This window comes from Parerythrobacter jejuensis (genome assembly GCF_039536765.1).
Lineage (GTDB): Bacteria > Pseudomonadota > Alphaproteobacteria > Sphingomonadales > Sphingomonadaceae > Parerythrobacter > Parerythrobacter jejuensis.
Map to the genome: position 1 here is coordinate 113,197 of NZ_BAAAZF010000001.1, position 230,686 is coordinate 343,882.

The window sequence follows — 230,686 nt, forward strand, 5'->3', positions numbered from 1 at the left end:
CGGACCCTGGTTTACAACAAGGCCGGGGACATCATCAGCGAGACCGAAAGCTCGGTAGGGCCGCATGGAGCCAACCAGGCCAGCACTCCGACCGGATGGTGGAAGGGTAATTTGAGCGTTGCGACAGCTGGTACTCTGGCCGGCTCGCCTGCCTACAAGTTCACGGTCAACACGAGCAATCCGAGCGCCACGCATGCAGCGCAGGGTATCGCGCTAACCGCCGGGGAAACCTTGCGTTATCGCATCACCTTCGTGGCTAGCGGGACCAGCGCGATGCGGGTTGGTCTTTGGGGGAATGTGAATTCCTATGGCAATGGATCGGGCGAAGCCGCCAACGCTGTGATCATCAGTGGCCCTGGCCGACTGGTGAGGACCCATGGTTCCAATTGGAATGTCGAAGGGGTTTCAGCGACCCAGCCGACCACCGTTGAACTGACTCGCACGGTTGGCATCAATCAGAGCCTGTCGACAGTCATTGGCACGGCCAGCACGAGTGTCGCGCAAGGGACCAACTTTACGATTTCGGGCGTGCAATCCACCCGAACGGTTACCGACACGTCGCTCGACTTCAGTGCTACGACCAACAATAAATACGACAAGCTTGGCCGACTTCGCGTGACGCAGGATGCCTTCGACGGACGCGGTGCAAACTACATCATCTATGACAAGGCGGGCCGCAAGGTTGGCAGCGTCGATCCGGCCCGCAGGCTGACCGAATATTTCTACGACAAGAACAATCGCATGATCGGTACAACGGTCTATTACAATGCGATCAGCACGTCCATTCGTGACCAACTGAACAACCCCGACAACACGCTGGAAATGAGCGCGATCAGGCCTGCTTTCCAGGGCACGTATGATGTTCGAGACCTGACCACCTATGATGCCAATGGCCGGGTCGCACAGACAATCAATGGCGAAGGCGAAGTCACGTCGTTCAAGTACGACAATGCGGGCCGCCTTATCGAGAGCCGCAACCACTACAACAAGGTCAGCATCGCCAGTTCCTGGCGCACTGCGCCGCCAGCAAACCCGGTATCCATTGCCAACCATTCCAATGATGCCGTCACACGGACTTTCTATGATCGGGATGGCAACGTTCGCGGCATGCTCAATGGCGAAGGCTATCTGACCGAAAACGTTTATGATCAGTCTGGCCAAAAGATCCGCGAGATCGGTTACGTCACTCGGACGAGCTCAAGCTATTGGGCAAGCGGCACGTTCAACCAGTTACGCGGCACTGCCGGGACCACGAATGCCAACAACCGCTCGACCCGCTATGTCTATAACGGGCGAGGGCAGCTCCGGTTCACGATCGATAGCGCGAACTACGTCTCGCAATTCTCCTACAATTATGCAGGCAAACTGACGAAGACTACGCAGCACATCAATCCGTTGTCATCCGGCCATTCAAACTGGACAATCGCTGGCGTCAAAGCTTCCCTATCGACCAATAGCAACGATCGCGCCTCGACAAACTATTACGACTTCGCTGGGCGGCTATGGCGCACGGTTGAGCCGCTTGGGCTCGATAGCCGGATGTATTTCGATCATGCCGGCAACGTCATCAAGGAAACCTCGGGCAACCGCACGATCCGCAACTGGTACGATGCGCGCGGCAACCTGCGCTTCAGCGTCGATCCAGAAGGCTATCTCAGCAGCTACCTCTATAACGAGGGTGGTCAGGTTACCCATGAGCGTCGCCATCGTGACAAGGTAAACGTCAACGACAACACCACGATTCAGCAGGTCGCGGCGATGGCATCCGTGAAGCTGTCGCAGGTCAGGTATACCTACGATTCCCAAGGGCGCGTCATCTACACCTATGACCAGATTAGCAACCGGACCCGGTATGCCTATCGTACCAATGGTCAGCTCGCCTACACCAACACCGGCGACAATATCAGCGCGGACCGATCGCAGACCTATTTTTACTATGACAATGCTGGCCGTCTGACCCGGCGAGACAGTGCCAACGGCCAATCCGAAGAGGCGATTACCTATTACACTTATGACGGGCTCGGCAATCAGACCCGGGTTACCGACGGCAATGGTCGCGTATCGTATTTCACTTATGACAAGCGCGGATTGGTTCTGACCGAGAAGAACGGAGCGGGCAATCTGGTCCGTTACGAACGCAATGCATTTGGCGATATCGTAAAGACCTGGGACGCCAAGAATGTCCTCGCCAGCGAGCATATCTACGACAAGCGCGGCCTTATCACGCGCAGCTATGATGCCGCGCGGAAGATCACCGATTTCACTTATACGCAGTTCGGCGAGACCAAGACTGTCAAAGATCCCGTCGGCGCGATCACGACGTTCACCTACGACAAGTTGGGCCAGGTCAAGACTGTCAAAGACGCGAACAATCGGACCGAGAGTTACAGCTACGACGCTTACGGCAATCAGACGAGCAAAACCAACCGGCTAGGCGGCTCGATTACCTACGCGTATGACAAGCTGAACCGGATGACATCGATGAACGATGCCAATGGCATCGTAACGAACTACGCCTACGACAATCGCGGCAACCTGACCCAGATGATCGAAGCGTCGGGGCGGGCTGAAGCGCGCAAGACCACCTATGGCTATGACGCTTCGAACCGGATGGTTTCGACCAGCATTGAAGGTCACAGCGGGTCTTACACGACACAGTTTGCCTATGATGCGCGGGGTAATGTGACCCGCAAGACGGCGCCGGATGGTGGTCGCACGATTTACTATTACGACGATCTCGATCGCGTGTCGGTCGAGATCAATGCGGTCGGCGCCTATTCGGCTTACACCTATGACGACAACGGCAATGTGAAGACGGTGAAAGTCTATGCCGCTGCAGTGGCTGTACCCTCTAACGGCGGAGCCGAGGAAAACGAACCCTCTGCGCCCGGTGGCACATATCGCGAAACGCGGTTCGACTATGATGGTGCCAATCGCATGACCAAGAGCCATGTGATCGGAGTAACAAGCCGCTATTACACTGGGTCCAGCCTCGCGACCTATTCCGGCTCGACCCTGACCACCGAGTATGTCCATGATGCGAACGGCAATGTCGTCAAAACGATCGATCCCAATGGCAATACGACCTGGGCCTACTACGATGCGATGAACCGCATGGTGCACCAGGTCGATCAACAGAATTTCCGCACGACCTGGACATATGATGCGGCTGGCAATGTCACCCGGGAAATCCGCTATGCAACGGCCACATCAACGCCCACCAGTACGACCAATGTGCCCGGCGTTAGCACCAGCAGCACGCTCGATCGGCGGACTGACTTTACATACGACAAGATGGGCAACCGGCTCACCGAACGCCGCATAAATGTGAAGATCCACAATGGCAGCGGTGGCCATACTACGGCGCATGCAACGATCAGTTATCAGTATAACGGGCTTGGGCAGGTAACCAAGAAGACCGAAGCGGTGAGCGGCAATGTGACCGACTACACCTACAATTCCGGCGGGCGCCTGACCAAGGAAACCCGGGCTGCTTTCACGGACTTCAATGGCCAGTCGGTCCGGCCTGTGGTGGACTATTATTATGACGGTCTCGGCAACCTCACGCGGACCCGCCAAGGCGGCGCGACCGGCACTTCAGAGCGCAATACCTACTACTATTACAAGAAGGGCATGCTTGATCGCATGACCGATGCCGAAGGGCTGACCCGCTACTTCAAATATGACAGCGGCGGCCGTGAGAGCGAAGTCTACTACACGCGCCAAAATTACTATGGCTCGGCGCGCACCGAAGGGGTGAAGCGCACCTACGACAAGCTTGGCCGCGTGGTCAGTGAGTACCAGGGAACGCGCTCGTCCAGCGGGTATTGGTCTGCGGTAAGCCCCAATATCACGACAACCTACAACACGTTCGGTCAAGTCGCGACGCTCAAGGCCAATAACGGCGCAACCCAGCAGAATGTCTATGACAAGGCCGGGCGGCTCGAGCGGACCAATGCCGGCGATGGTGTTTGGAAGGTCTTCGCCTACGACCGCAATGGCAACCAGACTGCCGCGATCACGAGTGCGGGCTACAATATCGGCAATCGAAGCTTCAGCTCGGCGCTCGGGCTGATTTCCCGCTCGGATGTCAACATCACCTATACCAAGTATGACAAGCGCGGTCAGGCCTTGACGGTCTACGAAACTGACCGCGACATAGCGACTACCGCCATTAATCAGACTTTGGTGACCGAGCGCCGGTACAATGCCTTTGGAGAGGTTCGGTACGAAAAAGACGCACTTGGCGGCGATATTTTCTATGAATACAATACGATGGGCAAGGTCTGGCGGGTCCAGAATCCCTCCGTTTCGATCCAGAACGAGAATGGTTCGACTTCCACCGTGCGCCCGACGGAACATTACTACCATGATTTGGGTGGACGCCTCGTGGCGAGCCGTGATGCCAATGGAAACCTTACCAGGCTTGGTCTGCTCAACGGAACGGGCTTTGGCGGAACCCAGGGTCTGGTGACCACAGAAACCTTCGCCGATGGCGGGGTCCGTACCACGAAATACGACATCCATGGTGACGCGCGGCGGATTATCGCGGTCGCAGATGGCCGTTCCACGACCTATCGGACTATCCAGCAGAATTTTGACCGGATGGGCCGAATTACACAGACGTGGAACCGTGGCACCAATCTGCAGGACAACTACACCTACGACAAAGTCGGTCAGCAGATCAGTCATTGGAACAATGTGTTCGGCTCGGGCAATCGGGAAATCATGGACTATGATGCCATGGGCCGGATGGTCTCCAGCCGCGCCTTTGGCGGCGATACAACCACCACGACTTACACTTTCGAAGTCAGCTCCAACACCAATGCGGTCGGCAACTTTGGCGGCTGGAAGGAAGTGACCCGTACGGTTGCCAACAACCGGACGCTGACCGAATGGTCCGACTTGTTTGAGCGGGTCAAACGCAAGAACGACTTCGGCGGCCGCGACTACACCTATTCCTACGATGCAGGTGGGCGGATGAAATCCCTGACCGGCAATGGTGGGAACCAGCAATATGTCTATTACAACACCGGCAAGCTGAAGAGCATTGCCAACGTCACCGGCGTGCTCAACAGCCAGAATTTCCAGGAGCTGAAGACCACCTACGGCTATGACAAGGTCGGCAATCTGACGTCGCAGAAGACGACCGATCGCGGCTCCACATTCTATGAGTTCTATTGGAATCCATGGGAGCCGGATTTCTACATCGACACCTGGAATCGCACGACCCAGAACATGTCGGCCACCTATGACAAGCTTGGCCGGATGAAAACCTGGAGCGAAGCGGGCGGGGGCGACTTGCCGCCGGCGTCGATGACCTGGACCTACGATGCCAACGGCAACATTCGCCGTTCACGGGCGACCTATCGCAACATCAATTCCGACCAGAGTGTTTCTTCCTATAATAGCACTCAGGACTTCTGGTATCGCTATGACAGTATGAACCGTGTTGTGACATCGCGCGGTATCTTGTCCGGAGGTACCGTCAAACGCGGCACCAATGGCATGGACATCGCGTACAATAAAGCTGGCCAACGCACTTCGGTGACGACGTCCGTCCGGCAGAGCTATTCCTATTGGGTCAACACGGGCGGCGGCGGTGGGGGCGGCCCGTTCCTCGATCCGTATGATGACATCGGCGAGCCGTATCTCGACCCGTATGACGATCCTTATGGGGGTGGCTCCAGCGGCTACACCAATACCGTCTACTACAATGTAGATACACGCGAGGACTACACATACGACAATGGCGGTCGCCTCAAACAGGTGAATGTCGCCAGGGGTGGCTTCAACAGCTACGGATTCCAGCAGGCGGTGAACAACACCGGTTCAGGCATCACCCAGTATGTAGACCCCCAGGATTACGTGACCGCACCTTCATCCACGGGTTCCAAGAAGGCGGATTACAGCTACGATGCAATGAGCCGGATCACATTGCAGCGTGACTATTCGGGCTCAACCGTCGTCTTCAGCCGCAACGCTTACTACAATTCCGAAGGGCTTCTCTATCGAGATGATAGCACCACCCGGAAGGGCTCGAACAGCTATCGCTCAAATCAATACAATTACTATAATGGCGATAACACGCTGAACTACTCCTACACCTACAACTACAAGAATAATTCGAGTTCGGGTGCGCCCAACACACGGACCACCAACACTTATGTCTGGTATGACGGGGCGGTTCAGAGCCGTGTCGACTATGATGGTGACACCGGAACTTCATCAAACACGGTCTACAAGTCGACTTACAACTACGACAGTTTTGGCGTGCTTCAATCGGCGCAGATCAATGATGGGCGTCCGCGCTCGGTTACCTATATCAACAATGCCGAGGGCCAGGTGATCAGCCGCAAGGAACGGGACAACAAATACGACAAGGGCGATCCGAGCGAGATCTATTACCGTTTCGGCGGCAAGGAATTGGGCCGCGTCGGCAACAACGGCACTGCCAATGTAACCTATGAGCAATCCATTGCCCGGCGTACCGCCAATACAAGCGGCAATTATGGTGCCTTCACCAATGGCGCGAATTACGGATCCAGCTACGCCGACTTTGGCGGGGATTATGACGCCATCAATTCGTTCAAGCAGGGTGAAACAGGTGGTACTTATACCGTTCGTCAGGGCGAGACGCTGCAAGCAATCGCCATGCAATTGTGGGGCGACAGCGCTCTTTGGTACAAGCTAGCCGAAGCCAATGGCCTGTCAGGTCGTGAACCGCTGATCGAAGGACGCAGTCTCGTCATTCCATCTGGCGTGCAGAGGGTTCATCACAATTCCGGCACCATGAAGCCGTACAATCCGGCCGAGGCCATTGGTGACACGTCGCCAACTGCTGCGGCCAAGCCGAAGAAGAAGAAATGTGGTGTCTTCGGGGCAATTCTGCTGGCGGTTGTGGCTGTTGCAGTCACCATTATTACCGCCGGCGCTGCCTTGGCGGCAATCGCCCCGAGCGTCACCAGCATAGGGGCAGGGATTGCCACCGTCCTTGGCACTAGCGCTGCAGTTTCAGGGGTCGGAGCGGGAGCTCTGATTGCTGCGGGCGCTGTAGGTGGTGCAGTCGGCTCGATCGCCAGCCAAGGGCTTGGTGTTGCAACTGGTATCCAAGACAAGTTCAGTTGGAAGGGTGTTGCACTATCGGCGCTTAGCGGTGCCGTTGGTGCTGCCGTCGGTGCCAATGGCGTCTTCGGAGAGAACGGCTTGTTCGGCAAAGGGTGGGTGGCTGCTGCCGCCAGAGGCTCTACCAGCAGCGCAACCGTGCAAGCTCTCGCCGTCAAAACCGGTCTGCAAGAGAAGTTCAGTTGGGTCGGAGTGGCTGCTGCCGGAATTGGTGCGGGGGTCGCTCACGTCGTTGGTGGCGCGACTCAGGAGCTGGGCAAATTCGGCTCCGCTCTGATCGCCAATACTGCAAGCGGGATAGCAAACGCTGCAACCAGGAGTGCGCTCAGCCGGACCAACTTTGGCGACGCTCTGCTGGAATCCATTCCCGATGTCATTGGTGGAACCCTGGGATCGTCCCTGGCTGGCATGTTGACTGCGAAAGCGGAACATATCCAGCTGGCGAAAGACAAGACCAATGATCTGCGCGACTCGATATTCGGTGACGATATCGAAATGACGCCGGAACAGGTCGAGGCTTTCAACAATATGCAGGCAATGGCAGTCGACGCTGCCAAGGATCCTGACAATGCAAAGGCCCGGCGCGAATTCGGTTACGCCATGAACGATTTCCTGGAAGTCAGCCGCGGCATTCCAAAGGTTGACCAGTTCTTCGCGACGATCAACTCGGACCCGAAAGACTTTTCCTCAGGCCCGGCGCAAGTTGCCAACGACTCTGACGCGGAGCCGGTTCAAGCGACAACAGATTCTGGTGAACCACTGGATGAAGTCGTCGTCGTTGGTGTCCGTGATTACTGGATCCACGGCAATATCGATCGGGCCGGCATCTTTGTTGGAGAAATCAAGCAAGACTTCGAGAAGAACGTTGCTGAATTCGTGCAGGAACGGCCGGGCCTTGGCCTGGCCTTGCAGGTCGCAGATACCGGCATGGCGGTCGCCGCGCCGGGCAAATATCTCGGCGGCTGGGTCCTCGAGAAGTTCGAAACCCGGGTTGAAGGTTTTGTCTCCAAGAAGATGAACCGCAACGACTGGTCGAATGGGAAGTCAAACTCCGGCGGAGAGGGCTTTGTATTCTCGGCAAAGCTTATCCTGTCCGGGATTGGCGCAGTAATCCGCAAAGGCCGTGGCGGCAACATCACCCGTCAAACCCGAAACGGTTATGATTTCGAAGTTGACGATTTGGGGCGCGCCACCCGCGTCCAAGGGGAACTCAGCCTCAAGAAGGCCAAGCGCAATCCCAAGGCCCAGCGCGAGGCGGGGGGGGCAGACCGGCTTCCAGATGATCATGGCGGTCACTTCGTTGGTGCGCGGTTCAACGGCCCTGGCGACGGAGCGAACCTGTTCCCGCAAAATGGCAACTTCAATGTCTCTGCTTACAAGAGAATGGAGAATTCATGGGCTAAGGCCCTGGAAGGGGGCAAGCGTGTCACCGTTGACATCAAGCCGACTTACAGTGGTTCCAGCTTGAGGCCGAACAAGATCACCGTTAATTACACAATCGGAAACGAGACATTTTCTCGCGTGTTCAGAAACCGACATGGTGGTAATTGATGGATCTAGATAGGGCCGCAGAACTTTATAACGAGGTTGGCGCCGCTGCAGTTGAGCAGATCGGTACGGTTGACACCAAGATATTGGTCTACGCGGAGAGCGACGAGGGCGATCTGGAAATCCTGGTTCGGTACTCCGACAAGGACGCTGAGGTGGTCGATAGTCTCAGCGATACCGAACCGGTGATCGAAGCCGTTGTCGATCTCTACGCCTACCTCGAACAAGCAGGTGAAAAACACGCCTGGAAATGCATGGAGTATGTTGTCGACTACGGGCAAGTGAACGTCGACATTTCTTACGACGAGGCGTTCTGCAATGGTGAGGAACTATGGGAAAAGTCACCCAAGCTGCTGGAGAAGCACTTCCCCGGGAAACCTCACCGATAAGGCTTGCGGCGTAGTCATACGCCTTTTCCATCGTTGTCCTGTCCGTAATTACTGGGGCTTTATCCACCATATCTGGCCGCCGAACGCCCCGGTATCGGCCATCGTGACTGGCGTAGTCCCAAGCGAGCGGTTCCGTTGCCCACGATTCAGATCAATGGACTTGCCTTCGCCGCTAAATGAGCTGGAAAAGCGGTAGGTTCCTGACCATTCCGTGCCGTAACAGCGCCAGAACTGGCCCGAATACAGGTTGGTCCCATTGTCGCGAAGCTTGGTCAGGTTCACCACTGTGTCCGGCCCGGTGTAGAGGCCATGGTTTGTCCCGACCGAGGCTTCGGTCTGGATTTTCCAGAATCCGTTGCCGTTCTTGGTGAACTTCCAACGCGTATGTGGCCGCAGGACAGGTTCCTGGATAAGCCACATCATGCCCTTCGGATCCAGGGTCTGGACGGCATTGCCCAGGCCGGACAATTTGTCGCCGCGCTGGAACGTGTTCTCGATCGCGTAAGACCGGCCTTCCTGGATCGGGCAGAAATCATAGATGAAATCGCCTGTGGCGTACCGGTTGAATTCGACTTGCGGTAACAGGTTGCGCGAGATGGCGCGTGTCTGTCCGATCAAGTTGGACAGCGTTTGCGCCTGTGTCGCCATGTTGGTGATGTCGCTATCCTTTGCCGGATCGACACTGACAGTCACGCCTAAGTAGACCGTGCGGAAATCAGCGAGAATTGCGCGCCAACGGGCGTGCAGGGTATTGATCCCGGAATTGACCGATGCTGGGTTGGGCCCGATCCGCATGTAGCGATTGGCAGGGAAAGCGCGTCCTTGGTAGTACTGTGAGGCGGCGTTCATCACGCCGGCGTATCTCCCGAGTGACGATTCATAATTGACCAGAGGTGTGATGATCGCGTTGATCCGCGAACGGATCGCGCGCAGTTCCCGTTCGGCGCGCTGATAATCGAAGGGAGTCTCGTCAAACGCCGCATCGTCTAGCCGTTTGCAGATCGAGGCGAGTGTATCGACATCGGCGGCCATGTTCTCAAGCTGACTGGCGAGCCGACGACCCGTATCATACTCTCCACGCCAGCGACCGGCGAGGAATTTCAGCTCGTTGAAGCTGACGAAACGATCAAACCGCGATTGCAAGGCCATCCGGTTATTGATGCCATTCCCTACATAGAACCCGAACTGGGCCTGGTCGATCCAGGTCTGCTTCCCGATCGTCGAAGGCGGCGCCTGTTGCCTGACATCGCACGTTGCGGCCCACGCTGACGTTGCCGGCGAGGCTGCAAGCAGGAACGCCGCGAGCACGGTCAAGACAATACGGGCCAAGGTCATTTCCCGCTTTGCCCGATCATTTCGATATGGACTGCATCCAGTTTGGGGATGGTGTCCGGTCGGTAGATCTGCAGCGTCCATGTGCTGAACGGTGGTGGCATGACAGGTTCGAAGTCATTGCTGAGCTGGACCTTGGTCGGATCATACTCAAACTTCACGTTGAATTGCTCGCCATCGATGGTGATCGGCTCGTCGTGTCGGCGGTCCAGGAACTGGGATCCGCTGTCCATGCTGATGCCGATGACGCCAGAGACGGCTGCGCTGGTCTTGGCACGGATCTCCATGCGCGACAGCCGCAGGTGGGAATAGCCTGCAAAATCCTGGTAATCGATCGGCACCTCGATCCTGACCGGCTCTCCCAGTTGCAGCCGTTCCAAAGTGGCAGGATCATCAACCACAAATGTACGGTTGAAATCGCGATGGCCACGCGGTGCATTCTTGTGGTCGGTCACGATTTCGGTGTGGATGCGGGCCATGGCCGCAGCGTTTTCGCAATAGGTCGGCGTGGCATTCGGGAAGCTGTAGGTCTCGTAATATTGTGCCCGCCGGAAGCCGTAGCTGGCTTCGAAAAACGCCTGTCTTGCCTCGTCGAGCGAGTGCGCGCTTTCCGCTTCGATCCTTTCCATCAATTCCGCCTTGTCGGGTTTGCGATTGATGAGGGTGTCGAAGGTTTCCGCCTTCTTGATTTCGGCAATCCGTTGCAAGACGAGTGCGCCCAGGTGACGGTCGATCTCGTCGCGCTTGCCCTGTTGTTCGATAATGAAACGGCCATAAAGCGCCACTTTCTGGACGCTTGTTTTGTAGGCCGCCATGGCAGTTTTGACGGGCCCGGCCGTATTGGAATCGTTGATCCCGACATCGAGCATGTTGACCGTTTCGATCTCGATTGCGTCCCAGGCTGCGCGGGCTTCAGCGGTCTGGGGTTTAGCTGCCAGCGCCTGCACGGCTTCACCGACAGTCTTGGCGATGGCTTCGATGTTCTTCTGGGCTCCGCGGCTGCCATAGATGGTGAGGGCGGCATTCTTGATCGCCAAACTTGCAGTGCCGATCTTCTTGATATTGTCGCCGTGATCGCCGCCGTGTTCGATCAGGAAGGTAATCGGCAACAGATAGACGGACAGGACATTGTACCATTTCGACCAGCTGCCTGCGCTGGAACCGGCTTTCTTGACCGCTTCGATAAGGCCGGTGACCCCTTCCTGGCCTTTCTTGGTCGAGGCACCCGGATCGCCGGGCGCACCCATGGCGAGCGCGGCAATGCTTGTGCCCAGCGTTATGAGGCTGATGGCAATTTCGATTGAAGCCTTGGCAATCTTCTCGATCCGGTCGAGTTCGTTGGCCAGATCGAGATGGATCTTCGCAAGCTCGCTTTCGAACTTCTGCTTTTCCAGGATCTCGCCGGCTTTTTCGAAAGCGTTCTGGGCCGATTTTGCCCGGGCTCGCGTTTCCGTGATCTGGTCGGCCAAGGCTTTCGCCGTGATCCTGTCGCGCTTGGCGAGCGCTTTTGCAAACTGCTTGGCGATGGCGTCGGCGCTGCCAGATTGCGCTGCGAGTTTTCCATCAAGCTCGACCTGGCTGGCCAGGTCCAACCGGCTCTTTGCCAGCTGGACATAAGCGTCTGAAGTCAGCGGGGGCATGGACACCGCAATCGCATCTGGGTCGGCTGGATCAGCAAGCGGCGTCGGCATGATCCGCAGCACAGCGCTGGCCGTACTGGTCAGGTTGGCGATATCGGACTGGACCCCAGACCACGCCATGATCCAGCGCAGCAGATCTGTGGCGAGGGCAATGTTGCCATGGTTGGAATCATTGCCCCCCAATGCACCTGCTGCCAGCGCATAAGAGGCATTCAAGACCTGGTAGAGCGGCTGGTCCCAGGTGAGGTAACCGATCGGCACTGTCTTTTCGCCGACACGAACCTTGCCGTTGCGCCAACCAAAGCGGTGCATTTGCGGGGAGTTGTTGTGGGGCGCTTTTACCTCGGACAGGTCATACGCCTGCTCCTTGCTGCTCTTGGAGACGAGTTCGAGCCCCGACGAAATGTCGCCGGCGATAATATTGACCGACAGGATCGAATTCGCCTTGGCGTGATCCAAGACAATCCGCGCTTTGCCGCCACCTTTCACCACGATGCGCCGGGCGATCAGCGTGACCAGCTCGATCGGATCTTTCAGGTCCGCATGGCTGTCAGCATCGAAGATGATCGTGTCGGCGATAATCCCGAAACCGGTTGCACCCTTTTCGATCGCCAGTTGGTGCACCTTGGCGAATTCGACATGGAAGTCGGAATATTCGAATTGGCGGGATTTGAGGTCATCGCCAGCTGCAGGTGCCTGGAAGGGCGTTTTGGGAAACTGGCCGGCAGTCTGCAGTGACTGCATAAGCGATTGTACCTGTTGGGGATCCATCGGAATCTCCTCCCAAGAATGTGTGATCGGTTGGGGCGCAGCTTAGGCGGCCAGCGGTTCCGGAATTTCGGAAGGGTCGTCGATCGACTTGGGCACCGAGAACCGGCGGAAGACATCGGCCCGCTGACCAACCTTGGTCCACATATCGCTGGCTGTGCGGAGAGTGACGATAAACTGATCCCATTTTTCCTGGGCGATTTGCTGACTGCCATCCTCGCTCAGCATATGCGCAATCTTGCCGATATCGGCAGCGATGGCGCGCCAGCCCTGGCCGAGTTTTTCCAGCTGCGGCGCAACGACGTCGATATCGGCGACAATCTTCTCGATCATCGTTTCCCCCGTCTTGTAGTGCGCGACGAAGGAAATCGACGTGTCCAGTTTCGCCTGGATCTTTTTCGCTTCTTCTTGCTTGGATTCAATCTTGGCGCGGGTGAGAGCAAGATCGACCCCGACACCAATGTCGACCCCCGCCAGGATGAGCGGGCCGAACAGCGGAATGGCGAGATAGGCGGGAGAAGTGGACAACACGATCACTTCGTCGCTCTCTTTTTTACGCAGACTCTTCAATTCCGCCTGTAATGCTTCGACGTCCTTGCGAAACTTGATGACATCTGCGCTTTCTTCGCCAAATTTTGCCTTGTACTTCTTGCCGTTCTCACGGAACTCCTTCTGTACGCTCTTGACCCTGGTCTTCAGCCCCGTGTCGGGATCGAGAATGGTTTTGTAGAGCGCCTCCGCCTTTTCTGCGCGGCTCGAGGCTTCGAACACCAGCTTGTCGAGGATTTCCTTGATGCGGGTCCTGATCTTGGCTGACCGGCCCGAGACCTTGTCCGCACCCCACAGTTTGACGAGCGCGTCGAGCTTGTCCTGAACCCCGTCGGGACCGTCCCAGTCGAACTTGTCGATCAGCTCTTCGAATCGCCCGTAAGTCTTCTCGGCAAGAATGGAGTAGCTGTAGATGTCATCGGCCAGACCAAGTACCTGGCCTTTGACCTTGGTTTCGAAATCGTGGCCGATGGTTGCGAGGGTCCCGAATAGCGCGACGGATTCCTCGAACTCCGGCTTGAACTTCTCATCTGCCTGCATGCCGAGCGCAAGCCGCATGGATGCTTCGGTGGTTGGGTTCTTGTATCGCGCAGCGTCAAAGAAGGCGCACATGCTCAGCCATTCGTCCTTGCTCAGGTTCGTGAGGGCTTCGTCTGTGTCATTTGCCGGAGTTACGTTAGGTTCATCAGCCATGGGTTGTCCTTTCGCAGCACGGGGACTCACCGGTGCGGGAGCCCTCTTTGCTTCAAAATATCCGCGCAACCCGCGCTGTTCATATTGGAAGGTGACAAGGGGATATGTGTCAGCCGTTGCGACTCCACCCCCTGCAACACGACTCGGAGACAGTGCTCGAACAAAAGCTAAGAGTAAATGGAAAAAGTAGAATCCGACTCTGGCGACTTGCTCATTCTCATGCCGCATCGCCACTGCTGACAAGTCGAGTGGATCTGGTCATTTAAAACCAGGCTGGCAATTTCATGCGGTCCGATCCCCGCGGAGATTAGGTCTCGTTCAGGCGGCTTTGGCAGGGCAATACTTGCGCAAGAATTCTTCATGGCTCGGCATCTGCTTTACGAGATATTGAATCGACTTCTCGATCTCGGCCATTTCCTTCTGGGTGCCAGGTTCCGCCACTGTATCGGCCATCGGATTGTGCCCCTCCGGCACGATCCCCTGCCCAAGCATCACGGCGACCCAGCTGGTGGCAGTGAACAGTTCATCCTCTTCGCGAAAGATCTGCCCGTTGAGCCGGAACAGATCGATCTTTTCCTTGAGGCTGTCGGGCACATCCATGGTGCGGCAATAGTTCCAGAATTCGGAATCGGTCCGCTCGGTCGCTTTGTAGTGCAGGATCAGGAAATCACGGATGCGGACATATTCCTTCATCGTCAGCCGGTTGAAGGCATCTTCCTGGGCCTGGGTGATGCCATCAAGCGAAAGCAGGGAGACCAACTTGTTGATGGCGGTATTGATCAAGTGGATCGAAGTGGATTCGAGCGGTTCCATAAATCCGGCCGAGAGGCCAATCGCCACCACGTTCTTGTTCCAGAACTTTTTCCGCTTGCCGGTCACGAAACGCAGATGGTTCGGATCTGCCATCGGTTCGCCGTCGATATTGGCCAGCAGGATCTCGGTCGCCTCGTCCTGCTCCATATAGGCATCGCAATAGACATGCCCGTTGCCGTTGCGGTGTTGGAGCGGGACCTGCCACTGCCAGCCTGCCGCATGCGCTGTTGCGCGGGTATAGGGTAGGGGGGCGCCCTTGCGCGCAGACGGGATGGCCACGGCCCGGTTGCACGGCAGCCAATGGGTCCATTCCTCGTAGCCGGTCTCCAGCGCCTGCTCGATAAGCAAACCGCGAAAGCCAGAGCAATCGACGAAGAAATCGCCGGATAACTCAGTGCCGTCATCGATCGCGATCGACGTGACGTAGCCGGATTCGGGATCCTGCCGGACATCGGTGACCTTGCCTTCCTTGCGCACAACGCCGCGCTTCTCGGCATATGTGCGCAGGAATTTGGCATAGCGGCCCGCATCGAGATGATAGGCGTAGTTGATCGGGGGCAAGTCATCGCGTTGCATGCCGTCGGTGCGCATGAACTTGCGGTGGCTCGCGGCCATGGTTTCCGGGCTGTAGGCGTGCAGCGGGCGGGGGTCACCGGACTGGCGATATTTGTGCCAGACCTGGTGGAAGTGCATTCCTTCAATCTCGTAGCCGTAATTGCCGAAGGGGTGAAAATAGCTGTCACCCTGATTGCCCCAGTTCACGAACTGGATGCCGAGCTTGAATGTGCCCTGGATTTCCGAGAGCATCTGGCGCTCGTCGATGTCGAGAATCTGATTGAATTCCACGAAGGGGGGGATGGTCGCTTCCCCGACTCCCACGGTCCCGATGGCTTCCGATTCGACCAGAGTGACTTCGACGAGGCCGCTTTGCTTGAGTCGCGACAATGCGGCTGCGGCCATCCAGCCAGCCGTACCACCACCGACGATCACGATATTCCTGATAGCCATTGTTCTTTCCCGAACTCCGAAGTTTCTGCCGAGATATCGCCCCACCGGAATCAGTGCAAACGACCGTCTCTCTGCGCATTGGTATGCATGTTGCTACCATGCAACAGAGTTGTTGTGAACGTTCATTTGAGCTCTTGTGAACGATCACAATTGCGTTTAGGCCTCAAATCACGAAACGCATTCGAATGCGTTCATTGGGGGCTGTGCGCCCAGTCTAGCGCATAGTTGACGTTTAGGGAGGGATGACCTTGTCACGCCGTACACTCGAAGTGAAATCAACGTCGCGCCGCGTCTTTGCACTCGGCACTGCATCCAGTCTTGCCATGTGTGCGATGATCGCTCAGCCGGCAATGGCGCAAGATGCGGATGAAGATCCTGCCGCCGAATCAGCTGAAGAAGAGCCCGATAACCTGATCACGGTTACCGGCTTTCGCGCATCGCTCCAGAATGCCCAGAGCATCAAGGAGAACGCGGACACCTTCGTCGATGTGATTACATCGGAAGATATCGGCGCATTGCCTGATCGTTCGGTGGCCGAAGCGCTGCAGCGTGTGCCCGGTGTGAATATCAGCCGTTTCGAACAGCGCGACGATCCCGACCGTTTCTCGGTTGAAGGTTCCGGTGTCATCATTCGCGGCCTGCCCTTCGTTCGCTCCGAACTGAACGGCCGCGACATCTTTTCCGCCAATGGCGGCCGCGTGCTGAGCTTCAATGACGTTTCCCCCGAGCTGCTAGGCCGGGTCGAGGTGTTCAAGAACGTCACGGCCGACATGATCGAGGGCAGCATTGCCGGTACCGTCAACCTCGTCACCCGCAAGCCGCTCGATAATCCGGGCTGGAAAATTGCCGGTACGATCGAGGCCAATGTCGGCGATCTGGCCGAAGAATGGTCGCCTGGCTTCTCTCTCCTGGGGTCGAAGACGTTCGACAGCGCCGTTGGCACTTTCGGCATCCAGCTGGCCTATGCCCAGTCCGAGTTGCAGACCCGCACCGACGCGTCACAGATTACTGACCCTTGCTATCGTGCCGATACGCTCGATGGTCCTTGCTTCCGCGTGCGGCCTGTTGGTTCGGGTGGCTTCTCAGGCACTGCTCTTGATGCCACAACGTTCCCGCCTGCCGGAGCCGTCTTTGTGCCGAAGGGTGCAGGTGTCCGCACATCGAACCTCACGCGTGATCGCAATGCATTCTCGGCCATCGGCCAGTGGGAAAGCAATGATGGTTCCGCCATTGTGACCGTGGAATATCTGCGAGCAAAGACGGAAGCTTCGATCCAAGAGTTCTCGGCTCTCGCGCTTGTTAATGACGACGCACTGTTCCCGATCATCGCACCGGGGACGACGCCCACGTTTGACGGAAACCAGTTCGTCTCAGGCACGCTGACCCAGTTCCAGCCCTTCAATGGCGGTTCGGGCATCCCGACCGAGCTTCTCCGTTTCGAGCGTGAGGACGAGGCGAAAACGGAAGATTTCTCGATCGATATCGATCTTGCTCCAACCGATCGCCTGCGCTTCAACTTCGAAGTGCAGCACATCAAGTCCGACAGGACTGAAAACGGATTCATCGGTTCGATGCAGACCTATACCGATGTGTTCATCGACAATGCCGGTGAAACGCCGATCGTCCAGTTCCTCGAACCGACGACCGGGGCATCGAATGCAAGCTATTTCAACGATCCGGCCCGCACCTTCTACTGGTTCCTGATCGATAATCAGGTCGCCAATGAAGGCGATCTCACCAGCATGCGTCTCGATGGCGAGTATGATGTCAGCGATGACGGCTTCTTCAAGAAGGCACGCTTCGGTGCCCGCTGGTCGGACCGCAATCGCGTAACCCGCAACGCAAACTTCTCCAACTGGGGCAACCTTGGTGCACCTTGGACCGGGCGTGGCGGCAACTGGAATTGTGGTGACTTCCAGGCCTTTGGTTGTGGCGGTGCCTATGTGTTCGATTTCCCGAACTCTGCAACGCTTCAGAACCCGTTCGGCGATGGTTTCCAGCGTGGCAACGCTCCGACGCCATTTGGTGACGGTTCGGCCTTCTTCTTCGGTCGTGAAAACACCGTTGCAGACTACCTGAGCGGTGCAATCGCGCAGGAAGCATCGGCCATCACGGCGTTCACGCTGACGCCGAATGCATGGAACCCGCTGACCGCGCGTACCAACAACGTACCAGGCGGTGTCTGGACGCCGGGTGAAATCTCGGATGTCGATGAAAGCACGTTCTCGGCCTATGCCCGTGCTGATTTCGGCGCCGATTTCGGCGGCGTGACGCTCGATGGTAACGTCGGGGTTCGTTATGTCCGAACCACCGTGCAAAGCGGTGGCGAGATCGCCTTCCCGACGGGCCAGTTCTTCGACACGCCTCCGGGTGGCAATGGCGACGGTATTGTCTCTGTCGCAGAATTGCAGGCCGCTTGTGGCCGGGTCCAGCCGGGACAAGTCGCGCCGGGCTATTGCGGGCTTTCAGCCGCGCGCCTGGGTGAATTCGCCTCGGTATTTACCGGCGAATTAATCGATGACAGTGCGAAGATCGAATACGATCACTGGCTGCCAAGCTTCAATGCGAAGCTCGACCTGAACAATGGCATGCTGTTCCGTTTTGCTGTCTCGAAGGGAATTTCGAGGCCGGACCTGGCTTCCTATCGGACAGGCGGCTCGATCTTCGACAATACCGGAAACCTGCGTGCTGCCGGCACGCTGGAAACGGGCGAGCTGTTTGCGATCAACACTGGCAACCGACTGCTGGTACCGGTCGAGTCGTGGAACTACGACCTCTCCTTCGAGTGGTATTTCGATGATGTCGGCTCGATCACGGTTGCCGGTTTCCTTAAGGATATCAAAGGTATAGTGAACGGTGGTGCGACCACACGGACATTCACCAGTCCGGCGGGTGTTTCGACCGACGTGCTTGTGAATGGTCCGACCAACAGCGATGGCGGAACCCTGAAGGGTATCGAAATCGCGCATCAGCAAACCTATGATTTCCTGCCAGGGCTCCTGAGCGGTCTGGGTACGCAGATGACATACACCTATGTCGATGGCGGCGCGTTCAACAATTCAAATCTGGGGGCCGAACAAAGCCCGTTTGCCGGAAACCTGCCCCTTGCAGGCATTTCCAAGCATACGGTCAATGCGACGGTGTTTTACGAGAAGGGGCCGATCTCTGCGCGTGCGGCCTACAACTGGCGTTCCGACTTCCTGCAAACACCGCGTGATGTGATCTTCCCGTTCTCGCCGATCTATGGCGAGAGCACCGGGCAACTGGATGCTTCGATCTTCCTCGAGGTGATGGATGGCATCAAGGTCGGTGTTCAGGGCGTGAACCTGCTCGACGAAGTCACCCAGACTTCGCAGGTCATCGACTTTGCCGGGACGCGCGTGCGCCGCTCGGCATTCCGGAACGATCGCCGCTTCACATTCCTGGCGCGCTTCGACTTCTAAGGTCGCGCGTTATCGGGAGGGGCAAAAGGCGGGTTCTTGCAACGGCAGGGACCCGCCTTTTTTGCCTTTGTTGACAAGATGGTGCCACGATTGGCTGGTGATGCAGCCGCAATGAAGGAAACGACTATGCGCATTCCGCTATCATTGGTCCTAGCTGGAGGATTGGCGACACTGTCGGCCTGTGATCGGCCCGCTGTTCTTGGCGAAACGCCAGCGCAAGATGGCTGGGAATTGGCCTGGTCCGACGAATTCGACGGCACCGCGATCGATCGCGCGAAATGGGATTTCGATATCGATTGCTGGGGCGGCGGCAATAACGAACAGCAATGCTACACCGACCGGGCGGAGAATGCCTCTATTGTCGACGGCAAGCTGGTCATCACCGCGCGCAAAGAGGACTTCACCGGACCGGCCCTGCCACCATACCTTGCTGCCGATGCAGAGGATCCGGATGCGACGGCTAGCCAGCCGTTCACCAGCGCCCGGATGGTCACGCGCGGCAAGGCGGCGTGGAAATACGGCAAGATCGAAGTGCGGGCGAAGCTGCCACAAGGGCAGGGCACATGGCCCGCAATCTGGATGATGCCCGAAGACCAGGTTTACGGTCGATGGGCGCAGTCGGGCGAAATCGACATCATGGAAGCGGTCAATCTGGGTGTTGAATGCGATAATGGGTGCGAGGAAGGTGGCGAGAACACGATCCTCGGCACGCTCCATTTCGGCGGCGGCTGGCCTGATAATGATCTCGCGAGCACCGAATTCAATTATCCTCCGGTGCTCGACGACGGGTTCCACACATTTGGCGTTATCTGGAGCGAAGGGCGGTTCATCTGGACGGTCGATGGCAGGAAATTCGCCGAGAAGAAGGCGGGCGACTGGTACACGACGGAAAGTGAGGATCCGAATGCGCCGTTTGACCAGCGTTTCCACCTGATCCTGAACCTGGCGATCGGCGGCGGTTTGCCGGAAGAACGCGCCCTTGGTGGCGTATCGCCAGACGGCTTCCCCAAGCAGATGGAGATTGACTGGGTTCGTGTCTGGCAATGCGGCCCAGACCCCGCTACCGGTTCGGGCTGTGTCCTGGAGGGGGATCAGTAACTTATGGCTCGCAGGCGCCAGTCTGTAACAATCAAACATGTTGCCGCCGATGCAGGGGTATCCCTGCAAACGGTCAGCCGCGTCATCAATGACGGGCCCAATGTCCGGCCCGAGATGAAGGAACGGGTACAGGCTTCGATCGATAAGCTCGGCTACGTCCCGTCCATCGCGGCCCAGCGAATGAGCGGGTCTCGCTCCTACCTTATCCTTGCACTGAACGACCGCGAGCGGACGCTTGAGGAGTGGGAGGCGCGCCAGGGCAGTGACTGGGTCAACCAGATGCTCTTGGGTGGTATGCTCACGGCGAACCAGCACGGCTATCGCATGATGGTCGAATTGGTGGACACCCACAACGATCATGTCGAGCGCGAACTCGGCGCGGCGATCGCGGCGCTGCAGCCGGATGGTGTTATCCTGACGCCACCACACTCCGAGAATGTGTTGATAGCCGACTTGCTGTCGGGAATGGGCATTCCCTTTGCCCGCATCGGTTCGCTCGACGAAGGACCGGGCATCGCGATGACGATGGATGACGAGGGGAACGCTCGCAAGGCGACCGAACATTTGATCGGTCTCGGCCATACTGCGATCGGATTCATTGCCGGTCCGTCAGACTATTCTCTCAGTGCATGGCGTGTGGAGGGGTGGCGCAAGGCAATGGAAACTGCCGGACTTTCAACCGAACGACTGCTGGCGAGTGGAGATTTCGGATACGATAGCGGCCTCAATGCAGCGCAAGACCTGCTCAACGAAACCCCGCGTCCAACCGCTATCATCGCGAGCAGTGATCAGATGACGCTGGCAACTCTGGAAGTGGCGCGCAATCGGGGCATCGCGGTACCTGCTGATTTGTCATTGATCAGTTTCGACAACACGCCGATTGTCAATTTCACCGATCCCCCGCTGACAGCAGTCGACCAGCCGATCGCCAAGACGACATCTCGCGCGGTCGAGCTGCTGATTGAGGCAAGCCGTAAAGGGGTGCGACCAGATGCGCCAGTGAACGTCTCGGGCAAGCTGGTGCAACGGGCGAGCACGGCACCGCCCCGCCACCATGACAATACCTGAAACATACCCGTGCCAGTCGGTGCGGTTTCTTCTCCTCTATGCGCTGGCTGTGGCAGGTGGTGCGGTCGCATACATTCCCTTCCTGACGGTTCTGCTTCCGGTACAGGTGACCCGACTTGCGGGAAGCGAGGACGTTTCGTGGCTGGCCTATGCAACACTCGGTGGGGCGTTGATGGCCAGCCTATCGAACATCCTGTTCGGGTGGTTGAGCGACCGGACCCGCAACCGAACGGCATGGATTGCCATTGGCATGGTGCTGTCCGGGGTGCTGCTGGTGGCGATGGCCAAGGCTACAACCCTCACTACTCTGATTGCCCTAATTGCAACTTGGCAAGTCGGGCTCAACATGATGCTTGCGCCTTTGGCTGCGTGGGCCGGAGACACAATACCCGACGGGCAAAAAGGAACGTTGGGCGGGCTCTTGGCGTTTGCACCCGCGCTTGGGGCACTAGCCGGTGCCATAGTTACAATTCCCGGTTTGGCCGTTGCGGAATCACGCCTGTGGATCGTGGCCGCCTTGGTTGCCGTTATGGTTCTGCCCGTGCTCGCATTCGGCAAACCCAATGCGTTGCCGCATTTGATGGACGATGCGGTTGCGGACGCAGGATCGAACGATCCGCACGCTCTCAAAAGCCGATCCTCTGTCATTCGGATGTGGCTGGCGCGGCTCTTGATCCAGATCGCAGAGGCCGCGCTGTTCGCCTATTTGCTGTTCTGGTTCCGCTCTATCGACGAAGGCATCGGGGACAATGATACCGCCAGAATTTTTACCTTCGTCCTCGCGGTAGCTGTCCCCGTGGCGCTCATTGTCGGGCGATGGTCGGACCGGACGGGAAGGCCAATCCTGCCGCTTATGATGGCGTCAGGCATGTCGGCAACAGGACTGATTGTGATGGCCATGGCGGGCAGTCTCGCCTTCGCCATTAGCGGTTATGTCCTGTTCTCGCTCTCTGCCTCGGTATTCCTTTCGTTGCATACCAGCCAGACCCTACGGGTCCTGCCACGCGCGCGGCATCGCGGACGGGACTTGGGCGTCTTTAACCTTACCAACACGGTGCCATCTCTCATCATGCCGTGGCTAACCTTGGCACTTGTCCCCGTCTTCGGATTTGCCGGCCTGTTCTGGCTGCTGGGCGGCTTGGCCTTTGTGGCCAGTGTCTTGTTGGCCGGGATGCTGCAATCGCCAGCGAAAACCGCCAATTAGTTGCTTGCAATTCCGTTCCTGCCATGTCACGTTTTGAGAACGTTCCCAAAGAAGATGGGATGGAGGGGATTTCAATGTTTCGCCGTCAATGGCTCCTGGCCACATGTGCATCCTTGGCTTTGGCAGGGTGTGCGACTTACACGGATGTGGGCTCGAGCAATGTTGCCGCCACAACGGGAACAGAAACCGCAGTATTGTCGGGCGAAGCGCAGATTGCCGATCTGATCCAGCGCATGAGCCTGGAGCGCAAAGTAGCGCAGCTGGTCCAGCCCGATATCGCATCCATCACACCGGCCGATGTCGAGAAATACCGGTTCGGATCTGTGCTGAACGGCGGCAATTCGGGGCCCAACGGTAATGATCTGGCACCTGCGCAAGAGTGGCTGGCATTGGCCGATGCGTTCTGGGAAGCTTCGACAAAGCCCTTGCCGAATGGCGAGCCGGCTATTCCCACGATCTGGGGCACTGATGCGGTGCATGGCCATGCCAACATCCCGGGCGCAACGATTTTCCCGCACAATATCGGGCTGGGCGCCACAGGTGATCCTGACCTGATCCGCCGGATCGGGGCGGCGACGGCGACCGAGATCGAAGTGACCGGCATCGACTGGACGTTCGCACCCACCGTCGCCGTTGCCAGGGACGATCGCTGGGGCCGCACCTATGAAAGCTATTCCGAAGATCCCGAAATCGTGGCTGCCATGGGCGTCGCAATGGTCGAAGGGCTTCAGGGCAAACCAGGATCGGCAGATTTCCTGGGCGAGGGCCGTGTTATCGCGACTGCCAAGCACTTCTTCGGTGATGGCGGTACCGAGCAGGGCGTAGACCAGGGCGACGTCAATGGTGACATCGAAGATCTGAAGGCGGTCCATGTGTCGCCTTATCCGCCGGCCATCGAGGCCGGGCTCGGATCGGTGATGGCCAGCTTCAATTCCATCAATGGCCAGAAGATGCACGGCAACAAAGCGCTTCTGACCGATCTCTTGCGCGGGGAAATGGGCTTTGACGGATTGGTCGTGGGCGACTGGAATGGCCACGGGCAAATCAAGGGATGTACGAATACCGATTGCCCGCAGGCGCTGCTGGCAGGCCTCGATGTCTATATGGTGCCAGAGGATTGGAAGGGCCTGTACGAAACACTCGTCAAGCAAGTGCGTGACGGGACGATTCCGATGGCGCGGGTCGACGAAGCTGTCGCACGGGTCTTGCGGATCAAGCAACGCGCCGGAATTCTGGACGGCGAGGTCAAACCATCATTGCGCGCAAATGCCGGGCGCTGGGACAAGTTGGGTTTTGCGCCGCACCGGGCTGTTGCCCGTGAAGCAGTCGCGAAATCGATGGTGTTGCTGAAGAACAATGGTGTGCTGCCGCTCAAAGAGAATGCGCGGATCACAGTGGCGGGAAGCGCTGCCGACAGCATTGCCCAGCAATCTGGCGGGTGGACGCTGACGTGGCAGGGCGGGGGCGAGCTGACCAACGATGATTTCCCTGGAGCAACGTCGATTCTACGCGGCTTGTTCGAGGTTGGCCTCTCGGTAAACGCGAAAGTGACCCTGTCGCCAGACGGAACAGCATCGGCGGACGAAGCAGATGTCGCAATCGTAGTGTTCGGCGAGGAGCCCTATGCTGAATTCGTAGGCGACCGGAAGGATCTGGCGTTTCGCGATGAAGAGGGCCTTGCACTGCTCCGCAAGTTCAAGGCGGAAGGTATTCCGACCGTAGCGGTGTTCCTTTCGGGCCGTCCGATGTGGGTGAACCGCGAGCTTAATATTGCTGACGCCTTCGTCGCGGCGTGGTTGCCGGGAAGCGAAGGGGCCGGCGTCGCAGATGTCCTGTTTGGTAAGGCACCTGCATCGGGTCGTCTGTCGTTCAGTTGGCCTGCCGACTGCAATGGAAAGCCACTCAATGGCCCCGATGGGGCGCTTTTCCCGGTCGGCTCCGGGCGCGACCTGACCGATACGAGCGCGCTCGCAACTTTGAGCGAAGAATGCTCGGCGTTGACTGCGGGGGGGCAATCCGACTGGTTCGCCGCCGGACGTCTCATCGAAGGCGTGCGGGCTTTGTCCAAAGGCACCGAACTACCTGATCTGCGTGGTTCGGCAGGGGGCGTTGTTGCCCGCGGGATCGATCGCAACGCCCAAGAGGATGCGCGGCTGATCCAATTCGGACCTGGCACTGCGTTGGACCTGAGTGGCCCGCAAGGTGCAGGCGGCTATCGCATTACATACTCGGTCAACCAGCGACCTGCGGGCCCGGTCGTTTTGGCCAGTGGCGGCAGCACCTTGGACGTAACGCAAGAGCTTTCAGTTGCCGAAGGAAAGGGCTGGCGCGAAATGGTTCTGACGCCGAATTGCCTCGCCAAGCTCAGCAACAGCCTGACGATCCGTTCCGATGCGCCGTTCGCAATCCAGATTTCATCCATTGCGCGTGAGCAAATGGATGATGATGCAGGGTGCTCGTTCTAGCTCTGCATTCGAATTCCGTTGGACCTGCCACGAGGGGTGGTTAGGGCTGACATACTGAGGAAGACGAGGGTGAGCCGTAACAATCGGCGGCCTTTTGGGGAGAGAAATCCGTGACGCTTGAAACGATCGATATCGTGATCATCGCGCTGTATGCTGTGGCTCTGTTTGGCATCGCGCTATACGTCAGCCGCGAGCCCGCAGGGCACGAGAAGAACACGGAAGACTATTTCCTCGCAGGGCGCGCCCTGCCGTGGTGGGCCATAGGTGCCTCGCTCATTGCCTCCAATATTTCTGCAGAACAGATCATTGGTCAATCCGGCCAGGGCTATGTCGTTGGTATGGCGATTGCAGCCTATGAATGGCAGGCCGCGATCGTCCTGATCATTGTCGCCAAATTCTTCCTGCCGATCTTCCTGAAACGCAAGATCTACACCATGCCGCAGTTCCTCGAACAGCGGTACGGCGACGGTGTGAAGACGCTGATGAGTGTTTTCTGGGTCGCGCTTTATACTGCGGTCAACCTGACGACCGTGTTGTGGCTGGGCGGCCTTGCCGTCACATCGCTGACCGGTTGGAGCGTCATGGGTTCGATGGCGGCGCTGGCGGCATTCGCGGTGCTGTACTCGCTTTACGGTGGCTTGAAGGCGGTTGCCCTCACCGACATCATCCAGGTCGTGATCCTGATTATCGGCGGGATCGCCATTACGTATATTGCGCTCGACGCTTTGCCCGCCAATGGCGCACTGGGCGGCTTCGGGTTGCTGATGCAGGAAATCCCCGGCCATTTCGAAATGATCCTGGACGAGAGCAATCCGTCTTACGGCGACTTGCCGGGCATATGGACGCTGCTTGGCGGATTATGGGTGCTGCATTTCAGCTATTGGGGTTTCAACCAGTACATCATCCAGCGCGCGCTGGGTGCCGAAAACCTGGGCGAAGCGCAGAAGGGCCTCGCCTTCGCTGCTTTGCTCAAGATCCTGGTGCCCTTCATTGTCGTTATTCCCGGCATTGCAGCGATCATGCTCGCCCAACAGGGCTTGCTGGATGGCAATGCCCTGGCCGAACGGTCTGACCGCACTTACGGTGAGCTTATGAGCTTTGCCCCGGCGGGCCTACGCGGACTGGTGTTTGCCGCGTTGATCGCCGCCGTCGTATCCTCGCTTGCTTCGATGATGAACTCGATCTCGACCATCTTCACTATGGACCTTTATCGCGCCTCCAAGCCTGACAAGTCGGAACATCACTACGTGCTCGTTGGCCGGATCGCGGCGCTTTCCGCGATGGTTATCGCGCTGGTCCTGGCGCGCCCATTTATCGGTGGGTTCGAAAGCGGCTTCCAGACTGTGCAGGAATATACTGGCTTCATCGCCCCCGGCATTGTCGTAGTGTTCCTGCTCGGCTTCTTCGACAAGCGGATGAACACAGCGGGGGCATTCACCGCACTGCTCGGATCGCTCGCGGTGAACATTGCACTCAAGTTCGGCCTGCCTGACGTGCCGTTCATCATCCGGATCTGGGGCGTCTTCATGCTGACGATCGTGGCCGCTGCCGTCGTTTCCCGGATAACGGGTGCACCGGACGAGGAGCGGACTGTGAAGCTGGGCGATATCGCCTTTGCCACGAGCATGCTGTTCAACACGCTGGCCATGCTGGTGACGGCCATTCTTGTCGGGCTCTACATCTGGCTTTGGTAATGGCCGAGTCGCAGCATCGATGACCTTCCTGGTATGGGAACAATGCTGCGGCTGACAGAATCGAGCGCCAAGCCGGCAAATTCTGGCTTTCTGCCAGTAGGTTCCGGGGCGAAGGCACGCGCTTTGCAACCTTCGCAATAATTTGGCGAACGACGCATTTGTCCTATTAAGCCGGGGCGATAGACTGCATAAACCTTCCATTGTCCGCTTCCCGCGAGGCAAGACAAAAACAATTTGGGAGGATTTATGAGCTATTCCAATCCGACAATCGGCGACGTTACCATTTTTGCCGGCAATTTTGCGCCCCGCAGCTGGGCTTTCTGCCATGGGCAATTGCTGCCGATCTCGTCCAACAGCGCGCTCTTTTCGATTCTGGGTACGGTCTATGGCGGCGATGGTCGCACGACCTTCGCTCTCCCTGATCTGCGTGGGCGCGTGGCGCGCGGCGTTGGCAATGGTCCGGGCCTGAGCAACGTTGCGCAAGGGCAAAGGGGTGGCACCGAACGCGCTTCTATCCAGGTCGGGAACCTGCCTGCTCACTCCCACCCGCACACCCATACCGCGACGGTGCATGCTGAAGCACGGCTTGCGAACGAGAAGGCTCCGCTCGACAACCGCTTCGCATTGGCGAACAGTGACATCTATCACGACGATGATGGTGCGACCCAGGACATCCAGATGCATGCCAACACGGTGACTCTGTCGACTGACAGCAGCAATACCGGTTCCAACATCCCGTTGGATATCGAGAACCCCTATCTCGGGCTCAACTATATCATTGCGCTTGTTGGTGACTATCCCAGCCGCAGCTAGGCCAAGTGCCTAGAAGCGTGAGCACATGCTATGTGACACAAAGGGGCCCGCAATCGACAGATTGCGGGCCCCTCATTGTTTGGCGGCGAGTGCGATTTACGAAGGCGTAAAAAGCGTCAGAATTTCCTGGGTGAAGGTCTTGGGACCGGTGCGGGTTTCGCTCGCATCGAGGGAATGAAGCACAGGCGCCGTGTAAGGCCTCTTGGCCGGAGCCGATACAGCCTCGCTTGATGCGGGCATTTCCTTGCCGAATTCGTCGCTCACATTACCCCCTTGCGGTCTCAGTCCATTGAATCGAGCCAGTTCGAAGCTGCCTGGATCCGGTTATGTAATTGCTCCCTGAAATGGAGAGCATCCCTGCGAACCGTGCTTGCCGGGTTGTTACCCTGACTTTCTCCGCCATAGAGGCGATTGTATTTAGCGCTGTCAATAATGCCTGCTAACTTTCTGTTTAGCAAGCTTGGAACCAATTGCTCCACTCTTGCTTGCAATTCATCGTCGGCAGCAGTTGCCGGCCCCATGCCCTTGCCATGCCATTGAATAAGGGCGGGAAGATATGGCGCGGCGGCAACACGGTGCAGGTAACGGCCCATTCCGTGCCGCCTCTTTTCAATTGCCGGTGTCGCGAGAAATACCTGGATTAGGCGACGATCGAGCAGAGGCCACCTATATTCGATCCCGAATGCGGCAGCCATCAGCGAACAGGATTCCAGTCGACCGGGAACATACGCCCGGAAGGCCTTTTGCAGGATGGCCTGATTGACCGAACTGGCGTCACGGCCCGCCAGCCGCTTGTCCTGAAAACCGGCCAAGTCCTGCGCCTCGATGAATTCTCCGGTAAGAGGCGTCTTGTCCAGTTCGCCCCGAAGGTAATCCCGCAACGGATCAGATGCGGATGCGGGGCGGAGAAATTGGCGCAAGCTGCGGAGCCGTGACAGAATGCTGGGCCCGAGCTCGGCAAAGAACGCTGCAGGCTTTCCTGCCTGCTGCAACTCGTTGACCAGCTCACCAGCTTCGCAAGTGACGATCTCGTCTCCGCCGAAGCCTGAAAGCAAGGTCCGGATGCCCGCGTGCCGGCACTGCTCGTAAATGGGTGCGTGATACTGCGCGTTGGGATGCTCTGGCGGCCACGCGAGAAAGGAGGCGGACCGGGTTCGCAGAACTTCCAGATCCTCCATCCTGGGCATGGGCAAGCAGGTATGGTCGGGAATCGCATTGAATGCGGCCACCGCCTGTTGATGCTCTTTGTCCTTGGCAAATCCGTCAAAGCCGAAGGTGGAGAGACTGCACTTTTCTTCGCCCAAAGACGCCGCTGCACGTCCGACAATGCTGGCTGAGTCCAACCCGCCAGAACTCTCTGCCCCCAGGGGGAATGCGCTACGAAGCCGGACGTCGACAGCCTGATCGAAAGCCGCTCGATAATCGTCAACCCGCTGTTGCTCGCGCCGGTAAACCGGTGGCGCTGTGTCCTGGAACTCAAAGTAGCATTGTGTCCGCAAACCTTGGTCCGGCGTATGGACGGCGTAATGGGCCGGGGGAAGGCGGAACACCTCCTCGTAGGCGGTGCGCTCCAGGTCGTGGGAGTAGCCAAGCAGGTACCGCCCGATCCAGCGTTCGCTGGGCGAAAGCGGCAACGAGGCAAGATGGCGGAATACGATCGGCGCGCTGGTGAAGGCAAACACGCTCTCGTCATTGCGGTAGTAGAATGGCCGCGTGCCAAGCGTGTCGCGGGCGCAATAGGTGCGTCCGCTGGCAGGATCGTGGATGGCGAAAGCGAAATCGCCTTCCAGCCGGGCCGCGCAATCTTTCCCCCAGGCGCGATAGGCGGCCAAGACAAGGCGAGCGTCTGGCACAGTGTCGTTCACCTCCAGTCCCAGCTGGTTTCCAAGCGCACGGCGGTTGTCGAGCCTGATCCACCCGAGCAGGATATGCCCGGTGTCAGCGCAGATCTGAGGCGCGCCAGCATGAAGGGAGTCCGGCGTATTGTGGGTGACGCATTGGGACAGCAGCGCGAGCCGGTTGTGCCAGCTGCCGGTGCGATTGGCGGATGCGTAGGGGTCAAGGACAGCCATGAGCGCATCGGGCGCAATGATCTCGCGGACATCGGGTCCGCTTTCACCCGATACAATGCCGGCAAACATCATCCCGCTATGCCGGAACCGAAAGTTGCGACCACGCGGTAGCCGGGATCAACGGGTCCGCCGGTCACAACCAGATCGCCGGTGGTGATCCAGGCATGGGCGAGCATTGGTTCTTGCGCCACGTCCTTGTCACCGGGCTTTAGCCCGAAGGTCGAAATGAAGGGCACGCCACCTGCCCTAAGAAGCACAGAAGCTGCCAATGCCTGGGGCAGGCAAACCGATTGCCATGGCGTCACAGATGCGCTGGCGCGAACGCTGCGGCCAATCGACCGGGCTCGCACCCTCTGAGCGGGCGAAATACCCGGTGCAGTTTGATTATCAATACTTGCGCCGAGTGTCCACGCATACCAGCGGAAGGGGAAGATCAGGATGGCGAACCGCGCTGCGCCCAGCAACAGCAAGGCGACCGGCACCAGCGCAAGTTCACCCATACTATAGCCTCTGGCCCCGCGAAGCTTCTGCCGCAAGAAGGCGAGTTTGCTGCTCACTGCTCCGCCGTGACCAGTCCGTTGGCGTGGAGTTGGCCCAAAAAGGCCAGCATGTCTGCCTCGACATCGTCGCTGTCCGATGCGCTAAATGCCTGCCGCACCAGGCTGGCAATGATGCGCGCAGTGGATGGTTGCGCGAGCCCTTCCCAGACCACTTTGCCGACGGCATCCATTCCGAAGTATTTGCCGCTCTCAATGTCCATCATCACCAGTTCGCCATCCATGTCGGTTGCGACCAGGTCGGGATTGCGCTGCAGGCGGCTGTCGAGCTGGAGGGGAGGTGCATCGGCCATCGTCACATCACTCGCGCGTTGCCGCGATCATCGCAATAGCCAAATCTCCGCATGACCGGGCGATGGACGGTCACGATTTTTTCGATTTGCTCGTCGGTCAAATCCGTTTGCCACGCACCGGCCTGCCCTTTGCGGAAGAATTTTTGCGACTTGCTCGATTTTTCGCGAAACGAGGTCTGGCTTTCCTGCTCTTGCAACCGTTCGAACCGCGTCTGTTCGATCGCGTCGGCGATTTCAGCGGGCGAGGGAGACAAGCCCAGATGTTCGGCGATCCTCGCGAATGTGTCAGCAGGTTCGGCCAGCATTTCTTCGTAGCGGACAGCAAGAATAGTGAAGGCGTCGTTGTCGACCCAGCTTTCTACATGCTTCGACCAGTTCAGGAGCTGCTGGCCAACTTGCGGAGTGATCCCTCCCTTGGGCCCGCCAACCATGGCGTGCCCGGACGAATTAAGCGCCTCGATCGTGCGATCGGCGCTCCACCCCAGATGGCCGGCATAGGACAGGGTGACGTCAAGCGGATTGCGGAGGAGGTAGATGCTCGGTCCGCTCGCCTCGGGGCAGGGCAGCCACTCGCCTGACGGCGTGCGGGTGCAGGCATCGTGGATTTTGTGAAAGTCTCCGGAGTCTGCGGCTTGCGCACTCCAGCGATAGACTTCGGGCCGGATGCTGGCGATTTCGTCTGGCAGCAAATCTGCCGTTGCAAAGCCTAGCGCCTGATCGAGCCAGGTGCGGTCGCTGGCGATGCTGCCGCCGGAAATGTCATTGATAGTTGTCTGGTGATCCGCGCCTGCGGTCAGATGAGAGAGCACCAGTCGCAGCCATGTGTTGCCCGACTTGGGATAGGAGGCAAGCCAGTGGATGTGCGCGCTCATCGCTGGGTCTCGCGATGATCGAGCAGCGCGGTGGCGAATTCGTCAATGCTGCAATTCGCGTTCGGCCTTCTGACACGGGTGACAGGCGCGTTTTCCACCAGGCGAGCACAATGCTTTAGATGCGATTTCGCATGGCCAAACAAGGTCATGTGGATTGATCGATGGGTCGCGGCGCGCAGGACTTCAAACGTCTCGAATCCGGAAACCGGTTCGAACGCGATAGACGGCTGGTTGTGGGCAGAGATCTGGTACACCGCAGCCACTTGCACGGGCGCTTCGGCAGCATCGCAAGGGAAGCGATAGCGCTCCAAGCCGACTCGCGTGGGGGACAGATCGGCCGTGGTAATTCCGAGCTGGACTGCACTGTCTTGCCACAGTTTGATGTGTGGCAGGCCGGGCTGCGCCAGGGCCTCTCTGTCGAACGTGCAGATGTCATCGGAGACAAGGGCATAGCCGCGCTTCATGAATGCAGCGGCAATGGCTGATTTCCCGGCTGCGGTCGGGCCGATCAGCAGGATCGCCTCAGTCCCGATGCGCACGGCACTGCCATGCAGCACCAGCGTGCCGCGTTGCGCCAATGCAGCAGGCAGCGCGGAGCCGAGCAGGAAAGTTTGAAGGGCTGTCGCATTGTCATCCGCCATCGACCGGTAGACAATGGAGAGCCCGGCTTCGATCTGGAATTCAGCGACGCCGGGGACCGTGAAAGACAGCCAGTCACGTCCTGCCCAAGATCCGGGCCCGATCTGGACCGCTTCATCAGGCGGGGTCGGGAGGAGGGTTTGCTGCGCAATCCGGATATCTGCTGAAGGTACTGATACTGGCGCCTGGGTCAGGGGCAGATGCAGATCGCTGGCAATAGTGAGGCCGCAAGCCTGGTAGGTTTGCACGATCTTGCTATCCCGCCCTGTTTCCAACCGCTCGTGTGGCATTAAGCGCCACCTCTAAAGTCATTTGCCCAGTCGGGCAAAGGCCTGTCGAAGTTGCGTCAACATATGGGTGAAGGCTGGAATTCCACTGGTCGGGAAGACAGGATTCGAACCTGCGACCCCCACACCCCCAGTGTGATGCGCTACCAGGCTGCGCTACTTCCCGAGCAGTGGAGGCGCGCCTATAGGATCGTGCGCGGATCGTGGCAAGCGCTCTCGTCGGGGAAGGCAGGGTGATGTTGCGTTGCCGAAATGCATCATTGTTGCTAGTCGGCCCTGCAACAGGCGCTGGGGATCTTGGCGAGGCGCAATTCGCGCCCCATCTGGGCTCCATCCCAATCACGTAAATCCGCCTTTCGACTGACTTATCTGCAGGTATTTTCACGATGATCGATCTTCTTGCCGCAGCGGCCACCGCCGAAGCGCCGCCGTTCTGGATACAGATCCTGCCTTTCGCAGGTATGGCGCTCATTTTCTGGTTCCTGATCATTCGTCCGCAGATGAAGCGGCAGAAAGAACACCAGGAAAAGGTGTCTGGCCTGAAGAAGGGCGATCAGGTCGTCACGGCTGGCGGGCTTGTGGGCAAAATCGTCAAGGTGGATGACCATTACGTCGATGTCGAGCTGGGGCAGGGTGTCCGGGTAAAGGCTGTGAAGTCCACCATCGGCGACGTTATCCCGCCGGGCGGCAACGCCGCGAACGACTGACGGGACATAATACACCATGCTTGAATTTCCGCGCTGGAAGAAGCTTTGGCTTTGGGGGATCACCCTGGCAGTAGCGCTGGCGGCGCTGCCGTCGCTGGTTTCCTCGACATCGATCCGGTGGCCCGAGGCATTGCCAAGCCCGACGGTCAATCTCGGACTTGATCTGGCCGGGGGCAGCCACATCCTGCTGGAGGCGGAAGCGTCGCAGGTTGAGGCCCAGCGTCTGGAAAACATGGAAGAGGCAATGCGCAACGTGATGCGCCAGGCCGAGCCACGGATCCGGATCGGCGATGTGTCGACAGCCAATGGCCGCCTTAGCTTCATGCTGGAAAATTCAAGCGACATTGATCGCGCACGCGAATTGCTGACGCCGCTGATGAATGGCGAAGGCCTGACCCGCGAATGGGACCTGACGGTGGTAGATACCAGCCGCATGGTCCTGACGCCGACGAGTGACGGGCTCGACAACGCCGTGACCCAGGCGATGGACAGCGCAACCGAAGTGGTACGCAAGCGTATCGATGAACTGGGCACGCGCGAGCCGACCATTATCCGTCAGGGTGATACCCGCATCGTGGTGCAAGTCCCCGGATTGCAAGACCCTGACCAGTTGAAAGAGCTGCTGGGCCAGACCGCGAAGCTCGAATTCAAGCTGGTCGACCAAAGCGCGCTTCCTGCCGATGTAGAGCAAGGCATCGCCCCGCCGGGCAGCCAGATCTTCCCTTACGCTGCGGGTACGCCGTTCGAAGGAACCTCGCTGGCAGTGCGCCGCCTTGGCGGGATCAAAGGCGACAATCTGATCAATGCACAGCAAACCGTCGATCCGCAGAACAACGAACCGGTGGTTTCGATCACGTTTGACCAGCAGGGCGGACAACGTTTCGCGCAGTTGACGACGCAGAATGTCAACAAGCCGTTCGCCATCATCCTCGACGGGGAAGTGCTCTCCGCCCCCAATATCAACGAACCGATCCTGGGTGGTTCCGCCCAGATCTCGGGCAGCTTCACTGCTGACTCGGCCAACCAGCTGGCAATCTCTCTGCGTTCTGGTGCGCTGCCGGTTGATCTCGCCATTGTCGAAGAACGTACAGTCGGGCCTGACCTCGGCGCAGACTCGATCCGTAAGGGTATGCTCGCCATGGGGCTGGGCGCCATCGCCGTGATCGCGCTGATGATTGTGACCTATGGCCGCTTCGGCATCTATTCGACCGTGGCCCTGACGATCAATGTGCTGATGCTACTGGGCATCATGGCGGTGATGAATACCACGCTGACTTTGCCCGGTATTGCCGGCTTCGTCCTGACGATTGGTGCAGCGGTGGACGCCAACGTGCTGATTAATGAACGTATCCGGGAGGAGCGAAAACGCGGGCGACGCGTGATTGCTGCGGTGGAAAATGGCTACAAGGAAGCCAGCCGCGCGATTTACGATGCGAATATCACCAACTTCATTGCCGGTGTGCTGCTGTTTGCCTTTGGTTCCGGCCCGGTGCGCGGCTTTGCCGTGGTGCTGATTATCGGCCTGTTCACCAGCGTGTTCACCGCCGTGATCATGACTCGTATGTGGGTTGCCGGATGGCTCCGTAGCTCGCGGCCCACAGAGCTGAATGTTTAGGAAGGGAGACGGATTATGAAACTTCTCAAACTCGTCCCCGACGATACCAACATCAAATTCCTGAAATTCCGGGCGCCGTTCTACATCATCAGCTTGCTGCTTATGGCGGCGAGCTGGGGCTTGGTGATGACCAAGGGCCTGAATTACGGCGTCGATTTTGCCGGTGGACAGGAAATCCGCGCCACGTTCGTAGGCGAAGAAACGGCCCCGATTCCAGACCTGCGCCAGACATTGACGGCGATCCAGGGGGTTGGCGATCCGGTCGTCCAGCGTTTTGGTGCGCCCAATGAAGTGTCGATCCGCGTCAAGCTCCCGCCCGAGGCGGAGGGCGACAAGGAATTTGCCGACCGGCTTACGCGTGACATCACCGATGCGCTGAAAGAAGGGCACCCCGACGTGCGCATCGATGGCGTCGATTCGGTGTCCGGTAAGGTTTCCGGCGAGTTCCGCGAGAAGGCGATTTACGCGCTGCTGGCTGCGATGCTGGCGATCGCGATCTACATCTGGATCCGGTTCGAGTGGCAATTCGGGGTCGGGGCGCTGTTCGCGCTGGTTCACGACGTATCGCTGACGCTGGGCATGTTCGCGCTGTTCCAGATGGAATTCAGCCTCCAGATTATCGCGGCCATCCTGGCGATCATCGGCTACTCGCTCAACGACACGATCGTTGTGTATGACCGTATCCGCGAGAATTTGAAAAAGTTCCGCAAGATGCCGCTGCCCGAATTGCTGGACCTGTCTGTCAATGAAACCCTGGCACGTACGGTGATGACCAGCCTGACCTTGTTTGTCGCCTTGCTGCCCTTGCTGCTGTTCGGGCCTGCCAGCCTGTTTGGGCTGGTTGCTGCGATTACCCTCGGGCTGTTCGTGGGTACATACAGCTCGGTCTATATGGCGGCCCCGATCCTGATCTGGCTTGGCGTCAACAGCGACAGCTTCGTCCCGCAGGAAACGGCGGCGGAAAAGCAGGAAAAGGTCGCGCGCGGCGAGACCTGAGGTCTGCTGCCCGGTCTATTTGGTGATCAGGCGCTCGTAATATTCTGCGAGCGCCGCTCCATTGACCTTCCAGTCGAACCGCGCAGCCATCGCTGTGGTAGCCGCTCGGTCAGGTGGATCGGCGAGCAAGTCCTTGATCCCCGTGGCAATGGCGTCGGAATCACGCTCTACGATGAGTCCTGCGTCCCGACTGGTGACGACCTCGCGCGCGCCACCAGCATTTGTGATGACCAACGGCGTCCCGCAGGCCAGCGCCTCCACCCACGCATTGGCGAGCCCTTCGCTGGCCGATGGCAAGACCATTGCGTCCGATGCCGACAGAACGACCGGCAGCAGGTCATGATCCAGCAGGCCGAGGAAGTGGACGCGATCTGACAGCCCGTCACCAGCACTGTTCGCGAGAGAACGCAGTGTGTCTTCGTCCTCGCCCTTGCCGACCAGCAGCAAGCGGGTGCGGGGCATGTCGGCAATGGCCTTGATCACCAGCCCCTGCCCCTTGCGCGGGATCAGGGCACCAACGGTCACCAACAGTTTCTCGTCATCGGCGATGGCGATGCGCAGCTCTTCACCCAGTCGCGCGCGCAGCCCGGTGTGATCAAGTGGCCGGAACCTGTCGCGGTCAAGGCCGGTGTAATGGATGGATACCTTTTCGCGGGGCAGGCCGATCACGGCCATGTCCTGCGCCAGCGCTTCGCACACGGATAGCAGACCCGCGGCCTCTTGCGATGCCTTGCGCATGGCGGTGTTTCCAAAGCCGGTCGCACCCCAATAATGGATATCTGCGCCACGCGCCTTGATCGAGAAAGGTAGGTCCAATTCCTCCGCGATTCGGGCAATGGCTGGGCCATCGGGGTAAAAGAACTGCGCATCAAGCACATCGAAAGGTTGTTGCGCGTGAAGCGAGCGGGCGAGTGGCAAGACTGCCCTGGCGATCAGAGCGGGATTGAACCGTCCGCCAAATTTGGGGATCAGCGGAAAGGTGGGTCGATGCACGGAGACACCGTTTTCCAGGCCATTGATGGCGGCCTGCGCCAGCTCGCGATAGGCGCCGAAGGGGATGGGCGGAATGCCGATCGGATTGATCACGGTCACATCCCAATCAGCGCGCGCAGCCAGCGCCTCCAGCGAACGGGCCACAAAAGTGCCGAAGCGCGGTTTCGCGCTGTTCGGATAGAGTGTGGAGAGCGAAAGAACCCGTCTCACAATTTGCGCACCAGCATTTCCGCAACTGCAATCCAGGGTGGATCGTTGACGACTTCCTGTTTCTGGCCTGCACCGGGGGGCAGCAGGCCGATCAGATCACCCTGCCGGTCAATCAACCGACCAAAGGCAAAGCGACCGGCCTTTTTCGGCACCAGCACGTCGCGATTGATGGCGCGGGCGGATTGGTCGGGATCAAGTTGGCGCATCCACAGCTGGTCGCCGGGGAGGTAGGGGCCAGTCGCTGCATCCACTGTGAGCACTATCAGCGGGCCATCTCCGCCCAGATCGGTGGGCAAGAGGGCATCGCGCGGGCTGGCAAGGGCATCTGGCCCGGCGGCACCCAGCGTGGCGACAATCTGTGCAGGCGCAGCTTTCTCCGACCGGACAAGCATTTCCGGCTCCACCTGAAGCGCGTCGGCAATGCGATCCATCCATTTGGTAGAGAGATTGCGCATGCCGGTTTCAAGCCTGCCAATGGTCTGCGCCGTCGTGGGCGGGCTGCAGGCCTGGGCTAGGTCCGCCAAGGTCCAGCCTTTGTCCTTGCGGATATCCCGGATGCGATTGATCATGATAGGTGCCCCGTCCTCGAGCAAATGTAACCTAATTGGTAAAAATTACTTTCCTACAATAACCGCTTCTTGGCAACCCTTTCCTCGCAATCACGCACAGGATGGAGATGCCGATGAAACCGCAACTGGTTGAAAAGGAACTGACCGAGGAAGGGCCGCGCCGGGGAAGCAACGCTAAAGGAAAGCGACGCACGGTAACGGTCAATTTGGCGGAGAGTCCGCTGGCCTGGTTGCACTCTCGCGGGCATCTGGACGACCGGCTGTTCGATGCCGGCGAGCGATTGCGGCAGGATTACGAACGCGCCCAACTTTCACCCAGCGTGACGATGCGGTGGGATCCGGTTCGTGTGAAGGGCGGGCCGGATGCCGGGCTGTCACCAACCGAGCGGCAGATGGCAGCGAAAGACCGGTTTGATGGGGCGATTGCCGAGGCTGGTAGCGGTTTGTCGGATATTCTCTGGCGCGTCGTCTGCGCGGGAGAGAGCCTGCCTGATGCGGAAAAATCGCTGCAATGGCCTGCGCGTTCGGGCAAGCTGGTGTTGAAACTGGCGCTCGACCGGGTGGCTGGTTTTTACCGGATCACTTGAGCGCGATTTGGTGTTCAGAACTGTGTTCCATGTGTTCCATCCTGTTGGATTTGCGTGGCAATCGCGCGTTGCAATGCTGGTACGACATCGGCTTCAAACCAGGGGTTCTTGCGCATGAAAAGAGTGCTGCGCCAGGAAGGGTGGGGCAAGGGAAGAAAGCGCGGCAGGAAGTCTTCGAATTGCTCGACTCGCTTGGTCAGGCTCAGCTTGCGGGTCTGAGGTAAATAGTGCGCTTGGGCATAGCTTCCGACCAGCAAGGTCAGCCGGGTTTCGGGCAGGACGCCAAGAACCTCGGCATGCCATTGAGGCGCGCATTCGGGGCGCGGGGGCAGGTCGCCGCCATCGCCTTTCCCCGGATAGCAAAACCCCATGGGGACGAGGGCAACCTTGGCGGGATCATAGAATGTCGCATTGTCCAGCCCGGTCCATTCCCGCAGCCGGTCTCCGCTCGGATCGTCCCAGGGAATGCCGCTGGCATGGACCTTCGAGCCTGGAGCCTGACCGATGATGAGTACCCGTGAAGTGGGCGAGAACTGGACGACAGGGCGTGGGCCATGTGGCAAGTTGGCAGCGCAAATAGTGCAGTCAGCGATGCGCTGGTGCAGGCTCACCCTTCGACCAGTTCTGCCAGCTCCAGCCAACGTTCTTCGGCAGCGTCCTTCTCTGCACGGGCGTTCTCGACGCCTTTGGAAATGTTGGAGAACTTCTGTGGATCGGAGCTGTAGAGATCAGGGTCTGACAGGATTTGCTCTCCACGCTCTATCGCTGCCTCCAACTCTTCGATTCGCTGGGGCAGCAACTCGTAGTCCCGCTGGTCTTTGTAAGACAGCTTGCCGCTATTTGCGAAAGCGGGTGTCGGCGATGGTGCGGCAGGCTTCTTGGCCTGTTTGGCTTTCGCCGGGACGACCCGCTTGGTCCGCTTCGCTTCCCAATCCTCGTACCCGCCGGCCACGATGTCGACCTTTCCACTGCCATCAAGCCCAAGCGTCAGCGTGACAGTACGATCCAGGAAGTCGCGATCATGGCTGACGATCAGAACGGTGCCTTCGTAGTCGGCGATGACTTCTTGCAGCAGGTCGAGGGTTTCCAAGTCGAGATCGTTGGTCGGCTCGTCCAGCACCAGCAAGTTCGATTTGCGGGCGAATTCGCGTGCCAGCAGCAGGCGCGATCGCTCGCCGCCGCTTAGGATTCCGACCTTGGTGTCGACGATCTTGGGATCGAACAGGAACTCCTTCAGGTATCCTTGAACATGCTTGCGGTTGCCGCGTACATCAATCCAGTCGCCGCCCTCGGCCAGCACTTGCCGGACAGTGCGATCAGGCTCCATCAGGCTGCGTTGCTGGTCGATCATCACGCCAGTCAGTGTCTTGGCGATTTCCACCGATCCGGTATCCGGCGCCAATTCGCCTGTCAGCATTCTCAGCAAGGTGGTCTTGCCCGCGCCATTGGCGCCGACAATGCCGATCCGGTCACCACGCTGGATCCGGAGCGAGAAGGGCTTGATGATAGTGCGGTCACCATAGGATTTCGTGACCTTGTCCGCGACAATTACCGATTTCGACTTGAAGTCTTCCTCCACAGCCAGTTTCAGCTTGGCCGTACCGGATGTGTCGATCATCGCCGCCCGCTGTTCGCGCATCTTATAGAGTGCCTCAAGCCGGCCCTGGTTGCGCTTGCGCCGGGCGGTGACGCCCCGTTGCAGCCAATGTGCTTCCAGTTTCAATCTCGCATCGAGCTTCTCTGCCGCGCGTGCTTCCTCGGCGTAGATCTGCTCTTCCCACGCTTCGTAGCCGCCAAAGCCGACTTCCTTGCGACGCAGGATGCCCCGATCGAGCCACAGCGTCGCGCGGGTCAGGCGTTTGAGGAAGGTCCGGTCGTGGCTGATAACGATGAACGCGCCTTTGTATCGATCCAACCAGCTTTCCAGCCAGTCAATCGCAGCAAGGTCGAGGTGATTGGTCGGCTCGTCCATCAGCAGGAGGTCCGGATCCTGCGCGAGCGCACGCGAGATCGCCGCCCGTCTGCGCTCACCACCGCTGGAGCCTTCGCATGGCTTGGACATATCGATGCCAAGCTGTCCGGCAATGGCTTCGACCTCGTGTCGGGCCGGCGCATCGTCCCCGCTCAGGGCGAAGTCCATCAGAGTTTCGAAGCCACCCAGATCGGGGTCCTGTTCCAGCACGACAATCCGCGTGTTGGCCTTGACCTTGCGGATGCCGAGATCTGCTTCGACCTTGTCGTCGATCAGGCGGAAAAGGGTGGTCTTTCCGGCACCGTTACGGCCAATCAGGGCGAGCCGGTCACGCGGGCCGACATGCAGGTCAAGCCCATCGGTGCCCGGTCCGCCAAACAGCCAGCGACCACCTTGTTGCAGGCCAAGGCCTTCCCAGCTGAGGATCGGTGGTTGCGCCATAGGCCGCGCGGGTTAGGCGAGGGTTGCGCTGCCCGCAAGGCAAACCCGTTACTGACGCGCCGCCTTTTGCGCTGCTACCATTTGCGCCACGCTCTGGAGCAAGGACGGCGCGTCGTAAACAATGCCGTCCTTGATTGTCCAACGCACCCCGCCAACACGCTCCAGCTGGTTGGTTTCGCGGTTCAGGCGCAGGTGACCTGTCCCGTAAAGCACTTTCAGATTGGCGAGCGGGTTTTCCGGGACAATCACGAGGTCGGCCAGCTTGCCTTCTTTAATTAAGCCGAACGGAGGCTCGGTTCCCTTTGGAGCATAGATTTCCTCGGCACCATTCAGGGTGGCGGCACGAATGACCTCGAGTGGCGATAACCCCGCCTCCTGTAGCATCTCAAGCTCGCCGATATAGGCGAAGCCCCAGGTCTGGTAGATAAAGCCCGGATCAGACCCGGCAGTGACCCGGCCTCCGCGATCGTGGAAATCCTTGGTCAGGCGCATCCATGGCTTGTAAAAATTCCGCCAGGCGACTTCGTCGGCAGTCGACCAATCGTGGTAGTAACTCCCGTGATTGGTCAGGCTCGGCGCATAGAAGTCCATCAGCGACGGGATGGTATAGCGATCATGCCACTCTGCGGTGCGGGCGCGCATAACATCGCGCGAAGCGGAATAGATATTGAAGGTCGGGCTGAGGGTGACACCTTCCGCGACCAGAAAGTCGACATAATCGTTCCACGCCTCGCTACCGGGGTCGACAATCTGGTCTGCCAAACGCGCGACCCAGGCAAACCGCGATTGTTCATCGAGATAATTGTAGTCAGCTGGATAATCCGGCCCGCCCTGACCGTCGAGCAAGCTTTCAAAATGGCCGTAGAAATGGGTTACTCCGCCAAGGCCAAGCTCGACTGCCTTGCGTGCATTGACCCGCGCGACCCCGCGCTGGCCGAGATGGGCCACAGTCCCGAGCCCCTGTTTTTGCGCTTCATCAAGGGCTGCTTCAAGAACGGGAGGGCTCGCATTGTTGAAGAACTTGATCCCGTCATACCCTTGCGCGAAGATCCAGCGCACCCATTCGCGGGCCTTGGCGGGGCTATCGATCGGGCCGCCAGGAAAGGGTGTGCCGAAAACCGCATAGGGGAACAATCTCGGGGCGAGGATGGTGTTATTGGCGCTCTGGCGGCTGTCGGCAACCGATGGATCATTTTGCTGGAACTGGAAGGACACGCCGCGCACGCTGGTAACACCGTGCGCCAGCCACAAGCGATAGCCATAAGATGGGTCCGGAGCCTTCTTGGGATCGCCATTATGGCCGTGCACATCCACGAAACCGGGCATCACATACATGCCGATGGCATCGATGACTCGGGCACCATCGGTTGGCGCGCCACCGCCTCGAACGATGCCGGTGATGGTGTCGCCGCTCACCACGATATCGACCGGGCCTTCCGGCGGTGCGCCAGTGCCGTCGATCATGGTCGCGCCTTTTATCACGAGGGTCGTGAAAGGCCCTTCGCCTTCACCGGATTGCCTGTCTTGCACCGGCAGCAGGCTGGACTGGGCCAAGGCCGGTGTGGCCACCAATGCCAGAATCGCCACCATGATTGCCTGGATCGATCGCATCATAACTCCCCTGTTCATGACACGCCTAAATGGCTTAGAGTGCTAAGGAAAGCTCTTGCACGGTTCAGCGTTGCTTCACGCGCGCAGGGCAACTTGGGCAATAGAGGAGGAACCCAATGATCCGTTATGCTCTCGCCCCGATTGCTGCTGCGCTTGCGCTGCCTGTGATGTCTATCCCTGCGACGGCCGCAGAGGTACAGATCGTCGCCACCAATCCCGTGATTGAATTGAGCGTTTACGAGCAGATCAAGGTTGAACCCGATATCGTGACCATCGGCGCGGGCGTGACGACGGATGCACCAACTGCGGTGGAGGCTCTGCGCCGCAATTCTGCCGAAATGCAGCGCGTGATTGATCTGCTCAAGGCACGCGGGATCGCATCGCGCGATATCCAGACAACCAGCATCAATCTCAACGCGCAGTATGATTACAACCGGAATACCCAGAGGCAGGTCTTCCGTGCCTATCGCGCGTCCAATCGGGTGAGTGTGCAGCTGCGCGATATTCCGCGGGCAGGCGAGGTGCTCGACGCGCTTGTTTCGGGCGGAGCGACAGATATCTCAGGCCCGAGTTTCTCGATCGAGGACGATACTGCTGCCAAGGCCGATGCCCGCAAGGGTGCGCTCGAACGCGGCAAGAAACAGGCCGAGGAATATGCCCAGTTGGCAGGGTATTCCGGAGTTCGCCTGCTTCAGATCGGGGAATCGATCCGAGGTAATAGCGGAGTGAGTGATGGCGGCTTGATGATGGCGCGGGCCGAGAGCGTTTCCGCTGCCCCACCACCGCCGATCGAGGCAGGATTGGTTTCTACCGGGGTCAGCCTCTCTTTGACATTTGAGATGGTCCCCTGAAGAGCGGAAAAATCAGCAATCTAACTGAACAAGCCGGATGCGGGGCATTCACTGCTTGTTCAATGGCCATGGTCTATCGATTGGGCACTATGAAACAGATCCTCTCTGCAATGCTGGGTGCGACACTCCTATTTGGAGGCGTCCAGGCGCCTGCGGCCGCGCAAGAGCGGACGGCCCAGGGCGAAGCGCGCAAAGAAATGCGGGCTGGCAATGTCTTGTCGTTGCGAGAGATTGAACGGCGGGTGCTCCCCACCATGCGAGGGTCTGAATATCTCGGGCCCGCCTATGATTCTGCTGCCATGGCCTACCGTCTCAAGTTCATCCGCGACGGCCGCGTGCTGTTCGTGGATGTTGACGCCCGTTCGGGGAAAATCCTGCGGCGTTCACGCTGATATCTGCTGGGTGTTGCCAAACCCGACTGGTTGACCTCACCATGCACTTACCGCCATTACACCGGCAATATTCACGGGGGCCCGGAGCTTTATGCGTATCCTGATTGTCGAGGATGAACCCACACTTGGCCAGCAGCTGAAGAGCACGCTGGAACAGAACGGCTATGCTGTTGACCTGTCAACCGATGGTGAGGACGGGCATTTCCTCGGGTCAACCGAGAGTTATGACGCGGTGATCCTCGATCTTGGCCTGCCCGAGATTGACGGCCTGACTGTGCTGGGCATGTGGCGCAAGGAAGGCCGTGATTTTCCCGTCCTTGTTCTCACGGCTCGCGACAGCTGGTCCGACAAAGTGGCTGGCCTGGATGCGGGCGCCGATGACTATCTTGCCAAGCCGTTCCAGACCGAGGAACTGATTGCGCGCTTGCGGGCCTTGATCCGCCGCGCATCCGGCAACACGTCGAGCGAATTGACGGCTGGCCAGGTGCGTCTCGATACGCGTTCGGGCCGTGTCACCTTGCAGGGCGAGCCCGTCAAACTGACAGCGCAAGAATACAAGCTGCTGAGCTACCTGATGCACCACAAGGGCAAGGTCGTCAGCCGCACCGAACTGATCGAACATATTTACGATCAGGATTTTGACCGCGATTCCAATACGATCGAGGTCTTCGTTACCCGGATTCGCAAGAAGCTGGGTGCAGAAGTGATCACGACAATCCGTGGCCTCGGTTACAGCCTCGACGACCCCGCCGACGCACCCCGCGCCTGACGCAAAGCCGCGCTCTGACGCGGCTTCGTCAAGCGATAGCGGGAGTGCTGCGTCTTCGGATGACGTATCCCCGAGCGATCCGGAGCAACTGAAATCCGCACCGCATACGGGAAGCCTTGCCCGCCGTATGATGCTCATTTCCGCGGCGTGGATCCTCGTCTTGCTGTTGGGTGGAGGCGTCGCGCTCGACCGGACGCTTACCAATCTGGTCGAACGCAATTTCGACGAGCAACTGGAATATGTGCAGACAGCCCTGATTGCCTCCGCTGAAATCGGCCCGGATGGGGAAGTCCTGCTCTACAGATCATTGGGCGATCAACGGTTTCTGGAACCCAATAGCGGGGTGTATTGGCAAATCAGCGGCGATGGGCATGAGCCATTCCCGAGCCGGAGCCTGTGGGATCGCAGCCTGGAAGTGCGCGGCGACCATATCGACAACGAGCCGCATTTTTACAGCAGTGGCCAGTTTGGTGAAGAGCCGCTCCGGATTGTAGAGCGGTCGGTCATCTTGCCGCAAAGCGATACGCGCTGGACCTTCACTGTTGCCTCAGCACGCGGGGAGCTCGATGCGCAGATCGCGCGGATACGGTCGATCCTCATCTGGAGCTTCGTGGTACTTGCTCTTGGCTTGCTCGTTCTGGCAGCTCTCCAGAGTTACTATGGTTTGCGCCCGTTGCGCAGAGTTCGCGCGGCGATCCAACGCATCCGCTCAACTGGTAGCAACCGGGTCACCGATCCCCTGCCGCTGGAAGTTCAGCCGCTCGTTCAGGAGCTCAATGCGTTGCTCGAACATTCGGAGAAGCAGGCGGAGGAGGCGCGGACCCATGCCGGAAATCTCGCGCATGCTCTCAAAACGCCGCTTACAGTCGTGAACAATGCAGCCACCGCGCATGCGCCGGACCTGGCCGACACCGTGATCCGCGAGGCGCGCACGATGCGCCGCCATGTCGATCACCACCTTGCGCGGGCGCGTGCTGTGGGGCGCCGGGCAGTTGGTCACGCAAGAACCCCCGTTTGGCAGAGCGCCGAGGCTGTGCGCCGTGCAGTAGAGCGTCTCTACCCGAGCGGGCGTTTTGATATTGATGGCAACGCCTCGGCCGAAGTGTCCATCGAACGTCAGGACCTGGATGAAATCCTCGGCAACCTTATCGAGAATGCTGCCAAATATGGTGGAGGCTCCGTTTTTGTCACCGTCGATGCAGAACCCGATGAAGAACGGTGCGTGATCTGGGTCGAGGACGACGGGGCAGGCATCCCCGATGAAGAGCGCGACCGAATATTTGACCGTGGCGCTCGCCTTGACACTGGCAAGCCAGGCACTGGTCTTGGCCTTGCGATTGTTCGCGATGTTGCTGAAATCTACAACGGATCAGTCGAGCTGTCAGAGAGCGAGGACTTGGGCGGTTTGCTTGTCAGGCTCTCACTGCCCCGATCCTGAGAAGGTAGGGCACAAAAAAGGGGGCCGGAAATCCGACCCCCTCGTTCTTTTTTCGTTGGTAACGCTTAGGCGCTAGCCGGAGGACGCTCACTGCCACCGGAAATGCCGATTGCGAGAGCAGCCAGAGCGAAAACCGCGAGGATCGCGCCGGCACCGCCGCCGCCAGCTTCGCTTTCACCAGCAACTGGTGCAGCAATCCGGCCCATGTCTGCTTGTGCCGCGATCGGCGCAGCAGCGAGGGTAACAGCAGCAGCTGCGGCAGCAATCTTGCCAAACTTCATTTCTATTCTCCGTCCCTGTAGTTCGGTAAATTCAAAGGGCGCTTTAGAGCAGGCATCAGATCAGCGCAACATCCTAATAGGAGCACGAAAGGTCCGGATGCCTGACTGCGACCAAAACAACACACTATCGAGCATGGATAGAGCCCTGAAATCAGCGATTTCGTGCTTGCTCGTGATGCCTGATGACTTCGTCGATGATGAAGCGCAGGAATTTCTCGGAGAATTCCGGATCAAGATGGGCCTCTTCAGCCAGTTTTCTTAAACGCGCGACCTGGCGATCTTCGCGTCCCGGATCTGCAGGGGGGAGGGCTGCTTTTGCTTTATAGTCCCCTACCGCCTGGGTAATGCGGAATCGCTCCGCCAGCATGTGGATCAGGGCTGCGTCGATATTGTCTATCGAGCGCCGGAAGCTAGCCAATACTTCGTCCTCACCAGTCGAAGTCGGGTTGCGATCTTGCGGGCTCGGGGTTTCGTTTGACATATTCGAAGCACGCTAGCAGCAAATCCGCGCTTGCCAAGCGCGGGAGGGCAGAGCATTGGGACGGACGCAATGAGCGCTGATATTATTCCCCTTATGCGCCGGCAGGACGATGCTCCGCCCACGCTTGATCCCATGCTGCAAATTACCGCAGCGGGTATGAATTCGGTCAATACAGTTATTCTCGACAGGATGCAGAGCGAGATCCCCCTGATCCCGCGGTTGGCCGGCCATCTGATTTCCGGGGGCGGGAAACGACTGCGGCCGATGCTGACATTGGCAGGCGCAGAGCTGGTGGGGTATCAGGGCAATCGTCACCACAAATTGGCCGCAGCGGTGGAGTTCATCCATACCGCGACGCTGTTGCATGATGATGTTGTCGACGGGTCTGAATTGCGGCGCGGCAAGGCGGCCGCCAATATCATCTTCGGCAATCCGGCGACCGTGCTGGTCGGCGATTTCCTGTTCAGCCGCGCTTTCGAACTGATGACCGAAGATGGTAGCCTGCGGGTGCTCAAGATTCTCTCTTCCGCCAGCGCGATCATAGCGGAGGGCGAAGTCGCCCAGCTTAGTGCGCAACGCAAGATCGAGACGAGCGAAGAGCGGTATCTCGACATTATCGGCGCCAAGACAGCGGCCCTTTTTGCCGCTGCCAGCCGCATCAGCGCGGTCGTGGCCGAATGTGATGATTCGCAAGAACGCGCGTTGGATGATTATGGACGCAATCTGGGCGTTGCGTTTCAACTGGTCGATGATGCCATCGATTACGATTCCGATACCGCCGAGATGGGCAAGGATCGCGGCGATGATTTCCGCGAAGGAAAGATGACGCTGCCTGTGATCCTCGCATTTGCACGGGGCACAGCAGAGGAACGTGAGTTCTGGAAAGCCGCAATTTCCGGCCACCGGTCAAGCGATGAAGACCTTGACCACGCCATCCGATTGATCGCGAAGCACGACTGTGTCGAAGCGACCCGCGAGCGCGCACGGCACTTCGCCCAGCGAGCAGCCGATGCGCTGTCAATCTTCCCTGATAGCAAGGCGCGATCAGCCATGGTCGAGGCGGCCCAATTCGCCGTCGCGCGGGGATATTGACCGGCATACCCGCTTCGGCGGACCTTCCGATCCATTCTGTCCTGCCCGAATTGCTGGGTGCATTGCGCGCTCATCCATCGGCGGTTCTGATTGCTCCGCCCGGAGCGGGCAAGACAACCGCGGTGGCTCCGGCCCTGCTGTCAGAGCCATGGTGCTCCGGCGAAATCCTGCTTCTTAGCCCGCGGCGCGTGTCCGCGCGCGCTGCTGCGGAGCGGATGGCTGAGATGCTGGGCGAGAAAACCGGGGAAACGGTCGGCTACCAAACACGTCTTGATAGCAAGACCAGTCAGAAAACTCGCATCAAGGTCATGACCGAAGCCATCTTCGTCAATCGCATCATCGACGACCCTGAACTGGCCGGTGTAAGCGCAGTGCTTTTCGACGAGGCGCATGAGCGCCATCTTGACAGCGATCTGGGCTTGGCACTGGCGATCGAAAGCCAGCAAATCGTGCGTGACGATCTGCGCTTGATCGTGATGTCAGCGACCATCGACGGTTCTCGGTTCGCCAATCTGTTGGGCGAGGGCGCAGCTACAATCGAGAGCGAAGGTAAAAGCTTTCCCCTTCGAATCGAGTGGTTTGGCAGCAATCCTTCAATTCCGCTGGAAGACCATGCCTGTGCGGCGATCCTGCAGGCCTGGCGCGCGGAAACGGGCGATATCTTGGCCTTCCTGCCGGGGATAGGTGAAATTGAACGGGTTAGAAGGGTGCTGGAAGCACATTTGCCGGATGCGCTTATCCTGCCCCTGCACGGACAAGTAGAGCCCGCCGCCCAAAGGATTGCGATAAGGCGTGATCGCGACGGCAAGCGACGGATTGTCCTCGCCACAGCGATCGCCGAAACATCCCTGACTCTCGATGGCGTGACCGTGGTCGTTGATTGTGGATTGTCGCGCCGGGCCGAATTTGATCGTGCTGCTGGCACCACGCATCTGGTCACAGGTCGATCAAGCCAGGCGTCTGCCGCGCAACGTGCAGGGCGGGCGGCCCGGCAAGCGCCCGGTGTCGCCTATCGCTTGTGGGAAGAGGGTGGCCATGCCGGACGGCCGCAATTCGATCCGCCGGAAATTGAAACCGCGGATATTGCCCCTTTGCTATTGTCGCTCGCACGATGGGGCACGGCGGATGTGTGCAGCTTGGCCTGGCTTGATCCACCTCCCGCCGCCTCAATCGCCTCGGCGAGAAGGCGTCTCAAGCAGCTGGGGGCGCTTGATAATGACGGCTGCATTACGGCGCTGGGTGAGAAGATTGTGCGCTTGCCTCTCGATCCTCCCATGGCGTCCGCAATTCTATTCGGAGCGCACTCAGGACAGGCGACTGATGTGGCGAAGATCGCGCTGCTGAGCCAGGAACGCGGACTTGGTGGACGAGGAGAAGACTTGCTCGGGCGCCGCATGCGCTGGGACAATGACCAATCAGCTCACGCGAGATCTGCTCGCAAACTTGCGAAGCGATGGGCGGATCTGGCCGAAAAACTCATCGACGACGGAAAGTCGGAGCCTGTCGATCCGGTAGTCCACATTGCACGCGCGCATCCAGATAACGTCGCGATGAGACGCAATCCAAGCGGTGAAGATTGGGCTTCCGCCGGCGGGCGAGGATTCCGGCTTGATCCGGCCTCGCCGCTGGCGCGCTCCGAATGGCTGGTCATCACAGACGCGCAGGGGCAGGCGAAGGGTGCCAGGATCACTGCGGCGCTGCCGCTCGACCGAAGCATTGTGGAATATGACCTAGCCAGTTTAATCGAAGAGCGCTCGACAATTGATTGGAATTCCAAAGAAAAACGCGTCGAACCAAGGCGGGAAAAGCGGCTTGGCGCGATCCGGATTTCTCGCGGTCCCGAGCCGACCCCCGACGAGGAAGCGATTGTTGACAAGCTTGTGGAAAAGGCTGTCGAGAGGCTGGGGGAAATCGTTCCTGGTGAGCTCGTCGCAAGGGCTGGCTTCGCAGGCATTGCGCAATTGTCGCTAGACGCTTTGGCGGCATCTGCAGATATGTGGTTGGCTCCCCTGTTGAATGGGAAGCGCTCGCTCGATGTTCCTGCGAACAAAGTCGCAGATGCTGCGCTCGGGCAGCTTGACTGGGCTACACGCAATCGGCTCGATCAGGTCGCGCCTCGCAGGTTTTCATCCCCAGCCGGAACCGATCACGAGATCGATTATGCCGGAGACGATGCACCCAGTGTAGAGGTGCGGGCGCAGGCTTTGTTCGGATTGGACCGCCACCCGATGATTGGCGATACCCCGCTCTTGCTAAAGCTGACGAGCCCGGCTGGACGTCCGATCCAGGCGACGAGAGACCTGCCGGGCTTCTGGCGCGGTAGCTGGGCTGATGTCGCCAAGGATATGAAGGGGCGATACCCGAAACACCGATGGCCGACCCGACCATGGACAGAAAAGCCGAGTTTGAAGACCAAGAACGCCTTTTCACATGGCGATTCCTGAATTAGAGGCGATGGCATGGCAGCTCGTATTTATCAGCAACCGAAAAGCGCGATGCAGTCTGGCAAGGCGCGGATCGAACAATGGGTCCTCGAATTCGAGCAATCGGAGGCGCGGAAGCCCGATCCTCTTATGGGCTGGACCGGGAGTGGTGACACGCAGACCCAGGTTTCGCTATCTTTCCCGACGAAGGATGCGGCAAAGGCCTATGCTGCAAAGCACGGCATTCCGGCGCGCGTGCACGCGACACCGCCGAAGGGCCTCAAGATCCAGGCCTATGCGGACAATTTTCGCTGAGCTGCTTTGCGCCGCAAATGCGGTGTTGAAATCCTGCCAATCTCTCGCCATATGCCCGCTCGGGAGTCGGGTGGACGTTTGCGTTCGCTCACCGGGTCAGGTCCGGAAGGAAGCAGCCCAGGTGGATTGCGGCGGGTCGCTCGGCTCCTTTTTCTTACAGCAGCATGACAAGTGGCGCGCCAGCGCTTACCTAGTCCTGCATGGGTGATTCACCGGAAAATACTGATGCGCCGCCATGGGACGGTGGAGAGGAGCCGGAGCAGGCTCCGAGCGCGACCGAGCTTGAAGCGGCGGGCCAGTCAGCCATGTTTGGGGATACTGACACTACCGCGCCAGTTGAAGCATCGAAAGCAGAGGAACAAGCTCCGGCAGAGAAGGCGGTTGGGCAACCTGCCGCACCAGTTGCAGACGAAGCGCAACCCTACCGTGTCCTCGCCCGCAAGTATCGACCGCAGACCTTTTCACAGCTGATCGGCCAGGAGCCGATGGTGCGCACGCTTGGCAATGCGATCGAGCGTGATCGGCTGGCCCACGCATTTCTGATGACCGGGGTGCGAGGTGTCGGCAAGACGTCTACCGCGCGCCTGATTGCCAAGGCTCTCAACTGCATTGGCACCGATGGCCAGGGTGGCCCGACAATTGATCCGTGTGGACGATGCGAACCCTGTGTGGCCATCGCCGAGGGACGTCATATCGACGTGATCGAGATGGACGCGGCGAGCCACACCGGTGTCGACGATGTCCGCGAGATTATCGAGGCGGTCCGCTACGCTGCTGTCTCAGCGCGCTTCAAAATCTATATTATTGACGAAGTTCATATGCTGTCGCGCAATGCTTTCAATGCATTGCTCAAGACACTTGAGGAACCGCCAGCGCATGTGAAATTCCTGTTCGCGACAACCGAGGTCGACAAGCTTCCGGTTACAGTTCTCAGCCGGACCCAGCGGTTTGATTTGCGGCGTATCCCGGCAGAATTGCTGCAATCCCATTTTGGCTGGGTGTGTGGGGAAGAGGGCGTCGCGGCGGAGGACGAGGCACTGGCGATGATCGCTGCTGCAGCAGAAGGGTCTGTTCGCGACGGCTTGTCGATCCTCGATCAGGCAATAGCGCATGCTGATCTCGATTCCGAAAGCAAAGTGACCGCAGCCCGGGTGCGCGATATGCTGGGGTTGGCCGACAAAGGTGCTCAGAGGCGGTTGTTGGGAACTATCCTGGAAGGCGACGCGAAAGCGTTGCTTGTAGCCATCGCCGATCAATACTCTCTGGGCGTCGAACCTTTGGCGCTGATCCGTTCGCAGATGGAAATCGTACACCGGATCACATTGGCGCAAGTCGGATCCGATGTGCCAGGGACCATCAGTGAGGAAGAACGCTCCGCGCTGTCGGACTGGGCAGGCCGCTTGTCTGCCGGACAATTGCACCGTCTGTGGCAATTGCTGCTGAAGGCCTACGATGAAGTCAAAACTGCACCTGATCCGCTGGTCTCCGCGCAAATGGGATTGTTGCGCATGCTGCACGCGGCTGATTTGCCAGACCCGGGCAAGCTCGCAAAAAAGCTAGAGGATATGCAATCGGCTGGACCGGTTGTGGCAGCTGCGGCTCCCGCTGCAGATTCCCCTGCGAATGCATCACAAGCCACCTCTTTCGCCGACCTGATATCCCAAGTGCAGGATGCCGGGCACGACTTGGCAGCAAGCATCATGCAATTGCAGCTGCGGGTGATAAGCTGCGAGCCTGGCAGGCTAGTCTATGCGCGCGGCACCGAATACTCTGACGATATCGGTCCCTACCTGCGCGAAGGACTTCTCGCGGCGACAGGCAATCGCTGGCAGATCGAACAGCGGGACGATCCGGATGCACCACCGAGTATGGTCGAACTTGCCAACCAGCAGGCTGTCGCAGCCAGAGCGGAGATCGAACTACATCCGATGGTAGCTGCGGCGAAGGCAGCTTTCCCGGGTGCAGAATTGTTGACTGAGGAAGATGCGGGCGACCCCCGACCGCAATGGAGTAAACGCGCATGAAATCGATGGAAGAGATGATCCAGGCAGCCCAGCAGGCAGCCGAAACAATCCAGACGCAGATGAACGATGCTCAGGCCAAACTCGACTCGATCGAGGTAGAGGGCGTAGCCGGCGGTGGTATGGTGAAGGTGCGTTGCACCGCCAAAGGCAGGATCCTTGGTGTGTCGATCGACGATAGCCTGATGAAGCCGGAAGAGAAGCAAATGGTCGAAGATCTCGTCGCTGCGGCGTTTAACGATGCCCGCGGCAAAGCGGATCGCGTTTCGAATGAGGAAATGCAGAAGATCCAGAGCGGCATCGGTCTTCCTCCCGGGTTCAATCTTCCCGGTATGGGCTGAAACGCGCCGCGTTTGCGGTCCTGTGAACGCGTTTCGCTATTTTCAATCTTTAGGCCCCACGCAGGGGGGACGCGGCTTTGCACAGCTTCTGGGGAAGAGGGCATTGCGAGGGAGCGGGGGCGACACCATATCAACTGCAAAGGCGGCCCCCAAGGTCGCCACGGATATGAATTATGAGCCAGCTTTACCCACTCCTCCCACTGCGGGACATCGTTGTTTTTCCCGGCATGGTCGTGCCGCTTTTTGTCGGGCGTGACAAATCAGTTGCTGCTCTCGAAGCAGCGATGGAAAACAGCAAGGACATCTTCCTCCTCGCCCAGCTTGACCCTGGCTGCGACGATCCCGACCGGGATGACCTGTTTGATGTTGGCGTGGTGGCGCAAGTTTTGCAGCTTTTGAAGCTTCCCGACGGGACAGTCCGGGTTCTGGTAGAAGGGCGTGAACGGGCCAAGCTCCTCGCCATGCGGGCGGAATCTGGTCTCGTCATTGCCGAAGTCGAACCCCAAGCTTCCGAGACGGTGTCGGGCAGTGAAATCACAGCGTTGATGCGATCGGTCGTCGAGCAATTCGGCGACTACGCCAAACTTAACAAGAAGCTGGGCGAGGGTGCCGGCGATGATCTGGGCGAAATCGATGATGCCGGTCAACTGGCCGATGCCATCGCTTCCTCGATCAATGTGAAAGTCTCCGACAAGCAGGCGTTGCTGACAGAACCCGATCCGCGCAAGCGGCTCGAAATGGTGCTGTCCTTCATGGAGGGTGAGCTTTCGGTGCTTCAGGTCGAGCGCAAGATCCGCGGGCGGGTCAAGCGTCAGATGGAGAAGACGCAGCGCGAATACTACTTAAACGAGCAACTCAAGGCGATCCAGAACGAGCTGGGCGGCGGCGACGGCGAAGATGGCGACGAGCTGTCGGAGCTTGCCGAGAAGATCGAGAAGACCAAGCTTTCCAAGGAAGCGAAATCAAAGGCGCAAAGCGAGCTCAAGAAGCTCAAGAGCATGCAGCCGATGAGTGCCGAAGCGACGGTCATCCGCAATTATCTTGATGTTCTGCTCGGCTTGCCATGGGGCAAGAAGAGCCGGCTCAAAAAGGATATCGCCAAGGCGCAAGAGGTCCTCGATGCGGATCACTATGCCTTGGAGAAGGTCAAAGACCGCATTGTCGAATATCTGGCAGTGCAGGCGCGCACCAACAAATTGAAGGGGCCGATCCTGTGCCTCGTCGGCCCGCCCGGAGTGGGCAAGACATCGCTCGGCAAGTCGATTGCACGGGCCACGGGGCGTGAGTTTGTGCGCCAGTCGCTTGGCGGGGTGCGTGACGAAGCGGAAATCCGGGGCCACCGGCGCACCTATATCGGATCGCTGCCGGGCAAGATTGTGACCAACCTGAAAAAGGCTGGATCATCCAATCCGCTGTTCCTTCTCGACGAGATCGACAAGCTGGGTCAGGATTTTCGCGGCGACCCCGCATCTGCCTTGCTCGAAGTGCTCGATCCGGAACAGAATTCGAAGTTCCAGGATCATTATCTCGAGCTCGACATGGATCTGTCGGACATCATGTTCGTGTGTACGGCCAACTCGCTAAATCTGCCGCAGCCATTGCTCGACCGGATGGAGATCATCCGGTTGGAAGGCTATACCGAGGATGAGAAGGTGGAGATTGCCCAGCGCCACTTGCTGGCCAAACAGATCGAGTCTCACGGCCTGAAGAATGAAGAATTCGAACTAACCGAAGACGGTCTGCGCGACTTGATCCGCTACTACACCCGTGAAGCCGGTGTGCGGACGCTGGAGCGCGAAATCGCGCGTCTCGCCCGAAAGAGCTTGCGCAAAATCCTCGAGAAAGAAGTCGAGAGTGTTCGGATTACGCCCGAGAATCTTGCCGATTTTGCCGGCGTGCGAAAGTTCAAGCATGGGATGAGCGAGGACGAGGCGCAGATCGGTGCGGTGACCGGTCTGGCCTGGACCGAGGTCGGCGGAGAGCTGTTGACCATCGAGAGTGTCACGACGCCGGGTAAGGGTGAGATCAAGACAACTGGCAAGCTCGGCGAAGTTATGAACGAATCCGTCGCGGCGGCCTTCAGCTTCGTCAAAGCGCGGGCTCCTGCCTACGGAATCAAACCGTCTCTGATCCAGCGCAAGAACATTCATATCCACTTGCCCGAAGGGGCCGTACCCAAAGACGGGCCGAGCGCAGGCATCGGGATGGTCACATCGATCGTATCGACCTTGGGTGGCATTGCAGTTCGTCCCGATGTCGCCATGACCGGAGAGGTTACCTTGCGTGGCCGCGTCTTGCCGATTGGCGGGCTTAAGGAAAAACTGCTCGCAGCCCTTCGAGGCGGGATCAAGACGGTCCTTATTCCCGAAGAAAACGTCAAGGATCTGGCGGAGATTCCGGACAACGTGAAAGAAGGGCTGGAGATCATCCCTGTTAATCACGTCGACCAGGTGCTGGAGCATGTGTTGGTGTCTTCGCTGGAACCGATCGAATGGACCGATGCTGATGATTTGGCCAGCCAGCCAGCAGCAACGGAAGGTGCCGGCACATCTTCACCGACTGCGCATTGAAACGGCACTGGCTGGGAAGACCTCAATTGACCGGTTTTGAGTAGCAAGGTGCAACTGGCTTGCCGCCCAATCCAAGTAAATGCGACAAATGGAGCCAAAACGCTCGAAAACCGCCAATTTCTGCCAAGATTTTCCTAGACACCGCTCCAAAAAAAGAGTGAGTTTGCTTTCATCAAAGGGGGCGATTCACACTCCAAAGAATTCTTGAGGGGGTTTTCCAGAATGAACAAAAATGAACTGATTGGCGCGGTCGCCGATGCGAGCGGGCTGTCCAAAAGCGATGCTGCAAGCGCTGTTGAAGGCGTATTCGATACCATTACCACATCTCTGTCGAAGGGTGACGAAGTTCGCCTCGTCGGCTTCGGGACTTTTTCTGTTGCCAAGCGCAAGGCCTCTACAGGTCGGAACCCGCGTACGGGTGAGCCGATGACGATCAAGGCATCCAACCAGCCCAAGTTCAAGGCTGGCAAGGGCTTGAAGGACGCAGTCAACTAAGACAGCATCTCAGAGCGGGCCGGTTCGCCTCGTTTGGCCCGCATTGAAAGCCCCGCGCACCGGTTTGGTTCGCGGGGCTTTTCATTGCCAAGCCAGAATTTGGGATCAGCGCTTGAGCTGCAGCAGCGCGGTTGGCGCAGCGCTGGTCTGCTTGTCGATGCGCCAGCTCAAGACATACCCGGTCGGCGTTGGGTTGGGTCCTTCGTCTGTGTTGTTGGCGAGGATCGTTGCATTGGTCTGGATCGTGAAAGTGCCATCGATCGGAGGGATATTGGGAATTTCGGCCTTGCTGTCGTTCGAAGCTTCAGACCGTGCCGCCATGCCCATCAACTGCCCGAAACTGCCAAGCCCCGCCGCAGGTCCGCTGCCAGCAGCCGAAAACGCAGGCGCTTCGACGCGCACGATATCATCGTCGCGAAGATAGACCTGCACGAATGATCCCGGCAGCGGAGATCCTTCCATAGTCGGGAACATAAAATCGTGATCCAACGTGCCATCGATGGCAAAACGGACATCAAAGATGCCATCGTCACGATAGCTTACTTCTTCCCAGCCGCGCTGGCGTTGCAGCTTGCGCGTGAACTCGTCGATGTTTTGCGGATCGCTCAGATCCATTTCGCCCAGCATCATTTTCGCCATCTGCGCCTCTTGCAGGCGCTTGTCTGCTCGGGCTGGAGCCTCTTCATCCCAGGCTTCGCGCTGGGCGGTGAGCTCGCTTGCGGTACACTCGCGAGTCTCGCCGCTGTTGGTGGTGCACGCTTGTGCAGAGAATTCGTCATCATCGGCATTGGCGCCCATTTCGGCCAGCTCGCCGATGCCAAGGATGCTGATCTCGCCGGTATAGAAAAATGCAAAGCGGCCATCCTCGTTTATGCGAAGATCGGATGTGAATTTGCCGGGCGACATGAAGCAGCCTGATAAAAGCATCGCCAGTCCTGCCGCGGCTGCAGTGCGCGCCGCATGCTTCATTATCCCGTTTCGAAACATCGAAATTCCCCCCTATTCGCCTCGCGTTGCCACAGCATAAAGTGCTATTGCGGCAGCATTGGACACGTTCAAACTTTCAATCGCGTTACTGATAGGCAGCTTCGCCAATGCATCACAATGGGCCTCGATATTCTGCCGCATGCCTTCGCCCTCTGCCCCCAGGACAAGAGCGACCGGGCCGGTGGGCAACGCTGCTGCAAGGGTCGTATCGCAGTTGCCCGTCAGGCCAATCCGCCAGAATTCGCGTTCCGCGAGCGTGTCGAGAGTGCGGGCAAGGTTCACGACTCTGATCCATGGCACGGTTTCAAGCGCACCGGAGGCCGATTTGGCAACCACTCCGGATTCCGGCGGGGCATGGCGATCCTGTGTAACAACCGCTGCCGCCCCGAACGCTGCAGCCGATCGCAATATCGCGCCGACATTGTGAGGGTCCGTAACCTGATCGAGGATCAGAACAGGGCCGCCATCTTCGTCCAGCACTTCCTCAAGATGAAGGTCTGGCAGGGGCTCGCATTCTAGTACCAGCCCCTGATGTGGCGCATCACGAGCCACCATCCTGGCGAGGTCGGTCACGTCGGCGTAGGCGACGGGGAAATCCTCCGGCAATTCACCGTCGAGCGCGGCCTCGCCTTCACGTGTCGCCCACAACTTGCGATGAGTGCGATTGGGATTCTTGAGCGCGGCTTCTACCGCATGGCGACCCCAAAGCCGGACCGTGCCGGTATTTGACCGTCCGCTGCCGCGCCCGCCCTGCATTCTGCCGGCTCGTCCGCGCATCGCCCGTTTCTTCTCGCCTTTGGCCATCATTGTGTCTCGCTTCGCGTTTCTTTGTCTTGCCCCTGCCAGTGGCCCCATTGACAGGCAAGCATCGCTTCGCCAAAGGGGCGCCTCTCGGCAAGCGGAGCCGCCATGTGTGGCCCCGATATTCCCGCGGATTAGCGACGTGGACAGGTGGCCGAGTGGTTAAAGGCAGCAGACTGTAAATCTGCCCGCGCAAGCGTACGCTGGTTCGAATCCAGCCCTGTCCACCACGCTACTTCGTTCCTCATGAAAACTGTTCGAACGTCCACCCTGCTGGGGGGAGAATTTCTTCGCCAGCATTGGCTGTGCCCGGCCCATAGTTGAACCAATAGCGCCCGCTCGCGTGGGTGACACAGCGCAGGCCAGTTGGCAGTTCTTGTACTGGCAAACTTGTCTGCGCCAAGGTGCGAGCGAGGACTTCCCGGATCAATGACCCTTCCGGCCAGCCGGCACAATATCGGACGTTTTCGTGTTTCCACGAGGCGATCGTTCCGTCTCTGCAAACCAGATCCGGCTTCGCGTTTCCTTCGATGTGATCCAGCCAGCGTGTCAGTCGCCAGCCGTCTCCGTCGTGCACCAGCCCGGGGCGCAAGCTTTCCGAGCGGGTGACGGTGAGGGGGATCAATTCTTGCAGAAGGCCTGGGGCGAGATTCTTCGGGATCGTCAAGTCGGCAGTTTTGCTGCCGGTCCGAGGGCCGAGTACGATTTGGCCTTTGAAAGCAGCGAGCGATTTCACCAGCTCTGGTGAAACGACTGGAAGGCAGGGGACTACTGCAATGCCGTATCCGTCAAGCGCCGCGCCCGGCCGAACGAAATCGACATTCAAGCCGTTCTCCCGCAGCGCGGAGTAGCAGGAGAACGCTGCCCATATCGCCGACAAATCCTGGCCCTGGGGTTGGATCTGGGTGATCCATTCTGACTCGTAGGAGAAGATGATCGCTGCATGCTTGTCAGGGGCACTGTCGGGATTGATCGACTTCAAGTCCGTGGCAGATTGCTTTGCTTCATGCAGAGCAGGGGCAGGCTCTCCATTCGGGCGCAACAAACCTGCGTGCATCTGCTCCTGCGCAAATGCCGCTTGTCTCCAACGGAAATAGCAGAGCATTTCTGCCCCGTGGGCCGCAGCTTCCATGGTCCAAAGATTGACCATACCGTCATGTGGGGCAGGATTATTGCGCGCCCAGTTTACCGGGCCGGGTTGCTGTTCCAACACGCTCCAGCGCCCGTTTCTCGCACAGCCACGATAGAGATCGTGATGGAAGGCGGCGATATCGGGGTGACCAGTGCGGGCATAGGTGATCTTGTCAGCTTCGCTGAACCGGAAGGTTTCCAGAAAGCCCAGCGGGTAGCTATCCCAGCCGAGCACATCGAGTTCTTCGCCCAGCGCGAAATGGTCATAGCCGGCATAGAAGCCCATCGCGTTATGGGTGATGTCGCGCCCGGGCGAGTGCTTGCGCAGAATTTCGACCTGAAGCCGGTTGAAGGCAATTACCTGATCGGACGAGAAACGACGAAAAGCCAGCCAGTGAGAAGGATTGGCCTCGGTCACGGTCAAGTTGGGAAGCTCTATTTCGTTGAATGACCGATACTCCATACTCCAGAACACGTTGCCCCACGCCGCATTGAGCGCATCGATCGTCCGGTACCGATCCGCCAGCCAGTCCCGAAACCCGTCGCGCGCGGCAACCGAGAAGCTCTGCACTGTGTCGTGACAGCCATATTCGTTGTCGGTCTGCCAACTAACCACGGCGGGATGGTCGCCATATCGCGTGGCGAGTGCTTCGGTGATGCGGGCACATTGCTCGCGGTAACCCTGGTGGCTGAAACAATAGTGACGGCGGGAGCCGAAACTCCGCGGTTTGCCGTCGCGGTCCAGCGCAACCATTTCCGGCATTGAATCCACCAGCCATTTGGGCGGCGTTGCCGTTGGCGTACCAAGAATAATTTCCAGACCTTCGGAATGCAGCAGATCTATTGCCCGGTCGAGCCCCGCCCATTCAAATTGTCCCGGCTCGGGTTCAATACGGCTCCAGGCGAATTCTCCGATCCGCACACGGGAAAGTCCGGCCTCGCGCATCATCCTCGCATCAATCGGCCAGCGCTCTTCAGGCCAGTGTTCGGGGTAGTAGCAAACGCCGAGCTTCATGGATCAATCTCTCCGGGTATGGCATCGCGGATGGCATTGTGCGGTTAACCCCGCAAGGGCGCTTGTCTTTTTCCCCATGACAGCACAGACGCGAAGCTGTGAGCAACAACCGGACCTATGCGATTGTCGGCTGCGGCATGATGGGGCGCGAGCATATGCGCAATCTTGCGCTGGTCGAGGGGGCGGAACTGGTCGGCATCGCCGATCCTGACAGAGGTTCGCGTGATCAGGCCGCTGCTCTGGCCTTTGAAATCGGGCAAAGTGTCGAGGTGTTCGAAGATGGCCAAGCCTTGCTGTCGAAGCTCAACCCGAATGCGGTGATTGTGGCGAGTCCGAACTTCACTCATTTCGATGTGGCACAGATGATCATGGCACACGGTCCGGCTATCCTGATGGAAAAGCCGATGTGCACCTCGCTGGAAGATGCCGCAACGTTGAAAGAGCAGGTGGAACGTCACCCGTCGCTTTTCTGGGTTGGGCTAGAATACCGCTATATGCCACCCGTCGCGCGCTTTGTGGAAAGGGTTCAGTCCGGTGAGGCGGGCAGGATACGGATGCTTTCAATCCGTGAGCACCGTTTCCCGTTCCTTGAGAAAGTCGGCGACTGGAACCGCTTCAGCCGCAATACTGGCGGAACACTGGTCGAGAAGTGCTGCCATTTCTTCGACCTGATGCGGCACATTCTGTGCGACGAGCCAGTGCGGATTTTCGCCAGCGGAGGTCAGGACGTAAATCACCTTGATGAGCGCTATGGCGGCGAAGTTCCGGACATTCTCGACAATGCATATGTCGTCGTCGATTTTGCTGGCGGCTGCCGGGCTGTGCTCGATCTTTGCATGTTTGCAGAAGGATCAGAGCAGCAGGAAGAAATCTACGTCGTAGGCGAAGCGGGCAAGCTGGGGGTTTCCATCCCGGCGGCTAATGTCGTCTGGTCACCGCGGGATCGATCAGGGCCGTTTATTGAACCTGTGACAACACCGCCTGAAGCTCTGGCGGCGGGCGACCATCATGGCGCGACCTACTTCCAGTTGCGAGATTTTCACGCTGCCCTTTTGGAAGGCGGCAGGCCCAAGGTGGATGCACAAGACGGTTTGCGCTCGGTGCAAATGGGCGCTGCCGCGCATCAATCCATAGTCACGGGCCAACCTGTGACGCTGGACTTTGGAGATAAGAATGCCCCTTGCTGACATGCCCAAGATCGGATTTGGGCTCTGGAAAGTTGCTCCGGAAGACTGTGAAGATACTGTCCTTGAGGCGATTAAGGCAGGCTATCGTCATTTCGACTGCGCGGCGGATTACGGCAATGAAGCTGAAGTCGGAGCAGGTTTTGCTGCTGCGTTTGCCCAAGGCATCGTTACGCGCGACGAATTGTGGATCACATCCAAGCTCTGGAATACGTTTCACGCACCCGAACATGTCGAGAAGGCATGCCGTAAATCGCTTGCCGATCTTGGGCTCGACTATCTTGATCTGTACCTGGTCCATTTTCCCATTGCGCTGAAATTCGTGCCGATTGAGGAGAGATACCCGCCTGAATGGCTGGCCCATCCCGATGCCGCGACTGCGACGATGGAACGTGCCAACGTGCCGCTTCACGCGACATGGGCCGGGATGGAAGGTTTGGTGGCTTCCGGCCTGACGCGGCAGATTGGAGTCTGCAACTACAATAGCGGCCTGCTCCATGACCTGATGAGCTACGCCGAGATCAAGCCGGCCGTGTTGCAGATCGAGGCGCATCCTTACCTGACCCAGGAAAAGCTGATCCGACTGGCCGGAGAATATGGCATTCATGTCACGGCGTTCTCTCCGCTCGGTGCGTTGTCCTATGTCGAACTCGATATGGCGGGGAGGGCGGACAGTGTTCTTACCGAGCCGGTAGTGGAAGCCGCAGCATCGGCCCACGGCAAGGCGCCAGCGCAAATTGTACTGCGCTGGGGAATCCAGCGGGGGACATCTATCATTCCGAAAACCAGCAAGCCCGAGAGGATGCGGGAAAACCTTGCGTTGAACGATTTCACCCTCACGGATGCTGAAATGGCTAGCATTTCAGCGCTCAATGCGAACCGCCGTTTCAATGATCCGGGCGTCTTTTGCGAAGCCGCCTTCAACACCTTCAATCCGATCTATGATTGAGGTCTGGTCTATGTTGGAGGCAGATAATGGATGATCGTTTTCCCGTCATGGTTGCAGGCAGCGGAGACCTTGGCGCGTATCTATCGGCGAACAAGCAAGCGATTGATGCCGAGCGCGCCGCGCATGGCGCGGTGCTATTCCGCGGTTTTGATGTCTCAGATGCTCAGGAATTCGACAAAGCAGTGAAGGCTTATGGGGAAGAGAATTTCCCTTACAAAGATTCGCTGTCGAATGCGGTACGTGTGAATGTGACCGAACGGGTTTTCACCGCCAACGAGGCGCCGCCGGAAACAAGTATCTATCTCCACCATGAAATGGCCCAAACGCCGGTCTATCCCGCGATGCTGTTCTTCTATTGCGAGGTTGCGCCTGATGAAGGAGGGGCGACTCCGATCTGTCGTTCCGACTGGGTGCTCGATGCCATGGAGGCGAAGAATCCCGGGCAGGTCGAGGAGTTTGCAAGTAAGGGTGTGCGATACACTAATGTGATGCCTGGAGCTGATGATGCGGGGTCGGGACAAGGGCGGAGCTGGCGCAGCACGTTGAGTTCTGAAACGCGTGACGGCGCGGAAGCACGGCTGGCGACGCTGGGTTATGATTGGGAGTGGTGCGCCGAAGACAGCCTGCGGGTCACAACGCCTGTCTTGCCGGCCATCCGCGATGTCGGGGGCGGCCGGCGTAGTTTCTTCAATCAGCTTATCGCGGCATTCCGGGGCTGGTCGGATAGCCGCAACGATCCAGCAAAGAGCATCACATTCGGAGACGGAACGCCAATCTCCGTAGAGCAAATGGCTGATGTGATCGCGATTGCGGACGAGCTGAGCTTCGACATCGCGTGGCATGCTGGCGACGTTGCGCTGGTCGACAATTACCTGGTGATGCATGGTCGCCGCCCATTCCGGGGCAAACGTCGGGTTCTCGCGAGCCTTGTTAGCTAGCCGGTCTGGGCCGGGCGGCAATCATCCAAATCACCACATTGGCGATGGCCAAGATCGTAAGCAGCGCAGCCAAGAGCGAGCCAGAAGCCTCCAGGCTCGCGACACCCAGGGGCGAAAAGACCAGGTAGAGCGCCACGACGCAGGAAAACAGCGTCACAGCCAACGGCTTTGCAAAAGGCCAAGGCGTCATGTCGACTTCCGCTTTGGGCATAAAGCTCCAGGCTGTCTGGCGCGGCTTCCATGCACCAATTGCCAGCATGATGCCGACCTCTGCCACAAACAGAATCGCGTATTGGTGGAGGAAGTGCAGAGTGACGGCTTCATCGAACACAAAGCGCAATAGACCATAGGCAATCACATGAAAGATGATCGCGACCTTGGCCCCGAGCGCTGGCACTCGGCGCGTGAAAAGGCCTACGATTACAATGGCAACGGTCGGGATATTGTAGAAGCCTGTGAACACACGGATGACTTGCCATAGTCCATCGGCGGCAAAGTACAGCAAAGGCGCGACCGCGAAGGAAAATAGCGCCATCACAACGCTGGCGATCTTCGCCACACGCACAAGCTCGGAATCACTCGCGCTACCCTTGCGAGCCGGGGCATAGACATCGAGGCTGAACAAGGTTGCAGCACTGTTGAGCAGCGAGTTGAACGAACTGAACACGGCGCCCAACAGCACCGCGAGGAAGAAGCCGCCCATCCACACCGGCAGCACATCATTGATCAAGCGCGGATAGGCTTGGTCAATAGTTCCGAGCCCGGGCCCGTAAAGGTGGAAGGCAATGACCCCCGGGATCATCATCAAGAATGGCACCAGGACCTTGAAGAAGCCCGAGAACAAGACACCTTTTTGCCCTTCGGCTAGGGATCGGGCGCCCAGTGTCCGCTGGATCACATATTGGTTTGTGCACCAGTAAAACAGGTTGGCGAAAATCATTCCAGTGAACAGCGTGCCGAATGGTGTCGGGGCATCGGCGTCGCCGATTGCATCCAGCTTCTCCGGGTGATCCTGCAGCAGACGCGAATAGCCATCGCCAAAACTGCCGTCACCCAGTGCGACCAGGCCCAGGACGGGAACTGTAACGCCGATGATGAGCAAGCCGATCCCGTTGAGAGTGTCCGAAACGGCGACGGCTTTCAGTCCACCGAAGATGGCGTAAATCGAGCCTGTGATGCCAATGACGATGACGGTCGCGACAAGGGCGGGGAAGTAATCGAGGCCGGTCAGCTCGGGTACGCCGAACAACTGCATGACAGCTACCGATCCCGAGTACAGGACAGAGGGGATCGTCACAAGGCCATAGCCGAGCATGAACAGGACTACCGACATTCGCCTGACTGTCGGGTCGAACCGGTCATTAAGAAATTGGGGCAGGGTGGTGAAGGCCCCGGCGAGGTATCGGGGAAGGAAGATGAAAGCCATGGCAATGGTCGCGACCGCTGCGGTCACTTCCCACGCCATGCTCGACATGTTATAGCCATAGGCAGAGCCATTGAGCCCGATAAGCTGTTCTGCGCTCAGGTTGGTTAGTAGGAGCGAGCCCGCGATGAAGGTTGCTCCCAAGCCTCGGCCGGCGAGAAAATATCCTTCTTTCGTATCGACGCTGCCTCGGGTTTTGAGCCAGCTGACCCAAGCCACCAGTGCCATGAAGGCCACACAACTTGTGAGGGTGAAAAGGAGCGATCCGCCAACCATTACGCAATCTTACTGCGCGAACTGTCGCATCTGTGCAAGGATACCCCTGTATTGTGGTGCAATAATGCAACGCGTGGTTGCTTCGCTGCGTAATGCGGCGATTGCCCGCTTGAATCTGCGGATTCTCCAGTGCCATAGGCAGGCCAAGAACAAACCCGATCCAACGGGAAGATAGACCTGCTGCGCATTCGAATGCGCAAAGATCCGGAGAGAGGACCCCTAATGAAGCATACCCTTTTTGCATCCACTGCCCTTGCTGCCTGCGCCATGCTGGCAACCCCTGCGATGGCTCAGGATGCTGCCGATGGCGTAGAGCCCGAAGCGGATGACGATATCATCATTGTGACGGCAACCCGTCGTGCAGAAGACGTGCAGGATATTCCGCTGGCTGTGACCGCAGTCAGTCCCGAGCAGCTTGATCGCCAAGGCGTGGTCAACGTGCAGGACATCACCTCCGTATCGCCCAGTTTCTCGACCTCTAACGCCCAGCTTGCCTCGGGTTCGGTGGTCCTGCGGATCCGCGGCGTGGGTACCACGTCGAACAACATCGGCTTCGAAAGCGCGGTTGGTATCTTCATTGACGGCGCGTACCAGTCGCGTCCGGGCGTCGCGCTGAGCGAATTCGTTGACGTTGAGCGCGTCGAAGTTCTTCGCGGGCCGCAGGGAACGCTGTTTGGTCGGAACACCTCGGCTGGTGCCTTGAACATCACCAACCGTCGTCCGGACCTGAGCGAGTTTGGCGGCTTCGCCAACGCAACCTACGGCAACCGCAACCTGATCAGCGTGCAGGGTGCGGTGAACCTGCCAGTGGTACAGGATACCGTGGCTGTCCGCCTAACGGGCGCCTATCGTGAGCGTGACGGCTATTACACTCTTCTCAATGGTGCCGGCACAAACGTCGGTGAATCCAATGCAGCCGACCAGTTCCTTCTTCGTGGTCAAGTCGGTTGGGAAACGGACAGCGGTTTCTCTGGCCGTATCATTGCCGATTATGCCGAAAGTAATGCGCCGTTCGGTGCTGCGCTTGAAGTCTTGCAGTCTGGCATCGAAGGCGCCGGACTATTCGGTGCCGTCGGCCTTGGTGCGCGAGGCGGCATGTCCGGCCCCGCGGTCGCGACTACACCGTTTGACCGGACATCTGCACAAGCTGCAGTCGATAGCCGAACCGCCTCCGTGAATTTCGAGCCGATTACTCAGGTCGAGAACTGGGGTATCACGGGCGAATTCGAATTCCCGATCAGCGATAGTGCCGATATTATTTATATCGGTTCCTACCGTGAGTTCTCATCGTTTGAGGCCTATGACTCGGATTTCTCGGGTCTCGATGTTTTCAATGTGACGGGCAACGACACTTCAATCGAAACGATGACCCACGAACTGCGCATTCAGGGCGATGCGTGGGGCGGGCGCCTTAGCTGGCTGATCGGTGGCTACTATTCCGATGAAAGCATCACGCAATCTGCGTCCTTCCAACTTGGCGCCGATTATGGCGAACTGATTGGTGCGCTTTTTGCTGGTGCTACCGGCGGTGCGAGCCTGTTCCCGCCTCCCGCAGGGCTCGGGCTGGGTGCAAACCCACTCACTCTGTTCTCCGGAGGCATCGATCCAGCTGGGACGACCAACACCAACCTGTATTCGCAGGATTCCAAGAGCTGGTCTGTCTTCACTCACAATACGCTCGATATTACCGACAGTTTGGACCTGACGGTTGGCCTGCGCTATTCTGATGAGAGCAAGGATGGTGCGTTCGCTCAGGGTAACAATAACAACACCTTGTGTCCGGCAGTTCTGGGTGCCATCGGCGCAGGCGGTGTCCCGGTTCCGTTCATCAATACGGTCTTCGGTACGGGTTGTTTTGCATTTACGGCGCCAGCTGATTTGCCTGCGGCGGCGGTATTCCCGCTTCCGCGGACCTTCGCAGGCGAATTCAGCGACAGTGAGCTGATCTACACTGTGAAGCTCGGCTATGAATTTGCCGCGCCGATCAATGTCTATGCAAGCTACACGCACGGCTACAAGTCGGGCGGCTTCAACCTCGACTCGACCGCCGCTGCCGGTGGCGCTGATCCGCGCTTCCTGTCGGAAGAGGTCGATGCCTACGAAATCGGTCTGAAGGCGAAGCTGCTGGACAATGCGGTTGTGCTGAACGTTGCTGCTTTCCGAGAGGAATTCAGCAACTTCCAGGTGCTGGAATTCACCGGAGCGCAGTTCACCACCTTCAATGTTCCGAAAGCGAACACGCAGGGTCTCGAGATTGAATCGACCATTCGTCCGAATGACAATTTCACCTTCAATCTCGGCATCACTTACACCGACGCAGCCTATCCAAACGATTGTGCCGGCACACAAACCGCACCGAACGTCCTCGCTCTGTGCGGCAACTCGCTGACCAATGCGCCTGAGATCGTGGGTATCGCGGGTGGCCTCTACGAGAAAGAAATCAGCAATTCGCTGAAATTCACGCTCAACGGCCAGGTGCGCTTTGAAAGTGACCGTCGTACTTCGACCCAGGCAGTCGATCCTTCGAATCTTGCGGCCCGTATTCCGGTTCCGTTTGACGAGCAGGATGGCAACATCAAGGTCAACATGCGTGCCGGTATCGGCGAAATTGATGGTGCCTGGACGGTTGAGGCCTTCGTGAACAATCTCACCAACGAGATCACACGCGGCGTGACGTTCAACACGGTGCTCCGCTCGGGCTCGCGCTCGGCGTTCATTCAGGAGCCTCGCAGCTATGGTGTGACTGTTCGCACCAAGTTCTGATCCTTCCGGAACACTCGGAATGCGGCCGTTTGCACCCTTGGTGCAGGCGGCCGTTTCCTTTTGTCGACAGCAAATGGCTTGTCCCTTGGGGCGCTGCGAATTAGGCAGGCGCGCATGAAAACAACAGGTCGACCCGTCATATCCGCCACCGGGCTGTTCACGCCCGCGGAATCGATCAGCAACGAAGAGCTGGTCGAGAGTTTCAACGCCTTTGTGGAGCGCCATAACGCCAGGTTTGCGGACGAAATTGCTGCGGGCGAGGTGGAAGCACTCCAACCCAGCTCGGTCGAGTTCATCGAGAAGGCTAGCGGCATTAAGGCCCGCCATGTTCTCAACAAAGCCCCGATCATAGATCCAGATATTATGGAGCCCCGTCATCCCGAGCGGGGAAATGACGAGATCTCGCTGATGGCGGAAATCGGTGTTGCTGCGTGTCAGGAGGCGCTGGAGCGCGCTGGTCGCGATGTCGCCGATGTAGATGCGGTCTTGTGCGCGGCATCGAATATGCAGCGGGCCTATCCGGCAATGGCGATCGAAATTCAGGAGGCGCTGGGTATTGACGGGTTCGGCTTCGATATGAATGTCGCCTGTTCCTCTGCGACCTTCGGGATTCAGACAGCCGCTGACTATATCCGCGCCGGCAACGCGAAGAGCGTGCTGGTGGTGAGCCCGGAAATCACCTCGGGCCATCTCAACTGGAGAGACCGCGATAGCCACTTCATCTTCGGCGATGTGGCTACGGCAGTTCTGGTAGAGGATGCGGCCATAGCGCCGACCGAGCATTGGGATATCCTTGGCACCAAGCTCAAGACGGTTTTTTCCAACAATATCCGCAACAACTTCGGCTTCCTCAACCGATCACACCCTGAGAGCCGCGAGGACGCTGACAAGCTATTCGTGCAGGAAGGGCGCAAGGTCTTCAAGGAAGTGGTGCCGATGGTCGCCAAGATGATTATCGAGGAAGCGGAACGCCTAGGCGTTGATCCGCAAGGACTACGGCGCATGTGGCTCCACCAGGCGAACACCGGCATGAACAGGCTGATCGCGCATAAGGTGTTGGGCCACGAAGCGAATGAAGATGAAAGCCCGACCGTACTCGACACATATGGCAACACGTCGAGCGCGGGTTCGATCATCGCCTTTCACAAACACTCGCAGGATTTGCAGGCCGGCGATACCGGGCTGATCTGTAGCTTTGGCGCGGGCTATTCTGCGGGCACAGTCTTTGTCCGGAAGGCTGCATGAGGCGGCGGCATTCGGCGCGGTTTTGCTTGTTCCCCGCAGCGCCAATGCCTAGGTGACGGGCATGTCGGGTGATATTCTAGATAACAAGGGAAGCGGCGATGCCGGTTGGCAATGGCCCGCTATCCACCCAGAGGGTCGGAAATACGGATTGGTCGTGGCAGCGTTTTCGTTGGTCGCGGCGCTTTTGGCGTGGGAGACCATCGCGTGGCCACTCGGCTTCCTTACACTTGGTGTTCTGGCGTTTTTTCGCGACCCGGAGCGGATCGTCCCGCAGGATGAGAATGCGATAGTTTCCCCCGCTGACGGACATGTCTCGTTGATCAGCCAAGTTGCTCCGCCCCTTGAACTGAGCATGTCGGATGCTGCAGGCAACCCAGGTCTCGGCGAGGGCCCAGTCACGCGCATCTCGATTTTCATGAGCGTGTTTGACGTGCACATCAACCGGACCCCGATTGGCGGCATTGTGACGCGGTTGATTTATGTGCCCGGCAAGTTCCTCAATGCGGATCTCGACAAGGCCAGCGAAGAGAACGAGCGCCAGCATATTCTGGTATCGCGTCCTGATGGCCTGCAGGTTGGGTTTACCCAGATAGCCGGATTGGTGGCGCGGCGGATCGTGCCATTCGTCAAGCAAGGCGATCTGGTCGCTGTCGGCCAGCGGGTCGGGCTGATCCGCTTCGGCAGCCGAGTGGATGTCTATCTGCCTGCCGGTACGGAACCAGGTGTCATTCTGGGGCAAAAGATTGTCGCCGGTGAAACGGTTCTGGCACGCGTGGGTGAGGGCAAGTTGATCGAAGGCTTCGCCCAGTGAGTGATGATCCGGTGAACGATGAAGATATCTGGCTAGGGCCGAAGGCGGCCGAGCATGAAGTGCCCGCCGGCCGACGCCCCAAGGCGCTCAGCCTGCGTGCGGTGGTCCCCAATGCGATTACAGTTGCGGCCTTGTGTTCGGGCCTGACTGGCATTCGGTTTGCCATTGCGGGGGAATGGCAGGCCAGCATCCTTGCCATCATTCTGGCGGGCGTTCTCGACGGGATTGATGGCCGAATCGCGCGGTTGCTGCGGGCCCAATCGCGGTTTGGTGCCGAGCTGGACAGTTTGGCGGACTCTCTGTCTTTCGGGATGGCACCCGCAATTGTCTTGTATCTCTGGGCGTTGCAGGACTTGCCTCGCCTCGGTTGGTTTGCCGCACTGGCCTTTGCGATCGCCTGTGCCTTGCGCCTGGCCCGATTCAACGCCCAGATCGATGTCGATGAACAACCGCACAAGTCAGCAGGGTTCCTGACCGGCATTCCCGCTCCAGTGGGTGCAGGCCTGGCGTTCCTGCCGGTCTACTTATGGATTGCGACGGGGGAGGAGCAATTGCGCGATCCCTGGATCGTTGCACCCTGGATGGCGCTGATTGCAATCCTGATGATTTCCAATGTTGCCACACTCAGCTGGACCTCGGTGAGGCCTCGCCGCCATATCAGGCTCGAAGTAATCTTTGCCTTCGGGCTAACCTTCGCAGCCTTGCTGGTAGAACCGTGGTGGACATTGGTGGCGATATGCGTCGGCTACATGGCTTTGATGCCGTATGGATGGATCCGCTATGCCCGGATCAAGCGGCAGCGCGCAGCGGAATTTGGCGGCAAAGAGCAGGGCGACGCACGCGATTAGTCGGCGCCACGTGGCGAACGCCAACATCACGGACAGTTACGCTGGCGACGGGCGCTGCGTGCCGGCTCCGTAGCGTATTAAGGGCGCGCCACGCATTGCGACCGCGAAGTGTCGCATCGAGCAACGACGCCAATGCAGCAAATGCCGTGAGCGCGAAAAGCGCAATGAGAGCAAGTGTGAACATCTTGGTATCTTTCGTTCGTCACCCACAAGCCTGTTGACAGCCTGTGGGAATTGGGTGGAGAACACTCACACAACGGCATTTGTTCCTGTCTGATGCCTATGTTCTATTTTTGTTCCGCCATGTCAAGCCGTTTTTGCGACGGGATGCATGTGATGCGAGTCAAATTGAGGCTGGATTTCTTCATCAACACCCTCTAATTGGCGCGCGTTCGCAGCGATTCCGGCCAATTCCGGCAGGGTTCACAGCGCTCAAATCCACATGGAGAGCATCACATACCGGTGCCGCAAGCGGGAGATCCGCTGAGGTTCCAGCTCTCCAGAGGCATAACCGGAAGGAATTTACTTATGGCGGCACCTACCGTCACCATGCAGCAATTGATCGAAGCCGGAACCCATTTCGGCCACCAGACCCACCGCTGGAACCCGCGGATGAAGCCGTATATCTTCGGCGCTCGCAACGGTGTTCATATCATCGACCTGTCGCAGACTGTTCCGCTGATGGCGCGTGCTCTCGACTTTGTTGCGTCAACCGCAAATTCGGGTGGCAAGGTTCTGTTTGTCGGCACCAAGCGTCAGGCACAGGAACCGATTGCAGAAGCTGCCCGCGCATCGGGCCAGCACTTCGTCAACCACCGCTGGTTGGGAGGCATGCTGACCAACTGGAAGACCATCTCCCAGTCGATCAAGCGCCTTAAGACCCTGGAAGAGCAACTTTCCGGTGAGACCTCCGGCCTGACCAAGAAGGAAGTTCTCCAGCTGACGCGCGAGCGTGACAAGCTGAACCTTTCGCTTGGTGGCATCCGTGACATGGGCGGTATTCCCGACGTCATGATCGTGATCGACGCCAACAAGGAAGACCTGGCCATCAAGGAAGCCAATGTCCTCGGCATTCCTGTGGTTGGTATCCTCGATACCAATGTTGATCCTTCGGGCATCGCTTTCCCGGTTCCGGGCAACGACGATGCTGCCCGTGCTGTTCGTCTGTACTGCGATGCTTTTGCAGAAGCAGCTTCGAAGAATGGCGGCGGGGCCAATGTCGGCGAGATGGAAAATCCGCCGGTTGAGGAAATCGCCACCGCCTGATCGGGCCCATGCCGCAGGCATGATCGAATAATCGTGCCCCGGTCCGCCCTGCGGATCGGGGTCACCCCCCATTAGAAACCAAGGAATTAGACATGGCTGCATTTTCCGCCGCTGATGTGAAGAAGCTCCGCGAACTCTCTGGCGCGGGCATGATGGACGCCAAGAAGGCACTGGTCGAAGCAGACGGCGATATCGACGCTGCTGTCGATGCGCTGCGTGCCAAGGGCCTCGCAACCGCGCAGAAAAAGTCCAGCCGGACCGCTGCCGAAGGCCTAGTCGGCGTAGCCGTCGAAGGAACCAAGGGCGTTGCCGTCGAAGTGAACTCCGAAACGGATTTCGTTGCCAAGAACGATCAGTTCCAGGACTTCGTCCGCAAAACGACCGAAGCCGCTATCAATGCCACCGGTGATGATGTCGAAGCTCTCAAGAGCATGGCCTATCCCGATGGCGGCACCGTTGCCGAAAAGCTGACAGACAATGTCGCGACCATTGGTGAGAACCAGCAGGTTCGCCGGATGAAAACAGTTTCAGTCACCAACGGTGTTGTTGTGCCTTACATGCACAACGCGGTCGCAACGAACCTCGGCAAGATTGGCGTTCTTGTTGCGCTGGAAAGCGAAGCCGGTGCCGATGTGCTGGAGCCTCTCGGCAAGCAGCTTGCGATGCACATTGCAGCGGCATTCCCGCAGGCTCTGAATGCCGATGGCCTCGACGCCGACCTGATCGAGCGTGAGCGTGCGATTGCTGCCGAAAAAGCAGCCGAGAGCGGCAAGCCTGAGAACGTGCAGGAAAAGATGGTTGAAGGCGCGGTGAAGAAATTCGCCAAGGAAAATGCGCTCCTCAGCCAGCTGTTCGTCATGGACAACAAGACGCCGGTTGCCGACGTTGTTGCCAAGGCTGGCAAGGATGCCGGCCACGACATCGTGTTGAAGGACTATGTCCGCTTCCAGCTCGGTGAAGGAATCGAGAAGGAAGAAAGCGACTTCGCCGCAGAAGTGGCAGCTGCCGTCGGCGGCTAAGCGCTTTCCAAGCTCATTAGAAAAGCGACCGCCGGACCCAAGGTTCGGCGGTCGTTTTGTGTCTGGCCTTAAAACTCTTGGAGCTACACCGTTGGCTGAACCGCACCGGCTACAGCTTTCCCTTTGCGACTCCGACGCTTGCCCGCTAAGGGTCGCGCACCCTGTGACAGCGACGGAAATTCGATGACCTTGCCCAAGATGAAACGCGTCCTCCTGAAGCTTTCGGGTGAAGTGCTGATGGGGTCGCAGGAATACGGGATCGATCCGGCGTTCGTCCTCGAAATGGCGAAGGAAGTGAAAGCCGCCAAGGATCAGGGTTTGCAGGTATGCCTGGTGATCGGGGGCGGGAACATCTTCCGTGGGATGGCTGGTGCGGCTCAGGGCATGGAACGTGCGCAAGCGGACTACATGGGCATGCTCGCCACGGTTATGAATGCACTGGCCATGCAAAGCGCCCTGGAGCAACTGGGCGTGCACACACGGGTTCAGAGCGCAATCCAGATGGACCAGGTTTGTGAGCCGGTTATTCGCAGGCGGGCAGAACGACATCTGGAGAAAGGCCGTGTGGTCATCTTTGCTGCCGGCGTCGGCGCACCCTATTTCACCACCGATAGCGGCGCAGCTTTGCGGGCAGCGGAGATGAATTGTGATGCCCTGCTGAAGGGTACGAGTGTTGACGGGGTCTATGACAGTGATCCCAAGAGCAACCCGGATGCCATCCGCTATGAAACCGTCAGCTTCGGCCGCGTCCTGGCCGATAATTTGAGAGTTATGGATGCTTCTGCCGTCGCGCTGTGCCGCGACAATGACATTCCCATCCTTGTCTTCTCCATCCGTGAGCAAGGCAATCTGGCGCGGGTCTTGTCAGGCGAGGGTGTCCAGACCATCGTACAAAAGGAAGACTGAGCAATGGCAAGATATGACAAAGCCGATATCGAACGACGGATGAACGGCGCAGTAGAAAGCCTCAAGGGCGACCTTTCCGGCCTTCGCACCGGCCGTGCGAACGTATCACTGCTCGATCCCGTCGTGTGCGAAGTCTATGGCGCGATGATGCCGCTCAATCAGGTCGCGACGGTCTCTGCGCCCGAACCGCGGATGTTGAGCGTGCAGGTCTGGGACAAGGCCAATGTCACTGCGGTCGAAAAAGGCATTGCCCACGCCAATCTGGGTCTCAACCCGATGATCGATGGCCAGAGCGTCCGCCTTCCCATGCCCGATCTGACCGAAGAGCGGCGCAAGGAACTGGCCAAGCTGGCCGGCAAATATGCCGAGAACGCCAAGATCGCTATCCGCAACGTGCGCCGTGACGGGATGGAAGCGCTCAAGGACGACGAGAAGGCGAAGGAAATTTCCGAGGACGAACGCAAGCGTCATGAAGATGATGTCCAGAAGCTGACCGACAAATATGTCGCTGAAACGGACACCGCTGCCGAGGCGAAGGAAAAGGAAATCATGACGCAGTGACGGCTTGCGAACCGGGGGAGAGCTCGTGAGCGAGACCGAAAATCGCGCACGTCATGTCGCGATCATCATGGACGGGAACGGGCGCTGGGCGAAGCGCAAGCACCTGCCGCGTGCAATGGGGCATCGTCAGGGCGTCGAAGCGGTGCGCAAACTGGTTCGCAGTGTTGAACCGATGGGCCTGGACTGCCTGACACTTTACGCCTTCTCGTCGGAGAACTGGAAGCGACCCGACGAGGAAGTCGATGACCTGATGAATCTGATGCGCAAGTTCATCAAATCAGACTTGCCAGAGTTTATCGCCAACGACGTCAAACTCCACATTATCGGCGACTGGCGTGGATTGGCGCCGGATATCGTCGCAATGCTGGAAGATGCGCTCGAGCAGACTGCAAAGGGCGCACGGACTCTTGCCGTGGCGCTCAATTACGGCGGCCAGAGCGAGCTGGTGCACGCCGCAAAGCTGGCGGCACAGGGTGGAGAGATCACCGAAGAATCGATCGAGGCGAATCTGTTTACGGCTGGTCTGCCCCCGCTGGACCTGCTGATCCGCACCAGTGGCGAAGTGCGCTTGTCCAATTTCCTGTTGTGGCAATGTGCCTATGCGGAAATGCTGTTTGTCGATACGCTATGGCCTGATTTTACTCCGGAGCATCTGCAACAGGCGCTCGACAATTTTGCCAGCCGGGAGAGGCGCTATGGCGGACGTTGAGACCATTTTAGCCCCGAAAAAGTCGGATTTGCCGGTGCGGATAGTCTCTGCAGTGGTCATGCTAGCAATCCTCGGGGTTGCGCTCTGGCTCAACAATCCCGTCAAGATGTGGCTGATCGTTATTGTTGCCCTTGTTTGCTTTGTCGAATTTGTACTGCTGGTGACAAAGGCGACCCAGAATGTGCCGTTCCGGCTCGCAGGGATTCTCGCAGGTGCCGTCTATATCGGGTTGGCGGGAGTCACGATGGTCAACCTGCAGCTGCAAGCCTTCGGTGCAGCTATCGGCGCGGTCGTATTCACCGATGTGTTCGCCTATTTCACGGGCCGAGCAATCGGAGGCCCCAAGATTGCACCCAGTATCAGCCCGTCCAAGACCTGGGCAGGCCTGATCGGAGGCATGATCGGCGCGGCCCTGTTTATGGTTTGCCTGGGGATCGTCCACTTCTCGGTCCAGGGTTATACGCTCGCTGATATGGGCGCAGAGCTGCCGATTGAATTCGGCACGATCATGTTGGTCGGGGCCGGGCTGGCAGTTGTCGCTCAGATGGGCGACTTTTTCGAAAGCTGGCTCAAGCGCAAGGCGGACGTGAAGGATTCGTCCAAGCTGATCCCGGGTCATGGCGGTGTGTTCGACCGCATCGACGGCCTGCTCCCGGTAAGCATTGTCGTCGGCACACTCGCCAACCTCTTCGGCGCTTAGGCAATGCGCACCATTTCCATACTTGGCGCCACTGGCTCTGTCGGGACGTCGACGCTTGATCTGATCCGCCGTGAAAGGGACGATTGGCGGGTTGTGGCGCTTACCGCGAATTGCAGTGCAACAGAATTGGCAAAGCTCGCCATTGAATTCAGCGCGGAAACTGCCGTGGTTGGCGATGAGACCTGCTTACCCGAACTGCGCGAGGCCCTGGCAGGAACATCGATCGAGGCATCTGGTGGCAAACAGGCGCTGTGCGACGCCTCTGCGCGACCAGTCGACATCACGGTTGCGGCGATCGTCGGATGTGCCGGTTTGGCCCCAGTGATGGCGGCGATAGAGCAAGGTGGGACCATTGCTCTCGCTAACAAGGAAGCGCTTGTGTCTGCCGGTGAGGTGATGACCGCCGCGGTGGAACGTCATGGTGCAACCTTGCTGCCGGTCGATTCCGAGCACAACGCGATTTTCCAGTGCTTGCAAGGCAACTCGATCGAAGATGTGCGCTGGATCACGTTGACGGCGAGCGGTGGCCCTCTGCGCACTCTTTCCGCAGAGCAACTGGAAACCGTGACGCCTGAACAGGCGGTGGCGCATCCCAACTGGGATATGGGGGCCAAAATCAGCGTCGATTCCGCGACCATGATGAACAAGGGGCTCGAATTCATCGAGGCCTATCACCTGTTCCCGGTCGGGCTCGATAGGCTGCGGATCGTGGTGCATCCGCAAAGCGTGATCCACTCGATGGTCGAATATCGCGATGGATCGACGCTCGCCCAACTTGGCCCTTCCGACATGAAAGTGCCGATTGCGTCTTGCCTTGCCTGGCCGGCACGGATGGAAACAGGGTGCGAAGCGCTTGATCTGGCCGCCATTGGCGAGTTGAGCTTCTTCAATCCCGATGAAGTTCGCTTCCCGGCGACCCGCCTTGCCCGGGAGGCCGCCCATCACGGCGGTGCAGCGCCTGCGGTGCTCAATGCTGCCAATGAAGTGGCGGTGGCGGCATTCCTGGCCGGTCAGATAGCGTTCACGCGCATCGCTCTATCTGTCGAAACCATCCTCAATGATACTGAAATTCCGTCCGCGCTGACTTCGCTTGATGATGTCCTTGCGCTAGACACGATGACGCGGGAGCGCACGGGCGCCTTGCTGGAGAGAGTCTGAACAATGTTCGAATCGCCCCCTTTTTGGATGTGGATCGTCGGATTCCTGCTGTTGCTGGGGCCGCTGGTGACCATCCACGAGCTGGGCCACTATCTTGTCGGCAGATGGTTTGGCGTGAAAGCAGAGGCCTTCTCGATTGGCTTCGGCAAGGAAATTGCGGGATATACCGACAAACGCGGCACGCGGTGGAAGCTCTCTGCACTGCCGCTTGGCGGATATGTCCAGTTCAAAGGGGATATGAACCCCGCTAGTATCCCGGATGCAGAAGCTGCCGAACAAATGGATCCGCAGGAGCGGGAAGGGGCGTTCCAGTTTGCCGCCCTGTGGAAGCGGGCGCTGATTGTTTTCGCCGGCCCGGCCACGAATATCATCGTTACGTTGGCAATTTTTGCGTCCTTCAACCTGGCCTATGGCAAGTTTGAAGCGTCCAACGAAATTGGCGGTTTCGCCGAGAACTCGGTGGCACAGGTGGCTGGCCTGGAGCTGGGTGACAAGATCGTTGCAATCGATGGCGAAGCGACGCCCGCCTTTGCCGAAATCAGCAAGCGCGTTTTGATGTATCCGGGCGAAACCATTGATATCACGATTGAACGCGATGGTTCGGTGATGACTTTGCCGGTCACTATCGGTGACGTGACGGAGACGGACAGGTTCGGCAATGAATCGCGTATCGGGCGCCTTGGGGTCATGTCCGGCTCACCAAAAATCACCGAGCTTGGTGCTGGTGAAGCGCTCGCCCTGTCATGGCAGCAGACTGTCGATCTGACGAACATGATGGTGACAGGCATCAAGCAGATCATCGTCGGGGATCGCTCGGTCAAGGAACTGGGCGGTCCGATCAAAATCGCCAAATATTCGGGTGAGCAGCTCAGCCTGGGGTGGCCTGCCTTTGTCAGCTTTGCTGCGCTGATCTCGCTTAACTTGGCATTCATCAACCTCCTGCCAATTCCGGCGCTCGACGGCGGGCACCTGGCCTTCTACGCAGCAGAGGCTGTCCGTAGGAAACCGGTGGGTCCGCGGGGAATGGAATTGGCGTATCGCACCGGCATGGCCCTCGTGCTCATGTTGATGCTTTTCGTCACCTTTAACGATCTGGCGTCGCTATCACTGTTCGGGTGATAGTGGGGGACAGGTAGGGAATGAGAGCCTGAATCTAGACGCTATTGCTTGATCGGGGGCGACGCATCGGGCACAGGGCGGCGGATCGATCGATCCGGCAACCGATGCGCCAAGCAGGCGATGATCCGGGCCGGACAGAAATTGGACGGGACATCTTTTCGCAATGAATGGCACCGATATGGGTTGCGAGCCTGTTTCGCGTAAGAAATCGGCTCCTAAGAGCCAGTGGGCTCTGGCCTTGCTTTCCAGCACTGTTCTGGCTGGCTTGCCGGTTGGCGCTTTGGCTCAGGATGCAACCGCGGCACCGCCCGCAACAGCGGAGACGCAGCCTACGCCGGCACCCACGCCCCAGCGGGATGTGATCCGGAGCATTGCGGTGCAGGGCGCGCAGCGTCTCGAGCCGCAAACGATCCTGACTTACATCAATTTGCGCCCGGGGCAGGAATACACCCAGGTCGCAGCCGACCAAGCGCTGAAGGACTTGTACGCGACCGAGCTGTTCTCGACTGCAAGTGTCCGGAACAATGGCGGCAATGTGGTGATCGACATCGTCGAGAACCCGGTCATCAACCGGATTATCCTGGAAGGGAACAAGCGGCTCAAGAACGACAAGATCGTTCCTGAGATCAAGCTGGCCCCGCGCCAGATCTTCACGCGCTCCAAAGTGCGCGCTGACGTCGCCCGCATTATCGAGTTGTACAAGCGTCAGGGGCGTTTCGCCGCCACTGTTGAACCAAAGACTGTTCAACTGAGCCAGAACCGGGTCGATCTCGTGTTCGAGATCAGCGAAGGGCCCAAGTCCAAAGTCCGGCAGATCAACATCATCGGCAATGATGTGTTCTCCGATGGCAAGCTGCGTGGCGAAATGGTCACCAAGCAGGCCCGCCTGACCAGCTTCTTCAGTTCTAACACCAGTTATGACCCAGACCGGTTGGCATTCGACCAGCAGAAGTTGCGCGAATTCTACCTGACCGAAGGTTATGTCGATTTCCGCGTTGTTTCGGCGGTTGCCGAACTGACGCCGGACAAGCGCGACTTCATCATCACTTACGTGGTGGAAGAGGGCGAGCGCTACAAGTTTGGCGACGTCACGGTCGATAGCAGCCTGCGCGACTTTGACAGCGACGCGATGACCAGCAATCTCGCGATCGAAACCGGCGAGTGGTACGATGCGAAACGCATCGAGGATATCGTCGAGCAATTGACAGAGCTGGCCGGTACTTTTGGTTACGCCTTCGCCGATGTGCGTCCGCAATTCACCCGCAACAAAGACGATTTGACCATGGACGTGGTGCTTGCGATCCGGGAAGCGGATCGCACCTATGTCGAGCGGATCGACGTCAACGGCAACACTCTGACGCAGGACAAGGTCATCCGCCGGGAATTCCGTCTGGCCGAGGGTGATGCCTTCAACTCGATCGGGGTCAAGCGTTCGACCAACCGGATCAACTCGCTGGGCTTCTTCCAGGAACAGTTCGAAATCGAGCAGAAGGAATCGGTCGATCCGGACCGGATCATCCTCGAGGCGAATGTTGAAGAGCAACCGACCGGCGAATTGCAACTTTCTGCGGGCTTCTCCTCGATCGAAAGCTTCCTGCTATCAGCCTCTATCCGCCAGCGGAATTTCCGCGGTCGGGGGCAGACTGTTGGTGCATCGGTCCAATGGTCACGCTTTTCGCGCTCGTTCAACCTGAGCTTCACCGAGCCGTATGTATTCGACCGGAATATTTCGGCTGGTATCGATCTCTATCGGCGTGACTTCAACAGCTTCAATTTCACCGGCAATGATCGCAACACGACCTACGAACAGTCGACCACAGGTGGCTCGTTGCGTCTCGGCGTTCCACTAACCGAGTATATTTCACTTATCGGCAGCTATACGCTGAACTTTGACGACATCACGCTCGACGAGAACACCTTCTTCTCCGACTTCGATGGCGATGGGGTCAGCACCTGTGAACCGCTTCTCGCCGGTCGCTTCCTGTGTGACGTAATCGGCAGCCGGACGAGCTCGATCCTCGGTGTGAACCTGATTTATGACGCGCTGAACAGTCGGTTTCGCCCGACCCGCGGCGAACAGCTGACCCTGAGTGTCGACTATGCCGGCCTTGGTGGATCGGTGAATTACATCAAGGCGCGCGCCAAGGCCGCGAAATACTGGCAAGTACTGGGTGACTTCGTGTTCTCGCTCTCTGCCGAAGGTGGTTACATCAAGGGTCTGGAAGACCGTGGTGGCCCGGGTGTCGATGATGTCCGCCTGGTCGACCGTTTCTTCCTTGGTGAGCCGCAGATCCGTGGCTTCGATATTCGCGGTGTGGGCCCACGTGTTCTGCGCCAACCGATCATCGATGATGGCACGGGCAATCCGCTCGTGATCACCGATCGGGACCGGGTCGCGGATGATGCCATTGGCGGCAACGCGTATTATCTTGGCCGTGCAGAGCTGGAAATCCCGCTGGGGTCAGGTGCGCGTGAATTGGGCCTGCGGCCATCGATTTTCCTCGATGTCGGCGCCTTGTTCAATGTGACGACTCCGGTTCTGCAGCAAAGCCCGTTCCCGGGTGGTTTGAGCTTCCAATTGCGCGATGGCGATGGCAATCCGCTGTTCGTCACAGCAGCGGGTCTTCCAACCCTCGATACAGTTGACGCGAACGGCAATCCGCTGTCGCCGCTGAATCGCACTATCGATCCTTTCCAGGAAGTCTTCCTGGGTGATTCCGCAGCGCCGCGCGTTGCTCTCGGGATCGGTGTGAACTGGAATTCACCCTTCGGTCCGTTCCGGATCGACTTTGCCCATGTGCTGAAGAAGCAGCCGGGTGATGATACCAAGACACTTTCCTTCAATGTAGGAACACAATTCTAATGAAACAGCTTCTCAAGCCCGTCCTGGCTCTCGGCCTGATGACCGCCTCGGCTACCGCTATCACGGCTCCGGCCATGGCCCAGCAGGCGCAGGGCGTCGCCGTGGTCAACATTCCTGCCGTGGTGGCGAATTCGAACGCGTATCAGACGGCCCAGCAGCAACGCCAGACGACTTATGCTGCCCAGATCCAACAGGCCGAAACCCGACAGCAGCAGATTTCTGCGCAGCTCAAGCCGCTAGTCGACAAGTTCAATGCCGACCGTCAGGCCGCGACTCCGGATCGCGCTTCGCTGCAACAGCAGGCAGGCCAGATCCAACAGATCGAACAGGCAGGCCAGCGCGAGCTCCAGCAGATCCTGGCACCTGTGGTCGCCAGCCAGACTTACGTTAACGAGCAGATCGAAGACCGTCTCGACGAGGCCGTCCAGGCTGCCGCGACGAAGAATAACGTCACACTGGTTCTCAGCGCGTCGAATGGCCAGATCCTGTTTGCCGGACCCACGCATAACTTGAACCAGCAGGTTCTTGCGGAGCTCAACACGCTCCTGCCGGCCGCAGCGCTGGTTCCGCCACAGGGTTGGCTGCCCCGTGAAATCCGTCAACAGCAGGCCGCGCAGGCCGCTGCTCAGGCACAGCAGGCAGGTACAGCGCCGGCAGCGCCGGCGCAGCAACAGCCGACCGGCCGCTAAATCACACGATCAGGGGGCAGGGGAATGAGCGAGCAAGACGCTTACGATATCCAACGGGTGCTCAAGGCGCTCCCGCATCGCTATCCCCTGCTTCTGGTCGATCGGGTGAAGTCGCTCGAGCTTGGTGAACGCATTCACGCTGTCAAAGGCGTGACGATGAACGAAGAGTTCTTTCAGGGACACTTCCCTGGCGCGCCCATCATGCCCGGAGTCCTTCAGATCGAAGCGATGGCGCAGGCGGCTGCAATCCTGGGGATTGAGACGCTGGAATTGGCCGGGACAGGCAAGTTGGTCTTCTTCATGGGGATCGACAATGCCAAGTTCCGCAAGCCGGTAACGCCGGGTTGCTTGCTCGATCTGGAAGTGGAATTTCTCCAGAAACGCAGCCGCGTCTACAAGTTCAAGGGCAAGGCGAGCGTAGAAGGCGTCACTACGAGCGAAGCCGAATTCACGGCAATGATTGGCGATCCGCCGTCCTGACCGGCGGTTTCGCTTGATATTTGTGCGGTGCCCCTTTATGCGCGCCGCTTTCCAAAACAGCGCGTCCGGTCGGAACCGGGCACAAGCTACAAAGGACAGAGATAATGAAGGCCGAAGGTCACCCCGAATACCACACCATCACGGTCAAGATGACCGATGGTACCGAATTCCAGACCCGCTCCACCTGGGGCAATGAGGGCGAAACCCTGACGCTGGAAATCGATCCGACCAGCCACCCGGCGTGGACCGGCGGCAAACAGCAGCTTCAGGAAGGTGGCCGTGTCGCAGCCTTCAACAAGCGCTTCGGTGGGCTTTCGCTCAAGAAGTAAGCTTTTTGAAGCATTTGTAGCGCGAAGTTGCATTGAAGGGGTGGTCCGAAGGGGCCGCCCTTTTCGTATGCGGATGACGCCTGCGCCGGCCGGAATGGCTACGTGCGGAGCTTGTCGAGCTAGTCTGCGTGTTTGATACAACGGGTTGCGATGGGGCGGGCCTTGAGTCGATCCAACCCTATATCTTCACCGCAAGTGGCGCAGCTGCCGTATGTGTCGTTCTCGATCCGCGCGAGGGCGTAGCGAATCTGCTGGATTTCTGCGCGAAGCACCTCGTCGACGCCCTCAAGAGCTTCGTCATCGGCCAGATCGACAGCTTGCTCGCTGGAATCGGCATCAAGAGGATGCCTAAGGTCATCCTCGATCACTTCTGCCCGCTCCAGCAAATCTGCCAAGCGTGTTTTCAACTGGGTTGCGATTTCATTGTATGCACTCATGACCATCCCCATGGCTTTTCGCGGTACCACTTTGTTATCACATATTTTAGACCTTTGCGCACCTTCATGCCGTGATGCAGTGTGTTGGGATTGACCTGGCCGTCGGGCCGCAGGTTGTTCCAGCACACAAGTTTGCCCGCTTCGGGTTGGAAGCTTTTCTTGATCGTCTTGAACCGCGTCGCGCCACCAGCCTCAACGTCATTGAGGTAGATCATGAAGGTCCAGGTGCGTTGGCCGGCGACCGAACAATATTTTTCCCAGTCCTGACCGTCCGGATTGAAATAGTCGCAATGGGGTTTGAACTCTTGCCCTATGTCATACCGTTGCCCCTGCAGCGGTTCGCCGTGCGCGGGATCGATGCCATTAAGGGTCGCCAGGAGGGTTTCCAATTCCTGCACGGCCGGATCACTTGCAGATAAATCGCATGTCTCGCTGGTGCGAAAATAGGCGTCACCATTCTCGTCGGCCAAGGTTGATGGACGCCTCTCGGCCTCGATCATTTCGACAATCCGGGACATGTGCTCGGGGGCGAGAAAATTCTTGCGCTGGAACAGCTCGAGCTGGGTATAGGGGAGCTGCTGCACCCCCTCATTGCGGAGCAGTTGCGCGGCAGAGGATTCGCCCGACTTGGTCATGCAAGCGAGTGTAAGCTTGAAGGGCGGTGCTGCAAGGCGGGAAATATTCTTGCGTGTCAGCACGCAATGCGAAGTTTTCGCTTCACAATCTACCCGCTCTATGCAACAGGCTCGCGCCCGCGCTTTCCGGCTCTTGACGGGGGCGCGCATGGGCGTAACAGCCCCGCCTCATACGGCTTTTTCGGGGCTTGTGGCGATCGTAGCTCAGTTGGTTAGAGCGCCGGTTTGTGGTACCGGAGGTCGGGGGTTCGAGACCCCTCGATCGCCCCATTTTCCCGAATGTCCTGCCGTGGTTTCACCCGCAATGAAGCAGGGGCGATTGACGCAATGACGGCATTCTGGACAGAAGCGGATTACGACGATCACGAGCTGGTGCAGCTCGTTCGTGATTCCAAGAGCGGTCTGACCGCCATCATTGCGCTGCATTCAACCCATCTGGGCCCGGGTGCCGGCGGCACGCGGTTCTGGCACTATGCAGAGCCGAAGGCGGCAATGCGCGATGCGCTGCGTCTGAGCCGCGGCATGAGCTACAAGAATGCGATGGCCGGGCTGCCGATGGGCGGCGGCAAGGCTGTTATTCTTGCCGATGCCGACAGGACCAAGACGCCGGAAATGCTCGCTGCCTTTGGAAATGCGGTCGAATCGCTGGGTGGCAAATATGTCACCGCCGAAGATGTTGGCATCAGCGAGGCTGATATGGTCGCGGTTTCCCAGCACACACAATATGTCTCGGGCCTTCCTGTGGCTGAGGGGGAAGCCGGGGGCGATCCTGGCCCGTTTACAGCGATGGGCATCTATCACGGGATCAAGGCCGCCGTGCACCACAAGCTGGGCAAGCCCGGCGTCAGCGGCGTGCACATTGCGATCCAGGGTACCGGTAGCGTTGGCGGCGGTGTGGCGCGGTTGCTGGCGAAGGACGGTGCCAAACTGATCCTGTCCGACATTCAAGAAGATCGTGCGGCTGCATTGGCAAGCGAACTGGATGCCAAGAGTGTTGCTCCTGATGCCATCATGAGCACAGCCTGCGATGTATTCAGTCCGAACGCGCTGGGGGCGATCCTTGATGAGGAGGGTATTGCACGACTTGATTGTGCAATCGTCGCCGGCGGAGCGAACAACCAGTTGGCTCGGGCGAAGCACGGTGCTCTCCTGGCAGAACGTGGGATCCTGTATGCACCCGACTACGTGATCAATGCCGGCGGTATCATCAGCGTGACGCTGGAATTCCTGTGCCGCCAACATGGCGATCCATGCGATATCAACGAGGTCCGCAAACGGATTGCACTGATCCCGGGCAGGTTGGAGGAAATCTGGCAGGAAAGCGAACGAACAGGCATTTCGTCTGATGTTGTTGCAGACCGCATGGCACAGAAACTGATCGGTCGCTGACACCTACCCCGTCGCTTCGTATATAGCCCAATGTCCACGCTTGCCGGGCCGACCACAGCCTGCCAAAGCCTCATTCGGAAAAGCATGGTCATGCACGGTTTCGCAAATCCCAAACGGTTTCTCTCGCTGGCAAGCTGGCTGACCCCGCTGCTGCTCGTCAGCGGTGTTGTCGTGACGGCGATTGCCCTTTGGTGGGGCCTGACGCAGGTGCCACCTGATCGATTGATGGGCGAAACCGTCCGCATCCTGTTCATCCACGTGCCGAGCGCGTGGTTGGGAATGGGCGGATGGACGGCAATAGCCATCTCCAGTCTTGTTTTCCTGGTCTGGCGCCACCCGCTTGCCAGCATCGCTGCCCGCGCAGCTGCAGCGCCGGGCATGGTCTTTACGGCGATTTGCCTTGCCACCGGCTCGATTTGGGGCCGGCCGACCTGGGGGGCGTGGTGGGTGTGGGACGGACGCCTTACGAGTATGCTGGTCCTGCTTTTTCTCTATGCTGCCTATCTGGCTTTGGCCCAGGCGAGTGAGAGGGAAGCGGCATCGGCACGGATTCCTGCCATTTTCGGTCTGGTCGGGGCGATCAATATTCCCATCATCAACCGGTCAGTCGTGTGGTGGAATTCGCTCCATCAACCGCCCAGCATCACGATGGGCAAGAGCGCGATTGATCCCGCCTTTCTGTGGCCGTTGCTCGCGGCAGTGGCCGGTTTCTCTTTGATTTTTGGCGGGGTCGTTCTGGCACGAATGCGCGCTATCCTCGCTGACATCCAGGCCGAAGCCCGGCTGCGGCGCAAGGCAATGGAAGCCGAATGATGCGCGAAGGTCTGGATCAATGGAACTACGTCGCGGCGTCCTATATCGTCGGCATCGCGGCAACTCTCGCGATGATCGCATGGGCATGGTGGTCCATGAAACGTGCTGAAGCCAAACGCGAAAAGGCGCGGAAGAAATGAGTGTGATGAAAGCTAAACACCAGAGACTGGTTCTGGTCGTGATTGCACTGCTGGCCTTGATCGGTGCAGGGCTCCTGGCGGCCTGGGCGCTGCGCAACCAGGCCAGCTATTACTATTTTCCGAGCCAGATCGTTGTTGAAAATCCGCCAGCAGACCGTCTCGTACGATTGGGCGGCATGGTCCAGGAGGGATCGATAGAAACACTGGCTGACGGGGTCACCGTCGCCTTTGTGGTTGGAGATGGCGAAGCGACTGTTCCGGTTCGGTTTTCAGGCATCCTGCCGGACCTGTTTGTTGAAGGCTCCGGCGTTGTCGCCGACGGTCGCTATCAACCCGACGGCACGTTTTTGGCCGAGAATATGCTGGCAAAGCATGACGAGAATTACGTCCCACGCGAATTTCAGGATATGGATGAGCATCAGGCGCGCGACGTAATTGCCGAAACGGTGGAAGGTTCATGATCGCAGAGGTTGGGCTGGTTGCTCTGTGGCTCGCTGCGGCCCTGGCCTTTGCCCAGTTCGTCTGTGGCGCGTTGGCGTTGCGGGAACAGGGGCGTGAGGTCGGCCAACTCACCCGGCCAAGCGCGATTATCCAGGGATTGTTGCTGGCGATTTCCTTTGCCACCCTGCTTTACATCTTCGCGATAACCGATCTGAGTGTGAAGCTGGTTGCGTCCAATTCCCATATCGACAAGCCGATGGTCTTCAAGATCGCAGGCGCATGGGGCAACCACGAAGGTTCGATGCTCCTATGGGTGACCGTGATGGTCTTGGCTGGCGCTTTGATCGCATGGTTGGAGCGCAGACTGCCTGAGCGCACGATGCAGGCGACACTGTCTGCGCAAGGCTTTGTCGCGCTGGGCTTCTATGCGTTTCTGTTGTTCAGTTCGAATCCGTTCGAACGCTTGCCGACCCCGGCGCAAGAGGGATTGGGTCTCAACCCGTTGCTGCAGGATATCGGCCTCGCATTCCATCCCCCTACTTTGTACGTCGGCTATGTCGGGCTGTCGGTGGCCTTCAGTTTTGTCGTCGGGGCCTTGGTAACGCGTCAGGTGACCCCCGATTTTGCCCGCGCCATGCGGCCTTGGGTCCTGGCTGCATGGGTGGCTCTGACCTTGGGCATCACAGCCGGTAGTTATTGGGCCTATTACGAACTGGGCTGGGGCGGATACTGGTTCTGGGACCCGGTCGAGAACGCTTCACTCATGCCATGGCTTGCGGCAACGGCTCTGTTGCATTCAGTCAGCGTATTAGCCTCTCGCGACGCGTTGAGAACCTGGACCGTGATGCTTGGCGTCGTGGCGTTTTCGATGAGCATGTTGGGAACATTCCTCGTTCGCTCGGGCGTGCTAACCAGTGTCCATGCCTTTGCTGTAGATCCGGAGCGGGGCGCTTTCATTCTCGCTTTGCTCTGCATCAATATCGGCGGTGCACTGGTGTTGTTCGCATTGCGCGCTGGTAGCGTTGCAGAGGGAGAACGGTTTGCTGCGACCAGCCGAGAGAGCGCTCTTGTATTCAACAACGTGATGTTGAGCGCCATTCTCGGGGTTGTCCTGCTCGGCACGCTCTATCCCTTGCTTGCCGAGGCGTTCGACTCTCGTGTCTCGGTTGGGCCGCCTTACTTCAATCCAGTCGGTGCGGTGTTTACCTTCCCGATGCTCGCGATCATGGCGATTGGCCCGTTGCTGCGCTGGAGGCGCGATAAGCCAGCGCGCATCTGGAAGCCTATGGCCTTGGTCGCCGCCATCGCCCTAGCGGTGCTGGTGGTAACTTTGGTGCAAGTGGAGATTGCGATACTGCCCTTGTTGGGTCTCGCATTCTCGATCGCTCTTGCAATTGCCAGCCTGCTGCCATTGCGTGGACGCAAATTGCGCCGTGTTGCTCTTACAACCTGGGGCATGGTCCTCGCACATCTCGGCATCGCAGTGGCCTTGTTTGGCATGGCCAGCGAGAGTGCGTTCTCGAGTGAAAAACTGGCTGCGCTAAGCGTGGGCGAGAGTGTTGTGGTCGGCGAATGGATCGTGACGCTTGAAGGTGTGGAGCCGACAGCAGGTCCAAACTGGACGGCTCTGGAAGCGCGATTGTCTGCGAGCTACGGGGAAGGGCAATCGAGCATCGTGCGCCCCCAGGCACGCAATTTTTATGACCCTTCACAGGCGACGACCGAGAGTGCGCTGCTGACGCGCTGGAACGGGCAACTCTACGCAGTTTTGGGCAATGCGTCAGAGGATGGGCGTTGGCAGGTCCGCCTGTGGTGGAAACCTTTCGTCACGATGATCTTTTATGGCGGATTGCTCGTTGCATTGGGGGGCTTCCTGGCCATGATCGGGCACCTTTTGGCGCATGTCCGCCAGCGGAACATCCGGCATCAGAGCGCGCTGCGTCGTGGTTTGGAGCCAGCGCAATGAAGCGGGCGATGATCTGGGCGCCCTTTGCGTTGTTCTTCCTGTTTGCCGGCCTCGCCGCTTATCAGCTTACCCAGCCAAAGGATGAGACCATCCGCAGCGCGATGGTTGGCAAGGCCCTGCCAGAGTTCGATCTGCCGGGGCAGACAGAAGGGGCACCGCGACTGACCCAGGCATACTTCACCGATGGCAAGCCGCGTCTGCTCAACATTTGGGCTAGCTGGTGTTTGCCCTGCATTGCCGAGGCCCCCCAACTCGAAGCCCTCGAACGCGAAGGCGCCGAAATCGTAGGGATCGCGATCCGCGACACGCCGGACGATATAGCGACCTTTCTCGCTCGGCATGGAGACCCGTATTCCCGTATTGCGCGAGACGATATCTCCGAGGTGCAATTGGGCATAGGCTCTAGCGGAGTGCCGGAGACTTTCGTTGTCGATGGTAATGGGATTATCCGTCACCAGCATATCGGCGACATCCGGGCGGACGATGTACCATTCCTTCTGGAAAAGCTGGAGGAAGCGCAGTGATCCGAATTTTCGCTTTGCTAGCTCTCGTTGTCACATCGCCGTTGGCTGCGCAGCAAAAGCTGCCCGATGCACCCTATGCCAATACGCAACTGGCCGATCCGGCGCAGGAGGCGCGCGCTGTAGAATTGATGGAGACGCTGCGCTGTCTCACCTGCCAATCGCAGTCGATTAACGATAGCGATGCCGCGATGGCGGGTGATATGCGGCATCAGGTCCGCTCGCGCATTGCCGCTGGCGAAGAGCCCGAAGCGATCCGGGCCTGGATGGTCGAGCGCTACGGCGACTATATCAGCTATGCGCCGGTGGTGAACGAAATGACCTGGCCGCTCTATGCGGTGCCGATAGTCTTGTTGCTGTTTGCCGGACTTGTCTGGATGCGCAGGATGAAACGGCGATGATCGGGTGGCTAGCAATTGGAGCGGTGGCTCTGGTGGCTTTCGCGCTCGGGGCATGGCTGCTGCGGGAGCAACGAAACCTGCTGACCTTGTTGGCAGCTATCATCGTGTTTGGCCTTGCGGGCTATGCCTGGCAGGGTGCGCCGTCCTATCCGGCTGCACCTGCAACGGCGACATCGTCGAGTGCGGCCAACCCCGGCCTGATCGAGGCGCGTCGCGAGTTCTTCGACCCTGCCAATACGGCCAGTCGCTTCGTCGTCGTCGCCGATGGTTTCGCCAGAAACGGTGATTTCGAACGGGCGGCTGTCATCCTGCGCGGCGCCGTGGTCGAAAATCCCAATGATGGCGAAGCGTGGCTGGCGCTGGGCGTGGCTCTGGTCGAGCATGCCGAGGGTGAGGTCACACCGCCAGCCCTGTTTGCTTTCCAGCGCGCTCGGGCACTGCTGACGGGCAACCCTGCACCTGCCTTCTTCCTCGGAGTTTCGGAATTGCGCGCGGGCAGGCTGATCGAAACCCGTGAATTGTGGGCGCAAGCTCTCGAAGCGGCGCCGGAAGGTGCTCCGGGCCGGACATATCTGGCGGAGCGGTTGGCGGGTCTCGACGCCTTGATGGCGGAGATTGTTGCACGTCAAACGCCGCAGTGATGCGGTTGCGTGCGGGGGGACAGGCTGCTAGGCGCGCCCGTCGCCATTGGCATGGGGGAAGTGCGGCGCGCGCGTCGTAGTGAATTCACAAGCCCAGGGGTCGGGAAGCCGTAAACATGAGCGAAGCCTCGCAAGACATTGACCGCGCGCCTCCAGGAGGAGGCTCGAAGCATGTCGATTCGACCACCAAGCTGGCGGTCGGGGCTATCGGTATTGTGTTCGGCGATATCGGCACCAGCCCGCTTTACGCTTTCCGTGAGACCTTTACCGCGACGGATCGCTTCGCCATCGCGATTGACCGGATGCATGTGCTGGGCGTTGTCAGCCTGATTTTCTGGTCGATGCTGCTGGTTGTGGCGATCCAGTATGTGACGATTCTGATGCGCGCGGATAACAAGGGGCAGGGCGGTAGTCTGGCCCTGGTCGCGCTGCTTTCGCGGCATATGGGCAAGTCCAACTATGGCTGGCTGGTCGTGCTGCTCGGAGTATTTGCGACCTCGCTGTTTTACGGCGACAGCATGATTACCCCTGCCATCTCGGTCCTCTCTGCAGTCGAGGGGCTAACGGTGGTTGACCCTGGCTTGCAAAGCTATGTGATCCCGATTGCGCTGATCCTGCTGGTGTTCCTGTTTCTGCTGCAAAAGCGCGGCACGGCGAAAGTCGGCGCGTTGTTTGCCCCGGTGATGATCATCTACTTCACCACCATCGCGCTGCTCGGCGCGAGCCAGATCTGGCAAAATCCTGACATCCTGTGGGCACTGAACCCCTATTACGCGGTCATGTTCTTTATCTCGGACGGCTTCATTGCCTTCCTTGCGCTGGGCGCAGTGGTGCTGGCCGTGACGGGGTCAGAAGCGCTCTATTCGGATATGGGGCATTTTGGACGGGGGCCGATGCGGCTTTCGTGGTTTGGCTTCGTCATGCCTTGCCTGCTGCTCAATTATTTCGGGCAAGGGGCAATGATCGCCGGCCTGCCGCCGGAACAGGCCGCAGAGGTGGTACGCAACCCGTTCTTCCTGTTGGCGAGTGAAGAATGGCGCTTGCCGCTGGTGATTCTGGCGACATTCGCGACTTTCATTGCCAGCCAGGCCGTTATCTCCGGTGCCTTTGCCATTACGCATCAGGCGATCCAGCTGGGCTTCGTTCCGCGCCTATCGATCCGCCACACCAGCGATACCCATTCGGGACAGATCTACATTCCAGTCGTGAACTGGGCCCTGATGTTCGCAGTGATTATCCTGGTTCTCACATTCCAGAATTCGTCCAACCTGGCGTCGGCCTATGGCATCGCGGTCACCGGGGCGGTGACGATCGACACCCTTTTGATGGGCGTTCTGTTCGTGGGCGTGTGGAAATGGAAGTGGTGGTATGCCGCGCCCGTTGTGCTGCTGTTCCTGGTGATCGACGGGGCCTATTTCGCCGCCAACCTGACCAAGGTGCCCGATGGCGGGTGGTTCCCGTTGGTAGTCGGCCTGATTGCTTTCACTTTGCTCACGACCTGGGCGCGCGGGCGCAAGCTGATGCGCGAACGGATGACCGAGGTCGCGCTGCCGATCGAGATTTTCGCTAAATCTGCCAACAATAGCGCCACTCGGGTGCCGGGCACGGCAATCTTCATGGCCTCGAGCACGGCCGGCGTGCCCTCGGCCTTGCTGCACAATATCAAGCACAACAAGGTACTGCACGAACGTGTCGTGATCCTGACGGTTGAAATCGCCGACATCCCTTATGTCGATCCAGCCAAGCGCTGCGAGTATTCGGAAATCGGCGACGGCTTCTTCCGCGCTGTGCTTCATTATGGCTTTATGGAAGAGACCAACGTGCCCGAAGGGCTCAAATCGATGCAACAATGCGGTGGCGAGTTCGACATGATGCAAACCAGCTTCTTCCTCAGCCGGCAGACCCTGTTGCCCAGCGACAAGCCTGGCATGCCGATCTGGCGCGAGAAGATTTTTGCCTGGATGCTGCGCAATGCCGCGACAGCGATGGAGTTCTTCGGGCTGCCGACCAATCGCGTGGTGGAGCTAGGTAGCCAGGTGCGGATATAGAGGCACCTATTCGCAACACATCGGGGAAACGGCGCGAATGATTAAGATCGTCGCTTACAAGGCAGAGCACTTCGACGGTGTAAAGGCGCTTTGGGAAACCGTTTTCCCACACGATCCGCCTTGGAACCGAGCCGAGAATGCAATTCCCCCCAAGCTAAAGGTTCAGCCAGACCTTTTTCTGGTCGCAATCAACCAAAGCGTTGTGATTGGCACAGCTATGGCGGGGTATGATGGCCATCGTGGTTGGCTCTATTCGATTGCGGTCGATCCTAATCATCATCGTCGCGGGGTGGGTTCGCGATTGCTTGCATTTGCGGAGGCAAAGCTGACCGAGATGGGCTGCGCAAAAGTAAACTTGCAGATCAGGGCCGGCAATGAAGCGGTAGCAGCCTTTTATGGGCATCACGGCTACTCGGTCGAAGAACGAGTGAGCATGGGCAAGCGCCTAGGGGGCTAGGTATGTGGCCAGCTTGAATTGTCAGGCACCAGTCGGCGGCTCGTCTTTCACCACTTCGTCTACATCTTCGATGGCCAAACCGTGCTTCAGCAGCATCGGAATTTGGGAGAAAGTGAACAGGAAGCTCAACGGCATAAAGACCCAGAATTTGGCCCAGAGCCAGCCTTCGAAATCCATCGTGCGGATAAGGATCTCGTTGAGGCCAGCGAGTGCGAAGAAAAAGAGACCCCAATTGCGTGAGAGCTTGAGCCAGCCTTCCTTGTCGACCCCCTCGAACGCCGCTTCGAGCAGGATTTGCAGCAGCGCCTTGCCGCGCAACCACCCGCCAACCAGCAGGGCGCCGAAAAGCAGGTAAATCGCTGTCGGCTTGAACTGGATAAATCGTTCGTCCTGAAGCCAGATCGTAAGCCCGCCGAATCCGACGATCAGCGTGGTCGAAAGGATCAACATGGGCGAGACATGCCCGAATTTGAACTTGCTGAAGGCGAGGGCAACCACTGCTGCCACCATGAAGGCTATCGTGCCATATATGACCGCTGCAATCTCGCCAAAGGCGGAGGATTCAGGTGGCTGGTAGAACTTGTAAACGCCGAGGAAGACAAGCAGCGGGCCGTAATCGACTGCGATATTGAGCCAGCCGCTCTTTGGCTTGGCGGCTTTGCCTTCAGGAGACGGACTGCTCATTATGCGATCCCCGCAATAACACGTGCGACCAAATCAGGGTCGAATGGTCGCAAATCGTCGATAGTTTCGCCCACGCCAATCGCATGGATGGGCAGGCCATACTGCTCTGCCGCCGCGACCAACACGCCGCCGCGGGCGGTGCCGTCAAGTTTGGTCATGATCAGGCCGGTTACTCCGGCCACCTCCTTGAACACGTCGATCTGGCTCAGTGCGTTCTGACCGTTAGTGGCGTCGAGAACGAGCAAGACGTCATGCGGAGCCTCGGGATTGAGCCGCCCGAGAACTTTCCGAATCTTGGCCAATTCGTCCATCAACTCGCGCTTGTTCTGGAGCCGGCCTGCCGTATCGACGACCAGTGCATCGATGCCTTGATCCGTGGCGGCCTTGACGCCGTCAAACACGATTGAGGCCGGGTCGCCTCCTTCCGGCCCACGTATGATCGGAACACCAACTCGCTCCGCCCATGTCGCCAATTGGCCGATTGCAGCGGCGCGGAACGTGTCGCCCGCGGCAAGCATCACGCCGTAGTCGTCTTCCTGCAACCAATGGGCAAGCTTGGCGATGGTGGTGGTCTTGCCGCTGCCATTTACTCCGATCACCAGAATGACTTGCGGGCGGGGAAATGCAGTGATTTCCAGCGGAACCGCAACTGGGCGCAGGATGGCTGCGATCTCTTCCGCGACGGCTTCTTTCAACTCGCTCTCACTGATCTGGAGACCGAAGCGCTTTTCCCTCAGTTTTTCACGGATGCGACCGGCTGCTGCGGGCCCGAGATCGGACATTATGAGGGCATCTTCGACCTCGTCCAGTGTGGCATCGTCAAGCGTCGCGGTGCCGACGGCGGTGCTCAGGTTTTCCGTCAGGCGTTCGGAAGTCTTGCGAAAGCCGCCGAACAGGCGCTCGGCCCAGCTGGTCTCGGTCACGTCAGCAGGCCCTTTTCAACTGTTCTCGGGGTAATGGTCACGATGGAACCGGGCGCTGTCCCGTCCGGTACTGCAACCCTTGCGAAGGCGGGCGTATACCCGCTGCCATCGCGTTCTGCGAGTACGTCGTGCGGCAAACCAACACATCGTTGCAACCAATTCTGGCGAACATCAGACACTGCCTCACGCAACTCGGCAGCCCTTTCCTTGATAACTTTCTTGTCGAGCTGAGGCATGCGCGCAGCAGGCGTATCCGGCCGGGGGGAATACGGAAAGATGTGCCCGTGTACGATATCGAGCTGGCGAATGATCGACAGGTTGGACTGGTGATGCTCCGCAGTTTCGGTCGGGAAGCCCGCGATCAGATCTGCGCCGACCGCGATGACTGGCCGCCTTTCCTGCAGCGCCCGGACTAGGTCGACAGCATCACCCCGGAGATGCCGCCGTTTCATGCGCTTAAGGATCAGATCATGGCCATGCTGCAGCGACAAATGGATATGCGGCATGATCCGGGGTTCGCTGGCAAACAGCTCGAAAAGTTCGGGATCGACCTCTATCCCGTCCAGCGATGACATGCGCAACCGGGGCAGGTCGGAGAACCTGTCCAGCACAGCTCTAACGAGTTTTCCCAGGGAGGGGGTGTCGGGCAAGTCGTAACCCCATGAGGTCACGTCGACACCTGTTAACACAACTTCGCGAGCGCCGTAGGCACGGTGCCTTTCTACCTCGCGCAAGACTTGATCGATTGTCAGTGACCGGCTTTTTCCGCGACCCTGGGGAATCACGCAAAAGGTGCAGGCATGATCGCAGCCGTTTTGCACCGCTATGAAAGCGCGAGTGCGCGCGGCCGGTGCGGGCCTTGTGCTGGCAGGCACATTCCAGGCCCTGGGGTCGAGCTTGGCCGTGTTTGCGACCAGCCCGTCGACTTCGGGCATCTCAGCCAGTTGTTCACGCTCTATATCGGCCGCGCATCCCGTCACCAGCAGGCGAGCGTCCGGACGGGCACGGCGTGCCTTGCGGATGGCCTGGCGGGTTTGGCGAACTGCCTCGGACGTGACTGCGCAACTGTTGATCACAACGACATCGCTCTCATCAGCCAGCATTGTGCGCATTTGCTCGCTCTCGGCGATATTTAGCCGGCAGCCGAGTGAAATGATCTCCGCACCGTTGGGGGTTGTGGCGCTGCTCACGCGAAATCGTCCCATTCGAAACTGCCGCGAAAGCTTTCACTCGCCGGGCCGGTCATGATGATCCGGTCATTGTCATCCCATTCGATGGCGAGCGTACCACCGGGCAGGGTCACGTCCACGGTACGTGCCGTGATCCCGCGTCGCATGGCCGCAATGGCTGTAGCACATGCGCCGGTGCCGCAAGCCCGGGTAAGCCCCACACCGCGTTCCCAGACATGTAACTTGAGGGCATTCTCGGACGACAGGCTCGCCACGTTGACGTTGACGCGTTCCGGGAAGAGAGGGTCTTGTTCTATGACAGGGCCAAGCTGTCCCAGCGCAATATCGTCTGCGTTGTCGACGAAGAAAACGACATGCGGATTGCCGACATTGATCCCGACCGGATTCTCGAGAGTGTCCCACCCGACCGGCATGGAAAGAGTATCCATCGCATAGGCGAGGGGGATAGCGTCCCATTCAAAGCGAGGGATGCCCATATCCACGCGTGCACCGATCTCTGCAGGGGCGACGTCAATAATTCCGCCCGAAGTTTCGACACGGGCAGCCTTTCCATGAAGCAAGGCCACGGCCCGAGATGCGTTGCCGCACGCTTCCACCTCGCCGCCGTCGGCGTTGAAAATCCGCATGCGGAAATCGGCATTGGTGGAAGGTTCCAGGACAATCAGCTGATCGCAGCCAATCCCTGTCTTGCGATCGGAAAGCGCACGCACCGCTGGGCTTGCCAGGACAGGCAAGGCATTGTCGCGGCCATCGAGCATGATGAAATCATTGCCAAGGCCGTGCATCTTGGTGAAGGAGACGCGCATCGCCTTGCGCATGTATGGTCAGCGCCCGTTCCCGTAAAGGGCGCGCGGACACCTCAGGCCGATTTGCGTGCGGGCTTGGCCTTTGGTGTGTCGCTAGTGTCGTCGCTGGCAGCTTTTGGTTCAACCAGAAGCCCGGCAGAGGACAAGCGCTTGCGAACCTGGTCTGCCGCCTCGGGCCGACCATAGAGATAACCCTGGCCCTTCATCTGGCCCATGCCCTTGAGCGTTTCCAGGACGCGGTCATCCTCGATCCCTTCTGCGGTAATCGGCATTTCAAGGCCGTTGCCCAAAGAGATTATGGCACTGACAATTTTGGAACTGGCGTCTTCATCTTTCAGCTCGCTGACAAAGCTGCGGTCAATCTTGATCCGGTCAAACGGAAGCGAGCGCAGTTGCGACAGGCTGGAATAGCCGGTTCCGAAATCGTCGAGGCTGATCTTGACGCCCTGGTTCTTCAGGCTTGTGATCATCGATCTGACTACACCGATATTGTCGTGCAGGCAGCTCTCGGTAATCTCGATATCGAGCCTTTGCGGCGGAAAGTTGCATTCCACCAGAAGCTTCAGGATCTTCTGTGAGAACCACGGATCACGGAGCTGCACCGGGGAGATATTGACCGAAACCGTTAGCGACGGGTCCCAATCGCGCGCATCGGTGAATGCCTGACGCATAAGGCTTTCCGACATGTCACCGATCACGCCGATTTCTTCGGCGATCGGAATGAAGATATCGGGGCTGACGAGACCAAGCTTGGGCGATTGCCAGCGCGCCAGCATTTCGAAACCCATCAGCTTGCCGGTGGCTATGTCGACCTGCTGCTCATAATGCGGGACAAATTCACCACGTTCGACTCCGACACGGATGCCGGTTTCCAGCTGATTACGGAACCGCAGCTCGTTTTCCATTGTATCTTCAAACCAGTAGAAGCGGTTCTTGCCCTGCTTTTTGGCGTGATACATGGCGATATCAGCCTGGTGCATCAGTACCTGGGCATCGCAATCGAGCTTTTCACCAAAGCGGCCGGACAGGCCGGATGCGATGCCTACCGACATGGTGATTTCGACCTTCTGGCCCACGACATCCATCGGTTTGGCCACTGCGTCGATCAAGCGCGAAACAAATTGCTCAACCCGGTCAGGCGCATGGGCCTCGTAAGGGTAGACGAAAGCGAATTCATCGCCGCCAAGGCGTGCTAGGATAGCATCGCGTGGGAGCAGGGACGACATGCGCTCGGCCGCCCGAACAAGAACTTCGTCCCCGGTCTGGTGACCGCTCAGATCGTTCACCTGCTTGAAATTGTCCAGATCAACCATGATGAAGGCGAGTGCCTTGCCACCCTTGGCGGCCAGAGCAATTGCGCGATCGGTTTCAATTGTTGCGGCGCGGCGGTTGAGGCAACCGGTCAACGGATCAATTTCCGCCAATTCGCGGGCCTTTTCCTCGGCAACGCGTCGGTCGGTAATCTCAACGGTCAATTCGCGGTAACGACGCCAACCGAAAATAATGAGTGCAATGTTGAGCAGGAGCGCGTTGACCAGCACATAGTCGGTCCCACCAGACACGCCGCTGGTCCACTGCTGGACGATACCGGGCAAAACCGCACTACCGGTCCCAACAAACATGATAATGGCTGCTGCGGCGATGCCTAGTGCGACGACGTCGCGGCGTGCCTTCTCCAGCCCATTCTGGCGCTTGATCACGTGATGCCCCATTTCAACTCGGTCGCGTTAGACCACACCTTTACAGGAATTCTGCGGCTGTGCTTATGCTACCTGCGATTGAAAATTGGGTTAATTGGCGCATTTATCCTGATTGACTGTAATGTGGGCATTTCTGGGATTTCGCCTATTGTGCTGTAGGGACATCGTAAGATCATGGCTCGTTATTGGCTCTTGAAATCCGAACCATACAAATATGGTTGGGATGATCTGATTGCTGAGGGAGAAGGTGTTTGGGACGGGGTCCGCAACCACCGTGCGAAGAACAATCTTGCTGCGATGGAAGTTGGTGACGAAGCGTTCTTCTACCATTCCCGAGAGGGGCTGGAGATTGTGGGCATCTGTGAAGTTAGCGTTGCCGGAATTACCGATCCGACCGATCCGGACGGGAAATGGGCGGCAGTCAAAGTGAAGCCCAAGACGAAATTCCCGACGCCCGTAACCTTAAAGCAGATCAAGGCCGATCCCGAGCTTGCAGATTGTGAACTCGTAAAGCTATCGCGCCTGTCGGTCGCTGAGATTACACCGGACGAATGGTTGACCATCTGTGCGATGGCCGGGCTTTAGGCTCTCTTATCTCGCCCGCAATCCGCTGATTGTTGCCCCGCTGGCAGCCAATTGCTCAACCTCGATCTTGCAATGGATCAAGCGTAGGCCATCTCTCGCCTTGGCCTCCTTCAGTACATCCTTGAATGCGTCGGTGCTGTCTGCCGTGGCGGACCAACCGCCGAATGCACTGGCGAGGGCGGCGAAGTCGGGATTGACCAATTCGGTGGCAGAAATGCGCTCGGGAAACTCTCGCTCCTGATGCATCCGGATGGTGCCATAGGCGCCATTGTCGATCACGATCACGATCAGGTTAAGCCTATATTGGGCTGCCGTGGCCAATTCCTGGCCATTCATCAGGAAATCGCCATCTCCGGCCACGGCCACGACCGTACGCTCTGGAAAACGCCGCGCTGCCGCAACTGCCGCAGGAACCCCGTAGCCCATCGCGCCGCAGGTAGGCGCCAGTTGCGTCGGATGCCCGGCATATCGCCAATATCTGTGCCACCAGCCAGCAAAATTGCCCGCTCCATTGCAAACAATCGTATCGGCAGGGAGCGTTTCGCGCATGAAGGTGACGCAGCGTGCCAGGTCGAGCTGCCAGTCACCCGGTTTTGGGCTGGCCCATTCTTCCCATTCGGTATGTGCCTGGGCCCCCGCGTCGAACGAGATGATCGAGTGATCTTCCCACATTGCGGCTGTCTCGGCGAATTCGCCCATATCGGCGCAAATCGCCAGATCGGCGCGGTAAACGCTTCCCAATTCATTCGCGTCAGGGTGGATGTGGATCAATTGCTGGTCCGGATGATCTGGCGTGATCAGCGTGTAGCCGTCGGTTGTTGCTTCCCCGAGCCGCGCGCCAACTGCCAGCACCAGGTCGGCATTCTTGACCCGATCAACCAGCCCCGGATTGGGGCCATAGCCAAGGTTGCCAGCGTAAACCGGCGAGGAGGGGTCGATCGCGTCCTGACGCCGGAAGGCCGTTGCAACCGGGATGCCGATCCGCTCTGCGAAGAGCTGGAAGTGTTCGCGCGCCTTGGCATTCCATCCAGCGCCGCCGATGATGGCCACCGGCGATGCGGCGTCTGCAATCATCGCCATCATTGTTTGCATGGCGTCCGGGCAAGTCGCCTGGGCAGGGCGAACAACCGCAGGGCGAGGTCGTTGGCTGGTCGCGTCGGAAAGCATATCTTCGGGCAAGGCGAGGACCACCGGGCCGGGCCGTCCCGATATGGCAACCGACCACGCCCGCGCAACATATTCGGGGATCCGATCAGCATCGTCGATCCGTGCAGACCATTTGGCGAGTGGAGCGAATAAGGCAGGAAAATCCACCTCCTGAAATCCTTCCCGATCGCGCATTTCGCGCGCAACATCGCCCACGAACAGGATCATCGGTTGCGAATCCTGAAACGCGACATGGACGCCGATGCTGGCATTGGTCGCGCCCGGGCCGCGGGTCACGAAGGCTACACCCGGTCGGCCTGTCATGGCACCGTCTGCGCATGCCATGAACGACACTCCACCTTCTTGCCGGCAGGTAATCACGTCTACGGTCTCATGCTGATGCAACCCGTCGAGGACTTGCAGGAAGCTTTCTCCGGGAACAGTAAAAACACGGTCGCACCCTTGCTCTACAAGGCATTCGACCAGCAGACGGGCGGCATCGGGCGTAGTGGATTGGCTCATGCGCGTGCATCTAGCGCCGCTCTGCCGAAGCGGCAATGCGCGGAAAGGTGATGAAGAGGCACCGTTAACGTCCCGCGATGCGACACGGCTGATTTTGCAGAGGCGCGATGGTTAGCGAAGCGTTAACGGGCAGACATGACTGCAAAAGCACATAAGAGACGGTCGCTCGTCATAACCGATGAAACAGCACAACATCCCTTCCGTGCGGCGCTTCCGCCGCATGTAAGGGCCCAAAGCGCTCCGGAACCAGCCCGCACCAAATGGTATATCACGCGCAATGATGTGAAGGGGTTTGCGAGTGCATACTTCGCGTGCCTTGCAGCGGCGATCGTCTTTATCATCTAGGCGATTGCGGCTTGCTCCGTGAGTTCGGCGTTGTGCAGTCTTTTGCCCAGCCATGCAGATATCAGGCACATGCCGGCGCTTAGCAGCAATTGTTCCGCGATCGGGATGCCTGCAGCGGTCAGCGCCATGGCCATCAAAGATCCGCCAACCATCGCACCGGAATTGACGATGTTGTTGGCCGCAATCGTGCGCGAAGCCTGGCTTGTCGCGACCCTTGTGGTGAGAAACGCATAGAGCGGCACTACAAACATGCCGCCAGCTACCGAGATTCCCAACAGGCAAAGAAGGAGCACTGTGGCCATGGGCCAGGCGATGAATTCGGCAACATTCAGTAGCTCGGTAGGCTGGTCGGCCTGCCACATTTTGCAAACAACGTAGAACGCCACCACAAATGCGCCCATCGCGATCACCGAAACAGGGGAGTAGCGGGCGGAGACTGTTCCTTTGAGCAGGTGGTTGATCGTTACCGACCCGATTGCAACTCCAACCGAGAAAACCACCAGGAAGACACTGGCGACTTCCTTGCTGGCCATGATCACATTCTTGGCGAGGGGCGGGAACTGGATGAAGAGAACCGCGCCAATCGTCCAGAAAAAGCTGATGGCCAGAATGGCGTAGTAGACCTGCGCATCATGCATAGTGTTGCGGACCAGCTTGATCGAGGCACGGATGATATTCAGATCGATCTTCTCGACGTCCCCGAGCGGCGGGGCGGGGGGCACTTGCCGCGCCGAGATGTAACCGATCATCGAGGTCAGGATGATACCAGCCGCAGCGATTTCGACCGGGATCCAGCCCGCTAGGATGGTTCCGGCCAAAATGGCGACATAGGTTCCGGCCTCCACCAGCCCCGTGCCGGCAAGCACCTCGTCTTCTTGCAGATGCTGTGGCAGGATGGCGTATTTGATCGGGCCCAGGAAGGTCGATTGCACACCAGTTAGAAACAGCGCAAACAGCATCAGGACAATCGGAAAAGTGGTGTCGATTGTCATGAAGCCGAGCGGGATCGAAACGGGCAGGTCATATCCCCGCCAGGCGAGGTACAAGCCGCTGGCCCCGATAATCATCAAGCCGATTTCGCAGAATTTTACTTTGCGGATGATGGAGGCTTTGTCCCGCATATCCGCCAATTGCCCTGCCAACGCTGAGAGCACGAAGAAGGGGAGGATAAACAAGCCGGAGGCAACCGCGCTGAAAAGTCCCTCAGCTGCTTCGGAATTGTAGACGAAATAGACCACAAACAGGACCATCGCGGTCTTGTAGAGGTTGTCGTTGAAGGCATTCAGCAGCTGTGTTGTGAACAGCGGCAGGAAGCGGCGGCGGCGCAGCAGTTTGAGCGTCGTCATAGGTTCCCCTTGCGCGCCATCGGCGCCGTCATGGCGACCCTAGAGGAGCAATGTGCCGGGGCATAGGGTGCAGAACCGCTTTTTCCTGCGCGCAAGCTAGGCTAGGTGATCAAAGCAAGATGCTGAACCTGCCAAACATCCTGACCCTGTCGCGCATATTTGCGGTACCGTTGCTGGCCTTCTTCATTTGGTGGCCAGGTTGGGAAGTCGGTTTTGCAATCGGCTTCGTGCTCTATGCCCTGATCGGAATTACCGACTATTTCGACGGTTACGTCGCCCGGGCGCAAGGCACCGTGTCGAAACTGGGCATGTTTCTGGACCCAATTGCAGACAAGATAATGGTCGCGGCCGTTATCCTGGTTCTTACGGCGCAAGGCGTATTGCGCGGACCCTATGTTGGCGATTTCCATGTGGTCGCCGGCCTGATTATCCTGATGCGCGAAATCGCCGTATCAGGCTTGCGGGAGTTTCTTGCCGGACTTCAGGTGTCCGTGCCGGTAACGAAGCTGGCCAAATGGAAAACAACGCTTCAGCTTCTTGCGCTAGGTGCTCTGATCCTTGGGCAAGCGGTGCCGCACTATGAATGGGTCCACCTGACCGGTCTGGTAAGCCTCTGGAGCGCCGCGGTGTTGACGCTGATCACCGGTTGGGATTACCTGCGTGTCGGTCTCAAGCACATGGATTAAGACTGCAAGAGCGCGCAGCACCTCCTAGATCAGTGCGCCAAGCGCTTCGCTGAATGCGTGGCTGGATGATGCCAGTGTGCGCGGCTGCCGGCGGTGCACCCTATTTTCCGGATCGGCACGCAGTTCCAAGGCAAGATCTTCGATCAGGGCTTCTATCTCGCTAGCGGTTGAGGCTTGCATGCGCGCCAGGCCCGGCAGGTGTTTGAGGTCTAGATGGGTCAGACCGAACTGGAAGAGTTCGCGGAAGGCAACGCGCTCGCTCAGGCCCCGGCCAATTCGAAAATCGTGCCGGATTGCGAGTTTCTCGAGTGCCTCATCCACACGCTCAATCTGGCGGCGTTCTGCATGGCGGACCCGGTTCTTGGTAACAATCCAGTCTATCGGGCCCTGGCCGATCCGAGCTCTCTCTTCGCGCAAATCCGTTACCAGCGAGGCGAAGCAGCCAGAATTGCTGACCGCGCCGGTAACCGGACTATGGCGGCCCAGCAATTCAAGATCGAGGAAGGAGGCATTGACCGGAGTGACCAAAGTATCGGCCATCGCAATTGCGCGGCGGAATACGGGCGAGTCTGCGCCCGCTGCATCGATGACTATGAAGTCCGCCTTGGAATCCAACCTCAGGATTTCCTGCCATAACTGGGCTGCGCACGGACGTTCGAGGACGGAATGAGACGGCATCGGCAGGTCGACTGCCAGGCTTGTCGCGGTGCCTTCCCGGTATTGAAGGACCCTGTGGAGGGTCCGTTGGCGACGGTCGAGATCAATCGCGACAACCCGCTGCCCCATGTCGGCAAGAGCAATTGCGCAATGGAATGCGAGTGTCGATTTTCCGACGCCTCCCTTTTCGTTGGCGAAGGTTACGACCTTTCCGGGGAGTTTTCTGCGATTCTTGATATCGGCGAGTATGACGCTGGGATGCTCGCCATCGCTAGAAACCGGAGATAACGCACGAGGCGGCGATCCAAATCCGCCGTTATGGCCATTGTCATTCAGCATTAAAGGCAGCCCCCAGAACTCGTGCCCAAAACCGATTCGGTTATCCACAGGAGGCTAACAGGTTTTTTCTGACGGACTAGCCGGTAACGCGAGCTAGCCGAGTCCGATCAGTAAGCTCGCGGTATTTCAAATAGTTGCGCGCAAATTCATGCTTAATGCAGGGGTGAACCTGCGACGCACTTGGCCTTAGCCGATGAGTGGCAGGCCGAATCGATCCCGTGGATCGTTGGCGTCAAACTTCTCCGCAGTCGCAGTATAACCAAGCATTTCGACGATCTTCTGGTGCACGGGGGTCGCGAATTTCACGCCGGCTTGTTTATCGACTTTCCAGACGATGATGCCCTGTGCTGTCGCCATGTCACGCAGATTGACTTCGATCTCCGATCCCTCGCGGGCCGAGGAATTGCGCGTTTCGATCATGCAACCACCGCTGGAAAGGTTGTAGAGCGTAGCAACATCCTTCTCGCCGTCGATGCGGCAAGGAATTTCTTCATCGGTATCAAAACGATTGAACGAGCGCATCTGTGCCCCTCCTGCGAAACAAGTAGGGCTCCTTATGGGCAAAGATACCAAATATTTGGTGAATTTGGCTGATGGCGCTGGTTTGCTAGCCGGCGCGCAACTCCTCCGCGAACAGTTTGAACTCGTCAGCGCGGGGCGAATTCTTACGCCAGATGAGGGCGATTTCACGCTGGGCCGCAGCCGATTTGAGCGGTCTCGCCACGACGTCGGTCCCTTTGAGGATCCCGGCATCCAGGGCCATCTGCGGTAACATGGTAAGGCCCAATCCGTTGTCGACCATCTGGACCAGCGTGTGCAAGCTGGTACCGATCATCGTGGCGCTGCCCCTCAATTCTGGCCGGTTGCACGCTGCCAAAGCGTGCTCCTTCAAACAGTGCCCGTCTTCCAGCAGCAGTAACCGACCTTCATCGATCATGCTTGGTTTTACGATCTCGGGCGGGTCCCGCGGGTCGTCCTTCGGAAACGCTACGAAAAGCCGATCCTCGGCAATGTTCTCCAGTTCGACCTCACCGGTCGCGAAGGGCAGGGCGAGCAGCACGCAATCCACGCGTCCGTGATGCAGAGATTCCACCGCGTCTGCGCTCGTTTCTTCGCGCAAGAACAGCTTCAATTCTGGCCGCTCTTTGCGCAGGCGGGGGAGGATGCGCGGCAGCAAGAAGGGCGCGATTGTGGGAATCACACTCATCCGCAGCGTGCCCGACAGCGGTTTTCCTGCCGCTTGGACAAGGTCAGAAAGTTCCTCTGCCTCGCGCAACAAGCGGTGTGCTTTCTCGACCACCTGATTGCCGAGCGGAGTGAAACGAACTACGCGCCGGCTCCGCTCGACCAATGTCACACCCAGCAAAGATTCCAGTTCGCGGATGCCTGCACTCAGTGTCGACTGGGAGACAAAACTGGCCTCTGCCGCGCGCCCGAAATGGCCATGCTCGTGCAGGGCAACGAGATACTGCAATTGCTTGATGGTGGGGAGGTAAGTGCTCACTGCCGGGGCCTATTCCGCAGCCAATTCGTCCTGGGCCTCGGCCAATTGCTCCGCCATATCATCGACGTGGGTCATGGTCAGCTTGCCTCGTTTTACGGCGAAGGCCAATTTTCCCTCGACCAGCTCGAGTGCATCCTTGCCGAAGACTTCATACCGCCAGCCTTCCAGGATAGGCAGGTCGCGGACCCCTGCGGCGAGGGCTTCCATCTCGTCTGATTTGGTAAGCAACCGTGAGGCTATGTCGATTTCGCGAGCGCGGATTTTGAGCAGCAGCTTGAGCAGGTCGGCTACCAGTGCGCCTTCCTTGCCGAGCGGAGCGCCACGCTTGGACTTGACCGGCATTTCATCCTGCGGGAGCGGCTCAGCTTTCTCGATCACTTTTAGAAGCCGCTTGCCAATGTCATTGTCGCGCCAGGCCTGACTTAGCCCGCGAACCTTTGCCAAGTCAGCCTGTCGCTTCGGCGGATGGCTGGCAATATCGCTCAGCGTCTCATCGCGCATGATCCGGCCACGCGGGATGTTCTTGTGTTGGGCCTCGCTTTCGCGCCACGCGGCCAGGGCCTTCAACCGGCCAAGAACGGCCGGATTGCGGCCGGGTGACCGGATTCGGCGCCAGGCGATAGCCGCGTCATTCTCGTAATTGGACGGGTCTGCGAGCTTTTCCATTTCGGCATTCAGCCATGCACCGCGACCGGTCTTGATCAGTTTCTTCAAAATCTTGGGAAAGATCTTGGCAAGGTGGGTCACGTCGCCGATGGCATATTCGATTTGGCGGTCGGTCAGCGGGCGACGCCCCCAATCGGTAAAGCGCGCACCCTTGTCTACCGTAATGCCCAGCCAGCTCTCGACCAGATTGGCGTAGCCGATCTGTTCGGACTGGCTGATCGCCATCATCGCGATTTGCGTATCGAAGATAGGGTGAGGCGTCTTGCCGGTCAGGTTGTAGATGATTTCAACATCCTGGCCGCCAGCATGGAAGATCTTGAGGATGTCCTCGTTGTCGCACATCAGATCGAGGAGCGGGGCAAGATCGATACCGTCGGCCAGAGGATCAATCGCTGCTGCCTCGTCTTCATTGCCCACCTGGACCAGGCAAAGCTCAGGCCAGTAGGTGTTTTCGCGCATGAATTCTGTATCGATGCAGACGAACTCTCCTTCAGAGAGGCGTTCGCACAACGCGGCCAGCGTTTCGGTATCGGTAATCAGATCGTGTATTTTCATCTGTCTTTTTCTTGTTTGGGCGGAGTGCCGCCTCTCGGGAGTAATCCCAGTCAGGCCGCCGACTTGACAAAGCCGCCGGCTTCCCCTGTTAGCGCGCGCAAATTCCGGCTAGGGCGATGCTGATTTTGCAACCCTGTTGCGAACGAGCGCGCCCTTAGCCCTATAGCTCCGAAAATGGAAAGATTTTAGATGCACGCCTATCGTACCCACAACTGTGCACAGCTGACGAAGGAAAAAGTCGGCGAAACAGTCCGCCTTTCGGGCTGGATCCACCGCAAGCGCGACCATGGCGGAGTGCTGTTTGTCGATCTCCGCGACCATTATGGCATCACGCAAGTGGTCGCCGATGAGGATTCGCCCGCGCTGCCGATCCTAGACGCCCTGAAACTGGAAAGCGTGGTAACCATCGATGGCGATGTGAAGGCGCGCGATGCAGAGGCGGTTAACGCCAACCTCCCTACTGGCGAGATCGAAGTGTTCGCGCGCTCTGTGACCGTGCAGAGCAAAGCGGAAGAGCTGCCCCTGCCAGTTGCAGGCGAGCAGGACTACCCCGAAGATATCCGCCTCAAATATCGTTTTGTCGATCTGCGACGCGAAACGATGCACCGCAACATCATGCTGCGGAGCCAGGTTATCAGTTCAATCCGCAAGCGTATGATCGAACAGGATTTCAACGAAATCCAGACGCCAATTCTAGCGGCTTCCAGCCCCGAAGGCGCGCGTGATTACATTGTGCCAAGCCGGCTGCATCCAGGCACTTTCTACGCGCTCCCGCAGGCACCCCAGATGTTCAAGCAGCTTCTGATGGTGGCTGGCTTTGACCGCTATTTCCAGATTGCCCCATGCTTTCGCGACGAAGATCTACGTGCCGACCGGAGCCCGGAATTTTACCAGCTCGACTTCGAAATGAGCTTCGCAACACAGGAAGATGTGTTCCAGGCTATCGAGCCTGTCCTCGCGGGGGTATTCGAGGAGTTTGCCAATGGCAAAAGTGTTACGCCGTCCGGCGAATTCCCTCGCATTCCCTATGCCGAAGCGATGCTGAAATATGGCAGTGACAAGCCGGACCTACGCAATCCACTGGTGATCAGCGATGTGACAGATCACTTCCAGACTTCAGGGTTTGGCTTGTTCGAGAAGATTGTCGGCACTGGTGGATGTGTCCGCGTGATTCCAGCACCAAACACCAATGAGAAGAGCCGCAAGTTTTTCGACGAGATGAATGACTGGGCGCGCAGGGAAGGTTTTGCCGGACTTGGCTACGTTACGCGCAAGGGCGGTGAATTTGGCGGCCCAATCGCCAAGAATCACGGCCCTGAGAACATGGCAAAGCTCTATGACGAGCTGGGCCTTGGCGAAAATGATGGACTGTTCTTCGCAGCAGGTAAGGATAAGGATGCAGCGAAGCTCGCTGGAGCCGCCCGGACACGCGTTGGCGAGTTGTTGGAGCTGATCGAAGAAGGCTGCTTCAAATTCTGCTGGATCGTCGACTTCCCGATGTTCGAGTATGACGAAGAAGCGAAGAAGGTCGACTTCAGCCATAACCCGTTCTCCATGCCGCAGGGCGAGATGGAAGCGCTGGAAAATGAAGACCCGCTTGAAATCCTCGCCTGGCAATATGACATTGTGTGCAACGGTTACGAATTGAGTTCAGGCGCGATCCGGAACCACCGGCCGGATATCATGTACAAGGCCTTCGAAATCGCGGGCTACGACAAGGAAACCGTTGATCGCGAATTCTCGGGCATGATCGAGGCATTCAAGCTGGGGGCGCCGCCGCATGGTGGTTCTGCACCGGGAATTGACCGGATTGTCATGCTGCTCGCTGACGAGCCGAATATTCGTGAAGTGATCGCGTTCCCGCTCAATCAGAAGGCACAGGACCTGATGATGGGCGCACCATCACAGGTGCCAGCGCGGGCCCTGCGCGATGTCCACATTCGCACGGTCGAACCGCCTAAGAAGGAAGGCGAGGGCCAGTAGGCGGCTGCCAAGAAACTCACCCATGCAAGAAACGGGTTGTGGAGCTTTGTGCTCCTGACGAGGGCCAGCTTGCGTCAAAGAGGCCTTGGGCGAAGCCGAGCCGATCGAAACGAATACGACTGCAGAGTGGTGATTGCAAAACCGCCGTGTCGTGGTCATTGTCATGCCAAAAGATGCCGCGCAGCTTTAGACGAGGCACAATCCAGTCGGGTCGATAATTCTTACGGATTGGGGACAGATTCAGATGCGACTGAAACGGCGAATTTTTGGCACCGGTGCAATTGCTTCCTTGGCCTTTGCCGCACCGGTGGCTGCAGAGACCATGACAGTATCCGGGATTTACCCCGCGCCAAATGCGCGTGCTGCGGTGCTCGACTCGATTGCAATCGAACAATTTGGCGGGGAGGAGGGCGGTAGCCTTTCGATAACGGTGGGTGATCGCCTGCGCGGTGTTTCGATTGATGGCACGCCCTATTTCAGGATACTTCCGGCCAGTGTCGCACGTGATGCCGATGCTGCATTGCGCGGCGCCGTGATCACGGACATCGATGTCGAACGCAGCTCTTCGAAGACCGTGAGCCAATGTGTCGAGCGGGACGAGCATCGCAAATGTGTCCAGCGACGCAAGGAAGAGGTGCCGTGCGAACGCTTGTTGGTGTCGGTCAGGCCGTCCTTGCGGCTGATTTCGGTGGACGGAGAATTGCTTCATTCGCAGGATCGCAGGGTCACCCGTGAAAAAAGATACTGCGCCGACGAGGACCAACCCTCGCCAATGCCTATGATCCGCGAAGCAGTGAACGAGATTGCAGACAGTTTGCGGTATGCCATTGCGCCGGTTGAACGCTCCGAAGCCATCCGCTTGCTCGAATCCCGCAAGGGCATGGATCGTGATGCAGGGCGTTCTTTCCGTGATGCTGTGCGCATGACAAAACGCAATGTGACTGCTGCATGTGATGCGTTCTCGGCGCTAGAGCCGACGATCGGAGACCATGTTTCACTGATCTTCAATCTGGGCCTGTGCGCCGAGTCTGCAAATGATTTTGATGCTGCGGAACGGTATTATAATCAGGCACTTCAGATTGATTCTTCCAAGACGCAATCTGCCTCAGGCCTTGAGAGAATCAGGCAACGGGAATTGGGGCTACAACAGGTTGCCTCGCGCTACGGGGCATAGATCTCAGGAGAATTGCTGCTCGGGCCCATGTTTGCACAAAGCCGCTACGGCTCTTGCACATGCCCCTTGCGTTCATTAGGGCGAAAGCCAATCTAATAACCCCACCAAATAGAGGGATGAATATGAGCGATACTGCTGACCGCGTGCAGAAAATTGTTGTCGAGCATCTCGGCGTCGAAGGTGACAAGGTCACCCAGGAAGCCAGCTTCATTGATGATCTGGGCGCAGACAGCCTCGACATCGTCGAGCTGGTGATGGCCTTCGAAGAAGAATTCGGTGTGGAAATCCCCGACGATGCGGCTGAGAAAATCAGCACAGTTGGCGACGCCACGAAGTATATCGAAGAGCACAAGGGCTAATCGCTCTTCACGCTTTTCCCCGTCTGCCCATGGCAGCGGGGCCTGACAGGCCCGACCCTTCGAGGGCCGGGCCTGTTGCATATTCAGCTAGACTGATTTTTCGGAGAATTGCATGCGCCGCGTAGTTGTCACCGGACTTGGCCTTGTCACCCCTCTGGGCGGCGACGTCGAGACGTCGTGGAAGAACCTGATCGCTGGAGAAAGCGGTGCCGGCCAGATCACCAAGTTCGACACTAGCGACCAGAAATGCACGATTGCCTGTGAAGTGAAGCCCAAGGATCATCCGTGGGGCTTTGATGCGGACAAGCGGGTGGATCACAAGATCCAGCGTCAGGTCGATCCCTTCATCGTATTCGGCATTGATGCTGCGGGCCAGGCATTGGAAGATGCCGGGCTGGAAGACATGACGGACGAACAGAAGCGGCGGGCCGGTTGCTCGATCGGGTCCGGCATTGGTGGGTTGCCCGGTATCGAGAGCGAGTCCCTGGTCCTCGCCAACCGTGGGCCTGGCCGGGTCAGCCCGCACTTCGTGCACGGGCGCCTTATCAACCTGATTTCGGGTCAGGTCTCGATCAAATATGGCTTGATGGGGCCGAATCACGCTGTCGTGACCGCGTGCTCCACCGGTGCGCACTCCATTGGTGATGCCGCACGTATGATCCGCGACGATGATGCCGATATTATGCTGGCGGGTGGTGCTGAGGCGACGATTTGTCCTATCGGTATCGCCGGATTTGCCCAGGCTCGCGCGCTCAATATGAGCATGAACGATCGACCGACCGAGGCGAGCCGCCCATATGACAAGGAGCGCGACGGTTTTGTCATGGGAGAGGGCGCAGGTGTCGTGGTTCTGGAAGAATATGAGCACGCCAAAGCACGTGGCGCGACGATCTATGGTGAAGTCGTGGGCTATGGCCTCTCAGGCGACGCCTATCACGTCACTGCACCTCATCCCGAAGGCCTGGGCGCGCAGCTGGCGATGGAAATGGCATTGAAGAAGGCCGGTATCGACGCTGACATGGTCGACTATGTCAATGCGCACGGCACCTCGACCATGGCCGACACGATTGAGCTGGCATCGGTTAAGAGAGTGCTGGGCGATGATCTTGGTGGCGCATCGATGAGTTCTACCAAGTCTGCCATCGGTCACTTGCTGGGCGGAGCGGGTGCAGTCGAAGCGATTTTCTGCCTGCTCGCCATCCGTGACCAAATCGTGCCGCCAACGCTCAATCTGAATACGCCGGACGAGGGCACCGAGGGTGTCGATTTGGTCCCGCTCAAGGCCAAGAAGCGTCAAGTGCGCGCCGTGCTGAACAACAGCTTCGGCTTTGGCGGCACCAATGCCTCGCTGGTGATGAAGAAGGTCGACGATTGATGAAACGTCTCGGCTGCCTCCTCGCGGCCGTTCTCTTGGCGCTATTGGCGGGCGGCGCATGGTTTGTGTCCGGCTGGTACGGTTCGAGCGAACTCGAAGAGGACAAGACCTTCATTGTCCCGTCAGGATCGACACTGACGGCAGTTGCCAATAAGCTGGAAGAGGAAGGCATCATTGCCTCAGCTGATGCCTTCTTGTTGCGCGCAAAAATTCTGGGGGGGGGGGACCCGATCCAGGCTGGTGAATTTGCTCTGACGGCGGGGGCCAGCCCCTCTTCCATACTCCGAGCGTTTCAGTCGGGCGAAACCATCAATCGCTTTGTCACCATACCCGAAGGCATGCCCTCAATCATGGTCTTCGAGCGACTGATGGCGGAGGAATTGCTGACCGGTGAAATTCCGGTCCCGGTAGAAGGCAGTGTCCTGCCGGACACCTATTCTTTCGAGCGTGGCGAAGATCGCACCGCGGTCTTGGCGCGGATGCAGGCTGCGATGCGCAATTACCTGGCCGAGGCATGGCCCAAGCGGGGGCCTGATACAGCTGTCGATAATATCCAGGACGCGGTCATTCTTGCCTCTGTCGTGGAGAAGGAAACCGGCATTGGCAGTGAGCGCGAGATGGTTGCGGGGCTCTATTCCAACCGGGTCAAGCGCGGGATGCTGCTCCAGGCTGACCCTACGATCATCTACCCTATCACCAAGGGCAAACCGCTTGGTCGACGCATCCGCCAATCGGAGATTGCGGCGATCAATGGTTACAATACCTATACCCGGACCGGTCTGCCCGAGGGGCCGATTACCAATCCGGGCCGGGAAGCCATCGCCGCCGTGCTCAATCCGGCCAGGACCAGCGCGATTTACATGGTGGCAGACGGTACGGGCGGTCACAAATTCGCTGACACACTCGAAGAGCATAATGCCAATGTCGAGGAGTGGTACGAACTGCGCCGCCAGCGGGGCGAAATGTGAGCACGGGGCAGAGCGGCTATCCGCTCATTCTGACGGCCCAATTGCCGAAGGACATGCACCGCTGGGCGACGGCTTTGCGCACGGCCTATTTCCCGCCAGAACGAAACTATCTCGAGGCGCATGTGACGCTGTTCCACGCTCTGCCATCGCAGTGCGAGGACGAGGTGCGTGATGTGTTGAAGGACGTCGCCAGGGAATTTGCGCCGGTCGACGCACGCCTGACCGGGTTGATGTCGCTGGGTGGCGGTACCGCGCTCAAGCTGGAGAGCGACGGGATCCTGCATTTGCGCGACGGGATCGCGGACCATTTTCACGGCATGCTGACAAGTCAGGACCAGCATAGGCCGCGCCTGCATGTAACGATCCAGAACAAGGTCACCAGCAAGGTTGCCAAGGCGTTGCAAGCTGAGCTGGAATCGCAGATCATACCGCGCGCATTCACCTTTCGCGGGCTGGAGCTGCACCGCTATTGCGGTGGGCCCTGGGACCTTGTGCGAGACTTTTCCTTTCGTGGTCAGGCCAGAGCCTGAAAGCAGGTGTTGACCCTATGGCAGCGCCGCCCTAATAGCGCCGCCTGCCACGCAGCTATCTGGCCAGCGTGGAGCCTTTCGGGGCGGAGTAGCTCAGGTGGTTAGAGCAGCGGAATCATAATCCGCGTGTCGGGGGTTCAAGTCCCTCCTCCGCTACCAATTTCCATAAATCGATGCCGTTTCTTACCAGATTGGCTAGCCGAGAATGCCTTGTATCTTTGGCCGAATGCGAAGAAACGCGCGGTAGAGCCTTTCGAGCACCCACAGAGCTGGGCGCAGTCTGAAAATATGGCCAAGCGGTTTCAAGAGCGGGATGTGGCGCCACATCGCCGCGAACGCTGCTGCCCCGGATAGCAGTGTGCCGTCTTCTTTGGCATGGAAGCGAGCGAGCAGATCGGCCCGATCAATGGGGCAGGCGCTTTCTCCTGCCGTGGCGACATCAATGAAATGGATGTTGCTGCTACGGTCGAGCCTACGCATGAAAGAGATCTCGCGCCGGCAGAGCGGGCATTCGCCATCAAACCAGACTAATAATCGCTGCTGCATGGGTTCCATATCGGACTGAACGTCGATCGCGACAACGGGTACGATAGGCGGTATTGCGCGTCGTGTCTCTAAGGGCTGAATTGGTCATTCGTCGGCGCGCGGTTGTTATTCGCAGAACAATCGGGGAGGCTGCTTTACTTCCCCAACACACCTTCATAGTTTCAAATGAAACAGGGAGTGTGGTTATGTTGGAATTGCAGAATGTGACGCATGTCTATTCGAATGGGACGCGGGCACTGGATGACGTAACACTGAGCATTCCCAAGGGTATGTACGGGCTGCTAGGCCCCAATGGCGCCGGCAAATCGACCCTCATGCGCACTGTCGCAACATTGCAAACACCGACATCGGGCAGCATCTCGTTTGATGGTCTCGACATTCTCGACCAGCCGGAGGAGCTTCGCAAACGGCTCGGCTATTTGCCTCAGGATTTCGGAGTCTATCCGCGCGTTTCGGCCTACGATATGTTGGACCACATGGCGGTACTGAAGGGTGTAGCATCATCCAAGGATCGCAAGGACACTGTCGAAACCCTGCTCGACCAGGTCAACCTTTGGGATGTGCGCAAGAAAGCCATTGCAGGTTTCTCCGGCGGAATGCGCCAACGGTTCGGGATTGCGCAGGCGCTGATCGGGAATCCTGATCTGATCATTGTCGACGAACCTACGGCAGGCCTGGATCCCGAAGAACGCAATCGCTTCCTCAACCTGCTGGCGGAGATCGGCGAGAATGTCGTCGTGATCCTGTCCACCCATATCGTTGAAGACGTGGCGGACCTGTGCCCTCGCATGGCTGTCATTGTAGAGGGCTCGATCAAGCTGGAAGGCGCCCCCAAGGAACTGATCGAGCGATCACGCGGCAGCATCTGGGCGAAAACCATCGCCCGCGCAGAGCTGGATGCCTATCGCGAGAAATATGAAGTGATTTCGACGCGCCTGTTTGCGGGCAACACGATTGTCCATATCCAGTCGGACAAGGATCCGACCGATGGCTTCGCTGCAGTCGATGGCGGGCTGGAGGATGTCTATTTCTCGACCCTGAGCGCCACGCGTCGCCCCGTTTCCGCCGAAGCGGCATAAGGGAGGGCGCGACCATGTTTGGCAAGATTGCGCTCTTCGAGCTGCGTTACCAGTTCCGCAACCCGGTGTTCTGGGTGGCGGCAATTATCTTCTTCCTGCTGACCTTCGGGGCGGCAACCAGTGACGACATCCAGATTGGTGGTGGCGGCAATATCAACGCCAACGCACCATTGGCGATCATCCAGACGCATCTGGTGCTGACGCTGTTTTTCATGTTCGTCTCGACTGCCTTCGTCGCCAATGTGATCGTACGTGATGATGACAGCGGTTTCGGGCCGATGGTCCGATCCACGCAGGTGAGAAAATTCGACTATCTGCTCGGGCGATTTACAGGCGCGTTTCTGGCCGCAGCGGTTGCGTTTGCGACGGTTCCCCTCGCAATATGGCTCGGCTCGCTCATGCCATGGGTGGACTCCGAGACTATCGGTCCCAACCATCTTTCGTACTACGCCAGCGCCTATTTCGTCTTCGCTTTGCCTGGCATGTTTATGGTCTCGGCGCTGTTCTTCGCTGTTGCCACCATGACGCGATCGATGATGTATACCTACATCGCGGTGGTCGTATTTTTGGTCCTGTGGACCATCCTGATCGCAGCAGTGCAAGGCCGTCCGGATTTGCAGGATACCGCAGCCCTGTTCGAGCCTTTCGGCCTGGGCGCCCTATCCAATGCTACCCGATATTGGACCGCGTCGGAGGCAAATACGCTTGTCCCCGCGCTGGAGGGTGGCCTGCTCTACAATCGCATTATCTGGACCGGTTTCGCGCTGGCGATGCTGGTGTTGGCATACTTGCGCTTCAGCTTTGCAGAAAAAGGTGCGTCGAAGCGGAAGCTGCGCAGGCAAGCCAAGAAGGCTGCCAAACTCTCCGGCGTTGCGGCGCAGACAGTTGATAGCTTGCCGGCACTTGAACCGGAAAAGAGCGCCTGGATCAGGCTGGTGACGCGTACACGGTTCGAAGTCGCGCAGGTGGTCAAGCACCCGGCTTTCTTCGTTCTGCTGCTGATCGGATTGTTCAACACCAGCGGCGCCTTGTTCCTGGGTAACCAGCTCTATGGCACACCAGCACGGCCCCTCACTTTTGCGGTCATTCCGATTTTGCAGGGCGGTTTCACGCTGATCCCGATCATAATCGCGATCTACTATGCAGGTGAGCTCGTCTGGCGCGATCGTGATCGCAAGATGCACGAGATCATCGATTCTACCTCGGTTCCCGGGTGGAGCTATATGGTGCCCAAGACGATCGCCGTGGCGGTTGTTCTGTTTGCCGCACTCGCAGTCAGCATTATCTCAGCCATGCTGATCCAGTCTGCACGGGGTGTGACGCCGGAGGCCGCCAAGTACTTCAGCTGGTACATGCTCCCGCTGACGATCGACATGCTGATCCTCGCGATTCTGGCCGTATTCGTGCAGGCGCTTAGTCCCAACAAATATGTCGGCTGGGGCATCATGGTAGTCTACATCGTCGCCACGACGGTGCTTTCAAACCTCGGCTTCGAGCATCCGCTCTACCTCTACGGTTCGACTGGCGGGAACCCGATTTCGGACCTGAATGGCAATGCCGTTGGCAATGCTCTGGGCTGGTGGCTTCGGCTTTATTGGGGCGCCTTTGCTCTCGTTTTGGCCGTGTTGGCGCATCTTATGTGGAGGCGGGGAACCGACACTGCACTGATGCCGCGCGTCAAGCGTGTTCCGGCAAGGCTGAAGTCCCCAGCCGGTGCCGTATTGGCGGCAGGCATATTGGCAGTGGTTGGCTCCGGATCGTTCCTGTTCAACCAGATGAACCGGGTTGAGCAATATCGTACCAGTGATGACAACGAAGCGCAGCTGGCTGCGTACGAGAAGAAATATCTCAAATATGACGGGATCATCCAGCCAACAGTGACCGACATGTCGATTGACGTGGAACTGTGGCCGCAAGAGACGCGGATGGAGGCCAGCGGTCGCTACGCCATTTTCAATGATACCGATGAAACCATCGAAACGCTGCATGTGCGCTTGCAGGATGCCGACGTGGAAGTGCTCGATATCCAGGTTGCCGGTGCGACGCTTGAAAGCGATGACGAGGAATTCAAGTACCGTATCTATCGCTTCGACGAACCCTTGGCTCCCGGAGCGACGAGTGAACTGACTTTCAAGACGCAGCGCTGGCAACGCGGACTGCGCGCTAGCGGCAACGACACGCGATTGGTTCGCAACGGCACGTTTCTCAACAGTGCAGAGTTTGCTCCGCAAATCGGAATGAACCGGTCCGGCCTGTTGCAGGACCGCGCAACCCGGCGGAAATATGATCTTCCTCCGGAACTGCGTCCGGCCCCGTTGGGCGACGAAGCCTCTCGCGATCAGAACTATGTTGGCGCGGAATGGGTCACGGCCGATATAACCGTCACGACCGATGCCGGGCAGACCCCCATTGCACCAGGTGTGCGTGTTTCGGATACGGTCGAAAATGGTCGTCGCACCGCGCGCTTCGTGTCGGATACGCCGATCCTGGCCTTCTTCTCAATCCAGTCAGCCGATTATGAGATCGCCAAACGCGATTCCAACGGTGTCGAGTTACAGGTCTATTATCACACTACGCACGACACCAATGTTGAACGGATGTTGGATGCCCTGGGATCGTCGCTCGATTACTATCGCGCCAATTTCGGTCCATACCAGTTCCCGCATGCGCGCATCATTGAGTTTCCGGGCTATGCCAGCTTCGCGCAGGCATTTGCCGGGACCATGCCCTATTCGGAGAGCATCGGCTTCGTTGCCGACTATGCCGACGAAGGTGATATCGATGCGGTGACCTATGTCGTCGCACACGAGGTGGCCCACCAGTACTGGGCGCACCAGTTGATCAGTGCAAACCAGCAGGGCGGCACGATCATGGTCGAAACTATGGCGCAGTATTCCGCGATGATGGTGATGAAAGAGATTTATGGCGAGGACCAAATGCGCCGGTTCCTCAAATACGAGCTGGACAATTACCTGACCTCACGCGGTAGCGAGGCGATTGAAGAGCTGCCGCTCGAGAAGGTCGAGAACCAGGGATACATTCATTACCGTAAAGGCGCGGTGGTCATGTATCTGCTGCAAGACCGGCTTGGCGAAACCAGGGTCAATGCGATGCTGTCCGAACTGCTGGATCGCTATCGGTTCAAAGGACCTCCATACGCCATCTCCACCGATCTTGTTGATGGCTTCATGAGCCTTGCCCGCAATGACCAGGAGCGCCAACTGGTCGAAGACCTACTGCGCAAGATCACGCTCTACGACCTCAAGGTCGACGAGGCCGAGACCAAAGAGCTGCCGGATGGGAGTTGGGAGACGGTGATGACGGTCGAGGCCACCAAGTTCTATGCCGATGGCCAGGGCAAGGAGACTGAAAGCCCGCTTGCCGACCAGATCGAAATCGGTGCGTTTACCGCCCGGCCAGGACTTGGTGCTTTTGATAGCGCGAATGTCCTGTCGATGGAGCGGAAGGCCATCACATCGGGCAAGCAGGAAATCCGCGTCGTGACCGACAAGGAACCCACCTTTGTCGGTATCGATCCGTACAACAAATACATTGATCGGAACTCGGACGACAATGTGTTCGAGCTAGGCTAGCGGGCGGGCCTAGCCGCCGGTGAAATTGGGCGGTCGCTTTTCGAGGAAGGAATCGACCGCCTCGCCGTGATCGTCGGTAGTATGGGCGAGTGCCTGATAGGCTGCAGAAAGCTCGAGTATGTCGGACATCCGGCTGTGCTGCGCCTCCCGCAGCAAGCGTTTGGTGAGCCTTAGAGCCCGTGCGGGGTTTGCCGCAATGCGCTCGGCAATTTCGATGGAGGTATCGAGCAGGTCCCCGTCGGGCACAACGCGTCCGACCAACCCGAAGCTCTTGGCTTCCTGTGCCGAATAGCGGTCTCCGGTCAGAAACATTTCTGCCGCTTGGGAGTAGCCGACGACCCGCTGGAGCGACCATGCCCCGCCATCGCCGGGCACGATGCCGACCTTGATGAAGCTGGCTGAGAACTTCGCGCTTTCTGCGGCGACACGAATGTCGCACAGGCAGGCAAGATCACATCCCAGACCCACAGCATGGCCGTTCACAGCGGCGATCAAAGGGACTTCGCAATCCATGAATGCGCGGGTGATCCGCTGGACCCCGCGGCGATAATTGCTGCGGGTTTCATCAGGCTTGCCGCGCGGGCCAATGCCCGACTTTTCCTTCATCGCCTTGATGTTCCCACCAGCGCTGAAGCCTTTGCCGCTACCGGTCAGGATAGCGCAGGAGATATTGCTATCCTCGCCTATCGCGTGAAGCGCGGCGATAACGTCTTCGCAGTCTTCCTGGGTGCCGATAGCGTTGAGTGTTTCCGGGCTGTTGAGCGTCATGATCGCGATTTTTCCGCGCGTTTCCAGCTTGACGAAATCACCCATTCACTCTCTCCTCACTGCATTTGGCGAGACCCTACCAGCACTTTTGGTAAGCGCCAGTGGCTTGCGCAAGCTGCCACTTTTGCGCATCAGTGCAGGCGTGCAAACATTTGCTGTCCATCCTTTCGAAGCTCCGGAAAACGCGCAGTCGATCAGATCGGACTTGCGGGCATTCCTCGCTCAGCATCAGCCTGACAAGGATCCGGTGCTGAGAGCCAATTGCTGGACCGAATTTGATCCCGCATTCTCACAAGCGCTTGGGGCGGCGGGTTACCTCGGCATGCTCTGGCCCAGCCAGTATGGTGGGCATGAGCGTCTTCCGCTTGAGCGCTATATCGTGTTGGAAGAGCTGTTGGCGGCAGGCGCTCCCGTCGGCGCGCATTGGATCGCCGATCGTCAAACCGGGCCACTGTTGCTGCGTTACGGCACCGAGGAGCAGCGAGAGAAATACCTGCCCGGCTTCGCTGCCGGAACGATGTATGCCTGTATCGGGCTAAGTGAACCTGGTTCTGGTTCCGATCTTGCCTCCGTCCGGTCTTCAGCGCGCAAGACCGATGCAGGCTGGGTGCTCAGCGGGCAAAAAGTCTGGACTACCGGCGCGCACATCAGCCACGCCATGCTGGCATTGATGCGCAGCGAAGAGAGCAGTGAGCGCCAATCGGGGCTTAGCCAGTTCCTGATCGATCTCGACCTGCCTGGCATAACGATCAGGCCGATCATCGACATGTTCGGGACCCACCATTTCAACGAGGTGTTCTTTGACGACGTGTTGGTTCCGCATGGTGCTTTGGTAGGGAAAGAGGGTGAAGGCTGGAAGCAGGCGACCGCGGAACTGGCGCTAGAACGTTCGGGCCCTGAGCGGTACCTTTCCAGTCACGCTTTGCTGGCTGCCGTGATCGATAGCCTCGGACCGGATGCATCTGCAGAAGTGACGGCCACCATTGGCCGGCTTGTCTCTGAAATGTGGACCCTGCGCCAGATGTCTATGTCTGTCGCGGCCAAGCTCGCCAGTGGTGTCGATCCGGTGGTCGAAGCGTCGATCGTCAAGGATCTGGGCAACACGTTTGAACAGGAAATGCCTCTGGCGATCCAGGCTGTACTCGATGCGGATTTGGCGGATGGTTCCGATCTGTCACGGCTGTTGGCGACGCTGCTCCAAGTTTCGCCCAGCTTTTCTTTGCGTGGTGGTACGCGGGAAATCTTGCGCGGGATTATCGCCCGCGGATTGGGCCTCAGATGAGCGAGAACCGGGAACAGCTTGCCGAAATGGCAGATGGCCTTTTTGCGGGCCTGCGCGGTGGTGAATTTGACACCTTTCAAACCCAAATCGGGGAAGCAGGCTTTGGCTTGCTCCTCGTTCCGGAAAGCAGCGAAGGGTTTGGCGGTGATTGGGGCGATCTGGCGACCGTGATGCGGTTAGCAGGAAAGCATGCGCTCGCATGGCCCCTGGGCGAGCATATCCTTGCTGCTCGCCTGTTGCACGATGCGGGAAGGCATGCAGATGCACTGACCCTATTGGCTGGTGAATCTTCCATCCCTTGGGGGCGTGAAGCGGGCGATGTGCTCGTCGAAAGGGACGGGCAAATCTTGCTTGTGAGCGGGGAAGTGTCAGCTGGTGAAAGCCCTGCAGGCGAACCGCGTGACATGGTAGCGTATGATTGGGATCGTGCTGTCCCTCTAGGCATTGAGGCGGACCTGTTCGGTCTGATCGCGTTCCTGCGAGTTTGCCAGACAGCTGGCGCATTGGATGCAGCGCTGGAGCTTGCCATTGAACATACCGGGCAACGCGAGCAATTCGGCCGGCCCCTGTCAAAATTCCAATCCGTCCAGCAAAGCATTGCATTGCTGGCTGTGGAAGCGGCGGCTGCGAATTGTGCAGCCCAGGGCGCCGCTGCTGCGCTGGATCGCTTCGGTCATGGCGGAGATGCGCGTTTCGAAATTGGCGCGGCGAAACTGCGATCAAATATTGCGATCAAGGTCGGGGCAGCGCTTGCGCATCAGGTTCATGGTGCGATCGGCTTTACCCAAGACTATCCCTTGCATGAACTCACTCGCCGGATGATGGGCTGGCGTAGTGAAGGCGGGAATGATGCCTATTGGAGTGCGCGACTAGGGGCTCAAACGCTTGAGTGGGGTGGCCAGGGCCTGTGGGACCAGATTACTCGGCGAACGGACCCGGGCTGATTTCACCTGAATACATATGCCGGGACATCGCGCTTGCGCAGTTGTGCCGAGCCGCTATGCCTAGCCCCATGTTGCAGCGCAGCACCTTGCCAGCACCGACCCCGCTTCTTGGTATCGAGCGGCCTGCGCTATTCCTCGATTTTGACGGTACTTTGGTGGATATCGCCAGCAATCCGGACGCGATCAGCGTGGCCGATGACCTGGGGCAGAAGCTAGAAAGCTTGAGCCGTCGCTTGGAAGGACGCCTCGCAGTTGTGACGGGCAGGGGGATCGACAATCTGGAGCAGTTTCTAGGGTCTCGCGCTATGTTTCGCGCCGGCTCTCATGGTGCGCATGTGTTGACTGCAGAGGGCGCTGTCTTGCGGCAGGCGCAGGCATTGCCGGACGAAGTCACTGCCAGACTCTCGAGCTTCGCGCGTGATCATAACCTGCTATACGAGCGCAAGGCACATGGCGGCGCCTTGCATTATCGAACCAAGCCCGAACTCGAGGAGCAAGTTCGCGGGTTCGCGAATGATCTGGCGCAAGCCCATGATCTCTCCGCCAAATCTGGCAAGTGTGTCGTCGAACTAGTATGGCCCGGGGCCGACAAGGGTGGGGCGGTGCATTTGCTGATGCAGCAGGCTGAATTCTCCTCCTGTACGCCGATCTTCGTTGGCGACGATGTCACTGATGACGATGGCATGGCTGCTGCGGTTGAGCACGGCGGCTTTGGCATCGCTGTTGGCGAACGCCCCTCGAATAACGCCTCTTACCATCTCGATACCGTGAAAGACGTCCATACATGGCTGAACCTGTGACTTCCGATCTCGAACTTTGGCCTATCGGCAATTGCCAGGTGTCCGGCTTGATCGATCGCACCGGGGCGATCGTGTGGGGCTGTGTCCCACGGGTCGACGGTGATCCGGTTTTCTGCTCATTGCTCAACGACAGCAACCGCGGCGCGGGCATTTGGCGGTTCGAACTGGAAGGCCAAGTCTCGGCCACTCAGGAATATATCCGCAATACACCGATACTTGTCACACGGCTTGAGGCGGAGGACGGAAGCGCCGTTGAAGTGCTCGATTTCTGTCCACGTTACGAAGGCAACGGCCGCATGTATCGACCGGTCGCCTTTGGCCGCATTGTCCGCCCAGTGGCCGGCAATCCACGGATCCGGGTCGTCTTGCGTCCAATGAAGAATTATGGCGCACAGCCTGTCGAGACCACAAACGGGACGAACCACATCCGCTATTTGGTGGGGCAACAGGGCTTGCGGCTCAGCACCGATGCCCCAGTCGGCTATGTGCTCGAAAGCCGCACCTTCCGGATTGAGGGGGATACACATTTCTTCCTTGGGCCTGACGAGCCATTTTCGGGTAACCTGCGCGAGGAAATCCGCCGGATGGAGCAATCCACCCGCAAGTACTGGCAGACCTGGGTGCGTGGGCTGGCAACTCCGTTTGAATGGCAGGACGAGGTGATCCGCTGCGCCATAACCCTCAAACTGTGCCAACATGAGGAAACCGGTGCGATTGTTGCTGCGCTGACGACCTCGATCCCGGAGGCGGCACATTCCGAACGTAACTGGGACTATCGTTACTGCTGGATCCGCGATTCCTATTACACGGTTCAGGCTCTCAATCGGCTTGGTGCGCTGGATGTGCTCGAGAAGTATCTCGGATATCTCCGTAATATTGTCGACAGCGCCAAAGGCGGGCACATCCAGCCGCTCTATTCGGTGATGGGCGAAAGCGAGCTGGATGAGACGACGGCTGCGTACCTCGCTGGCTATCGCGGTATGGGCCCGGTGCGGCGCGGCAATGCGGCCTACAAGCAGATACAGCATGACTGTTACGGCCAGATCGTGATGCCAACTGTGCAGGGTTTCTTTGACCGCCGCTTACTTCGGATTGCCGATGATCGGGACTTCGAAAGTCTTGAGGAAGTGGGCGAGATGGCGTGGAAGATGCATGACCAGCCCGATGCCGGTTTGTGGGAATTCCGCACAAGGCAGGAAGTTCATACCTATTCTGCCGTAATGAGCTGGGCCGCCTGTGATCGCCTGGCCGGCACCGCGGAGTTAATCGGCAAGCCGGATCGTGCCAAATTGTGGCAGGATCGCGCGGAGGCAATCCGCACGAAGATCGAGGCCGAGGCCTGGGTAGAGGGTGATAGCAACGGCAATTCGGGGCACTACAAGGCGAGTTTTGAAACCGATTACCTTGATGCAAGCCTGCTGCAGATGATCGATCTCCGCTTTCTCAAGCCCGACGATCCGCGCTTCCAGTCCACCTTCGCTGCGATCGAGAAAGAACTGCGGCGCGGCGAGCATATGCTGCGCTATGCGACCGAAGATGATTTCGGCGCTCCCGAAACAGCCTTCAATGTCTGCACGTTCTGGTTGATTGAAGCCTTGCATCTCGCCGGACGCAGTGACGAGGCGAGGGGTTTGTTCTCTACCATGCTGGGCCATCGGACCGGTTCGGGCATGCTGAGCGAGGATCTCGACTGGGAATCAGGCGAGCTGTGGGGGAACTTCCCGCAAACCTACTCGCTGGTAGGTATAATCAATTGTGCAGGGCTTCTTTCAAGGCCCTGGAGTGAGGTACGTTGAGCCGACTGGTTGTGATCTCGAACCGCGTAGCGGTACCCAAGGCTAGAGGTGCCGCGGGTGCGCAAGGCGGGTTGGCCGGGGCGCTCAATTCCGCGTTGAAGAAGTTCGGTGGGATATGGTTCGGCTGGTCTGGACAGGAGAGTGAAGACCGTACCGGCAATATCAATCTGCAACGCAGTGAAGGGGTGACAACCGCCACGATCGATCTCTCGGCTCGCGATATCGATGAATATTACAATGGCTACGCCAATTCGACGCTGTGGCCGCTGTTCCATTACCGGCTCGATCTTACGGAATATGAACGCGAAACCGGCATCAGTTACGAGCGGGTCAACGAACGTTTCGCCGAATGCGTCACGCCGCTGATTGAAAGCGATGATCTGGTTTGGGTGCATGATTATCATCTGCTCCCATTGGGCGAACGGCTCCGGTCTCGCGGGTTGAAGAACCGGATCGGGTTCTTTCTCCACATCCCGTGGCCTCCAACACGGTTGTTCGTGTCGCTGCCTTTTCATGAGCGGCTGGTGAAAACCATGCTGCACTATGACGTGATCGGCTTCCAGACACAGGAATGGCTGGAGAGCTTCCTCCACTATTGCACCAAGGAACTGGGCGCGGATGTTGATGAAGCGACTGGCTTGATTTCCTACGAAGGGCGCACGGTCCGGGCCAAAGCCTATCCGATCGGGATCGATTGGGACCATTTCCAGGCCCAGGGCGATAGTGAAGAGGCCAAAGTAGCCGAACAGAGACTGATTGAATCCACCCGCAACCGGACCGCCATGATCGGGGTTGATCGGTTGGATTATTCCAAGGGCTTGCCAGAGCGGATCGACGGTATCGGACGCTTTTTTGACCAGCATTCCGAACGGGTTCGCGACCTTGTCTACATCCAGATCGCGCCGCCCAGCCGTGAAGACGTACAAAGTTATCAACAAATACGCGAAACACTCGAACAGAAGACCGGACAGATCAACGGAGCGCGGTCGGAAGTCGATCTTGTTCCGATCCGCTACGTCAATCGCGGGTATAGCCATGGTGAATTGTTCGGTTTTTTCCGGGCCTGCAAGATCGGATTGGTGACGCCGCTGCGGGACGGGATGAACTTGGTCGCCAAGGAGTATCTTGCCGCGCAGGACCCTGAGGATCCCGGGGTCCTAATCCTGTCGCGTTTTGCAGGTGCTGCCGCGCAGATGCCCGAGGCTGTTCTGGTCAATCCGCATAGCCCGGACGATGTCAGCCATGCGATCAAACTGGCCCTGGACATGCCTCTGGAGGAGCGCAAGCGACGCTATCATGCGATGATTCAGACGGTTCGGGATGACAATGTGCAGGATTGGACAGAAGCCTTCACGCGCGATTTGGCAGAAGTCTCCTGCAAGACCTGATCCAACGCTTGTCGGGGATGGATTCGCCGTGCCACTAGGCCGTCATGGCAAACGAACGCGTCCTTCCGCTCGAGCAAGTTCACAATTTCCGCGATTATGGCGGCTACGCCACGCGTGACGGAGGGACTGTGCGGCGCAACCTGCTGTTCCGCTCCGGCCATCATGCGGAAGCAACCACGGACGATTTGTCCGCAATTGATGCCTTGGCATTGGCGCATGTCGTCGACCTTCGCGGCAATGGGGAACGCGAAAGCCACCCGGTCCGGCTGCCGGGAGGTTTTGCAGGCGAGCTACTCCATTTCGATGGTGAGACGGCCGGGCTTGGGGCGCATCTGGGCGCCTTGGACGGCGCGATGACGGCGGAAGACGCGCATTCAGCGATGGAGAAGCTCTATTCTACCCTGCCAAAGCGCGAAAACCTGATCTGGATCTTGAAGCGCTATTTTACGGCGCTTGCCAAAGGGGAGGGGGCGAGCTTGGTTCATTGCCATGCGGGTAAGGATCGCACCGGTATGGCCGTCGACTTGCTCCACCATGCCCTGGGAGTGCATCCCGATGACGCGATGGAAGATTTCTTGCTGACCAATAAGGCCGGCGATCAGGATGCGCGCATAGCCCAAAGTGCGCCGACCATTCGCGCGCGCTACGGCGCGGTGGATGATGAGACCGTGCGGGTCGTCATGGGAGTGGATGCCCGCTACCTGCATGCCGCGCGTAAAGCACTGGTCGATGCGCATGGATCGGTCGACGCTTTCCTGCACGACGTGCTTGGCGTTGACGAAGAAGGCCGCAAGGCCCTGCGCTTGCATCTGGTGGAAATGTAACCAGATCGGCTGGACCGGCGAAGGTCCCGCCATCACAAGAGACGCTTAGCGCGCCCGACCGGCCCGCACAGATACGGAATTGCAGACTATGGCTACGCATCGCACCAAAATGCTCATCATCGGCTCCGGCCCGGCGGGATACTCCGCCGCCATCTACGGTGCGCGCGCCATGATGGAACCGATTGTAGTACAGGGTCTTCAGCCTGGCGGTCAGCTTACCATCACCACCGATGTCGAGAATTACCCCGGTTTTCGCGATGTGGTTCAGGGGCCCTGGTTGATGGAAGAGATGCAGGCCCAGGCCGAACATGTCGGAACCCGCATGATGTGGGATACGATCGTGGAAGTCGATATCGAGAATGGCTCCCCTTTCCGCGCGATTGGCGATAGCGGCGACGAGTATATTGGCGATGTACTGGTGATTGCGACCGGTGCACAGGCGAAGTGGCTCGGCGTTCCTGGCGAGCAGGAGCTTGGTGGCAAGGGTGTCAGCGCCTGTGCGACGTGCGACGGGTTCTTTTATCGCGGCAAGAAGGTGGCCGTGATCGGCGGGGGCAACACCGCTGTCGAAGAGGCGCTCTATCTCACCAACCATTCTGACGATGTGACGTTGATCCACCGTCGTGACGAGCTGCGTTCGGAGAAGATCCTGCAAGAGAGGCTCTTCAAATCCGACAAGATCAGCACCTTGTGGAACAAGACCGTCGAGAGTTTCGAGGCGGGGGATGATGGGTCATTGAGCCATCTTGTCCTCATAGACACCCAGACGGGCGAGAGATCGACGCTGGAAGTCGATGGCGCATTCGTGGCGATTGGCCATGCCCCGGCGACCGAGTTGTTCAAGGGCAAGTTGCCGATGGACGAGACGGGCTATTTGCTGGTTGAGCCGGGCACGCCCAAGACTTCCATACCGGGTGTATTCGCGGCCGGTGATGTGATGGATCACACCTACCGTCAGGCGGTAACGGCTGCGGGTGTCGGTTGCATGGCCGCTCTCGATGCCGAACGCTTCCTCGCAACGCTAGAGGAGACGCGGGAAGTGGAGGCGGCGGAGTAAGCTCCAACCCGCCCCATTTGCTGCCCCACCACCTTTTACATGTGAATGTCGAAGACCGTGATGGTTGCGTGAAAGATCAGCGCAATCAGGATCAGGCTCGACAATGCGAACAGGATAAAGCGCACCAGAACCTTGTTAGCGGTTACCTGGACCAGCGAGTGGATTACCCTAAGGCCCATATACATCCAGCCTAGCAGCGCGTTGATGCCGTCGCCCTGGCCCGTTATCGCGAGCACGATTGCTACGGCGTAGAACACGGTCGGTTGCTCGTGCAGATGATTGTAATTGTCTGCCTTCCAATTGACATTGTCCGGCAGTTTTTCGCGCAAGCCGGCACCGGTTGTCCCGACGAGTTTGGCGGGCTCCTGGATGTCGGGAGCTTTGTTCATGGCGGGAATGCGGGTGGCATACATCCACGCCCACATCACCATGGTCCAGATCGCCAGGGCGACCACTGGCTGAAGGATATTCATGCCGATCATACGAGAACTCCGGGATCATGAAACAGGGTTGCCATCACCGCGCGTACTGCGAGCACCACGAGGGATAGAGTGGACAAAACGAAGATCAGGAAGCGGACAGACACAACGTTGACCATTGCCTGCCAGATCGAATGGACAATACGTAGGCCGACATAGACCCAGGCCAGCGTCACATCGAGCGCGCCGGCACCCATGATCGCAAGGATTACCACGGTAGGGTAGAAGATGGTCGGCTGTTCCATCAAGTGGGCGTAATTGTGTGCCTTCCAGTTTACCTTGTCGGGGATGACCCCCTCCAGATCCTGGCCGCGACCGCCGGGTTTGGCGTCCTTGAGATCAGCACCGGACTTGGCCATGGCCGGAAATCGTGTCCCGGCTGTCCAGAACAGCATGATCAGTGACCAGACGACCAAAACGGCGGCTGGCGCGAGCATTTGAGCCTGCATGGGTTCCCCTCCCTTGAAATCGTTCCCTTGGTGGCGAGGGCATGGTGGAATGTCAAACGCGGCCTATGCCGCTGCGATCGTCTGCGCGAAGGCAACTGCGTCGGTATTGCCTCCGGTGATCATGATAACGGTATCTGCATCAAGCTCGACCTTGCCCGCCAGGGCTGCGGCAAGTGCGGCGGCACCTCCGGGTTCCACCACCAGTTGCAATCGGGAAAAGGCGAAGCGCTGGGCTGCGCGCACTTCATCGTCGGTCACTGTGACTCCTGGTTCCGAGCGACCGCCTAAGACAGACAAGTTGATCGGCTTGGTCGCCGTAGGTTGCAGCGCGTCGCAGATCGTCGCAGGCGGGTGTTCGCCGACCGGCACGATCTCTCCAGCGGCAATGGCCTGGCCGACCATATCCCAGCCGACGGGTTCCACCGGGACAATCCGGGCATCGGGGCAGGCAAGAGAGAGTCCGGCGGCGAGGCCACCCCCACCGCAACAGGCGATCACGCGGGACGGTTGCCGACCAAGCTGGTTCGTGATCTCGATCCCTGCGCTGCCCTGTCCTTCGATGACCCACTTGTCGCCAAAGGCATGGACCAGCGTGCCGCCTTTCTCGGCGATGATCGCGGCGGCGACCGCATCGCGATCTTCGCCCGGCCGGTCATAAAGGACGATCTCGGCTCCCAGCGCTTTGGTCGCCTCCAGCTTCACCTTGGGTGCATCGCGCGGCATCACAATGGTCGCTGCAATCCCCAACCGGCGAGCGGCCCATGCCACACCCTGCGCGTGGTTGCCGCTCGAGACTGCGACCACGCCTCGCGCCCGTTGTGCGTCGTCAAGCACGCGCAACCGGTTCCACCCGCCACGGATCTTGAACGCGCCAATAGGCTGCAGGTTTTCGGCCTTCACCCAACACGCCGTTCCGTCGATTTCGACAGGCAGCAGCGGGGTAGGGGGCAGGAACGTGGCGATTGATTCTGCTGCCTCGATCACACCATCACGCGTCGGCATCGTATCGGCGCCGGTCATGCGCAAAGTCCTACACGATGGAACACATGGAACACTGTCCTGAAGCAAAATTTGCAGGGGCCGTGCGCGGATGAAAAGGCGCTGCGGAGGGCGGGCATGTAACTGGTCGGGATTGCGGTCATATCCGCGCTATGCCGCATCGCTGCGCAGTAGGAAATCGCCGGATCGTTTTACCCCCACTCCGCATTACACTAAGAGTCGCGCAAGAATCGCATTTGAAAGGCCAATCCCATGTCTACAGTCCTCGTGATCGGAGCCGGTGGCGTCAGCTCGGTCTGCGTCCACAAAATGGCGTTCAATGCCGATATCTTCACCAGCATCCATCTGGCCAGCCGCACCAAGAGCAAATGCGATGCCATCGCCGCCAGTGTTAAGGAGCGCGCCGGGCAGGATGTCAGCACCTACGAGATCGATGCTGAAGAAGTTCCGGCGATGGTGAATTTGATCCGCAAGGTGCAGCCCAGCCTCGTCGTCAATCTCGCATTGCCGTATCAGGACCTGCCAATCATGGATGCGTGCCTGGAGGCTGGTGTGCACTATCTCGACACCGCCAATTACGAGCCCAAGGACGAGGCGAAGTTCGAATACAAATGGCAATGGGCCTATCACGACCGCTTCAAGGAAGCGGGACTGATGGCTCTGCTCGGCAGCGGCTTCGATCCAGGCGTGACCAGCGTTTTCACGATGTGGTTCAAGAAGCACAAGCTGAAGACTATCCGCCAACTCGATATCCTCGACTGCAATGGCGGCGATCACGGGCAGGCCTTTGCCACGAATTTCAACCCGGAAATCAATATCCGCGAAGTCACCGCGCCGGCCCGGCATTGGGAAAACGGGGAGTGGGTAGAAACGCCAGCGATGCAGGTGATGACCGAGTTCGATTTTGACGCGGTCGGGCCGAAGAACGCCTACATGATGTATCACGAGGAGCTGGAGAGCCTGACCAAGTTCAATCCGGAGATAGAGCGCGCGCGTTTCTGGATGACCTTTGGAGACGAGTATATCAAGCACCTCACCGTGCTGCAGAATGTCGGCATGACAGGGATTGATCCGATCAAGTACCAGGGTCGGGAGATCATCCCGCTGCAATTCCTCGCCGCTGTCTTGCCCAAGCCGGAGACCCTGGGCGAGACCACCACCGGCAACACCAATATTGGCTGCATTGCGACCGGCGAGGCGCTCGATGGATCAGGTGAGAAGACCTTCTACATCAACAATATTTGCAGCCATGAAGCAGCCTTCGAAGAGACCGGTAATCAGGGTGTCAGCTATACGACCGGCGTCCCCGCCATGATCGGCAGTGCCATGATGCTGAGCGGAACCTGGATTGGTGACGGCGTGTTCAACATGGAAGAGTTCGACCCCGATCCGTTTATGGACATGCTGAACCAGCACGGCCTGCCGTGGCAGGTGAAGGAGCTGGACGGACCGGTGGAGTTCTAAACCTGCTCCGGCGCAGCCTTACCAAAATATGCCAAGATCAGCCGGAAGACAGCCCACAAAACACCCATGGTCGCGGTGGCTATAAGGAGCAGACCAACATCAGGTTGGAACAGTCCTATAGTTGCCAATGATGCGCCAAATATCCTTGGCACCGCGACAAGAATGAAGATAGCCGCAGCCACAGTTGTGACGAGCGGAAACCACAGGCTGAACAGGCCGAAAGGACCCGTTTTCGCACGGAGGGCTGCTCTGTAGCGATAGGCCCAGACCATGCTCAACAGATAGATGATGGGCAGCAATGCCAAGCTGATGAAAAGCGCTTTCTGCCATGTCCTACTGGTTTCGCCATGGTACGCGAGGCCGAGTGCTCTGGCCGTGATGCCATTGCGGAGCTGGATTGTTTCGCCAAAGCCGGTTCCACTTCCGGCGTTTACCAGGACTATGGCAGCCTTTTTCTCTGCCGGTTTCATCGTAGCCAGGGCTTCAAAGCCGGGAGATGACCCGGAATGAAAGACGGTTCCTTTCTCCTCGTCCAGAAACCATCCGAAGCCGTAGTATGGTGACAGCTCGCTCGCAGGTTGCATCATCGCTTGTTTGCCGGCAGCGCTCAGGATGTCGTCCTTCTCGTTCATCATCAATTGCAGATAGCGGGCCAGATCAGCCGCGCTTGCCACAATGCCACCCTGCGGGGCCGAGCCTGGACCCGAGGGGTTGAAGGTCATTGCCTTCTTTGTGCCAAACCAGGGCCTGTGACCGGTGGCCATGTCGCCGTTGATTGTTCCGTCCGAGACGAAACTGTCGCGCATTTCCGCAGGCTCCATGATGCGCGATTCTATGTAGGTGGCAAAGTCTTGTCCGCTAACCACCTCGATAACGCGGCCCAGCACCTTGTAATTGTGGTTCGAGTATTCCCACCGGGTACCGGGGGAGTAGGCGGGCTCCTCCTGTGCAATCTGGGCGGCTTGATACGCGAGGATATCCCCATCATCGGTACGATCTTTGTGGGATGCGTTGCCCTGAAAGGTTGAAAAGCCGCTTGTGTGACTAAGCAATTGGCGAATTGTTACGCCACCTGCGGGGCGCTCGGCAAAGACCGGGAGATAGTCGGACACGGGCGCATCAAGCTCGATCTTCTCGGCTTCCATCAACTGCATGATGGCCAGTGCAGTGAAGCTTTTCGAAACGGAACCCGTGAGGAACGGGGTGTCTTCGGTTACGACTGTTCCTGTGTCCACATTCGATACGCCGCGCGCTCGCGCGACAATGGCGTTTCCATTTGTGACAATTCCATAGGCCAGGCCCGGAACCCCGGAATTCGGCATTTCGCGCTCAACGAAATCTTCGATGGAGCCCAAACCCTGATTTGCCGACAGAGTAACGGCGAAGCCGAAAGCGAGCGCAGTTAGCGAAAACCATTTGGTCAAAACCGAAAGTACCATCCTTGGATGTCTAGCACGTGCGTGCCTCCGACCAAGACGTATCCCCGTTCATTCGACCAATGACATGTGAAAGGATTGGTTTATGGGGAGCGCTATGACCATGGAAACCAAGGCTGGCGATCCCGGTGCATTCGCCCAATTCGACCTTTCGCGTGTCGACAGCCCTGCCTTCGTCGTCGATGCGGCGAAATTGCGGGCGAACCTGCAGATCCTCGCTGAAATTCGCGATGTGGCGGATATCAAGATGCTGGCTGCGCTCAAGGCGTTCTCGATGCATGCGGTGGCCCCGATGATCGGGGAGTATCTCGATGGCACCTGCACCAGCGGCTTGTGGGAGGCGCGGCTGGCGAGCGAGTTTTATGATGGCGAGATCAGCACCTATTGCGCGGCGTACAAGCCCGAGGACCTGGAAGAAGTCTGTCGCCTGTCAGACCATGTCATATTCAATTCGCCGCAGCAGAAAGAGCGGGCGCGGTTGATCCTTGATCAAGCGCGACTGACCGGCGGCGACTTCGATATTGGATTGCGGATCAATCCGCAGGTCCCGACGGGGGAAGTGCCGCGTTATGATCCTTCCTCCCCCGGCTCGCGGCTCGGCTTTCCGATCGACCAGCTTGAGCCGGAGATGATGGAAGGCGTGGACGGGATCCACTTCCATAATCTGTGCGAGCAGGGCTTCGAGCCGTTGGCGCAGACATGGGACAAGGTGTTCGATGCGATCGAGCCATGGTTCGGACAGCTCAAATGGATCAATATGGGCGGCGGGCACCACATTACGCGAGCCGACTATGCGCGCGAGGAACTGGTGGAATTCCTGCGTGACGCGAAAGAGGATACCGGCGCCGAGATTTACCTCGAGCCGGGCGAGGCTGTGGCGCTGGATGCAGGAATACTGGTCGGGACCATTCTCGACAGCGGTTTCAACGAAGTGCCTTTCGCGATCACCGATGTCTCTGCCACGTGCCATATGCCCGATGTTATCGAAGCTCCGTATCGGCCGGCGATGCTGGGCGAAGAAGCGGGTGGGGAGGGCGCTCCCGTGCGCCTTGGTGGCCCGTCATGCCTCGCAGGGGACGTGATTGGCGATTACAGCCTGCCGGTGCCCAACCAGGCCGGGCAGCGTGTCGCCTTCCTCGACCAGGCGCATTATTCGATGGTGAAGACCAACACATTCAACGGTGTGCCGCTGCCGAGCATCTATCTGTGGGATAGCGAAACCGACCAGCTCGAGCTGGTCAAAGAGTTCGGCTACGAGGATTTCCGCAACCGGTTGAGCTAGTCGCCAAATCCGTAGGTGCGGTTGATCGATTTCGCCAGTCGTCCCATCGAGGCGAATTGCTCGGCGCATTTTTCGACCATGAAGCGGTCGCTTGCCGGGTTCATAGTACCCCCTTCGAACATGTTGCCGCCACGGACCGCAACCACGATATCGCCCTCTACGAAAAGCGAGCAGATATCCTGCCCGTCAAATGCGGCCTCCAGCTTGAGCAAGCGTTCGACATAGAGTGGATCGACGAGGAAGCGGGCTTCGGTCTGGTCGTCGCTCCAGACTTCGAACAGATCGTCAAATTCAGGGTGGACCATGTCGACCGTGTCGAGTTGGTGCCCCTCGAATTTCACGCTGTCTTTGCGATCGCCAAAGCCGAGCCAGCTCTTATGTTTGCCCGCACGTTGCACCAGCGTGATGCCGTGGAAGCGACGCCCCGATGCAATCCGGATGATGGCGCCGCGGAAAACCGTAACCCAGCGGCGGTTCTTGCCCGAGCCCTTCTTCTGGCACAGATGCGCTTCGTGGAGCAGGAATGGCAGCCCCTCCAGTTCTCCGCTCCAGAAATCTTCCAGTTCGGCGCGCTGGTGGCGTGGGACCAGCCTGAACTGTTTCGCCAAGTCGAACTCGCGACCTTCTTTGCCATCATGGCTGTAAGTCATACCCAGCGCGTCGGCGATACCTTCGTTGATGCCGATTTTGACCCGCTTCTTGGCCGCGCGGATCGGCCCCGTCGCCCAGCCAAATGCGAAGGTGACGATGAACCCTGAGACCCACAATTTGGGGAACAGCTCGACAGGCACCAGTATGATTGCGATCAACAAGAGCGGGCCGAGTACCATTGCGGCCTTCCAGCCCCGGGCCCACGCCTGCGCAGTCGCCTCAACACGCGCATGGCGCTGTTCTTCCAGGAATTGCCCCAGAGATCCGGCCATCAGCCGGTCGATATCGGGTATCTCGACTATGCGCTTGACCCCCAGTGCCACTTGCGTTCCAATACCCAGACTAACGAAGGGGAGTTGGCGATGGAATGGGTGATCGTGATTGGCGTGGTGGTTGTCCTCGCGATTTTCGTGATCGGTATCTACAATCGCCTGGTCGGCTTGCGGCAGAATGTCCGGCAAGGGGTGGCGGATATCGACGCCCAGTTGCGCCAACGCCATGATCTGATCCCCAATCTGGTCGAGACGGTGAAGGGCTATGCGTCGCACGAGACGGACACTCTGGAACAGGTGACCGAAGCGCGCAATCGCGCGGCTTCGGGGCAAGTCAGCTCTTCGGATGAGGCGCAGCTGAAGATCGCGCTCGATCGCCTGTTGGCGCTGAGCGAGAATTATCCGGACCTGAAGGCCAATGTGAACTTCCAGGAGCTGCAACGCGAACTGGCAAATACCGAAGACAAACTGGCTGCCGCCCGACGTGCGCTGAATGCCGCAGTGTCGCGGTTCAATACCGCGCGGGAGAGTTTCCCGGCGATCCTGTTTGCCGGTGCTCTCGGTTTTCAGGAAGCCGATTTTCATCGCCTCGATGACAGCGAGAAGGGCACGGTGGACCAGGTTCCCCAAGTGTCATTCTGACCGGGCAAGAACGCGCGCATTGGATGCATTTTTTGATTTGCGATTCCGCGCCACTCGCTTATAGGCGCGCGCTCTGCCCCAAGGGACAATAACCGCAAGGCAGCCCTACATCGACATACGGTCAGAACCTAAACCTTCTGGGGGTCCCTTGAGTTGCACATTTATCCAGATGCCAAGGCTGTAGTTCGCGCCCTAGCGCCGGACGAACCCATTATCCTCAACCGCCCGCATGCCGCCGCACGCGCCGCCCGATTCTTCGTGCAGAAGTTTCCGGGCAAGTCGCTGTATGCCGTAAAGGCAAACCCGTCGCCCGACCTGTTGCAGGTCCTGTGGGAGAACGGGGTGACGCATTATGATGTGGCCTCGATTGCAGAGGTGCGTCTGGTGCGTGAAACGCTGCCCGGTGCGCATTTGTGCTTCATGCATCCGGTCAAAACGCCGCGTGCGATTGCAGAGGCCTATCACAAGCATGGCTGCCGCACGTTCAGCCTGGACACGTTGGAAGAGCTTGAAAAAATCGTGGCTGCTTGTGCAGACGATGCCGGCAATCCGGCGACCGATCTGAAATTGTGTGTGCGCTTGCGGGTTTCTTCGGAATATTCCGAATTGTCGCTGGCCAGCAAGTTCGGCTGTGACCTGACTGAAGCCCCGGCACTGTTGCAAGCGACCCGCCAGCATTGCGATTGGCTGGGTGTGTGTTTCCATGTCGGCAGCCAGGCGATGACGCCGTTTGCATTCGTGCAGGCAATCGAGCGTGCCCGCGCAGCCATTGCCGATGCGAGCGTGGTGATCGATATGGTGGATGTCGGCGGCGGCTTCCCCAGTATTTATCCCGAACTCGATCCTCCTCCGCTGGAAGACTATTTCGAGATCATCCACAAGCATTTCGAAGCGCTGCCGATCGCCTATAATGCTGAATTGTGGTGCGAGCCGGGACGCGCTCTGAGCGCAGAATACTCCTCCCTTGTCGTCAGGGTTGAGAAACGCCGCGGCGAAGAACTCTATATCAATGATGGCGCTTACGGGGCCCTCTACGATGCAGCGCATGTAGGATGGAAATTCCCGGTCAAGGCGCTGGAAGATGATCTGATCAAGCCCGAGATAGGCTTTTCCTTCTATGGGCCGACTTGCGATGATGCGGATTTCATGGAGGGGCCATTCCTGCTGCCGGAAGACATTCAGGCGGGGGACTTCATCGAGGTCGGGATGCTGGGTGCCTATGGCGCGGCCATGAAAACCGGGTTCAACGGGTTCGGCAATGCGGAACAGTATGTGGTGGAGGACGAACCGATGGCCAGTCTCTATCGTGGCGATCGAGTGCTGCCTGCCAGCGACAATGTTGTGAGCCTACGCTAGCGCCGTTGACCGTTGCATCCTTACTGTATTACATCAGTAATACGATAAGGAGTCTGTTTGATGGTGATACGGTTTCTGGCAACCCTGCTGGCTTTTACGCTGCCAACCTCGCTCATGGCGCAGGGGACGGACACGCCCGATCCGGTCGAGGTCATGATCCTGGGCAGTTACCACTTCGCCAATCCAGGCCGCGATGCGGTTAATATGGAGGTCGACGACGTTCTCAGTCCGCGCCGCCAGAAGGAAATCGCGACCCTCTCCAATACTCTCGCTCAATGGGCGCCGACACGGGTGGTCGTGGAGGCGAGGGCATCCGGCCCGGACTTCGAACTTGCCGACTATGCTGACACAGACACGTTGCTGAGCACGTCTCGCAACGAGAGTGTGCAGATCGGGTACCGGCTGGCCCGGGCGATGGGACACCGGGCTGTGTTCGGATTTGATGAGCAACCCGAGGGCGATGAGCCTGATTACTTCCCTTTGCAGTCGGTCCAGCAATTCGCCCGGGCAAATGGACAGGAGGCTATCCTGACCAGCCTGTTCGCTGATCTGCAGGAGCAAATTTCCGCAGAGCAGGCGCGCTTGCCAGACCAGACAATCGCAGGATCACTCATCTTTCACAATCGTCCCGATCTGGTCGAGGCGCAGCATCACAAGCTCTATTACAGCTTGCTGTCGATCGGCGATGGCGATGCCCAACCCGGCGCTGAGCTCAATGCCTATTGGTATATGCGCAATGCCAAGATGTTCGCCAAGCTGAACAAGGTCGCACAGCCAGGGGACCGGGTCTTGGTAATTGTGGGTAGCGGCCATTCGGCCTGGCTACGCCACTTTGCCGAACGCATGCCAGGCTATCGCCTGGTGGAGGTAATGCCCTACCTGATCGGTGCTAATGCTGCTTCTCGCGTGGATGGCGAATAAAAAGACCGCCGCAGACGGGATCAGTCGCGGCGGTCCTGTTTTGCGACCCTTTCGGGCCCGGTGCGTTAGAGGCGGCTTGCGTCTCACACCAAGGGGATGTGCCGGGCCGGTCAAAAGACGCTTCGGGAGGGACAGGAGGAAACAATCATCAACCGGCCCCGGGCACTGTTTTTAATTAGGCCGATTCGAATAGATGCAAAAGATGGACCTTGGTCCGTGGCTTGTGTTGCACCAAATGCACTAGATTCCAGCTTCGACCGCAATCCTCACAAGATCAGCGCTTGTCCGCAGGCCAAGCTTTTCCATCACCAAGCCGCGGTGCATCTTGACCGTCTTTTCAGACAGGCCAAGCTCCGCCGCGACTTGCTTGTTGCGCAGGCCTGATGCGACCAATGTCGTCACCTGGAGTTGACGCGGAGACAGCGTTTTGAGCATCTCGGCCGCTCTTTCCCGGCGGGCCATACCCATATTGGGTTGGTCATCGTCAACCTCGACCTGGCTGCCGAGGAAATAGAGCAATTCGTCTGTGTCATCGTAAATCGGCGCGACCAAGACGGCGTTGCGGAATGGCGATCCGTCTTTCTTGTAATTGAGGATCTCAACCAAGACCGGCTTATGTTCGCGCACGCCTTCACGGATCTTTTCGGTCAGCCATGGTTCGGTTCCCGATCCGGACAGGAACCGGCAATTGCGACCGACGCATTCGCTTTCTTCATAGCCGGTCAGATCGGCAAATGCCTTGTTGATGGCGACCAGCGGATTGTCGGGCAGTCGGGGATCGGACACGACCGAGGCGATCGGGCTCGCTTCAATCAGGTCAAGCACCCATTGATCGGGCTGCGGAATCGCAGCGGGATCAGTGACTTCCGTGTCATCCGATTGGCTCGGCGGAGGGCTGTTTGAGTCCGGTCCCATACACTGCATATCGCTCGTGTCCGGTGCAATTGCAATGGCTTGGGGCAGTTCTTCCCTATCCGTTGCCGACCTGGACTTCGAGGAATTGCGGCTTGGATGTGGATGCGCCATGCATTTGTTGCAGCGGATAGCTGCCATTGGGAAGAGACGTCAGTGGCATGCCTGCGGCCGCAAGCGCATAGGGCGATACCCGGTGGCGGGTCACGAGCCCACCCGCACCATCACTGACCAGCGGCGTTTCAAATTCCACTGCGATAATGGCATCGGTCGAGCGACGCACTTCGCAAACGACCAGCTGGCCTGCGCCCAAATCGAGCACGAGCGGGGTACCGGTGGGAACACCGGCGAGGCCTTCGATGCGAGAGCCCTTGGTCGACAAGTCGCGCATGACAGCGTTGTAGCGGTGATCTTCGTGGATCACCCCGATCCGGCGGAACACCGAGCGACGTTCCTGACGGTGGCGATCGGGGCCTTCGGGCTCGATCTTGAAGGATCCGGAATCGATCTGCTTCAGCACTTTTTCCTGCGGCATGGCCTTGGCATAGAGCCAGCCTTGCACCAGCGTTGCCCCTTTGGAGCGGACCACCTCGAGCTGGTCAAATGCTTCTACGCCTTCGACGGTTGTCTCCATGCTCAATGCATTGGAAAGACCGACAATAGCCGCAATGATCTTGGCGCTGTTTTGTTCTTCTTCGGTACAGGAATCGACGAAGCTGCGATCGACCTTGATCTTGTCGAACGGGGCAGATCGCAGATAGCTGAGTGACGAATAACCGGTGCCGAAATCGTCGAGTGCCAGGCGAATACCCAGGCCCTTGAGGGTCTTGAAAGTCTCCTCGGTGGCGTCAGTGTCGCCCAGAAACACACTTTCGGTCAGCTCGAGTTCGAGGCGGTCTGCCGAGAGCCCGGTGTGCGCCAATGCATTGGCGACGATTTCCGGAAGCCCCTTATTCGCAAACTGGACCGCCGAGACATTGACCGCGACCCTGACCGTCGAAGGCCATTCCTTGGCGTCGTTACATGCCTGGCGCAGGGCCCATTCGCCCATCTGATTGATAAGATCGGAATCTTCGGCAACCGGAATGAAAACATCGGGGCTGACAAAGCCGCGTTCCTCATGCTGCCAGCGCATCAGGGCTTCCATGCACACAACGGTGTTGTCGGTAATCGAAACCACAGGTTGGTAGTGGAGCTCAAGCTCGCCAGCGGCGAGGGCGAGCCGCAAGTCGTCAAGCAGGGCCTGGCGCTCTTCCTCTTCATCCTTGAGGTCGGAATTGTAGAAGCGATATTGTCCGCGGCCGCCATTTTTGGCAGCGTACAATGCGAGATCCGATGCCTTGACCAGCTCCTCGCGTTCGACCCCGTCATAGGGCGCGACTGCGATACCGACCGAGGTACCGATTACCGCCCGCTTGTCGTCTTCAACGGGGTAGGGTTGCGAGACGATCTTGATGATCTTCTCGGCAATCTCGCCCAACGTCCCGCGATCGTCGATGTCGGGAATGATGATCTGGAATTCGTCGCCGCCCAGGCGCCCGACTTCACCGCGGTCTCCGATAATCGATCTGAGCCGCTCGGCAGCCTGCACCAGAACGGCGTCGCCTGCCGGGTGCCCCATCGTGTCATTGACCTGCTTGAACTTGTCCAAATCCAGCATCAGCAGTGCACAGGCGCGTTTGGCGGTTTTGTAAGCAGCGAGAACATTCTCAAGCCGCTTGTTCATATAGTGGCGATTGGCGAGGCCGGTAAGCGAGTCATATTCGGCCAGTTTGGTGTCGATCAGTTTACGCTCATACTCGACGGTGATGTCTTTGGCGTTGCCGCGATAGCCCTGGAAATTTCCGGCATCATCGAATTTGGGATGCGCGGTGATCGACCACCAGGTCTGCTTCACTTCGTGGCGCGATTTTTCGAGTGCGAACCGGACGACCAGATCACTCAGCTTGTTATGCGCCTTGAGCTGGAAATTGAGCGGACGTGATGTGCCGCCATCCGGATTATCGGGGTCGGTTTCAAACAGTTCGACAATCTTCTGGCCCAGAACATCGCCAGATTGCCTGTCCAACTTCTCGAGCGCGCCGTCAGTGAGATAGATCAGCCGGCCTTCGGCATCGCTCGCCCAGATCCAGCCAATTCCTGCTTGTTCGATATCCTCAAGGACTTCGAGCCGGCGGGCTGTGTCCTTGCGGGTGATGACATCGCCTTGATTCTTGGCGGTGCCACTTTCGCCATTTCGGGGCGATTTGCCCTGGAACAGGCTACGAACAGACATATTGGAGGCGCTTCTCTCTTATACCGGGCGATGACGTGCAGGGCCTGCGTAGGCCATGAATGGTTACCATCCGGATAAGGAATCAGTTTCTGCGCCAGTGAAACGTCGTCAATTGGCCCGGAAAAACGGCTTGTCGCCGGCAATCGTCACACGTTCCATCACACGGCGCGCCGGGAAATAGTCGCTCACTGCGAGATGTTGGCACACGCGGTTGTCCCAAAAAGCGATCGAACCGGCCTGCCATCGGAAACGACACTGGATTTCCACGTCCTTCGCGGTCGCGAATAAGTGATCGAGCAGCCAACGGCTTTCGGCTGCCGAGAGCCCCTCGATATGGCTGGTGAAAGCCGTATTGACGTAGATCACACGCTCACCGGTCTCGGGGTGGGTGCGGATGACCGGGTGCCGCATTGGCGGGTATTTCTCGTGCAGATCCTCTGGCGCCTTGTTCAAACGCTTGGCGAAGACCCGGGAAATGTCATGCACCGCGATCAGACCTTCGCAGAATTGCTGCATTTTGGGGCTCAGGCGCTCGTAGGCGAGGTGCATGTTCGCAAACAGCGTATCGCCGCCGACTTCGGGGACTTCACGCGCGAGCAGGATCGAACCGAGCGAGGGCTCTTCACGCCAGGTCACGTCCGAATGCCAGTTGTTTTCCTGGCCCCGGCTGTTCGGCCCGTGCGCGATCCTTAGAACTTGGGGATTGGGTTGATCCCTCGGCGTCGCAGGATGAACCTCCAGATCGCCGAAATGGCGCGCGAAGGCGATATGCCGTTCCTGTGTGAGTTCCTGATCACGGAAGAAGATCACACCATATTTCAGCAGCGCCGCACGGATCGCCGCAATGCTGTCGGCGACATTGGCCTGGCCCAGGTCGATACCATGTATCTCGGCCCCGATGGCCGGCGTCAAAGGCCGGATGTCGAGCGATCCCGTATCCAGCGTTTCACGATCAAACTTGTCGGCTGTGGTGGCCATGTCGAACTCTCCCTTGGGGGCAGAGTGCCGCGAGATGCCAGTTCAGTCAAACCCTACGAAACGCGCTGCCTCCGAAACCTCGCGGCGAGTGATCTTGACCGGATTGGCGGGAAAATCCGGATCAGGCCAGCCCAGCGCGACAGCCTTCATGATGACCTGATCGTCAGGAATGCCGGCATGTTCGCGCACTACCGGAGACTGCATGATCCCTTGCGAATTGATCACGCAACCGAGCCCGCGCGACCAAGCCGCGTTCACCAGCGCAGTGGTGGCAGCGCCACAGTCAAATACGGTGTCGTCTGCGTCGGAAAGCTCTTTGTCATAGGTAACGATTACGCAAACCGGCGCATCGAATTGACGGAAGCCGCGCAGCACCCAGTCCTGCCGCTTTTCCTTGTCGTCGCGCTCGATCCCCATCGCCTCGAACAGTTGGACTGCGCAGCCCACCTGACGGTCACGGTGGATGCCCTGGAAAGGATGCCCTTTGCGGAATTCCCGACTGTCCGGTTCACCTGCAAGAATGCGCTCGGTATTGCCCTTGCGAATTCGGTCGAGCGGTTCACCGGTGATGACATGAAAATGATAGGGCTGCGTGTTCATCGAAGACGGCGAACGCATCGCCATCGCCAACACCTCTTCGATCAATTCTTGCGGGACTGGCTTGTCCAGATAGCCGCGTATCGAACGCCGCCCGAGCACGACCTCGTCATAGGTCATGGTTGTTTCGGTCATGTTATGGAGATTCCCTGCTATTCCTCGTTGATGACAGCCTGCAGATAATCCTCCGAATAGTCGATGGAAATCTCGCTCCACAGCAATTTGTGGTCCGACATTTGATGGCGACGGTAATAGCGTTTGAAATATCCCTCGGCTTTGGCGCCCTTGCGCCCCTTCTCCAGCAGCTTGGGCACCTTGACTGTCTCGACATAATGGGCCGCGTCTACATCGCGGTAAACATGTTGCAGCATGTCGAAAACGCCGGATTGCACCACCTCAAAGTCCGGGTGCGCAGCACGATAGGCGATCTGGTCGTAATGCTTGTTGTTGCCCAGATTGGATTTGAGCGGTTTGGTCGCGACAGTGAAGCCTTCGCCCTCCAGGGCTTCCATCGTTTCATGTTCTGGCGAAACGATGTTGAAATCGCCGAGCAGAATGTAATTTGACGCCCAGCCGCCCTCTTCGGGAGCTGCCCAATTGGCTTCTCTTGCGGAATCGATCATGGCATCGCGTTCGCGCTTCTGCCGCTCAGCCAGAAATTCCGCGATTTTTCGAATCTCGTCCCGGCGTTGGCGCATCTTGGCCGAAGAGTTGCTGCTGTCGCCGTAAAAGATGTGGACCGTGCAAAGCTTGAATTTGAGCCAGCCTGCCCTGAACGCGACGGTGAAAGGCGTGCGCGCAAACTGTACATGGCGGGACGTGCCATCGGCATCCGGAGCTGCGATTTCCTGGCCTTCGGGCAACACGATCTCGCCGACTTCCTTGCGAAAACTGACTTTGGATTTGCGGTAAAGGAATGCGAGCCGTTCATCATTGCCAGCATCCTTGCGATCACCGTGCCCGCCGGACGTGTCAGTAACGAGATAGTCCCAGTCATTGCCGAGATAATTGTCTACCAGGTCTTCCAGCTTGCGCAGATCCCGGTTGATTTCCTGAAGTGCGACCAGATCGAAATGATCGATGATCTCGGCGATATAGAACATGGACTCGACGGTGCGGTCATAGCCGCCGCCACTCCCGAAATGCATCAGGTTCCACGTTGCAAGGCGAAGGGAGTTTTCGTCGGTCGAGCCGTGGATCTCGTCTCCGAGGGCTTGCTTCAAACCCAGCAGACGCTCGGCCACAAATCTGCGATGGTCCGCGCTGGCTTTCAGTTTCCAACGGACCCCGTGTATCAATGTCATTGTATCGCCTCCTCTTCCTTTTCGATCGGAAGCGACCCGGCGATCAATTCGGCGGTCTTATGCCGCCCGTTGTAATTCCAGTTCCATCCGGTCCCAGATTTCGACCAGTGCCTCTGTCAGCTCGGCCATCATGGCTTCACTGTGGGCAGGGCCGGGCGTGAAGCGTAGCCGCTCTGTGCCGCGCGGGACGGTGGGGAAATTGATTGGCTGCACGTAGACGCCGTATTCTGCGAGCAGGATATCGCTGATCTTCTTGGCGCGAACCGGATCGCCGACCATGAGCGGCACGATGTGGGTTGTGCTGTCCATCACCGGCAGGCCTGCGTCGCGGAATTTCTGTTTCAGCATGGCTGCGTTGGCCTGCTGGGCATCACGCTCTTCGCTTGATGCCTTGAGATGCTTTACCGAGGCCAGAACGCCTGCAACCAGCGCGGGGCTGAGCGAAGTCGTGAAAATGAAGCCGGGTGCGTAAGAACGGATGCAATCGACGATTTTGGTATCGGCTGCGATATAACCGCCCATCACGCCGAACGCCTTGCCCATCGTACCTTCGATAATGTCGATCCGGTGGGCGGCTTCGTCCCGTTCGCTAATACCCCCGCCATGATCGCCATACATGCCAACCGCATGGACCTCGTCGATATAGGTGAGGGCGTTGTATCGCTCTGCCAGATCGCAGATTGCGTGGATCGGGGCGACATCGCCATCCATCGAATACACGCTTTCAAACGCGATGACCTTGGGCGTGTCCGGGTCTTCTGCGGCAAGCAGCTCTTCCAGATGCTCCAAGTCGTTATGCCGGAACACGCGTTTGGGGCAGCCGGAATTGCGGATGCCGGCGATCATGCTGGCGTGGTTAAGCTCGTCGGAGAAAATCACGCAGCCCGGAAGCAATTTGGCAAGCGTGGAAAGCGTCGCGTCGTTGGAGACATAGCCGCTGGTGAACAGCAGCGCGCTTTCTTTGCCGTGGAGATCGGCAAGCTCTTCTTCCAGCTCGACATGGTAGTGGGTGTTGCCACCGATATTGCGGGTGCCGCCAGAACCGGCGCCGACATCGTGTAGCGCCTCTTCCATCGCTTCGATAACTTTGGGGTGTTGGCCCATTGCGAGGTAATCGTTCGAGCACCAGACCGTGATCGGTTTGGGGCCGTTATGGCCGTGGAAACACCGCGCATTGGGGTAAGCGCCCTTGTTGCGCAGGATGTCGATGAAGACCCTGTAGCGTCCTTCGGCATGGAGCCGGTCGATCGCTTGGTCGAAGATCTGGTCGTAATTCATGAGCTTGGTACGGCAGATAGTCAGGATATTCGCAGGATTCCACCACGATCTTTGCGAACGGTTCGCAACGAGATGTTTCGGGAGCGATCAGGATCCGGAAAAGGGCGGCAATGCTCCGTCTTTGTCCGGACGCCAGAACTCGGGCCGGACAGAATCGATGAAATCCGCGATTTCGGCCCGGACCCGGAACCAAAGGGCCCGCTCTTCGGTCGCGGAAGTCGGGATTGTCTCGAACAGCACTTCCAGTACAGCATCGATCATGCCGAGATACCATTGCGGGCCGACCAGCAACGTATCGTGGTGGTGGACGATCGTTGTGCCCTGTTCGATCATCGCGACAGGACGATCCTGCGCCCAGGTCAACAGGTTGAAAGCCGTGGTGGTGACCATCCGCCCTTCAAGCTCCGCTACATCGCCAAGGCCATGAACCCGAAACGATTCGCGCGCATCGGGGAAACGGCGATAGTAGATTTCGAGGACGTCCTTGGTGATGTCGCCGCGCAATTCCGCCAGCCGCTCCATGCTCGTTTCGGCGATGGCGGGGCGGTTGCTCATCTAGAATTGCTCTATCGTCTCGAAGCCGAAACGGGCGAAGAGCGGCGCAAGACCATGCAAGCGCGCAACCTCTCCGGTGGTGACAGCGCGGTGATGGGGTGGCGGGGCAAACTGCTGCCCGTGCACGACGGTGGCCATCCGCCGTGCGATACCCGCGGCACCGTGCACGAACTGGACTTCAGGCCCGAAGACTTCTGCCAGCTCTGCTTCGAGAAGCGGGAAGTGGGTGCAGGCTAGAACGACAGTATCGATATCGCTAGCGCCATCGGCTTCCAGCAACCCTGAAACTTCGCTGCGAATGGCCATTGGATCGACCGCATCGCCGCGCAGTTTCGCCTCGGCCAGGTCGACCAGCCCGGGGGCAGCATGCCGGACGAGCCGCTTGTCAGCTGCGAAATCTGCTTCCAGTCGATCGACATAGGGTTGGCGGATGGTGGCCGCTGTGCCCAGCAATCCGATGGTGCCGGTTCGGGTTATCGCAGCGGCAGGTTTTATGGCCGGCACAGTGCCGACAATCGGCACCTCCAGCACGTCGCGCACCATTTCGAGCGCGATTGTGCTGGCGGTGTTGCAGGCGATGCAAATCGCGCGCGGCTTGTAACGCTCGCTCATCCGTCCAAGCAAGCCACAGACCCGCGCGGCCACCTCTGCCTCCGATTTGGTGCCATAGGGCAGACCGGCATAGTCGGCGGCGTAGATGAGCGACGCAGTGGGCAGAATCTGGCGGATTTCGCCAAGAACAGTCAGGCCACCAAGCCCTGAATCAAGGATCAGGATCGGGGCAGTCGGATCGACAGATTGGGCCATGACAGAATGAGTTCCCCCGGTTCGGAGATGTCTCCTTATTTTTCCGTGGCCCGAATGCAAGTTATGTGCCTAAGATACTACTGCTGATATGGCTGCAAAAAGGGGGGCAATACGCTGATGGACATCACAACCGATATGCTGCTGGCAGCTGTATTGGGTTACACGCTCGGGTCCATTCCGTTTGGCCTGCTTCTCACCAAGATCGCCGGAATGGGCGATGTGCGCGATATCGGCAGCGGGAATATCGGGGCGACCAATGTCCTGCGCACGGGCAACAAGGGTCTGGCCGCGGCGACGCTGCTGCTCGATCTGGGCAAGGGGCTGCTGGCGGTCTCCCTCGCCTGGTACTGGTTCTGGTATGATGTAGGCTGGACGGCGCTGTTTGTAGTAATCGGCCACTGTTTCCCGGTCTGGCTGAGGTTCAAGGGCGGGAAGGGCGTGGCCACCAATGCGGGTGTCGCCTTTGGTCTCGCCTGGCAAATCGGGCTGGCTTATGCCGGGGTATGGATCGCGATGCTGGCGATTTTCCGAATCAGCTCTGTCGCCGGCATCAGCGCGGTTGTGGCAGCGGTTGGAGCCGCCTGGTGGATCGACAAACCTACTTTCGTGCCATCACTAGCGATCATCGCAGCCATCATCATCGCTCTCCACCGCGAAAACATCCAGCGTCTGATCAAGGGTGAGGAACCCAGGGTCGGCAGCAAGAAGTGAGCGGTCTTTCCCAGGCCGAGGCATTTGCGCGCATTCGCTTGCTACGCTCGCCCAATATCGGGCCGGTGTCCTATGCCCAATTGCTAGCGCGTTTCGGATCAGCTGATGCTGCTCTGGAGGGGCTGCCGGATCTGGGCAAGAAGGGTGGTCGGCAATACCGCCCAGCCAAGCGGGAACGGATCGAGCGCGAAGTTGACGCCGTGCGTCAGGCAGGCGCGAAATATCTGTTTCACGATCAACCGGAATATCCTTCGCTTCTGGCAGAAATGGCCGGAGCGCCCCCGATCCTGACCTGGCGTGGCAATCTGGATCTCGCCCAGAAGCCCTGCGTGGCGATGGTGGGGGCTCGCAATGCCTCTGTCGCTGCGATCAAGCTGGCGCGCGAATTTGCAAACGGTCTTGCTGGCGAGGGCTTTACAGTCGTTTCCGGGCTGGCCCGCGGTATCGACGGGGCGGCGCATGAAGGGGCGTTCCCCGGTACCATCGGGGTGATCGCAAGTGGCATCGATATTGCCTACCCGCCGCAGCATGCAGATTTGCAGGAGCGGATCGCTGACGAGGGCTTGCTGCTGGCAGAGCAACCGCCGGGCACCGAGCCACGCGGCAGCCACTTCCCAAGCCGGAACCGTATCATTGCTGGTCTCGCTGCGGGGACTCTGGTGGTCGAAGCAGCGCCCAAATCCGGTTCGCTCATCACCGCGCGTCTGGCTGGAGAGGCGGGACGCGAGGTCATGGCCATTCCTGGCAGCCCGTTGGATGCGCGATCCCAAGGGTGCAATCAGCTGATCCGCGAAGGGGGGATGCTGGTCCAATCGCCGGGCGATGTCGTCGAACTGCTATCGGGTTTCGATGGCGTACCGCGCTCTACTTTTCGGGAAGCCGTGGCAGAGGAATTCGCCCATGCACCCGACGAGTTGGCGGAGGCACAACCGGCAGAGATTGCCACGCTGCTTTCCACCGCGCCGGTTGCAGTCGACGAGATCATTCGCCAATCAGGCGAAAGCTCCGCATCTGTACAATTGGCCTTGCTGGAGCTGGAGATATCGGGGCAATTGATACGCCATGCCGGCGGCCGGGTATCGTTAGCCGCATAGGTCTGTGGCTTTGAGGGAGAGAGTTCGATGAAAAGAAGAGATGCCGATTTCTCCGGCTTTCTGGGCGAGACATTCGCAATCCTGCGCGACGCAGCACCGTGGGTGGCAGGCTATGTCTTGGCGCTCACCGTTCTGAACTCGATCCCGGCGTTAGCGTTCGGGGTAACCCAAAGCGAATATGCGGTGTCGTGGGGCTTCCGGATCGATTCGAACATCATCAATCATGGGGTGATTGCCGTCCTGGCGATGCTCGCCATCGGGATCGTTGTGTTCGTCCTGCAATATCTCTTTTTCGCCCACATTCTCGCCCATCGCGGCTTTTCGAACGGTCGCAACCGGTTCCTGGGTTTTCTCGGCTTCTCGATCCTTTCAGGACTTGGCATCGCTCTCGGCTTTCTCCTCCTCGTGATCCCCGGCATTATTCTGCTGGTTCGCTGGATCGCGGCTTCCGCCTTCATTGTCGGAACCGATACCAAGATTATGGATGCGTTTGGCCGCAGTTGGGATTTGACCCGTGGCAAAGGCTGGCCGATCTTCTTCGCCGCCGTCGTGCTCGGCATATCGATTACGGTGGTCTTTGGCGTGATCGCGATTCCTGCCACTGCGCTGCTAGGAAGCACATCTGCCGGTGCGACGGTCGTCGAGGTTCTGGGACAGAACCTTTACAGCGCCATATTCGTCGCCTTCTCGACCGGGGTGTTCTATCTGCTCAATGACAATACCGAAGCTGTGAGCGAGGTGTTCGAGTGACCGTGCAGATCGTCGCCCTATGAATCCGGACAACAGCGTCGGCGAAAGGATCGGTTTGATTGTTGACGAGGCAATGCGCATCGCGCTGGCCTCAGCAAGAATGGTGGCCATCTATCTGGCTGTGATGGTTGCTGCTTCGGTAGCAGTCGATGCCACTGCGAGTTCCGGTGGTGCGGATTTTGGCATCACCATTCTCTCTATTGCGATGGGTTACTTCCTGACTATTACCATGGTCGGTGCGGTTGCTCCGGATCCGGAGGGCCCTGATGGTGGGTTCGGCACCTATTTCGGGCTATCGTTGCTGAGTGGTTTTGCGATCCTGGCTGGCCTTGTATTGCTTGTCGTCCCGGGCGTGCTGCTTCTGATCCGTCTGGCTCCCCTATACGGTTTTGGCCTGGTCAATAATGACGGGGTTTCGGCCGCGTTTTCTGAATCATGGGCCGCCACGAAAGGCCACATGGCGCCAATCGCAGTCACCCTCATCATCCCCACTCTGATGTTTGTCGGAAGCCTCGGGATGTACTTCTATCTGAGTGATGGTGAAGGCGTCATCAGCATACCGGTTTCGCTAGTGGCCAATACAGCCATGTTCTCCGGTACCGTTCTATCCACCGCAATCGGACTGGCGATCTATTCGCTTTTGTCCGGCCCTGGGGACCGGTTGGAAGAGATATTTGCGTAGAATTCTGCAAAACGCTTGACGGATCGAATCCCCCGACCCCACTTTCGCGCGTACGTACACGTGTAGGGACAGCTTCAAACCACCATGCAACTTGTGATTGTTGAGTCGCCAGCAAAGGCGAAGACCATCGAGAAATATCTGGGCAAGGACTTCAAGGTTCTTGCTAGCTACGGCCATGTCCGAGATTTGCCGCGCAAGGATGACGCGGTTCGCCCCGACGATGATTTCGCCATGAGTTGGGAAGTTTATCAGGACAAGCGGACCCGCGACAACGTGAAGGCAATTGCCGATGCGGCGAAGAAATCAGACCGCCTCGTCCTCGCGACTGACCCTGACAGGGAAGGCGAAGCCATCTCGTGGCACGTGCTGGAGCTGCTCAAAAAGCGCAAAGCCTTGCCCGACAATGTCGACCGGGTGACCTTTAATGCGATCACCAAGACTGCCGTGACCGAGGCGATGGGCAAGCCCCGCGATATCGATATGGATCTGGTCGATGCCTATCTCGGGCGACGTGCGCTGGACCGCTTGTTCGGCTTCACGCTCAGCCCCGTGCTGTGGCGCAAACTGCCTGGGGCGAAGAGTGCGGGGCGGGTCCAGTCGGTGGCCCTTCGCATCATTGTCGATCGCGAACGCGAGATCGAAGCGTTCAAGGCAGATGAATACTGGTCCATCACCGCCAAGCTGGAGCAGGATGGCACCGGCTTCGATGCGCGGCTGGTAAAGTATGACGGTAAGAAGCTCGACAAGCTGACCCTGGGCAACGAGGGCTCCGCACTCGCGGCCGAAACTGCTGTCGAGAACGGACGTTTCACGGTCGAGGAGATCGAGACCAAGCCGCTCAAGCGCAACCCGTCCCCTCCGTTCACTACTTCGACCCTTCAGCAAGAGGCTGCACGCAAGCTGGGCTATTCCGCCAGTCACACCATGCGACTGGCGCAATCGCTCTACGAAGCAGGTGCGATCACCTATATGCGTACCGATGGTGTGCAGATGGATGGCAGCGCTATCTCTGCCTGCCGCAAGGCGATCAGCGAACGCTATGACGGGCACTATCTGCCCGAGAAACCACGCTTTTACAGTTCGAAAGCGAAGAATGCTCAGGAGGCGCACGAAGCGATCCGGCCGACCAATTTCAGCCGCGATGCTGCTGGTTCGGGTGACGAGGCGAAACTTTACTCGCTTATCTACAAGCGCGCGATGGCCAGCCAGATGGCGGGGGCCAGCCTGGAGCGAACGACCATAACCCTGCGCGACGGCACCGGTCAGCATGAATTGCGTGCCACCGGCCAGGTGGTCAAATTCCCCGGCTTCTTCGCAGTCTACCAAGAAGGTCAGGACGACAAGGATGATGACGAAGAGGGCTTGCTGCCTGTCGTCAATAAAGGTGATGTGCCGGCCAAGAAGGATGTCGAGGCCAACCAGCACTTCACCCAGCCACCGCCGCGGTTCAGCGAAGCGTCACTGGTCAAACGGCTGGAAGAGCTCGGCATCGGGCGTCCGTCGACTTATGCATCGACGATCCAGACCATCCGCGATCGGGACTATGTCCGGGTCGAGAAAAACCGTTTCTTTGCAGAGGAATCGGGTCGTCTCCTGACATCCTTCCTGGAGCGGTTCTTCCCCAACTATGTAGCCTACGACTACACTGCGGGACTGGAAGACGAGCTCGACGTCGTGTCTGACGGGCGTGAAGCCTACAAGGATTTGCTCGCCAAGTTCTGGAAGGACTTCAAGCCCAAAGCCGACGAGGTGATGGAGAAGCTCCCGTCCGAAGTGACGGAGGTGCTCGACGAGTATCTGTCGGACTATCTCTTCCCCGAACGGGAGGATGGCAAACCGGCGCGTTTTTGCCCGCTATGCGACAAGGAAGGTCGCGAAAACGGGCGCCTCTCATTACGAGGCGGCAAGTTTGGCGCCTTCATCGCCTGCGCCAATTATCCCGAATGCAAATTCACCCGTCGCTTTGCCCAGCCGGGTGCTGATGGCGAAGATGCAGCCGAAGATGCGGTGCTTGGCAATCATCCCGAGACTGGCCTTCCGATCGAACGCAAGACAGGTCGCTTTGGGCCCTATATCCAGACCGGCGAGGGCAAGGATATCAAGCGCGCGAGCATTCCGAAAGATCTCGATGACTTCGATCTGGAGTGGGCGATCAAGCTGCTCGACCTGCCGCGCATTGTTGGCGAGCACCCCGAGACGGGCAAGGAAATCGAGGCCGGCTTGTGGCGCTACGGCCCGGCGGTTCGTTGCGACGGCAAGTATGGCAAGCTGCAGAATACGCGCGAGATTTTTGAAATCGGCATGAACCGCGCGGTCGATCTGATTGCGCAGGCGGCCAACCGGAAAGGCGGTGGCCGGACCAAGGCAGAGCCGATCAAGACGTTCAAGGAGCATCCCACCAGCGGAGGCGAAATGAAGGTCCTGCCGGGCCGCTATGGCCCCTATGTGACCGATGGCACGACCAACGCGACCATCCCCAAGGATGTGAAGCCGGAAGACGTGACCGAGGAGCAGGCCATTGCCCTGATCGACGCTCGCGTCGCAAAAGGGCCGGTGAAAAAGAAGGCAAAAAAGAAGGCGCCAGCCAAGAAAAAGGCTCCAGCCAAGAAGAAGGCACCCGCGAAAAAGAAGGCAGCGAAGGCGTAGTGAGCAAGGAGCATTTCACCCGCCACAAGCAGCCCTGGAACGCGGAAGAGGCGGGACGATTGAAGCTGCTCGCCAGCAAGGGGCAGGGCCTGAAGCAGATCGCCAAGGCCCTGAACCGCAGCGAGGAATCAACCAAGAGCTTCGCCAAGCAGCAGAAGATCAAGGTGGCGAAGAAGCGTTAGACGGGCTTTGCGACCAGCCCGCGTCCGGCGTCTTTCCATTGCTTGCTGTTGGTCAGGCTACTCGCGCGGAGCGAGAAATTGGCGTCAGGCGCGATCGTCCGAATGATGTCACGCAGATTGGAAACGAGGCTGGGCGGCATCCACGGGTTGAATGTGATGCTGTTGATCCATTCCTTCTGGATCGCAATGTCCTTGAATTCATGGACCTCGTCACACTCGGCCACGATGCGCCACTCGATTTCGGCTGCATAGCCATCCCGTTTGATAAAGGGGAGGCGGTGGGTCTGATCGGGTCCGAGTTCGCGCAGTTCCTTGACCTTCAGGTATTCCACCGGCCCGGCGCGAACAGATGCGAGTCCGCTGATTGCATCTTCTAACGGGGCCCGCTTGAACTCGATGCAAATGCCTTCAATGCCATCGGTGAATACGCGCCAATGGTGATAGGTTTCGCGAGCCATCGTACAGCACATCGCCAGGACCGACCTGGCTTCCACTTGCGAACGATAAAGGTCCATCAGGAAAGTGTCGTTGGAATCGTCCCATTTGGAAGGACTGAGGAGGACGAGCTTGTCTTGCTTGAGGGTTTCCAATGCGCTCGAAAGCGTGGTGTACCGACGAACGAAATTGGCCAGTCGTCGGTCAGCCACCTATTTCCCCCATTCCAGCCCGATTTCCTCGAACACTTCCTTGTCGTCGGCCCAGCGTTCGTCGACTTTGACGTGGAGGAAGAGGTGGACCTTCTGGCCCAGCACTTCTGACAATTCCTTGCGCGCTGCCTCGCCGATCGCCTTGATGCGTTGACCGCCTTTGCCCAGGACAATCGGCTTCTGGCTGTCGCGGGCGATCACGATTTGCTGGCGGATTTCGACGCTGCCATCCTTGCGCTGCTCGTATTTCTCGGGCCGCACGGCGCTGTCATAGGGCAGCTCTTCGTGCAGCTGCTGGTAGAGTTGTTCGCGGGTGATCTCGGTCGCCAGCAGGCGCTCGCTAGCATCGCTCACCTGATCTTCGGGATAGTGCCAGGGGCCTTCCGGCATTAGCGCGGCGAGCGCATCCTTCAATTCCGGGACACCATCGCCAGTCAGTGCGGAGACAAAGTAGATCTCGTCAAAGTTCACTTTTGCGCCCAGATCTTGCGCTAGAGCCAGCATGGGTTCCTTCACCGCCTTGTCGACCTTGTTGATCACCAGGATCTTGCGCTCGGGCCGTTCGGCGAGAGTTTCCAGCAACGGCTCCAGCTCGTGCCGGCGCTGTTTGATTGGATCGACCATCAGCAACACGGCATCGGCCGCCTCGGCGCCTTCCCAGGCCGCACTGACCATGGCGCGGTCCAGCCTGCGACGCGGTGCGAAGATGCCGGGCGTATCGACCAGGATCATCTGCGTGTTCACGCCTTCGCTCTCGTGCAGGGCAATGCCCAGCATCCGGGCGCGGGTAGTCTGCGCCTTGGCGCTGGTGATGGCCACTTTCTGGCCGACCAGCTGGTTTACCAGCGTGCTCTTGCCCGCGTTGGGTGCGCCCAGCACGGCGACGACGCCGCATTTCGTGTCGGACCGGGTGGCATTGTCTGGCGGGGTGTCAGTGTTCAACCGTATTGCTCCATGAAGGCCTTGGCGGCCTGTGTTTCGGCTTCTTGCTTGCTGGCGGCGGTCGCTTCGGCGCTGCCGACATTGTGGACGCTGACCTGCACAGTGAACCGTGCGGCATGATCGGGGCCGGAACGGTCTACCAGCGTGTAATCAGGCGGCATGCGCTGGTTGCCGGCGGCCCATTCCTGCAAGGCGGATTTTGGGTGTTTGGAACGGCCGGTCTGCCCCTCGACCTGGTCATCCCAGAGCGTATGAATCAGACTGGCCGTCGCGCCAAAGCCGTTCTCAAGATAGCTTGCGCCGAGCAGCGATTCCATCACATCGCCGAGGATATTGGTGCTCTTGGCTGCGCCATCTTCGCGGGCTTGCTTGCCCAGCACGACATGTTCGCTGACGCCCAAACCGCGAGCAGCACGGGCGCAGGCGCTCTTGCTGACCAGTGCATTGAGCCGCTGGGCGAGAGCACCCTCGGTGCCGCCATTGCGACGGAACAGCCAGTCAGAGATGGCGAGGCCCAGAACCCGGTCGCCGAGGAATTCCAGCCGTTGGTAATCGCGCATTGCTCCGGTGCTGCCATGGGTCAGCGCCTCCAGCCACAATTCCTCATCATCAACGGCGAAGCCGGATGCGATCAGCCATTCCCTGGTTTCAGGCGCTAAGGTGTCGTGCGATGTGCTCATATGGCATCCCACATACGCTCAGATCGGGCGGCAGAAAACCATGTCCATGGTTTGAGCCATTCGGCCCCGCCGTCGGTCGACCAGACAATACGTTGCGCCTTGCCCACCAAGAGGGATTGCGGAACAAACCCGACTCCGCCTGCCGGCTCGGGCGTAAAGCGGCTGTCCTGCGAATTGTCACGGTTGTCGCCCAGCAGGAACATCGTACCGTCGGGAACAATGGCTGGCCCCCAATTGTCTTTCGGAGACAAGCCGAAATCGAGCACGCGGTAGCTCTTGCCGCCCGGCAACGTCTCACGGAACGCGGAATAGCGGCATTGCAGCCGGCCATCGGAAAGCGCTTCTTGCTGTGCGCCCCAGGCGCAGCGCGTGTTGGCTGAAACCGGGATCACGATATCGTCGATGGCTGCTTTCGGGACCGGGTTCCCATTGAGGACGACCTGACCGCCCTGCATTTCCACCAGATCACCCGGCAGGCCGATCACCCGTTTGACATAGTCCGTGCCATCGACCGGATGCTTGAAAATCACCACATCGCCGCGCTCTGGCTCGGCTGCGAACCACCGGCCTGGAATCAGAGGCAAATCGAACGGGAGGGACTTGCTGGTATAACCATAGTTCCATTTGCTCGCGACGAGGTAATCCCCGTTCATCAATCGCGGCAGCATGCTCTCGCTTGGAATGTTGAACATGGAAAAGGCGAAACTGCGAAAGGCGAGTGACAACAGGACAACGCACAGGATCAATGTCAGGAAGCCGCCCCAGCTGTCTTTTGCGGGCGCATCCTCCTGCGCATCCGTATTCGCCAGAGTTTCGGTCTTTTCATTCATTGGGCGCTTCCCTAGGCGCGAGGGAACGAGTGGCAAGAGGAATTTGTGCGATGGCAAAGGCAGCAGGGGATGCGATCGGTGCGGCATGGGATCGGATCAGGGGCGTAAAGTTGCATGCGCTGGCGGACCTTTTCGCCGCCGATGATGCCCGCGTGGCCAAACTGAGTGGCCGGATCGACTGGGGCGAGGATCTGACCGCTGGCGGCATTCTGTTTGATTGGACCAAAACGCACCTCGACGACGAGCTTCTCGGCGGATTCGAAGAGCTTGCCAGCGCAGTCGACTTTTCTGCAGCGCGCGCGAAGCTTCTCTCCGGCGCGAAAATCAATGCCACCGAAGGCCGCGCCGCTGAGCATACTGCGCCGCGTGGAACCGGAGCAGAGGCGTCTGTCGAGGAAGCCCAAGCACTGCTCGCCCGGATGAAAATGCTGGTCGATGCCATCCATGATGGCGCATTGGGCGAAGTGAAGCATCTGATCCATATCGGGATCGGCGGCAGTGCTTTGGGCCCCGATCTGGCGGTAGACGCATTGACCCGCGATCTGGCCAAGGTCGATGTGCATGTTGTGTCCAACATCGATGGGGTTGCTTTGGAACAAGCCTTTGCCCTTTGCGATCCGCAAACGACCATGCTGGCAGTCGCTTCAAAGACGTTCACCACGATCGAGACTATGACCAATGCGGCCAGCGCGCTCAAATGGCTGGGCGATAATGGAGTGGATGATCCCTCGGGCCGGGTGGTGGCTCTGACCGCAAGTCCTGAAAAGGCAGTCGAATGGGGCGTCGATGAAACGCGCGTCCTGCCGTTTATGGAAAGCGTCGGTGGGCGTTATTCGTTGTGGTCGAGCATCGGCTTTCCGGTTGCGCTAGGTGCGGGCTGGGACGAGTTCGAGGCGATGCTTGCAGGGGCGCAGATGGTCGACCAGCATTTTGCGAGCACCGAGGGCAGGGCCAACCTGCCGTTACGCGCCGCCTTCGCCGATCAATACTATACCCGTGTTCGCGGCTGCCAGACCCGTGCCGTGTTTGCCTATGACGAACGCCTCGCGCTGTTTCCCAGCTACCTCCAGCAGTTGGAGATGGAGAGCAATGGCAAGCGCGTAACCGCAGCCGGAGAGCCTGTCGATGGCCCGACGGCGCCGGTGACATGGGGCGGTGTGGGTACCGATGCGCAGCACGCCGTGTTCCAGTTACTGCACCAGGGTACCCATTTGATCCCTGTTGATTTCATCGCCAGCATTGCGCCGGGCGACATGCTCGACCCCGCGCATCACCGTATCCTTCTGACCAATTGCTTCGCCCAAGGGGCGGCATTGATGGCGGGGGGCAATATGGCGAGCGATGGCAAAGACCCCGCGCGGGCTTTCCCCGGCAACCGCCCCAGCGCCACGATGTTATGCGACGATCTGGACGCCGCAACGCTGGGCGCGCTTATCGCGTTTCACGAACACCGGACCTTTGCCAATGCTGTGCTGATGGGCATCAACCCGTTTGACCAATTCGGCGTCGAGCTGGGCAAGAAAATGGCGAATGACATCGAGCGAGGCGACGCTGAGTTCGATGCGAGTACGCGGGCTTTGTTGGGGGCGGCCGGACTCGCTTGACGAAACCTCTTTTGGCAGCAGCTGTGCAAACCCGAGATCTGAGAGTTGCTGACTAACCTGCCAGTTCGTACCACTGTAGCAGGTTGACCCAAACCTCCCCCCTCCGACGGGGAAGCACCGTTCGTGCAGGGTAATTGATGATCATCGAACTATCTGTTCGAGCTCGCGCATAAGGAGGGGTTGCGTTTCAGGCTCGGAACGGAGGTTCCATGATGAAACTATCTGCACCGATTTATCAGTTGAAGCGCCACGCCAAATTGATGGCGCGCGAAGCCAACCTTCCACTCCATCAGGCGCAAGACCGGATCGCGAGACGTGAGGGTTTTGTTTCATGGAGTCAGCTTGCTGCGGCAGCTGCCAAGGCGCTGCCCGGAGGGCTTCTTGGGAAGATGGAAGCTGGCGACCTTGTGATACTCGCTGCCCGGCCAGGGCACGGAAAGACACTCTGCGCGCTCAATCTGCTTGTGGAAGCGACACGGGAGGATCGGCGGGCCGTTCTTTTCACACTCGACCTGACACAGGAGCAGGCACTCGATCGACTTGAGGAGATGGGCGACGAGAAACTTGCCACTTCAGTGGAGCTCGAGACTTCCGACGATATCGATGCTGATTTCATTATCGCCGCCATGGCTAGTGCGCCAAGGAACTCCGTGGCGGTCATCGATTACCTGCAATTGTTGGACGAACAGAGGAGCAAGCCCGCCATTAACGACCAGCTTGGGAAGCTTCGGGCATTTGCATGTGAGCGCGGCATAATCCTCATTTTCATTTCCCAGATAGACCGTTCGTTTGAAGAGGGTAGCGAGCAAATGCCAAGAATCGCGGACGTTCGATCGCCTAATGCACTTCCGACGGAAGTCTTCTCAAAAGGGCTGTTCCTGCATGAAGGGAAAGCGTTTCTTGAGACGCTGAATTAGGCTAGTCACGCCGTGATAGTGGCCTTTCGGCAATGATCTGCCGGGAGGCCGCAACGGGTCAGCTCGATAGGGTGTCGCCGTGAGTGACGGTTTCCCGGGTAGCAGAGCTCCTCAAATCGATTGACATTTTCGCTGCACTGCACCATATGCCATCGCATCGAAGCGCCCTGCAGCGTGAACTGGCGGTAACCTCCAAAATTCTCCGCCCCGGCAGCGACTTCGGTCTTTTCTAATGAAGCTTCCCTTTTCACGCGGGTCGTTTTGACACCCGCGCCGCGCCCGGACTCCACTCGGAGTCCGTGAGCGCGCCGCATATTATGCGAGTTCGATACTCAACAATGACTAATACTACTTTTGACCAACTCGGTCTGTCGCAGCCTGTGCTGCAAGCTCTCGATATGAAGGGCTATACCGAACCGACCCCGATCCAGGCGCAGGCGATCCCGCCGGTGCTGGAAGGGCGCGACCTGCTGGGGATTGCCCAGACAGGTACCGGCAAGACCGCCGCTTTCATGCTGCCGAGCATTGACCGGCTGCGTGATGCGGACAAGCAGACGCCGTTCAAATCTTGCCGCATGCTAGTGCTTGCACCAACGCGCGAACTGGCCGGGCAGATTGCCCAGTCGGCCAAGGATTATGGCGCGATGGCGGGCCTGAAGGTCCACTCCATCGTCGGCGGAACATCGGTCGGCAAGGATCGCAATAAACTGCATCGCGGCACCGATATCCTGGTCGCAACACCCGGTCGCCTGCTCGATCTGATCGACCAGAAGGCCTTCCGTCTCGACGGCGTGGAGATCTTGGTGCTGGACGAGGCCGACCAGATGCTCGACCTTGGCTTTATCCATGCCCTGCGCAAGATTAGCGAACTGATCCCGGCCGAGCGTCAGACGCTTTTCTTCAGCGCCACCATGCCCAAGCAGATCCAGGAACTGGTCGGCAAATATTGCCGCAATCCGGTGAAGGTCTCGGTGACTCCGGCTGCGAGTACGGCGGAGCGGATTGAGCAATATCTGTTCATGGTCCAGCAGGACGAAAAGCAGGCTCTGCTCGAACTGATCCTGTCCGAGCGGCATCAGGTGCCCGGCAAGTTCGAACGCGTTCTGATCTTCACCCGCACCAAGCATGGTGCGGATCGCGTTGTGAAAAAGCTTTTCCAGCGCGGTATTCCGGCCAATGCCATTCACGGCAACAAGAGTCAGCCACAGCGTGAGCGTGCGCTGAGCGAATTCAAAAAGGCCAAGACGCCTATTCTGGTCGCGACCGATGTTGCCGCACGTGGGATCGATATCCCCGGCGTGAGCCACGTAATCAATTACGAGCTGCCCAATGTGCCCGAGCAATATGTGCACCGCATCGGCCGGACTGCGCGTGCAGGCGCCGACGGTGTCGCGATTGCGTTCTGTGCCGAGGACGAGCGTGCCTATCTGAAGGACATCAACCGCAACACCGATGCCGAGTTTGACCGCCTGCCGTTGCCGGACAATTTCCGCGCCGTGGTTGAAGGCGTCGGCCCGACGAAGCCTGCGCCCAAGCAGCAGCGTGGACAGCGCGTGAGTGCCAAACCGAAGGCTGGTGGTCGCAAGGGTGGACCCAAGCGGGGCAAGCCCCAGGGCGGGCGCGGTCCCGTGGCAAATCCTGCGCAAGGCGGTGGTGAAAGTGGCGGCGCGGGCGGCAAGCCCAAGCGCAAGCATCCGAACCGTGCCGGTCGTCCCAATCGCCCTGGGGGCGGTCGCCCGCAAGGTGGCGGATCGGGCGGGGGGCGTCCCCAGCGTCGCCAAGGTGGCGGCGGACAGCCACGCGGCTGAGACGGCCCGGCTAGGCCCGTAACCTGTCGGGCCAAGTCTTCGAACCACACGTAAGCGACGCTGGCGGTTGGCAAGAGCCTCCGCCAGCGCCATATCGCCTGCGCAACAGGAGATTCCCGCATGGCCGAATACGATTACGACCTCTTCACCATTGGTGCCGGATCGGGCGGCGTTCGCGCCAGCCGAGTAGCGGCGGCTCATGGCGCGAAAGTCGCCATTGCTGAGGAGCATCGTGTCGGCGGGACGTGTGTCATTCGTGGTTGCGTACCCAAGAAGATGCTCGTTTACGGCGCGCATTTCGCTGAAGATCTCGAGGACTGCCAGAAATTCGGATGGGAAATCGAGGGCAAGAGCTTCGACTGGATCAAGCTGCGGGATAATGTGCTGGACGACGTCACGCGGATCGAAGGAGCTTATACCGACACGCTCGAGAGCCACGATGTTACCATTTTCCACGAACGGGCCGAGATCACTGGCGCGAACGAGATTACCCTCGCGAGCGGCAAGACCGTCACAGCAAAGACGATTTTGATAGCCACTGGCGCGCGCCCGCGCTTGCCCGAATGCGAGGGCGTTGAACACGGCATCACGTCAAACGAGGCGTTTCATCTCGATGAACTGCCAAAGAAGGTCGTGATTGCTGGCGGCGGTTACATTGCAAACGAGTTTGCCGGGATCTTCAACGAATTCGGCAGCAAAGTGTGCGTAGTCAATCGTGGCGACCAGTTGTTGCGCGGCTATGACGAGTCGGTGCGTGATCGACTTCTGCAAATCTCGATCACCAAGGGGATCGAGTTTCGGTTCAACACGACTTTCGATTACATTAAGCCGTGTGACGAGGGCGGCTATTTCGTGAAATTGAAGAACCACGAGGAAGAACGTGCGGACCTGGTTATGTTTGCTGTGGGACGCGTGCCCAACACCGAGGGGTTGGGGCTTGATGCCGCCGGAGTGGAACTGGGCGAGAATGGAGAGATCAAAGTCGATGAGTTTAGCAGGACCAGCGTTGATCATATCTATGCTGTCGGCGATGTAACAGATCGGGTTCAGCTGACCCCGGTTGCCATCCGCGAAGGCCAGGCTTTTGCCGATAGCGTATTCGGCGATATCGAGCCTTATTCCGTCGATCACAGCTGCATCCCAAGTGCCGTCTTCAGCCACCCACCTATCGCAGCCGTTGGCATGACGGAGGGTGAGGCCAAGAACAAGCTTGGCTCTGTTCGCGTTTTCCAATCCGATTTTCGACCGATGAAAAATGTCTTGGCCGGCCGCAATGAACGCAGCCTGATAAAGATGATTTGCGAGGGTGATAATGAGCGGATTGTCGGCATTCACATGATCGCGCCGGAAGCTCCGGAAATGATGCAGGCTGCAGCGATCGCAGTAAAAGCCGGCCTGACCAAGGCCGATTTCGACGCAACGACAGCGATCCATCCGACTATGGCCGAAGAGCTTGTCCTGATGAAGTGAATTGCCCGATGAACCCGATGGGGGTAGCCTTTTCTGTTATACGGGGGAGGGCAAGATGACGGGTACAATTCTGGTCACTGGCGGCACCGGCTATATCGGCGGCGAAGTTATCGATCAGCTGCTGGCCAAAGGCTATTCGGTCAACACAACAGTGCGCAATGTTTCCAAGAGCGAACTGCGCTTGCGCGCACGCTGGCCCGACGCGGGCGAACGACTGAAAGTGTTCCAGGCCGATTTGATGAGCGATGATGGCTGGGCCGAGGCCAATGCAGGCTGCACGGCAGTCGCCCATGTTGCATCGCCGTTTCCTCTGGGCATTCCCAAGAACAAGGATGAACTCGTCATCCCCGCGACCCAGGGCACATTGCGGGCCCTGAAGTTCGCGCATGGAGCCGGGATTGAGCGCTTCGTGCAGACCAGTTCGGCTGCAGCGATAGCTTATGGCCACCCGGACAAGGATCATTTCGACCATACCGACTGGACCAATCTGAGCGCCGGTGTGCCGCCCTATATCGAGAGCAAGACAGTGGCGGAGCGGGCCGCCCGCGACTGGGTGGCGGACAACGCGCCGAGCATGGTGTTTTGCTCGGTCAATCCGGTCGCCGTGTTTGGCCCGGTGGAAAATGATGATCTGTCGACCTCGATCGAAATGGTCAAACAGATGTGCGACGGATCCATTCCCGCTTTGCCGAATATGGGTATCTCCGTATGCGATGTGCGCGACGTGGCCGAGGCGCATGTACGCGCAATAGAGGCACCTGCTGATACAGTGTGCGAAGAGCGTTTTCCGACTGCAACCAAGTTCATGTGGATGAGCGAGATGGGCGAAGTTCTGCGCAGTCGTGCGCCGGAGCTTTCGGGCAAGGTGGCAACCCGCAAAATGCCCGACATTATCGTCAAGATGCTTGCTCCCTTTGTGCCAGCGATGAAGCAGGTGAAGGGCGAGTTGAACAATATTCGCGATGTCTCCGGCAAGCATACCGAGGAGGTGCTCGGCTTCACCTTCATCGAGCCAGAGCAAACCCTGGAAGACACGCTGCGTAGTCTGGTCGAGAGAGGCATTGTGAAAGTCTGATGGACGTATCCGGAAAAACGATCCTCCTTACCGGAGGCACAGCAGGCATCGGACGTGAGCTGGCGCAGCAACTTCAAGTGTTGGGCGCAACGGTTGTGCTGACCGGGCGCAATGCGGAACGCTTGACCGCCATGCAGACGCTGGGATTCGAGACGCTCGACGCAGACCTTTCCAACGCCGCGGGCGTCGATGCGTTGTTGGCGGCATGGGGTGATCGCCCGCTTGATATCCTTATCAACAATGCGGGGCAGCTGGTCGACCATGACTTTCGCAAGGGTTCCCCGAATGCGGATGCGGCGGATGACGCTATCTACGCCAATCTCAATGCACCTATTCGCCTGACGACTGGCCTTATGGCGCATCTCAAGGCGCGGCCCCAAGCGGCCATCGTGAACGTCACCAGCGGGTTAGCGATTGCACCGGCGGCGCGGCAGCCGGTCTATTGCGCGACCAAATCAGGCCTGCGGTTCTATACACTCGGCCTGCGCGAACAGCTCAAGGACACCGATATCCGCGTGATCGAGGCGCTGCCGCCGGTGGTCGATACCCAGATGAATGATGGCAATCCGATGAAGAAGATGCCGGCGGAAGAATGCGCCCGACAAATCGTGGTGGCAATCCTGCGCGACAAGGACGAGGCCAATATCGGCATGACCAAGGCGCTGCGTTTTGCAGAATCGATTTCGCCCGCACTCGCCAGAAGTGTGACGCTGCGTTTTTGACAGATTGACGCTGCGGCGCAGCTGCGGCAACGCTTCCGGCAAGATCACAAACAGGGATGCCAATGTCAGCCAATATCGCCGAGATGGAACGACGCCGTGAAGCTGCCCGGATGGGTGGCGGGCAAAAGCGGATCGACGCCCAACATGCAAAGGGCAAACTGACCGCGCGCGAGCGGCTCGACGTGCTGCTGGACGAGGGCAGCTTCGAAGAAGTCGACATGTATGTCGAGCATGACTGCGTCGATTTCGGCATGGCCGAGCAGAAGATTCCCGGCGATGGTGTTGTATGCGGCAGCGGCACGATCAACGGCCGTCTGGTCTATGTCTATTCGCAGGATTTCACTGTCTTCGGCGGCAGCTTGTCCAAACGTCATGCAGAGAAGATCTGCAAGGTGATGGAAACCGCCATGAAGAATGGTGCACCTGTGATCGGCCTGAATGACAGTGGCGGCGCGCGTATCCAGGAAGGCGTCGCCTCGCTTGGTGGCTATGCCGACGTGTTCCAGCGCAATGTTCTGGCCAGCGGCGTTGTCCCGCAGATCAGCCTGATCATGGGGCCGTGTGCGGGCGGTGCGGTGTACTCGCCTGCGATGACCGACTTCATCTTCATGGTGAAGGACAGCTCCTACATGTTCGTGACCGGGCCCGACGTGGTCAAAACGGTCACCAACGAGGAAGTGACGCAGGAAGAACTGGGCGGGGCAGTGACGCACACCACCAAGACCAGCGTCGCCGATATCGCTTTCGAGAATGATATCGAGGCGCTGCTCGCGACCCGTAATTTCTTCGATTACCTGCCCTTGAGCAATCGCGAGGAAGTACCCGAGCGCCCGACTGCCGATCCGTTTGACCGCATGGAAATGAGCCTCGATACGCTCATTCCGGACAATGCGAACCAGCCTTACGACATGCACGAAGTCATCCGTAAGACTCTGGACGAGGGCGATTTCTTCGAAGTGCAGCCCGCCCATGCGGGTAATATCCTGTGCGGCTTCGGCCGGATCGAAGGGCGCACGGTGGGTGTGGTCGCCAACCAGCCGATGGTGCTGGCGGGCGTGCTGGATATCAACGCCTCCAAGAAAGCGGCGCGCTTCGTGCGTTTTTGTGATGCGTTTGAAATTCCGATCCTGACCTTCGTCGATGTGCTCGGTTTCCTGCCCGGCACCGCGCAGGAGCATAACGGGATCATCAAACACGGCGCGAAGCTGCTGTTTGCCTATGCCGAGGCAACCGTGCCCAAGATCACCGTCATCACGCGCAAGGCCTATGGCGGCGCGTATGACGTCATGGCTTCAAAGCATTTGCGCGGCGATTTGAACTACGCATGGCCGACCGCCGAAATCGCGGTGATGGGGGCCAAGGGAGCGGTGGAAATCATCTTCCGCAAAGACATCGGTGATCCGGACAAGATCGCCGAACGCACCAAGGAATACGAAGACCGCTTCGCCAACCCCTTTGTGGCAGCCCAGCGCGGCTATATCGACGAAGTGATCCACCCGCACTCCACACGGCGGAGGATTGCACTGGGGCTCAGGAAGCTGCGCAACAAGCAGCTCGAAAACCCTTGGAAGAAGCATGACAATATTCCGCTCTGACGCCAACTCACTGCTTCAGACTTTTCAGGCCCTCCTTTGGAAGGAATGGGATCCAATTGGCGTGAATGATGGCGACGGTGATTGGCCCGACGATGAGTACGACAACTACGCTACGCAGCTTTTGACCCTTGTCCAAACGGGCAAGTCAAAAGTAGAGATTGAAGCTTATCTGACGACCGTCGAGACAGAGTATATGGGGCTGGGGCCATCAGGACGATCAGGTCCAGTTGCTGAGCGCGCAATTCAAATTTTCGGAGAGAGAAAATGAAACTGGGCCGTCTCAATCATATCGGCGTAGCAACGCCTTCGATCGCGGACTCCATCGCGCATTATCGTGATGTGATGGGGGCGAGCGATATCACGGAACCGTTCGACTTGCCCGAGCAGGGGGTGAAGGTCTGCTTCGTCAATACGCCCACGCATTCCGGGATGGACGGGACGCAGATCGAGCTGATCGAGCCGTATGACGAAAGCTCGCCGATCAATGGCTTTCTCGCCAAGAACCCGGCGGGCGGGCAGCATCATGTCTGTTTCGAAGTGCCCGATATCGCCGAAGCGCGGGCGGAGTTCGAGGGGATGGGCAAGCGCGTCCTTGGACCCACCCGCATCGGTGCGCATGGCACGCCTATCTTTTTCGTCCATCCCAAGGATATGCAGGGCATGCTTACGGAGATCATGGAAACGTCCAAGGGCGACCATTGATCGGCACGCACAGCACCGCGCGACGCCCCGCGTCGTAGCGGACTTGCTACCGGCATCCATCCGCGCCAGTGTTGGTCGGCGAAACGAAACTGATACACGAGCTTGGGAGAGCCCTTTGTCTTACGAAACGATCATCGTCGAGAATGACGGTCCGCTGAAAACCATTACGCTGAACCGGCCCGACCGGCTTAACGCCATGCCGCCGCAAATGGCGGACGAGATTGGCGACGCGTTTTATGATCTTGGCGATGCGCGCGCAGTGCTGATTACCGGCGCGGGTAAGGGGTTTTGCTCAGGCGCCGATCTTGCGGCACGCGGTGAGGGGAGTGCCACCCAATCGAAGGGCGGTAGCCACAAGGCGTTGCAGAATCACTATAACCCTGCGGTCAGCCAGGTGCTGCGCGCACCGGTGCCGGTCATATGCGCGGTCAATGGACCGGCAGCAGGTGTAGGCTGTTCGCTGGCGCTCGCAGCAGATTTCACGATCGCGGCCAAGAAGGCTTACTTCCTTCAGGCCTTCGTCAATATTGGTCTGGTCCCTGACGGTGGTTCCACTTGGTTGCTGGCGCGTGCCATCGGCAGGGCCCGCGCGACCCGCATGATGATGCTGGGTGAGAAAATCGGCGCCGAACAGGCCGAGGAATGGGGCCTGATCTACAAAGCCGTCGAGAATGAAGCGTTGATGGACGAGGCGCGCGCTCTGGCGGAAAAACTGGCCAACGGCCCGACACTGGCGCTGCGCACTATGAAGCAGAACATCGCGCTCGCCACCGATGGCAGCTTGCAGCAAGTGTTTGTGGCCGAGGCGGAAGGCCAGCGTTTGGCCGGCGCCAGCGCCGATGCGATGGAGGGCGGCATTGCCTTCCTGCAAAAACGCAAAGCCGAGTTCAAAGGCCAGTAGTGCTGTTCTACGACAGTCCGAACCCGGCGCCCAATCCGCGCCGGGTTCGCATTTTCGCAGCCGAGAAGGGCATCGAACTTCCAAGCAAGGAAGTATCGATCATAGCGCGCGAGCAGAAGTCGGACGCCTATCTGAAGATCAATCCGCGCGGGCAAACGCCATCGCTGGAAACCGATGATGGTGCGGTGATAACCGAAAGCGTCGCCATTTGCCGCTATCTCGAGGCGCTGCATCCCGATCCGCCGCTGTTCGGCACAACGGCGCTGGAGATCGCCCAGATCGATATGTGGTGCCGCCGGGTGGAAATGGTGCTGATGGCTCCGGTGGGCGCAGTGTGGGTGCATACGCATCCCTACACCGCAAAAATCCCGGGCCGGATGGTGGAATATGGCGAAGCCAATCGTCCGCGCGTGGAGGAAGCTTTCCGCTTCTTCGATACATCTTTGAAAGACAGCGAGTTTCTGGCCGGCGACCAATTCTCCATGGCCGACATCCTGTTGCTGACAACCATGGATTTTGCCGCATTCGTGGGTTGCGGTGCGCCGCAAGATTGTGCAGCGCTTGCGGCGTGGCATGAAACTGTAAGCGCGAGGCCCAGCGCCAGCGCCTGAAGGATCGAAAATGACCGAGAAGCCGACCGTTTCGGATTGGGAAGCCCTTGCCGACAAAGAGAGCAAGGGGCGCGATCTCAACTGGCAAACGCCCGAAGGCTTCACGATCAAGCCGCTCTATACTGGCGAGGACACAGCCGATATAGATCCGGGCCTGCCGGGCTTCGCGCCGTTTACGCGCGGGGTTAAGGCCAGCATGTATGCCGGGCGCCCATGGACGATCCGGCAATATGCGGGTTTCTCCACGGCTGAGGAATCGAACGCGTTTTACCGCCGCAATCTGGCGGCAGGGCAAAAAGGCCTTTCGGTAGCGTTCGATTTGGCCACCCACCGCGGCTATGACAGTGATCACCAGCGCGTGGTCGGTGATGTCGGCAAGGCGGGCGTGGCGATTGATACAGTGGCGGACATGGAAATCCTGTTCGACCAGATCCCGCTCGACACGATGAGCGTTTCCATGACCATGAATGGTGCGGTGATCCCGATCCTGGCGTTCTATATCGTCGCGGGCGAACGGCAGGGCGTGAGTACGGAGAAGCTTTCCGGCACCATCCAGAACGACATTCTCAAAGAATTTATGGTCCGCAACACGTACATCTATCCGCCCGAACCCAGTATGCGGATCGTGAGCGATATTATCGCCTACACATCTGCCAACATGCCGAAATTCAATAGCATTTCGATCAGTGGCTATCACATGCACGAGGCCGGTGCGACGGCTGTGCAGGAGCTGGCCTTCACCATTGCTGACGGCAAGGAATATGCCCAGCGCGCCATGGCAACCGGGCTCGATATCGATGCCTTCGCAGGGCGGCTTTCCTTCTTCTTCGGCATCGGCATGAACTTCTTCATGGAGATTGCCAAACTGCGCGCTGCACGCACGCTGTGGTACCGCGTGATGGACGGGCTGGGCGCGCAGAGCGAGCGTTCCAAGATGCTGCGCACGCATTGCCAGACGTCGGGCGTCTCGCTGCAGGAGCAGGACCCGTACAACAATGTGATCCGTACGACGGTGGAGGCCATGGCCGCGACGTTGGGCGGCACCCAATCACTCCACACCAATGCACTTGACGAGGCGATTGCGCTGCCGACCGACTTCAGTGCTCGCATCGCACGCAACACGCAGCTGGTGTTGCAGGAAGAAAGCGGCATCAACAATGTCGTCGATCCGCTGGGCGGTAGCTATTATATCGAGGCGCTGACCAAACAATTGGTCGACGATGCCGAAAGGATGCTGGCCGAGATCGAAGCGGCCGGAGGGATGACCGCGTATGTCGCCACAGGCAAACCCAAGGCTCAGATCGAGACCGCCGCCGCTCAAAAACAGACCGGGATCGACAAGGGCGAAACCGTGATCGTGGGCGTGAACAAATATCGTCTCGCTGAAGAGCAGCAAATCGAGACGCTGGACATTGACAATCATGCTGTCCGTAACGGCCAGATCGCGCGGTTGAAGAACGTGCGCGCGGGCCGGGACGAGGCGGCTTGCCAGGCAGCGCTGAAAGCTCTGACCGAAGGATCTACAGGGGATGGCAACGTGCTGGCTCTGGCTGTCGATGCCGCACGCCACGATGCGACGCTGGGCGAAATCTCGATGGCGATGGAAAAGGTGTTCGGTCGCCACGATGCCACGCCCAAGCCGGTACAAGGTGTCTACAAGACCGCTTACGAGTTCGATCGCCGTTGGCAGCAGGTGCTTGACGGTGTGGATGCAGTGGAACGTCGCCTTGGCCGCAAGCCCAAGATCATGGTCGCGAAGATGGGCCAGGACGGCCACGATCGCGGGGCCAACGTCATTGCCAGTGCCTTCACCGATATGGGCTTCGAAGTGGTCTCCGGCCCGCTGTTCCAGACCCCGCAAGAGGCGATGGACATGGCGCTGGAAAACGAAGTCGATGCTATCGGCGCAAGCTCACTCGCAGCCGGGCACAAGACCCTGATCCCCGAACTTATCAATTTGCTCAAAGAGGCTGGTCGCAGCGATATCAAGGTCGTCGTCGGCGGCGTGATCCCGCCGCAGGACTATGACTTCCTGCGCGAGGCCGGGGTACAGGGCATCTATGGCCCGGGCTCCAATGTGGTTGAATGCGGCGCGGACATGCTGCGCCTGCTGGGCCACAATATGCCACCCTCAGGCGATGAGCTTGAGGCGGCAGAGTAGAAACTTAGCTATGCCAATCTATCGATATGTGAGAGACGAAGTTTGACCCAAATCCGTACCGACTGGGCCCGCGAGGAAATTGCGGAGCTCTTCAACCTTCCTTTCACCGAGCTGCTTTTTCAGGCGGCAACCGTGCACCGGGAAGTGCATCCGCCGGAGGAAGTGCAGCTTTGTACGCTGCTCAGCATCAAGACTGGCGGTTGCCCGGAAGATTGCGGCTATTGCAGCCAGTCGGTCCATGCCGATAGCGGGGTCGAGGCGACCAAATTGATGGATGTGCAGGCGGTGCTGCAGCGCGCAGCGCAGGCCAAGGATGCGGGCAGCCAGCGTTTCTGCATGGGTGCCGCATGGCGCAACCCGAAGGATCGCGACATGCCCGCCATTGTCGAGATTGTGAAGGGCGTACGCGGCATGGGTCTGGAAACCTGCATGACGCTGGGCATGTTGACGCCGAAACAGGCTGAAATGCTGTCCGAAGCGGGTCTCGATTACTACAACCACAATGTCGATACCGGCCCTGAGTATTACGAGCGGGTGATCACCACGCGCAATTACCAGGAACGGCTCGATACGCTGCAAAATGTGCGCGATTCCGGGATCAATGTGTGCAGCGGCGGGATCGTTGGGATGGGCGAAACGCGCGACGATCGTGTCGGCTTCGTTCACACGCTTGCGACGTTGGAGCAGCATCCCGAGAGCGTGCCGGTCAATGCGCTGGTGCCAGTGAAGGGTACAGTACTGGGCGATATGCTGGCCGACACGCCACTAGCCAAAATCGACGATATTGAGTTTGTCCGTACGGTCGCGGTGGCGCGGATCACTATGCCCAAAAGCATGGTGCGGCTGTCTGCCGGCCGCGAGAGCATGAGCGAGGCAACCCAGGCGCTGTGCTTCATGGCCGGCGCGAATTCGATCTTCACGGGCGACAAACTACTGACGGCGGCCAATGCGGGCGATGAAAGCGATGCGGCCTTATTCGCCAAGCTCGGCCTGAAACCCCTTCAGGGCGATGAGCCGATGCGGGCGGAGAAGGTTGCGGTCCCGGCCGAGTGACAGGGCGGCTCTTCGTTCTGACCATTAGCCTGGTTGCGGGGCTTGCAGCGATAGGATTCGGATTAGGCTGGTGGCATGCTGTCCCTCGCGAATCCTGCTATTGGGGCGCCGAATTTTGCAGCGACTATGGGCCGTTTTATCTGACCTTTGCCCTTCTGGGGGCCGTTATCGCTTTGGGCGGAATGATCGTTGCATTCAGGAAGCGTGAGCCGTGAGTGCGCTGGGCTTTTCGGTCGCTGAACTCCTCCCGCATGCGCGGATGGGGGAGAAGCTGAAGATTGGTCTAAAGGCGCTTTCCAACGACGAATGGCTCCAGCCAAATCCCGATCTTGCGGCACGGCATGCAGCCTTCAAGGCGCGCGACGAATCAATACAGCTGACCGAGGAAGCCCATGCATCGGGCGCGGAGCTTGCTGCCATGCTTGGGCTGTCAGGCGGTCTCGCCCAAGCAGCACATGCGCACCACGAAGACATGTGCCTCCTGACGCGCCGGGACGATGAAGAATTCTACCGTTTGATTGGGGCGGCGGTGGCTTACCCCACCGATTGGCGTGTGGAAGACAAGATGCGCCTGCCACTGGCTGCCCTGCACGCGCCGATACAGGGGTATGCCGAACAATTGGCCACCGGTGTCGACCGGTTCATGGCCAAGCTCAAGCCAGGGCCGATTTACGGGCGCAGCAACTGGTTCATCGCACCAACCGATAATTTGTGCTGGATCGCCGATGGCACGCCGGAACAGACATTCGCGCATGTCACGCCCGAGAACGCGGGAGAGACGTTATTCGTCCGGTCAGAACGGCAGACCCTCAGGCGCTTGCCCAAAACAGGCAGTATTCTTTTCACGATCGGGGTCTATGTCGAGCCACTGGGCCAGCTGGACGTGGGCCAGATAGCGTGGCTTGCGCAGGCCATGGAAGGATTATTGCAAGGCGAGGGTGACCGCCGCGGCGCACCCCATTATGCCCGGGCCCTGAAGAGCTATTACGAGAGGATCAGCGCATGACCGATTTTCGCCCGGAGACCCTGTCAGTCCACGCCGGAACGGCACCTGACCCGACCACCAATGCGCGGATCACGCCAATCTACCAGACCGCATCCTATGTGTTCGATGACGTTGATCACGCTGCCCGTCTGTTTAACCTGGAGGAATTCGGGAACATCTACACCCGGATCATGAACCCCACCAATGCGGCGCTAGAGGGCAAAATTGCCGAGCTTGAGGGCGGAGCGGGAGCACTAGCGGTGGCATCAGGCCATTCGGCTCAATTGACGGTGTTCCACACCCTGATGGAACCGGGCTGCGAGATTGTTGCGGCCAAAAAGCTCTATGGCGGATCGCTCAACCAGCTTGGGCAGAGCTTCAAGAAAATGGGATGGCATACCAATTTCGTCGACGCCGATGATCCGGCCAATGTGGCCGCCGCGATTACCGACAAGACGCGTGCAGTATTCATCGAAAGCCTCGCCAATCCGGGCGGTGTGGTCCAGGATATCGCAGCGATTGCAAAGGTGGCGCACGATGCTGGCATCCCGCTGGTCGTCGACAACACGATGGCGACCCCTGCGCTATGCCGGCCGTTTGAACATGGGGCGGACATCATCGTCCACTCGGCCACGAAATTCCTGAATGGTCATGGCAATGCTGTTGGCGGCCTGATTGTCGATAGCGGCAAGTTCGACTGGAACGCGTCAGGCAAATTTCCGACTTTGACCGAGCCCAATGATTCTTATCACGGGGCAGTCTTTACCGAGGCAGTGGGACCGATTGCCTTTATCATTGCGTGCAGAGTGCTGGCCTTGCGTGATCTTGGCCCGGCACTTGCGCCGATGAACGCCTTCCTTGCTCTCACAGGCATGGAAACTCTGCACCTTCGTATGGAGCGGCATTGCAGCAATGCCACTGCGCTGGCGAAATGGTTACAAGAACAGCCGCAAATTGCGTGGGTTTCCTATGCCGGCTTGCGCGACAGCCCGTATCACGAACTGACGCACACATATCTTGGTGGCCGGGCTGGAGCCGTGTTCACCTTTGGCCTCAAGAATGGCTACGATGCCGGGGTCAAACTGGTTTCGAATGTAAAATTGTTCAGCCATCTCGCCAATATCGGCGATACGCGATCTTTGATCATCCATCCTGCATCGACAACACACAGCCAGCTTGACGAAGCGGCCCTGGTCGAGGCAGGCGCTGGGCCAGATGTTGTCCGCGTGTCGGTCGGCATCGAGCATATTGATGATATCAAGGCCGATCTGGCGCAGGCGCTCGCGGCGCTCTGATTTCTGGGGGAACCATGTTCAAGAAGATCCTGATTGCCAATCGCGGTGAAATTGCCTGCCGTGTGATCAAGACTGCGCGCCGGATGGGAATTGCGACTGTTGCTGTTTATTCCGACGCCGATGCCCGCGCGCCCTTCGTCCGGATGGCAGATGAAGCGGTGCATATCGGCCCCGCACCTGCGGCGGAAAGCTATCTGATTGCCGACAAGATCATCGATGCGTGCAAACAAACCGGGGCTGAGGCTGTTCACCCTGGCTATGGCTTCTTGTCAGAGCGGACCAGCTTCGCCGAGGCGTTGGCCAAAGAAGGGATCGAGTTTATTGGCCCGCCCGTGGGCGCCATTGCGGCTATGGGCGACAAGATCGAATCCAAGAAGCTTGCGATGGAAGCCGGGGTCAATGTCGTGCCCGGCTTCGTTGGCGAAATTGAAGATACCGAACATGCCGTCAGAATCTCCGAAGAGATCGGCTATCCGGTGATGATGAAAGCCAGCGCCGGCGGTGGCGGCAAGGGCATGCGGCTTGCCTATAGCGAAAAGGACGTTCGCGAAGGGTTCGAAGCAACCAAGCGCGAAGGGCTGAACTCGTTTGGCGATGACCGTGTGTTTATCGAGAAGTTCATTCTCAATCCGCGCCACATCGAAATCCAGATACTGGGCGATAAGCATGGCAACATTATCTACCTGAACGAGCGCGAATGCAGCATCCAGCGCCGGCACCAGAAGGTCGTGGAAGAGGCCCCGTCGCCGTTCGTCACGCCCAAGATGCGCAAGGCTATGGGTGAGCAGTGCGTGGCACTGTCCAGAGCTGTCGATTACCACAGCGCCGGCACAGTCGAACTGATCGTAAGCGGAGCGGATCCGACCGGAGAGAGCTTCTACTTCCTTGAAATGAACACGCGCCTCCAGGTCGAACACCCTGTTACCGAAGCCATCACGGGCGTAGATCTGGTTGAACAGATGATCCGCGTGGCTGCTGGCGAAAAGCTCGAAATCACGCAGGACGATGTGTCGATCGATGGCTGGTCTATCGAGAACCGCGTCTATGCCGAGGATCCCTATCGCGGGTTCCTGCCCAGCACGGGTCGCCTGGTCCACTATCAGCCTCCTGTCGCGCCATGGGAAGACGATGGCGCTGCCAATGGACGTCGCGGCATCGACGGCATTCGCGTCGATGATGGCGTCTACGAGGGCGGCGAAGTCTCGATGTTCTACGATCCGATGATCGCGAAACTTGTGACCTGGGGCGAGTCGCGTGACGAAGCTGCCGATTTGCAGATCCAGGCTCTCGATGCTTTCCGGATCGAGGGGCTCGGACACAATGTCGATTTCCTCAGCGCGATAATGCAACACGAACGCTTCCGCTCTGGCGAATTGACGACAGGCTTTATCGCCGAGGAATATCCTGAGGGCTTCGAAGGTGCACCGGCATCTGACGCCTTGAAGCGTGGCCTGGCAGCGATTGGCGGGGTTATCGCTACCGCTGATGCAGATCGTGCACGCCGGATTGACCAGCAACTGGCCGACGGCATGTTACCGCCCGGAGACTGGTCCGTCCGTATCGATGGCACCGATTTCGAGGTGCAACTGCAGGAAGATTCTATCACTGTCGACGGGTCGGAGGTCGAGATCAGCTTTGACTACACACCTGGCGACACGATGGTCGATGTGGAACTGGATGATGCTGCTCTGACAATCCAGCTAATGCCCACGCGCATGGGGTATGACATTACGACGCGGGGGGCGACCCACGCGCTGCGTATTTTGCCCGCGCGCATTGCCCATCTGTCGGATCACATGATCGAGAAGATCCCGCCTGATCTGAGCAAGTTCCTGATTTGCCCGATGCCGGGCCTGTTGGTGAAACTGCATGTCGGCGAAGGCGAAGAGGTCCAGCCCGGCCAGCCATTGGCGACCGTCGAGGCGATGAAGATGGAAAATATCTTGCGCGCCGAGAAACAGGGCACAATTGCGAAATTGAACGCGAGCGAAGGGGAAAGCCTTGCGGTTGATGCAGTGATACTGGAGCTTGAGTAGGTGCATCTTTCGCATTCACCCGAGGCCGAAGCTGCGGCGACGATAGCATTCGACGATTTTCTAAAGGCCGATATCCGTATCGGAACTATCGTCGCAGCGGATAAATTCCCCGAGGCGCGCAAGCCGAGTTACAAGCTGCTGATCGATTTCGGCCCTGCCATCGGAGAGAAGAAAAGCTGCGCCCAGATCGTCGCCAATTATCTTATCGATGAATTGCCCGGACGGCAGGTGGCGGCGGTGGTGAACTTCCCTCCCCGTCAGATCGGCCCCGCCATGTCGGAGGTCCTAACCTTGGGCTTCGCTGACGAAGCAGGCGAAGTTGTCCTGTTTGCGCCAGATGTGAAGGTTCCGAACGGATCACGGCTGTTCTAGGTGTTAACTTAACCGCATTAGACATTGAATAGACTGGGGAAACCCGGATTGTTCACATGCTGCGTACAAACGACGGCGAAACAGCTATAGTCGTATCTAGAAAATAATATCGGCGAGTCGCGTTGTACGTGGAGTGGAACGAACAATGGCGAAAAAAGGTACAGCATTCTTCGATAACCGGGGCCAGTTTTTCAAGACGCCCGAGGAAGCAACGCTGAGCGATCTTTCCGCTCTGCTCGGTCGGATAGGGGACGGAGACAGTTTGGCTCCGGGTATCTCTGTCATGATGCTTGAGAAGCGCGCCGAGATCGAAGCCATCTTTGCCGAGCATGACTCTATGAAAGTGGCCGAGACAGAAGCGCGTAATGCTGCGCTGGAAGCCGACAATGTTTCGCCTTTGCCGGGCGCGCTCGCGCCCAAGGGCGGTTAAGCCAAGTTCAGGATAAGCTTGGGAAGCATCCTCCCGGGAATGCTTTCAGATTCCACTTCACCTGTACAATGCGCGCCTAGCTTTTCGTAAAAGGGAACTGCCCCCGGGTCGGCATCGATTTCGATCTTTGATGCACCGGACGCTATGGCGTGGCGCTGAGCCATGCACATCAGCTGACGCCCAACCCCGGATACCATGTCGTTCGGGTCCACAAACAGCTTCTCGAGGGTGGCTGTGTCTTGGTGGACTACTAACTCCACAACACCAATGATGGCTCCATCTACAATCGCGCAGCGCCAATAGTGGGCATCAAGTTGTTCGGGTGTGGCGGTCAATTCCGGACGGCACAGCTCCATGAACGCGCTGTCATATCTCCACACAGCTTTTGACCGCATGCAGAGTTCAGTGATCGCATCGCATTCGTGAGCGAGAGGTTCGCGAAATTCGACGTCGCCCAAAATTCACTCTTCCACCATAGCCACGGCGCGAATCCAGCCGGCGCTGGCGCGTTCAATTTTCACCGGGAAGCAGCTGAAGGTAAATCCGTGCGCGGGAAGGGCGGCTAGGTTGGTGAGCTTTTCGATCTGGTAGTAGGGACGGATCCGGCCGGCCTTGTGCCCCTCCCAGATGATGGCCGGATCCTTTTCTTCCGCCCATTTCTTCGCGGTGTGGCTGAACGGGGCATCCCAGCTCCACGCATCGGTTCCGACAACTTCCACTCCGTGCTCGGTCAGCCACAAGGTTGCCTCCGCACCCAGGCCGACGCCTTGGTCGGTAAAGTTCTCGGTGCCGTAAATCGCACCTGATTGCACCAGCACAATGTCGAGCGGCTGCACGTCATAGTTGATGTTTGAGAAGGCGCCTTCAACCTCCGCTGCACTCACCACATGGCCGTGCGGCAAATGGGAGAAGTCCAGCTTCACACCAGGTCGGAAAAAGCGATCAAGCGGCGCCTCGTCGATGCTAGGAGCGGGTGATGCGCCGTTGTTCGTGGTTGAATGATAGTGCCACGGCGCGTCCATGTGAGTGCCGTTATGCGTGCTGAGTTCAAGCATCTCGACCGCCCAACCTTCTCCGTCCGGAAGGTCATTCTTCTCGAGACCGGGAAAAAACATGGCAATCTGTTCCCAGGTGTTTTCGTGGGTCATGAATTGGATCTTCGGGCGCATAACGTCCGGGTCCGAAATGACATCGTTCGTGATCGGGATAGAGAGGTCGATAAAGCGAGTCATGCTGCGCAACATCGCGTGCAGCATAGGCTGCGTCAATGCGCGACAAGTTGCTCATCAAGAAACGCAGCAACATCCTGTAAATCGACATCTTTTGCCAGAAATGCTGCACCTATGCTGCGCAGCAACAAGAAGGGCAAAGTGCCCGCATCCATCTTTTTGTCATGCAACATGTGACTGACCAGTCGTGCGCCGTCGGCATCCAGACCAAGTGAAGCAATCTCCGAGCGCATCCCGGCTTGGGCTATCGCTTGTCCGATACGCTCTGATTCCTGCAATGCCAAATGCCCGCGCCGAGCCGAGTATCGCGCGGCCAACACCATGCCCAAAGCTACCCCTTCGCCATGAAGGAGCCGATCCGAAAACCCTGTCTCGGCTTCTAATGCATGGCCGAAGGTATGACCGAGATTGAGCAAGGCGCGGGTGCCAGTTGTCTCGCGCTCATCCTCGGCCACGATCTGTGCTTTGGCCTCAACGCTGCGGGCGACCGCTTCCTCGACAGCCTTGGGATCATGCTGAAGGACGCTGTCCGCATGGGCGACGCACCAATCGAAGAAATCCGCATCGCCCAGGATGCCGTATTTGATGACTTCGGCAAAACCGGCCTTCATTTCCCGCTCGGGAAGCGTCTTCAAGGCAGCAATGTCTGCCAGCACGAGCCCCGGTTGATGAAATGCTCCGATCAGGTTTTTGCCGGTGGAGGTATTGATCGCGGTCTTGCCACCCACGGAGGAATCGACCTGGGCCAACAGCGTTGTCGGGACCTGAACGAAGCCACAACCACGCTTCAGAATTGAACAGGCGAATCCGGTCAGGTCACCAACCACTCCGCCGCCCATCGCAATAACGTGGTCGCCACGTTCTATGCCTTGCGCCAGCATCCAGTCGGTCAGATCCTGCAATCCCTCCCAACTCTTTGAAGCTTCACCGGGTTCGACCAGGTACAAGGCATGATGTTTACCGGTATCGGCAAGAGCCTTGGCGAGTCGATCGCCATGGTGCTCCCAGGCATTCCGGTCGGCAACAATGGGTACTATCGGTTTGCGCAAGAGCGGCGCAGCAATCATGCCCGCAGCATCAAGCAAGTGTGCTCCGACATGGACGTCATAGGATCGCCCGGCGAGGGAGACAGGAATCACAGCCATTGGTCGATAGCCTCCAGGATGCGGTTGGCGGTATCCAGATGCGGGCCTTGCTCGCTGCGGACACGGATCGGTGCCTGCGAATAGAATGGCTCACGCTCACGATAGAGCCTCGTCAGAATTTCTTCCGGATCACCATCCTTCAACAAAGGGCGTGTGTTGCGCCTGCTCGTCCGCTCGACGAGGGTAGCAATATCGCAGTCGATCCACACGGCGATGCCATTCGACAAGATCAGCTGCCGCGTCTGCTCGTTTATGAAAGCCCCGCCGCCAGTGGCGATTACGCCGTGGCGCTCCTCCATCAATCGGGCAATAACTCGGCGTTCCCCGTCGCGAAAATGTTCTTCACCATAGGCGCTGAAAATTTCGGAGATCGATAGCTGCGCGGCCTCTTCAACTGCATCGTCGGCATCGATGAAGTCCGAACGCAGCAGAGTGGCCAGCCTCCGCCCTACGGTCGACTTACCCGCTCCCATCAGCCCGACCAGGACAATCGGCCGATCGATCCGGCCCGCAATCGCGGCGGTTCGGGCTTGGCTGGGGGTGTCGTCGATCCTGTCCATTGCCGCTTGGCCTAGAGATGGGCTAGGGCGAAGGCAATAAAGGGTAACTATTGTTGGAAACGGGTTTGGTTATGCGAGGGATGCGGGTCGGCATGGTCATTGCGCTCGTGCTGTTGCTGGTATTTGGCTGGGCCTGGTGGGACGGTGGCGAACAGTCGCTGCGACCGATCGAACAGGAAATCGCTATTCCGGAGGGCACGCTGTGAATCGCGCGCTGAAGAAAAGTCTGGCGCTTGGCGCTGGCTTGCTAGTTTTGTCGTCTTCGCTGGTGGTGGCGCAAGATGCACCTGAGTCTTTGCTCCCGCCGGGATTCGATGATCCCGCACCCGCTCCAACCCCAGCGCCCGCTCCGGCGCCTGCCGCGACGCCTCAAGCAACCCAGCCGACGCGTCCTGCCGCGCCTTCCGGCTCTGCACCTGTCGTTCAGCCAATCCCGGGCGGAGCCAGCGCGCCAGTCTCGGCTCCTGCTTTGCCGAGCAACCTGCCTTCCTTGGCAGAGCTGGAAGAGCTTGATCCGGATGAGCTGGATGAATTGCTCGGCCTGAAACCCAAATTTGACGTTCCTCCGGCAGCGCGTCGTTCGCTCGAGAGTGTGGGCATTCTCGCTGCGGATGAAGGTGGCTTGCCGGCTGCCTCTTTGCGGAACCAGCCGGCCTCGATTGTGCGCGCAGCTTTGTCTGGCAACAAAGGGCCTGTAGTCTCGCGTTGGGGACACATTTTGTTGCGCCGCGCCTTGGTGAGCCGCTTGGCGGCTCCTGACGGTATGGATCCGGCCGAATTTGCCGGCTTGCGCGCTGGCTTGCTCAACCGGATGGGTGAATACGGGGCCGCGAAAACACTCGCGCAGGATGTAGACACCGACAACTGGAATGAAAGCCTCGCCGGTGCCGCAGTGCAATCCTATATCAGCACCGGGGATATCGTTGGTGCGTGTCCGCTGGCCCGCTTCCAGAGCGATCTGCGTGATGATGCCGAATGGCAAATGTTGCGCTCTATTTGTGCCGCCTATGCTGGCGAAAGCAGCCGGTCACGCAACGAGTTGCGCCGCTTGCGATCGCGCGACGATAGAGCCGAGATCGATGTCTTGTTGGCGCAACGCTATGCCGGCGCGGCCGGACGTGGTGGCAGTGCAGTAAACCTCGAATGGGAAGGGGTTGATGCCCTGTCACCATGGCGGTTCTCCCTTGCAAACGCTGTTGGAGCCGAAATCCCACAAAATCTGCTCGAGGGGGCAGGAGCCTACTACCAGCGTGTCGCGGCAACGGCCCCGATGCTTCCGCTGGCACAGAGGATTGGCGGGGCAGAGCTGGCAGCGCGAGAGGGGATTCTATCGTCGGCCGCGCTGATTGATCTCTATTCGGCGCTCTATGCCGAACAGGGCAGGGATGGTGAGGCGGGTTTGCGGGCCGCACGCCTGCGCGAAGCCTATGTCGGGGCCGACCCGGCGAGCAGGCTTGCGGCTATTCGCGATATCTGGACGACCTCCGAACAAACGGACTATGCGCGGCAGGTTCTCACCGCCTATGCAGCGGCCAGACTGCCGGCGAATGCTGATATGGCCGATGACGCATCAGACCTGATTGCCTCAATGCTGGCCGCCGGGCTCGATCGTGACGCGCTGGAATGGGGCGAAGTCGTGCCGGTCGGCAGTCATGCCTGGGCACTTCTTGCGCTCAGTCAGCCGCAGCGCAGTACGCCCGTCGCCAGCGGTCCAGTCGATGATTTCTATGGTGACGACGATAGCACGGACCAGAGGAAGACAGGTTTTCTGGTTGCTGGCCTGGCAGGCCTCGGGCGTCTTGAAACGGCAGCACGCCAGGAATACGATCAGGATCTCGCACTGGATCTTGATCGCTCTACACGGTGGAGTCAGTTGATCCAGCAGGCTGCAGCTGTCGGCAACCAGCCAATGGTCGCGATGCTGGCGGGCGTTGGCATGCAGGGGACCGGTTGGGACAAGATGACTGCCCGGCATCTGTTCCATATCGTATCGGCGCTTGATCGTGTCGGCCTGTCTGATGAAGCGCGCATGATCGCGGCAGAGGCCGTCGCGCGCGGATAGCGGGCAGGCTATGGCCAACGCCTCTGCCTCCATCGAAGAGTTTCTGGCGATGCTGGCAGCCGAACGCGGGGCTGCTGCCAACACCCTTGCGGCCTATCGCCGCGACTTGGAGGGCGCGGAGGAACTAACAGGAGAGCTTGCCAAGGCCAGTCGGGCGAAACTGGCGAAGCTTGGTGGCGCGTGGTCCGACCTTGCCCCTTCCACAGTAGCGCGCAAGGCTTCGGCCCTGCGGCAGTTTTTTGGTTTCCTGATGGATGAGGGGCTGCGAGATGATGATCCTTCCTCAGCCCTACCGCGCCCGGCCACACGCCGACCCTTGCCAAAGATCTTGAGCCATGAAGAGATTGCCGCCTTGTTCAGCAGGGCAGAACTGGAAGCGGCTGCTGGCAAAGCTCCAGCGGTTCGCATGCTTGCCTTGCTGGAATTGCTCTATGGCTCGGGCCTGCGCGCGAGCGAACTTGTCTCGCTGCCTGTCGCCGCCGTGCCGCGCGATGCCCCTTTCCTGACCGTGACGGGTAAGGGCGGGGTGGCGCGCATGGTTCCTGTGAGCAGGCGGGCGAAAGACGCGATTGCCGCCTGGATGGAAGTCCGAACAGGCGATTCCACGTTTCTTTTTCCTTCGCGCACGGGCCACATCACCCGCGTCCGGTTGTTCCAGTTGCTGAAGGCGCTGGCAGGCAGGGCTGATCTTGCGCCAGAGAAGATCAGCCCGCACGTTCTGCGCCACGCCTTTGCGACACATCTGCTGGAAGGTGGAGCAGATCTGCGCGTGCTCCAGACGCTGCTGGGCCATGCCGATATCGCGACCACCCAGATCTATACCCATGTCGACGCCGCGCGATTGGTGGCGCTTGTCAACGAAAGACACCCTCTTTCAGAACGAGCAACGCTTGCGGAAAAGCGAACAGCCGACTAGCGCTGCGGCATGAATTCTTATCTCGAATTCGAGAAACCTGTCGCCCAGCTTGATGCGCGGATCGCGGAATTGCGTTCCGCCGCAGAAGGTGACGAGGTCGATATCTCGAACGAATTGCAGCGCCTTGAGACCAAGAGCGCCGACCTTTTGGCCAGCACATATGCTGCCCTAACGCCTTGGCAGAAGACGCAAGTCGCGCGACATCCGCAGCGCCCCCATTTTCGGGACTTTGTCGAGCACGTTTTCGACGAATTCGTTCCGCTGGGTGGTGATCGCTATTACGGCGAGGACGAGGCGATTCTCGGTGGGTTCGCGACCCTGCGCGGTCGCAAAGTCATGCTGATCGGGCACGAGAAGGGAAATGACACCGAGAGCCGGCTGCGGCACAATTTTGGCATGGGCAAGCCAGAGGGATATCGCAAAGCGATCCGCCTGATGGATATGGCAGGCCGCTTCGGGCTTCCCGTTGTAACGCTGGTGGATACATCCGGCGCATTTCCGGGCGTAGAAGCCGAGGAACGCGGTCAGGCAGAAGCCATTGCCCGCTCGACCGAAGCGTGTCTTGCTCTACCTGTCCCGATGGTATCGACAATCGTGGGCGAGGGCGGGTCCGGCGGAGCGGTTGCTTTGGCAAGTGCCGAACGGGTCCTGATGCTCGAACATGCGGTCTATTCGGTGATTTCTCCCGAAGGCTGTGCCTCGATCTTGTGGCGCACTGCGGACAAGGCCCCGGATGCAGCGGAGGCCATGCGGATCACGGCGCAACATCTGCTCGATCTCAAGGTTATTGACCGGATTGTTTCGGAGCCGGTCGGCGGCGCACATCGTGATCCCGAGGCAACCTGCAGCGCCTTGGCTGATGCGATCGAGGAAGAGCTTGATGCTCTGGTAGACCTGCCTTCCGAGACCATTTTGCGTATGCGCGAAGAACGGTTCCTGCGCATCGGAGCGTAGGACGACACCGTTGCAGATGTCTGAGAAAGCGGCATAATACGCCGTAGTGCCGCGAATGCTACGACGGCACTTACGGGAGACGCATGATGATCGGAAACAAGAAGCTCGCGCTGCTCAGCACGGCAACATTCAGCCTGGCATTGACTGGCTGCATGGGGGCCGGCGGTTCCATACCCAGCGCTTCTGCCCCCATCACTGCGACGGAATCCCAGCAGGGTGCCGATGCGCATCCGAAGCTTCTGGCTGAATTCGGCGGACGGATGACAGGACCACAAGCCGCCTATGTGGAGCAAATTGGAAAGAACATCGCTGTCCAGTCGGGTCTCGGCAATGCGCGGCAGGACTTCACGGTTTCCCTGGTCAACAGCTCGGTCAATAACGCCTTCGCCATCCCCGGCGGGTATATCTATACGACCCGCCAATTGGTTGGTCTGATGAACAACGAGGCAGAGCTGGCAGCTGTCCTTGGCCACGAAGTCGGCCATGTCGCAGCGCGGCACTCGCAACGGCGGCAACAAACAGCGCAGCGCAACAGTATCCTCGGTACAGTCGGAGCGATTCTGTCCGGAGTCCTGTTGGGCGACAGCGGGATTGGCAATACGCTCTCAAAGGGCTTTCTACAGGGCTCTCAACTGCTCACATTGCGGTTTTCGCGAACGCAGGAATTGCAGGCTGATGAGCTTGGCATCCAGTATCTGACTAAGGCCGGTTATGACCCCCAGGCCATGAGCACGGTGTTGCGGAGCCTGGCTCTACAGAATAGTCTCGATGCATCCTTGCAGGGCCGCAATGCCAGCATTCCCGAATGGGCCTCGACCCACCCAGATCCTGCCAGCCGCGTCTCAACAGCTTCGCAAAAGGCACAGGGCCTGGCCGGAAACGTCACCAACCGTGACACGTTCCTGAGCCGCATAGACGGCCTGCTGTATGGAGATGATCCAGAGCAAGGCGTGATCGAGGGCCAGCGCTTCATCCACCCCGAGCTCAAGCTCAGCTTCTCGGCACCCAACGGGTATTACATGGTCAATGGCACTCGCGCCGTTTCGATCAATGGTCAAAGCGGGCAGGCTCAAATGACACTCGCGCCGTATAGCGGCAATCTGGATAGCTATGTCCGTGGCGTTTTTTCGGCCTTGGGGGGTGAGCAACAGCGACTTGCTCCGTCCTCGCTTCAGCGCACGACTGTCAACGGATTGAAGGCAGCTTATGGCACCGCTCGGGTCAATACTGGCCAGCGTCAGGTCGACGTTGCCGTTTTTGCCTATGAGTTTGCCCCCAACCGAGCCTTTCATTTCCAGGCGATCGCGCCCGCGGGCAGGATCAGCACATTCACGCCGATGTTCAACTCGATGCGCCGCATTTCGACAAGCGAGGCGAATGCCATCGTACCGCGACGCATCGATGTCGTGACTGCCCGGTCGAGCGATACAGTAGCCTCGCTCGGCCGCAGAATGGCTTACGGGAATGCGCAGGAACAGCGCTTTCGCGTACTAAATGGCTTCAGCTCAAACGATGTCGTTCGCGCGGGCCAGAAATATAAGGTTGTTGTACGTGCGCGCTAGCCTGCGGCTGTAAAGTTCTTCGACGCATACAAAAACGGCGGGGATTGCTCCCCGCCGTCTTCATTCAGTATTTCGACCGAGGCTTAGACAGCCATCGTGGTCGAAACGTTGCTGAAGGTGTTGGTCAGCTGGTTGCCGAGACCCTGCATGGCAGTGATGGCAGCAACAGCGATCAGAGCAGCGATCAGGCCGTATTCAATTGCGGTTGCGCCCTGCTCGTCGTTCATAAGGTTCTTGAAGAATTTCATTGGTAGTCTCCTGGTTTTAGTCTTCGGTACCCGACTCTTTCCAGACGTTCCGGATCGAGTGATTTTGGGGTTTAGTGTCGACGGGTTGATAAATTCCTAAGGGCGATGACGTATTTTTTTACACGCCGCCTGATGCAATCGCATCGGCACTGGTCTGGGAAATGTCATTCCACAGATTGATTGTCTCATTACCCACGCCCTGGACGGCAGTGACCATGGCCAGGAACACCAATGCGAGAATCAGGCCGTATTCGATGGCGGTTGCACCCGCATCGTCAGCCAGAACCCTTTTCAGAAAATTGCGCATCAATGGCCTCGTCCCACTAGTCCAAGTTGCCGCTCATTGCAGGTTCAAGGTAAAGAATGTGTTTCGAAGCGGGGTCAGAATGGAAAAAAATCTTACACCGACCTTGGTTGTCGCCGCTGCATTGGCAGACGGGCAGGGGCGCTGGCTGATGCACCGCAGGCCGGAAGGTAAGGACCATGCAGGCCTGTGGGAGTTTCCAGGCGGCAAGGTGGAGTCGGGCGAAACACCGGAGAAAGCGGTGGTTCGCGAGATAGAGGAAGAAGCCGGGCTCTTGCTCGACAGGGACTGCATCGGCGAAGCAGGCTTCGCAACCAGCGGTGGCGATAGGCCGATTGTCATTTTGCTTTACACTGCCACCAAATGGACAGGAGAGATTGAAGCGAGAGAAGGGGGCCTGTTCGGTTGGTTTTCGCTTGAGCAAATCAGCGGGCTGTCGAAACCGCCACTAGATATCGAACTGGCACGTCAGCTCAGCGAAAAAGAGGGCTAAAAGGGATTGCCAAGATAACGGAGCAGCCGTATGTGCCGCCCTCCACCGCGCGCCAGTAGCTCAGCTGGATAGAGTACCTGACTACGAATCAGGCGGCCGGAGGTTCGAATCCTTCCTGGCGCGCCAAGAAAGCCCATCTCCTTCCATGGAGGTGGGCTTTCTTGGTTTCGAAGCTATCGGAACTGCGACGGCCATTGCTCGTTGATCTGCTAAACCGAAACAAGGAGCATAAAGATGGCAAACACGCAGGGTATTTTCGACCGACTGAAGCAGGACCACGATCGCCACCGCGAGATTCTGGACAAGATGGCCGAAACAAGTGGCGAAACTGAAACCCGCAAGAAGCTGCTCGAGGAGTTCACCAAGGAAGTCAAAAGTCACGCCGCAGCCGAAGAGCAGGCCCTCTACGCCACGATGCTGCGTAAGCCAGTGACCACCGACGATACGCGCCATTCGGTGGCGGAGCACCACGAACTGGATGAAGCGCTCAACGATCTGGCTGCGACCGACATGTCGTCACCGGCGTGGATGGCTAAGTTCAAGCAACTCGATCACGACTACCGTCACCATATCGAGGAAGAGGAAGAGGATCACTTCCCGGATTTTGCAGACCATCTGACGGATGATGATGTGAAGCAGATGGAAGCGGTATTCGAGCGACGCAAAGCGGAGGAAAAGCAGCAGGCGGAAGTCACTCCTGAAGCTGCAGACGACGCGAAAGAATAGCGCAAGCTTTGAAAAACCCGATGATGAAGCGCGGCCGTTCTGGCCGCGCTTTAGTCTTATGGCCATGTTTACAATAGCTGTCCGTTGCGCAAAGGCGGCACACGATCAAACGGCTGCGCCGGAACAAGAGGGAATTGATGATGCCGGATACATTGCCCCCCAAAGCTGATGTTCCCGACGATGTTCAGGATGCCATCCGTACCCTGATCCGCTGGACCGGAGATGATCCTGATCGCGAGGGGTTGCTGGATACCCCCAAACGCGTCGCGCGAGCGTGGAAGGAGTATTGTTCTGGTCTGGAACATGATCCGGCCCTGCACCTGAGCCGTGTTTTCCACGAAGTGGGCGGGTATGACGAAATCGTCCTGCTGAAGGATATCCCGTTCCAGAGCCATTGCGAGCATCACATGGCGCCGATTACCGGGAAGGCTGCGATTGCCTATCTGCCAGACCAGAAGGTCGTCGGAATCTCGAAACTTGCGCGGGTTCTTCATGGATATGCCCGCAGGCTGCAGATCCAGGAACGTCTCACGGCCGAAGTCGCAGCTTGCATCTGGGACAATCTCGAACCGCAAGGCGTCGCCGTGGTAATTGAGGCTGAGCATGGCTGTATGACCGGCCGCGGCGTGCGGACCCCGGGCGTAGGCATGATTACGAGCCGCTTGCACGGGTGTTTCCTGGAAGATCATCGCAGCCGGAAGGAAGTGATGGCATTGATGGGGTATGGCTGAGACGCTTAGTCCGGCGCTGACAGACCGTTAGTCAGGATGGATCGCGCGATTTCGGGAATCGCCTCGAAGTCGTCTTCTGGTCTGGCCCAAACGGCATAGCGCAAGCCCAGGAAAACGTTCATTCCCATAACAGCCCATGCGTGGGCTTCTTCGAGCTCTTTGTTGAAATCCCCGCTGACCATCCCGGCCTTGAGCCGATCGTGGATGCGCAGAGCCGTATTCTCGTAGTGCGCGCGATAACTTGCCGGATCGACGAACTCAGCCTCGTCGATAATCCGATAGATCTCTTTGTGCTCACGCGCGAAGTCCAGAAAGGCTGAAAGCGCATCCCGCTCCTTTTCGAAACTGTCGCGGCTGTCCTCGATTCCGGTGGCGGCTGCTTGGCGAACGCCATCGCTGAATTCGCGAACCAGCGCTTTGAAGATTGCCTCCTTCGATTCGAAATAGGTGTAGAAGCTGCCTAGCGCGACGCCCGCCCGGCGGGTGATTTCACTGATGGATGTTTCGTGGAAGCCGCGCTCGCCGAATTCACTGGTCGCTGCCTCGAGAAGCTTTTGCCGTGTCCGCCGCCCCCGTTCCGTCGCCGGCGGAGATATTGCCCCAGAATTTGCTGCGTCAGCCCGTCCCATAGGCAACACACTAGGGTGCATGTCCACAACTCACAAGTCTAAACTTGAAAGGTGGTTCAACTTTCAATAAAGGGGTGCAGAAGGTTTCTCAGGGAGAGGAAAAATGAAGAGTTCGACGTTTCGCACTGCTTTGATGATTGGCGCTGCTTGCACTGCATTGGGGGCCGCTCCGTTGGCCGCACAGACCAGTGACGATGAGCCTGCAGGGGCGCAGGCCGATGCGGCGGGCGGCTACGGACAGCCCATTGTTGTAACCGCGAGACGGCGTGAAGAGCTTGCGCGTGACGTGCCGGTTTCGATCACCGCCATTTCGGGCGAAGACTTGGCTCTGGGTGGCACACAGGAGCTGACCGAGATCGCCCAGGAGGTGCCCAACCTCACTTTGGAAGTCTCCCGCGGAACCAACACCACACTGACCGCCTTCATTCGCGGTGTCGGCCAGCAAGATCCGGTCGCAGGCTTTGAAGCCGGCGTTGGTCTGTATGTCGATGATGTCTATCTGAACCGTCCACAAGCCGCGGTGCTGGACATTTATGATGTGGAGCGGATCGAGGTGCTGCGCGGCCCGCAAGGTACGCTCTATGGCCGCAACACGATTGGCGGAGCGATCAAATATGTGACCGCACGTTTGCCCGATGATCTCTCGTTTAAGGCGCGCGGAACATACGGCTCGTATGACCAGGCCGACCTGATCCTGAGCGCATCTGCGCCGCTGACCGATACTTTGCGGATTGGAGCCAGCGGTGCACGCCTCAGCCGTGGCGGGTTCGGTGACAATCTCAACCTGCAAGGTGTCGAGAACTACAACAAGGATGTGTGGGCCGCACGCGGAACAATCGAGTTCGATAACGGCCCGCTCTTCATCCGCCTGTCGGGCGACTATGTGAAAGACACGAGCGATCCCCGCCAGGGCACACGTCTGATCACGAGCCTGTTTACCGGAGCCCCGGTGCTAGACGATGTCTACGACACGCGGGCAGGGCTCAACGTCGTCGATCAGGAAGTGGAAGCCTATGGCGGCGCTCTGACCGTTTCCTTCGAAGTATCGGATACGATTACGCTGAAATCGATCACCGGCTACCGCGAGGATAGTTCGACCACGCCAATCGATTTCGACAGCTTGCCCGGAGCTGATCTGGACGTCCCGGCGATTTACGAGAACGATCAGTTCAGCCAGGAATTCCAGCTCCTGTACGAAAGCGACCGGCTTTCGGGTGTGCTGGGCGCGTATTATCTCGATGCAAACGCCTTTACCGCTTTCGACGTGGCACTGTTCACGACGGGCGGCTTGATCGGCTTACCAGGCCTCAATGCCCAGACGCTGGGCGACGTGGGGACGGAAACCTGGTCGATCTTCGGTGACTTCACCTATGACTTCAGTGAACAGCTGAGCGTGTCGCTGGGTGGCCGGTATACCAACGACAAGCGGACAAGCCGCGTCTTGCGAACAACCTTCATCGGTGGTTTCTCCGATCTTTTCCCGCCTTCCACGGCGATTCCGATTGCGATTACCTCCGATTTCCTCGGCAGCGAAACGTTCAAGGAATTCACGCCGCGCGCCTCGATCAGCTACAAGCCGAACGAAAACCACAATATTTACTTCACCTATTCGCGTGGTTTCAAAGGCGGCGGGTTTGATCCGCGCGGCCAGACCACCGCTGCGCCGGATCTCGATGGCGACGGGGATATCGATTTCGATGACCAGTTCGAGTTCCTCCGTTTCGCACCGGAAACGGTCGACAGTTTCGAACTTGGTTGGAAGGCATCTCTGCTGGACAATCGCCTGAATGTCAGTCTCGCGGCATTCCTGGGCAATTACAGTGATGTGCAGATCCCTGGTTCTGTCGGTGTCGACAGCAACAATGACGGGATCAATGACAGCTTCATTGGAATTACATCCAACGCCGCCTCAGCCGATGTGAACGGCGTTGAGTTCGAGGGCAATGCACTGGTGGGCCGTGACTTTGCCGGGGCTGGCAGCCGTTTCAATGTCAACTGGTCCCTGGGTATTCTGGATGCGAGCTATAATGAGTTCATTGATGCCTTCGGCACCGATGTCGCAGATCAGCGAGTGTTTCAGAACACGCCGGACCTGACGGCGCATGCTGGCTTCGTGCTCGGCCTGCCGGTAGCAGCCGGCATGGTCGATGTTCTCGGGTCGGTTTCGTTCCGCAGTGATGCGAGTCAATTCGAAACCCCGAACCCGTTCCTCGACCAGGATGGCTTCGCGCTGGTGGATGCAAGCATTGTCTACACGGCGGATAGTGACCGTTTCAGCATCGGCGTTCATGCGAAGAACATCTTTGACAAGCGCTATATTGTCGCAGGCTACAACTTCGTTGCGGGCGGGACCAATGGGCAACCCTTCGCATCAACCCTCGGGCTCGAAGGAACCCTGACCGGATTCTACGGCGATCCACGCCGCGTCTTCGTTACCGGTGAAATCCGCTTCTAGGTAAACGACATCGCGATACAGAAAGGGCGCCCTCGCAGGGGCGCCCTTTTCCGTTGTCAGTGCGTGTTTGCTCAGAGCTGGCCGAGCAGATGCTCCGCGCTGGAAACGGAGAAGTCGCCCGGTGCTTCGACATTGAGCTCTGTCACCTTGCCGTCTTCGACGATCATCGAATAGCGTTGACTACGGGTGCCGAGGCCAAATCCGCTGCCATCCATGGTCAAGCCAATCGCTTCGGCAAAATCGCCGTTGCCATCAGCGAGGAAGGTGATGTCTTCGGAGCCGTCGGCCTTCTGCCAAGCACCCATCACGAACGGGTCATTGACCGACGTGCAGGCAATTTCGTCGACGCCCTTGGCGCGTAGCTCTTCGGCTTTCTCGACATAGCCGGGAAGGTGCTTGGCAGAGCATGTCGGCGTGAATGCGCCGGGGACTGCAAACAAGGCAACTTTCTTGCCGGCAAAAAACTCGCTGGACTGGACCTGTTCGGGCCCTGCATCGGTCGCCTTGACCATGGTCACGTCAGGTAGGCTATCACCGGTAGAGATTGTCATGCTTGCTTGCTCCTTGAATTCCTGTTGGACTTGCCCTCGCGATATAGGTGCTGGCTGGGCATCTGCAAATTTTGAATGCCGGTTTGGCCTCTACCAGCGGAAAGTCGTGCCTTCTTTGGTGCCATGACCCGTTTCGGCGTCAAAGCGTGCCTGATCCCGATCGAGCTTGGAAACGATCCGCTGCGCGCGCTTGACCGCTCCGGTGCATGACCCATCCATCAAGGCTCTGCGCAGGGAAGGGATCGCGGCATAGATCATCTCCAGATGACGGGCCTCATGCGCCTCCAGCGCATCGGTAAAGCGGTCCCATTCCTGGCGCGCTGCATCTGTCAGGCTTGCGCGATTTCGCAGGCGCGGGAAGAACACTACGGTCTTGACCTCCAAGTGTGAATCGCAGGTGTTGCCGCCGCGATCATTGTAATTCCAATCAATTGTGTAGCGCGTTGTCGCGGCGTTACGATGATCGTTCTGCTTGGATTTCGGGCCAAGGGTATCGAGCTGACCTTGCCAGTCGGCGGGATTGGCCCCCTCGATCTCGAAATAGTCGATTGTCGTCTGCGGGAAGTCGGCAAATCGGGATGCGGTTGTGCTGGCGTGAACTGGAATGGCGGCGAGCATGGCGGGCAGGGCACCCAGGCAGGCGCACTTCGCAAGCAATTTCTTACTGCCTGTGAGTTTTGAGCTTGCCGACATGCCAAGCAGGATAAGGTAGTTCTCTAGGAGGGTAAAGCGCTCCACTCGGCATTGTATCCGCCGAAATTGACTTCAGTGATTCGTCATATAAAGATTTCTTTATATTTGATCTGACGCGAGCCGGCCGCTATGGCGCGCGCAATCTTATTGCGGCCCACGCAAACAATCGATGGGTTGCCCGTTTCATTGAAGGAGCACGCCATGGCTACGGCTACTGCCACGCAGGACTATATCATCAAGGACATCTCGCTCGCCCAGTTCGGGCGGGACGAAATCGCCATTGCCGAAACCGAAATGCCGGGCCTGATGGCGCTGCGCGAAGAATATGGTGCGGCACAACCGCTCAAGGGCGCGCGCATCACCGGTTCGCTGCATATGACGATCCAGACCGCTGTCCTGATCGAAACTCTGATTGCACTGGGTGCCGAAGTGCGCTGGGCGACTTGCAATATCTTCTCGACCCAGGATCACGCAGCTGCTGCGATTGCCGACCAGGGTATCCCGGTATTCGCGATCAAGGGTGAGACCCTGGCCGACTATTGGGAATATGTCGGCAACATTTTCGATTGGTCGAACGAAGCCGATCCTGATCTCACGGCCAACATGATTCTCGACGACGGTGGCGATGCAACCATGTTCGCCCTCTGGGGTGCGCGCATCGAAGCGGGCGAGACCATGCCCGAACCGCAGAACGCCGAAGAGATCGAAATGCAGAAGGCCTTGAAGGCATTCGTCGCGCGCAAGCCGGGCTACCTGACACAGTCCGTGAAGACCATCAAAGGTGTGTCAGAAGAGACCACCACCGGCGTCATGCGCCTTTACCAGATCGCCAAGCAGGGCAAGCTGCCGTTCCCGGCGATCAATGTGAACGACAGTGTCACCAAGTCGAAGTTCGACAATCTCTATGGTTGCAAAGAATCGCTGGTCGACGCAATCCGCCGCGCGACCGACGTAATGCTGGCTGGTAAGGTCGCTTGTGTTGCCGGGTACGGTGATGTCGGCAAGGGTTCCGCTGCCTCGCTTCGTGATGGCGGCGCACGGGTGATGGTGACCGAGATTGATCCGATCTGCGCCCTACAGGCCGCGATGGACGGTTTCGAAGTGGTGACAATGGAAGAAGGCGTGAAGCGCGCCGATATCTTCTGCACCGCGACCGGCAATGAAGACGTGATCACTGCCGAGCACATGAAGGCGATGAAGAACATGGCCATCGTGTGCAACATCGGCCACTTCGACAGCGAGATCCAGATTTCCGCGCTCGACAATTACGATTGGAAGGAAATCAAGGAAGGCACCGACATGGTGACTTTCCCGGATGGCAAATCAATTTTGATCCTGGCCAAGGGCCGTCTGGTTAATCTGGGCTGCGCCACGGGCCACCCCAGCTTTGTGATGAGCGCCAGCTTCACCAACCAGACTCTGGCCCAGATCGAGCTCTATACCAAGGCAGACGAGTACGAGAACGATGTCTACGTCCTGCCCAAACATCTCGACGAAAAGGTCGCTGCATTGCACCTCGATAAGCTGGGCGTGATGCTGACCCAGCTGAGCGACAAGCAGGCTGATTACATCGGTGTTCCGCAGGCTGGCCCGTTCAAACCGGATCACTATCGTTATTGATCCGCGCCAGTTGATTTTGAAAAACGTCAAAGCCCTCGCAATTGCGGGGGCTTTTTCGTGGCTGGCCAGTTGCATCCGGACCGCGCCCCGCATAGCTGGATAGACAATGGAATTCGCACCCACAGCTTTGGCGCTTATCGGCCTGTTGCTTGCCGCCTGGACTGCGGGGGCAGCTTGGCTGATGATCAGTGCCGGCACCAAAGCACGCAACGCCGAAAATAGCCGACGGGCCGCACGCCGGATGGCGCGGATGCTGGACGAGGCGCCCGCCATACCCTTGTTGGTGCGCGCGGATGGCCGGATCGAGGGTTCGGAGCGCCTTGCCCATTGGCTGGGTTTTGACACTCTGCCTCAGTTTTTGAGCGAGTTGGCGAGTGGCGAAGATCGGGGCTTGTCGAAAGAAGATCTCACCGACCTGACCCAGAAGGTGCGGCGTGCCCAGAAAACGGCGGCTCCATTCCGGATGGCACTGACGGTGCCGGGTTCCCAGCGCAGCCTCGCCTTGCGAGGCCAGCTAGCTGATCCTCAGGTTTCCCCAGGCGGCGCAGCGCTGGTGTGGATCTTCGATTTCAGCGAAAGCGAGACGGAGCTCAGCCGAATGCGCGAGGAGACCGCTCGCGCCAAGGGGGACTTTGCAGCCCTGGTCGGCCTTATCGAGGCGGCCCCGATGCCGATGTGGTTCCGTGGTGTCGACACCCGTCTACGCCTTGTGAACAGTGCGTATGTCGCTGCTGTGGGGGCCGAGAGTGCCGATGCCGTCGTCGCAAATCAGACCGAGTTGATCGAGCAGGTCGATGGCTTGGACGCTGCCCAGATTGCGGGGCAAGCGGCGCAGCAAGGGCGTCCGGTCGAACGGATTGTCCAGGCGACCATAGGCGACGAGCGCCGGGCTTTGCGCGTGTCGGACCTGCCGCTGGGATCGGAAGGTGTCGCAGGATACGCCGTCGATATTCAGGAAATGGAAGAGCAGGCGCGATCGCACCGAGCCTACGCCAATGCCCAGCGCAGCATGATGGATCGGCTGTCCACCGGCGTGGCACAGTTCGATGCTGACCGGAAGCTGAGCTTCGCAAACCAGCCCTTCCGGCGGATATTTGCCATTCGGCCGGGCAGCGGCGCGAATGGCATGGCCTTTGATCGCTTCCTGAGCGACGCGCGTGACGAGGGACGGACGCCGGAAGTGCGCGACTTCCCGGCCTGGCGGGCCGAGCATGTCGAGTGGTTTACAAGTGGAGAGGCTCAGGAAGAGGCATGGCCGCTTTCTGATGGCACGCATCTGCGCATTGTCGCGCAGCCCATGCCAGACGGTGGCCTGGCGCTGATCGCAGAGGATCGCACCGAACAATTGGCATTGTCGGCGACGCGTGACACTTTGCTCCGAACGCGCACGGCCACGCTCGACAGTCTGTTCGAAGCACTGGCCGTCTTTGCCCCGGATGGCAGCCTGCAATTGTGGAACCGCAGCTTTGCCGGAACCTGGGGGATCGATCAGGAAGTCTTGGACCAACACCCAGCGGTGGACGGAGTGTTGGAGGAGATTGCTGGAAATCTTGCCAAGCCCAAACACGTCCGCCGGATCGGTGAGGTTATTCGCACGGCCACGCTGGACCGGAAGGAGCAGGCTGGCCGCGTCGCGCTCGCTGACGGGCGGACTCTGGAATTTGCAGGCGTTCCGCTCCCCGACGGAAACGGCTTGCTGACAACGCTGGATGTGACTGCGAACGAGCAGGCGGAAACGGCACTGCGAGAGCGAAACCAGGCGCTGGAGCAGGCAGACGAGGTCAAGACCCGCTTCCTGGCCAATATGTCCTACGAATTCCGCACGCCCCTTACTTCCATTGGTGGCTTTGCGGAATTGCTCGACGCAGGCATTGCGGGTGAACTTAGCGATCAGGGCAAGGAATATGTGCAGGCCATTCTCGACTCAGTCGGGCGTCTCACAGACCAGGTCGAGGATGTGCTGGACCTTTCCCAGAGCGAAGCCGGTTTGCTGCCAATTGCAAAAGAGAAGCTGGAGCTGCTTCCCTTTGTAACCCGGGTCGTGCGCGAGCGTGAGCGCGGCATTGAAAGCGGTGGCATTTCGCTGGATCTGCGGGGCGGCGGCGTGGCCAAGGTGCAAGCCGATCCGCGCCAATTGTCGCGCGCCGTTGGTCATTTGATCGACAATGCAATCGCAGCCACGCCCAAGGGCGGCAAGATCCTGGTCGATTTGTCGAAGAAGCCGGAAGGCACACGGATCGTGATTTCCGACAATGGCACTGGCATGGCGCCAGAGGAGCTCAGGCGCGCGATGGAGGGCTTGCGCCCCAGTGCAGACGGCAAAGGAATGGAGCGCCGCCAAGGCCTGGGCATACCTTTGGCGCGGCAATTGATCGAAGCGCATGGTGGCACGCTGGACATCCAGTCGCGCAAGGGCATGGGCACCAGCGCAACTATCCTGCTGCCGTGAGGGTCGACTTGCCGGACCTTGATGCAATGGCGGCCTTTGGTCGCCGGATTGCCAATGTGCTGAGGGTTGGCGATGTGGTTGCCCTGTCGGGCGGTTTGGGGGCAGGCAAAACAACGCTTGCACGCGGAATTATTGCGGCGCTCGGGCATAGGGGAGAGGTCCCGTCGCCCACCTTCACCATTGTGGAAACCTATGACGGGTTAGCCCCGCCGCTCGTGCATGCAGATTTCTATCGCTTGGAAGATCCTTCAGAGGCGGAGGAGATCGGCCTCGACGATTATCGGGACGGCGCGGCATTGCTGGCGGAATGGCCGGAAAAGGCAGGCGGTTTCGGACACGAGACCGGTTGTCTTTCAATCAAGCTGGAAGTTGCGGAAGACGGCCGTGTTGCGATTGTCGAACCGGGCGCTGACTGGGTAGGGCGGGCGCCATGACGAGCGCTGACAAGGTCTTGCCCGAAGGGGGCATCGAGTTTCTGGATCGGGCCGGTTGGGGCGGCTGCGCCATCAATCCTATTCCGGGTGACGCAAGCGACCGACGCTATTTTCGCCTCAACCTTGCAGGCGAAGGCGCCCTTCTGATGCATTCACCTCCGCCAGGCGAGGACCCCCGTCCGTTCCTGCATGTCGGGCACTGGCTGAACGAAAACCGCCTGCGCGCGCCGCAGATCATGGCTGAGGATGCGGACGCTGGCTGGATCCTGCTCGAAGATTTCGGGAATGACCGGATGCGCGATTGGCTTGATGACAATCCTGCTGGTGAAGAGGGCGCGTATGGCGCCGCGATTGACGCGCTGGTTCCGCTCCATCGCCTGGAGCCCGGACCGTTTGCTCCGTATGATATGCCGACCTATCTTCGCGAGGCCCGACTGTTCACTGAATGGTACTGTCCCGCCCAAAACCTAGCAGTAGATGATCATAGTTTCGATCAAGCATGGAACGAGGCTTTAACACCTTTGATCGAGCGGCAGCGTCATTGTGTGACAGTCCTGCGCGATTATCATGCCGAGAACATCATGCTGTTAGGTCCGGCACCCGACGGGACCGGTCCGCAGGGCATTATCGATTTCCAGGACGCCTTGGTCGGGCATCCTGCCTACGATCTGGTTTCGCTGTTGCAGGATGCCCGGCGCGATGTTGATCCGGCATTGGAACGGCGGATGCTGGACCGTTACCTGGCACAGGTTGATGCCGGGGAGCATTTCGAGGCCGATTACGCGCTGCTCGGTGCGCAGCGGAACGCCAAGATTGTCGGTATATTCACCCGCCTGTTCAGGCGCGATGGGAAGGCCCGCTATCCGGCGTTCATTCCGCGGGTCTGGGATGCGCTTGAGCGTGATCTTGAGCATCCAGCGCTCGGTCCGGTAGCAAACTGGTTTGACGAGAATGTCCCTCCAGCGCTCCGCGAAGCAAAAGGGGGCTCCATCACATGAGCGGACTGGCAACCGATACAGCCATGGTGATGGCGGCCGGCATGGGTAATCGCATGCGCCCGCTCACTGATACAAAGCCCAAACCTCTGGTGCAGGTGGCTGGTAAAACGCTGGTCGATCATACCCTCGACAAATTGGCAGAGGCTGGTGTCCAACGCGCCGTGGTCAACGTGCATTACATGGCCGATGCTCTCGAAGCGCATCTGAAGGAGAGGGCAAATCCTGCCATCGCCTTTTCGGACGAGAGGGATATGCTGCTCGAAACGGGTGGCGGCATGATCAAGGCGCAGGGGCAATTGCCTGATCCGTTCTTCTGCCTCAACTCGGACAATATCTGGCTCGATGGGCCTCGCAATGTCTTCGCTGACCTATCGGATCGCTGGGATCCAGACGAAATGGACGCACTGCTGCTGGTCGTCCCTCACGCGCAGGCCACAAACTTTACCGGCAAAGGAGACTTTCATCTGGATGGGGAGGGCCGGATTAGGCGGCGCGAAGGTGACAATCGCGCCCCCTATATCTTCACCGGGATCCAGATCGTTGCGCATCGCCTCTTGCGCGACCCGCCAGAGGGGAAGTTTTCGACCAACATCTTGTGGAATCGCGCCTTGGAGGAAGGGCGCCTTTTCGGATTGCCATTCACCGGGCAATGGTTTGAGGTCGGCACGCCGGATGCGATAGCGCCGACTGAGGAGGCTCTGCGGGGTGGCTGACCGCCCAGGCCCGAACGTCTACTCCATTGCCGCCCATCGCGGCTTTGCCGATGCGCTGGTGGCCGGCCTTGTGCCACGATATTCGGATGGCCAGTTCGGGTTAGCGCGCCTGACCCTTCTGCTGCCAAGCACCCGCACTATCCGCACCGTTACCGAGGCATTCGTCCGTCATTTCGGAGAAGCGGGGCAGCAAGGGCTGTTAATGCCACGTATGGTTGCCGTCGGCGATCTCGATCTCGACGAAGCGCTCGGAAGCATGCTTGATCCGGCAGTGGCAGGAGATATCCCGCCCGCTGTGGACGGAACATATCGCTGGCTAAGGCTGGCGGAGCTGCTGAAGGAAGAGATGGGCGGGGCTGCACCCAAGGGGCCAGCTTTGCTCAATCTCGCGCGCGACGTCGGAGCGACGATGGACCGGTTGCTGGTGGAAGATATCGGCCCGGAAGAGTTGATCGGAGACCGGGTCCTCGATCTGGTCGGCGACCTCTCCGGCCATTGGCAGGACGCCCTTCGCCGGTTCGCACGGATCCAGGCCAAATGGCTCGCTGAACTGGAGCAAATGGGCCGCATTGACACTGCCGCACGCCGCAACAGGCTGTTCGATCAGGCGGCACGCCGCTGGAAAGGCGCGCCACCCGATACGCCGGTTGTGGCTGCTGGTGTAACCAGTGCTGCGCCAGCGCTTGCGCGGATGCTGCGGACAATCGCCGAACTGGAAAACGGCGCCGTGATCTTGCCCGATCTGGATTTGACATTGGATGATGCAGTCTGGGACGAACTCGGCCTCGCTGGGATAGCCGCTGAAGCTGACGGTCCAGCGTTTTCTGCGCAAGACGCGGTGACCCATCCGCAATACCACCTGAAACTCTTGCTCAACCGGATGGGCATCGCCCGCGGGGAAGTGCGTGCATGGCATCGCAGGGGACTGGGTGCCTCGCCGCCAGAGCGCAGCCATGCGATCAGCGCGTTGTTCCTGCCACCGAAAGCGAGCAAGGCGTGGGTCGATCTCCCCGCGGAGAAACGCCGCCTGTCAGGTGTGCGCCTACTCGAAACAAACAATCCGGAAGCTGAGGCCCAGTCCGTCGCGCTGGCTGTTCGGCAGGCGCTGGAGCAGCCTTCCAAGCGGGTGGCCGTTGTTACGCCCGACCGCAATCTTGCCGGGCGAGTAATCCAGCATTTGCGGCGCTGGAACATCGAGGCCGACGATTCCGCTGGCCGTCCGCTGGGCCAGACTCCGGCAGGGAGGGTGATCCTGCTATTGGCGGAACTCATCGCCGAACGAGCCGCCCCGGTGCCGCTGATCGCCTTGCTGGCACATCCGCTGGTGAAGAGATCAGAGGATCGAGCACTATGGCTTTCCTCTGTTCGCGCGCTGGAGCTGGAGCTGCGCGGTCCTCGTCCGGCACCAGGGCTGGCGCCACTTGCCGCGATCGCAGAGGAAGCACAGGTTTCCGAATGGTGGGCAGGGGTCGTTGAAACCCTCCAGCCTCTTTTCACCGACGCAAACGACGCGAAACTGGCCGATTTGCTCGATCTTTTGTCGGCGGTCGGACAAGCCCTGTGCGGTGACGGGCTCTGGGCGCAAGAAGATGGGCGGGCCTTATCGCAAGCGATCGAGGATCTGCGTATCAATGCCCGGGACGTGGGCACGCGTATCGATCCACGCGACCTGCATGGCATCTTAAGCGATGTGATGGACGCCATTGCCGTCCGTCCGCCTTATGGGGGGCATCCACGCGTGACGGTCTATGGCCTGCTGGAGGCACGGATGAGCCGCGCAGACCTGATTATCTGCGCGGGCCTGAACGAAGGCAGCTGGCCAGCCCGTGCAACGGTCGATCCGCTCTTGGCACCACCTGTGCTGAGGGCTCTGGGCGTGCCCGGCACTGATTTCAGGATAGGTTTGGCGGCCCACGATCTCGCCGGTGCGCTGGGTGCTCCCGAGGTCTTGTTGAGCCGGTCAGAGCGTGATGCAGAAGGGCCGGCGATCGCATCCCGCTTCCTCTTGCGGGTCAAAGCCTTGCTCGGTGAGCTGACTGACAGGCATAGCGAGAGAGACCTGCCAACTTGGGCCGCTGCGCTGGATGACGGGCTAACTGCTCAGGGCTACGATCGACCACAACCGGTCCCGACGCCTGAACAGCGCAAGGTTCGCATCAGTGTCACGGCGCTCGATCGGCTCCGGTCCGACCCGTACCAGTTCTACGCTGGGTCGATCCTGCGGTTGAAAGAGCTGGATACACTGGATGCGGAGCCAACGCCTGCCTGGCAGGGGCAAGTCGCGCATGCCATCCTCGAAAATTGGCATGCCAATGGCGGCGATCTGTTTGCGGCTGCCGACATTGAGCTGGAGCAGATGAACGCCCATCCGCTGACCCGCGCACTGTGGGAGCCACGCCTGCGCAAGGCCCTGGAATGGGTGAAGAACACGATTGAAGCTGACGACCAGCGAAAGCCAGTGTTGTGGGAACAATGGGGCGCATTCGAGCAGCGGGGCGTAGAGATATTTGGCCGGATAGATCGGCTCGACGAGATGCCCGACGGATCCTATGCCGTAATCGACTACAAGACTGGTTCCCCACCCAGCGGAGCACAAGTGGAAGCGGGTTATGCTTTGCAGCTTGGGACTTTGGGGCTGATCGTGGGCGCGGGCGGATTCGCCAAACACGGCATCAATGGAGCGGCGACTGCATTCGAGTATTGGTCTTTGGGCAAATCCAAACTCTCCGATACCGGGTTCGGCTATGTTGAAACACCGCTGATGACCGGCAGGAAGCGGAGCGGCCTGCCGCCTGAAGACTTTCTGCCGCAAGCGCAAGAATTCCTGGACGACGCGCTTGATCGCTGGATCCTTGGTGAGGAGCCCTTCACGGCACGCCTCAATCCCGATGCGAAGAGTTACGGCACCTATGACCAACTGATGCGGCTTGAAGAGTGGCTGGGGCGGGAACAATGAGCAGCAAGCAGCTGGTCTATCCGCTCAAGGGCGAGCAAGCGCAGGCGGTCGATCCGCAAGATAGCGTGTGGCTGTCTGCGAGTGCAGGGACGGGTAAGACCCAGGTCCTTTCAGCACGCGTGTTGCGCCTGCTCTTGCAACCAAGCTGCGGGCCGGAATCGATCCTTTGCCTGACATTCACCAAAGCTGGCGCTGCCGAAATGGCAACGCGGGTCAACGAAGTACTGGCAAGCTGGGTGCGGATGGATGCCGCAAGTCTGGCGATTGATTTGCGGGCCATCGGTGCTCCTGTAGATTCCGAGACGCAGGAACGCGCCAGGACGCTGTTCGCACGGGTGCTCGATTGCCCGGGTGGGGGCCTCAGGATCGATACGATCCACGCGTTCTCGCAGTGGCTGTTGGCCGCTTTTCCGGAAGAAGCAGGGCTGGTGCCCGGGACGAGAGCGATGGAGGACCGGGAGCGTGTTCTTCTGTCACGCGAAGTCTTGTCGGAGTTGTTGCTGGAAGCCGATCAGGACGATCTGAGTGCAATCGCCATGCTCACCATCAGGCTCGGGCCGGAAGGCGCGCAGTCGTGGATGATGCGGTGCGCTGCACAGCTCGATCTGTGGACCGGGCCCGATGGCTGGCAACCTCCCTTGCGATCCCGCGTGCTCGGTCTGCTGGGGTTGCCAGGGGACTGCTGCGAAGAACAACTTGCCAAGCTGTGCGACGATGGCAATTTCGACGTTGCTTCCTTGCGTGATTGCTTGGCCCACTATGCAGCGTGGAATGCGAAAGGTGGGCGGGATGCCGTCGCTGCGGGCGAGGCCTGGCTTGCCAGCGACCCTGCGGCCAGACTTGCGTCGGTCGATGATTTGGCCACCGCATTCTTCTTCAAGAATGGCAATCCGCGATTACCCAAGAATGCGGACGATGCATTCGCGCAAAGTCATGAGCGGGTGGGCGCAGCAATCGCGACGATACGCGAGCAGTTAGCGTTGCTGGCCCTCGCAGAGTTCCTGGTGCCTGCGCTTACGCTCGGTCGAAAGTTCGCGCTTGCCTGGCAGGACCGGAAAGAACGCGACGGCCTGATCGACTTCGATGACCAGATCCGTCGCGCGGCCGATCTGTTGTCACGCTCCGATCTTGCGGACTGGATCCGGTACAAGCTGGACCGCCAATTCGATCATATTCTCGTCGACGAGGCGCAAGATACCAACGCAACGCAATGGTCGATCATCAAGGCTCTGACCGGCGAATTCTTTACCGGCCTTGGCCAGCGTGATGGCCGGTTGCGCACGATCTTTGTGGTCGGCGATTACAAGCAGGCGATTTTCGGGTTCCAGGGCACGAGCCCGCAAAACTTTGCCCGCCAGCGCCAGATTTACGCGGATGAAATCGAGCAGGCGATCGCCAATGCGCGTGCCCTGTCGCTGGAGGATCGCACGAAGCCGTTGATTGATCTTCGCGAGCTACGCTCTCTTGGATTGGGGCGAAGTTTCAGGACGGCCCAGCCGGTCCTCGACTTCGTCGACGCAGCGATAGAGGCTATTGGCGCCGAGGCGATCGGCCTCGACTGTTCAGCAGAAATCCACGTCGGCGAGGACCGCCCAGGACTGGTGACCTTGTGGCATCCTGTGAAAGTTGGCGAGAATGCCGAAGACGAACCATCTGAAGAGGATAGCTGGTTGCCCGCCCCGGAGCGCGCGATGGCTGACAGGATCGCCGAACAGATCAAGAGCTGGCTGGATGACGGCCACCCGCTAGCGAAGGGCAAGGCCCGCAATGCTGGTCCGGGTGATTTCATGGTGTTGGTGCGCAAACGCAGGGAGCTGGCGGGCCTGATCGTTGCTCGCTTGCACGCTGCCGGGATTCCGGTTGCGGGTGTCGACAGGCTCAGGCTTGGCGCGCCACTGGCGGTCAAGGACCTGATGGCAGCCATCCGGTTTGCCGTGCAACCTGCCGACGATCTCAATCTCGCCAATCTGCTCGTTTCACCCTTAGGCGGGTGGAGCCAGGAGGATTTGCTGGAGCACGGCCATCGTCCCGAGAAACGCGCCTTGTGGGACCATCTGCGCAAGCACGATGATCCCTTTGTCATGGCAACTGCCGATAAGCTCCGCTCATTGCTGGAGCGGGTGGATTTTGAGCCACCGGCGGCCCTGCTGCACTGGATGCTGACGGGGCCGTGGCAAGGGCGTCGCAAATTGGTCTCTCGTCTCGGGCGTGAAGCGAATGACCCGATCGATGAGCTGCTCAATGCCGCCTTCGCCTTTTCCAACACCCATACAGCGAGCCTGCAGGGCTTCATCCAGTGGTTCGATGCCGGTGACGGTGAATTGAAACGCGAGCCAGGTGGCGATGACGGGTTGGTTAGAGTGATGACCGTGCATGGGTCTAAGGGGCTTCAGGCCCCAATCGTGATCCTGGCTGATGCAACCGGAAACCCAGATACGTCGCGCACGGCAGGGATCGAATTGGAAGAAGGGAAGAGCGGCAAACTGGTGCCTCTTCCGCCGATACCCAATGACGAAAAGGTCGGCCCGGTCGCCGGAGCGGAGGAGGAAGCCAGGAAGGCTGACAAGGAGGAGCATTGGCGTCTCCTCTATGTCGCCATGACCCGGGCCGAAGAAGCTCTATACGTCGGCGGTGCTCTGGGCAGCCGCGAGCAAGAGCCTACGCCCGACAGCTGGTACGCCAGATTATCACCTGTGATGAAGAGTGACCCAGTGGAAGATACGATCTGGCATTCCGCGACGAAGTGGGGCCAACTGCCACCGCCGGTTGCGAAAAGCACTCTGGCGGAGACTGGCCCCGACATCGCACTGCCGTCGTGGCTGAAAACCCCCGTCGGGCCAGAGCCACGACCTCCAAGACCTCTCGCGCCGTCGTCTGCAGCGGACGATACGGGGCCGGATCGTCCTCTCTCTGCCGACGTCGCTCACGCAGCTGCAAGGCGTGGAGTGCTGATCCACAGCCTGTTGGAACGTTTGCCGGATTTGGGCGCGGGAGAGCGCGAGGCTGCCGGGCGGCAATGGCTGGAGCGGCATGCGAGCGAAGTAAGTCCTCAAGATCGCGCAGAAATGCTGCAATGTGCGCTCTCTGTCCTTACCGACCTGCGCTTTGCAGAAATATTTGGGCCGGACGCCCTTCCCGAGGTACCGCTGGCTGCGACAGTCGGTGGGCAAGTGATCGCCGGCACAGTGGACCGGCTGTTGGTTCAGAAAGACACAGTCCAAATCATCGATTTCAAAACTGCTCGGCGACCGCCGGAGAGGTTGGAAGACATCCCGCTTTCCACTGTAAAGCAGATGGCAGCCTATAGCGTCGCTCTGGAAACGATTTTTCCGGGGCGCGAGGTTCAAACGGCAATATTGTATACGCAATCGGCGGCAATCTTCGCGCTTCCCGCCGCGAAATTGGCGCAACACAAAGCCGCGTTGCAGGATTAGCAGGAAAGCTTTGTCACCGGTCTCTTGGAGCGAGCGAACCTGCTGCCTAGATAGAGTGTAATCAACAGGAGATAGCCGTCATGGCCACCACAACCGTAACCGATGCCAACTTCAAAACCGATGTGCTCGGGTCCGAAAAGCCCGTTTTGGTCGATTTCTGGGCCGAATGGTGCGGCCCCTGCAAGATGATTGCCCCGGCTCTCGAAGAGATCAGCGAAGAGCTGGGAGAGCAGGTGACGATCGCCAAGATGGACATCATGGAAAACACCGATACGGCCAGCGAGCTGGGCGTGCAGTCGATCCCGCTAATGGTCCTGTTCAAAAATGGCGAAGCCGTGGCGCGGAAGGTTGGCGCGGCGCCCAAAAGCCAGTTGAAAGACTGGATCGAAAGCGAGCTCTGATTTTGACGGGGTAGGGTGCCGGTCAGCCTTGATTGGCCAGCACCCGCGCGACAAACGTATCCCACAATCGGGCAGACGATGCGCCGACGAGCCCCGGCTTGTCGGCCTCGTCAACACGGTATTCGGTTCCGTCTAGCCGTGCTGCTTTGCCGCCTGCTTCGTTGAGCCAGAGAATTCCCGCCGCGTGATCCCAGGGCAGAGTGCGCTTGAAGCTGGAAATGTCATTCTCTCCCAGGCCAAGCCGCGGATATTGCTCGGCCGCGCAACGCGGAATGTCGACCAGGCGATAGTGGGGCGCGATCGTGCGTTGCACCATGTCTTGCTGTTCCGGCGTCAGGAAAATCATCGAGATTGCGGCGACAGGTTTGTCCTCACCAGTCTCGGTGGCCTCTACAGGCTCCCCGTCGACCATCGCTCCTTTGCCCAGATGCGCCGAGCAAAACCGGCCTGACAGGCAATCGTAAATCCAGCCGGATTGGCACAGTCCGCCTGATGCCCTTGCAAGGATTATCCCGAAAGGCGAATTGCCATGCGCAAAATTATGGGTCCCGTCGATTGGATCGATAATCCAGCAATCGCCCGAAAGTGCGTCCAATACCGAGGCGTCGGCATGGGCGCCTTCTTCACCAACTATATTGATCGAATCGTCGATTCTTGCGAGCCCTACGGAAAGCTTGGCTTCAGCCTCCCTGTCCGCAATGGTCACCAGATCATCGGCCGCCTTTTCGATGACTTCATCGCTGCCCAAATTCTGGAAACGCGGCAGGATCACCGTATCTGTGACATCCTTCACCAGTTCCAGGATGGCGCGATCAAGGCTACTCACGAGCGATAATCTGCGTTGATTGCGATGTAGCCATGGGTGAGGTCGCAGGTCCAGACGGTCGAGCGCCCCGAACCGATCCCCAAATCTACCTCGATGGAAATTTCTTCCCCCTTCAAATGCGCGGCCAGTGGCTCTTCGTTGAAATCGGGTAAGGGTTGGCCATTGCGTGCGGCCCAATGTCCACCGAAGCCGATCGATAGCTTGTCACGGTCCGCCGGCTCGCCGGCCTTGCCGATGGCCATCACCACCCGACCCCAATTGGCATCCTCACCCGCGATAGCCGTCTTGACCAACGGAGAATTGGCGATTGCGAGGCCTACCTTGCGGGCGCTGTCGTCGCTTGCTGCACCTGAAACGGAGATCGCGACAAACTTGCTGGCGCCTTCTCCATCGCGCACGACGAGGTGGGCCAGCTGGCGGCACACATCCTCCAGCGCTGCGGCGAACGCATCTGCGCCCGGATCGTCGAAAGAGGTGATGGGGGAATGGCCGGCCTTTCCGGTTGCAAAGACCAGCACGGTATCGCTGGTGGACGTGTCACCATCAACGGTGATGCAAGAGAATGTGCGCCTGTTAATAGTGTCTAGCAGTTGTTGGAGGAAACGCGCGTCAATTGCTGCATCGGTGAAGACATAGCCGAGCATGGTCGCCATATCCGGGGCGATCATTCCGCTGCCTTTTATGATGCCGCACAATTCCACGCGTGTATCGCCGATCATGGCGGAGGTGTGGGCACCCTTTGCGAACGTGTCGGTGGTCCAGATCGCCTTGGCGGCGTCTTCCCAACCCACAGCATCGGATGCGAAAGCGGCAGCGATGCCATCACGTGCTTTGTCTTGCGGTAAGGGAACACCAATCACACCGGTCGACGAAACGAACACGTCGTCTGCGTCACACCCGATATGGTCCGCAGCCTGGTTCCGAATCGCGTCTACCGCTTCGCGCCCGCGGTATCCTGTAAAGGCATTGGCGTTGCCGGCGTTGACGACCAGTGCGCGGGCGCGGCCTCGCTTCACCTGTTCGCGCCCCGTTTCGACTTCGCTGGAAGCGCATAGACTCTGGGTGAAAACTCCCGCGACCGTCGTCCCTTCGGCGAGTTCCACATAAGTCAGATCAGCGCGTTCCCAATCCTTGTAGCGCGCGCGACTGGCCCTCAATGTGACGCCGTTAATGGCGGGCATTTCCGGAAACGGTCGGGCAAGGGGGGAAATAGCGATATCCATGGTTGCCGCGCTATTGCGGGTTTACATTGGTTGCAAGCCATTCGAAGAGTGCCGTGCTTGCATCTTGGGGGAGCATTTCATGATTGCACTATTGGCCGCGCTTGCACTTCAATCCACTCAGGAGGTTGCGAAACCGGATTCCGCTGGCGCCGCTGTTGACGAGGCGGTGGAAGCTGCTGCCGAAGCGGTCATGGAAACCAGTCCGCCATCGATCGTGCCTCGTGCCCCGATCTCTCTTCCAGCGGCTCCTCCGCGCAGCGGGCCGGCTGACCCCTATCCTGATGGAAACCGCTATCGCTGGTTCCAGGATGTGATCTATCCTGCCGATGCGTACCTTGCAGAGGCCGAGGGTGAGGTGAATTATCGCTTGGCAGTGGCAGACGATGGGTCGGTTGAGGATTGCGCGATTACCGAAAGCTCGGGATCGGAGTCGCTGGACGATCTGACATGCAATATGCTGGTCGAACGGGCAAAGTTCGAACCTGCCATCGACGCGACAGGCAACCCTGTGTCGGGAACTTATGAAGGGTCGCGCAGCTGGCGTTTCCGCAAGCATGATCTCAACCAGACAACGATCGCTATCGTCGCTGAAGTCGATGCGAAGGGGCAAACTACGTCTTGCCGATTGGAGAAGCTGGAAGGGATTCCGCCCAAGGGATTCAGGAACGAGAACCCGTGTCGCGGCCTCTTTCGCGGCAGTGGCCCTTGGCGCGATGCCAATGGTGAGCCCCAGGCCCGCAAACTGACCTTTACCGTAAGCTTGGCGGTCGAAGAGCCGGAATCAGACTGAAGCTGGACGAATGGCCTGCCCGGGACTATGTGAAAGGTAGCTATGCGTCGCCAGATACTCACTCTGCTTGCACTTTTGACCGGGTTCGCCGCGATGGGCGTTCCTGCCAGTGCTGCTGTGGGCGAAATGTTTGGCCCACAGGTACAGAGCGGAGCCGAAGCCAAGGCTGAAGAGCGCCGCGAAGAATGCCGCCTGCGCAAAGAGCGCGACCGTAGCCCGGTCAAGCGCGAGAGCATCAAGGATTGCAAGCCGCGCAAATCGGTGAAGCTCTACTTGCCTACTGTCATGTTCGGTATCGACCGCGCGTACGAGTAGGGCTCAACCCCTGAAATGCCAGTCTTTTTCGCCCTGTTGCCGTGTGCCGGGGCGCTCTCCTTATTCAGTGTGTCAGGTTCTTTTCCATGTTTAACGCCCTTATGAAATCGGTCTTCGGCTCGTCCAATGATCGCTACGTCAAATCCATCGGCAAGTTGGTCAACCAGATCAATGCGCTCGAAGAGCAGATGCAAGCACTCTCCGATGATGAGCTGAAGGCGCAGACGCATAAGTTCCGCGACCAATTGGCGGCCGGCAGCTCGATTGACGATATCCTGCCGGAAGCTTTCGCTACGGTCCGGGAGGCTTCAGTGCGCGTGCTCGGTATGCGGCACTTCGATGTGCAGCTCATCGGTGGCGTCGTGCTGCATCGCGGCGAGATTGCAGAGATGCGGACGGGTGAGGGCAAGACCCTTGTTGCGACACTGGCCACGTACCTCAACGCGATTGAAGGCAAGGGCGTTCACGTCGTCACCGTGAACGACTACCTCGCCCGTCGTGATGCGGAATGGATGGGGCAGCTTTACACGTGGTTGGGCCTGACTGTTGGTGTCATCGTGCCCAACATCCAGGAACACGAACGCCGCGACGCCTACAATGCCGACATCACCTACGGCACCAACAACGAATTCGGATTCGACTATCTGCGCGACAATATGAAACATGATCGCGGCAGCATGGTGCAGCGCCCGTTCAATTTCGGGATCGTCGATGAAGTGGACTCGATTCTTATCGATGAAGCGCGGACCCCGTTGATCATTTCCGGGCCGACCGAGGACAAGACTGATCTGTATATCACTGTCGACGAGGTCGTTAAGCGCGTCGATCCGGAATGGTACGAGGCCGACGAAAAAAGCAAGAATATCAGCTGGACCGAAGACGGGAATGAAAAGGTTGAGGACCTGCTGCGCGAGGCCGGCCTGCTGGAAACCGACAACCTCTATGATGTTGAGAATACCCAGGTCGTCCACCACCTCGACCAGGCGCTTAAAGCGAATATCATGTTCAAGCGCGACACGGATTACATTGTGAAGGATGACAAGGTTGTCATCATTGATGAGTTCACGGGCCGGATGATGGATGGCCGTCGCTGGTCCAACGGCCTGCACCAGGCGGTCGAGGCCAAGGAAGGCGTCAAGATCGAGCCTGAAAATCAGACCATGGCTTCGATCACATTCCAGAATTACTTCCGCATGTATCCCAAGCTTTCCGGCATGACCGGCACTGCCGCCACCGAGGCGGGTGAGTTCTGGGATATCTACAAGATGAATGTGGTCGAAATCCCGACCAATGTTCCCGTCCAGCGGATCGATGAAGAAGACGAATTCTACAAGAACACGCAGGATAAATTCAAAGCCATTGCCCAGGCGATCGCTGAAAAGAGCAAGATCGGCCAGCCGACCCTGGTTGGTACAGTCTCGATCGAGAAGTCGGAATTGCTCAGCAAGTTCCTCGACGAGGAAGGCGTAAAGCACTCGGTGCTCAATGCCCGCTTCCACGAGAGCGAAGCGCACATTGTGGCCCAGGCCGGGCGCTTGGGTGCAGTGACCATTGCCACCAATATGGCGGGCCGCGGCACCGACATCCAGCTGGGCGGCAATGTCGAGTTCCGGATCGACGACGAGCTTTCCGACATGGAGGAAGGCTCCAAGCGTGAAGCAGCGATTGACCGGATCAAGGCGGAAGTCGAGGCCGAACGGCAAAAGGTGCTCGAAGCAGGCGGTTTGTTTGTTCTTGGGACGGAGCGGCACGAAAGCCGCCGTATCGACAACCAGCTCCGGGGACGCTCGGGCCGCCAGGGTGACCCTGGTCTCAGTCGATTCTATCTCTGCCTTGAGGACGACCTGCTGCGTATTTTCGGTCCGGACACGCTCTTCGCCAGGATGATGAACTCCAACCTCGAGGATGGCGAAGCGATCGGTTCCAAATGGCTCTCCAAGGCCATCGAAACCGCGCAGAAGAAGGTTGAGGCGCGCAACTACGACGTTCGGAAACAGGTCGTCGAATACGATGATGTGATGAACGACCAGCGCAAGGTCATCTACGAACAGCGCGCTGAAATCATGGACAGTGAAGCGGTCGATGATGTTGTGGTCGACATGCGACAGGATACGGTCAACGCGATGGTCACCGAAGCGTGCCCGCCAGGTTCCTATCCGGAACAGTGGAACATTGATGGACTGAAAGAACGCCTCGACGAAGTTCTCGGACTCCAGCCTGCAATCGACAACTGGATGCAGGAAGACCAGATCGAGCCGGAAATTTTCGAAGAGCGGATTCTTGCCGAGGTCGAGCAGCGCATGGATGACAAGATTGCCGCGACCGATCCGGGCATCTGGAAACGGGTAGAGAAGGGAATCTTGCTCGATCGCCTCGATCATCACTGGAAAGAACACCTCGCAACGCTGGATGCGTTGCGGCAGGTCGTATTCCTGCGCGCCTATGCGCAGAAGCAGCCGATCAACGAGTACAAGCAGGAAGCTTTCGGCCTGTTCGAACGGATGCTTGATACACTGCGGGAGGACGTGACGGGTATCTTGTTGAAGAGCGAATTCCGCATGGCACCGCCGCCGCAGGAAGAATTGCCGGATCTTCCGGACTTCCTGACCGGCCATATCGATCCCCTGACCGGCCTCGACAATTCCAATGATGGCGATGGCTCGGCTGACGATCCTGCCCTGTTCGGCTCGCTTGCCGGGAGCCCGCGGGCCGCGGCAAGTCCGGGTGGTGCAGCCACTCCGGCTGACAACCCCTTTGCCGGGCAAGAGGTCAGCCGCAATGCGCCATGTCCATGTGGTTCGGGCAACAAATACAAGCATTGCCACGGGTCGGCAGTGTGATTTGACAGGCGGCGGCAATGGGCATTCTCGCGCTTGCCGCCGCTTTCCTGGTTACGGCTCTACTGTATGCCTCGGTCGGGTTCGGCGGAGGTTCGACCTACAGCGCGCTGCTGGTGCTCAGCGGTTTTGACTATCGGCTCCTCCCGGTTCTCTCACTGATTTGTAACATCGCGGTGGTCACTGGCAGCTCAATTCGATTTGCCCGTGCGGGTGTGACACCTTGGCGTGGGGCGTTGTTGCTCACAGCTATTGCGGCCCCTGCTGCCATGCTCGGAGGATTAACGCCGATTGCGGAGGGCACTTTCTTCCTGCTGCTGGGCGGCAGCCTCGTCCTTGCGGGCCTTGCGCTATTGATCCCGCAAGGGGAGGGGCAGGGCGGTGCTGCCCGTTTTGCACGGCTGATGCCCTTCGCTGCGGCTCCTCTTGGCTTTCTTTCGGGGCTGGTCGGCATAGGAGGCGGCATCTTCCTCGCGCCGCTGCTTCATCTCACCCGCTGGAACGAGGCGCGCAGCATTGCAGCTACAGCCAGCATTTTCATCCTGGTCAATTCGCTGTTCGGGCTGGCCGGTCAATTGCTGAAGAATGGCCCTGACAGGTTGGGTGAAGCGGCTGCCTTTGGCCTGCCCTTGCTGGTTGCAGTGGTGATAGGGGGCCAGATCGGCAGTCTGCTGGCGCTCAAATTTCTTGATCCGAAATATATCCGCTGGATTACGGCTGCGCTCACGATCTGGGTCGGATCGCGGCTTCTGATCGGCGTTTAGGAAATAGTGGCTCCCCGAGTTGGATTCGAACCAACGACCAAGTGATTAACAGTCACCTACTCTACCGCTGAGCTATCGGGGAGCAGCCCGTTTCCGAGCGAGAACGCGCCTATATGGTCGCGGGATTCGTTTGGCAAGCCCTTCAGGTAACGAATTGCTCCGCCACGATCCGTTCGTCCAGCGCATGACCGCGATCGAACAGCAGAGTCAGTTCCAATTCCCGCTCTATGGCGATCGAAACTTCTGCGATATCGCGGAACTCGCGTTGGTCAGCCACAACGGCAACAGGACGCTTGGCGGGCTCGCGGACCCGGAAAGATATTTCGCTTCGTTCCGGCAGGATTGCACCGCGCCACCTGCGCGGGCGGAAGGCGCTGATCGGGGTCAGGGCGAGCAATTGGGAATCCAGAGGCAAGATGGGCCCGTTCGCAGAAAGATTATATGCGGTAGAGCCGACCGGGGTGGAGACCAGAACACCATCACACACAAGCTCTTCAATCCGCACCTTGTCGCCGACAGTCACTTCGATCTTTGCAGTCTGGCGCGTCTCACGCAGCAGGGAAACTTCGTTGATGGCGCAGGCTTTCTGAACTGTACCATCCTGCGCTGTGGCTTCCATTTTCAGGGGAGCGACTGCCCGTTTGGTGGCGCGATTGACCGCTGCCAGCAGGTCGTTGCGTTTGCGCGGCCGGTTCATCAGGAAGCCCACGGTGCCCATATTGATACCATAGGCAGGCTTTACGGCGTCGTTATCGAGCATGCTGTGCAGGGTCTGGAGCATGAATCCGTCGCCCCCCAAAACAACCACGGCATCCGCGTCTTCCTGCGCCACAAAAGTGAATTGTGAACGCAATTCGCGGGCGGCATCCTGAGCCTTCTCTGTGTCGTAGGCGACCAGAGCCAATTGCCGATATTCGTGATTGCGGCTCAATTCCGCTCTCCCGCGTGTCCTCTGCCGGTCACCCCCCTATGAGGGGGCGTGCCATTTGGCAACGCATCTGGATAATGGGGATGCTAAGCTGAGATTTGTCGCTAGCGCGCTGGAATGAATATGTCTGACCCGATGTTTGATAGACTCGAATCGTTCCTGGCCGATGGCCCGTTTCTCCGGGCTGCTATTGCCGCGGGCGAAATAGAGACGGTGTTCCAGCCACAATATGCCCTGCCGGCGGACATTCTCGTTGGCGCAGAGGCCCTGGCCCGCTGGCAGCATCCCGAACGCGGTGAGATTGGTGCACAGACCCTTTTTGCCCTTGCTGCTGAGGAGGGGGTGACGGCTGAACTGTCCCGCCATGTTGCCTTGTCGGCGTTCGAGCAATTTCGGTCCTGGCCACAACATCTGAGATTGTCGGTCAATGTTACCCCGGAAGAAGTGGAATCGGAGGATTTTGCCTCACGCTTCCTCGTCGAAATCGCGGAAGCGGGTATTGATCCGGCGCGTCTGACGGCGGAGATTACCGAGGAGGTCCTGCTAGGCGATTTGCCGCATGCAGCAACTTCGCTCGGCCGCTTGCAACAAGCCGGAATGCGCACAGCGCTGGATGATTTTGGAGCGGGGTTCTGTAATTTCCGGTATCTGAAAATGCTTCCGCTGAACTATCTCAAGCTCGACCGCTTGATGGTCGACGGGATCGTGGAGGACGAGCGTGACCTGGCGGTGCTGCGCGGCATCGTGGCCATGGCGAACGCCCTTGGCTTGGATGTGATCGCAGAAGGCATCGAGCGCGAAGGCCAGCGCGCGTTGGTATCCGCAGAAGGTTGCAATACCTATCAGGGTTTCCTCAAAGCCGCTCCAATGAGCGGCAGGCGCTTCCTGGCGCTCGCGAACGCCTAAGCAGCACGCTTCTGAGCCTTGCGGGCAACTCCGCTCAGGCCCTTTGTCAGTTGGAAAAGCCCGTTCAACCTGCTGCGCGGGTCACCCCATGCGCGATTGATCACAAGCTTCATATCGGGGCGCAGTTTTGCTGTGCCCTTCAAACGGTCGACATAGGCAATCAGCCCCGGCCCGTCAGGGAAGTCGTCATTGTGGAATGTGACGAGGGTGCCCCGAGCCCCAACATCGATCTTGGCGATATTCGCTTCGATCGCCTGATGCTTGATTTCGATCAGCCGGACGAGATTTGACGTCGCATCGGGCAGGGGGCCGAACCGGTCGATCATTTCTGCAGCCAATGATTCAATCTCACCCTTGTCCTGTGCCTGGTTGAGGCGGCGATAAAGGGCCATTCGGACGGCGAGGTCAGGGACGTAGTCTTCCGGTATCATGATGGGCGCATCGACGGTGATCTGTGGACTGAGCGGCTCGCGATCCTCGCTCAATCCGGCATCGCCTGCCTTGGCAGCCAGGATCGCGTCCTCCAGCATCGATTGGTAAAGCTCGAAGCCGACTTCGCGGATGTGACCGGATTGCTCATCGCCCAGAAGGTTGCCGGCGCCGCGGATATCGAGATCGTGGCTTGCCAACTGGAACCCGGCACCAAGCGAATCGAGGTCGCCCAATACCTTCAACCGTTTCTCCGCCACCTCTGACAATTGCGTGTCGGCGCCATAGGTCAGATAGGCGTAGGCACGCAATTTCGCCCGCCCGACACGACCGCGCAGCTGGTAAAGCTGGGCGAGGCCGAAAATGTCCGCACGGTGGATGATTATGGTATTGGCGCTGGGCAGATCGAGCCCGCTTTCGACAATCGTGGTGGACAGCAGCACCTCGTATTTGCCGTCATAGAACGCGCTCATGCGCTTCTCGATCTCACCCGCGCCCATCTGGCCATGCGCGGTCACTACTTTCACTTCTGGCACGGTATTGCCGAGCCATTCCTCGATGGCTTCCATGTCGGAAATGCGCGGTACGACGATAAAACTTTGCCCGCCGCGATGATGCTCGCGCAGCAGCGCCTCTCGCATCACCATATCGTCCCATTCCATCACATAGGTTCTGACCGCGAGACGATCGACCGGAGGGGTCTGGATGGTCGACAATTCGCGCAGGCCGGTCATGGCCATTTGCAGCGTACGCGGGATCGGAGTGGCGGTCAGCGTCAGCATGTGCACATCTGCGCGCAGCTGCTTCAACTTCTCCTTATGGGTGACACCGAAGCGTTGTTCCTCATCCACAATGACGAGGCCGAGATTCTTGAACTCGGTCGATTTGGACAGGATCGCGTGCGTGCCAACGATGATGTCGATATCACCCTTGGCCAGGCCTTCGCGCGTTTCACTCATCTCCTTGGCGGGGACAAGCCTGCTCAGCCTGCCAATATTAAGCGGGAAACCGGCAAAACGCTCCGAGAAGTTCTGGAAGTGCTGGCGTGCCAACAGCGTAGTGGGGGCAACAACCGCCACTTGTTGTCCGTTCATGGCGGCCACGAACGCTGCGCGCAGCGCAACTTCGGTTTTGCCAAAACCAACATCGCCGCAGACCAGCCGGTCCATCGGCTTGCCGCTTTCCAGATCGCGCAAAACATCGGCGATGGCACGATCCTGATCGTCAGTTTCTTCCCAAGGGAATTTCTCGACAAACTGGTTGAACGATGCCTCTTCGGCTTCCAGCACGGGGGCCTTCCTGAGCGCGCGCCGGGCAGCCGTCTTCATCAATTCACCGGCGATCTCACGGATGCGTTCGCGCAATTGTGCGCGGCGGCGTTGCCATGCTTCGCCGCCCAGCTTGTCGAGCATGACGGCTTCTTCGGACGAGCCGTAGCGCGACAAGACATCGATATTCTCGACCGGGATGTAGAGCTTGTCCCCGCCGCGATATTCCAGCATCACACAATCATGCTGGCTTTTGCCCACGGCGATGGGTTCCAGACCCAGATACTTGCCGATCCCATGCTCGACATGGACCACCAGATCACCCCGGCCGAGGGCTTGCAGCTCGGCAAGAAACGCATCGGAATCCTTGCGCTTCTTCTTGCGCCGGACGAGCCGGTCACCCAACACATCCTGCTCGGTCAACAGTTCGAGCTCGTCGTTGGAAAACCCGGTTTCGATAGGCAGCACGAACGCGACCGGCGTGCCCTTGGCCGAGAGGCCAAGTGCTTCCTGCCAACTATCAGCAAGCTTCGTTTCGCATCCGGCCTCAGACAGGATGGAGGCAATCCGGCTGCGGCTGCCCTCTGAATAGGTTGCCAGCAGCGGACGTTTCCCCTGGGTCGACAGCCCTTTGAGGTGCTTGGCAGCAGCTTCGTAGATATTGTCGCCACGGGCCCGTTCAGGCGCGAAATCGCGTGCCGAGCTGAACGCGAAGTCGATTACTTTGGGCCCGTTAGGCTCGGCAAAGATCACCGTCTTGTGCGCAGGCCATGATTGCCGGGTTTCGTTCCATTCTGCTTCGGTCAGATAGAGGGACGACTCCTCTAGCGGGCGGTATCCGCCTTTAGCCTGACCGGTCGCCTTGCTGCGTGCTTCCTTGTAATCGCTGATGTCGGAAAGCCGCTCCTCGCCTGCAGGCAATGAAGCGCCGTCGAAGATGACCAGATCGCTCGAATCGAGATGGTCGAACAGGGTGGCAAGCTTGTCTTCGAACAGGGGGAGCCAATGCTCCATTCCGGCGAGCCTGCGGCCTTCGCTTACTGCTTCATAAAGAGGATCCTGTGTCGCGGCAGCGCCGAACAACTCGCGATACCGGCTGCGAAATCGCTTAATCGTCTCATCATCCAGCAAGGCTTCACTGGCGGGAAGAAGCAGGTGAGACTGGATCACTTCCGTGCTCATCTGCGTGCCGGGATCGAACAAGCGCAGGCTTTCCAGTTCGTCTCCGAAGAAGTCGAGACGCAGGCCTTGGTCGAGGCCGGACGGGAAAATGTCGACGATTGATCCGCGAATGGCATATTCGCCGCTATCGACCACGGTGTCGGAGCGCGTGTAGCCCTGTCGACGCAGCAGCGCAGACAGGCTTTCCCGCCCGATTTCATAACCCGCCATCAATTCGCGCACGCTTTCGCGGATACGGAATGGCGACAAAACCCTTTGCAGCACTGCATTGACGGTGGTCACCACCAATTGGGAGCCGGATTTGCCGGATTGGAGGCGATGCAGCGCCGCCAGCCTCTTGGCGCTGACAGAAAGCGCCGGGCTTGCCCTGTCATACGGCAAACAATCCCACGCGGGGAATTCGATAACATCCAGTTCCGGTGCGAAGTAGTGTGCGGCCTCGGTCACCGCGCGCATCGCCGCATCATCCGGCGCGATAAACACTGCGCGGCCCGTGGCGGCCCGGGCAAGATCACTCATCACCAGAGGTTGCGCGCCTCGTGCGACGGACGACAATGTCAGCGATTGCTTGGCCTTCAGGATGTGGGACAGATCAGGCATTGATATTCAATCGCTCCACGGTTCTCGCTGTTCCGCACACACGCAAAAAAGCCCCTTTCCGCCATCGGAAGGGGTGCAAGTCTCGGAAAGCACTAGCGTTGGGCGGGTGCTTGCGCCACCCCGTTATCGAACGGCTCAGCGGGGAATGTCGACGTAATCGAGCTTGCGCATCGCATCCATCTGCGACCCAGCAAAGGTGTCTGGCGTGGGCTGCGTGCCCAGAGCCCAGGCCATGATGTCGACGTCATCCTCGTCGAGCAGCCGTTCGAACCAAACCAGATCGTCCTCATCCCATTCCTGGGAGTAACGATCGAAGAACCCGCCAATCATGTAGTCGGCTTCGCGTGTTCCTCGATGCCAGGAACGAAATTTGCAGCGGGCGAGGCGGGTCTGGATATCGGCCATGGCGGGCGGTTACGGCACTCGCATTGAGCGCGCAAGCGGCTATAGAAACGGGTATGCGTCCGGATATCCTCAACCCGCTGTTTGCAGAGGTCGATACGCTTGATGGTGTCGGCCCCAAATTGAAAAAGCCCCTCGACCGTTTGGGTTTGGGGAGGGTGCGAGATGTTGCGTACCACCTGCCAGACCGGTTCGTGGCCCGGCGCGCAGTCCAAGACCTGGATGAGGCGGCTGAGGGCGAGCAAATCGTAATCACCCTTACCCCGACCGAGCATCGCGGACCACGCAATCCCGGGCGTGGGCCGCATCGCGTTCTGGCCCAGGATGCTATCGGCAATATTTGCGCCCTGACGTACTTTGGGCGCGCCGCCTACTCAGCCAAGAAACAGTTGCCGGTTGGCGAGCAGCGCTGGGTGGCCGGCAAGCTGGAGCGCTATGGCGACGTGCTGCAGATTGTGCACCCAGATCATGTGCTCGAAGAGGGCGGAGAGAGCCTCCAGCGGCTGTGTGAGCCGGTTTACGCGCTGGCTGAAGGTCTGACCCAACCCAAGGTTGGCAATCTAGCGCAGCAATCGTTGGCCATCCTTCCTGACTTGCCGGAATGGATTGAGCCGAGCCAGTTCGAGAAGGAACAATGGCCGCAATGGTCCGATGCCCTGAAATTGGCGCACAAGTCGGAGAATGCGCCAGCGCGAGATCGCCTTGCCTATGATGAGTTATTGGCGAACAGCCTCGCTTTGATGCTGGTGCGCGCGGATAACCGACAGCGCAGGGGCAGGGCGCTGGTCGGCGACGGATCCCGTCGCGGAAGATTGCAGCTGCCGTTCCCGCTGACGGGTGCGCAAACACGCTCAATCGCGGAAATCGAGCAGGACCTTGCGCACGAAGCTCCGATGCTGCGCTTGCTGCAAGGCGATGTGGGGGCAGGCAAAACGGTGGTCGCGCTGGAGGCGATGCTGGTTGCTGTCGAGGCGGGCGCACAAGCCGCCTTGCTTGCACCAACCGAGATTCTTGCGCGCCAGCATTTCGAGACCTTGCGAAGCATGGCCGCGCCGACAGGGGTCGAGATTGCCCTGCTAACCGGGCGGGACAAGGGCAAGGCTCGTGAGAGTATTCTGATAGGGTTGCTCGATGGCAGCATCGATCTTGTGATCGGCACCCACGCCCTTTTCCAGGATAGCGTCGGCTACAAGGATCTTGGTCTGGTCGTGATTGACGAACAGCACCGTTTCGGTGTCGCACAGCGCTTGATGCTGGCGCGCAAAGGCAAGAGCACGCCCCACACATTGGCGATGACGGCCACCCCGATTCCGCGCACGCTGACCCTGGCGCAATATGGCGAGATGGATGTCAGCCGTCTGGATGAATTGCCACCGGGCAGGCAAGCGATCGATACGCGTGTCGTCGGACAGGACCGGCTCGCAGAAGTGGTCGAAGGGATTGGCAGGCACATCGGCAAAGGCAACCAGGCCTATTGGGTGTGCCCGATGGTGCGCGAGAACGAAACCGACGACATCGCCGCTGCTGAGGCGCGCTATGCAGCGTTGAAAGAGCGGTTCGGCGATACGGTGGTCATGGTTCATGGTCAGTTGGAACCAGGTTTGAAGGACGCCGCCATGGCCCGCTTCGCCAATGGCGAGGCTATGTTGTTAGTTGCAACAACTGTGATCGAAGTCGGCGTAGACGTTCCTGCTGCGACCCTGATGGTGATCGAGCAGGCAGAGCGTTTTGGCCTTGCCCAATTGCATCAGTTGCGCGGCCGCGTCGGCAGGGGATCGGAAAAATCTGTTTGTTTGCTCCTGCGCGGCGAAGCCCTGTCTGAAACCGGCAAGAAGCGGCTCGCCTTAATGCGGGAAACGCAGGATGGGTTCCGGATTGCAGAGGAAGATCTGGAATTGCGCGGCGGCGGGGAATTGCTAGGCACACGCCAATCAGGCGATACGCCTTTTCGGGTGGCGGATCTGGAGCAGATCCAGCGTTTGCTACCGGTGGCCCATGATGATGCGCGCTTATTGGTAGAACGGGACGGCGGCCTTTCCTCTCCGCGCGGAGAGGCCGCTCGGATTCTGCTCTACCTCTTCGAGCGTGACTATGGCGTCCAGCTGCTGCGCGGCGGTTAAGCCCGCAATTGCTGCACAAGAGACTGCGCGGCCATCCAGACATCCTCCCACGTATCGGTGAAGTTCTCTTCCCCGCCGTAGTAGGGATCGGCGACTGCTGCGCCCTCACGACCGGGCACCATATCCATCAGCAAGCTGACATGGGCGGGTGCATCGTTCGGGCGGATCGCGTTGATGTTCTGCAGATTGGAATGATCCAGCGCGAGGATGTGGGTGAATTGTGTAAAGTCTCCTCTGACAATCTGCCGCCCGCGAAACCCCGATATGTCGATGCCGTTCGCACCGGCCGTTGCGATGCTGCGCGGGTCTGGTGGCTCGCCGATGTGATAGGCCGCTGTTCCGGCGCTGTCCGCCTCGGCTTTCAGCCCGGCATCCTGCGCAGCTTTGCGAAACGCGGCCTCCGCCAAGGGAGAGCGGCAGATATTGCCAAGACAAACGAACAGGACGGACGGGTGTGTGCTCATTCCCTTCGCCTACTGGACCCGACGCGGTCACCGCAATAGGAAGGCGCCATTGAGGAGACTTTGCCATGAAAACCCTGTTCGCCGCCACACTTCTGGCTGGCTCGATGTTGGTCCCAATGCTGCCCGCCTTTGCGCAGGATAATCCGGCAGGTACGGCGCAATCCGACGCAGCCACTGCCTACACCGAGCTGCGCGAAGAGATCTGGCAGGCACAATTGGACGCGAGCCCCCAATTGGCGACGAGCATTGGAGACCGCAGGGGTGACGGCAAGCTTGGGGATCTCTCTCTGGCCGAGTTTGACCGGCAAATCGCGGAGAGCAAGGCGTTCCTCGCGCGGCTTCAAGCGATCGACGAGAATGCTCTGCCAGACGACCTGCGGGTCGACTATGCCATCCTGAAGCGCAGTTTCGATGATGGCTTGGCCGGGGCGGATTTCGCCCAGACACGCTACCAGATTTTCACCAACCGTGGCGGCTGGTTCTCCGGCTTTGCTTCGCTTCCTTATCGCTCGCCGCTGTTCAATCTTGCCGACTACGAAAGCTATGTCGGGCGCCTGGAAGCATTTGCGCAACTCAACGCAGACGGGATCGAACGGAGCCGCGAGGCAGTGGATCGCGGACTAACCCAGCCCTGCGAGCCGATGCAGGGCTTTGACAAGCGCATCGAACAACAACTGTTCGACGACTATAAGGAATCCCCGTTCTGGCGCCCCTTTGCAGGAGACCGGCCGGGCTCGATCTCCGAGGCCGATTGGGAAAGTCTGCAGGATCGCGCCAGTGTTGCACTGGAGGAGTCTGTCTTCCCATCCTATCGCGATTTCCGCGACTTCTATGTCAATGAGTATGCGCCGAAATGTCGCACCGGCACACCCGGGATTCTCGCCACCGCTGATGGTGACGATTACTACGAATACCGTGTGAAGCTGTTCACTACGACGGACATGACTCCGGACGAGGTCCACAATCTGGGTCTGTCTGAAGTAGCGCGTATCCGGGCGGAGATGGAGACGGTTGCCGCGCAAGCCGGTTTCGAAACCCGCGAGGCTTTCATCGAAGATTTGCGGACCAATCCGAAATACTATGCGAAGACGCCGGAGGAACTGATCACGGCTGCCTCGGCATTGGCGAAACAGATCGATGGCTGGATGCCCAAGTTGTTCGGCAATTTGCCGCGTCAGCCTTATACGGTATCACCAATCCCTGCGGCGCAGGCTCCGGGCAACACCACAGCCTATTACGAGCCGGGCTCGCTAGCGACCGGTGCCGCTGGCATTTACCGCGTAAACACAACCGAGCTCGACCAGCGCCCATTGTGGGAATTGCCAGCGCTGGGCGTCCACGAGGCCGTGCCAGGGCATCATCACCAGATTGCGCTTCAGCAGGAGCTGGACATCCATCCGTTGCGCCGGAACGGCACCTTCTTCACGGCCTTTGTCGAGGGGTGGGGCCTCTATTCGGAGCGTCTGGGTATCGAGATGGGTCTGTATGATACGCCAGCGAAGGAGATGGGGCGCCTGAGCTACGAGATGTGGCGTGCTACGCGGCTGGTTGTCGATACCGGCATCCATTCCAAGGGTTGGAGCAAGCAGCGTGCCGTCGACTTCATGCTCGACAATACCGCGCTGACAGCTGCCAATATCGACGCCGAAGTGAACCGCTACATCACCTGGCCGGGCCAGGCGCTTGCGTATAAGATCGGTGAGCTCAAGATACGCGAATTGCGTCAGCGCGCTTCGGATGCATTGGGAGAGGACTTCGACCTTCGGGACTTCCACGACGCTGTCCTGGAAAACGGGGCAGTCCCGCTCAATGTCCTAGAGGCGCATATCGATCGCTGGATAGCCTCTCAGAAGAATACCTGACGCACAGGGCGTGATCTAGGCAGTGCTTGCGAGAGCTTCTGCGACAACGGCCCTGACGTTCACGACCGCCTTCAGGCGTGCCCCCAGAAGGGCTGTGCCACTGACCTTGCGTTGAACGAACAAAGTCTCTGCTGGCGGCAAGTGCCACGTCGCGCGGTCCTGGGCGATGGCCATGCCTTCTTCGCGAAGCAAGGGCACGAAGCTGCGGTCACCAAAGTCGAAGGGAGAGTCCTGGTTCATTTCGCCCACGATGATGTCGATCATGCGGTCCACCCGCTCCGGGTGCCGTTCAATCACGGCTGGTGACATGAAACCCGCAGAAATTGCCTCTGATCGAATACCGTCCTTGTCGCCCGCCAGTCCCGCTTCGAGCAGTGCCCGATAGGCCTTCTGGACGGCAGGCGCGATGGCCCGTGTGGCGCCGAAGTCGAGCAGCACGACCTTGCCGGTTTCGCGCTGATAGCGGAAATTGGCGAAGTTCGGGTCGGTTTGCATGACCCCGAACTCAAACAACTCGCGCGTCACGAGGCGCATCATCGTTTCGAACACGTCATTGCGCAGATTCTGGGGCTCGCTTTCGAGGCTCTCGATGGGAATGCCATCGACGAAGCTCATCGCCAGAACCCGGTCACGGGTGAGCCCTTCGTGTAATTCGGGCACCACAAAGCTCGGTTCGCTAGCCAAGCGCGCGCGGTAAAGGTCCATTTGCTCGCCTTCGCGGCGATAATCCGCTTCCTCGTGCAATTGCTCCTTCGCTGCATCCAGCAGAGGCCCGATATCGAGCTCTTTTGGCAAGAGGCCGGAGATTTTCAGCAAGGTTGCGACATTGTCGACATCGCTATCGATGCTTTGCGCGACGCCTGGATACTGTACTTTGATCGCCAGAAGTTCGCCGTTGCGGGTAAGCGCACGGTGGACCTGCCCAATGCTCGCGGCTGCAATCGGGCGTGGTTCGAAACGACGGAATTGCTTGCGCCAATCCTTGCCCCATTCCTCAGCCAGTACCTTGTCGAGTTGCTTGGGTGGCATGAAATTGGCGCGATCCCGCAAAGAGGCGAGGATGTCAGACAACTCAGGCGGCAACAGATCGCCGGCATCCATGCTGATCATCTGCCCCAGCTTCATCGCCGCACCGCGCAAATGAGCGAGGCGATCAGCCAGCCTTTTCGCATTGGCCGGCGTAAGGACAAGCTCGTTCAGCTTCGGGCGCTCTCCTGCGGCCAGACGCTTGGCGCCTTCGCCCAGCATCGATCCTGCGACGCCTCCGGCCAGCCTGCCAAATCCGGCGAGCCGTGATATGCGCCCGCTGGGAACCGCGCGATGGCGCGAAGGTTTGTCGTAGTCTGACATGAATGAGGGCCATTGAATGATGACTGTGGATACGCAGGACAAACTGACCGCGGGGCAGGGTGTTCCAAGGCTGGCGCAATGGCTGGGATTGGCGGGGTTGCTGCCGCAGGCAATTGCGGTGGGTCTGGCGATTTACGGCGGTGCATGGGGTTGGATCGCCCTGGCAGCCGGTTTTGGCTACGCCGCGCTGATTTTCAGCTTTCTCGGCGGCGTGTGGTTCGGCCAGGGGATCCGATCTGCCTTAGTCAGCCCCTGGGTCTATCCCGTATCGGTCTTGCCCAGTCTCATTGCGCTCGGGCTCTATCTGCCATGGACCTTCGGAGCGGATTGGCCTGGCCCATCGCTCTTGTGGCTCGGCCTGTTCCTGTGCCTTTCGCCGCTGGTCGACCGGGCGTTGAAATTCGAGGGCCCCGAGTGGTTGGCCCTGCGCTGGCGGCTTTCCTTGGGGTTGGGGGGCATGACTATCGTTCTCGCATTACTCGCTATGGACCAATATTGAGGCCAGGAAAGAACGAGTGACCCATTCGAGGGAAATGATTGAGGTAATGCAGATAAACAATTGATATTTAATAATTGCGAGGTTCTTGCTTTGGGTTCCTTGGGATAGATCGAAGAGCTCCTTCGGACCCTCGATCGCAAGAAAGATATCGCCTTTAAGTTACGGAACTATAAAAGTTTAACTTCTCAGCGCCCTGTCATTGTCGGTTGTCGTGTGCAGGGGTAGCCGTCTGGCTGCCCGAGCTCTTTTTTCTGCGTACCCCAATGCCGCGCCTCGAGAAGGTAGGGTAAACGGGCGATTCGCCATTCTGCGAGGTTTGGCGTCGAAAGTTAACACGAGACAACGTAGTCGTCAGGAACGCTGGAACTGGCGGAATTCTACAAGAGCTGAGCCGGCAAAGGGGCAAATCCCTGCAAAAAGGGAGCTTTTTGACGCCATTTTCCGCTCCCTGTTGAGCGGATTGTTAACCAATTTCGGCCATATCAGTGGCATGAAAAAGGACACAAACACATTTCGCTACCTCGGGCTAACAGCCATCCTTGCTGTCGGCGTCCCTTCAGCTGCACATGCGGGCGGGGTCGATGCAGGTACTCTGATCGAGAACACTGCACAGGCCACCTATGACACGGCTGATGGTACCGAGACGATCGACTCCAACACCGTCACCCTCAAAGTTGACGAGTTGCTCGACGTTACAGTGACGTCACTCGATCCCGGGCCGGTTTCGACCCAGCCGGGTTCCGATGTCCTGACTTTCGAGCTGACCAACACGGGCAACGGTCCGGAAGCCTATACGCTGACGGCCAATCCCGCGGTCGCGGGCAATGATTTCGACAGCACTGTCGACGGGATCGCCGTCGATACCAACGGAAACGGCGTTTATGATGACGGGATCGACGCGATCCTGACGGCGCCCGCGACGACCGCAGAGATCGCCGCAGACGGCACGCTGACCGTGTTTGTGCTGCTCACGGTGCCCGCAGGCGCAACTGACACGCAAGAAAGCCAGGTCGAACTGACCGCAGAGGCCGTAACCGGCACCGGGGCGCCTGGAACGACCTTCGCGGGTGCCGGTGTTGACGGCAGCGACGCCATTGTAGGCGTGGGCGGGGCGGATGACAGCGCAACGGGTGATTTGGTTGTCGCGATTACCACGGTCGATCTGGTGAAATCTGCAACGGTTGCCGATCCTTTCGGTGGCACGTCGGCAGTTCCGGGTGCGACAATCACATTTTCCATCCGCGCAGACGTTCAGGGAAGCACTTCGGTCGATGATCTGGTCATCACCGACGCGATCCCGACCAACACGACCTACCAGCCGGGCACTCTAGCGCTCGACGGCGGCGGTTTGACCGATGCCAGCGGCGACGATGCCGGAGAAGCGTCGGCCACGGGCATCTCTGTCGACCTTGGAACTGTTGCTGGTGGCAGCGCGCCAACCATCACCTTCGACGTAGTTATTGACGAGTAAGGAACTGCAAATGTTTAAGAAAAATCTTGCAGCACTCTTCGGATCGTTCGCATTTGCCCTCTCTGCGATGGCTGTTCCCGCCCATGCCCAGTCTCCGGTGCAGTTGTCCGGTGATGTGAAGGTCGAGAAGACGACAACCGACGAGAGCGGAGCGACAAAGACCGAATATGTTGCACCAGATGTGGTGGTACCAGGCGATCGCCTGCTGTTCACGACGACCTTCACGAATTCTGGCACCGAGCCGGTCGAAAACTTCGTCGTCAACAATCCATTGCCAGCCGCAGTGCGGCTTGTTGATGACGCCGACCCGGATCTGACGGTTTCGGTCGATGGCGGCACCACATTTGGCAAACTCACAGAGCTTTCTGTGGCTAGCGAAGGCGGTGTCAGCCGCAACGCGCAGGCCGCAGATGTCACACATATTCGATGGACCCTTGCCGTGGTGAACCCCGGCGAAAGCGGTCGTCTCGAATATCCAGCCATCATTCGCTGAAGAGCGAAAGATAACCGCCAATCTCCGCGGGCGGTCGGGTTCGCGCGGGGGCAACTACGAGGACCAGTACAATGAAACGCAGCAAGCAATTGCTGGGTGCAGTAAGCTCTGTAGCGCTTATCGCATTCAGCACTTCGCCTGCCCTGGCCGCGGGAACGACTGCTGGTGATACGATCACCAACACCGTCACCGTGGACTTTGAGGTAGGCGGGGTAAACCAGACGGACGTCACAGCGACGGACACGTTCACAGTTGACCGCAAGGTCAATGTGACGGTTTCCGAAGTTGGTGGCGCAACGACCAATGTTTCGCCTGGCGGAATCGAACAGGTCACGACTTTCGATGTCACCAACCTCTCGAACGACACGATCGATCTCGATCTGTCGGTCGCCCAGCCGGCATCTGATGATTTTGACGTGACCAACGTCAAATTCTTCATCGATGATGGCGACGGCGTATTCGATGCTGGCGACACCGAAGTCACATTCCTCGACGAAGTCGCGGAAGACGAAACCGTCCGTGTCTTCGTGGTTGGCGATATTCCGATCTCGCAAAGCACTGGCGATGTTGCAGAAGTTATCCTGACGGCTGACTCGCATGCGGGTGGCACAGCCAGCTCGCTGGGTGCAGAACTGACGGCCACCGCTGGTGCCAACACTGCAGGTGTGGACACTGTCCTCGCTGATGGTGCGGGTGACACGGATGCCGCCAATGACGGCGCTTTCTCCGACACTGACAGCTACACCGTGCAAGCGGCAGCGCTGACAGCGGCGAAAAGCAGCGTTCTGATCAGTGATCCTGTCAATGGCACTACCAACCCGAAAGCAATTCCGGGTGCAGTCGTTGAATATTGCATTGCAGTATCCAACGGTGCGGGCAGTGCGACTGCGACTGGCGTTACCGTGAGCGACGTTCTGCCAGCCGACGTCACCTATGACGCTGGCTTCGGCATTTTCGTCAACGGTACGTTTGATGGCGTAGCAGGCACTTGCAACGCGGACGGCACGGCCGGCGGGAGCTTCGGTTCCGGCACGGTTTCCGGCTCGCTGAGCGACATTGCCGCGGGTGTTACCCGCACTCTCTACTTCCGCGCAACAATCAACTGATTGATTGGGCGACATTTTTATCGCGTCGCCTGACGAAAGTAGCGATTTGAGCATACTGTCCTCAACCCGACATCTGGCAGCAGCGCTTTTGCTAGCGCTGCTGCCCTTTGTCGTGTCTGCAGAGGGGGCAAACGCTCAGACAATCGAAAATACTGCAGACGCCACATGGGTTTTTCAGGGGAAAGCCGCCTCGACCACATCGAACACGGTAATGTTCGAGGTCGAGGCGCCGCCCCCGGAAATCCGAACGTTTGCGCCCGTTCCTTCGGGAGGGCGCGAGTTCATCTATTCACCCCCGCAATGCCTGGGCAACCAATCGGTTGCGTCGGGCAACACAGATACGTCTTCCGCCCCCCCGATCACGTCCAATGTCGCCGAAAGCACGAGCGTCAAGGCCGGCCAGGATGTCATCTTTGAAGTCGTCGCAGCGGGTGCAAACAAGGATCCGGACGCTATCGACAGCCTTGTTGCGGTGATCGAGACCACTTCTGGTGACAGGGAAGAGATCGAAATCTTCGAGACCGGTCCAGACACCGGTGTCTTCGTTGGGCAGATAGCAAGTCGGCGCAATCCGCCTGCGCCCGTTGCGGGCGATTGCGCGCTGAGTGTTGACGACGGGACGTCCTTGTCGATCTCGGTCTCGATGCCCGGCGAAACTGTGGTTCTCGTCCAGGCCGACGTTGAAGTCCTGGCCGACCCGTTCGGTGTCGTGTTCGACAGCGAAACCGGCGAGCCTGTTGACGGGGCGATTGTCACATTGATCGATGTCGCCACTGGCCAGCCAGCAAGAGTCTTTGCCGAGGATGGCGTAACCCCTTGGCCGTCAACTGTCATATCCGGTCAGCCGATTACAGATGCGGCAGGCAATGTGTATCCGATGGGGCCAGGAGAATACTGGTTCCCTCTCACCTTTTTGGGGACTTATCGAATTCAGATTGATCCGCCTGAACCCTACACCGCGCCCTCTGTGGCATCGCGGGAGGAATTGGCGCGATTGTTCAGGCCTGACGGAAGGCCCTTTATCATTGAGGACGCGTCTTTCGGGGGCACATTGGCTCTTGTTGATGAAACCCCGGTCCAGATCGATATTCCGCTTGATCGCCCCAGTCTGGAGATCAGCCTGACCAAGGACGTGTCACGACAGCGCGCGCAGCCTGGCGATGCGGTGTTCTATACCGTCGTCGCCAGAAACGCCGATCCGAGCCGGATCAAGCGCAGCGTGGTGCTGGTTGACCGACCTTCGCGCTGGCTGCGTTTGCGCCCGGAATCCATCCGTCTCGACGGTGTCGCTGCCCCCGATGCGATCACAATCGCACCGGATGGCAATCGATTGGAAATCCAGCTGGGCGATATGGCCGGTGGAACAGCGCGCAGGGTGACCTACGCGATGGTTATCCGCGCCGATGCGCCGCCAGGACAAGCCATAAACCGCGCAGAAGCAACGGATTCTCTCGGTCGGACGACGATCGCACGCGCATCAATCGATGTTGAACGTGACAATATTGCCGGACGCATGACGATTATCGGCCGGGTGACCGCGGGCGGATGTACAATCCATCAAAACCGGATCGGCATTCCGGGCGTCCGGGTGATGCTGGAAGACGGCAGCTTCGCTGTGACCGACGCCGATGGCCGCTACCACTTCGAAGGCGTAGTGCCGGGCACACATGTCGTCCAGGCGGCGCGTATGACCTTGCCGCAAGGCGGGAAGTTCGTCGATTGCACGCGGTCTACCCGCAGTGCTGGCAGCGCCTCCTCGCATTTCGTGATCGGGCAGGGCGGTTCCCTGGCCGAAGTCGATTTTCACGCGGTCTTGCCACCGGAGGCACTTGCGGCGCTGACCCAGGCTGCTGCCAAGGCGCTCGAAACACCGGTTCTGGGCACTGGCCTGCTCACGGTCGGCGAGGGCGATCGCCCAATTGTCGAAACTGGTGCTGCCAAGCCGGCCGATACGGATTGGCTGGCGCTGGGTGACGGGCCTGACGGTTGGTTGACGCCGACAGTTGATCACAACCCCCGTGCCCCCGCCGTTCGCGTGGCCTTCCGCCACCGCAAGGGACAAACGATCAAGCTCTATGTCGATGGCAAGCCGGTCGATCCGCTCGCCTTCGACGGTACCAAGTCGGCTCCCAACGGAAAATTCGCCGTCAGCCTGTGGCGCGGTGTGCCGCTGGATGATGAGCGGACCGTGCTCAAGGCAGAGATCGTGAATTCGATGGGTGGCGTCAACGAAACGCTGGAACGCGTCGTCTACTTCACGTCGAAGCCATCGCGCGTCGAACTGGTCGCAGACCAGTCGGTGCTGGTTGCTGACGGGGTGACCCGTCCGGTGGTCGCTATCCGGGTGCTTGATCGCAACGGACGCCCTGTTCGCGAAGGCATTTCGGGAGATTTTACTCTCAACGAGCCATTCCAGAGCGCGGCACAGATTGAATTGCAGCAGCTTCGTCAGCTGACCGGTATCGGATCTTCGTCTGCCCGCTGGGTCATCGAAGGTAGCGACGGCATTGCCAAGATCGAACTCGCGCCGACGATGGTGAGTGGCTCCTTGCGCCTCGATTTCCGCTTTGACGACAACAATATCGAACGGCGTCAGATGATCGAGACCTGGGTTGAACCCGGTGATATCGAGTGGACGATTGTGGGCCTGGCCGAGGGTTCGGTCGGCGCCAAGACCGTCGCCGACAACATGGAGCGGGCAGACAGCTTCGACAGCGATCTGGGCGACAAGGCCCGTGTTGCGCTCTACGCCAAGGGGCGCGTGCTCGGGAAATATCTCGTTACGCTCGCTTACGACAGTGCGAAGCAGCGCGATGACCAACGTGTCTTGGGCGCTCTCGATCCGGATGCCTATTACACGGTTTTCGCCGATGCCTCGAGCCGTCGCTTCGATGCGCCGTCGCGCGACAAGCTCTATGTGCGGATCGAAACCTCGACCTTCTTCGCGATCTATGGCGACTACCAGACCGGCTTCGACCAGACCCAACTGGCGCGGTACAACCGCACCGCTACTGGTGTGAAAGCTGAGGCAAGGCTTGGATCGGTGACTGCACGTGGCTTCGCCGCCAAGATCGGGACCCGCTTCCGTCGTGACGAGATCCAGGGTAATGGTCTTTCGGGTCCGTATCGCCTGGGCAGCCGAGATATTGTCGCCAACAGCGAAACCGTAACAATCGAAGTGCGCGACCGCTTCCGTTCGGAGTTGATCGTCAGCACCCGCACGCTAACGCGGTTCATCGATTATGATATCGATGTGCTGTCGGGCACAATTACCTTCAGCCAGCCGATCACCAGCCGTGATTTCGACTTCAATCCGCAGTTCATCGTTATCGATTACGAAGTCGATCGCCTTGCGGGTGGAGAATGGAATGCCGGTGTCCGGGCTGATTGGACCGACAAGACTGGCGCAATTCGTGTCGGCGCGACCGCGATTACTGATCAAGGCGATGGCGAGCGTACCAATATCGGTGCCGTTGACCTTCGCGCACGCATTGGTGAGACCACCGAGATCCGTGCAGAACTCGCTGTCAGTGAACGTGATGGCGATACCGCCAATGGCTGGCTGGTTGAGGCACAGCACCAGACCGGCAAACTCGATGTGCTCGCCTATGCGCGTTCATTGCAGCAGGATTATGGTGTCGGCCAGCAGAGTGGCGCAGAACTTGGTCGCCGGAAATTCGGCGTCGATGCGCGCTATGAAATTGACGAACGCTTCAGCGTTCTGGCCAGCGTTTGGCAGGATGACAGCCTCGCTGACATCGGACGTCGCCGTGCTGCGCAGACACAACTGGCTTATCGTTCCAACCGGACAGACATGCGACTTGGCCTGTCGCACTTCAACGATCGCCTGGCGGACGGCACCCGCAACACTTCGACATTGCTCGAGGCGGGCGCAACCCAGCGCTTGTTCGACAACAAGCTGGAGCTCAGCGCCTCGACCAGCATCGCATTGGACAATCCGGAGTCGATCGATCTTCCCGCGCGGCATCGTTTTGATGCGCGTTATGCGATTACCCAGAATGTGCGGCTCATCGGCTCTTACGAGATTGCCGATGGCGAGAATATTGACGCCCGCACTCTGCGCGGTGGCATCGAAGTTTCGCCCTGGCAGGGTGCCCGCATTACTTCCACGCTTGGCCAGCAGGACATCGGCGAATTTGGCAATCGCAGCTTCGCTGCGTTCGGCTTGGCCCAGACGCTTCAAGTAACGCCTACGCTGACCCTCGATGCAACTGTCGACGGCAGCAGGACCTTGGGCGGCGCACCATCGATCAGAGATATTGTGAATCCAGCCCAGCCGGTCGCCAGCGGCGGCCAACTTGGCCAGGACGGCAGCGTGTTCGAAGATTTTACTGCCGTGACCCTCGGGGCTGCTTGGCGCAAGGATCGCTGGAGCGCGACGGGCCGTGCGGAATATCGCGACGGTGAATTCGCCAATCGCAAGGGCGTGACTTTGGGTGCTATCAGGCAGCTGGGTGAGGGCAGTGTTGTCGGTTCCGGCTTCACCTGGACCAAGGCTGACGGCCAGAACGGAGCCAGCACGGAAATCATGGATGGCTCGATTGCAATCGCGCATCGTCCGGACGAGTCTGAATTCGCTTTCCTCGGAAAGATTGAATATCGCAGCGATGCGGTCACCAATGCCGTGGCCGGGGAAACCGGGCCTGCTGGTCGCACTGCGCTTCTGGTCAACGGCGATGCCCAGTCACGCCGCCTTATCGCGAGCCTATCGACCAACTGGTCGCCCCAGGGCGAAGACGATGATGGTTTGATGACCCGTCGGGATGAATTCGGCCTGTTCGTGGGCGCACGTTACAACTTTGACCGGTTCGAGGGCTTCGATCTTGACGGATTTACTGCTCTGGCTGGCCTCGACGCGCGCATTGGCCTGGGTGAACGCTTCGAAATAGGTGGTGCCGCGACTGTTCGCGCTAACCTTGACGATGGCACGACCAGCTTCGCGATCGGTCCGCAGATCGGGTTCGTTCCGGCAGACGGCGTGCTGTTGACGGTCGGCTACAACATCACCGGCTTCCGCGACCGTGATTTCTCCGCTGCCCGCAATACCGACAAGGGCGTATTCGCATCGATCCGGGCGAAGATTGACGCGGATACGTTCTCGTTCCTGGGATTGGGACGATGATGCAACGATCTGCTCTTGGCGGTTGTGCTGAAAACGCGCTGTTAACCATGCTGGGCTATGTCATCGCCAAGATGTTCCATCTCATCAACGCTATACATTTCAGTGTCTTGGGCGTCGTTCGCGCGCTTTCGACCATGCTTGCCATTGGTGCATTGGCGGGTGCGGCCCAGGCTCAAACCACTCTTACTGCCGACTGGACCAATCTGGGCAATTCGAATTTGCAGGTTGTCAATGATGGCACCACACTAGCAGTGGGGCCAAATTCGATCACGATTAACACTTCCGCTGTGACGGATGGTGACGCGAACGACGGCGATTTCACCAACTTCTACTCAACCGGTATGTTATCGTACTATACCGGCCAGGTGAGCAGCTTCACCGGCAATTTGCTCTACAATACCGATCATTCGGTCTTTGATGCCGGTGACTATTTCGAAACCACCTACACCTTCGCAACAGCGGTGGAACAGCTTGCTTTCACAGTCGGCAATGTCGACAGGTTCTTTGGCAGCGTGAATTTCCACGATGCCGTCGTAATCGAATACGATACGGGAAGTGGTACATGGCAGAACCTTCGATCCCTTGGCGCTTTCACGTTGGGTTCGGCCGTCGGCCTCACCACGGTCAATGGGCAGCAGGGTTTCCATGGCACCAATTATTCCGGCGGCATCACCAGCACGACAGGCGATATCCAAGTCGATTTCGGAACGGTAACGGTCGAGCGGGTGCGGATCCGCTACCTTTACGGTCAGGCCTCTCCCGGATCCGATCCGTCCGGGGATTGGCAGTACATGGCGGTCTCTGACTTCACTTGGGAGCAGACATTCAGTTTCGCCGATCTCTCGCTTTCGAAAACGGTCAACAACAGTACACCTGCGAATGGAGCCGGCGTTACATACACGCTTCAGGTATTCAATGCTGCGTCATCAGCGTTGACTGCCAATGGTGTGCAGGTGACCGATCTTCTGCCAGCAGGGGTCGACTATGTTTCCGATACCGGTTCGGGATCTTACAATCCAGTCACGGGAGTGTGGACGGTCGGCACATTGGCTCCGGGTGCGTCGGCTTCGCTGGATATCACCGTCACAGTCACCGCAACTGCCGGAGCGGTAATCGACAATGTCGCGGAAATCACGGCGTCATCTGTTGCGGACGTCGATTCAAGTCCCGGGAATGCCGTTCCGGCCGAAGATGACTACGATACAGCAACCTTCACCGTGGCCGGTTCAAGGGTTGCCGGAACGCCCCCCTTATTGAATTGTAGCGCCGGATCTGCGGTACATGATTGGGACCCTTTGAGTTGGACTGCGGGTTCCACCGCCAACTCTTACGCTCTTAGCACGCTGGGTCAGGTCGCCTTCACGCTGACCAATCCCGGCGTCTGGCTGAATAATGCTGCTTTGGGAGGCCAGTCGCCCAACCTGCAAACCGATATGACAGGTGGCATCGGCACGCCCGAGGAATCACTAATCCAGCTGGTAGACTTGGCCAATCAAAGCCAAGTGGTCACAACGCAGATCGATCTGCCGCGTTCGGTCATGGCTGCCCAATTCACCGTATTCGATGTCGATTTCGGGACCAACCAGTTTGCCGATCGCATCACGGTCACCGGCTCGTTCAACGGAAATACTGTGATTCCAACGCTGACGAATGGTGTCGCAAACTACGTTGCCGGCAACACGGCTTACGGTGATGCAGCATCGGATAGCACATCCGCCAATGGCAATGTGACTGTCACCTTCCAGCAACCGGTCGACACGATCACAATCCAATATGGCAACCATTCGCTGGCTCCTGCCAACCCGGGCCAGCAAGCGGTAGCGTTGCATGACATTACCGTTTGTCGACCGACCACGACGCTTGCCGCTACAAAGGTGAGCGCGGTTTTTTCGGATCCGGTCAACGGGTCGAGCGACCCCAAGGCGATTCCAGGCGCGATGATTGATTATGTTATTGGCGTAGCAAATACCGGAATTGTCGAGGCTGACGACGGAAGCGTATCGATCGTCGATACTGTGCCTGCTGACACCAAAATGTGCCTGGCCGATATTTCTCCTGGCTCTGGCCCTGTGTTGTTTGTCGACGGATCGCCTGTTTCGGGCCTGTCCTATTCCTATACCGCTTTGGGCAGCGGAACGGATGATCTGGAATTTTCCAACAATGGCGGG

General features: G+C 58.8%; 197 protein-coding genes, 6 tRNA genes and 1 other RNA gene (2 of these 204 running past the window's edge). 133 read left to right on the forward strand and 71 right to left on the reverse strand.

Annotation, left to right across the window (positions count from 1 at the left end; all coding sequences use genetic code 11):
* Together ABD653_RS00595 and ABD653_RS00600 are read left to right on the forward strand one after the other, a co-directional pair.
* A protein-coding gene (locus tag ABD653_RS00595; RefSeq protein WP_160779374.1) for a DNA/RNA non-specific endonuclease crosses the window boundary here: on the forward strand, positions 1–8,676 show its 3' portion. The gene continues 1,791 nt to the left of window position 1, outside the view; only the last 8,676 of its 10,467 coding nucleotides appear in the window; the start codon falls outside the window, past its left edge; its stop codon occupies positions 8,674–8,676.
* Positions 8,676–9,062, forward strand: coding sequence for a hypothetical protein (locus tag ABD653_RS00600; protein ID WP_160779375.1), 387 nt, complete (start codon positions 8,676–8,678; stop codon positions 9,060–9,062). The genes ABD653_RS00595 and ABD653_RS00600 overlap by 1 nt, the downstream gene beginning before the upstream one ends.
* 48 nt (positions 9,063–9,110) lie before the next feature.
* Here ABD653_RS00600 and ABD653_RS00605 read toward each other — a convergent pair whose 3' ends face one another.
* From ABD653_RS00605 to ABD653_RS00620, 4 genes are all read right to left on the reverse strand, one after another.
* Complete coding sequence (locus tag ABD653_RS00605) at positions 9,111–10,397, reverse strand: hypothetical protein (protein ID WP_344705245.1); 1,287 nt, start codon at positions 10,395–10,397, stop codon at positions 9,111–9,113.
* Positions 10,394–12,805: a BAR domain-containing protein gene (locus ABD653_RS00610; RefSeq protein WP_160779377.1), complete on the reverse strand. Its 2,412-nt coding sequence runs from the start codon at positions 12,803–12,805 to the stop codon at positions 10,394–10,396. The genes ABD653_RS00605 and ABD653_RS00610 overlap by 4 nt, the downstream gene beginning before the upstream one ends.
* Positions 12,806–12,847: 42 nt before the next feature.
* Positions 12,848–14,044 (reverse strand): alpha-xenorhabdolysin family binary toxin subunit A, encoded by a 1,197-nt coding sequence (locus ABD653_RS00615; protein ID WP_160779378.1) that lies wholly within the window; start codon positions 14,042–14,044, stop codon positions 12,848–12,850.
* Between the two features lie 318 nt (positions 14,045–14,362).
* Positions 14,363–15,865, reverse strand: a complete 1,503-nt coding sequence (locus ABD653_RS00620; RefSeq protein ID WP_160779379.1) for a tryptophan halogenase family protein — start codon at positions 15,863–15,865, stop codon at positions 14,363–14,365.
* Between the two features lie 242 nt (positions 15,866–16,107).
* On the opposite strand from ABD653_RS00620, the gene ABD653_RS00625 reads away from it, so the two are divergent.
* From ABD653_RS00625 to ABD653_RS00655, 7 genes are all read left to right on the forward strand, one after another.
* Positions 16,108–19,308, forward strand: coding sequence for a TonB-dependent receptor (locus tag ABD653_RS00625; RefSeq protein WP_160779380.1), 3,201 nt, complete (start codon positions 16,108–16,110; stop codon positions 19,306–19,308).
* A gap of 111 nt (positions 19,309–19,419) precedes the next feature.
* Entirely contained in the window at positions 19,420–20,406 is a 987-nt protein-coding gene (locus ABD653_RS00630; protein ID WP_234032171.1) for a glycoside hydrolase family 16 protein, read from the forward strand.
* A 3-nt stretch (positions 20,407–20,409) separates the two neighbouring features.
* Positions 20,410–21,474 carry a LacI family DNA-binding transcriptional regulator gene (locus tag ABD653_RS00635; protein WP_160779381.1) on the forward strand — a complete coding sequence of 355 codons (1,065 nt, stop codon included), beginning with the start codon at positions 20,410–20,412 and terminating at the stop codon, positions 21,472–21,474.
* Complete coding sequence (locus ABD653_RS00640; protein WP_160779382.1) at positions 21,461–22,678, forward strand: MFS transporter; 1,218 nt, start codon at positions 21,461–21,463, stop codon at positions 22,676–22,678. Before ABD653_RS00635 ends, ABD653_RS00640 begins: the two co-directional genes overlap by 14 nt.
* Positions 22,679–22,752: 74 nt before the next feature.
* Complete coding sequence (locus ABD653_RS00645; protein ID WP_160780423.1) at positions 22,753–25,143, forward strand: glycoside hydrolase family 3 N-terminal domain-containing protein; 2,391 nt, start codon at positions 22,753–22,755, stop codon at positions 25,141–25,143.
* Positions 25,144–25,253: 110 nt separating this feature from the next.
* A complete protein-coding gene (locus ABD653_RS00650) occupies positions 25,254–26,837 on the forward strand; it encodes a sodium/sugar symporter (protein WP_160779383.1) in 1,584 nt (527 codons plus the stop codon).
* A gap of 246 nt (positions 26,838–27,083) precedes the next feature.
* Positions 27,084–27,650, forward strand: coding sequence for a phage tail protein (locus tag ABD653_RS00655; protein WP_160779384.1), 567 nt, complete (start codon positions 27,084–27,086; stop codon positions 27,648–27,650).
* Between the two features lie 96 nt (positions 27,651–27,746).
* On the opposite strand, the gene ABD653_RS00660 is transcribed toward ABD653_RS00655, so the two are convergent.
* From ABD653_RS00660 to ABD653_RS00690, 7 genes are all read right to left on the reverse strand, one after another.
* On the reverse strand, positions 27,747–27,914 hold the full coding sequence (locus ABD653_RS00660; RefSeq protein ID WP_160779385.1) for a hypothetical protein: 168 nt from the start codon (positions 27,912–27,914) through the stop codon (positions 27,747–27,749).
* A gap of 17 nt (positions 27,915–27,931) precedes the next feature.
* Positions 27,932–29,794: an asparagine synthase-related protein gene (locus tag ABD653_RS00665; RefSeq protein ID WP_160779386.1), complete on the reverse strand. Its 1,863-nt coding sequence runs from the start codon at positions 29,792–29,794 to the stop codon at positions 27,932–27,934.
* Entirely contained in the window at positions 29,791–30,222 is a 432-nt protein-coding gene (locus ABD653_RS00670; protein ID WP_160779387.1) for a lasso peptide biosynthesis B2 protein, read from the reverse strand. The genes ABD653_RS00665 and ABD653_RS00670 overlap by 4 nt, the downstream gene beginning before the upstream one ends.
* A gap of 53 nt (positions 30,223–30,275) precedes the next feature.
* Positions 30,276–30,572: a PqqD family peptide modification chaperone gene (locus tag ABD653_RS00675; RefSeq protein ID WP_160779388.1), complete on the reverse strand. Its 297-nt coding sequence runs from the start codon at positions 30,570–30,572 to the stop codon at positions 30,276–30,278.
* Between the two features lie 2 nt (positions 30,573–30,574).
* A complete protein-coding gene (locus tag ABD653_RS00680) occupies positions 30,575–31,444 on the reverse strand; it encodes a sulfotransferase domain-containing protein (RefSeq protein WP_160779389.1) in 870 nt (289 codons plus the stop codon).
* Positions 31,441–32,373, reverse strand: coding sequence for a hypothetical protein (locus ABD653_RS00685; RefSeq protein ID WP_160779390.1), 933 nt, complete (start codon positions 32,371–32,373; stop codon positions 31,441–31,443). The genes ABD653_RS00680 and ABD653_RS00685 overlap by 4 nt, the downstream gene beginning before the upstream one ends.
* Before the next feature lie 86 nt (positions 32,374–32,459).
* Positions 32,460–32,536 (reverse strand) — tRNA-Pro (locus tag ABD653_RS00690).
* Positions 32,537–32,756: 220 nt separating this feature from the next.
* Here ABD653_RS00690 and yajC point away from each other — a divergent pair.
* The 3 genes from yajC to secF are packed head-to-tail and all read left to right on the forward strand — an operon-like array spanning position 32,757 to position 35,688.
* Positions 32,757–33,077, forward strand: coding sequence for a preprotein translocase subunit YajC (yajC, locus tag ABD653_RS00695; RefSeq protein WP_160779391.1), 321 nt, complete (start codon positions 32,757–32,759; stop codon positions 33,075–33,077).
* 16 nt (positions 33,078–33,093) lie between these two features.
* Positions 33,094–34,692, forward strand: a complete 1,599-nt coding sequence (gene secD / locus ABD653_RS00700) for a protein translocase subunit SecD (RefSeq protein WP_160779392.1) — start codon at positions 33,094–33,096, stop codon at positions 34,690–34,692.
* Positions 34,693–34,707: 15 nt separating this feature from the next.
* Complete coding sequence (gene secF, locus ABD653_RS00705) at positions 34,708–35,688, forward strand: protein translocase subunit SecF (protein ID WP_160779393.1); 981 nt, start codon at positions 34,708–34,710, stop codon at positions 35,686–35,688.
* A gap of 15 nt (positions 35,689–35,703) precedes the next feature.
* Here secF and ABD653_RS00710 read toward each other — a convergent pair whose 3' ends face one another.
* Positions 35,704–36,891, reverse strand: a complete 1,188-nt coding sequence (locus ABD653_RS00710) for a glycosyltransferase (RefSeq protein ID WP_160779394.1) — start codon at positions 36,889–36,891, stop codon at positions 35,704–35,706.
* On the reverse strand, positions 36,888–37,460 hold the full coding sequence (locus tag ABD653_RS00715; protein WP_160779395.1) for a helix-turn-helix domain-containing protein: 573 nt from the start codon (positions 37,458–37,460) through the stop codon (positions 36,888–36,890). The genes ABD653_RS00710 and ABD653_RS00715 overlap by 4 nt, the downstream gene beginning before the upstream one ends.
* Positions 37,461–37,573: 113 nt before the next feature.
* On the opposite strand from ABD653_RS00715, the gene ABD653_RS00720 reads away from it, so the two are divergent.
* Complete coding sequence (locus tag ABD653_RS00720; protein ID WP_160779396.1) at positions 37,574–38,047, forward strand: DUF6456 domain-containing protein; 474 nt, start codon at positions 37,574–37,576, stop codon at positions 38,045–38,047.
* 14 nt (positions 38,048–38,061) lie between these two features.
* Here the strand turns inward: ABD653_RS00720 and ABD653_RS00725 are convergent, their stop codons facing one another.
* Genes ABD653_RS00725 through ABD653_RS00735 form a run of 3 tightly spaced genes read right to left on the reverse strand, consistent with a single transcriptional unit; the run spans position 38,062 to position 42,089 of the window.
* Positions 38,062–38,658 carry a uracil-DNA glycosylase family protein gene (locus ABD653_RS00725; RefSeq protein ID WP_160779397.1) on the reverse strand — a complete coding sequence of 199 codons (597 nt, stop codon included), beginning with the start codon at positions 38,656–38,658 and terminating at the stop codon, positions 38,062–38,064.
* Positions 38,655–40,460, reverse strand: coding sequence for an ABC-F family ATP-binding cassette domain-containing protein (locus ABD653_RS00730; RefSeq protein WP_160779398.1), 1,806 nt, complete (start codon positions 40,458–40,460; stop codon positions 38,655–38,657). Before ABD653_RS00730 ends, ABD653_RS00725 begins: the two co-directional genes overlap by 4 nt.
* Positions 40,461–40,508: 48 nt before the next feature.
* Positions 40,509–42,089 (reverse strand): amidohydrolase family protein, encoded by a 1,581-nt coding sequence (locus ABD653_RS00735; protein WP_234032174.1) that lies wholly within the window; start codon positions 42,087–42,089, stop codon positions 40,509–40,511.
* A gap of 98 nt (positions 42,090–42,187) precedes the next feature.
* Between ABD653_RS00735 and ABD653_RS00740 the strand changes: the two genes are divergently transcribed.
* From ABD653_RS00740 to ABD653_RS00755, 4 genes are all read left to right on the forward strand, one after another.
* Entirely contained in the window at positions 42,188–42,922 is a 735-nt protein-coding gene (locus ABD653_RS00740; RefSeq protein ID WP_160779399.1) for an SIMPL domain-containing protein, read from the forward strand.
* An 89-nt stretch (positions 42,923–43,011) separates the two neighbouring features.
* The gene (locus ABD653_RS00745) at positions 43,012–43,314 is read left to right on the forward strand and encodes a PepSY domain-containing protein (RefSeq protein WP_160779400.1); all 303 of its coding nucleotides are present in this window, start codon (positions 43,012–43,014) and stop codon (positions 43,312–43,314) included.
* 91 nt (positions 43,315–43,405) lie between these two features.
* Entirely contained in the window at positions 43,406–44,083 is a 678-nt protein-coding gene (locus ABD653_RS00750; protein WP_160779401.1) for a response regulator transcription factor, read from the forward strand.
* An 88-nt stretch (positions 44,084–44,171) separates the two neighbouring features.
* Positions 44,172–45,521 (forward strand): sensor histidine kinase, encoded by a 1,350-nt coding sequence (locus ABD653_RS00755; protein ID WP_234032302.1) that lies wholly within the window; start codon positions 44,172–44,174, stop codon positions 45,519–45,521.
* 65 nt (positions 45,522–45,586) lie between these two features.
* On the opposite strand, the gene ABD653_RS00760 is transcribed toward ABD653_RS00755, so the two are convergent.
* Together ABD653_RS00760 and ABD653_RS00765 are read right to left on the reverse strand one after the other, a co-directional pair.
* Positions 45,587–45,802, reverse strand: coding sequence for a hypothetical protein (locus ABD653_RS00760; protein WP_160779403.1), 216 nt, complete (start codon positions 45,800–45,802; stop codon positions 45,587–45,589).
* Positions 45,803–45,953: 151 nt separating this feature from the next.
* A complete protein-coding gene (locus ABD653_RS00765; protein ID WP_160779404.1) occupies positions 45,954–46,283 on the reverse strand; it encodes a chorismate mutase in 330 nt (109 codons plus the stop codon).
* Positions 46,284–46,352: 69 nt separating this feature from the next.
* Between ABD653_RS00765 and ABD653_RS00770 the strand changes: the two genes are divergently transcribed.
* The 8 genes from ABD653_RS00770 (at position 46,353) to ABD653_RS00805 (ending at position 55,540) form a co-directional block, all read left to right on the forward strand.
* Positions 46,353–47,375 (forward strand): polyprenyl synthetase family protein, encoded by a 1,023-nt coding sequence (locus ABD653_RS00770; protein WP_160779405.1) that lies wholly within the window; start codon positions 46,353–46,355, stop codon positions 47,373–47,375.
* Positions 47,369–49,819: an ATP-dependent helicase HrpB gene (gene hrpB / locus ABD653_RS00775; protein ID WP_407672792.1), complete on the forward strand. Its 2,451-nt coding sequence runs from the start codon at positions 47,369–47,371 to the stop codon at positions 49,817–49,819. Before ABD653_RS00770 ends, hrpB begins: the two co-directional genes overlap by 7 nt.
* 15 nt (positions 49,820–49,834) lie before the next feature.
* A complete protein-coding gene (locus ABD653_RS00780) occupies positions 49,835–50,113 on the forward strand; it encodes an NADH dehydrogenase ubiquinone Fe-S protein 4 (RefSeq protein ID WP_160779406.1) in 279 nt (92 codons plus the stop codon).
* A gap of 59 nt (positions 50,114–50,172) precedes the next feature.
* Positions 50,173–50,267: signal recognition particle sRNA small type (gene ffs, locus ABD653_RS00785), an RNA gene on the forward strand.
* A gap of 46 nt (positions 50,268–50,313) precedes the next feature.
* A complete protein-coding gene (locus tag ABD653_RS00790; RefSeq protein WP_160779407.1) occupies positions 50,314–52,137 on the forward strand; it encodes a DNA polymerase III subunit gamma/tau in 1,824 nt (607 codons plus the stop codon).
* The gene (locus ABD653_RS00795) at positions 52,134–52,475 is read left to right on the forward strand and encodes a YbaB/EbfC family nucleoid-associated protein (RefSeq protein WP_160779408.1); all 342 of its coding nucleotides are present in this window, start codon (positions 52,134–52,136) and stop codon (positions 52,473–52,475) included. The genes ABD653_RS00790 and ABD653_RS00795 overlap by 4 nt, the downstream gene beginning before the upstream one ends.
* Positions 52,476–52,648: 173 nt before the next feature.
* Positions 52,649–55,045: an endopeptidase La gene (gene lon, locus ABD653_RS00800; RefSeq protein ID WP_160779409.1), complete on the forward strand. Its 2,397-nt coding sequence runs from the start codon at positions 52,649–52,651 to the stop codon at positions 55,043–55,045.
* Between the two features lie 222 nt (positions 55,046–55,267).
* A complete protein-coding gene (locus tag ABD653_RS00805; protein ID WP_160779410.1) occupies positions 55,268–55,540 on the forward strand; it encodes an HU family DNA-binding protein in 273 nt (90 codons plus the stop codon).
* Between the two features lie 105 nt (positions 55,541–55,645).
* On the opposite strand, the gene ABD653_RS00810 is transcribed toward ABD653_RS00805, so the two are convergent.
* Positions 55,646–56,509 carry a hypothetical protein gene (locus tag ABD653_RS00810; protein ID WP_344705247.1) on the reverse strand — a complete coding sequence of 288 codons (864 nt, stop codon included), beginning with the start codon at positions 56,507–56,509 and terminating at the stop codon, positions 55,646–55,648.
* A 30-nt stretch (positions 56,510–56,539) separates the two neighbouring features.
* Positions 56,540–57,331, reverse strand: coding sequence for a 23S rRNA (guanosine(2251)-2'-O)-methyltransferase RlmB (rlmB, locus tag ABD653_RS00815; protein ID WP_160780426.1), 792 nt, complete (start codon positions 57,329–57,331; stop codon positions 56,540–56,542).
* Positions 57,332–57,472: 141 nt separating this feature from the next.
* Between rlmB and ABD653_RS00820 the strand changes: the two genes are divergently transcribed.
* A tRNA-Tyr gene (locus ABD653_RS00820) sits at positions 57,473–57,558 on the forward strand.
* 14 nt (positions 57,559–57,572) lie between these two features.
* Here ABD653_RS00820 and ABD653_RS00825 read toward each other — a convergent pair.
* The gene (locus tag ABD653_RS00825; protein ID WP_160779412.1) at positions 57,573–59,474 is read right to left on the reverse strand and encodes a beta-galactosidase; all 1,902 of its coding nucleotides are present in this window, start codon (positions 59,472–59,474) and stop codon (positions 57,573–57,575) included.
* A 98-nt stretch (positions 59,475–59,572) separates the two neighbouring features.
* Between ABD653_RS00825 and ABD653_RS00830 the strand changes: the two genes are divergently transcribed.
* Genes ABD653_RS00830 through ABD653_RS00840 form a run of 3 tightly spaced genes read left to right on the forward strand, consistent with a single transcriptional unit; the run spans position 59,573 to position 62,545 of the window.
* Positions 59,573–60,661, forward strand: coding sequence for a Gfo/Idh/MocA family protein (locus ABD653_RS00830; protein ID WP_160779413.1), 1,089 nt, complete (start codon positions 59,573–59,575; stop codon positions 60,659–60,661).
* The gene (locus ABD653_RS00835; RefSeq protein WP_160779414.1) at positions 60,648–61,607 is read left to right on the forward strand and encodes an aldo/keto reductase; all 960 of its coding nucleotides are present in this window, start codon (positions 60,648–60,650) and stop codon (positions 61,605–61,607) included. Before ABD653_RS00830 ends, ABD653_RS00835 begins: the two co-directional genes overlap by 14 nt.
* A gap of 26 nt (positions 61,608–61,633) precedes the next feature.
* A complete protein-coding gene (locus tag ABD653_RS00840) occupies positions 61,634–62,545 on the forward strand; it encodes a TauD/TfdA family dioxygenase (protein WP_160779415.1) in 912 nt (303 codons plus the stop codon).
* Here ABD653_RS00840 and ABD653_RS00845 read toward each other — a convergent pair.
* Entirely contained in the window at positions 62,538–64,244 is a 1,707-nt protein-coding gene (locus ABD653_RS00845; RefSeq protein WP_160779416.1) for a solute:sodium symporter family transporter, read from the reverse strand. The two genes, ABD653_RS00840 and ABD653_RS00845, sit on opposite strands and share 8 nt — an antisense overlap.
* Positions 64,245–64,466: 222 nt before the next feature.
* Between ABD653_RS00845 and ABD653_RS00850 the strand changes: the two genes are divergently transcribed.
* From ABD653_RS00850 to rpmE, 16 genes are all read left to right on the forward strand, one after another.
* Positions 64,467–67,007 (forward strand): TonB-dependent receptor, encoded by a 2,541-nt coding sequence (locus ABD653_RS00850; protein WP_160779417.1) that lies wholly within the window; start codon positions 64,467–64,469, stop codon positions 67,005–67,007.
* A 114-nt stretch (positions 67,008–67,121) separates the two neighbouring features.
* A complete protein-coding gene (locus ABD653_RS00855) occupies positions 67,122–68,252 on the forward strand; it encodes a beta-ketoacyl-ACP synthase III (RefSeq protein WP_160779418.1) in 1,131 nt (376 codons plus the stop codon).
* 61 nt (positions 68,253–68,313) lie between these two features.
* A complete protein-coding gene (locus ABD653_RS00860; RefSeq protein WP_160779419.1) occupies positions 68,314–69,063 on the forward strand; it encodes a phosphatidylserine decarboxylase in 750 nt (249 codons plus the stop codon).
* Between the two features lie 26 nt (positions 69,064–69,089).
* Positions 69,090–69,911, forward strand: a complete 822-nt coding sequence (locus tag ABD653_RS00865) for a CDP-alcohol phosphatidyltransferase family protein (protein ID WP_160780427.1) — start codon at positions 69,090–69,092, stop codon at positions 69,909–69,911.
* Between the two features lie 528 nt (positions 69,912–70,439).
* Positions 70,440–71,177 (forward strand): 30S ribosomal protein S2, encoded by a 738-nt coding sequence (gene rpsB, locus ABD653_RS00870; RefSeq protein ID WP_160779420.1) that lies wholly within the window; start codon positions 70,440–70,442, stop codon positions 71,175–71,177.
* A gap of 92 nt (positions 71,178–71,269) precedes the next feature.
* Entirely contained in the window at positions 71,270–72,196 is a 927-nt protein-coding gene (tsf, locus tag ABD653_RS00875) for a translation elongation factor Ts (RefSeq protein WP_160779421.1), read from the forward strand.
* A gap of 183 nt (positions 72,197–72,379) precedes the next feature.
* Positions 72,380–73,102 carry a UMP kinase gene (pyrH, locus tag ABD653_RS00880; protein ID WP_160779422.1) on the forward strand — a complete coding sequence of 241 codons (723 nt, stop codon included), beginning with the start codon at positions 72,380–72,382 and terminating at the stop codon, positions 73,100–73,102.
* A gap of 3 nt (positions 73,103–73,105) precedes the next feature.
* Positions 73,106–73,663 (forward strand): ribosome recycling factor, encoded by a 558-nt coding sequence (gene frr / locus ABD653_RS00885; RefSeq protein ID WP_160779423.1) that lies wholly within the window; start codon positions 73,106–73,108, stop codon positions 73,661–73,663.
* 67 nt (positions 73,664–73,730) lie between these two features.
* On the forward strand, positions 73,731–74,372 hold the full coding sequence (uppS, locus tag ABD653_RS00890) for a polyprenyl diphosphate synthase (RefSeq protein WP_199801252.1): 642 nt from the start codon (positions 73,731–73,733) through the stop codon (positions 74,370–74,372).
* Entirely contained in the window at positions 74,359–75,072 is a 714-nt protein-coding gene (locus ABD653_RS00895; RefSeq protein ID WP_160779425.1) for a phosphatidate cytidylyltransferase, read from the forward strand. The genes uppS and ABD653_RS00895 overlap by 14 nt, the downstream gene beginning before the upstream one ends.
* Before the next feature lie 3 nt (positions 75,073–75,075).
* A complete protein-coding gene (gene dxr, locus ABD653_RS00900; protein WP_160779426.1) occupies positions 75,076–76,230 on the forward strand; it encodes a 1-deoxy-D-xylulose-5-phosphate reductoisomerase in 1,155 nt (384 codons plus the stop codon).
* Between the two features lie 3 nt (positions 76,231–76,233).
* Positions 76,234–77,349 carry an RIP metalloprotease RseP gene (gene rseP, locus ABD653_RS00905; protein WP_234032176.1) on the forward strand — a complete coding sequence of 372 codons (1,116 nt, stop codon included), beginning with the start codon at positions 76,234–76,236 and terminating at the stop codon, positions 77,347–77,349.
* A gap of 163 nt (positions 77,350–77,512) precedes the next feature.
* Positions 77,513–80,212 carry an outer membrane protein assembly factor BamA gene (bamA, locus tag ABD653_RS00910; RefSeq protein ID WP_160779427.1) on the forward strand — a complete coding sequence of 900 codons (2,700 nt, stop codon included), beginning with the start codon at positions 77,513–77,515 and terminating at the stop codon, positions 80,210–80,212.
* Complete coding sequence (locus tag ABD653_RS00915; protein ID WP_160779428.1) at positions 80,212–80,901, forward strand: OmpH/Skp family outer membrane protein; 690 nt, start codon at positions 80,212–80,214, stop codon at positions 80,899–80,901. Before bamA ends, ABD653_RS00915 begins: the two co-directional genes overlap by 1 nt.
* A gap of 24 nt (positions 80,902–80,925) precedes the next feature.
* Positions 80,926–81,381, forward strand: a complete 456-nt coding sequence (gene fabZ / locus ABD653_RS00920) for a 3-hydroxyacyl-ACP dehydratase FabZ (protein ID WP_160779429.1) — start codon at positions 80,926–80,928, stop codon at positions 81,379–81,381.
* A gap of 104 nt (positions 81,382–81,485) precedes the next feature.
* Positions 81,486–81,710: a 50S ribosomal protein L31 gene (gene rpmE, locus ABD653_RS00925; RefSeq protein WP_160779430.1), complete on the forward strand. Its 225-nt coding sequence runs from the start codon at positions 81,486–81,488 to the stop codon at positions 81,708–81,710.
* Positions 81,711–81,829: 119 nt separating this feature from the next.
* Here the strand turns inward: rpmE and ABD653_RS00930 are convergent, their stop codons facing one another.
* Both ABD653_RS00930 and ABD653_RS00935 read right to left on the reverse strand, forming a co-directional pair.
* Positions 81,830–82,147 (reverse strand): TraR/DksA family transcriptional regulator, encoded by a 318-nt coding sequence (locus ABD653_RS00930; protein WP_160779431.1) that lies wholly within the window; start codon positions 82,145–82,147, stop codon positions 81,830–81,832.
* Positions 82,144–82,782 carry a prolyl hydroxylase family protein gene (locus ABD653_RS00935; RefSeq protein ID WP_160779432.1) on the reverse strand — a complete coding sequence of 213 codons (639 nt, stop codon included), beginning with the start codon at positions 82,780–82,782 and terminating at the stop codon, positions 82,144–82,146. The genes ABD653_RS00930 and ABD653_RS00935 overlap by 4 nt, the downstream gene beginning before the upstream one ends.
* 193 nt (positions 82,783–82,975) lie before the next feature.
* Here ABD653_RS00935 and ABD653_RS00940 point away from each other — a divergent pair.
* The 11 genes from ABD653_RS00940 to ABD653_RS00990 all read left to right on the forward strand — a co-directional run bounded on the left by ABD653_RS00940 (position 82,976) and on the right by ABD653_RS00990 (position 91,599).
* Positions 82,976–83,052 (forward strand) — tRNA-His (locus ABD653_RS00940).
* A 57-nt stretch (positions 83,053–83,109) separates the two neighbouring features.
* Positions 83,110–84,171, forward strand: coding sequence for a Leu/Phe/Val dehydrogenase (locus ABD653_RS00945; protein ID WP_160779433.1), 1,062 nt, complete (start codon positions 83,110–83,112; stop codon positions 84,169–84,171).
* A 90-nt stretch (positions 84,172–84,261) separates the two neighbouring features.
* Entirely contained in the window at positions 84,262–84,984 is a 723-nt protein-coding gene (gene ccmC / locus ABD653_RS00950; protein ID WP_160779434.1) for a heme ABC transporter permease CcmC, read from the forward strand.
* Positions 84,981–85,124 (forward strand): hypothetical protein, encoded by a 144-nt coding sequence (locus ABD653_RS00955; RefSeq protein ID WP_199801309.1) that lies wholly within the window; start codon positions 84,981–84,983, stop codon positions 85,122–85,124. The genes ccmC and ABD653_RS00955 overlap by 4 nt, the downstream gene beginning before the upstream one ends.
* Positions 85,125–85,129: 5 nt before the next feature.
* Complete coding sequence (ccmE, locus tag ABD653_RS00960) at positions 85,130–85,585, forward strand: cytochrome c maturation protein CcmE (RefSeq protein WP_160780429.1); 456 nt, start codon at positions 85,130–85,132, stop codon at positions 85,583–85,585.
* The gene (locus ABD653_RS00965) at positions 85,582–87,531 is read left to right on the forward strand and encodes a heme lyase CcmF/NrfE family subunit (RefSeq protein ID WP_160779435.1); all 1,950 of its coding nucleotides are present in this window, start codon (positions 85,582–85,584) and stop codon (positions 87,529–87,531) included. The genes ccmE and ABD653_RS00965 overlap by 4 nt, the downstream gene beginning before the upstream one ends.
* Positions 87,528–88,055: a DsbE family thiol:disulfide interchange protein gene (locus tag ABD653_RS00970; RefSeq protein WP_160779436.1), complete on the forward strand. Its 528-nt coding sequence runs from the start codon at positions 87,528–87,530 to the stop codon at positions 88,053–88,055. Before ABD653_RS00965 ends, ABD653_RS00970 begins: the two co-directional genes overlap by 4 nt.
* On the forward strand, positions 88,052–88,453 hold the full coding sequence (locus tag ABD653_RS00975) for a cytochrome c-type biogenesis protein (RefSeq protein WP_160779437.1): 402 nt from the start codon (positions 88,052–88,054) through the stop codon (positions 88,451–88,453). The genes ABD653_RS00970 and ABD653_RS00975 overlap by 4 nt, the downstream gene beginning before the upstream one ends.
* Positions 88,450–89,094, forward strand: a complete 645-nt coding sequence (locus tag ABD653_RS00980; RefSeq protein WP_160779438.1) for a tetratricopeptide repeat protein — start codon at positions 88,450–88,452, stop codon at positions 89,092–89,094. Before ABD653_RS00975 ends, ABD653_RS00980 begins: the two co-directional genes overlap by 4 nt.
* Positions 89,095–89,210: 116 nt before the next feature.
* Positions 89,211–91,142, forward strand: coding sequence for a potassium transporter Kup (locus tag ABD653_RS00985; protein WP_160779439.1), 1,932 nt, complete (start codon positions 89,211–89,213; stop codon positions 91,140–91,142).
* A gap of 37 nt (positions 91,143–91,179) precedes the next feature.
* Positions 91,180–91,599, forward strand: coding sequence for a GNAT family acetyltransferase (locus ABD653_RS00990; protein WP_160779440.1), 420 nt, complete (start codon positions 91,180–91,182; stop codon positions 91,597–91,599).
* A gap of 21 nt (positions 91,600–91,620) precedes the next feature.
* On the opposite strand, the gene ABD653_RS00995 is transcribed toward ABD653_RS00990, so the two are convergent.
* From ABD653_RS00995 to ABD653_RS01015, 5 genes are read right to left on the reverse strand one after another with little or no spacing between them, the layout of a single operon-like run.
* Entirely contained in the window at positions 91,621–92,283 is a 663-nt protein-coding gene (locus tag ABD653_RS00995; protein WP_160779441.1) for an inner membrane-spanning protein YciB, read from the reverse strand.
* Positions 92,283–93,206 (reverse strand): signal recognition particle-docking protein FtsY, encoded by a 924-nt coding sequence (gene ftsY, locus ABD653_RS01000; protein ID WP_160779442.1) that lies wholly within the window; start codon positions 93,204–93,206, stop codon positions 92,283–92,285. Before ftsY ends, ABD653_RS00995 begins: the two co-directional genes overlap by 1 nt.
* The gene (locus tag ABD653_RS01005) at positions 93,203–94,396 is read right to left on the reverse strand and encodes a MiaB/RimO family radical SAM methylthiotransferase (protein ID WP_325065395.1); all 1,194 of its coding nucleotides are present in this window, start codon (positions 94,394–94,396) and stop codon (positions 93,203–93,205) included. The genes ftsY and ABD653_RS01005 overlap by 4 nt, the downstream gene beginning before the upstream one ends.
* On the reverse strand, positions 94,393–95,202 hold the full coding sequence (dapF, locus tag ABD653_RS01010) for a diaminopimelate epimerase (protein ID WP_160780430.1): 810 nt from the start codon (positions 95,200–95,202) through the stop codon (positions 94,393–94,395). The genes ABD653_RS01005 and dapF overlap by 4 nt, the downstream gene beginning before the upstream one ends.
* 53 nt (positions 95,203–95,255) lie before the next feature.
* A complete protein-coding gene (locus ABD653_RS01015) occupies positions 95,256–96,902 on the reverse strand; it encodes a putative bifunctional diguanylate cyclase/phosphodiesterase (RefSeq protein ID WP_325065396.1) in 1,647 nt (548 codons plus the stop codon).
* Positions 96,903–97,076: 174 nt separating this feature from the next.
* Here ABD653_RS01015 and ABD653_RS01020 point away from each other — a divergent pair, with 174 nt between their 5' ends.
* On the forward strand, positions 97,077–97,487 hold the full coding sequence (locus ABD653_RS01020; protein WP_160779445.1) for an EVE domain-containing protein: 411 nt from the start codon (positions 97,077–97,079) through the stop codon (positions 97,485–97,487).
* 6 nt (positions 97,488–97,493) lie between these two features.
* Here ABD653_RS01020 and ABD653_RS01025 read toward each other — a convergent pair whose 3' ends face one another.
* Positions 97,494–99,155: a thiamine pyrophosphate-binding protein gene (locus ABD653_RS01025; RefSeq protein ID WP_160779446.1), complete on the reverse strand. Its 1,662-nt coding sequence runs from the start codon at positions 99,153–99,155 to the stop codon at positions 97,494–97,496.
* Positions 99,156–99,496: 341 nt separating this feature from the next.
* Entirely contained in the window at positions 99,497–100,846 is a 1,350-nt protein-coding gene (locus ABD653_RS01030; RefSeq protein WP_160779447.1) for an MFS transporter, read from the reverse strand.
* Positions 100,847–100,965: 119 nt separating this feature from the next.
* Here ABD653_RS01030 and pgsA point away from each other — a divergent pair, with 119 nt between their 5' ends.
* Positions 100,966–101,532 (forward strand): CDP-diacylglycerol--glycerol-3-phosphate 3-phosphatidyltransferase, encoded by a 567-nt coding sequence (gene pgsA / locus ABD653_RS01035; RefSeq protein ID WP_160779448.1) that lies wholly within the window; start codon positions 100,966–100,968, stop codon positions 101,530–101,532.
* Between the two features lie 24 nt (positions 101,533–101,556).
* On the opposite strand, the gene ABD653_RS01040 is transcribed toward pgsA, so the two are convergent.
* The 4 genes from ABD653_RS01040 to rnd all read right to left on the reverse strand — a co-directional run bounded on the left by ABD653_RS01040 (position 101,557) and on the right by rnd (position 105,253).
* Positions 101,557–102,528 carry a division plane positioning ATPase MipZ gene (locus ABD653_RS01040; RefSeq protein ID WP_160779449.1) on the reverse strand — a complete coding sequence of 324 codons (972 nt, stop codon included), beginning with the start codon at positions 102,526–102,528 and terminating at the stop codon, positions 101,557–101,559.
* Positions 102,529–102,714: 186 nt separating this feature from the next.
* The gene (locus ABD653_RS01045) at positions 102,715–103,050 is read right to left on the reverse strand and encodes a PilZ domain-containing protein (protein WP_160779450.1); all 336 of its coding nucleotides are present in this window, start codon (positions 103,048–103,050) and stop codon (positions 102,715–102,717) included.
* Positions 103,051–103,135: 85 nt separating this feature from the next.
* On the reverse strand, positions 103,136–104,032 hold the full coding sequence (locus ABD653_RS01050; RefSeq protein ID WP_160779451.1) for a hydrogen peroxide-inducible genes activator: 897 nt from the start codon (positions 104,030–104,032) through the stop codon (positions 103,136–103,138).
* Positions 104,033–104,041: 9 nt separating this feature from the next.
* Entirely contained in the window at positions 104,042–105,253 is a 1,212-nt protein-coding gene (gene rnd / locus ABD653_RS01055; RefSeq protein ID WP_160779452.1) for a ribonuclease D, read from the reverse strand.
* Positions 105,254–105,442: 189 nt separating this feature from the next.
* Here rnd and aspS point away from each other — a divergent pair, with 189 nt between their 5' ends.
* The 7 genes from aspS (at position 105,443) to ABD653_RS01090 (ending at position 111,801) form a co-directional block, all read left to right on the forward strand.
* Entirely contained in the window at positions 105,443–107,236 is a 1,794-nt protein-coding gene (gene aspS / locus ABD653_RS01060) for an aspartate--tRNA ligase (protein WP_160779453.1), read from the forward strand.
* 244 nt (positions 107,237–107,480) lie between these two features.
* Positions 107,481–108,410: a tetratricopeptide repeat protein gene (locus tag ABD653_RS01065; RefSeq protein WP_160779454.1), complete on the forward strand. Its 930-nt coding sequence runs from the start codon at positions 107,481–107,483 to the stop codon at positions 108,408–108,410.
* A 122-nt stretch (positions 108,411–108,532) separates the two neighbouring features.
* Positions 108,533–108,769: an acyl carrier protein gene (locus ABD653_RS01070; protein ID WP_160779455.1), complete on the forward strand. Its 237-nt coding sequence runs from the start codon at positions 108,533–108,535 to the stop codon at positions 108,767–108,769.
* Between the two features lie 112 nt (positions 108,770–108,881).
* Entirely contained in the window at positions 108,882–110,144 is a 1,263-nt protein-coding gene (gene fabF, locus ABD653_RS01075; protein WP_160779456.1) for a beta-ketoacyl-ACP synthase II, read from the forward strand.
* Positions 110,144–111,112 (forward strand): endolytic transglycosylase MltG, encoded by a 969-nt coding sequence (gene mltG, locus ABD653_RS01080; RefSeq protein WP_160779457.1) that lies wholly within the window; start codon positions 110,144–110,146, stop codon positions 111,110–111,112. The genes fabF and mltG overlap by 1 nt, the downstream gene beginning before the upstream one ends.
* Positions 111,109–111,642 carry a 2'-5' RNA ligase family protein gene (locus ABD653_RS01085; protein ID WP_325065397.1) on the forward strand — a complete coding sequence of 178 codons (534 nt, stop codon included), beginning with the start codon at positions 111,109–111,111 and terminating at the stop codon, positions 111,640–111,642. Before mltG ends, ABD653_RS01085 begins: the two co-directional genes overlap by 4 nt.
* Before the next feature lie 82 nt (positions 111,643–111,724).
* Positions 111,725–111,801: transfer RNA gene (locus ABD653_RS01090), tRNA-Met, on the forward strand.
* A 36-nt stretch (positions 111,802–111,837) separates the two neighbouring features.
* Here the strand turns inward: ABD653_RS01090 and ABD653_RS01095 are convergent.
* On the reverse strand, positions 111,838–112,188 hold the full coding sequence (locus ABD653_RS01095; protein WP_160780432.1) for a thiol-disulfide oxidoreductase DCC family protein: 351 nt from the start codon (positions 112,186–112,188) through the stop codon (positions 111,838–111,840).
* 185 nt (positions 112,189–112,373) lie between these two features.
* On the opposite strand from ABD653_RS01095, the gene ABD653_RS01100 reads away from it, so the two are divergent.
* Positions 112,374–113,267: an ABC transporter ATP-binding protein gene (locus ABD653_RS01100; protein WP_160779458.1), complete on the forward strand. Its 894-nt coding sequence runs from the start codon at positions 112,374–112,376 to the stop codon at positions 113,265–113,267.
* Positions 113,268–113,281: 14 nt separating this feature from the next.
* On the forward strand, positions 113,282–116,860 hold the full coding sequence (locus tag ABD653_RS01105; RefSeq protein ID WP_160779459.1) for an ABC transporter permease/M1 family aminopeptidase: 3,579 nt from the start codon (positions 113,282–113,284) through the stop codon (positions 116,858–116,860).
* Positions 116,861–116,869: 9 nt separating this feature from the next.
* Here the strand turns inward: ABD653_RS01105 and ABD653_RS01110 are convergent, their stop codons facing one another.
* Positions 116,870–117,673, reverse strand: a complete 804-nt coding sequence (locus ABD653_RS01110) for a crotonase/enoyl-CoA hydratase family protein (protein ID WP_160779460.1) — start codon at positions 117,671–117,673, stop codon at positions 116,870–116,872.
* Positions 117,674–117,770: 97 nt separating this feature from the next.
* Here ABD653_RS01110 and ABD653_RS01115 point away from each other — a divergent pair, with 97 nt between their 5' ends.
* From ABD653_RS01115 to trxB, 7 genes are all read left to right on the forward strand, one after another.
* A complete protein-coding gene (locus ABD653_RS01115; protein WP_160779461.1) occupies positions 117,771–118,910 on the forward strand; it encodes an acyl-CoA dehydrogenase family protein in 1,140 nt (379 codons plus the stop codon).
* Positions 118,907–119,854, forward strand: a complete 948-nt coding sequence (locus ABD653_RS01120) for an acyl-CoA dehydrogenase family protein (protein WP_160779462.1) — start codon at positions 118,907–118,909, stop codon at positions 119,852–119,854. Before ABD653_RS01115 ends, ABD653_RS01120 begins: the two co-directional genes overlap by 4 nt.
* A gap of 68 nt (positions 119,855–119,922) precedes the next feature.
* Positions 119,923–120,654 carry a trehalose-phosphatase gene (gene otsB, locus ABD653_RS01125; protein ID WP_160779463.1) on the forward strand — a complete coding sequence of 244 codons (732 nt, stop codon included), beginning with the start codon at positions 119,923–119,925 and terminating at the stop codon, positions 120,652–120,654.
* Positions 120,639–122,450 (forward strand): glycoside hydrolase family 15 protein, encoded by a 1,812-nt coding sequence (locus tag ABD653_RS01130; RefSeq protein WP_160779464.1) that lies wholly within the window; start codon positions 120,639–120,641, stop codon positions 122,448–122,450. Before otsB ends, ABD653_RS01130 begins: the two co-directional genes overlap by 16 nt.
* Positions 122,447–123,838, forward strand: a complete 1,392-nt coding sequence (locus ABD653_RS01135) for an alpha,alpha-trehalose-phosphate synthase (UDP-forming) (protein WP_160779465.1) — start codon at positions 122,447–122,449, stop codon at positions 123,836–123,838. The genes ABD653_RS01130 and ABD653_RS01135 overlap by 4 nt, the downstream gene beginning before the upstream one ends.
* 44 nt (positions 123,839–123,882) lie before the next feature.
* Entirely contained in the window at positions 123,883–124,662 is a 780-nt protein-coding gene (locus ABD653_RS01140; RefSeq protein WP_160779466.1) for a tyrosine-protein phosphatase, read from the forward strand.
* A gap of 88 nt (positions 124,663–124,750) precedes the next feature.
* Entirely contained in the window at positions 124,751–125,719 is a 969-nt protein-coding gene (trxB, locus tag ABD653_RS01145; protein WP_160779467.1) for a thioredoxin-disulfide reductase, read from the forward strand.
* Positions 125,720–125,754: 35 nt separating this feature from the next.
* On the opposite strand, the gene ABD653_RS01150 is transcribed toward trxB, so the two are convergent.
* The 3 genes from ABD653_RS01150 to ABD653_RS01160 all read right to left on the reverse strand — a co-directional run bounded on the left by ABD653_RS01150 (position 125,755) and on the right by ABD653_RS01160 (position 127,667).
* Entirely contained in the window at positions 125,755–126,201 is a 447-nt protein-coding gene (locus ABD653_RS01150) for an MAPEG family protein (protein WP_160779468.1), read from the reverse strand.
* The gene (locus ABD653_RS01155; protein WP_160779469.1) at positions 126,198–126,647 is read right to left on the reverse strand and encodes an MAPEG family protein; all 450 of its coding nucleotides are present in this window, start codon (positions 126,645–126,647) and stop codon (positions 126,198–126,200) included. Before ABD653_RS01155 ends, ABD653_RS01150 begins: the two co-directional genes overlap by 4 nt.
* Before the next feature lie 63 nt (positions 126,648–126,710).
* A complete protein-coding gene (locus ABD653_RS01160; RefSeq protein WP_160779470.1) occupies positions 126,711–127,667 on the reverse strand; it encodes a threonine ammonia-lyase in 957 nt (318 codons plus the stop codon).
* A gap of 231 nt (positions 127,668–127,898) precedes the next feature.
* On the opposite strand from ABD653_RS01160, the gene ABD653_RS01165 reads away from it, so the two are divergent.
* The gene (locus ABD653_RS01165) at positions 127,899–129,110 is read left to right on the forward strand and encodes a saccharopine dehydrogenase family protein (RefSeq protein ID WP_160779471.1); all 1,212 of its coding nucleotides are present in this window, start codon (positions 127,899–127,901) and stop codon (positions 129,108–129,110) included.
* Here the strand turns inward: ABD653_RS01165 and ABD653_RS01170 are convergent.
* The gene (locus tag ABD653_RS01170) at positions 129,107–130,549 is read right to left on the reverse strand and encodes a serine hydrolase (RefSeq protein WP_160779472.1); all 1,443 of its coding nucleotides are present in this window, start codon (positions 130,547–130,549) and stop codon (positions 129,107–129,109) included. The two genes, ABD653_RS01165 and ABD653_RS01170, sit on opposite strands and share 4 nt — an antisense overlap.
* A gap of 100 nt (positions 130,550–130,649) precedes the next feature.
* Here ABD653_RS01170 and ABD653_RS01175 point away from each other — a divergent pair, with 100 nt between their 5' ends.
* Entirely contained in the window at positions 130,650–131,828 is a 1,179-nt protein-coding gene (locus ABD653_RS01175; RefSeq protein WP_160780433.1) for a carboxynorspermidine decarboxylase, read from the forward strand.
* Here ABD653_RS01175 and ABD653_RS01180 read toward each other — a convergent pair.
* Entirely contained in the window at positions 131,825–132,802 is a 978-nt protein-coding gene (locus ABD653_RS01180; RefSeq protein ID WP_160779473.1) for a DUF3137 domain-containing protein, read from the reverse strand. The two genes, ABD653_RS01175 and ABD653_RS01180, sit on opposite strands and share 4 nt — an antisense overlap.
* On the opposite strand from ABD653_RS01180, the gene ABD653_RS01185 reads away from it, so the two are divergent.
* The 3 genes from ABD653_RS01185 (at position 132,803) to ABD653_RS01195 (ending at position 135,670) form a co-directional block, all read left to right on the forward strand.
* Positions 132,803–133,393 carry a LemA family protein gene (locus ABD653_RS01185; RefSeq protein ID WP_344705251.1) on the forward strand — a complete coding sequence of 197 codons (591 nt, stop codon included), beginning with the start codon at positions 132,803–132,805 and terminating at the stop codon, positions 133,391–133,393.
* 153 nt (positions 133,394–133,546) lie between these two features.
* Positions 133,547–134,749, forward strand: a complete 1,203-nt coding sequence (locus tag ABD653_RS01190; RefSeq protein ID WP_160779475.1) for an alanine racemase — start codon at positions 133,547–133,549, stop codon at positions 134,747–134,749.
* Between the two features lie 60 nt (positions 134,750–134,809).
* Entirely contained in the window at positions 134,810–135,670 is an 861-nt protein-coding gene (locus ABD653_RS01195; RefSeq protein WP_160779476.1) for a DUF5694 domain-containing protein, read from the forward strand.
* A gap of 240 nt (positions 135,671–135,910) precedes the next feature.
* Here the strand turns inward: ABD653_RS01195 and ABD653_RS01200 are convergent, their stop codons facing one another.
* The 8 genes from ABD653_RS01200 to murI all read right to left on the reverse strand — a co-directional run bounded on the left by ABD653_RS01200 (position 135,911) and on the right by murI (position 144,376).
* The gene (locus ABD653_RS01200) at positions 135,911–136,594 is read right to left on the reverse strand and encodes a LuxR C-terminal-related transcriptional regulator (RefSeq protein WP_407672765.1); all 684 of its coding nucleotides are present in this window, start codon (positions 136,592–136,594) and stop codon (positions 135,911–135,913) included.
* A gap of 46 nt (positions 136,595–136,640) precedes the next feature.
* Positions 136,641–138,857, reverse strand: a complete 2,217-nt coding sequence (locus ABD653_RS01205; RefSeq protein WP_160779477.1) for a putative bifunctional diguanylate cyclase/phosphodiesterase — start codon at positions 138,855–138,857, stop codon at positions 136,641–136,643.
* Between the two features lie 108 nt (positions 138,858–138,965).
* Entirely contained in the window at positions 138,966–139,835 is an 870-nt protein-coding gene (locus tag ABD653_RS01210) for a TauD/TfdA dioxygenase family protein (protein ID WP_160779478.1), read from the reverse strand.
* Between the two features lie 42 nt (positions 139,836–139,877).
* Positions 139,878–140,567 carry a nitroreductase gene (locus tag ABD653_RS01215; RefSeq protein ID WP_407672766.1) on the reverse strand — a complete coding sequence of 230 codons (690 nt, stop codon included), beginning with the start codon at positions 140,565–140,567 and terminating at the stop codon, positions 139,878–139,880.
* Positions 140,568–140,584: 17 nt separating this feature from the next.
* Positions 140,585–141,736, reverse strand: coding sequence for an endonuclease/exonuclease/phosphatase family protein (locus ABD653_RS01220; protein WP_160779479.1), 1,152 nt, complete (start codon positions 141,734–141,736; stop codon positions 140,585–140,587).
* A 57-nt stretch (positions 141,737–141,793) separates the two neighbouring features.
* Positions 141,794–143,014, reverse strand: coding sequence for a 5-aminolevulinate synthase (gene hemA / locus ABD653_RS01225; protein ID WP_160779480.1), 1,221 nt, complete (start codon positions 143,012–143,014; stop codon positions 141,794–141,796).
* Between the two features lie 87 nt (positions 143,015–143,101).
* Positions 143,102–143,569 carry a hypothetical protein gene (locus ABD653_RS01230; protein ID WP_160779481.1) on the reverse strand — a complete coding sequence of 156 codons (468 nt, stop codon included), beginning with the start codon at positions 143,567–143,569 and terminating at the stop codon, positions 143,102–143,104.
* On the reverse strand, positions 143,570–144,376 hold the full coding sequence (murI, locus tag ABD653_RS01235; RefSeq protein WP_160779482.1) for a glutamate racemase: 807 nt from the start codon (positions 144,374–144,376) through the stop codon (positions 143,570–143,572).
* 117 nt (positions 144,377–144,493) lie between these two features.
* Here murI and plsY point away from each other — a divergent pair, with 117 nt between their 5' ends.
* From plsY to ABD653_RS01265, 6 genes are all read left to right on the forward strand, one after another.
* The gene (gene plsY, locus ABD653_RS01240) at positions 144,494–145,087 is read left to right on the forward strand and encodes a glycerol-3-phosphate 1-O-acyltransferase PlsY (protein ID WP_160779483.1); all 594 of its coding nucleotides are present in this window, start codon (positions 144,494–144,496) and stop codon (positions 145,085–145,087) included.
* Complete coding sequence (gene dprA, locus ABD653_RS01245; protein WP_160779484.1) at positions 145,084–146,181, forward strand: DNA-processing protein DprA; 1,098 nt, start codon at positions 145,084–145,086, stop codon at positions 146,179–146,181. Before plsY ends, dprA begins: the two co-directional genes overlap by 4 nt.
* 27 nt (positions 146,182–146,208) lie before the next feature.
* Positions 146,209–146,931 (forward strand): DUF7847 domain-containing protein, encoded by a 723-nt coding sequence (locus ABD653_RS01250; protein ID WP_160779485.1) that lies wholly within the window; start codon positions 146,209–146,211, stop codon positions 146,929–146,931.
* A 19-nt stretch (positions 146,932–146,950) separates the two neighbouring features.
* The gene (locus tag ABD653_RS01255) at positions 146,951–147,613 is read left to right on the forward strand and encodes a hypothetical protein (RefSeq protein ID WP_160779486.1); all 663 of its coding nucleotides are present in this window, start codon (positions 146,951–146,953) and stop codon (positions 147,611–147,613) included.
* Positions 147,614–147,697: 84 nt separating this feature from the next.
* Positions 147,698–150,259 (forward strand): type I DNA topoisomerase, encoded by a 2,562-nt coding sequence (gene topA, locus ABD653_RS01260; RefSeq protein WP_160779487.1) that lies wholly within the window; start codon positions 147,698–147,700, stop codon positions 150,257–150,259.
* On the forward strand, positions 150,259–150,441 hold the full coding sequence (locus ABD653_RS01265) for a hypothetical protein (protein ID WP_160779488.1): 183 nt from the start codon (positions 150,259–150,261) through the stop codon (positions 150,439–150,441). The genes topA and ABD653_RS01265 overlap by 1 nt, the downstream gene beginning before the upstream one ends.
* Here ABD653_RS01265 and ABD653_RS01270 read toward each other — a convergent pair.
* From ABD653_RS01270 to lepB, 4 genes are read right to left on the reverse strand one after another with little or no spacing between them, the layout of a single operon-like run.
* A complete protein-coding gene (locus ABD653_RS01270) occupies positions 150,438–151,088 on the reverse strand; it encodes a DUF2971 domain-containing protein (protein WP_160779489.1) in 651 nt (216 codons plus the stop codon). The two genes, ABD653_RS01265 and ABD653_RS01270, sit on opposite strands and share 4 nt — an antisense overlap.
* The gene (gene era, locus ABD653_RS01275; protein WP_160779490.1) at positions 151,089–152,030 is read right to left on the reverse strand and encodes a GTPase Era; all 942 of its coding nucleotides are present in this window, start codon (positions 152,028–152,030) and stop codon (positions 151,089–151,091) included.
* Positions 152,027–152,710, reverse strand: coding sequence for a ribonuclease III (gene rnc / locus ABD653_RS01280; RefSeq protein ID WP_160779491.1), 684 nt, complete (start codon positions 152,708–152,710; stop codon positions 152,027–152,029). The genes era and rnc overlap by 4 nt, the downstream gene beginning before the upstream one ends.
* A complete protein-coding gene (gene lepB, locus ABD653_RS01285) occupies positions 152,707–153,540 on the reverse strand; it encodes a signal peptidase I (RefSeq protein ID WP_160779492.1) in 834 nt (277 codons plus the stop codon). The genes rnc and lepB overlap by 4 nt, the downstream gene beginning before the upstream one ends.
* Positions 153,541–153,590: 50 nt before the next feature.
* On the opposite strand from lepB, the gene pgi reads away from it, so the two are divergent.
* From pgi to ABD653_RS01375, 18 genes are all read left to right on the forward strand, one after another.
* Entirely contained in the window at positions 153,591–155,144 is a 1,554-nt protein-coding gene (pgi, locus tag ABD653_RS01290; protein ID WP_160779493.1) for a glucose-6-phosphate isomerase, read from the forward strand.
* A gap of 209 nt (positions 155,145–155,353) precedes the next feature.
* Entirely contained in the window at positions 155,354–156,061 is a 708-nt protein-coding gene (locus ABD653_RS01295) for a DNA helicase (protein WP_199801126.1), read from the forward strand.
* Positions 156,062–156,399: 338 nt separating this feature from the next.
* Positions 156,400–157,869 (forward strand): DEAD/DEAH box helicase, encoded by a 1,470-nt coding sequence (locus ABD653_RS01300; RefSeq protein ID WP_160779494.1) that lies wholly within the window; start codon positions 156,400–156,402, stop codon positions 157,867–157,869.
* 120 nt (positions 157,870–157,989) lie between these two features.
* Positions 157,990–159,339, forward strand: a complete 1,350-nt coding sequence (gorA, locus tag ABD653_RS01305) for a glutathione-disulfide reductase (RefSeq protein WP_160779495.1) — start codon at positions 157,990–157,992, stop codon at positions 159,337–159,339.
* A gap of 55 nt (positions 159,340–159,394) precedes the next feature.
* Positions 159,395–160,414 (forward strand): NAD-dependent epimerase/dehydratase family protein, encoded by a 1,020-nt coding sequence (locus tag ABD653_RS01310; protein WP_160779496.1) that lies wholly within the window; start codon positions 159,395–159,397, stop codon positions 160,412–160,414.
* Entirely contained in the window at positions 160,414–161,136 is a 723-nt protein-coding gene (locus tag ABD653_RS01315; RefSeq protein WP_160779497.1) for an SDR family oxidoreductase, read from the forward strand. The genes ABD653_RS01310 and ABD653_RS01315 overlap by 1 nt, the downstream gene beginning before the upstream one ends.
* A 62-nt stretch (positions 161,137–161,198) precedes the next feature.
* Complete coding sequence (locus ABD653_RS01320) at positions 161,199–162,731, forward strand: acyl-CoA carboxylase subunit beta (RefSeq protein ID WP_160779498.1); 1,533 nt, start codon at positions 161,199–161,201, stop codon at positions 162,729–162,731.
* Positions 162,712–162,999, forward strand: coding sequence for a hypothetical protein (locus tag ABD653_RS01325; protein ID WP_160779499.1), 288 nt, complete (start codon positions 162,712–162,714; stop codon positions 162,997–162,999). The genes ABD653_RS01320 and ABD653_RS01325 overlap by 20 nt, the downstream gene beginning before the upstream one ends.
* Entirely contained in the window at positions 162,996–163,433 is a 438-nt protein-coding gene (gene mce, locus ABD653_RS01330) for a methylmalonyl-CoA epimerase (protein WP_160779500.1), read from the forward strand. The genes ABD653_RS01325 and mce overlap by 4 nt, the downstream gene beginning before the upstream one ends.
* A gap of 115 nt (positions 163,434–163,548) precedes the next feature.
* Positions 163,549–164,334: an enoyl-CoA hydratase-related protein gene (locus ABD653_RS01335; RefSeq protein ID WP_160779501.1), complete on the forward strand. Its 786-nt coding sequence runs from the start codon at positions 163,549–163,551 to the stop codon at positions 164,332–164,334.
* Positions 164,334–164,945 carry a glutathione S-transferase family protein gene (locus ABD653_RS01340; RefSeq protein ID WP_160779502.1) on the forward strand — a complete coding sequence of 204 codons (612 nt, stop codon included), beginning with the start codon at positions 164,334–164,336 and terminating at the stop codon, positions 164,943–164,945. Before ABD653_RS01335 ends, ABD653_RS01340 begins: the two co-directional genes overlap by 1 nt.
* A gap of 10 nt (positions 164,946–164,955) precedes the next feature.
* On the forward strand, positions 164,956–167,106 hold the full coding sequence (gene scpA, locus ABD653_RS01345; protein WP_160779503.1) for a methylmalonyl-CoA mutase: 2,151 nt from the start codon (positions 164,956–164,958) through the stop codon (positions 167,104–167,106).
* A gap of 42 nt (positions 167,107–167,148) precedes the next feature.
* Positions 167,149–168,159 carry a biotin synthase BioB gene (gene bioB / locus ABD653_RS01350; RefSeq protein WP_160779504.1) on the forward strand — a complete coding sequence of 337 codons (1,011 nt, stop codon included), beginning with the start codon at positions 167,149–167,151 and terminating at the stop codon, positions 168,157–168,159.
* A gap of 211 nt (positions 168,160–168,370) precedes the next feature.
* Positions 168,371–169,165, forward strand: coding sequence for a heme-dependent oxidative N-demethylase family protein (locus ABD653_RS01355; RefSeq protein ID WP_325065398.1), 795 nt, complete (start codon positions 168,371–168,373; stop codon positions 169,163–169,165).
* A complete protein-coding gene (locus ABD653_RS01360) occupies positions 169,162–170,439 on the forward strand; it encodes an O-acetylhomoserine aminocarboxypropyltransferase (protein ID WP_160779505.1) in 1,278 nt (425 codons plus the stop codon). The genes ABD653_RS01355 and ABD653_RS01360 overlap by 4 nt, the downstream gene beginning before the upstream one ends.
* Before the next feature lie 14 nt (positions 170,440–170,453).
* Positions 170,454–172,475 (forward strand): acetyl-CoA carboxylase biotin carboxylase subunit, encoded by a 2,022-nt coding sequence (locus tag ABD653_RS01365; protein WP_160779506.1) that lies wholly within the window; start codon positions 170,454–170,456, stop codon positions 172,473–172,475.
* On the forward strand, positions 172,476–172,847 hold the full coding sequence (locus ABD653_RS01370; RefSeq protein ID WP_160779507.1) for a tRNA-binding protein: 372 nt from the start codon (positions 172,476–172,478) through the stop codon (positions 172,845–172,847).
* Between the two features lie 145 nt (positions 172,848–172,992).
* Entirely contained in the window at positions 172,993–173,277 is a 285-nt protein-coding gene (locus ABD653_RS01375; protein ID WP_160779508.1) for a hypothetical protein, read from the forward strand.
* On the opposite strand, the gene ABD653_RS01380 is transcribed toward ABD653_RS01375, so the two are convergent.
* Genes ABD653_RS01380 through ABD653_RS01395 form a run of 4 tightly spaced genes read right to left on the reverse strand, consistent with a single transcriptional unit; the run spans position 173,274 to position 176,211 of the window.
* Positions 173,274–173,735, reverse strand: a complete 462-nt coding sequence (locus tag ABD653_RS01380) for a GNAT family N-acetyltransferase (RefSeq protein WP_234032178.1) — start codon at positions 173,733–173,735, stop codon at positions 173,274–173,276. The two genes, ABD653_RS01375 and ABD653_RS01380, sit on opposite strands and share 4 nt — an antisense overlap.
* A 3-nt stretch (positions 173,736–173,738) precedes the next feature.
* Complete coding sequence (locus ABD653_RS01385; RefSeq protein WP_234032179.1) at positions 173,739–174,533, reverse strand: cyclase family protein; 795 nt, start codon at positions 174,531–174,533, stop codon at positions 173,739–173,741.
* A gap of 8 nt (positions 174,534–174,541) precedes the next feature.
* On the reverse strand, positions 174,542–175,651 hold the full coding sequence (gene aroB / locus ABD653_RS01390; protein WP_160779509.1) for a 3-dehydroquinate synthase: 1,110 nt from the start codon (positions 175,649–175,651) through the stop codon (positions 174,542–174,544).
* A complete protein-coding gene (locus tag ABD653_RS01395; RefSeq protein ID WP_160779510.1) occupies positions 175,642–176,211 on the reverse strand; it encodes a shikimate kinase in 570 nt (189 codons plus the stop codon). The genes aroB and ABD653_RS01395 overlap by 10 nt, the downstream gene beginning before the upstream one ends.
* 202 nt (positions 176,212–176,413) lie before the next feature.
* Here ABD653_RS01395 and ABD653_RS01400 point away from each other — a divergent pair, with 202 nt between their 5' ends.
* From ABD653_RS01400 to ABD653_RS01415, 4 genes are all read left to right on the forward strand, one after another.
* Positions 176,414–178,273: a hypothetical protein gene (locus ABD653_RS01400; protein ID WP_325065399.1), complete on the forward strand. Its 1,860-nt coding sequence runs from the start codon at positions 176,414–176,416 to the stop codon at positions 178,271–178,273.
* A gap of 10 nt (positions 178,274–178,283) precedes the next feature.
* Positions 178,284–179,189, forward strand: coding sequence for a tyrosine recombinase (locus ABD653_RS01405; protein WP_160779511.1), 906 nt, complete (start codon positions 178,284–178,286; stop codon positions 179,187–179,189).
* Between the two features lie 9 nt (positions 179,190–179,198).
* Positions 179,199–180,143 carry an acetyl-CoA carboxylase carboxyltransferase subunit alpha gene (locus tag ABD653_RS01410; RefSeq protein WP_160779512.1) on the forward strand — a complete coding sequence of 315 codons (945 nt, stop codon included), beginning with the start codon at positions 179,199–179,201 and terminating at the stop codon, positions 180,141–180,143.
* An 86-nt stretch (positions 180,144–180,229) separates the two neighbouring features.
* A complete protein-coding gene (locus tag ABD653_RS01415) occupies positions 180,230–181,705 on the forward strand; it encodes a M48 family metalloprotease (protein WP_160780441.1) in 1,476 nt (491 codons plus the stop codon).
* Between the two features lie 83 nt (positions 181,706–181,788).
* On the opposite strand, the gene ABD653_RS01420 is transcribed toward ABD653_RS01415, so the two are convergent.
* Both ABD653_RS01420 and ABD653_RS01425 read right to left on the reverse strand, forming a co-directional pair.
* Entirely contained in the window at positions 181,789–181,953 is a 165-nt protein-coding gene (locus ABD653_RS01420; RefSeq protein WP_160779513.1) for a Flp family type IVb pilin, read from the reverse strand.
* A gap of 118 nt (positions 181,954–182,071) precedes the next feature.
* Positions 182,072–182,260 (reverse strand): Flp family type IVb pilin, encoded by a 189-nt coding sequence (locus ABD653_RS01425; protein WP_160779514.1) that lies wholly within the window; start codon positions 182,258–182,260, stop codon positions 182,072–182,074.
* A gap of 79 nt (positions 182,261–182,339) precedes the next feature.
* On the opposite strand from ABD653_RS01425, the gene ABD653_RS01430 reads away from it, so the two are divergent.
* The 4 genes from ABD653_RS01430 to folE all read left to right on the forward strand — a co-directional run bounded on the left by ABD653_RS01430 (position 182,340) and on the right by folE (position 184,207).
* Entirely contained in the window at positions 182,340–182,750 is a 411-nt protein-coding gene (locus tag ABD653_RS01430) for a (deoxy)nucleoside triphosphate pyrophosphohydrolase (protein WP_160779515.1), read from the forward strand.
* 49 nt (positions 182,751–182,799) lie between these two features.
* Positions 182,800–182,876, forward strand: a tRNA-Arg gene (locus tag ABD653_RS01435).
* A gap of 108 nt (positions 182,877–182,984) precedes the next feature.
* Complete coding sequence (locus ABD653_RS01440) at positions 182,985–183,476, forward strand: hemerythrin domain-containing protein (protein WP_160779516.1); 492 nt, start codon at positions 182,985–182,987, stop codon at positions 183,474–183,476.
* 137 nt (positions 183,477–183,613) lie between these two features.
* Entirely contained in the window at positions 183,614–184,207 is a 594-nt protein-coding gene (gene folE / locus ABD653_RS01445; RefSeq protein ID WP_160779517.1) for a GTP cyclohydrolase I FolE, read from the forward strand.
* A 5-nt stretch (positions 184,208–184,212) separates the two neighbouring features.
* Here the strand turns inward: folE and ABD653_RS01450 are convergent, their stop codons facing one another.
* Complete coding sequence (locus tag ABD653_RS01450) at positions 184,213–184,836, reverse strand: TetR/AcrR family transcriptional regulator (RefSeq protein WP_160779518.1); 624 nt, start codon at positions 184,834–184,836, stop codon at positions 184,213–184,215.
* Between the two features lie 103 nt (positions 184,837–184,939).
* Between ABD653_RS01450 and ABD653_RS01455 the strand changes: the two genes are divergently transcribed.
* Positions 184,940–187,291, forward strand: a complete 2,352-nt coding sequence (locus tag ABD653_RS01455; protein ID WP_160779519.1) for a TonB-dependent receptor — start codon at positions 184,940–184,942, stop codon at positions 187,289–187,291.
* Between the two features lie 71 nt (positions 187,292–187,362).
* Here the strand turns inward: ABD653_RS01455 and ABD653_RS01460 are convergent, their stop codons facing one another.
* Together ABD653_RS01460 and ABD653_RS01465 are read right to left on the reverse strand one after the other, a co-directional pair.
* Complete coding sequence (locus tag ABD653_RS01460) at positions 187,363–187,842, reverse strand: peroxiredoxin (protein ID WP_160779520.1); 480 nt, start codon at positions 187,840–187,842, stop codon at positions 187,363–187,365.
* Positions 187,843–187,932: 90 nt separating this feature from the next.
* Positions 187,933–188,460 carry a DUF922 domain-containing protein gene (locus ABD653_RS01465; protein WP_344705252.1) on the reverse strand — a complete coding sequence of 176 codons (528 nt, stop codon included), beginning with the start codon at positions 188,458–188,460 and terminating at the stop codon, positions 187,933–187,935.
* 276 nt (positions 188,461–188,736) lie between these two features.
* On the opposite strand from ABD653_RS01465, the gene ahcY reads away from it, so the two are divergent.
* From ahcY to trxA, 8 genes are all read left to right on the forward strand, one after another.
* The gene (gene ahcY, locus ABD653_RS01470) at positions 188,737–190,155 is read left to right on the forward strand and encodes an adenosylhomocysteinase (protein WP_160779522.1); all 1,419 of its coding nucleotides are present in this window, start codon (positions 188,737–188,739) and stop codon (positions 190,153–190,155) included.
* A gap of 106 nt (positions 190,156–190,261) precedes the next feature.
* Positions 190,262–192,604 carry a sensor histidine kinase gene (locus ABD653_RS01475; RefSeq protein WP_160779523.1) on the forward strand — a complete coding sequence of 781 codons (2,343 nt, stop codon included), beginning with the start codon at positions 190,262–190,264 and terminating at the stop codon, positions 192,602–192,604.
* Entirely contained in the window at positions 192,601–193,038 is a 438-nt protein-coding gene (tsaE, locus tag ABD653_RS01480; protein WP_160779524.1) for a tRNA (adenosine(37)-N6)-threonylcarbamoyltransferase complex ATPase subunit type 1 TsaE, read from the forward strand. The genes ABD653_RS01475 and tsaE overlap by 4 nt, the downstream gene beginning before the upstream one ends.
* Positions 193,035–194,036 carry an aminoglycoside phosphotransferase family protein gene (locus ABD653_RS01485; RefSeq protein WP_160779525.1) on the forward strand — a complete coding sequence of 334 codons (1,002 nt, stop codon included), beginning with the start codon at positions 193,035–193,037 and terminating at the stop codon, positions 194,034–194,036. Before tsaE ends, ABD653_RS01485 begins: the two co-directional genes overlap by 4 nt.
* Positions 194,033–194,749 carry a nucleotidyltransferase family protein gene (locus ABD653_RS01490; RefSeq protein ID WP_160779526.1) on the forward strand — a complete coding sequence of 239 codons (717 nt, stop codon included), beginning with the start codon at positions 194,033–194,035 and terminating at the stop codon, positions 194,747–194,749. Before ABD653_RS01485 ends, ABD653_RS01490 begins: the two co-directional genes overlap by 4 nt.
* Positions 194,742–197,705 (forward strand): PD-(D/E)XK nuclease family protein, encoded by a 2,964-nt coding sequence (locus tag ABD653_RS01495; protein ID WP_160779527.1) that lies wholly within the window; start codon positions 194,742–194,744, stop codon positions 197,703–197,705. Before ABD653_RS01490 ends, ABD653_RS01495 begins: the two co-directional genes overlap by 8 nt.
* Positions 197,702–201,139 (forward strand): double-strand break repair helicase AddA, encoded by a 3,438-nt coding sequence (gene addA / locus ABD653_RS01500; RefSeq protein WP_160779528.1) that lies wholly within the window; start codon positions 197,702–197,704, stop codon positions 201,137–201,139. The genes ABD653_RS01495 and addA overlap by 4 nt, the downstream gene beginning before the upstream one ends.
* An 80-nt stretch (positions 201,140–201,219) precedes the next feature.
* A complete protein-coding gene (gene trxA / locus ABD653_RS01505; RefSeq protein WP_160779529.1) occupies positions 201,220–201,540 on the forward strand; it encodes a thioredoxin in 321 nt (106 codons plus the stop codon).
* A gap of 22 nt (positions 201,541–201,562) precedes the next feature.
* Here the strand turns inward: trxA and ABD653_RS01510 are convergent, their stop codons facing one another.
* The gene (locus ABD653_RS01510) at positions 201,563–202,366 is read right to left on the reverse strand and encodes an inositol monophosphatase family protein (protein ID WP_160779530.1); all 804 of its coding nucleotides are present in this window, start codon (positions 202,364–202,366) and stop codon (positions 201,563–201,565) included.
* On the reverse strand, positions 202,363–203,589 hold the full coding sequence (argJ, locus tag ABD653_RS01515) for a bifunctional glutamate N-acetyltransferase/amino-acid acetyltransferase ArgJ (RefSeq protein WP_160779531.1): 1,227 nt from the start codon (positions 203,587–203,589) through the stop codon (positions 202,363–202,365). The genes ABD653_RS01510 and argJ overlap by 4 nt, the downstream gene beginning before the upstream one ends.
* A gap of 79 nt (positions 203,590–203,668) precedes the next feature.
* On the opposite strand from argJ, the gene ABD653_RS01520 reads away from it, so the two are divergent.
* The 4 genes from ABD653_RS01520 to ABD653_RS01535 all read left to right on the forward strand — a co-directional run bounded on the left by ABD653_RS01520 (position 203,669) and on the right by ABD653_RS01535 (position 208,295).
* Positions 203,669–204,379, forward strand: a complete 711-nt coding sequence (locus tag ABD653_RS01520) for an energy transducer TonB (RefSeq protein ID WP_160779532.1) — start codon at positions 203,669–203,671, stop codon at positions 204,377–204,379.
* Positions 204,380–204,421: 42 nt separating this feature from the next.
* On the forward strand, positions 204,422–204,694 hold the full coding sequence (locus ABD653_RS01525; protein ID WP_160779533.1) for a hypothetical protein: 273 nt from the start codon (positions 204,422–204,424) through the stop codon (positions 204,692–204,694).
* Positions 204,695–204,780: 86 nt separating this feature from the next.
* A complete protein-coding gene (gene secA, locus ABD653_RS01530; protein WP_160779534.1) occupies positions 204,781–207,534 on the forward strand; it encodes a preprotein translocase subunit SecA in 2,754 nt (917 codons plus the stop codon).
* 17 nt (positions 207,535–207,551) lie between these two features.
* Positions 207,552–208,295, forward strand: coding sequence for a sulfite exporter TauE/SafE family protein (locus tag ABD653_RS01535; protein ID WP_160779535.1), 744 nt, complete (start codon positions 207,552–207,554; stop codon positions 208,293–208,295).
* A gap of 7 nt (positions 208,296–208,302) precedes the next feature.
* On the opposite strand, the gene ABD653_RS01540 is transcribed toward ABD653_RS01535, so the two are convergent.
* Together ABD653_RS01540 and ABD653_RS01545 are read right to left on the reverse strand one after the other, a co-directional pair.
* Positions 208,303–208,377: transfer RNA gene (locus tag ABD653_RS01540), tRNA-Asn, on the reverse strand.
* A 60-nt stretch (positions 208,378–208,437) separates the two neighbouring features.
* Positions 208,438–209,226: an NAD kinase gene (locus ABD653_RS01545; protein WP_160779536.1), complete on the reverse strand. Its 789-nt coding sequence runs from the start codon at positions 209,224–209,226 to the stop codon at positions 208,438–208,440.
* A 132-nt stretch (positions 209,227–209,358) separates the two neighbouring features.
* Between ABD653_RS01545 and ABD653_RS01550 the strand changes: the two genes are divergently transcribed.
* The gene (locus ABD653_RS01550) at positions 209,359–210,129 is read left to right on the forward strand and encodes an EAL domain-containing protein (protein ID WP_344705254.1); all 771 of its coding nucleotides are present in this window, start codon (positions 209,359–209,361) and stop codon (positions 210,127–210,129) included.
* Here ABD653_RS01550 and mfd read toward each other — a convergent pair.
* Complete coding sequence (gene mfd, locus ABD653_RS01555) at positions 210,126–213,608, reverse strand: transcription-repair coupling factor (RefSeq protein WP_160779538.1); 3,483 nt, start codon at positions 213,606–213,608, stop codon at positions 210,126–210,128. The two genes, ABD653_RS01550 and mfd, sit on opposite strands and share 4 nt — an antisense overlap.
* A 135-nt stretch (positions 213,609–213,743) precedes the next feature.
* Entirely contained in the window at positions 213,744–214,013 is a 270-nt protein-coding gene (locus tag ABD653_RS01560; protein ID WP_160779539.1) for an FAD assembly factor SdhE, read from the reverse strand.
* Between the two features lie 53 nt (positions 214,014–214,066).
* Between ABD653_RS01560 and recG the strand changes: the two genes are divergently transcribed.
* A complete protein-coding gene (gene recG / locus ABD653_RS01565; protein ID WP_160779540.1) occupies positions 214,067–216,130 on the forward strand; it encodes an ATP-dependent DNA helicase RecG in 2,064 nt (687 codons plus the stop codon).
* Here the strand turns inward: recG and ABD653_RS01570 are convergent.
* A complete protein-coding gene (locus tag ABD653_RS01570; protein ID WP_160779541.1) occupies positions 216,127–216,594 on the reverse strand; it encodes a low molecular weight protein-tyrosine-phosphatase in 468 nt (155 codons plus the stop codon). The two genes, recG and ABD653_RS01570, sit on opposite strands and share 4 nt — an antisense overlap.
* A gap of 65 nt (positions 216,595–216,659) precedes the next feature.
* Here ABD653_RS01570 and ABD653_RS01575 point away from each other — a divergent pair, with 65 nt between their 5' ends.
* Positions 216,660–218,456, forward strand: a complete 1,797-nt coding sequence (locus tag ABD653_RS01575; RefSeq protein ID WP_160779542.1) for a DUF885 domain-containing protein — start codon at positions 216,660–216,662, stop codon at positions 218,454–218,456.
* Positions 218,457–218,471: 15 nt separating this feature from the next.
* Here the strand turns inward: ABD653_RS01575 and ABD653_RS01580 are convergent, their stop codons facing one another.
* Positions 218,472–219,806 carry an ABC1 kinase family protein gene (locus ABD653_RS01580; RefSeq protein ID WP_160779543.1) on the reverse strand — a complete coding sequence of 445 codons (1,335 nt, stop codon included), beginning with the start codon at positions 219,804–219,806 and terminating at the stop codon, positions 218,472–218,474.
* A gap of 16 nt (positions 219,807–219,822) precedes the next feature.
* On the opposite strand from ABD653_RS01580, the gene ABD653_RS01585 reads away from it, so the two are divergent.
* From ABD653_RS01585 to ABD653_RS01610, 6 genes are all read left to right on the forward strand, one after another.
* Positions 219,823–220,305, forward strand: a complete 483-nt coding sequence (locus ABD653_RS01585) for a DUF3429 domain-containing protein (protein ID WP_234032182.1) — start codon at positions 219,823–219,825, stop codon at positions 220,303–220,305.
* A gap of 490 nt (positions 220,306–220,795) precedes the next feature.
* Positions 220,796–221,776: a hypothetical protein gene (locus ABD653_RS01590; protein WP_160779544.1), complete on the forward strand. Its 981-nt coding sequence runs from the start codon at positions 220,796–220,798 to the stop codon at positions 221,774–221,776.
* 10 nt (positions 221,777–221,786) lie between these two features.
* A complete protein-coding gene (locus tag ABD653_RS01595) occupies positions 221,787–222,269 on the forward strand; it encodes a hypothetical protein (protein ID WP_234032183.1) in 483 nt (160 codons plus the stop codon).
* A 71-nt stretch (positions 222,270–222,340) separates the two neighbouring features.
* Positions 222,341–223,375, forward strand: coding sequence for a DUF11 domain-containing protein (locus ABD653_RS01600; protein ID WP_160779545.1), 1,035 nt, complete (start codon positions 222,341–222,343; stop codon positions 223,373–223,375).
* Between the two features lie 211 nt (positions 223,376–223,586).
* Positions 223,587–228,518 carry a hypothetical protein gene (locus ABD653_RS01605; RefSeq protein ID WP_234032184.1) on the forward strand — a complete coding sequence of 1,644 codons (4,932 nt, stop codon included), beginning with the start codon at positions 223,587–223,589 and terminating at the stop codon, positions 228,516–228,518.
* On the forward strand, positions 228,515–230,686 hold the 5' portion of the coding sequence (locus ABD653_RS01610; protein ID WP_160779546.1) for a DUF11 domain-containing protein. Its footprint extends 135 nt past the window's final position; only the first 2,172 of its 2,307 coding nucleotides appear in the window; it begins with the start codon at positions 228,515–228,517; its stop codon lies beyond the right edge, outside the window. Before ABD653_RS01605 ends, ABD653_RS01610 begins: the two co-directional genes overlap by 4 nt.

Excerpts from the sequence above, each read along its gene's own strand:
- rpmE (WP_160779430.1), top strand. The coding sequence starts at position 81,486 with ATGAAGGCCGAAGGTCACCCCGAATACCACACCATCACGGTCAAGATG.
- ABD653_RS01215 (WP_407672766.1), bottom strand. The coding sequence starts at position 140,567 with ATGACCGAAACAACCATGACCTATGACGAGGTCGTGCTCGGGCGGCGT.
- pyrH (WP_160779422.1), top strand. The coding sequence starts at position 72,380 with ATGACCTTGCCCAAGATGAAACGCGTCCTCCTGAAGCTTTCGGGTGAA.
- ABD653_RS00835 (WP_160779414.1), top strand. The coding sequence starts at position 60,648 with ATGCCCCTTGCTGACATGCCCAAGATCGGATTTGGGCTCTGGAAAGTT.
- ABD653_RS01210 (WP_160779478.1), bottom strand. The coding sequence starts at position 139,835 with ATGGCCACCACAGCCGACAAGTTTGATCGTGAAACGCTGGATACGGGA.
- ABD653_RS01160 (WP_160779470.1), bottom strand. The coding sequence starts at position 127,667 with ATGACCGGCGCCGATACGATGCCGACGCGTGATGGTGTGATCGAGGCA.
- ccmC (WP_160779434.1), top strand. The coding sequence starts at position 84,262 with ATGCACGGTTTCGCAAATCCCAAACGGTTTCTCTCGCTGGCAAGCTGG.
- ABD653_RS01325 (WP_160779499.1), top strand. The coding sequence starts at position 162,712 with ATGACAATATTCCGCTCTGACGCCAACTCACTGCTTCAGACTTTTCAG.
- ABD653_RS01365 (WP_160779506.1), top strand. The coding sequence starts at position 170,454 with ATGTTCAAGAAGATCCTGATTGCCAATCGCGGTGAAATTGCCTGCCGT.
- ABD653_RS01045 (WP_160779450.1), bottom strand. The coding sequence starts at position 103,050 with ATGCGCTCGTTCAATCGTTTTGATACCGATGAAGAAATTCCTTGCCGC.
- gorA (WP_160779495.1), top strand. The coding sequence starts at position 157,990 with ATGGCCGAATACGATTACGACCTCTTCACCATTGGTGCCGGATCGGGC.
- ABD653_RS00750 (WP_160779401.1), top strand. The coding sequence starts at position 43,406 with ATGCGTATCCTGATTGTCGAGGATGAACCCACACTTGGCCAGCAGCTG.
- ABD653_RS00730 (WP_160779398.1), bottom strand. The coding sequence starts at position 40,460 with ATGGCGCAACCACCGATCCTCAGCTGGGAAGGCCTTGGCCTGCAACAA.
- ABD653_RS01100 (WP_160779458.1), top strand. The coding sequence starts at position 112,374 with ATGTTGGAATTGCAGAATGTGACGCATGTCTATTCGAATGGGACGCGG.
- ABD653_RS00740 (WP_160779399.1), top strand. The coding sequence starts at position 42,188 with ATGATCCGTTATGCTCTCGCCCCGATTGCTGCTGCGCTTGCGCTGCCT.
- mce (WP_160779500.1), top strand. The coding sequence starts at position 162,996 with ATGAAACTGGGCCGTCTCAATCATATCGGCGTAGCAACGCCTTCGATC.
- ABD653_RS01590 (WP_160779544.1), top strand. The coding sequence starts at position 220,796 with ATGAAAAAGGACACAAACACATTTCGCTACCTCGGGCTAACAGCCATC.
- fabF (WP_160779456.1), top strand. The coding sequence starts at position 108,882 with ATGCGCCGCGTAGTTGTCACCGGACTTGGCCTTGTCACCCCTCTGGGC.
- pgi (WP_160779493.1), top strand. The coding sequence starts at position 153,591 with ATGGCAAAGGCAGCAGGGGATGCGATCGGTGCGGCATGGGATCGGATC.
- ABD653_RS00795 (WP_160779408.1), top strand. The coding sequence starts at position 52,134 with ATGAAATCGATGGAAGAGATGATCCAGGCAGCCCAGCAGGCAGCCGAA.
- ABD653_RS01320 (WP_160779498.1), top strand. The coding sequence starts at position 161,199 with ATGTCAGCCAATATCGCCGAGATGGAACGACGCCGTGAAGCTGCCCGG.
- ABD653_RS00970 (WP_160779436.1), top strand. The coding sequence starts at position 87,528 with ATGAAGCGGGCGATGATCTGGGCGCCCTTTGCGTTGTTCTTCCTGTTT.
- ABD653_RS01220 (WP_160779479.1), bottom strand. The coding sequence starts at position 141,736 with ATGACATTGATACACGGGGTCCGTTGGAAACTGAAAGCCAGCGCGGAC.
- ABD653_RS01295 (WP_199801126.1), top strand. The coding sequence starts at position 155,354 with ATGATGAAACTATCTGCACCGATTTATCAGTTGAAGCGCCACGCCAAA.
- ABD653_RS01600 (WP_160779545.1), top strand. The coding sequence starts at position 222,341 with ATGAAACGCAGCAAGCAATTGCTGGGTGCAGTAAGCTCTGTAGCGCTT.
- dxr (WP_160779426.1), top strand. The coding sequence starts at position 75,076 with ATGCGCACCATTTCCATACTTGGCGCCACTGGCTCTGTCGGGACGTCG.
- ABD653_RS00720 (WP_160779396.1), top strand. The coding sequence starts at position 37,574 with ATGAAACCGCAACTGGTTGAAAAGGAACTGACCGAGGAAGGGCCGCGC.
- ABD653_RS01420 (WP_160779513.1), bottom strand. The coding sequence starts at position 181,953 with ATGAAATTCTTCAAGAACCTTATGAACGACGAGCAGGGCGCAACCGCA.
- ABD653_RS01155 (WP_160779469.1), bottom strand. The coding sequence starts at position 126,647 with ATGCAGGCTCAAATGCTCGCGCCAGCCGCCGTTTTGGTCGTCTGGTCA.
- ABD653_RS01360 (WP_160779505.1), top strand. The coding sequence starts at position 169,162 with ATGACCGATTTTCGCCCGGAGACCCTGTCAGTCCACGCCGGAACGGCA.
- argJ (WP_160779531.1), bottom strand. The coding sequence starts at position 203,589 with ATGGATATCGCTATTTCCCCCCTTGCCCGACCGTTTCCGGAAATGCCC.
- plsY (WP_160779483.1), top strand. The coding sequence starts at position 144,494 with ATGGACATCACAACCGATATGCTGCTGGCAGCTGTATTGGGTTACACG.
- ABD653_RS01375 (WP_160779508.1), top strand. The coding sequence starts at position 172,993 with ATGGCGAAAAAAGGTACAGCATTCTTCGATAACCGGGGCCAGTTTTTC.
- ABD653_RS01310 (WP_160779496.1), top strand. The coding sequence starts at position 159,395 with ATGACGGGTACAATTCTGGTCACTGGCGGCACCGGCTATATCGGCGGC.
- otsB (WP_160779463.1), top strand. The coding sequence starts at position 119,923 with ATGTTGCAGCGCAGCACCTTGCCAGCACCGACCCCGCTTCTTGGTATC.
- ABD653_RS00930 (WP_160779431.1), bottom strand. The coding sequence starts at position 82,147 with ATGAGTGCATACAATGAAATCGCAACCCAGTTGAAAACACGCTTGGCA.
- ABD653_RS01465 (WP_344705252.1), bottom strand. The coding sequence starts at position 188,460 with ATGCTCGCCGCCATTCCAGTTCACGCCAGCACAACCGCATCCCGATTT.
- ABD653_RS01020 (WP_160779445.1), top strand. The coding sequence starts at position 97,077 with ATGGCTCGTTATTGGCTCTTGAAATCCGAACCATACAAATATGGTTGG.
- recG (WP_160779540.1), top strand. The coding sequence starts at position 214,067 with ATGCGTCCGGATATCCTCAACCCGCTGTTTGCAGAGGTCGATACGCTT.
- ABD653_RS01230 (WP_160779481.1), bottom strand. The coding sequence starts at position 143,569 with ATGAGCAACCGCCCCGCCATCGCCGAAACGAGCATGGAGCGGCTGGCG.
- ABD653_RS01535 (WP_160779535.1), top strand. The coding sequence starts at position 207,552 with ATGGGCATTCTCGCGCTTGCCGCCGCTTTCCTGGTTACGGCTCTACTG.
- ABD653_RS00620 (WP_160779379.1), bottom strand. The coding sequence starts at position 15,865 with ATGGCTATCAGGAATATCGTGATCGTCGGTGGTGGTACGGCTGGCTGG.
- ABD653_RS01405 (WP_160779511.1), top strand. The coding sequence starts at position 178,284 with ATGGCCAACGCCTCTGCCTCCATCGAAGAGTTTCTGGCGATGCTGGCA.
- ABD653_RS01130 (WP_160779464.1), top strand. The coding sequence starts at position 120,639 with ATGGCTGAACCTGTGACTTCCGATCTCGAACTTTGGCCTATCGGCAAT.
- ABD653_RS01095 (WP_160780432.1), bottom strand. The coding sequence starts at position 112,188 with ATGCAGCAGCGATTATTAGTCTGGTTTGATGGCGAATGCCCGCTCTGC.
- ABD653_RS01410 (WP_160779512.1), top strand. The coding sequence starts at position 179,199 with ATGAATTCTTATCTCGAATTCGAGAAACCTGTCGCCCAGCTTGATGCG.
- ABD653_RS01595 (WP_234032183.1), top strand. The coding sequence starts at position 221,787 with ATGTTTAAGAAAAATCTTGCAGCACTCTTCGGATCGTTCGCATTTGCC.
- ABD653_RS01520 (WP_160779532.1), top strand. The coding sequence starts at position 203,669 with ATGATTGCACTATTGGCCGCGCTTGCACTTCAATCCACTCAGGAGGTT.
- ABD653_RS00670 (WP_160779387.1), bottom strand. The coding sequence starts at position 30,222 with ATGGGTGAACTTGCGCTGGTGCCGGTCGCCTTGCTGTTGCTGGGCGCA.
- ABD653_RS01585 (WP_234032182.1), top strand. The coding sequence starts at position 219,823 with ATGATGACTGTGGATACGCAGGACAAACTGACCGCGGGGCAGGGTGTT.
- ahcY (WP_160779522.1), top strand. The coding sequence starts at position 188,737 with ATGGCTACGGCTACTGCCACGCAGGACTATATCATCAAGGACATCTCG.
- ABD653_RS01030 (WP_160779447.1), bottom strand. The coding sequence starts at position 100,846 with ATGACGACGCTCAAACTGCTGCGCCGCCGCCGCTTCCTGCCGCTGTTC.
- ABD653_RS00735 (WP_234032174.1), bottom strand. The coding sequence starts at position 42,089 with ATGAACAGGGGAGTTATGATGCGATCGATCCAGGCAATCATGGTGGCG.
- ABD653_RS01490 (WP_160779526.1), top strand. The coding sequence starts at position 194,033 with ATGAGCGGACTGGCAACCGATACAGCCATGGTGATGGCGGCCGGCATG.
- ABD653_RS00675 (WP_160779388.1), bottom strand. The coding sequence starts at position 30,572 with ATGGCCGATGCACCTCCCCTCCAGCTCGACAGCCGCCTGCAGCGCAAT.
- yajC (WP_160779391.1), top strand. The coding sequence starts at position 32,757 with ATGATCGATCTTCTTGCCGCAGCGGCCACCGCCGAAGCGCCGCCGTTC.
- ABD653_RS00760 (WP_160779403.1), bottom strand. The coding sequence starts at position 45,802 with ATGAAGTTTGGCAAGATTGCTGCCGCAGCTGCTGCTGTTACCCTCGCT.
- ABD653_RS00685 (WP_160779390.1), bottom strand. The coding sequence starts at position 32,373 with ATGCCACACGAGCGGTTGGAAACAGGGCGGGATAGCAAGATCGTGCAA.
- ABD653_RS01105 (WP_160779459.1), top strand. The coding sequence starts at position 113,282 with ATGTTTGGCAAGATTGCGCTCTTCGAGCTGCGTTACCAGTTCCGCAAC.
- ABD653_RS01315 (WP_160779497.1), top strand. The coding sequence starts at position 160,414 with ATGGACGTATCCGGAAAAACGATCCTCCTTACCGGAGGCACAGCAGGC.
- ABD653_RS00860 (WP_160779419.1), top strand. The coding sequence starts at position 68,314 with ATGTCGGGTGATATTCTAGATAACAAGGGAAGCGGCGATGCCGGTTGG.
- ABD653_RS01485 (WP_160779525.1), top strand. The coding sequence starts at position 193,035 with ATGACGAGCGCTGACAAGGTCTTGCCCGAAGGGGGCATCGAGTTTCTG.
- ABD653_RS00645 (WP_160780423.1), top strand. The coding sequence starts at position 22,753 with ATGTTTCGCCGTCAATGGCTCCTGGCCACATGTGCATCCTTGGCTTTG.
- ABD653_RS01195 (WP_160779476.1), top strand. The coding sequence starts at position 134,810 with ATGGTGATACGGTTTCTGGCAACCCTGCTGGCTTTTACGCTGCCAACC.
- ABD653_RS00610 (WP_160779377.1), bottom strand. The coding sequence starts at position 12,805 with ATGGATCCCCAACAGGTACAATCGCTTATGCAGTCACTGCAGACTGCC.
- ABD653_RS01425 (WP_160779514.1), bottom strand. The coding sequence starts at position 182,260 with ATGCGCAATTTTCTGAAAAGGGTTCTGGCTGACGATGCGGGTGCAACC.
- ABD653_RS01605 (WP_234032184.1), top strand. The coding sequence starts at position 223,587 with ATGTTCGAGGTCGAGGCGCCGCCCCCGGAAATCCGAACGTTTGCGCCC.
- secD (WP_160779392.1), top strand. The coding sequence starts at position 33,094 with ATGCTTGAATTTCCGCGCTGGAAGAAGCTTTGGCTTTGGGGGATCACC.
- ABD653_RS00640 (WP_160779382.1), top strand. The coding sequence starts at position 21,461 with ATGACAATACCTGAAACATACCCGTGCCAGTCGGTGCGGTTTCTTCTC.
- ABD653_RS01250 (WP_160779485.1), top strand. The coding sequence starts at position 146,209 with ATGAAAAGAAGAGATGCCGATTTCTCCGGCTTTCTGGGCGAGACATTC.
- mfd (WP_160779538.1), bottom strand. The coding sequence starts at position 213,608 with ATGCCTGATCTGTCCCACATCCTGAAGGCCAAGCAATCGCTGACATTG.
- ABD653_RS01025 (WP_160779446.1), bottom strand. The coding sequence starts at position 99,155 with ATGAGCCAATCCACTACGCCCGATGCCGCCCGTCTGCTGGTCGAATGC.
- ABD653_RS00780 (WP_160779406.1), top strand. The coding sequence starts at position 49,835 with ATGGCAGCTCGTATTTATCAGCAACCGAAAAGCGCGATGCAGTCTGGC.
- ABD653_RS00765 (WP_160779404.1), bottom strand. The coding sequence starts at position 46,283 with ATGTCAAACGAAACCCCGAGCCCGCAAGATCGCAACCCGACTTCGACT.
- frr (WP_160779423.1), top strand. The coding sequence starts at position 73,106 with ATGGCAAGATATGACAAAGCCGATATCGAACGACGGATGAACGGCGCA.
- ABD653_RS01165 (WP_160779471.1), top strand. The coding sequence starts at position 127,899 with ATGTCTACAGTCCTCGTGATCGGAGCCGGTGGCGTCAGCTCGGTCTGC.
- trxB (WP_160779467.1), top strand. The coding sequence starts at position 124,751 with ATGGCTACGCATCGCACCAAAATGCTCATCATCGGCTCCGGCCCGGCG.
- ABD653_RS00850 (WP_160779417.1), top strand. The coding sequence starts at position 64,467 with ATGAAGCATACCCTTTTTGCATCCACTGCCCTTGCTGCCTGCGCCATG.
- ABD653_RS00715 (WP_160779395.1), bottom strand. The coding sequence starts at position 37,460 with ATGATCAATCGCATCCGGGATATCCGCAAGGACAAAGGCTGGACCTTG.
- ABD653_RS00805 (WP_160779410.1), top strand. The coding sequence starts at position 55,268 with ATGAACAAAAATGAACTGATTGGCGCGGTCGCCGATGCGAGCGGGCTG.
- ABD653_RS01560 (WP_160779539.1), bottom strand. The coding sequence starts at position 214,013 with ATGGCCGATATCCAGACCCGCCTCGCCCGCTGCAAATTTCGTTCCTGG.
- lepB (WP_160779492.1), bottom strand. The coding sequence starts at position 153,540 with ATGAATGAAAAGACCGAAACTCTGGCGAATACGGATGCGCAGGAGGAT.
- ABD653_RS01415 (WP_160780441.1), top strand. The coding sequence starts at position 180,230 with ATGATCGGAAACAAGAAGCTCGCGCTGCTCAGCACGGCAACATTCAGC.
- ABD653_RS01580 (WP_160779543.1), bottom strand. The coding sequence starts at position 219,806 with ATGTCAGACTACGACAAACCTTCGCGCCATCGCGCGGTTCCCAGCGGG.
- ABD653_RS00790 (WP_160779407.1), top strand. The coding sequence starts at position 50,314 with ATGGGTGATTCACCGGAAAATACTGATGCGCCGCCATGGGACGGTGGA.
- ABD653_RS00840 (WP_160779415.1), top strand. The coding sequence starts at position 61,634 with ATGGATGATCGTTTTCCCGTCATGGTTGCAGGCAGCGGAGACCTTGGC.
- rseP (WP_234032176.1), top strand. The coding sequence starts at position 76,234 with ATGTTCGAATCGCCCCCTTTTTGGATGTGGATCGTCGGATTCCTGCTG.
- pgsA (WP_160779448.1), top strand. The coding sequence starts at position 100,966 with ATGCTGAACCTGCCAAACATCCTGACCCTGTCGCGCATATTTGCGGTA.
- ABD653_RS00625 (WP_160779380.1), top strand. The coding sequence starts at position 16,108 with ATGACCTTGTCACGCCGTACACTCGAAGTGAAATCAACGTCGCGCCGC.
- ABD653_RS01525 (WP_160779533.1), top strand. The coding sequence starts at position 204,422 with ATGCGTCGCCAGATACTCACTCTGCTTGCACTTTTGACCGGGTTCGCC.
- ABD653_RS00745 (WP_160779400.1), top strand. The coding sequence starts at position 43,012 with ATGAAACAGATCCTCTCTGCAATGCTGGGTGCGACACTCCTATTTGGA.
- ABD653_RS01570 (WP_160779541.1), bottom strand. The coding sequence starts at position 216,594 with ATGAGCACACACCCGTCCGTCCTGTTCGTTTGTCTTGGCAATATCTGC.
- ABD653_RS00655 (WP_160779384.1), top strand. The coding sequence starts at position 27,084 with ATGAGCTATTCCAATCCGACAATCGGCGACGTTACCATTTTTGCCGGC.
- aroB (WP_160779509.1), bottom strand. The coding sequence starts at position 175,651 with ATGGCTGTGATTCCTGTCTCCCTCGCCGGGCGATCCTATGACGTCCAT.
- ABD653_RS01110 (WP_160779460.1), bottom strand. The coding sequence starts at position 117,673 with ATGGGTGATTTCGTCAAGCTGGAAACGCGCGGAAAAATCGCGATCATG.
- fabZ (WP_160779429.1), top strand. The coding sequence starts at position 80,926 with ATGAGCGAGCAAGACGCTTACGATATCCAACGGGTGCTCAAGGCGCTC.
- ABD653_RS00825 (WP_160779412.1), bottom strand. The coding sequence starts at position 59,474 with ATGAAGCTCGGCGTTTGCTACTACCCCGAACACTGGCCTGAAGAGCGC.
- murI (WP_160779482.1), bottom strand. The coding sequence starts at position 144,376 with ATGGCCCAATCTGTCGATCCGACTGCCCCGATCCTGATCCTTGATTCA.
- ABD653_RS00630 (WP_234032171.1), top strand. The coding sequence starts at position 19,420 with ATGAAGGAAACGACTATGCGCATTCCGCTATCATTGGTCCTAGCTGGA.
- ABD653_RS00810 (WP_344705247.1), bottom strand. The coding sequence starts at position 56,509 with ATGAAGCATGCGGCGCGCACTGCAGCCGCGGCAGGACTGGCGATGCTT.
- uppS (WP_199801252.1), top strand. The coding sequence starts at position 73,731 with ATGGACGGGAACGGGCGCTGGGCGAAGCGCAAGCACCTGCCGCGTGCA.
- ABD653_RS00680 (WP_160779389.1), bottom strand. The coding sequence starts at position 31,444 with ATGAGCGCGCACATCCACTGGCTTGCCTCCTATCCCAAGTCGGGCAAC.
- ABD653_RS01455 (WP_160779519.1), top strand. The coding sequence starts at position 184,940 with ATGAAGAGTTCGACGTTTCGCACTGCTTTGATGATTGGCGCTGCTTGC.
- ABD653_RS01255 (WP_160779486.1), top strand. The coding sequence starts at position 146,951 with ATGAATCCGGACAACAGCGTCGGCGAAAGGATCGGTTTGATTGTTGAC.
- mltG (WP_160779457.1), top strand. The coding sequence starts at position 110,144 with ATGAAACGTCTCGGCTGCCTCCTCGCGGCCGTTCTCTTGGCGCTATTG.
- aspS (WP_160779453.1), top strand. The coding sequence starts at position 105,443 with ATGCACGCCTATCGTACCCACAACTGTGCACAGCTGACGAAGGAAAAA.
- ABD653_RS00985 (WP_160779439.1), top strand. The coding sequence starts at position 89,211 with ATGAGCGAAGCCTCGCAAGACATTGACCGCGCGCCTCCAGGAGGAGGC.
- trxA (WP_160779529.1), top strand. The coding sequence starts at position 201,220 with ATGGCCACCACAACCGTAACCGATGCCAACTTCAAAACCGATGTGCTC.
- ABD653_RS01150 (WP_160779468.1), bottom strand. The coding sequence starts at position 126,201 with ATGATCGGCATGAATATCCTTCAGCCAGTGGTCGCCCTGGCGATCTGG.
- ABD653_RS00980 (WP_160779438.1), top strand. The coding sequence starts at position 88,450 with ATGATCGGGTGGCTAGCAATTGGAGCGGTGGCTCTGGTGGCTTTCGCG.
- ABD653_RS00600 (WP_160779375.1), top strand. The coding sequence starts at position 8,676 with ATGGATCTAGATAGGGCCGCAGAACTTTATAACGAGGTTGGCGCCGCT.
- lon (WP_160779409.1), top strand. The coding sequence starts at position 52,649 with ATGAGCCAGCTTTACCCACTCCTCCCACTGCGGGACATCGTTGTTTTT.
- ABD653_RS00935 (WP_160779432.1), bottom strand. The coding sequence starts at position 82,782 with ATGACCAAGTCGGGCGAATCCTCTGCCGCGCAACTGCTCCGCAATGAG.
- ABD653_RS01460 (WP_160779520.1), bottom strand. The coding sequence starts at position 187,842 with ATGACAATCTCTACCGGTGATAGCCTACCTGACGTGACCATGGTCAAG.
- ABD653_RS01170 (WP_160779472.1), bottom strand. The coding sequence starts at position 130,549 with ATGGTACTTTCGGTTTTGACCAAATGGTTTTCGCTAACTGCGCTCGCT.
- ABD653_RS00615 (WP_160779378.1), bottom strand. The coding sequence starts at position 14,044 with ATGGCTGATGAACCTAACGTAACTCCGGCAAATGACACAGACGAAGCC.
- ABD653_RS01550 (WP_344705254.1), top strand. The coding sequence starts at position 209,359 with ATGTTTGATAGACTCGAATCGTTCCTGGCCGATGGCCCGTTTCTCCGG.
- ABD653_RS00915 (WP_160779428.1), top strand. The coding sequence starts at position 80,212 with ATGAAACAGCTTCTCAAGCCCGTCCTGGCTCTCGGCCTGATGACCGCC.
- ABD653_RS01395 (WP_160779510.1), bottom strand. The coding sequence starts at position 176,211 with ATGGACAGGATCGACGACACCCCCAGCCAAGCCCGAACCGCCGCGATT.
- ABD653_RS00845 (WP_160779416.1), bottom strand. The coding sequence starts at position 64,244 with ATGGTTGGCGGATCGCTCCTTTTCACCCTCACAAGTTGTGTGGCCTTC.
- bamA (WP_160779427.1), top strand. The coding sequence starts at position 77,513 with ATGAATGGCACCGATATGGGTTGCGAGCCTGTTTCGCGTAAGAAATCG.
- ABD653_RS00895 (WP_160779425.1), top strand. The coding sequence starts at position 74,359 with ATGGCGGACGTTGAGACCATTTTAGCCCCGAAAAAGTCGGATTTGCCG.
- ccmE (WP_160780429.1), top strand. The coding sequence starts at position 85,130 with ATGAAAGCTAAACACCAGAGACTGGTTCTGGTCGTGATTGCACTGCTG.
- ABD653_RS01575 (WP_160779542.1), top strand. The coding sequence starts at position 216,660 with ATGAAAACCCTGTTCGCCGCCACACTTCTGGCTGGCTCGATGTTGGTC.
- ABD653_RS01475 (WP_160779523.1), top strand. The coding sequence starts at position 190,262 with ATGGAATTCGCACCCACAGCTTTGGCGCTTATCGGCCTGTTGCTTGCC.
- ABD653_RS01300 (WP_160779494.1), top strand. The coding sequence starts at position 156,400 with ATGACTAATACTACTTTTGACCAACTCGGTCTGTCGCAGCCTGTGCTG.
- ABD653_RS01140 (WP_160779466.1), top strand. The coding sequence starts at position 123,883 with ATGGCAAACGAACGCGTCCTTCCGCTCGAGCAAGTTCACAATTTCCGC.
- ABD653_RS00665 (WP_160779386.1), bottom strand. The coding sequence starts at position 29,794 with ATGATGTTTGCCGGCATTGTATCGGGTGAAAGCGGACCCGATGTCCGC.
- ABD653_RS00995 (WP_160779441.1), bottom strand. The coding sequence starts at position 92,283 with ATGAGCAGTCCGTCTCCTGAAGGCAAAGCCGCCAAGCCAAAGAGCGGC.
- folE (WP_160779517.1), top strand. The coding sequence starts at position 183,614 with ATGATGCCGGATACATTGCCCCCCAAAGCTGATGTTCCCGACGATGTT.
- ABD653_RS01450 (WP_160779518.1), bottom strand. The coding sequence starts at position 184,836 with ATGGGACGGGCTGACGCAGCAAATTCTGGGGCAATATCTCCGCCGGCG.
- ABD653_RS00990 (WP_160779440.1), top strand. The coding sequence starts at position 91,180 with ATGATTAAGATCGTCGCTTACAAGGCAGAGCACTTCGACGGTGTAAAG.
- ABD653_RS01120 (WP_160779462.1), top strand. The coding sequence starts at position 118,907 with ATGAGCGAGAACCGGGAACAGCTTGCCGAAATGGCAGATGGCCTTTTT.
- ABD653_RS00965 (WP_160779435.1), top strand. The coding sequence starts at position 85,582 with ATGATCGCAGAGGTTGGGCTGGTTGCTCTGTGGCTCGCTGCGGCCCTG.
- ABD653_RS01385 (WP_234032179.1), bottom strand. The coding sequence starts at position 174,533 with ATGCTGCACGCGATGTTGCGCAGCATGACTCGCTTTATCGACCTCTCT.
- ABD653_RS01440 (WP_160779516.1), top strand. The coding sequence starts at position 182,985 with ATGGCAAACACGCAGGGTATTTTCGACCGACTGAAGCAGGACCACGAT.
- ABD653_RS01430 (WP_160779515.1), top strand. The coding sequence starts at position 182,340 with ATGGAAAAAAATCTTACACCGACCTTGGTTGTCGCCGCTGCATTGGCA.
- ABD653_RS01205 (WP_160779477.1), bottom strand. The coding sequence starts at position 138,857 with ATGTCTGTTCGTAGCCTGTTCCAGGGCAAATCGCCCCGAAATGGCGAA.
- ABD653_RS00855 (WP_160779418.1), top strand. The coding sequence starts at position 67,122 with ATGAAAACAACAGGTCGACCCGTCATATCCGCCACCGGGCTGTTCACG.
- scpA (WP_160779503.1), top strand. The coding sequence starts at position 164,956 with ATGACCGAGAAGCCGACCGTTTCGGATTGGGAAGCCCTTGCCGACAAA.
- ABD653_RS00945 (WP_160779433.1), top strand. The coding sequence starts at position 83,110 with ATGACGGCATTCTGGACAGAAGCGGATTACGACGATCACGAGCTGGTG.
- topA (WP_160779487.1), top strand. The coding sequence starts at position 147,698 with ATGCAACTTGTGATTGTTGAGTCGCCAGCAAAGGCGAAGACCATCGAG.
- dapF (WP_160780430.1), bottom strand. The coding sequence starts at position 95,202 with ATGCGCGTCTCCTTCACCAAGATGCACGGCCTTGGCAATGATTTCATC.
- rlmB (WP_160780426.1), bottom strand. The coding sequence starts at position 57,331 with ATGGCCAAAGGCGAGAAGAAACGGGCGATGCGCGGACGAGCCGGCAGA.
- rnc (WP_160779491.1), bottom strand. The coding sequence starts at position 152,710 with ATGAGCACATCGCACGACACCTTAGCGCCTGAAACCAGGGAATGGCTG.
- rpsB (WP_160779420.1), top strand. The coding sequence starts at position 70,440 with ATGGCGGCACCTACCGTCACCATGCAGCAATTGATCGAAGCCGGAACC.
- ABD653_RS00770 (WP_160779405.1), top strand. The coding sequence starts at position 46,353 with ATGAGCGCTGATATTATTCCCCTTATGCGCCGGCAGGACGATGCTCCG.
- ABD653_RS01065 (WP_160779454.1), top strand. The coding sequence starts at position 107,481 with ATGCGACTGAAACGGCGAATTTTTGGCACCGGTGCAATTGCTTCCTTG.
- ABD653_RS00635 (WP_160779381.1), top strand. The coding sequence starts at position 20,410 with ATGGCTCGCAGGCGCCAGTCTGTAACAATCAAACATGTTGCCGCCGAT.
- ABD653_RS00955 (WP_199801309.1), top strand. The coding sequence starts at position 84,981 with ATGATGCGCGAAGGTCTGGATCAATGGAACTACGTCGCGGCGTCCTAT.
- ABD653_RS01200 (WP_407672765.1), bottom strand. The coding sequence starts at position 136,594 with ATGCAGTGTATGGGACCGGACTCAAACAGCCCTCCGCCGAGCCAATCG.
- addA (WP_160779528.1), top strand. The coding sequence starts at position 197,702 with ATGAGCAGCAAGCAGCTGGTCTATCCGCTCAAGGGCGAGCAAGCGCAG.
- secA (WP_160779534.1), top strand. The coding sequence starts at position 204,781 with ATGTTTAACGCCCTTATGAAATCGGTCTTCGGCTCGTCCAATGATCGC.
- secF (WP_160779393.1), top strand. The coding sequence starts at position 34,708 with ATGAAACTTCTCAAACTCGTCCCCGACGATACCAACATCAAATTCCTG.
- ABD653_RS00605 (WP_344705245.1), bottom strand. The coding sequence starts at position 10,397 with ATGACCTTGGCCCGTATTGTCTTGACCGTGCTCGCGGCGTTCCTGCTT.
- tsf (WP_160779421.1), top strand. The coding sequence starts at position 71,270 with ATGGCTGCATTTTCCGCCGCTGATGTGAAGAAGCTCCGCGAACTCTCT.
- ABD653_RS01175 (WP_160780433.1), top strand. The coding sequence starts at position 130,650 with ATGGAAACCAAGGCTGGCGATCCCGGTGCATTCGCCCAATTCGACCTT.
- ABD653_RS01070 (WP_160779455.1), top strand. The coding sequence starts at position 108,533 with ATGAGCGATACTGCTGACCGCGTGCAGAAAATTGTTGTCGAGCATCTC.
- rnd (WP_160779452.1), bottom strand. The coding sequence starts at position 105,253 with ATGAAAATACACGATCTGATTACCGATACCGAAACGCTGGCCGCGTTG.
- ABD653_RS01040 (WP_160779449.1), bottom strand. The coding sequence starts at position 102,528 with ATGCTGAATGACAATGGCCATAACGGCGGATTTGGATCGCCGCCTCGT.
- hemA (WP_160779480.1), bottom strand. The coding sequence starts at position 143,014 with ATGAATTACGACCAGATCTTCGACCAAGCGATCGACCGGCTCCATGCC.